The organism is Nocardia sp. CC227C, from assembly GCF_030767025.1.
Classification (GTDB): domain Bacteria; phylum Actinomycetota; class Actinomycetes; order Mycobacteriales; family Mycobacteriaceae; genus Nocardia.
In genome coordinates, this window is sequence record NZ_JASITE010000006.1 from 1 (window position 1) to 230,686 (window position 230,686).

Annotated in this window: 216 protein-coding genes, 1 tRNA gene and 5 pseudogenes (1 of these 222 cut by a window edge); 115 read left to right on the forward strand and 107 right to left on the reverse strand. The window is 68.6% G+C overall.

Going from position 1 to position 230,686, the window contains the following annotated elements; genetic code table 11:
• Nucleotides 1-41 precede the first annotated feature (41 nt).
• The 7 genes and pseudogenes from fdxA to QMO76_RS13480 all read right to left on the reverse strand — a co-directional run bounded on the left by fdxA (nt 42) and on the right by QMO76_RS13480 (nt 7,201).
• Nucleotides 42-377 (reverse strand): ferredoxin, encoded by a 336-nt coding sequence (gene fdxA, locus QMO76_RS13450; RefSeq protein WP_306361611.1) that lies wholly within the window; start codon nt 375-377, stop codon nt 42-44.
• A complete protein-coding gene (locus tag QMO76_RS13455; RefSeq protein ID WP_306361612.1) occupies nt 374-1,168 on the reverse strand; it encodes an ABC transporter ATP-binding protein in 795 nt (264 codons plus the stop codon). Before QMO76_RS13455 ends, fdxA begins: the two co-directional genes overlap by 4 nt.
• A complete protein-coding gene (locus tag QMO76_RS13460; protein ID WP_306361613.1) occupies nt 1,165-2,028 on the reverse strand; it encodes an ABC transporter permease in 864 nt (287 codons plus the stop codon). Before QMO76_RS13460 ends, QMO76_RS13455 begins: the two co-directional genes overlap by 4 nt.
• Nucleotides 2,029-2,039: 11 nt before the next feature.
• Nucleotides 2,040-3,464, reverse strand: a complete 1,425-nt coding sequence (locus tag QMO76_RS13465) for an ABC transporter substrate-binding protein (protein WP_306361614.1) — start codon at nt 3,462-3,464, stop codon at nt 2,040-2,042.
• A gap of 18 nt (nt 3,465-3,482) precedes the next feature.
• Entirely contained in the window at nt 3,483-3,710 is a 228-nt protein-coding gene (locus tag QMO76_RS13470; RefSeq protein WP_306361615.1) for a ferredoxin family protein, read from the reverse strand.
• Nucleotides 3,710-6,381: pseudogene (locus QMO76_RS13475) on the reverse strand (fumarate reductase/succinate dehydrogenase flavoprotein subunit). The gene QMO76_RS13470 and the pseudogene QMO76_RS13475 overlap by 1 nt, the downstream one beginning before the upstream one ends.
• Nucleotide 6,382: 1 nt before the next feature.
• Nucleotides 6,383-7,201: a GntR family transcriptional regulator gene (locus tag QMO76_RS13480; RefSeq protein ID WP_306361616.1), complete on the reverse strand. Its 819-nt coding sequence runs from the start codon at nt 7,199-7,201 to the stop codon at nt 6,383-6,385.
• A 260-nt stretch (nt 7,202-7,461) separates the two neighbouring features.
• On the opposite strand from QMO76_RS13480, the gene QMO76_RS13485 reads away from it, so the two are divergent.
• Together QMO76_RS13485 and QMO76_RS13490 are read left to right on the forward strand one after the other, a co-directional pair.
• Nucleotides 7,462-8,454 (forward strand): YeiH family protein, encoded by a 993-nt coding sequence (locus QMO76_RS13485; RefSeq protein WP_306361617.1) that lies wholly within the window; start codon nt 7,462-7,464, stop codon nt 8,452-8,454.
• A gap of 25 nt (nt 8,455-8,479) precedes the next feature.
• Nucleotides 8,480-9,181 carry a hypothetical protein gene (locus QMO76_RS13490; protein WP_306361618.1) on the forward strand — a complete coding sequence of 234 codons (702 nt, stop codon included), beginning with the start codon at nt 8,480-8,482 and terminating at the stop codon, nt 9,179-9,181.
• Nucleotides 9,182-9,196: 15 nt separating this feature from the next.
• Here QMO76_RS13490 and QMO76_RS13495 read toward each other — a convergent pair whose 3' ends face one another.
• The gene (locus QMO76_RS13495; protein ID WP_306361619.1) at nt 9,197-10,600 is read right to left on the reverse strand and encodes a PLP-dependent aminotransferase family protein; all 1,404 of its coding nucleotides are present in this window, start codon (nt 10,598-10,600) and stop codon (nt 9,197-9,199) included.
• Nucleotides 10,601-10,693: 93 nt separating this feature from the next.
• Between QMO76_RS13495 and QMO76_RS13500 the strand changes: the two genes are divergently transcribed.
• A complete protein-coding gene (locus QMO76_RS13500) occupies nt 10,694-11,899 on the forward strand; it encodes an MFS transporter (protein ID WP_306361620.1) in 1,206 nt (401 codons plus the stop codon).
• Here the strand turns inward: QMO76_RS13500 and QMO76_RS13505 are convergent.
• The 5 genes from QMO76_RS13505 to QMO76_RS13525 all read right to left on the reverse strand — a co-directional run bounded on the left by QMO76_RS13505 (nt 11,881) and on the right by QMO76_RS13525 (nt 17,276).
• Entirely contained in the window at nt 11,881-12,705 is an 825-nt protein-coding gene (locus QMO76_RS13505; protein ID WP_306361621.1) for a ParA family protein, read from the reverse strand. The two genes, QMO76_RS13500 and QMO76_RS13505, sit on opposite strands and share 19 nt — an antisense overlap.
• 142 nt (nt 12,706-12,847) lie before the next feature.
• Complete coding sequence (locus QMO76_RS13510) at nt 12,848-13,762, reverse strand: oxidoreductase (RefSeq protein WP_306361622.1); 915 nt, start codon at nt 13,760-13,762, stop codon at nt 12,848-12,850.
• 201 nt (nt 13,763-13,963) lie between these two features.
• Entirely contained in the window at nt 13,964-15,301 is a 1,338-nt protein-coding gene (locus QMO76_RS13515; RefSeq protein ID WP_306361623.1) for a family 1 glycosylhydrolase, read from the reverse strand.
• 60 nt (nt 15,302-15,361) lie between these two features.
• Nucleotides 15,362-16,681, reverse strand: a complete 1,320-nt coding sequence (locus QMO76_RS13520) for a family 1 glycosylhydrolase (RefSeq protein ID WP_306361624.1) — start codon at nt 16,679-16,681, stop codon at nt 15,362-15,364.
• A 136-nt stretch (nt 16,682-16,817) separates the two neighbouring features.
• The gene (locus tag QMO76_RS13525) at nt 16,818-17,276 is read right to left on the reverse strand and encodes a hypothetical protein (RefSeq protein ID WP_306361625.1); all 459 of its coding nucleotides are present in this window, start codon (nt 17,274-17,276) and stop codon (nt 16,818-16,820) included.
• A gap of 96 nt (nt 17,277-17,372) precedes the next feature.
• Between QMO76_RS13525 and QMO76_RS13530 the strand changes: the two genes are divergently transcribed.
• Nucleotides 17,373-17,762: an ANTAR domain-containing protein gene (locus tag QMO76_RS13530; protein WP_306361626.1), complete on the forward strand. Its 390-nt coding sequence runs from the start codon at nt 17,373-17,375 to the stop codon at nt 17,760-17,762.
• Here the strand turns inward: QMO76_RS13530 and QMO76_RS13535 are convergent.
• Nucleotides 17,743-19,002, reverse strand: coding sequence for a site-specific integrase (locus QMO76_RS13535; RefSeq protein WP_306361627.1), 1,260 nt, complete (start codon nt 19,000-19,002; stop codon nt 17,743-17,745). The two genes, QMO76_RS13530 and QMO76_RS13535, sit on opposite strands and share 20 nt — an antisense overlap.
• A gap of 513 nt (nt 19,003-19,515) precedes the next feature.
• On the opposite strand from QMO76_RS13535, the gene QMO76_RS13540 reads away from it, so the two are divergent.
• The 3 genes from QMO76_RS13540 to QMO76_RS13550 are packed head-to-tail and all read left to right on the forward strand — an operon-like array spanning nt 19,516 to nt 21,279.
• Complete coding sequence (locus tag QMO76_RS13540; RefSeq protein ID WP_306361628.1) at nt 19,516-19,785, forward strand: hypothetical protein; 270 nt, start codon at nt 19,516-19,518, stop codon at nt 19,783-19,785.
• Nucleotides 19,785-20,033: a hypothetical protein gene (locus tag QMO76_RS13545; protein WP_306361629.1), complete on the forward strand. Its 249-nt coding sequence runs from the start codon at nt 19,785-19,787 to the stop codon at nt 20,031-20,033. Before QMO76_RS13540 ends, QMO76_RS13545 begins: the two co-directional genes overlap by 1 nt.
• A 19-nt stretch (nt 20,034-20,052) precedes the next feature.
• Nucleotides 20,053-21,279, forward strand: a complete 1,227-nt coding sequence (locus tag QMO76_RS13550) for a serine hydrolase (protein ID WP_306361630.1) — start codon at nt 20,053-20,055, stop codon at nt 21,277-21,279.
• Here QMO76_RS13550 and QMO76_RS13555 read toward each other — a convergent pair whose 3' ends face one another.
• Nucleotides 21,280-22,104 carry a CPBP family intramembrane glutamic endopeptidase gene (locus tag QMO76_RS13555; protein ID WP_306361631.1) on the reverse strand — a complete coding sequence of 275 codons (825 nt, stop codon included), beginning with the start codon at nt 22,102-22,104 and terminating at the stop codon, nt 21,280-21,282.
• Nucleotides 22,105-22,223: 119 nt separating this feature from the next.
• Between QMO76_RS13555 and QMO76_RS13560 the strand changes: the two genes are divergently transcribed.
• Nucleotides 22,224-23,123, forward strand: coding sequence for an SDR family NAD(P)-dependent oxidoreductase (locus QMO76_RS13560; RefSeq protein WP_306361632.1), 900 nt, complete (start codon nt 22,224-22,226; stop codon nt 23,121-23,123).
• Here the strand turns inward: QMO76_RS13560 and QMO76_RS13565 are convergent.
• Together QMO76_RS13565 and dinB are read right to left on the reverse strand one after the other, a co-directional pair.
• On the reverse strand, nt 23,112-24,359 hold the full coding sequence (locus QMO76_RS13565; protein ID WP_306361633.1) for a lipase family protein: 1,248 nt from the start codon (nt 24,357-24,359) through the stop codon (nt 23,112-23,114). The genes QMO76_RS13560 and QMO76_RS13565 overlap by 12 nt on opposite strands.
• Before the next feature lie 78 nt (nt 24,360-24,437).
• Nucleotides 24,438-25,661: a DNA polymerase IV gene (dinB, locus tag QMO76_RS13570; RefSeq protein WP_306361634.1), complete on the reverse strand. Its 1,224-nt coding sequence runs from the start codon at nt 25,659-25,661 to the stop codon at nt 24,438-24,440.
• A gap of 260 nt (nt 25,662-25,921) precedes the next feature.
• On the opposite strand from dinB, the gene QMO76_RS13575 reads away from it, so the two are divergent.
• From QMO76_RS13575 to QMO76_RS13585, 3 genes are all read left to right on the forward strand, one after another.
• Nucleotides 25,922-26,920, forward strand: coding sequence for a DUF1353 domain-containing protein (locus tag QMO76_RS13575; protein WP_306361635.1), 999 nt, complete (start codon nt 25,922-25,924; stop codon nt 26,918-26,920).
• Nucleotides 26,921-27,397: 477 nt separating this feature from the next.
• Nucleotides 27,398-28,114, forward strand: coding sequence for a hypothetical protein (locus tag QMO76_RS13580; RefSeq protein ID WP_306361636.1), 717 nt, complete (start codon nt 27,398-27,400; stop codon nt 28,112-28,114).
• A gap of 3 nt (nt 28,115-28,117) precedes the next feature.
• Entirely contained in the window at nt 28,118-28,393 is a 276-nt protein-coding gene (locus QMO76_RS13585) for a hypothetical protein (RefSeq protein ID WP_306361637.1), read from the forward strand.
• Between the two features lie 123 nt (nt 28,394-28,516).
• Here QMO76_RS13585 and QMO76_RS13590 read toward each other — a convergent pair whose 3' ends face one another.
• Nucleotides 28,517-29,272 (reverse strand): cytochrome P450, encoded by a 756-nt coding sequence (locus QMO76_RS13590; protein ID WP_306361638.1) that lies wholly within the window; start codon nt 29,270-29,272, stop codon nt 28,517-28,519.
• A gap of 144 nt (nt 29,273-29,416) precedes the next feature.
• Between QMO76_RS13590 and QMO76_RS13595 the strand changes: the two genes are divergently transcribed.
• Entirely contained in the window at nt 29,417-29,635 is a 219-nt protein-coding gene (locus QMO76_RS13595; protein ID WP_306361639.1) for a hypothetical protein, read from the forward strand.
• Nucleotides 29,636-29,926: 291 nt separating this feature from the next.
• On the opposite strand, the gene QMO76_RS13600 is transcribed toward QMO76_RS13595, so the two are convergent.
• Nucleotides 29,927-31,102: an NAD(P)/FAD-dependent oxidoreductase gene (locus QMO76_RS13600; RefSeq protein ID WP_306361640.1), complete on the reverse strand. Its 1,176-nt coding sequence runs from the start codon at nt 31,100-31,102 to the stop codon at nt 29,927-29,929.
• A 32-nt stretch (nt 31,103-31,134) separates the two neighbouring features.
• Complete coding sequence (locus tag QMO76_RS13605) at nt 31,135-31,482, reverse strand: DsrE/DsrF/TusD sulfur relay family protein (RefSeq protein WP_306361641.1); 348 nt, start codon at nt 31,480-31,482, stop codon at nt 31,135-31,137.
• 89 nt (nt 31,483-31,571) lie between these two features.
• Here QMO76_RS13605 and QMO76_RS13610 point away from each other — a divergent pair.
• A pseudogene (locus QMO76_RS13610) lies at nt 31,572-31,772 on the forward strand (ArsR/SmtB family transcription factor); the annotation flags it as partial.
• A gap of 490 nt (nt 31,773-32,262) precedes the next feature.
• Nucleotides 32,263-33,387 carry a hypothetical protein gene (locus QMO76_RS13615; RefSeq protein ID WP_306361642.1) on the forward strand — a complete coding sequence of 375 codons (1,125 nt, stop codon included), beginning with the start codon at nt 32,263-32,265 and terminating at the stop codon, nt 33,385-33,387.
• Between the two features lie 172 nt (nt 33,388-33,559).
• Here the strand turns inward: QMO76_RS13615 and QMO76_RS13620 are convergent, their stop codons facing one another.
• The 7 genes from QMO76_RS13620 to QMO76_RS13650 all read right to left on the reverse strand — a co-directional run bounded on the left by QMO76_RS13620 (nt 33,560) and on the right by QMO76_RS13650 (nt 40,567).
• Nucleotides 33,560-34,222: a GntR family transcriptional regulator gene (locus QMO76_RS13620; RefSeq protein ID WP_306361643.1), complete on the reverse strand. Its 663-nt coding sequence runs from the start codon at nt 34,220-34,222 to the stop codon at nt 33,560-33,562.
• A gap of 85 nt (nt 34,223-34,307) precedes the next feature.
• Nucleotides 34,308-35,765, reverse strand: coding sequence for an NAD(P)/FAD-dependent oxidoreductase (locus QMO76_RS13625; protein ID WP_306361644.1), 1,458 nt, complete (start codon nt 35,763-35,765; stop codon nt 34,308-34,310).
• Nucleotides 35,749-36,033 carry a (2Fe-2S)-binding protein gene (locus tag QMO76_RS13630; protein ID WP_306361645.1) on the reverse strand — a complete coding sequence of 95 codons (285 nt, stop codon included), beginning with the start codon at nt 36,031-36,033 and terminating at the stop codon, nt 35,749-35,751. Before QMO76_RS13630 ends, QMO76_RS13625 begins: the two co-directional genes overlap by 17 nt.
• The gene (locus QMO76_RS13635) at nt 36,026-37,180 is read right to left on the reverse strand and encodes an FAD-binding oxidoreductase (RefSeq protein WP_306361646.1); all 1,155 of its coding nucleotides are present in this window, start codon (nt 37,178-37,180) and stop codon (nt 36,026-36,028) included. Before QMO76_RS13635 ends, QMO76_RS13630 begins: the two co-directional genes overlap by 8 nt.
• Before the next feature lie 11 nt (nt 37,181-37,191).
• Nucleotides 37,192-38,193 (reverse strand): proline racemase family protein, encoded by a 1,002-nt coding sequence (locus QMO76_RS13640; protein ID WP_306361647.1) that lies wholly within the window; start codon nt 38,191-38,193, stop codon nt 37,192-37,194.
• The gene (locus QMO76_RS13645; RefSeq protein ID WP_306361648.1) at nt 38,190-39,650 is read right to left on the reverse strand and encodes an aldehyde dehydrogenase (NADP(+)); all 1,461 of its coding nucleotides are present in this window, start codon (nt 39,648-39,650) and stop codon (nt 38,190-38,192) included. Before QMO76_RS13645 ends, QMO76_RS13640 begins: the two co-directional genes overlap by 4 nt.
• Before the next feature lie 11 nt (nt 39,651-39,661).
• Nucleotides 39,662-40,567 carry a dihydrodipicolinate synthase family protein gene (locus QMO76_RS13650; protein WP_306361649.1) on the reverse strand — a complete coding sequence of 302 codons (906 nt, stop codon included), beginning with the start codon at nt 40,565-40,567 and terminating at the stop codon, nt 39,662-39,664.
• A 308-nt stretch (nt 40,568-40,875) separates the two neighbouring features.
• Here QMO76_RS13650 and QMO76_RS13655 point away from each other — a divergent pair, with 308 nt between their 5' ends.
• From QMO76_RS13655 to QMO76_RS13665, 3 genes are all read left to right on the forward strand, one after another.
• On the forward strand, nt 40,876-42,333 hold the full coding sequence (locus tag QMO76_RS13655) for a sodium:alanine symporter family protein (RefSeq protein WP_306361650.1): 1,458 nt from the start codon (nt 40,876-40,878) through the stop codon (nt 42,331-42,333).
• Between the two features lie 335 nt (nt 42,334-42,668).
• Nucleotides 42,669-43,187, forward strand: coding sequence for a hypothetical protein (locus QMO76_RS13660; protein WP_306361651.1), 519 nt, complete (start codon nt 42,669-42,671; stop codon nt 43,185-43,187).
• On the forward strand, nt 43,163-43,339 hold the full coding sequence (locus QMO76_RS13665; protein ID WP_306361652.1) for a hypothetical protein: 177 nt from the start codon (nt 43,163-43,165) through the stop codon (nt 43,337-43,339). Before QMO76_RS13660 ends, QMO76_RS13665 begins: the two co-directional genes overlap by 25 nt.
• A 6-nt stretch (nt 43,340-43,345) precedes the next feature.
• Here the strand turns inward: QMO76_RS13665 and QMO76_RS13670 are convergent, their stop codons facing one another.
• Nucleotides 43,346-44,785, reverse strand: a complete 1,440-nt coding sequence (locus QMO76_RS13670; protein WP_306361653.1) for a hypothetical protein — start codon at nt 44,783-44,785, stop codon at nt 43,346-43,348.
• A gap of 265 nt (nt 44,786-45,050) precedes the next feature.
• Here QMO76_RS13670 and QMO76_RS13675 point away from each other — a divergent pair, with 265 nt between their 5' ends.
• The gene (locus QMO76_RS13675; RefSeq protein WP_306361654.1) at nt 45,051-45,893 is read left to right on the forward strand and encodes an SAM-dependent methyltransferase; all 843 of its coding nucleotides are present in this window, start codon (nt 45,051-45,053) and stop codon (nt 45,891-45,893) included.
• A 4-nt stretch (nt 45,894-45,897) separates the two neighbouring features.
• Here QMO76_RS13675 and QMO76_RS13680 read toward each other — a convergent pair whose 3' ends face one another.
• The 4 genes from QMO76_RS13680 to QMO76_RS13695 form a co-directional block, all read right to left on the reverse strand.
• Nucleotides 45,898-46,266: a DUF4913 domain-containing protein gene (locus QMO76_RS13680; RefSeq protein ID WP_306361655.1), complete on the reverse strand. Its 369-nt coding sequence runs from the start codon at nt 46,264-46,266 to the stop codon at nt 45,898-45,900.
• A 68-nt stretch (nt 46,267-46,334) separates the two neighbouring features.
• Complete coding sequence (locus tag QMO76_RS13685) at nt 46,335-46,955, reverse strand: GNAT family N-acetyltransferase (protein ID WP_306361656.1); 621 nt, start codon at nt 46,953-46,955, stop codon at nt 46,335-46,337.
• A gap of 92 nt (nt 46,956-47,047) precedes the next feature.
• Nucleotides 47,048-48,373 (reverse strand): cytochrome P450, encoded by a 1,326-nt coding sequence (locus tag QMO76_RS13690; protein ID WP_306361657.1) that lies wholly within the window; start codon nt 48,371-48,373, stop codon nt 47,048-47,050.
• Between the two features lie 91 nt (nt 48,374-48,464).
• A complete protein-coding gene (locus QMO76_RS13695; RefSeq protein WP_306361658.1) occupies nt 48,465-49,415 on the reverse strand; it encodes a YafY family protein in 951 nt (316 codons plus the stop codon).
• Nucleotides 49,416-49,477: 62 nt separating this feature from the next.
• On the opposite strand from QMO76_RS13695, the gene QMO76_RS13700 reads away from it, so the two are divergent.
• Nucleotides 49,478-50,614 (forward strand): epoxide hydrolase family protein, encoded by a 1,137-nt coding sequence (locus tag QMO76_RS13700; RefSeq protein ID WP_306361659.1) that lies wholly within the window; start codon nt 49,478-49,480, stop codon nt 50,612-50,614.
• A 10-nt stretch (nt 50,615-50,624) separates the two neighbouring features.
• Here the strand turns inward: QMO76_RS13700 and QMO76_RS13705 are convergent, their stop codons facing one another.
• Nucleotides 50,625-53,798: a carboxyl transferase domain-containing protein gene (locus QMO76_RS13705; protein ID WP_306361660.1), complete on the reverse strand. Its 3,174-nt coding sequence runs from the start codon at nt 53,796-53,798 to the stop codon at nt 50,625-50,627.
• A gap of 143 nt (nt 53,799-53,941) precedes the next feature.
• Between QMO76_RS13705 and QMO76_RS13710 the strand changes: the two genes are divergently transcribed.
• Nucleotides 53,942-54,517, forward strand: a complete 576-nt coding sequence (locus QMO76_RS13710) for a DUF308 domain-containing protein (protein WP_306361661.1) — start codon at nt 53,942-53,944, stop codon at nt 54,515-54,517.
• A 228-nt stretch (nt 54,518-54,745) separates the two neighbouring features.
• On the forward strand, nt 54,746-55,525 hold the full coding sequence (locus tag QMO76_RS13715; protein WP_306361662.1) for an acyl-[acyl-carrier-protein] thioesterase: 780 nt from the start codon (nt 54,746-54,748) through the stop codon (nt 55,523-55,525).
• Between the two features lie 12 nt (nt 55,526-55,537).
• On the opposite strand, the gene QMO76_RS13720 is transcribed toward QMO76_RS13715, so the two are convergent.
• Nucleotides 55,538-56,371: an alpha/beta fold hydrolase gene (locus QMO76_RS13720; protein ID WP_306361663.1), complete on the reverse strand. Its 834-nt coding sequence runs from the start codon at nt 56,369-56,371 to the stop codon at nt 55,538-55,540.
• Nucleotides 56,368-56,958, reverse strand: coding sequence for a TetR/AcrR family transcriptional regulator (locus QMO76_RS13725; protein ID WP_306361664.1), 591 nt, complete (start codon nt 56,956-56,958; stop codon nt 56,368-56,370). The genes QMO76_RS13720 and QMO76_RS13725 overlap by 4 nt, the downstream gene beginning before the upstream one ends.
• 175 nt (nt 56,959-57,133) lie before the next feature.
• On the opposite strand from QMO76_RS13725, the gene QMO76_RS13730 reads away from it, so the two are divergent.
• Entirely contained in the window at nt 57,134-58,333 is a 1,200-nt protein-coding gene (locus QMO76_RS13730) for a DUF418 domain-containing protein (protein ID WP_306361665.1), read from the forward strand.
• A 528-nt stretch (nt 58,334-58,861) separates the two neighbouring features.
• Nucleotides 58,862-58,993, forward strand: a complete 132-nt coding sequence (locus QMO76_RS13735) for a hypothetical protein (protein WP_306361666.1) — start codon at nt 58,862-58,864, stop codon at nt 58,991-58,993.
• A 58-nt stretch (nt 58,994-59,051) separates the two neighbouring features.
• On the opposite strand, the gene QMO76_RS13740 is transcribed toward QMO76_RS13735, so the two are convergent.
• The 4 genes and pseudogenes from QMO76_RS13740 to QMO76_RS13755 all read right to left on the reverse strand — a co-directional run bounded on the left by QMO76_RS13740 (nt 59,052) and on the right by QMO76_RS13755 (nt 60,988).
• Entirely contained in the window at nt 59,052-59,237 is a 186-nt protein-coding gene (locus QMO76_RS13740) for a hypothetical protein (protein ID WP_306361667.1), read from the reverse strand.
• Nucleotides 59,238-59,593: 356 nt separating this feature from the next.
• Complete coding sequence (locus QMO76_RS13745; RefSeq protein ID WP_306361668.1) at nt 59,594-60,034, reverse strand: coactosin family protein; 441 nt, start codon at nt 60,032-60,034, stop codon at nt 59,594-59,596.
• 167 nt (nt 60,035-60,201) lie between these two features.
• Nucleotides 60,202-60,435 (reverse strand): annotated as a pseudogene (locus QMO76_RS13750) (sigma factor); the annotation flags it as partial.
• Nucleotide 60,436: 1 nt separating this feature from the next.
• A complete protein-coding gene (locus tag QMO76_RS13755; RefSeq protein ID WP_306361669.1) occupies nt 60,437-60,988 on the reverse strand; it encodes a dihydrofolate reductase family protein in 552 nt (183 codons plus the stop codon).
• 182 nt (nt 60,989-61,170) lie between these two features.
• Here QMO76_RS13755 and QMO76_RS35350 point away from each other — a divergent pair, with 182 nt between their 5' ends.
• From QMO76_RS35350 to QMO76_RS13765, 3 genes are all read left to right on the forward strand, one after another.
• Nucleotides 61,171-61,545 (forward strand): alpha/beta fold hydrolase, encoded by a 375-nt coding sequence (locus QMO76_RS35350; RefSeq protein WP_372341969.1) that lies wholly within the window; start codon nt 61,171-61,173, stop codon nt 61,543-61,545.
• On the forward strand, nt 61,539-61,703 hold the full coding sequence (locus QMO76_RS35355; RefSeq protein WP_372341970.1) for a hypothetical protein: 165 nt from the start codon (nt 61,539-61,541) through the stop codon (nt 61,701-61,703). Before QMO76_RS35350 ends, QMO76_RS35355 begins: the two co-directional genes overlap by 7 nt.
• Nucleotides 61,704-61,790: 87 nt before the next feature.
• Nucleotides 61,791-62,042: a hypothetical protein gene (locus tag QMO76_RS13765; RefSeq protein ID WP_306361670.1), complete on the forward strand. Its 252-nt coding sequence runs from the start codon at nt 61,791-61,793 to the stop codon at nt 62,040-62,042.
• 76 nt (nt 62,043-62,118) lie between these two features.
• Here the strand turns inward: QMO76_RS13765 and nuoN are convergent, their stop codons facing one another.
• From nuoN to QMO76_RS13840, 14 genes are all read right to left on the reverse strand, one after another.
• The gene (nuoN, locus tag QMO76_RS13770; protein ID WP_372341977.1) at nt 62,119-63,657 is read right to left on the reverse strand and encodes an NADH-quinone oxidoreductase subunit NuoN; all 1,539 of its coding nucleotides are present in this window, start codon (nt 63,655-63,657) and stop codon (nt 62,119-62,121) included.
• Between the two features lie 113 nt (nt 63,658-63,770).
• Nucleotides 63,771-65,390, reverse strand: coding sequence for an NADH-quinone oxidoreductase subunit M (locus QMO76_RS13775; protein ID WP_306361671.1), 1,620 nt, complete (start codon nt 65,388-65,390; stop codon nt 63,771-63,773).
• Nucleotides 65,387-67,258 (reverse strand): NADH-quinone oxidoreductase subunit L, encoded by a 1,872-nt coding sequence (nuoL, locus tag QMO76_RS13780; protein ID WP_306361978.1) that lies wholly within the window; start codon nt 67,256-67,258, stop codon nt 65,387-65,389. The genes QMO76_RS13775 and nuoL overlap by 4 nt, the downstream gene beginning before the upstream one ends.
• A 19-nt stretch (nt 67,259-67,277) precedes the next feature.
• Nucleotides 67,278-67,577 (reverse strand): NADH-quinone oxidoreductase subunit NuoK, encoded by a 300-nt coding sequence (nuoK, locus tag QMO76_RS13785; protein WP_029927508.1) that lies wholly within the window; start codon nt 67,575-67,577, stop codon nt 67,278-67,280.
• Nucleotides 67,574-68,407, reverse strand: a complete 834-nt coding sequence (locus QMO76_RS13790; protein WP_306361672.1) for an NADH-quinone oxidoreductase subunit J — start codon at nt 68,405-68,407, stop codon at nt 67,574-67,576. Before QMO76_RS13790 ends, nuoK begins: the two co-directional genes overlap by 4 nt.
• Nucleotides 68,404-70,233: an NADH-quinone oxidoreductase subunit NuoH gene (nuoH, locus tag QMO76_RS13800; RefSeq protein WP_372341971.1), complete on the reverse strand. Its 1,830-nt coding sequence runs from the start codon at nt 70,231-70,233 to the stop codon at nt 68,404-68,406. The genes QMO76_RS13790 and nuoH overlap by 4 nt, the downstream gene beginning before the upstream one ends.
• A gap of 34 nt (nt 70,234-70,267) precedes the next feature.
• Nucleotides 70,268-72,730 (reverse strand): NADH-quinone oxidoreductase subunit G, encoded by a 2,463-nt coding sequence (locus tag QMO76_RS13805; RefSeq protein WP_306361673.1) that lies wholly within the window; start codon nt 72,728-72,730, stop codon nt 70,268-70,270.
• On the reverse strand, nt 72,727-74,052 hold the full coding sequence (nuoF, locus tag QMO76_RS13810; RefSeq protein ID WP_306361674.1) for an NADH-quinone oxidoreductase subunit NuoF: 1,326 nt from the start codon (nt 74,050-74,052) through the stop codon (nt 72,727-72,729). The genes QMO76_RS13805 and nuoF overlap by 4 nt, the downstream gene beginning before the upstream one ends.
• On the reverse strand, nt 74,049-74,792 hold the full coding sequence (gene nuoE, locus QMO76_RS13815) for an NADH-quinone oxidoreductase subunit NuoE (RefSeq protein ID WP_306361675.1): 744 nt from the start codon (nt 74,790-74,792) through the stop codon (nt 74,049-74,051). Before nuoE ends, nuoF begins: the two co-directional genes overlap by 4 nt.
• Entirely contained in the window at nt 74,789-76,147 is a 1,359-nt protein-coding gene (nuoD, locus tag QMO76_RS13820; protein WP_306361676.1) for an NADH dehydrogenase (quinone) subunit D, read from the reverse strand. Before nuoD ends, nuoE begins: the two co-directional genes overlap by 4 nt.
• Nucleotides 76,147-76,863, reverse strand: coding sequence for an NADH-quinone oxidoreductase subunit C (locus tag QMO76_RS13825; RefSeq protein WP_372341978.1), 717 nt, complete (start codon nt 76,861-76,863; stop codon nt 76,147-76,149). The genes nuoD and QMO76_RS13825 overlap by 1 nt, the downstream gene beginning before the upstream one ends.
• Nucleotides 76,864-76,958: 95 nt before the next feature.
• Nucleotides 76,959-77,513, reverse strand: a complete 555-nt coding sequence (locus QMO76_RS13830) for an NADH-quinone oxidoreductase subunit B family protein (protein ID WP_029927522.1) — start codon at nt 77,511-77,513, stop codon at nt 76,959-76,961.
• 106 nt (nt 77,514-77,619) lie between these two features.
• Nucleotides 77,620-78,000: an NADH-quinone oxidoreductase subunit A gene (locus QMO76_RS13835; RefSeq protein ID WP_029927524.1), complete on the reverse strand. Its 381-nt coding sequence runs from the start codon at nt 77,998-78,000 to the stop codon at nt 77,620-77,622.
• A gap of 383 nt (nt 78,001-78,383) precedes the next feature.
• Nucleotides 78,384-78,803 (reverse strand): hypothetical protein, encoded by a 420-nt coding sequence (locus QMO76_RS13840; RefSeq protein WP_306361678.1) that lies wholly within the window; start codon nt 78,801-78,803, stop codon nt 78,384-78,386.
• A gap of 207 nt (nt 78,804-79,010) precedes the next feature.
• Here QMO76_RS13840 and QMO76_RS13845 point away from each other — a divergent pair, with 207 nt between their 5' ends.
• Complete coding sequence (locus tag QMO76_RS13845; RefSeq protein ID WP_306361679.1) at nt 79,011-79,439, forward strand: CBS domain-containing protein; 429 nt, start codon at nt 79,011-79,013, stop codon at nt 79,437-79,439.
• 407 nt (nt 79,440-79,846) lie between these two features.
• Here QMO76_RS13845 and QMO76_RS13850 read toward each other — a convergent pair whose 3' ends face one another.
• Complete coding sequence (locus QMO76_RS13850; protein WP_306361680.1) at nt 79,847-80,368, reverse strand: DUF1772 domain-containing protein; 522 nt, start codon at nt 80,366-80,368, stop codon at nt 79,847-79,849.
• A gap of 78 nt (nt 80,369-80,446) precedes the next feature.
• On the opposite strand from QMO76_RS13850, the gene QMO76_RS13855 reads away from it, so the two are divergent.
• Entirely contained in the window at nt 80,447-80,923 is a 477-nt protein-coding gene (locus QMO76_RS13855; protein ID WP_306361681.1) for a MarR family transcriptional regulator, read from the forward strand.
• Between the two features lie 338 nt (nt 80,924-81,261).
• Here the strand turns inward: QMO76_RS13855 and QMO76_RS13860 are convergent, their stop codons facing one another.
• From QMO76_RS13860 to QMO76_RS13875, 4 genes are all read right to left on the reverse strand, one after another.
• A complete protein-coding gene (locus QMO76_RS13860) occupies nt 81,262-82,710 on the reverse strand; it encodes a hypothetical protein (RefSeq protein ID WP_306361682.1) in 1,449 nt (482 codons plus the stop codon).
• A complete protein-coding gene (locus QMO76_RS13865) occupies nt 82,707-83,624 on the reverse strand; it encodes a protein phosphatase 2C domain-containing protein (RefSeq protein WP_306361683.1) in 918 nt (305 codons plus the stop codon). The genes QMO76_RS13860 and QMO76_RS13865 overlap by 4 nt, the downstream gene beginning before the upstream one ends.
• Nucleotides 83,617-84,243, reverse strand: a complete 627-nt coding sequence (locus QMO76_RS13870) for a VWA domain-containing protein (RefSeq protein WP_306361684.1) — start codon at nt 84,241-84,243, stop codon at nt 83,617-83,619. The genes QMO76_RS13865 and QMO76_RS13870 overlap by 8 nt, the downstream gene beginning before the upstream one ends.
• A gap of 152 nt (nt 84,244-84,395) precedes the next feature.
• Nucleotides 84,396-85,172 carry an NAD(P)H-dependent oxidoreductase gene (locus QMO76_RS13875; RefSeq protein ID WP_306361685.1) on the reverse strand — a complete coding sequence of 259 codons (777 nt, stop codon included), beginning with the start codon at nt 85,170-85,172 and terminating at the stop codon, nt 84,396-84,398.
• Between the two features lie 140 nt (nt 85,173-85,312).
• On the opposite strand from QMO76_RS13875, the gene QMO76_RS13880 reads away from it, so the two are divergent.
• On the forward strand, nt 85,313-86,212 hold the full coding sequence (locus QMO76_RS13880) for a helix-turn-helix transcriptional regulator (protein WP_306361686.1): 900 nt from the start codon (nt 85,313-85,315) through the stop codon (nt 86,210-86,212).
• A gap of 71 nt (nt 86,213-86,283) precedes the next feature.
• Here QMO76_RS13880 and QMO76_RS13885 read toward each other — a convergent pair whose 3' ends face one another.
• Genes QMO76_RS13885 through QMO76_RS13895 form a run of 3 tightly spaced genes read right to left on the reverse strand, consistent with a single transcriptional unit; the run spans nt 86,284 to nt 88,474 of the window.
• A complete protein-coding gene (locus QMO76_RS13885; RefSeq protein ID WP_306361687.1) occupies nt 86,284-87,213 on the reverse strand; it encodes a serine hydrolase in 930 nt (309 codons plus the stop codon).
• On the reverse strand, nt 87,213-88,085 hold the full coding sequence (locus QMO76_RS13890) for a LysR family transcriptional regulator (protein WP_306361688.1): 873 nt from the start codon (nt 88,083-88,085) through the stop codon (nt 87,213-87,215). Before QMO76_RS13890 ends, QMO76_RS13885 begins: the two co-directional genes overlap by 1 nt.
• A gap of 53 nt (nt 88,086-88,138) precedes the next feature.
• A complete protein-coding gene (locus QMO76_RS13895) occupies nt 88,139-88,474 on the reverse strand; it encodes a hypothetical protein (RefSeq protein WP_306361689.1) in 336 nt (111 codons plus the stop codon).
• Nucleotides 88,475-88,664: 190 nt separating this feature from the next.
• On the opposite strand from QMO76_RS13895, the gene bla reads away from it, so the two are divergent.
• From bla to QMO76_RS13920, 5 genes are all read left to right on the forward strand, one after another.
• Nucleotides 88,665-89,594 (forward strand): class A beta-lactamase, encoded by a 930-nt coding sequence (gene bla / locus QMO76_RS13900; RefSeq protein ID WP_306361690.1) that lies wholly within the window; start codon nt 88,665-88,667, stop codon nt 89,592-89,594.
• Between the two features lie 93 nt (nt 89,595-89,687).
• Nucleotides 89,688-91,862: a choline BCCT transporter BetT gene (betT, locus tag QMO76_RS13905; RefSeq protein WP_306361691.1), complete on the forward strand. Its 2,175-nt coding sequence runs from the start codon at nt 89,688-89,690 to the stop codon at nt 91,860-91,862.
• Nucleotides 91,859-93,373, forward strand: a complete 1,515-nt coding sequence (locus tag QMO76_RS13910) for an aldehyde dehydrogenase family protein (RefSeq protein WP_306361692.1) — start codon at nt 91,859-91,861, stop codon at nt 93,371-93,373. Before betT ends, QMO76_RS13910 begins: the two co-directional genes overlap by 4 nt.
• Entirely contained in the window at nt 93,370-94,917 is a 1,548-nt protein-coding gene (locus tag QMO76_RS13915; protein ID WP_306361693.1) for a GMC family oxidoreductase, read from the forward strand. The genes QMO76_RS13910 and QMO76_RS13915 overlap by 4 nt, the downstream gene beginning before the upstream one ends.
• Nucleotides 94,918-95,119: 202 nt before the next feature.
• A complete protein-coding gene (locus tag QMO76_RS13920) occupies nt 95,120-95,701 on the forward strand; it encodes an LGFP repeat-containing protein (RefSeq protein ID WP_306361694.1) in 582 nt (193 codons plus the stop codon).
• Between the two features lie 12 nt (nt 95,702-95,713).
• Here the strand turns inward: QMO76_RS13920 and QMO76_RS13925 are convergent, their stop codons facing one another.
• The 3 genes from QMO76_RS13925 to QMO76_RS13935 all read right to left on the reverse strand — a co-directional run bounded on the left by QMO76_RS13925 (nt 95,714) and on the right by QMO76_RS13935 (nt 97,843).
• On the reverse strand, nt 95,714-96,844 hold the full coding sequence (locus QMO76_RS13925) for an SPFH domain-containing protein (RefSeq protein ID WP_306361980.1): 1,131 nt from the start codon (nt 96,842-96,844) through the stop codon (nt 95,714-95,716).
• A 19-nt stretch (nt 96,845-96,863) separates the two neighbouring features.
• Nucleotides 96,864-97,025: a hypothetical protein gene (locus tag QMO76_RS13930; protein ID WP_306361695.1), complete on the reverse strand. Its 162-nt coding sequence runs from the start codon at nt 97,023-97,025 to the stop codon at nt 96,864-96,866.
• Between the two features lie 161 nt (nt 97,026-97,186).
• Complete coding sequence (locus QMO76_RS13935; RefSeq protein ID WP_306361696.1) at nt 97,187-97,843, reverse strand: CPBP family intramembrane glutamic endopeptidase; 657 nt, start codon at nt 97,841-97,843, stop codon at nt 97,187-97,189.
• A 132-nt stretch (nt 97,844-97,975) separates the two neighbouring features.
• On the opposite strand from QMO76_RS13935, the gene QMO76_RS13940 reads away from it, so the two are divergent.
• Entirely contained in the window at nt 97,976-98,122 is a 147-nt protein-coding gene (locus QMO76_RS13940) for a hypothetical protein (RefSeq protein ID WP_306361697.1), read from the forward strand.
• A gap of 154 nt (nt 98,123-98,276) precedes the next feature.
• Nucleotides 98,277-98,480 (forward strand): cold-shock protein, encoded by a 204-nt coding sequence (locus QMO76_RS13945; protein WP_029927571.1) that lies wholly within the window; start codon nt 98,277-98,279, stop codon nt 98,478-98,480.
• A gap of 162 nt (nt 98,481-98,642) precedes the next feature.
• On the opposite strand, the gene QMO76_RS13950 is transcribed toward QMO76_RS13945, so the two are convergent.
• On the reverse strand, nt 98,643-99,701 hold the full coding sequence (locus QMO76_RS13950) for a zinc-dependent dehydrogenase (protein WP_306361698.1): 1,059 nt from the start codon (nt 99,699-99,701) through the stop codon (nt 98,643-98,645).
• Nucleotides 99,702-99,899: 198 nt separating this feature from the next.
• Here QMO76_RS13950 and QMO76_RS13955 point away from each other — a divergent pair, with 198 nt between their 5' ends.
• Together QMO76_RS13955 and QMO76_RS13960 are read left to right on the forward strand one after the other, a co-directional pair.
• Nucleotides 99,900-101,882 carry a PTS mannitol transporter subunit IICBA gene (locus QMO76_RS13955; RefSeq protein WP_306361699.1) on the forward strand — a complete coding sequence of 661 codons (1,983 nt, stop codon included), beginning with the start codon at nt 99,900-99,902 and terminating at the stop codon, nt 101,880-101,882.
• A 23-nt stretch (nt 101,883-101,905) separates the two neighbouring features.
• Nucleotides 101,906-102,664, forward strand: a complete 759-nt coding sequence (locus tag QMO76_RS13960) for a DeoR/GlpR family DNA-binding transcription regulator (RefSeq protein WP_306361700.1) — start codon at nt 101,906-101,908, stop codon at nt 102,662-102,664.
• Between the two features lie 8 nt (nt 102,665-102,672).
• Here the strand turns inward: QMO76_RS13960 and QMO76_RS13965 are convergent, their stop codons facing one another.
• Entirely contained in the window at nt 102,673-103,311 is a 639-nt protein-coding gene (locus tag QMO76_RS13965; protein ID WP_306361701.1) for a Uma2 family endonuclease, read from the reverse strand.
• A 414-nt stretch (nt 103,312-103,725) separates the two neighbouring features.
• On the opposite strand from QMO76_RS13965, the gene QMO76_RS13970 reads away from it, so the two are divergent.
• Entirely contained in the window at nt 103,726-104,439 is a 714-nt protein-coding gene (locus tag QMO76_RS13970; protein ID WP_306361702.1) for a histidine phosphatase family protein, read from the forward strand.
• Nucleotides 104,440-104,695: 256 nt separating this feature from the next.
• Here the strand turns inward: QMO76_RS13970 and QMO76_RS13975 are convergent, their stop codons facing one another.
• The 6 genes from QMO76_RS13975 to QMO76_RS14000 all read right to left on the reverse strand — a co-directional run bounded on the left by QMO76_RS13975 (nt 104,696) and on the right by QMO76_RS14000 (nt 108,835).
• Nucleotides 104,696-105,298 carry a ferritin-like domain-containing protein gene (locus QMO76_RS13975; protein ID WP_306361703.1) on the reverse strand — a complete coding sequence of 201 codons (603 nt, stop codon included), beginning with the start codon at nt 105,296-105,298 and terminating at the stop codon, nt 104,696-104,698.
• A gap of 509 nt (nt 105,299-105,807) precedes the next feature.
• Nucleotides 105,808-105,881, reverse strand: a tRNA-Met gene (locus QMO76_RS13980).
• Between the two features lie 98 nt (nt 105,882-105,979).
• Nucleotides 105,980-106,342: a MarR family winged helix-turn-helix transcriptional regulator gene (locus tag QMO76_RS13985; RefSeq protein WP_306361704.1), complete on the reverse strand. Its 363-nt coding sequence runs from the start codon at nt 106,340-106,342 to the stop codon at nt 105,980-105,982.
• Between the two features lie 178 nt (nt 106,343-106,520).
• On the reverse strand, nt 106,521-107,327 hold the full coding sequence (locus tag QMO76_RS13990) for a class I SAM-dependent methyltransferase (RefSeq protein WP_306361705.1): 807 nt from the start codon (nt 107,325-107,327) through the stop codon (nt 106,521-106,523).
• An 87-nt stretch (nt 107,328-107,414) separates the two neighbouring features.
• Nucleotides 107,415-108,359 carry an NAD(P)H-binding protein gene (locus QMO76_RS13995; RefSeq protein WP_306361706.1) on the reverse strand — a complete coding sequence of 315 codons (945 nt, stop codon included), beginning with the start codon at nt 108,357-108,359 and terminating at the stop codon, nt 107,415-107,417.
• A 98-nt stretch (nt 108,360-108,457) separates the two neighbouring features.
• On the reverse strand, nt 108,458-108,835 hold the full coding sequence (locus QMO76_RS14000; protein ID WP_306361707.1) for a nuclear transport factor 2 family protein: 378 nt from the start codon (nt 108,833-108,835) through the stop codon (nt 108,458-108,460).
• A gap of 84 nt (nt 108,836-108,919) precedes the next feature.
• Here QMO76_RS14000 and QMO76_RS14005 point away from each other — a divergent pair, with 84 nt between their 5' ends.
• From QMO76_RS14005 to QMO76_RS14080, 16 genes are all read left to right on the forward strand, one after another.
• The gene (locus tag QMO76_RS14005) at nt 108,920-109,933 is read left to right on the forward strand and encodes an RNA polymerase subunit sigma-70 (protein WP_306361708.1); all 1,014 of its coding nucleotides are present in this window, start codon (nt 108,920-108,922) and stop codon (nt 109,931-109,933) included.
• A 179-nt stretch (nt 109,934-110,112) separates the two neighbouring features.
• Nucleotides 110,113-111,045, forward strand: coding sequence for an SMP-30/gluconolactonase/LRE family protein (locus tag QMO76_RS14010; RefSeq protein ID WP_306361709.1), 933 nt, complete (start codon nt 110,113-110,115; stop codon nt 111,043-111,045).
• A 486-nt stretch (nt 111,046-111,531) separates the two neighbouring features.
• Entirely contained in the window at nt 111,532-111,777 is a 246-nt protein-coding gene (locus tag QMO76_RS14015; protein WP_306361710.1) for an acyl carrier protein, read from the forward strand.
• 2 nt (nt 111,778-111,779) lie between these two features.
• Nucleotides 111,780-117,614, forward strand: a complete 5,835-nt coding sequence (locus QMO76_RS14020) for an aminotransferase class III-fold pyridoxal phosphate-dependent enzyme (RefSeq protein ID WP_306361711.1) — start codon at nt 111,780-111,782, stop codon at nt 117,612-117,614.
• On the forward strand, nt 117,611-118,462 hold the full coding sequence (locus QMO76_RS14025; protein ID WP_306361712.1) for a hypothetical protein: 852 nt from the start codon (nt 117,611-117,613) through the stop codon (nt 118,460-118,462). Before QMO76_RS14020 ends, QMO76_RS14025 begins: the two co-directional genes overlap by 4 nt.
• On the forward strand, nt 118,459-118,704 hold the full coding sequence (locus QMO76_RS14030; RefSeq protein ID WP_306361713.1) for an acyl carrier protein: 246 nt from the start codon (nt 118,459-118,461) through the stop codon (nt 118,702-118,704). The genes QMO76_RS14025 and QMO76_RS14030 overlap by 4 nt, the downstream gene beginning before the upstream one ends.
• Nucleotides 118,701-120,419, forward strand: a complete 1,719-nt coding sequence (locus tag QMO76_RS14035; protein ID WP_306361714.1) for a fatty acyl-AMP ligase — start codon at nt 118,701-118,703, stop codon at nt 120,417-120,419. Before QMO76_RS14030 ends, QMO76_RS14035 begins: the two co-directional genes overlap by 4 nt.
• On the forward strand, nt 120,416-121,792 hold the full coding sequence (locus QMO76_RS14040) for a cytochrome P450 (protein ID WP_306361715.1): 1,377 nt from the start codon (nt 120,416-120,418) through the stop codon (nt 121,790-121,792). The genes QMO76_RS14035 and QMO76_RS14040 overlap by 4 nt, the downstream gene beginning before the upstream one ends.
• Nucleotides 121,789-124,482: a PEP/pyruvate-binding domain-containing protein gene (locus QMO76_RS14045; protein ID WP_306361716.1), complete on the forward strand. Its 2,694-nt coding sequence runs from the start codon at nt 121,789-121,791 to the stop codon at nt 124,480-124,482. The genes QMO76_RS14040 and QMO76_RS14045 overlap by 4 nt, the downstream gene beginning before the upstream one ends.
• The gene (locus tag QMO76_RS14050) at nt 124,479-125,777 is read left to right on the forward strand and encodes a pyridoxal phosphate-dependent aminotransferase family protein (protein WP_306361717.1); all 1,299 of its coding nucleotides are present in this window, start codon (nt 124,479-124,481) and stop codon (nt 125,775-125,777) included. Before QMO76_RS14045 ends, QMO76_RS14050 begins: the two co-directional genes overlap by 4 nt.
• Nucleotides 125,774-127,156, forward strand: coding sequence for a nucleotidyltransferase family protein (locus tag QMO76_RS14055; RefSeq protein ID WP_306361718.1), 1,383 nt, complete (start codon nt 125,774-125,776; stop codon nt 127,154-127,156). The genes QMO76_RS14050 and QMO76_RS14055 overlap by 4 nt, the downstream gene beginning before the upstream one ends.
• 2 nt (nt 127,157-127,158) lie before the next feature.
• Nucleotides 127,159-127,884, forward strand: a complete 726-nt coding sequence (locus QMO76_RS14060) for an HAD family hydrolase (protein ID WP_306361719.1) — start codon at nt 127,159-127,161, stop codon at nt 127,882-127,884.
• Nucleotides 127,869-128,798: a diacylglycerol kinase family protein gene (locus QMO76_RS14065; protein WP_306361720.1), complete on the forward strand. Its 930-nt coding sequence runs from the start codon at nt 127,869-127,871 to the stop codon at nt 128,796-128,798. Before QMO76_RS14060 ends, QMO76_RS14065 begins: the two co-directional genes overlap by 16 nt.
• A 67-nt stretch (nt 128,799-128,865) precedes the next feature.
• Nucleotides 128,866-130,521 carry a class I SAM-dependent methyltransferase gene (locus QMO76_RS14070; RefSeq protein ID WP_306361721.1) on the forward strand — a complete coding sequence of 552 codons (1,656 nt, stop codon included), beginning with the start codon at nt 128,866-128,868 and terminating at the stop codon, nt 130,519-130,521.
• Complete coding sequence (locus tag QMO76_RS14075; RefSeq protein WP_306361722.1) at nt 130,518-131,213, forward strand: ABC transporter ATP-binding protein; 696 nt, start codon at nt 130,518-130,520, stop codon at nt 131,211-131,213. Before QMO76_RS14070 ends, QMO76_RS14075 begins: the two co-directional genes overlap by 4 nt.
• A complete protein-coding gene (locus tag QMO76_RS14080; RefSeq protein WP_306361723.1) occupies nt 131,210-133,768 on the forward strand; it encodes an FtsX-like permease family protein in 2,559 nt (852 codons plus the stop codon). Before QMO76_RS14075 ends, QMO76_RS14080 begins: the two co-directional genes overlap by 4 nt.
• Here the strand turns inward: QMO76_RS14080 and QMO76_RS14085 are convergent.
• The gene (locus QMO76_RS14085; protein ID WP_306361725.1) at nt 133,720-134,640 is read right to left on the reverse strand and encodes a LysR family transcriptional regulator; all 921 of its coding nucleotides are present in this window, start codon (nt 134,638-134,640) and stop codon (nt 133,720-133,722) included. The genes QMO76_RS14080 and QMO76_RS14085 overlap by 49 nt on opposite strands.
• A gap of 124 nt (nt 134,641-134,764) precedes the next feature.
• On the opposite strand from QMO76_RS14085, the gene QMO76_RS14090 reads away from it, so the two are divergent.
• The 5 genes from QMO76_RS14090 to QMO76_RS14110 all read left to right on the forward strand — a co-directional run bounded on the left by QMO76_RS14090 (nt 134,765) and on the right by QMO76_RS14110 (nt 139,757).
• Nucleotides 134,765-136,207, forward strand: a complete 1,443-nt coding sequence (locus tag QMO76_RS14090; protein WP_306361726.1) for a form I ribulose bisphosphate carboxylase large subunit — start codon at nt 134,765-134,767, stop codon at nt 136,205-136,207.
• Between the two features lie 23 nt (nt 136,208-136,230).
• The gene (locus QMO76_RS14095; protein WP_306361727.1) at nt 136,231-136,653 is read left to right on the forward strand and encodes a ribulose bisphosphate carboxylase small subunit; all 423 of its coding nucleotides are present in this window, start codon (nt 136,231-136,233) and stop codon (nt 136,651-136,653) included.
• Nucleotides 136,654-136,784: 131 nt separating this feature from the next.
• Nucleotides 136,785-137,738 (forward strand): AAA family ATPase, encoded by a 954-nt coding sequence (locus QMO76_RS14100; RefSeq protein ID WP_306361728.1) that lies wholly within the window; start codon nt 136,785-136,787, stop codon nt 137,736-137,738.
• Between the two features lie 16 nt (nt 137,739-137,754).
• The gene (locus tag QMO76_RS14105; RefSeq protein ID WP_306361729.1) at nt 137,755-138,825 is read left to right on the forward strand and encodes a class 1 fructose-bisphosphatase; all 1,071 of its coding nucleotides are present in this window, start codon (nt 137,755-137,757) and stop codon (nt 138,823-138,825) included.
• A gap of 53 nt (nt 138,826-138,878) precedes the next feature.
• A complete protein-coding gene (locus QMO76_RS14110) occupies nt 138,879-139,757 on the forward strand; it encodes a phosphoribulokinase (RefSeq protein WP_306361730.1) in 879 nt (292 codons plus the stop codon).
• Nucleotides 139,758-139,783: 26 nt separating this feature from the next.
• Here QMO76_RS14110 and QMO76_RS14115 read toward each other — a convergent pair whose 3' ends face one another.
• Nucleotides 139,784-141,409, reverse strand: a complete 1,626-nt coding sequence (locus QMO76_RS14115; protein WP_306361731.1) for an FAD-dependent oxidoreductase — start codon at nt 141,407-141,409, stop codon at nt 139,784-139,786.
• Between the two features lie 72 nt (nt 141,410-141,481).
• Complete coding sequence (locus QMO76_RS14120) at nt 141,482-142,069, reverse strand: HdeD family acid-resistance protein (protein ID WP_306361732.1); 588 nt, start codon at nt 142,067-142,069, stop codon at nt 141,482-141,484.
• A 153-nt stretch (nt 142,070-142,222) separates the two neighbouring features.
• On the opposite strand from QMO76_RS14120, the gene QMO76_RS14125 reads away from it, so the two are divergent.
• The 4 genes from QMO76_RS14125 (at nt 142,223) to QMO76_RS14140 (ending at nt 147,273) form a co-directional block, all read left to right on the forward strand.
• Entirely contained in the window at nt 142,223-143,386 is a 1,164-nt protein-coding gene (locus QMO76_RS14125; RefSeq protein WP_306361733.1) for a thiolase family protein, read from the forward strand.
• Nucleotides 143,387-143,485: 99 nt separating this feature from the next.
• The gene (locus tag QMO76_RS14130) at nt 143,486-144,589 is read left to right on the forward strand and encodes a winged helix DNA-binding domain-containing protein (RefSeq protein WP_306361734.1); all 1,104 of its coding nucleotides are present in this window, start codon (nt 143,486-143,488) and stop codon (nt 144,587-144,589) included.
• 67 nt (nt 144,590-144,656) lie between these two features.
• A complete protein-coding gene (locus QMO76_RS14135; protein ID WP_306361735.1) occupies nt 144,657-145,802 on the forward strand; it encodes a serine hydrolase in 1,146 nt (381 codons plus the stop codon).
• A 250-nt stretch (nt 145,803-146,052) separates the two neighbouring features.
• Nucleotides 146,053-147,273 (forward strand): FAD-dependent oxidoreductase, encoded by a 1,221-nt coding sequence (locus QMO76_RS14140; protein WP_306361736.1) that lies wholly within the window; start codon nt 146,053-146,055, stop codon nt 147,271-147,273.
• 233 nt (nt 147,274-147,506) lie between these two features.
• Here QMO76_RS14140 and QMO76_RS14145 read toward each other — a convergent pair whose 3' ends face one another.
• Nucleotides 147,507-147,629, reverse strand: a complete 123-nt coding sequence (locus tag QMO76_RS14145) for a hypothetical protein (protein ID WP_306361737.1) — start codon at nt 147,627-147,629, stop codon at nt 147,507-147,509.
• 28 nt (nt 147,630-147,657) lie between these two features.
• On the opposite strand from QMO76_RS14145, the gene QMO76_RS14150 reads away from it, so the two are divergent.
• Both QMO76_RS14150 and QMO76_RS14155 read left to right on the forward strand, forming a co-directional pair.
• The gene (locus QMO76_RS14150; protein ID WP_306361738.1) at nt 147,658-147,900 is read left to right on the forward strand and encodes a hypothetical protein; all 243 of its coding nucleotides are present in this window, start codon (nt 147,658-147,660) and stop codon (nt 147,898-147,900) included.
• Nucleotides 147,897-148,223: a type II toxin-antitoxin system PemK/MazF family toxin gene (locus QMO76_RS14155; RefSeq protein WP_306361739.1), complete on the forward strand. Its 327-nt coding sequence runs from the start codon at nt 147,897-147,899 to the stop codon at nt 148,221-148,223. The genes QMO76_RS14150 and QMO76_RS14155 overlap by 4 nt, the downstream gene beginning before the upstream one ends.
• 429 nt (nt 148,224-148,652) lie before the next feature.
• On the opposite strand, the pseudogene QMO76_RS14160 reads toward QMO76_RS14155, so the two are convergent.
• Nucleotides 148,653-148,733 (reverse strand): annotated as a pseudogene (locus QMO76_RS14160) (alpha/beta hydrolase); the annotation flags it as partial.
• Between the two features lie 120 nt (nt 148,734-148,853).
• Entirely contained in the window at nt 148,854-149,792 is a 939-nt protein-coding gene (locus QMO76_RS14165) for a patatin family protein (protein WP_306361740.1), read from the reverse strand.
• Between the two features lie 72 nt (nt 149,793-149,864).
• Between QMO76_RS14165 and QMO76_RS14170 the strand changes: the two genes are divergently transcribed.
• From QMO76_RS14170 to QMO76_RS14185, 4 genes are all read left to right on the forward strand, one after another.
• Nucleotides 149,865-150,275, forward strand: a complete 411-nt coding sequence (locus QMO76_RS14170; RefSeq protein ID WP_306361741.1) for an NUDIX domain-containing protein — start codon at nt 149,865-149,867, stop codon at nt 150,273-150,275.
• 134 nt (nt 150,276-150,409) lie between these two features.
• Nucleotides 150,410-151,531 (forward strand): nitronate monooxygenase family protein, encoded by a 1,122-nt coding sequence (locus tag QMO76_RS14175; protein ID WP_306361742.1) that lies wholly within the window; start codon nt 150,410-150,412, stop codon nt 151,529-151,531.
• 136 nt (nt 151,532-151,667) lie between these two features.
• Nucleotides 151,668-152,159 (forward strand): hypothetical protein, encoded by a 492-nt coding sequence (locus QMO76_RS14180; protein WP_306361743.1) that lies wholly within the window; start codon nt 151,668-151,670, stop codon nt 152,157-152,159.
• Between the two features lie 150 nt (nt 152,160-152,309).
• Nucleotides 152,310-153,167: a DUF1524 domain-containing protein gene (locus tag QMO76_RS14185; protein WP_306361744.1), complete on the forward strand. Its 858-nt coding sequence runs from the start codon at nt 152,310-152,312 to the stop codon at nt 153,165-153,167.
• A gap of 8 nt (nt 153,168-153,175) precedes the next feature.
• On the opposite strand, the gene QMO76_RS14190 is transcribed toward QMO76_RS14185, so the two are convergent.
• Nucleotides 153,176-153,631 carry an SRPBCC domain-containing protein gene (locus QMO76_RS14190; RefSeq protein WP_306361745.1) on the reverse strand — a complete coding sequence of 152 codons (456 nt, stop codon included), beginning with the start codon at nt 153,629-153,631 and terminating at the stop codon, nt 153,176-153,178.
• Nucleotides 153,632-153,723: 92 nt separating this feature from the next.
• Here QMO76_RS14190 and QMO76_RS14195 point away from each other — a divergent pair, with 92 nt between their 5' ends.
• Nucleotides 153,724-154,725, forward strand: a complete 1,002-nt coding sequence (locus QMO76_RS14195) for a GlxA family transcriptional regulator (protein ID WP_306361746.1) — start codon at nt 153,724-153,726, stop codon at nt 154,723-154,725.
• Entirely contained in the window at nt 154,722-155,513 is a 792-nt protein-coding gene (locus QMO76_RS14200; protein ID WP_306361747.1) for a DJ-1/PfpI family protein, read from the forward strand. Before QMO76_RS14195 ends, QMO76_RS14200 begins: the two co-directional genes overlap by 4 nt.
• 80 nt (nt 155,514-155,593) lie before the next feature.
• Here QMO76_RS14200 and QMO76_RS14205 read toward each other — a convergent pair whose 3' ends face one another.
• The 3 genes from QMO76_RS14205 to QMO76_RS14215 form a co-directional block, all read right to left on the reverse strand.
• Entirely contained in the window at nt 155,594-156,361 is a 768-nt protein-coding gene (locus tag QMO76_RS14205) for a hypothetical protein (protein ID WP_306361748.1), read from the reverse strand.
• A gap of 130 nt (nt 156,362-156,491) precedes the next feature.
• Nucleotides 156,492-156,977: a VOC family protein gene (locus QMO76_RS14210; RefSeq protein WP_306361749.1), complete on the reverse strand. Its 486-nt coding sequence runs from the start codon at nt 156,975-156,977 to the stop codon at nt 156,492-156,494.
• 50 nt (nt 156,978-157,027) lie between these two features.
• Nucleotides 157,028-157,597: a TetR/AcrR family transcriptional regulator gene (locus QMO76_RS14215; RefSeq protein ID WP_306361750.1), complete on the reverse strand. Its 570-nt coding sequence runs from the start codon at nt 157,595-157,597 to the stop codon at nt 157,028-157,030.
• A gap of 39 nt (nt 157,598-157,636) precedes the next feature.
• Here QMO76_RS14215 and QMO76_RS14220 point away from each other — a divergent pair, with 39 nt between their 5' ends.
• On the forward strand, nt 157,637-158,887 hold the full coding sequence (locus QMO76_RS14220) for a KasA/KasB family beta-ketoacyl-ACP synthase (protein ID WP_306361751.1): 1,251 nt from the start codon (nt 157,637-157,639) through the stop codon (nt 158,885-158,887).
• A 1-nt stretch (nt 158,888) separates the two neighbouring features.
• Here QMO76_RS14220 and QMO76_RS14225 read toward each other — a convergent pair whose 3' ends face one another.
• Nucleotides 158,889-159,320 (reverse strand): hypothetical protein, encoded by a 432-nt coding sequence (locus QMO76_RS14225; RefSeq protein ID WP_306361752.1) that lies wholly within the window; start codon nt 159,318-159,320, stop codon nt 158,889-158,891.
• Nucleotides 159,317-159,598, reverse strand: coding sequence for a hypothetical protein (locus QMO76_RS14230; RefSeq protein WP_306361753.1), 282 nt, complete (start codon nt 159,596-159,598; stop codon nt 159,317-159,319). Before QMO76_RS14230 ends, QMO76_RS14225 begins: the two co-directional genes overlap by 4 nt.
• A gap of 160 nt (nt 159,599-159,758) precedes the next feature.
• Between QMO76_RS14230 and mtnA the strand changes: the two genes are divergently transcribed.
• From mtnA to mtnC, 3 genes are all read left to right on the forward strand, one after another.
• Nucleotides 159,759-161,828, forward strand: coding sequence for an S-methyl-5-thioribose-1-phosphate isomerase (mtnA, locus tag QMO76_RS14235; protein WP_306361754.1), 2,070 nt, complete (start codon nt 159,759-159,761; stop codon nt 161,826-161,828).
• Nucleotides 161,825-162,400 (forward strand): acireductone dioxygenase, encoded by a 576-nt coding sequence (locus QMO76_RS14240; protein ID WP_306361755.1) that lies wholly within the window; start codon nt 161,825-161,827, stop codon nt 162,398-162,400. The genes mtnA and QMO76_RS14240 overlap by 4 nt, the downstream gene beginning before the upstream one ends.
• A 71-nt stretch (nt 162,401-162,471) precedes the next feature.
• The gene (mtnC, locus tag QMO76_RS14245; RefSeq protein ID WP_306361981.1) at nt 162,472-163,155 is read left to right on the forward strand and encodes an acireductone synthase; all 684 of its coding nucleotides are present in this window, start codon (nt 162,472-162,474) and stop codon (nt 163,153-163,155) included.
• A gap of 70 nt (nt 163,156-163,225) precedes the next feature.
• On the opposite strand, the gene QMO76_RS14250 is transcribed toward mtnC, so the two are convergent.
• From QMO76_RS14250 to QMO76_RS14265, 4 genes are read right to left on the reverse strand one after another with little or no spacing between them, the layout of a single operon-like run.
• Nucleotides 163,226-163,825: an ATP/GTP-binding protein gene (locus QMO76_RS14250; protein ID WP_306361756.1), complete on the reverse strand. Its 600-nt coding sequence runs from the start codon at nt 163,823-163,825 to the stop codon at nt 163,226-163,228.
• A complete protein-coding gene (locus QMO76_RS14255; RefSeq protein ID WP_029927698.1) occupies nt 163,806-164,180 on the reverse strand; it encodes a DUF742 domain-containing protein in 375 nt (124 codons plus the stop codon). The genes QMO76_RS14250 and QMO76_RS14255 overlap by 20 nt, the downstream gene beginning before the upstream one ends.
• The gene (locus QMO76_RS14260; RefSeq protein WP_306361757.1) at nt 164,180-164,605 is read right to left on the reverse strand and encodes a roadblock/LC7 domain-containing protein; all 426 of its coding nucleotides are present in this window, start codon (nt 164,603-164,605) and stop codon (nt 164,180-164,182) included. The genes QMO76_RS14255 and QMO76_RS14260 overlap by 1 nt, the downstream gene beginning before the upstream one ends.
• Complete coding sequence (locus QMO76_RS14265; protein ID WP_306361758.1) at nt 164,583-167,153, reverse strand: nitrate- and nitrite sensing domain-containing protein; 2,571 nt, start codon at nt 167,151-167,153, stop codon at nt 164,583-164,585. The genes QMO76_RS14260 and QMO76_RS14265 overlap by 23 nt, the downstream gene beginning before the upstream one ends.
• Nucleotides 167,154-167,406: 253 nt before the next feature.
• Between QMO76_RS14265 and QMO76_RS14270 the strand changes: the two genes are divergently transcribed.
• Nucleotides 167,407-168,960 carry a succinic semialdehyde dehydrogenase gene (locus QMO76_RS14270; RefSeq protein ID WP_306361759.1) on the forward strand — a complete coding sequence of 518 codons (1,554 nt, stop codon included), beginning with the start codon at nt 167,407-167,409 and terminating at the stop codon, nt 168,958-168,960.
• Between the two features lie 47 nt (nt 168,961-169,007).
• Entirely contained in the window at nt 169,008-169,814 is an 807-nt protein-coding gene (locus tag QMO76_RS14275; RefSeq protein ID WP_306361760.1) for a class I SAM-dependent methyltransferase, read from the forward strand.
• Between the two features lie 42 nt (nt 169,815-169,856).
• Here QMO76_RS14275 and QMO76_RS14280 read toward each other — a convergent pair whose 3' ends face one another.
• Complete coding sequence (locus QMO76_RS14280; protein ID WP_306361761.1) at nt 169,857-170,264, reverse strand: DUF779 domain-containing protein; 408 nt, start codon at nt 170,262-170,264, stop codon at nt 169,857-169,859.
• 192 nt (nt 170,265-170,456) lie between these two features.
• The gene (locus QMO76_RS14285; protein WP_306361762.1) at nt 170,457-170,792 is read right to left on the reverse strand and encodes a hypothetical protein; all 336 of its coding nucleotides are present in this window, start codon (nt 170,790-170,792) and stop codon (nt 170,457-170,459) included.
• Nucleotides 170,793-170,951: 159 nt separating this feature from the next.
• Here QMO76_RS14285 and QMO76_RS14290 point away from each other — a divergent pair, with 159 nt between their 5' ends.
• From QMO76_RS14290 to QMO76_RS14300, 3 genes are all read left to right on the forward strand, one after another.
• Complete coding sequence (locus tag QMO76_RS14290) at nt 170,952-171,827, forward strand: LLM class F420-dependent oxidoreductase (RefSeq protein ID WP_306361763.1); 876 nt, start codon at nt 170,952-170,954, stop codon at nt 171,825-171,827.
• A gap of 31 nt (nt 171,828-171,858) precedes the next feature.
• Nucleotides 171,859-172,257, forward strand: coding sequence for a DUF4440 domain-containing protein (locus QMO76_RS14295; protein ID WP_306361764.1), 399 nt, complete (start codon nt 171,859-171,861; stop codon nt 172,255-172,257).
• A 204-nt stretch (nt 172,258-172,461) separates the two neighbouring features.
• Entirely contained in the window at nt 172,462-172,926 is a 465-nt protein-coding gene (locus QMO76_RS14300; protein ID WP_306361765.1) for a hypothetical protein, read from the forward strand.
• Nucleotides 172,927-172,930: 4 nt separating this feature from the next.
• Here the strand turns inward: QMO76_RS14300 and QMO76_RS14305 are convergent, their stop codons facing one another.
• Nucleotides 172,931-173,407, reverse strand: coding sequence for a hypothetical protein (locus QMO76_RS14305; RefSeq protein WP_306361766.1), 477 nt, complete (start codon nt 173,405-173,407; stop codon nt 172,931-172,933).
• 68 nt (nt 173,408-173,475) lie between these two features.
• Between QMO76_RS14305 and QMO76_RS14310 the strand changes: the two are divergent.
• From QMO76_RS14310 to QMO76_RS14320, 3 genes and pseudogenes are all read left to right on the forward strand, one after another.
• A pseudogene (locus QMO76_RS14310) lies at nt 173,476-173,977 on the forward strand (multicopper oxidase domain-containing protein); the annotation flags it as partial.
• Between the two features lie 160 nt (nt 173,978-174,137).
• Nucleotides 174,138-174,674, forward strand: a complete 537-nt coding sequence (locus tag QMO76_RS14315) for a hypothetical protein (protein ID WP_306361767.1) — start codon at nt 174,138-174,140, stop codon at nt 174,672-174,674.
• Between the two features lie 7 nt (nt 174,675-174,681).
• Entirely contained in the window at nt 174,682-175,257 is a 576-nt protein-coding gene (locus QMO76_RS14320; protein WP_306361768.1) for a hypothetical protein, read from the forward strand.
• On the opposite strand, the gene QMO76_RS14325 is transcribed toward QMO76_RS14320, so the two are convergent.
• A complete protein-coding gene (locus QMO76_RS14325) occupies nt 175,254-175,688 on the reverse strand; it encodes a nuclear transport factor 2 family protein (RefSeq protein ID WP_306361982.1) in 435 nt (144 codons plus the stop codon). The genes QMO76_RS14320 and QMO76_RS14325 overlap by 4 nt on opposite strands.
• Before the next feature lie 172 nt (nt 175,689-175,860).
• On the opposite strand from QMO76_RS14325, the gene QMO76_RS14330 reads away from it, so the two are divergent.
• A complete protein-coding gene (locus tag QMO76_RS14330) occupies nt 175,861-177,549 on the forward strand; it encodes a BCCT family transporter (protein ID WP_306361769.1) in 1,689 nt (562 codons plus the stop codon).
• A 360-nt stretch (nt 177,550-177,909) separates the two neighbouring features.
• Nucleotides 177,910-178,845, forward strand: coding sequence for an alpha/beta hydrolase (locus QMO76_RS14335; protein WP_306361770.1), 936 nt, complete (start codon nt 177,910-177,912; stop codon nt 178,843-178,845).
• A 423-nt stretch (nt 178,846-179,268) separates the two neighbouring features.
• Here QMO76_RS14335 and QMO76_RS14340 read toward each other — a convergent pair whose 3' ends face one another.
• Nucleotides 179,269-180,387 carry a CdaR family transcriptional regulator gene (locus QMO76_RS14340; RefSeq protein ID WP_306361771.1) on the reverse strand — a complete coding sequence of 373 codons (1,119 nt, stop codon included), beginning with the start codon at nt 180,385-180,387 and terminating at the stop codon, nt 179,269-179,271.
• 226 nt (nt 180,388-180,613) lie between these two features.
• Between QMO76_RS14340 and QMO76_RS14345 the strand changes: the two genes are divergently transcribed.
• From QMO76_RS14345 to QMO76_RS14360, 4 genes are all read left to right on the forward strand, one after another.
• Nucleotides 180,614-181,327, forward strand: coding sequence for a GntR family transcriptional regulator (locus tag QMO76_RS14345; RefSeq protein WP_306361772.1), 714 nt, complete (start codon nt 180,614-180,616; stop codon nt 181,325-181,327).
• Between the two features lie 132 nt (nt 181,328-181,459).
• On the forward strand, nt 181,460-182,959 hold the full coding sequence (locus tag QMO76_RS14350; protein WP_306361773.1) for an aldehyde dehydrogenase: 1,500 nt from the start codon (nt 181,460-181,462) through the stop codon (nt 182,957-182,959).
• Nucleotides 182,960-183,185: 226 nt separating this feature from the next.
• The gene (locus QMO76_RS14355; RefSeq protein ID WP_306361774.1) at nt 183,186-184,322 is read left to right on the forward strand and encodes a beta-propeller fold lactonase family protein; all 1,137 of its coding nucleotides are present in this window, start codon (nt 183,186-183,188) and stop codon (nt 184,320-184,322) included.
• A 55-nt stretch (nt 184,323-184,377) separates the two neighbouring features.
• Nucleotides 184,378-185,271, forward strand: a complete 894-nt coding sequence (locus QMO76_RS14360) for a CoA ester lyase (protein ID WP_306361775.1) — start codon at nt 184,378-184,380, stop codon at nt 185,269-185,271.
• Between the two features lie 57 nt (nt 185,272-185,328).
• Here QMO76_RS14360 and QMO76_RS14365 read toward each other — a convergent pair whose 3' ends face one another.
• From QMO76_RS14365 to QMO76_RS14385, 5 genes are read right to left on the reverse strand one after another with little or no spacing between them, the layout of a single operon-like run.
• Entirely contained in the window at nt 185,329-185,781 is a 453-nt protein-coding gene (locus tag QMO76_RS14365) for a MaoC family dehydratase (protein ID WP_306361776.1), read from the reverse strand.
• Nucleotides 185,782-185,793: 12 nt separating this feature from the next.
• Nucleotides 185,794-186,657: a MaoC family dehydratase N-terminal domain-containing protein gene (locus tag QMO76_RS14370; RefSeq protein ID WP_306361777.1), complete on the reverse strand. Its 864-nt coding sequence runs from the start codon at nt 186,655-186,657 to the stop codon at nt 185,794-185,796.
• Complete coding sequence (gene fabG, locus QMO76_RS14375; RefSeq protein ID WP_306361778.1) at nt 186,654-187,400, reverse strand: 3-oxoacyl-ACP reductase FabG; 747 nt, start codon at nt 187,398-187,400, stop codon at nt 186,654-186,656. The genes QMO76_RS14370 and fabG overlap by 4 nt, the downstream gene beginning before the upstream one ends.
• Nucleotides 187,397-188,296, reverse strand: a complete 900-nt coding sequence (locus tag QMO76_RS14380; protein WP_306361779.1) for a CoA ester lyase — start codon at nt 188,294-188,296, stop codon at nt 187,397-187,399. The genes fabG and QMO76_RS14380 overlap by 4 nt, the downstream gene beginning before the upstream one ends.
• Nucleotides 188,293-189,456: an acyl-CoA dehydrogenase family protein gene (locus QMO76_RS14385; RefSeq protein WP_372341974.1), complete on the reverse strand. Its 1,164-nt coding sequence runs from the start codon at nt 189,454-189,456 to the stop codon at nt 188,293-188,295. The genes QMO76_RS14380 and QMO76_RS14385 overlap by 4 nt, the downstream gene beginning before the upstream one ends.
• 130 nt (nt 189,457-189,586) lie before the next feature.
• On the opposite strand from QMO76_RS14385, the gene QMO76_RS14390 reads away from it, so the two are divergent.
• The 10 genes from QMO76_RS14390 to QMO76_RS14435 all read left to right on the forward strand — a co-directional run bounded on the left by QMO76_RS14390 (nt 189,587) and on the right by QMO76_RS14435 (nt 199,743).
• The gene (locus QMO76_RS14390; protein ID WP_306361781.1) at nt 189,587-190,048 is read left to right on the forward strand and encodes a MaoC family dehydratase; all 462 of its coding nucleotides are present in this window, start codon (nt 189,587-189,589) and stop codon (nt 190,046-190,048) included.
• A gap of 38 nt (nt 190,049-190,086) precedes the next feature.
• Nucleotides 190,087-192,042 (forward strand): AMP-binding protein, encoded by a 1,956-nt coding sequence (locus QMO76_RS14395; protein WP_306361782.1) that lies wholly within the window; start codon nt 190,087-190,089, stop codon nt 192,040-192,042.
• 2 nt (nt 192,043-192,044) lie between these two features.
• Complete coding sequence (locus QMO76_RS14400; protein ID WP_306361783.1) at nt 192,045-193,214, forward strand: acyl-CoA dehydrogenase family protein; 1,170 nt, start codon at nt 192,045-192,047, stop codon at nt 193,212-193,214.
• A gap of 11 nt (nt 193,215-193,225) precedes the next feature.
• Nucleotides 193,226-194,383 (forward strand): CaiB/BaiF CoA-transferase family protein, encoded by a 1,158-nt coding sequence (locus QMO76_RS14405; protein WP_306361784.1) that lies wholly within the window; start codon nt 193,226-193,228, stop codon nt 194,381-194,383.
• Nucleotides 194,384-194,394: 11 nt separating this feature from the next.
• Entirely contained in the window at nt 194,395-195,186 is a 792-nt protein-coding gene (locus tag QMO76_RS14410; protein WP_306361983.1) for an enoyl-CoA hydratase/isomerase family protein, read from the forward strand.
• On the forward strand, nt 195,183-196,358 hold the full coding sequence (locus QMO76_RS14415; protein ID WP_306361785.1) for a CaiB/BaiF CoA-transferase family protein: 1,176 nt from the start codon (nt 195,183-195,185) through the stop codon (nt 196,356-196,358). Before QMO76_RS14410 ends, QMO76_RS14415 begins: the two co-directional genes overlap by 4 nt.
• 47 nt (nt 196,359-196,405) lie before the next feature.
• Nucleotides 196,406-197,014: a GntR family transcriptional regulator gene (locus QMO76_RS14420; RefSeq protein ID WP_306361786.1), complete on the forward strand. Its 609-nt coding sequence runs from the start codon at nt 196,406-196,408 to the stop codon at nt 197,012-197,014.
• Nucleotides 197,015-197,050: 36 nt separating this feature from the next.
• Nucleotides 197,051-198,199, forward strand: coding sequence for an acyl-CoA dehydrogenase family protein (locus QMO76_RS14425; protein ID WP_306361787.1), 1,149 nt, complete (start codon nt 197,051-197,053; stop codon nt 198,197-198,199).
• Nucleotides 198,200-198,212: 13 nt separating this feature from the next.
• The gene (locus QMO76_RS14430; protein WP_306361788.1) at nt 198,213-199,430 is read left to right on the forward strand and encodes an acetyl-CoA C-acetyltransferase; all 1,218 of its coding nucleotides are present in this window, start codon (nt 198,213-198,215) and stop codon (nt 199,428-199,430) included.
• Between the two features lie 94 nt (nt 199,431-199,524).
• Nucleotides 199,525-199,743 carry a hypothetical protein gene (locus tag QMO76_RS14435; protein ID WP_306361789.1) on the forward strand — a complete coding sequence of 73 codons (219 nt, stop codon included), beginning with the start codon at nt 199,525-199,527 and terminating at the stop codon, nt 199,741-199,743.
• 58 nt (nt 199,744-199,801) lie between these two features.
• Here QMO76_RS14435 and QMO76_RS14440 read toward each other — a convergent pair whose 3' ends face one another.
• On the reverse strand, nt 199,802-201,196 hold the full coding sequence (locus QMO76_RS14440; RefSeq protein ID WP_306361790.1) for an MmgE/PrpD family protein: 1,395 nt from the start codon (nt 201,194-201,196) through the stop codon (nt 199,802-199,804).
• A gap of 24 nt (nt 201,197-201,220) precedes the next feature.
• Nucleotides 201,221-202,702 carry an aldehyde dehydrogenase gene (locus QMO76_RS14445; RefSeq protein ID WP_306361791.1) on the reverse strand — a complete coding sequence of 494 codons (1,482 nt, stop codon included), beginning with the start codon at nt 202,700-202,702 and terminating at the stop codon, nt 201,221-201,223.
• 277 nt (nt 202,703-202,979) lie between these two features.
• Here QMO76_RS14445 and QMO76_RS14450 point away from each other — a divergent pair, with 277 nt between their 5' ends.
• Entirely contained in the window at nt 202,980-204,158 is a 1,179-nt protein-coding gene (locus QMO76_RS14450; RefSeq protein ID WP_306361792.1) for a CaiB/BaiF CoA-transferase family protein, read from the forward strand.
• 145 nt (nt 204,159-204,303) lie between these two features.
• Here QMO76_RS14450 and QMO76_RS14455 read toward each other — a convergent pair whose 3' ends face one another.
• Both QMO76_RS14455 and QMO76_RS14460 read right to left on the reverse strand, forming a co-directional pair.
• Complete coding sequence (locus tag QMO76_RS14455; protein WP_306361793.1) at nt 204,304-205,518, reverse strand: CoA transferase; 1,215 nt, start codon at nt 205,516-205,518, stop codon at nt 204,304-204,306.
• A 450-nt stretch (nt 205,519-205,968) separates the two neighbouring features.
• A complete protein-coding gene (locus tag QMO76_RS14460; RefSeq protein ID WP_306361794.1) occupies nt 205,969-206,847 on the reverse strand; it encodes a helix-turn-helix transcriptional regulator in 879 nt (292 codons plus the stop codon).
• Nucleotides 206,848-207,043: 196 nt separating this feature from the next.
• Here QMO76_RS14460 and QMO76_RS14465 point away from each other — a divergent pair, with 196 nt between their 5' ends.
• Nucleotides 207,044-208,645 carry a sigma-54-dependent Fis family transcriptional regulator gene (locus QMO76_RS14465; RefSeq protein WP_306361795.1) on the forward strand — a complete coding sequence of 534 codons (1,602 nt, stop codon included), beginning with the start codon at nt 207,044-207,046 and terminating at the stop codon, nt 208,643-208,645.
• A 153-nt stretch (nt 208,646-208,798) separates the two neighbouring features.
• Here QMO76_RS14465 and QMO76_RS14470 read toward each other — a convergent pair whose 3' ends face one another.
• Together QMO76_RS14470 and QMO76_RS14475 are read right to left on the reverse strand one after the other, a co-directional pair.
• Nucleotides 208,799-210,229: an MmgE/PrpD family protein gene (locus tag QMO76_RS14470; protein WP_306361796.1), complete on the reverse strand. Its 1,431-nt coding sequence runs from the start codon at nt 210,227-210,229 to the stop codon at nt 208,799-208,801.
• A 104-nt stretch (nt 210,230-210,333) separates the two neighbouring features.
• Nucleotides 210,334-211,389 carry a LuxR C-terminal-related transcriptional regulator gene (locus QMO76_RS14475; RefSeq protein WP_306361797.1) on the reverse strand — a complete coding sequence of 352 codons (1,056 nt, stop codon included), beginning with the start codon at nt 211,387-211,389 and terminating at the stop codon, nt 210,334-210,336.
• Nucleotides 211,390-211,629: 240 nt separating this feature from the next.
• Here QMO76_RS14475 and QMO76_RS14480 point away from each other — a divergent pair, with 240 nt between their 5' ends.
• From QMO76_RS14480 to QMO76_RS14515, 8 genes are all read left to right on the forward strand, one after another.
• Nucleotides 211,630-212,649, forward strand: coding sequence for an ABC transporter permease (locus tag QMO76_RS14480; protein ID WP_306361798.1), 1,020 nt, complete (start codon nt 211,630-211,632; stop codon nt 212,647-212,649).
• A 45-nt stretch (nt 212,650-212,694) separates the two neighbouring features.
• The gene (locus QMO76_RS14485; RefSeq protein WP_306361799.1) at nt 212,695-213,768 is read left to right on the forward strand and encodes a substrate-binding domain-containing protein; all 1,074 of its coding nucleotides are present in this window, start codon (nt 212,695-212,697) and stop codon (nt 213,766-213,768) included.
• 6 nt (nt 213,769-213,774) lie between these two features.
• Nucleotides 213,775-215,943: an SMP-30/gluconolactonase/LRE family protein gene (locus QMO76_RS14490; RefSeq protein WP_306361800.1), complete on the forward strand. Its 2,169-nt coding sequence runs from the start codon at nt 213,775-213,777 to the stop codon at nt 215,941-215,943.
• The gene (locus tag QMO76_RS14495) at nt 215,940-217,022 is read left to right on the forward strand and encodes a hypothetical protein (RefSeq protein WP_306361801.1); all 1,083 of its coding nucleotides are present in this window, start codon (nt 215,940-215,942) and stop codon (nt 217,020-217,022) included. Before QMO76_RS14490 ends, QMO76_RS14495 begins: the two co-directional genes overlap by 4 nt.
• Nucleotides 217,023-217,027: 5 nt before the next feature.
• The gene (locus QMO76_RS14500; RefSeq protein ID WP_306361802.1) at nt 217,028-218,536 is read left to right on the forward strand and encodes a sugar ABC transporter ATP-binding protein; all 1,509 of its coding nucleotides are present in this window, start codon (nt 217,028-217,030) and stop codon (nt 218,534-218,536) included.
• Between the two features lie 277 nt (nt 218,537-218,813).
• A complete protein-coding gene (locus QMO76_RS14505; RefSeq protein ID WP_306361803.1) occupies nt 218,814-219,545 on the forward strand; it encodes an alpha/beta hydrolase in 732 nt (243 codons plus the stop codon).
• A 70-nt stretch (nt 219,546-219,615) separates the two neighbouring features.
• Complete coding sequence (locus QMO76_RS14510; protein ID WP_306361804.1) at nt 219,616-220,143, forward strand: cupin domain-containing protein; 528 nt, start codon at nt 219,616-219,618, stop codon at nt 220,141-220,143.
• Between the two features lie 177 nt (nt 220,144-220,320).
• Nucleotides 220,321-221,676, forward strand: a complete 1,356-nt coding sequence (locus QMO76_RS14515; RefSeq protein ID WP_306361805.1) for an aromatic acid/H+ symport family MFS transporter — start codon at nt 220,321-220,323, stop codon at nt 221,674-221,676.
• Nucleotides 221,677-221,703: 27 nt separating this feature from the next.
• On the opposite strand, the gene QMO76_RS14520 is transcribed toward QMO76_RS14515, so the two are convergent.
• Both QMO76_RS14520 and QMO76_RS14525 read right to left on the reverse strand, forming a co-directional pair.
• The gene (locus QMO76_RS14520; protein WP_306361806.1) at nt 221,704-223,218 is read right to left on the reverse strand and encodes a hypothetical protein; all 1,515 of its coding nucleotides are present in this window, start codon (nt 223,216-223,218) and stop codon (nt 221,704-221,706) included.
• A complete protein-coding gene (locus tag QMO76_RS14525; protein ID WP_306361807.1) occupies nt 223,215-223,853 on the reverse strand; it encodes a hypothetical protein in 639 nt (212 codons plus the stop codon). Before QMO76_RS14525 ends, QMO76_RS14520 begins: the two co-directional genes overlap by 4 nt.
• Before the next feature lie 273 nt (nt 223,854-224,126).
• Between QMO76_RS14525 and QMO76_RS14530 the strand changes: the two genes are divergently transcribed.
• Entirely contained in the window at nt 224,127-224,819 is a 693-nt protein-coding gene (locus QMO76_RS14530) for a GntR family transcriptional regulator (protein ID WP_306361808.1), read from the forward strand.
• 100 nt (nt 224,820-224,919) lie between these two features.
• Entirely contained in the window at nt 224,920-225,291 is a 372-nt protein-coding gene (locus QMO76_RS14535; RefSeq protein ID WP_306361809.1) for a hypothetical protein, read from the forward strand.
• A gap of 70 nt (nt 225,292-225,361) precedes the next feature.
• On the opposite strand, the gene QMO76_RS14540 is transcribed toward QMO76_RS14535, so the two are convergent.
• A complete protein-coding gene (locus QMO76_RS14540; RefSeq protein WP_306361810.1) occupies nt 225,362-226,513 on the reverse strand; it encodes a beta-propeller fold lactonase family protein in 1,152 nt (383 codons plus the stop codon).
• 235 nt (nt 226,514-226,748) lie between these two features.
• Here QMO76_RS14540 and QMO76_RS14545 point away from each other — a divergent pair, with 235 nt between their 5' ends.
• The 3 genes from QMO76_RS14545 to QMO76_RS14555 form a co-directional block, all read left to right on the forward strand.
• Nucleotides 226,749-227,879, forward strand: a complete 1,131-nt coding sequence (locus tag QMO76_RS14545) for a beta-propeller fold lactonase family protein (protein ID WP_306361811.1) — start codon at nt 226,749-226,751, stop codon at nt 227,877-227,879.
• Nucleotides 227,880-228,031: 152 nt separating this feature from the next.
• The gene (locus QMO76_RS14550; RefSeq protein ID WP_306361812.1) at nt 228,032-230,326 is read left to right on the forward strand and encodes a nitrate- and nitrite sensing domain-containing protein; all 2,295 of its coding nucleotides are present in this window, start codon (nt 228,032-228,034) and stop codon (nt 230,324-230,326) included.
• 12 nt (nt 230,327-230,338) lie between these two features.
• On the forward strand, nt 230,339-230,686 hold the 5' portion of the coding sequence (locus QMO76_RS14555; RefSeq protein WP_306361813.1) for a roadblock/LC7 domain-containing protein. Its footprint extends 84 nt past the window's final position; the window shows 348 of its 432 coding nt (coding positions 1-348); its start codon is at nt 230,339-230,341; the stop codon falls past the right edge of the window.

Consider the following 230,686-nt stretch of genomic DNA (forward strand, 5'->3'; position numbering starts at 1 on the left):
CGCCCCGACAATCCCCACGCGCAGTGGACGATTCACCGCGTTCATGGTCGGAACTCCCGCACGAAGGGCGTGTCCACGCCGAGCTCCCCGAGTGTGGCCGCCCCACCGGGCGAGCCGAGTGCCGACTCCCGCCCCGGCAGCGGCTCGTCGAAGAACCTGGCGTTCGCCGCGGCGAACGGCCGCTGCTCCTCCGGCAGCTCATCCTCCAGGTAGATCGCCTCCACCGGGCACACCGGTTCGCACGCACCGCAATCCACGCATTCGGTTGGGTGGATGTAGGCCATCCGCCCGCCGGTGTAGATGCAGTCCACCGGGCATTCCTCCACGCACGCCCGGTCCATGACGTCGACGCACGCCGCGCCGATGACGAAGGTCATGATGCACTCCTGGTCTCGAGTTCGTCCGCGCCCGGCTCTCCGGTTTCACCCAGCGCGGCGAGGATTTCGTAACGGCGGCGCGCGAATTCCGGCTGGAACTGCGCGCCGGGGGCGCGGGGTTCGTCGAGTCCGACGATCCGCAGGATGGTGGCCGGACGCGGGGTGAGCAGGACGATCCGGTCGGCCAGCAGCAGTGCCTCGTCCACATCGTGGGTGACGAACAGGACCGTCGTATGGTGGCGTTCCCACACCTCGACCAGCAGACGCTGCATTTCGGCGCGGGTCTGGGCGTCCAGCGCCCCGAACGGCTCGTCCATCAGCAGCACGCTCGGCTGCGCGGCCAGCGTCCGGGCCAGTTGCACACGCTGGCGCATACCGCCCGACAACCGGCCCGGCAGATGATCGGTGAAGTCTTGCAGCCCAACCTGATTCAGCAGTTCCAGGGCGCGCGCACGTCGCTGTCCGCGGGGCACTCCGCGCAGCGCCAGCGCGAACTCGACATTGCGGCGCGCACTGCGCCAGGGCAGCAGGGCGTCCTCCTGGAACACCATGGCGCAGCGCCCGCCGTCCCCGATCGGCGCGCCGTCGACCTCCGCGCTGCCCGCCGCGACCGGCAGCAGTCCGGCCAGCGCCCGCAGAATCGTGGATTTACCGCAGCCGGACGGCCCGAGCAGCATGACGATCTCACCCGCCGCGATGTCCAGGTCCACCTGTGCGGCGGGCCCGTCGGCGTAGTCGATGCGCAGATCGCGCAGCCGGACCGGAGCTCCTTCGCGTACCGCCGTGGTCATCGCGCCTCCCCGGGCAGCCAGTGGTTCACGCGTCGCCCCACCCGTTCGATCACCCAGGCGGTGCCGTAACCGAGCGCGCCGATGGTCAGCATGCCGGTCACCACCCCCGCGTAGTCGAGCAGCGAGTACGACATCCACGTCCAGTACCCGACGCCGAACTGTCCGGAGATCATCTCCGCGCTGATGACACAGATCCACGCGACGCCCATGCCCACCGACAGCCCGGAGAAGATGGCGGGCATGGCACCGGGCAGCACCACATGGGCCAACACCTGCCACCGATTCGCGCCGAGGGTGCGGGCGGCATCGGTCCACACCTGCGGCAGCGCTCTCATGGCGTGGATGGTGGAGACGGTCACGGGGAAGAACGCCGCGAAACAGGTGATGAAGACGATGCCCTGCTCACTGGTCGGGAACAGCAGAATCGCGATGGGCACCAACGCGATCGCCGGTATGGGCCGCGCCACCTCGAGCAGCGGCCGCAGCAGCGCCGCGGCGACCCGGGAGCGCCCGATGGCCATGCCCACGGCCACCCCCAGCACGGCGGCGATGGCGAAGCCGCTGAGGATGCGGCGCAGGCTGGCCACCATGTGCTCGTAGAAGACCCCGCTCTCCAACTGCCGCCGCAGCGAGGCGGCCACATCCAGGGGGCCGGGCAGTTTGTCGAAACGCAGCCAAGCGACCAGGTCCATCTCGGTCACCAGGTGCCAGGCCAGCACCGCACCCAGGACGGGCAGCACCGGCAGCAGGTGCCGGGCCGGGCGCAGCCGCTGTCGGACGCCGACCCGCTCGCGCGCGGGTGCGGCCGGTTCGACGGACGTGTCGGTCGCTGCCCGTACCCGGGCATCGGTGGTGGTCATAGCAACTCCCGTCAGTCGGAGGTGGTCGCGGCCAGCGCGGCCTGGTATTCGAGCACCGTGGTGCCGGGGTGCTCCGCGACGTAGGCGCGGGCGTCGCCGACCGCGCCGAAGGGCAGCAGTCGCTCATCGGGCGCGGCCGCCGGATCGAGCACCCAGCTGGCGTACTGCCCGAAGAGGCGGGTGCCGGAGCCCGCGTCGGGCACGTACAGGGCCCGGAATTCACCACCGGCCGCGACCAGGCGCAGCAGGCAGGTCGGGGTGGCGGCCACGGCGGTGCGGTCGGCACCGGCGGGCCACGCCTCCGATGCGGTCGCCGGATCGTCGACCGGCCGCCCGCACACCTCGTCGGTGCCGGTGATGGCGGCGGGATTGGTGAGCGAGGCGGTGGCGCTTTCGTATTCACCGCCGTACAGCGTTTCCAGCGCGCTGGTGTCGACGAACGACGCCAGATCGAGGTCCTCGAGCGCACCGAGCTCCTGCAGGAACGGCAGCCCGGTCTCGACCGCGGCGATCAGCTCCGGCTTGATGGTCGGATCGAAGGTGACCACGCCGTTCGGCCCGTTGTAGAGGTACACGACCTCCGGCGGCAGCCCGGTGGCGTCGGCGACCCGGATGGCGGCCTCCAGCGGATTGTCGTAGAGGTATTGGGTGGCCTCTCGCTGCGCCTCCAGGAACGCCGTCAGCACTTCGGGATTCGCGCTGGTGTAGCGGTGATTGGCGACCACCCCGTGGAAGGTGGGCACCCCGGTGTCCCCGTCGTGCAGCAGCCGCCCCTGACCGGCGAAGATCACCCGCTGCGGGAACGGCACGAACTGCGCCAGCGCGGCGACCTGCGCGGTCTCCAACGCGGTCACGCCCACCGGCGGATCCTGTCCGAGCAGCCGCACGTCGTCGGTGGACATGCCCGCGGCGGCGAGCGCGCTCACGAAATTGCCGTGCGCGGTGGATCCGAGACTGGTGGACACCACCTGCCCGCGCAGATCCTCGATGCCCTCGGCGGTCGACGACAGCGGCACCACCACCTGATTGAGCGAACCGCGCAGGTTGTAGCCGGTGGTGCTCACCCATCGGGTCGCCACGTCGGGCAGCCGCGCGGTCTTCGCGCCGTTGACCGACAGCGGATAGTCGCCCATCGACCCGATGTGCACCTTGCCCGCGATCATTTCGGCCGTCAGCGGTGGACCGGAGGCGAAGTCGTGCCAGCTGACCTCGTAGGTCTTGCCGTTGCTCGCCCCGAGTTCGGCGAGTTTGCTTTCCAGCAGCCCCAATTCGCGCAGCAGCGTACCGGCGGTGACGGTGTTGATGGTCTTGGACTGATAGCCGATGTTCACGGCGACGGTGTCGGGATCCGCGTCGGATCCGCAGGCGGCGAGCGTGGTCGCCAATCCGACCGCCCCGAGCAGCAGGGCGGTGAAACGGGTGCGTGATGGCCTCATCGTTGTGCTCCGGGTGACTCAGCGCAGCAGGTAGGGAATATCGACGGTCACCGCGTCCACCGGGCAGCGGGCCGCGCACGGACCGCAGTACCAGCATTCGTCGACGTGCATGTACGCCTTGCCGGTGTCGGGGTGGATGGCGAGCGAATCGAGGGGACACATGTCGACGCAGAGCGTGCAGCCGTCGATGCATTTCGCCTCGTCGATCGAGACGGGTACGTCGAGGCGGGTGGATGACTGGGCCATCAGATTTCCTTTCCGGAGTTGGCGATGCCGATGCGGGCGAAGGCGCGGACATCGGCGTCCGGGTCCTCCAGGGCGGTGCGGAGGGCGGCGACGACCTCCGGGTGGGCGGCGATGCGTTCGGCGAGACCGCGCACGGCCGCCTTGCGCACATCGAGGTTGGGATCGGTCACCGCGGCCACCAGCGCGGGCGCGGCGATATCGGGGTCGGCCACCGCCAGCGCGACGGCCGCGCCCTGGCGCACCTGCCAGGCCGGGTCGGCGAGCGCGGCGACCGCGAGCGCCGCCGCCTCATCGCCGCAGCCGGTGCGGGCCAGAGCGGTCAGCGCGGCGGCCCGCACCAGCGGATCGGTATCGGCGGCCAGGGTGACCAGAGTGGCCGAACCGCGCGGATCACAAACCGCCGCGATTCCTTTCGCGACGCCGATGCGCACCAGCGCATCGGCGTCGGTGGCGGCGGCATGCAGCTGCTCCAGGGCGTCCAGCGAGGTGAGCCCGCCGATCACGGCCAGCCGCACGCCCGGGTCGACATCGGAGAACCAGCCGAACAGCTCCCGGGCGTCGCTGCGTCGATGCCGCCACAGCGCCTCGATGGCGGCGGCGCGCACCTCCGCTTCGGCGGCCGCGACGGCATCCCGCAGTGCCGCGTCGAATTCCGTTCCGGGAACCAGTACTTCGACGAGTTCGGTGAGCAGCCCGATGGCGGTGCGCCGCACGGAGCCGTCCGAATCGGTGAGGCCGCGTGCGATGAGCGGTGCGGATTCGGCCCACTCCTCGGTGGTTTCGCTCAGCACCGACAGCGCGGTCCGCCGCACCTCGGCGTCGGTGTCATCCAGGTAGGGGCGCAGCTCGGACAGATCCGGGCATTCCTCGGCCAGCTCCATGAGCGCCAGCAGTCGCGCGCTCATCGGCCGCTCCAGGCACCGGCCAGCGCCGGGGCCGCCACGTCGGCGACACCGTCGGGGCGGACGAAGCCGGGCACCGGCACGATGTAGGGGGCCACCGGTCGGGTGCGGAAGTCCATGGCGCCGGTGTCGTCCCGGTAGAGGTTCAGGTGGCAGAACCATTCGGTGTCATCGCGTTCCGGGGTGTCCGCGCGCTGGTGGTAGAGACCCCAGCGGCTCTCGGTCCGGCGCAGCGATGCCCGCGCCGCCATCTCGGCGCAGTCCCGGATGAAGGTCACCTCCGCGCAGCGCATGAGCTCGTGCGGGGTGCGCGCACCCATCCGGTCGATATCGGCGCGCATGCGCTCGAACGCCTCGAGTCCGAGGGTCAGGTAGCGCTGTGATTTGGGCGGTTGCAGATAGTCGTTGACGAAACGGCGCAGCTTGTACTCGACCTGCTGTTGCGGTGGCCCGTCCGGATTGCTCAGCGGGCGGTAGATGAGCGCGTGCGCCGCCTCGATCTGATCCTCCGGCAGCTCCGGATGCGCGGCGCCGGCGGCGTGGTCGCTGGCGCTCTCACCGGCGATATCACCGTAGACGAAGGCCCCGATCATGTAGTTGTGCGGCACCAGCGCCATGTCCCCGGCGGCGTAGAGGCCGGGCACCGTGGTGGCCGCATACTCGTCCACCCAGACTCCCGAAGCGGAATGTCCACTGCACAAACCGATTTCGGAGATGTGCATCTCGATGTCGCGGGTGCGGTAGTCGGTGCCGCGGCCCGCGTGGAAGGTGCCGCGGGTGGGTCGTTCGGTGGTGTGCAGAATGCCCTCGATCTGGCGAATGGTGGCATCGGGCAGATGACTGAGCTTCAGGTAGATCGGCCCGCGCGCGCTGTCGAGTTCGCGTTTGACCTCGGCCATCATCTGTCCGGACCAGTAGTCGCAGTCCACGAAGCGGTTGCCCTCGGCATTGACCTGGTAGCCGCCGAAGGGATTGGCGACGTACGCGCAGGCGGGGCCGTTGTAGTCCTTGATGAGCGGATTGATCTGGAAGCACTCGATGCCGGAGAGTTCCGCGCCCGCGTGATAGGCCATGGCGTAGCCGTCGCCCGCATTGGTGGGGTTCTCGTAGGTGCCGTACAGGTAGCCGCTCGCGGGCAGTCCCAGTCGCCCGCACGCCCCGGCCGCCAGTATCACCGCACCCGCCGACACGGTGACGAATTCCCCCGTCCTGGTGTCGAACCCGACCGCGCCGACCGCGCGTCCACCCACGGTGAGCACCCGCACCGGCATCACCCGGTTGCTGATGGTGACCTTGGCGCGCACATCGCGGGCGCGCAGCGTGCGATACAGCACCTTCTTGACGTCGCGCCCCTCCGGCATGGGCAGCACGTAGCTGCCGGAGCGGTGCACCTTGCGCACCGCGTACTCGCCGTGCTCGTCCTTCTCGAACTTGACGCCGTAGCCCTCCAGGCGCTGCACCATCTCGAAGCCGCGGGTGGCGGTCTGATACACGGTGCGCTGGTTGACGATGCCGTCATTGGCGATGGTGATGTCGGCGACGTAGTCCTCCGGACTGGCCTTGCCCGGCACCACGGCGTTGTTGACGCCGTCCATGCCCATGGCGAGCGCGCCGGAGTGGCGGACGTGCGCCTTCTCCAGCAGCAGCACCTTCGCGCCGCGGCGGGCGGCGGTGAGTGCGGCCATGGTGCCCGCCGTGCCGCCGCCGATCACCAGTACGTCGCAGGTCAATTCCTGCCGGTGCGTCACCGGCGGGATATTCGCGGCCATCTCAGATCCTTTCCAGCGGTTCGGTCACACCGCGATTCGGCGTGACGGGTGCGCGATGCAAACGGCCCGACAGCGAAAATCGGTCGCCGCGGTAGCGGACGTACTCGAGGTCGATGGGGCGGCCGGTTTCGGTGTAGGTGAGCCGTTCCATCAGCAACAGCGGCGAGCCGGGCCGCACCGCCAGCAGTCCGGCCACGGTCGGATCGGCCGCGACGGCTTCGATGGAGATGGCGGCCGAGCCCAGTGGCAGCCCGAGTTCGGCCTCCAGCAGCCGGAAGACATCGCAGCCGGTGAGATCCAGCCCCAGCAGCGGGGCCCCGACATCGGCGGTGAGGTAGCTGGCGTCCAGTGACAGCGGCGCTCCGTCGAGGCAGCGCAGCCGCTCCAGCGCGACCACCGGCGTCTCCGGCTCCAGTTCGAGGCGTTCGGCCACCATCGGGGTCGCGGGCACCACCTCGGCCAGCAACACCGTATTGAGCACCCGGCCGCTGCCGGTCTCGAAGGTCTCCGCCAGCCCGCGCAGGCGGTCCAGCCCCTGGACGGCCTTGTCGGCCACCACGAAGGTCCCCGCGCCCGGCACCCGGTCGACCATGCCCTCGTCGCGCAGCAGGGCCAGGGCGTCCCGGACGATATTGCGGCTGGTGGCGAAATCCGCCGCCAGTTGAGTTTCCGACGGCAGCGGGCGATTTCCGTACACGCCGCTGCGAATACGGGCCCGCAGGACATCTCGAATGCGGCGTGCGGGAGCCGAACGGCGGCCGGAGGCGGAATTCACCGCACCGCCGCGATCCAGCTGCCCGGAATACGTCTTGCCTGTCATGCAGCACATGGTGGAAACGGCTGGTTACATGCGACGTTTCGAGTAATTACCGGCTCGTTACGCCAGTTCCGGTTCCGAGGAAAACGCGCTCAACTGCGCAAACAATGGCAGATGGGTGAGTATTACCAGTTGACAGGGCGGCATCGGACCGCATCCGCCGGATTCCGCGGGTGCACCACCGGCAGCTCATGAGTCCGGCTTATGAGCTCGTCGAATTTCGGTGGCTACCGCGATATTTCGGGGCACGCCAGGGTGATCGCGTGCCCACCATTCGCAAATCCCTGCCCGGCCTCGTGCTCGCGCTCACCGTTGCCACCATCGCCACCCTGCTCGGTCGCGCGCTGCCCGCCGTCGGCGCACCGATCCTCGCGCTCGGCGCGGGAGCGCTGCTCGCGGCGCTGCACCGCCGGTCCGTGGCGGAGTCGGGGATCTTCGCCCCCGGCCTGCATATCGCACGGCAGCGCCTGCTGGCCCTCGCCATCATCCTGCTCGGCCTCGGCATGCCGCTGCCGGCCCTGCTCACCGTCGGCCACCGGACCTCGGCGGTGCTGATCGGCACGCTGCTGGTGTGCGCCGTCGCCGCCGCGCTGGTCGGCCGAATGCTCGCGCTGGAGCGGGACTCAGCCATCCTGGTGGCCGCGGGCACCGCCATCTGCGGTGCCTCCGCCATCGCCGCCGTGGCCGCGGTGCTGCGCCCCGAGCGGGAACGGCTGGCCTACGCGCTGGGCACCATCTTCGTCTTCAATATCGCCGCGGTGCTGGTCTTTCCGCCGCTGGGCGCCGCGATGGGGCTGTCGGAGCAGTCCTTCGGGCTGTGGGCGGGCACCGCCATCAACGACACGTCCTCGGTGGTGGCGGCGGGGGTGATGTTCGGTCCGGCCGCCGCGCAGTTCGCGATCACCGTGAAGATGGTGCGCAGCCTGTTCATCGTGCCGCTCTGTCTCGGCGTGCACTTGACGGTTCGGCGGGCGGAGCGGACCGCCGCGCCCTGGCGGGCGGTGCCGGTGTTCGTCGTGCTGTTCGTCGCCGCTTCGGTGCTCGCCGGCACCGGCCTGATTCCGCGCGGGTGGTCGGCGTCCATCGATTCGGTCAGCGGCTGGCTCATCGCGGCGGCGCTGGCCGCGATCGGAACTTCCCTGAGCCGTAGTCGAATTCGCGCTGGTGGTGGCAGGCCGCTGCTGTTCGGCGGCGTCCTCGCCGTGGTGCTGTCGGTCAGTTGTCTGCTATTGCAGTGGGCAACCGGCTGGTTATGAGCGCCGGGGCTGCCACAATGGGAGCGTGGTTGACTCGACCGGTCGCGGCGTGATCGATGTGAGGACCTCGGCGGGGGTATCCGCGGCACAGGCGTTCGAGGCGTGGGAGGGGGCGGTGAGCGCCGCTTATGTGCCCATGTCCGTCTCGCCGGTGCAGCTGGGGGATTTCCACGGGCGGGTGGACGCCGCCCAGCTCGGGGATCTCACCTTGTCCCGGGTCCGGGCCAGCGCCCAACTGGCCCGTCGCACTCGCCGTCTGGTGGCGCTCTCCGATGAGCCGATGCTGTTCGCCGTCATCCAGTGCGGCGGCGCGCCCGGCTGGCTCGAGCAGGGGGAACGGGTGTGCGGACCGCAGCCGGGCGAGATGTACCTGCTCGATACCGGACGGCCCTACACGGTCTGTGTGGACGACTGCTGGGACCGCATTGTGGCGCAGGTGCCCCTCGCGCCCATCCTGGAGCGGACGGGATTGCGTCCCGACGAGATACGCACCGGTGTGCCGCTGCCCGGCACCGGGGCGGTCGGCGTCGTCGGTCGCTTCTTCCGGGATCTGATCGATCTGAGATCCGAGGATTCGGCCGGATTGGAGCTGCTGGCCGCGCACGGGATGGACCTGCTGGCCGCGGCGGTCCGCCTGGCCGCGAGTGAACCGCGCTGCGGCCGATACGCCGAGGTCCTCGATCTGACCCACTACCGGTCGCGGTGCGCCGGAGCGACCCCGGAATAGGCCACGCCGGGCGGCTCACGCGGGCAGTGCCCGGCACAGCGCGTCGAGTGCGGCGGCGTAGGCGTGCTCGGGCGGGCTGCCGTAGCCGATGACGAGGCCGTCGCGCGGTGGCATGGCGCTGTCCGGGTGGCGGTAGGACCGGAAGCCGTCGAGCGCCACGCCGAGGCGGCGGGCCGCGCGCAGGGTGGACTCCTCCGTGCCGTCCGGCAGTTCGAGGACGGCGTGCATGCCCGCCGCGATACCGCCGACGCGAATGTGCGGGGCGCGCTCGGCGAGGGTGCGGGTCAACAGGTCTCGGCGGCGGCGGTAGACGGCGCGCATCCGGCGCAGGTGGCTGTCGTAGCGGCCGGATGTCAGGAAGTCGGCGAGGGTGAGCTGATCGATGACGCCGGTGGACAGTTCGCGCGGCCCCTTGGCGGCGAGTACGGCGTCGACCAGTCGGGCGGGCACGACCAGCCAGCCCAGGCGCAGCGCGGGGGAGAGGCTCTTGCTGGTGGAGCCGAAGTACACCACCCGGTCGGGGTCGAGTCCCTGGACCGCGCCGACCGGTTCCCGGTCGTAGCGGAACTCGCCGTCGTAGTCGTCCTCGAGCAGTAACGCCCCTCGGGAGCGAGCCCAATCGACCACGGCCGCACGACGTTCCGGGTGCAGCGGGCCACCGGTCGGGAACTGGTGCGCGGGCGTGAGCAGTGCCGCCGCGGCCCCGGTGGCGGGGAGTTCGCCGATCCGGGCACCGTGGGCGTCGACGGGCAACGGAAGCGTGCGCACCCCGGCCTCGTGCAGGATCTCCCGGTGAAAGGCCAGGCCGTAGGACTCCACGGCCACCGGTCCGGGCAGGATCGTGCCGAGCAGCCGCAGCCCCTCCGCGAAACCGGAACAGACGATCACCCGCTGCGCGTCGGCCCGCACCCCGCGTGCCCGCGCGAGGTATTCGACCAGTGCCTCCCGCAATTCGGGGCGACCGTGCGGATCGCCCACGCCGAAGGCGTCGTTCGGCGCGGCCGCCAGCGCGCGCCGGGCGGCGGCGAGCCAGGCCGTGCGCGGGAACGCCGCCGCGTCGGGAGAGCTCGGCCGCAGGTCGTGGGTGAAGCGGCGACGCGGCCGCGGCATCCGGTGCGGGCGCTCGGGTTCGCGGGGCACGGCGCGTTCGGCCACCCGGGTGCCGGAACCCACCCGCGCCGTGAGCCAACCCTCCGCCACCAGTTCGGCGTACGCGTCCGCCACGGTATTGCGGGCGAACTCGAGGTCGACGGCGAGTGCGCGATAGGGCGGCAGCCGGGTGCCCGGTGCCAGGCGACCCGAGCGCACCGCCTCTCGCAGCGCCTCCATCAACTGGGCGCGGCGACTGCCCCGACCACTGAGCTCGAGATGCAGATCGGTGCCCGCACCCGGTTCGCGATTGACCCATGAATCCGGCACAGGATTGCACCCTACTCCGGGTCATTACCGCTCCTACCGTGAATGCCACGGCCGTGCACCCGCCCCGCTCCACCCGAAAGGAACTGTGCCGCCATGTCTCTCGTCGAGAGCTCCACCACCGCCGACGCTCCGTCGGCGGTGCGGGGGTGGCTGGCCGTCTCGGCCGTCACCCTGGGCATCTTCGCCCTCATGACCTCCGAATTGCTCCCGGTCGGCCTGCTCACGCCGGTCGCCGCCGACCTGCGCGTCTCGGCGGGCGTCGCGGGCCTGATGGTCACCGTCCCCGGCCTGGTCGCCGCCGTCTCGGCACCGCTGGTCACCCTCGCCACCGGCCGCGTAGACCGGCGCGTCGTACTCGCCGTCCTGGTCGGCCTGGTCGGTGCGGCGAATCTGGCGTCCGCCTTCGCCACCGATTTCGCCCTGATCCTGCTCGCACGGGTGCTCATCGGCGTCAGCGTCGGCAGTTTCTGGGCGTTGGCCGGCGGCATCGCACTGCGCCTGGTTCCGCCGCACCATGTCACGCGGGCCACGGCGGTCATCTTCGGCGGTGTCGAGACCGCATCGGTCCTGGGTGTCCCCATCGGCACCCTGCTCGGCGACCTGAGCGGATGGCGGATCGCCTTCGCCGCCGTCGGCGTACTCGGTCTGATCTCCCTGGTCTGCCTGGTGCTGCTCATGCCGAAGGTGCCCGCCCAGCGCACCCTGGTCTTCGCTGATCTGCCGCGGGTGTTCACCACGAACGCCGGTGTCCGGGCCGGAATCGCGCTGACCTTCCTGGTCGTCACCGGACACTTCCTGGCCTACACCTTCGTGCGCCCGGTCCTGCTGTCCCACGGCGTGGACGGCGGCGTGATCGGTGCGCTGCTGCTGGTCTTCGGCATCGCGGGCATCTGCGGCAATTTCATCGCCGGAGCGCTCATCGCGACACGGCTGCGGCACACCGTCGTCGGCCTGTCGGTCCTGCTGGCGGTGGGCATGGTGACCCTGCTGGTCGTCGACCACACGGCCGTGACGGCGGCCGTCGCCCTCGTCGTCTGGGGCCTGGGCTACGGCGCGGTGCCCGTCACCTTCCAGACCTGGATTCTCGACACCGCGCCCCGGGACCCGGAGGCCGCGTCGTCGATGTACGTCTCGGCGTTCAATCTGTCCATCGCACTCGGCGCGCTGATCGGCGGCCTGGCCGTGAACGGGCTCGGGGTGGGCAGCGTGCTGTGGCTCGGCACGGCGCTGGCGCTGGGCGCACTGCTGGTGGTGCGCCCGCGCCGGGTCCGCCGGGCGGGTCACCCACTCGTGCGCTGAATCACCTCGCGGGCCAGTGCCCGATACTGCTCGGCCCCCGACGAGCGGGGAGCCCAGGAGGTGATGGGTTCCCCGGCGATGGTGGCGTCGGGGAACCGGACCGTGCGGGCGATGACCGTGTCGTAGACGCGGTCACCGAAGACCTCGCCCACCCGCGCCATGACCTGCCGCGAGTGCAGCAGCCGACCGTCGAACATGGTGACAACGATGCCCGAGAGGGTGAGCTTCGGATTCAGTCGCTCACGCACCTTCTCCATGGTGTCGGTCAGCAGGGCCAGGCCGCGCAGCGAGAAGAACTCGCACTCCATCGGAATGATCACCCCGTCGGCGCAGGCCAGTGCGTTGACGGTGAGCAGGCTCAGGGAGGGCTGGCAGTCGACGAGGATGTAGTCGTAGCGGTCCCGGACCGGGTCCAGCACCCGCCCCAGCGACTGCTCCCGGCCGACCTCGTTGACCAGTTGGATCTCCGCCGCGGACAGGTCGATATTGCTGGGCAGCAGGTGCATATTGTCGACCCGGGTCGGCATCACCACCTCGTCGACCGGCGGTCCCGACTTGCCGAGCAGGTCGTAGATCGTCACGTTCAGGTCGTGCGGCGGCACCCCCAGCCCCGCGGACAGCGCCCCCTGCGGATCGAGGTCCACCAGTAGGACGCGTCGACCGGTTTCGGCGAGCGCGGCACCGAGATTGATGGTGGAGGTGGTCTTGCCGACGCCGCCCTTCTGGTTGCACAGGGCGATGACATGGGCGTCGGTGCGCGGTAGCCCGTTCTTCACCGATGGCTCGAATGCATTGACCGTAGTCATGATCCGCACCCACCCTCACCCGAGGTCGCGCCGGATTTGCATCGACTGCAAGGCGGATCACTGAGATACCGGGTGTTTGCTGGCATGTCGCCAGGCTAGCGGGTGATATGCCCGAAGGCCGACACCTCCGCTGAGTGATTCCTCACCGACGCCCGAAATGGGCGAAATCGAACCGCACTTCGGTGAGCTTCTCGGACTGCTCCCAGAGTCGTTGGGCGAGTTCGCGATCGTGGGAGGCACGACTCGATGAGGTTCGCATCGGATATCCACGCAGACCGAATAGTCTGTTCGGGCCGTAGTACCCGCCCGGTTCGGCCCCGGCGGTCGCCGCGAACAACAGTGGCAGCGCGCCCATTTCGGGGCTCTGTCCGGGATTGAGCCAGGGCAGCGCGGTGGTCAGATAGTGCAGGGGCGTGGTGACGAATCGCAGTGGCGACCCGCTGCGGGTGACGATATCGGTCTCGGCGTACCCGGGATGCGCCGCGACCGACAGCACCGGCGAACCCGCCGCGCTCAGCCGCCGCTGCAATTCGTAGGCGAACAGCAAGTTGGCCAGTTTGGATTGCGCGTACGCACCGTAGCGCCGGTAGCCGCGCCGCTGCCAATCCAGATCGTCCACATCCAGGCGGGCGATGAGATGGGTGTGGCTGCTCATCGAGACCACCCGATCGCGCACCCGGTCCAGCAGCAGGCCGGTGAGGGCGAAATGTCCGAGATAGTTGGTTCCCAGCTGCGCTTCGAAACCGTCGGCGGTGCGCGCGAAGGGGATCGCCATCACGCCCGCGTTGTTGATCAGCACATCGACATGCTCGACGGTCTCGGCGAACGCCCGCACCGAAGCGAGATCGGCCAGATCCAGCGGGCGGGCCTCGGCGCGCGCACCGAGTTCGCGGGTGACCCCCTCGGCCTTGGTCATATTGCGGCAGGCCAGGATCACCCGGGCCCCGGCATCGTGCAGGGCGCGGGCGATGGCGGCCCCGAGACCGCCGTTGCCGCCGGTCACGATGTGCACCCGGCCGTGCTGATCGGGAATGTCGGCGGTGGTCCACTTGGGCATGGCGGCTCCCGGTGTGGATCGGGGAGTCTCGCGGAACGCGTCGCTGCTATTCGGCGAAGGGCTCGAATCGGTACTGGACGTCAGCCAACCCTAGCAACGCGGCGCGGATTCGACTGGCACTCAGGCACTCCGGAATGCAGGGGCATTGCGGAGCTCGGGTATCGGAGAGCTGGGCACCAGGGAGCTCGGGCATGCGGAGAGCTAGGAGGCGGTCTGCTCCGCGGGCTCCGCCTCCGGCACCGTGAGCGGGTGCTCGCAACTGGCGGGCGGGTCGACCAGCGCGCAGTCCGACAGTGGCCGCACGGGACGATAGTCGGCGGGCACCCCGTCGGCGGCGATAACGCGACGGTAGGTGTCGACGGCGTCGGTGGGCGTGCGGGTGAGGTTCGGATCGGTGCGGACGTCGACGGTGTAGAGGCCGAACCGGGGTGCGTAGGAACCCCATTCGTAGTTGTCGGTGATACTCCAGTAGTTGTATCCGATCACGTTCATGCCGTCGGCCTTGGCGCGCTGGATCCAGTAGACGGTGTCGCGCAGATGATCGGAGCGGGTGTAGCCGTCGGCACGGGGTTTGCCGTCCTCGCTGGGCATCCCGTTCTCGACGATGTAGAGCGGTTTGCCCGGGAAACGCTGGGCGTAGTGGCGCAGCGCGTAGTAGATGCCCTCCGGGCGCACCGGCAGCTCCCACATCCCCGCCGGGGGCGGCACCGAACCGTCGGTGGACGCCTCCGGAGCCTGGAGGCCGAAATAGTAGTCGACGCCGATGATGTCGAGCTTCGCGCCGATGCGGTCCAGCAGCGGGCCGTTCACCTCGGCCTCGGCTCCGGCGACATAGCCGACATTGCTGGTGACCTGCGCGTTCGGCTGCACCCGGTGGATGTAGTCGTAGCTGTCGTTGTGCGCCCGCGCGACCAGGTCCAGCATGTGCCCGGCGTCGGTGCCGTTGTGGCGGACCTCGTGCATGATGTAGGCGACCGGCTCGTTCACCGTGACCCACACCGGATTCCAGTCCGCGTACCGGTCCACCACCCGCCGCGCGTTGCGCAGCCAGTCCTCGACGATCGCCGAGTCGTTCCAGCCGCCGCGATCGGCCACCCAGCCCGGGTACACCCAGTGGTCCAGGGTGAGCATGGGCCGCATGCCGTGGTCGAGGATCTCGGCGACCACGGCGTCGTAGAAGCGGAACGCCTGCTCGTCCCACTGTCCCGGCAGCGGCTGCACTCGCGCCCATTCGATGCCGATGCGGAAGACCTTCGCGCCGAGATGGGCGGCGAGTGCGATGTCCGAGGCGTAACGGTGATAGAAGTCCACCGAGTTCTCATACGGCTCGTAGTCCCGTGCCTCGATGTAGCGGGTCCAATTGTTGTCGGGTGTCTCGCCCTCGGATTGGAAGCCGGACGCCGCCACGCCCCAGAGGAAGTCGTCGCCCAGCCCACCGCGTGCGGACGGCGGTGCGGCCACGGTGAGCGGTGCCGCCAGCAGGCATGCCGCCGCGGTTGCCAGTCCGGTGATCACACAGCGACGCAGCCTGGAGCGCATGCGAAAAGCGTAGCTGTCAGATAGCTGTCATCCGGGGCAGGCGCGCCGGTGGGATCGGCCTCAGCGGGGGAGCGTCACCGGATCGACACAGCTGGACGGCGCGTCGACCAGTGAACAGGTGGCCGGTGCGCGGGTGGGCAGGTAGTCGGCCGGGACGCCGCCGTTGCCGATGATGGCACGGTAGGCGTCCACGGCGTCGGTGGGACGCCGCGTCAGGCTGGGGTCGGATCGCACGTCGACGGTGTACAAGCCGAAACGCGGCGTGTAGGAACCCCATTCGTAGTTGTCGGTGAGGCTCCAGTAGTTGTAGCCCATCACGTTCATGCCGTCGGCCCTGGCTCGCTGGATCCAGTAGACGGTGTCGCGCAGATTGTCACCGCGGGTATAGCCGTCGGAGCGGGGCATGCCGTTCTCGGTCGGCATGCCGTTCTCCACGATGTAGAGCGGTTTGCCGGGGAACATGCGGGCGAAATGCCGCAGCGTGTAATAGATTCCGTCGGCTTGCAGCGGCATGGTCCACAGTTCGGACAGCGCGTCCGGGGAGATCGCGGGCAGCACCTCCGGGGAAACGCCGTAGTAGTAGTCGATGCCCACGTAGTCGAGCCGGTCCGCGATCCCCGCCAGCATCGCGCCGTTGACCGTCTGGTCCACGGCGGGAATGTAGGCCACATTGCTGGTCACCATCGCATCCGGGCGCACCTGGTGGATGTAGTCGTAGATGCCGTTGTGCGCGGCGATGAGGCGGCTCTGCATGAGCGGCAGTTCGGCCACCGACAGTCCGCCGTTGCGGACCTCGTTCATCATGTAGATGGCCGGTTCGTTGATGGTGACCCAGAGCGGATCGCGAGCGGCGTAGCGGTCCACCACTTTTCGCATGTTCGTCAGCCAGTCGTCGAGCATGGCGGGGTTGCGCCAGCCGCCGCGATCGACCTGCCAGCCGGGATACACCCAGTGGTCCAGGGTGAGCATGGGCCGCATGCCCGCCGCCTCGATGGCGTCGACGACCGCGTCGTAGAAGCGGAAGGCGTTCTCGTCCCAGACGCCGGGTCGCGGCTGTAGCCGCGCCCATTCGATGCCGATGCGGTAGGTGTTCACGCCGAGCCGCCGCGCGAGCGCGATATCGGAGGCGTAGCGCGAGTGGAAGTCCACGCTGTTCAGGTACGGGTCGTAGTCCGGATTTCCGGCGATGTAGCGGGTCCAGTTGCTGTCGGGCGCGTGGCCCTCGGACTGGAAGCCGGAAGCGGCTACGCCCCAGTGGAATCCAGGTCCCATGGGAGGCAGCGCCGCGGGTGCGGGCGTCGCGCCCGCCGGAGCCGTCACGGCGAGTAGGGCGGCCCCGGTGAGGGCGGCGAGGGCCTGGCGACGGGTGTGGGGGCGCATGGAACTCCTCATCCGGGTGGTGGAATCCGAAGGGGCGATGCTGGTCGGTCGACCAGCATTATGCGCGCATCGTCGGAATCGCGTGGGAGCAATTGCGTTCTCAGCGCGTCGACGCGACGGGCCGGTTCCCGCCACCTTATGCGGGCGGCGTCCGCCTCGGGTGATCGTGATGCCCCGGGTGCGGGGCGGGCATGCCCGGAAAGTGCGGCATGGGTGGGATTTTCGGTGGCATCGGCATATTCGGCACCGGCGGCATCTCCGGGATCGGCGGCATCGGCGGGGGCGGGGGGACGGGCGGGAAGGCCGCGTCGGGGCCGCCGAACCGCTGGAACGCGGCCTGGCGCGAGGTGCCGAACAACTCGCCTATCTCCGCCCAGGTGTGGCCCTCCGCCCGCGCCTGCTGCACGAGCATGCGCAGCACGCTGTCCACCACGCCGTCGAGGCTGCGGGCGGCCCGGAGGGCGGCGATCACCGACGCCGCGGGCTTGCCGTCGGCGGGGTGCAGCACCTCGGCGACGAGTTCGGCATTGGCGGACAGGAGTTTCGCGAAGACGGCCCGCTCATCGGCGGCGTCTCTGTGCTGGGAATCTTCCATGTGTAAATGCTGCCTTGACACGTCCGGTGTGTCAAGGCAGCGTTTACACGGAGGTCGCGACTACCGCGCCGGGGCCGCTGCCGGAATACTGGCGAGGTGACGGACGTATCCGAAGACATCGGCGGAGACAGCCTGCGGGCGGTCGAGAAGGTCGTAGGCGCTGGCGACGAGCATGAGGTCGTCGTGGTGTCCGAACCGATCACCGACGACGACGGCATCGTCATCGGCACCGGCGGCTACTGCGTCGACCTCACCGACGCCGTCCCCGAACCGGTCGACCTGCTCTGCGAGGTCCTGCCCGAGATCGTGGCGCAGCGCGCCGCGATCGAACAGGCCAAAGGCATTCTCATGGCGATCTACGCCTTGTCCCCCGACCAGGCGTTCCAGGTCCTGCGCTGGCGCTCCCAGGTCACCAACACCAAACTCCGCGACCTGGCCGCGGCACGAACGGATCATCGAGTGACCGCTACAGGCCGAGTTTGGTGACGGCGTTGTCCTCCAAGGGATTCGCGGTGCGGATGTAGCCGTGCACGGTACGCGGATTGGACCAGCGGCCCTGCCGCATGATCTCGCGATCGCTGGCACCGCCCAGGGCCGCCTGGGTGGCGAAACCGGCGCGCAGGGAATGGCCGGAGAACAGATCGGGGTCCAGGCCCGCGCGGGCGGCATAGCGTTTCACCAGTTCGGCGACGGCCCGGCCGGACATGGGCTGATCGCCGATCCCGCCGTGGCGGTTGATGGTCGGGAAGAGCGGCACGGCGGGGGACTCGGCGAGGGTGGTGCCGGTGAAGCCGTGGCAGCGGTGGATGTCGCCGTCGGGCAGCCGGTCGGTGAGGGCCTCGCGGACCGCGAGAGTTCCTCCGGCCGCCTGGATTTCGAGGAGCCGGACCCAGTCGGCGAAGGCGCACACCGGGCAGGTGTGCGGGCGTTGGCCGCGCGGCAGCGCCACCCGCTGCTCGGCGACACCGGTCGGGTCGGTCTTGGTGGTGGGCAGGTGTACGAGCAGTACCGGTTCACCGGTGGTGTGATCCTGCTGCACCCGCACGTCCGCGATCCGGAGCCCGGCGAGTTCACTGCGTCGTAACGCGCCCGCGAAACCGATGAGCAGGGCAAGGCGATCGCGGCGGCGCGCGGGTTCGGTCGGCCATCCGGGGTCCGGCAGTTGGGCCAGCAACTGGTCCAGGGTGTGCAGCAGCACCGGACGCTTGCGGGTCGGGGGCGTCCGGCGGGTGCGCCGGATACCGCGCAGCGTCAGCCGAACCACGTCCGACCGGGTGGGCGAGGGCAGCCCATTGGCCGCGTGCACCGCCGCGATGGCCGCCGCCTTGCGCTCCAGTGTGGCCGGGCTGAACGCCCATTCGCCGGAACCGCGCCGAGCGTCCGCGGCGGCGGCCAGATAGACGGCCACATCCAGCGCGTCCGCGGGCAGCGCCTGCCGCCCCTCGGCCGCGCACCAGGCCGCCCACCCGATCCAATCGGACCGATACGCCCGCACCGTATTTCCCGACTGCGACGCCTCCAGGTACCGGCGCAGCGCCCCCGCCTGCTCCCCGTCGAACCGCTCCCGCACCAGCCGCAGCGCCGCCGCGTCCACCAGCACGCTCCCGACACCGCGCCGCAACTCACCGCGCACCGCATCCGGTACGGCGACAACGGCATTCGGTGCGTCGCCCAGTCCGGGAGAAACCGTCACCGCGTCATTGCCATTGGCCCCGGAGTCGCTCACAGCGACCAGCTTAGGCGCAACCCATCCCGTCTCCGGCCTTCCGCGCCGACCCGCACGGCCGATCAGGGCTGGCCCATCACACCGAACGGAGCCCGCACCGGCCCGCCGTCCAACGGCATGGTCCAACCCGGCGTGGTGTTCAGCGGGACATCGCATCCGCACGGTGTCGGCACGTCCCAGGTAGCGGCCGGCGGCTGCGAATCGCACAGCATCACGCACCCACCCGGCAACCCGGATCCAGGCTGCGGATAGTCCGGTTGCTGATACCCCCCGAACGCCACCGCGGGAACCGCGGCAGCCGACACCACCCCGACCCCGACTCCGAGTAATACCGCCATCGGCCGCTCCCTTCGATCGCCCTCCGTGCCCGTCGCCCTCCGTGCCCATCGCCAGACGACTCCGGGCATCGACCGCCATAACCTCGCCCCCGCCCCGTAAACCCGCCCGGCGAGTCCCCACACCGACACGCCAATTCGCCTGAGTGCCCAGCGAATTCCCACTACCCTCCCCGTCGTGCCCTCCTACCTGCACGAAGGCTTGGTGGAACTGTTCCGGAACCGCCCCGAGCTGGCGACCGGCTACCTCGCCGAGGTTTTCGGCATCCGTCTACCACCGTTTCGCGACATCCGCGCCGAACCGTGCGACTTCACCGACATCGGGCCGAAGGAATTTCGCGGCGACACCGCCTTCTCCCTGGTCAACGGCGCGGGAGAGGCCGTGGCGGGCATCGTGTTGGAGGTCCAGCTCTGTCGGCCGCGGCGCGGAACCACTTGGAGGTACTGATGAGCACGGCCTACGAGTATCAGAGTGATTTCGCTCGGAAGTACATCGCCGAGGGCAGATCCGAGGGCAGGTCCGAGGGGCGAGCCGAAGGGGAGGCGATGGCGGTGTTGACCGTGCTGGAGGCCCGGGGGATTCCGGTCAGCGTGGAAGTTCGCGGCCGGGTGCTGGGGTGCGGGGAGGTGGCGCGGCTCGAGGAATGGTTGCGGCGGGCTGTGACGGTGGCGACGGCCGAGGAGCTGTTCGGCTGATCTTCTCTATCCTGGTCGGATGGGCGCGGTCGCGAGTTCGTTGGTGCTGGTGGGGGCCGATCTGGATGCCGTGACGACGGTGGGGTGGGAGGACGAGCCGGGGGCGGCCGGGCTGAGCAGGGCCGACGTGGACGGCGTGTGGGAGTCCGTGCGGGAGTGGTATCGAATGGGGACCACGCCCGCGATTCAGGTGTGCGTGCGACGGCGCGGGAAGGTCGTGCTGAACCGGGCGATCGGGCACGGCTGGGGGAACGCGCCGGGGGATGGGAACGCGGCCGAGAAGCTGGTGGTGACCACCGAGATGCCGTTCTGCGGCTTCTCGACCGCCAAGGGGGTGTCGGCGGCGGTCATGTTCATGCTCATCGAGCAGGGTGCGTTCGCGCTGGCAGACCCGGTGAGCCGCTACATTCCGGAGTTCGCGGCGCACGGCAAGGCACGCATCACCATCGGGGATGTGCTCTCGCACGCCGCGGGCGTTCCGTTCATCACGCCGCCGTACCGGGGTTCGGAACTGGTCCTCGACGAGGATCTGGCGGTGCGGGCGCTGCGCGACCTCGAACCCAGTTGGCGGCCCGGTCGCCTGCGGGTGTATCACGCTCTGACCAGCGGATTGATCCAACGACTGCTGGTGCGGCGGGCCACGGGCACGCGGATGCGCGACCACTTGCGGGAGCAGGTGCTCGATCCTCTCGGCTTCCGGTGGACCAACTTCGGAGTACGCCCCGAGGACGTCGATCTGGTGGTGCCGAGTGTGCGGGTCGGGCCGGGGCCGTCGCGGGTGTGGCGCTATCTGGCCGGGCGTGCACTCGGCGGCGGCCTGTCCGGGCGGACCGACGCGGCTGCCGAGCGAGCCTTCCTCACCGCGGAACTGCCCTCGGGCAATCTGGTGACCACGGCGTACGAACTGTCCCGGTTCTACGAAATACTCGCCCGCGGTGGCGAATTGGACGGCGTGCGCATCATGCGCCCGGAGACCGTGCGGGCCGCCGTCCGTCCGGCCGGGTGGATTCCCAGTATCGCCGGTCGCGTCTCGGTCGCGGGGTACGAACTCGGTGGGCGGCGCTCGAAGTTCGGCCGGAACACCGAATCCCATTTCGGCCGCAGCGGACTGACCACCCAGTACGGCTGGGCGGATCCGGCGCGTGGACTCGCGGGCGCGATCCTCACCAGCGGCAAAGCCGTCGCCGACACCGAACGCCCGTGGCGGCTCGTCGCCCGCATCTCCGATACGGTCGGCCGTCTCTGATCAGCCCACGGCCAGCAGCATCACGATCGGCGCATTGATCAGCCCGTGCATCAGCAGCTGCACCCACGGATTGCGGTGCCGTGACCACAGATAGCCCAGGAACAGCCCGTCCACGCCGAGTTTCGCCACGGCCACCGCCAGATCCACCCCCACCCCGGCCATACTCAACAGCGCGGAATGCCACGACGCCCACAGCACGCTGGCGACCAGAATCGCGGGCCACCGCCCGCATCGGGATTCGAGCCGGGTCTGCAGCCAGAACCGGTAGAACACCTCCTCGATCACCGCGTTGAACAGGAAGACGAACGCGATCGTCAGCGCATCCGGCACCACGCCGTCCGATTCCGGCCCGGTCAGGTACCGGACCAGCTCGAAGGCCAGCACCGCGGCCAGCGGCCGCAACCACCGCCCGCGCGTGCCCAACAGTGCCCATTCCCGCCAGGTCACCATTCGCAACGCCCAGGGAATCGCCACCAGCAGCGCGAGTTTGAGCCCGACGAACCACAGATCGGTCCGTGGCGCGAGGTGCAATCCGACCGTGAACACCACCCCCAACGCCGCCAGCACGCCCGCCTGCCGGGTGACCCGGCGCGGATCCACCGACGCGAAGGGATCTCGTGCCGTCTCGCGGGGCGGAATCGCCCACGCGACTGCCAGCCCGGCGAGCGCGGGCAACCACAGCAGCCACAGCGTCACGGTGTCGGCGTCGTCTCCGGAGTAGCGCACCGCGGTGTGGCCGGTGCCGATCAGGACAGCCAGCGCCGCGACATACGCGGCTGTGCCGCCGATCAGCAGGACGGTGCTCGTTCGCGATGAGGTGGGCACCCCGACCACCGTAGCCGTCCATGATCATCGACGGCCATCCCGCCGACCCGCCCGCGCGAGCGGCGAATCCTCGTAGAATCGCCGTTGTCAGCGGCACGGACCCGATTGAAGGGCGCATCATGACGACAATCGTGATGACAGGCGGCAGTTCCGGTTTCGGCGCGCTCGCGGCGCAGCGCCTCGCACATTCGTCGGATATTCGGCTGATCGCGGGGGAGCGCTCGCCGTCCGCCGATGCCGTCGGACTCGACCTCGCCAGTCTGGAGTCGGTGCGGGTTTTCGCGGCGGCGGTGCGGGAGTTGCTGGGGGAGAGCACGATCGATGTGCTGATTCTCAATGCGGGCACGATCCTGCCCGACATCGCGGGACGTACCGCGGACGGCTACGAAACCTGTTTCGCCGTCAATCATCTCGGCCACTATCTGCTGCTGCGGCTGCTGCTGCCGTCGCTGGCGGAGCACGGCAGAATTCTGCTGACCACGAGCGGAACCCACGACCCCGCGACCGGCGCGGGACTGGCCCTGCCCCGGCACGCCGATGCCGAACTGCTCGCGCATCCGGACCGGGATCCGGGCCGCGCCCCCAAGGCCCGCACGGCGGGCCAGCACGCTTACACGGCGTCCAAACTGTGCGCCGTGCTCACCGTCCGCGCGCTGAACGCCAACCCGGACATCCGGTCTCGACACCTCATCGCTCTCGCCTACGACCCCGGCCAGGTCTTCGGCACCGGACTGGCCCGTGATCTGGCATTGCCGTTGCGAATCGCCTGGTCGGTCCTCGGCACACCGGTCGGTGCGCCGCTGCGCCGGTTCAACCGCAATCTGAACACCCCCGCGGCCGCCGCGAACGCCCTGGCGGAGTTGGCGCGCGGCACGGTGACCCCGCCACCGGGACGCAGCTATGCCGCGCTGCGACGCGGTGAGATCACCTGGCCCGATCCGTCCGAGATGGCTCGCCGCGACGATCTGGCGGCGGCGCTGTGGGACGACAGTGCCCGGCTCGTCGGACTAGCCGACTGAACGGGAGCATCCGTCGGGCACCAGCCTGCCGGCGATCAGGTCATCGGCCCACCGAGCGAGCGCGGGCACCGCGACCGCGCCGACCGTGAAGTGTTCGCCGGGCATCACCTGTAGCCGTACCCGCGCCCCGGACCGGCACCAGTCGTCGTACACCTCCTGCGCACCCGCGAGCGGAATCCAGAATTCGTCGACTCCGTGGTAGAGCAGGACCGGAATCTTCGGTGCGAGGGTGCCCAAGGTGTTGTCCGCCACGATCTTTCGCACCATGGGCAGTGCGAGTGGGTCGGGGTGGTCGGTCAGCACGTCCAAGGTGATGGGGGCGATGAATCCGAGTGCCGCTTCGACGGTGACGCACGCGTCCCGCAGGGCGTGCGCCAGCCGCCAGCCGTTGTCGTTGAGCAGCGTCAGCAGTTGGGGGTACTCGCGGGCCAGGCCCAGCGTCGCCGCGAGGAAGACGCCGGTGGCGGCATTGCCGCTCATGGTGCGCACGAGCTGGCCGTAGTCGGCCGGGAGTCCGCCGATGAGGGCACCCGCGAGCGAGAGTTCGGGTGCGTAGGCGGGAGCCAGCTCCGCGGCCCATCCGGTGGCGATGGCACCCCCGGAGTAGCCGGACAGCACGATCGGGCTGTCCGGGGTCAGGTCGGGCAGCCCGAGCCGAACGGCGGCGCGCACCGCGTCGAGCACGGCGTGTCCGCCCATATGTCCGGCGGCGTATGCCTGCCGCGGACCCTGGTGATCCGGTACGAGCACGGCGTAGTTCGCGGCGAGCAGCAGCTGGATCGACCACAGATCTGCCTGTATGCCCTGCTTGAGCTGATACGAAGGGGCACAGGTGTTTCCGAGGGAGCTGGTGGGGATGTTGTAGGAGATGAGGGGGCGCCGGCCGGGGCCTGCCCACGGCGCGGTCGGGGTGTAGAGGGTCGCGACCACGGGCGCGGGCCTGCCGCGCGCGTCCGTGGATCCGAGCAGCAGCTCGACCGAGCGCACCGGGGTCGGCAGCCAGTGCGGGACCGCCCGCGCAGCCAGCAGTGCGCCCGGTGCACGACCTTCCCACCCGGGCGGCGGCGTATAGAAGGGGTCATCGAGGGGAGTCGGCAGCACCGACGCGAGTCGGCGCGGCGGATCGACGATATCGCGGACGGGGTCGGCGGTTGCGAGCACCGCCGGAACCAGCATCGCGGCCACGGCGGCGAGTGTGGTGCACACGCGGGCGCGCGCCCGCCGACGACCTTGCATGCCGGAATCCTGGCATAAGTACTGATCGGTCTTCTTGTTCTACGCCGGCGTGCCGCGCACTAGTTACACATAGCGTTTTCAGTCGGGCAGCAACGGAACGGACAGTCCCTCACCGCGGCGCAGCAGCGCCGCCCGCGTCACCGCGCCCGCACCGAACCGGTCGTGCAGCGCGTCCAGGGTCGAGTCGAGTGTGGACTCCGCCCGTGGTTCGAACGGCAAGGCCAGCTGCATGTTCTCGGCATGGTCGAGATTCGTCAGTGACAGTCCGATGAGGGTCACGCCGCGTTCGTGAATCATCGGGAGCGCGGCTGCGAGGAGGGTGCGGGCGGCCCGCAGCACCACCGCGCCGCTGTCGGTCGCCTCCGCCAGGGTGTATGAGCGCGTGGCCCGGGTGAAGTCGTCGAAACGTAAGCGCAACACCACGGTTCGGCATACGCGATGCGCGGCACGCAGGCGGCGACCGAGCCGGTCGGCCAGACCGTGCAGATACGCCTCCAACTCCTCGTCGGTGCGCGAGCTCCGACCGAGAGCGCGCTGCGCGCCGATGGACCGCCGCCGTCGACCGGTTTCGACACGGCGTGGATCTCTTGCCCAGGACAGCGCGTGCAGATGCCGTCCGGCCGCGGGGCCGAGTGCGGCCGCGAGCGCGCTCTCGCCCATCTCCGCCAACTGCCCAACCCGGGTGATGCCGCGCTCGCGCAGCTCCCGGGCTGTCACCTCACCCACGCCCCACAGCCGCTCCACCGGCAGCGGATGCAGGAACTCCAGTTCCCGATCCGGCGGAACCTCCAGCAGCCCATCGGGTTTGGATACCGCACTGGCCACCTTGGCGAGGAATTTGGTCCGCGCCACCCCCACCGAAATCGGCAGCCCCACCTCGTCGCGTACCCGGGCTCGCAGCCGCCGCGCGATGTCGACGGGATCCCCAGCGATCCGCCGCAGCCCGCCCACATCCAGGAACGCCTCGTCGATCGAGATCCCCTCCACCTCCGGAGTGGTGTCCCGGAATATCTCGAACACCGCCTTGCTGGCCTGGGCGTACGCGGTGATCCGCGGCGGCACCACCAGCGCGTGCGGGCACAGCCGCCGGGCCTGCCGCCCGTTCATGGGCGTGCGCACCCCGAACGCCTTCGCCTCATAACTCGCCGCCAGTACCACGCCGCCGCCCACGATCACCGGCTTCCCCCGCAGTCGAGGATTGTCCCGCTGTTCCACCGAGGCATAGAACGAGTCGAGATCCGCGTGCAGAATCGACGCCCGCTCGGGGCGTGGACCAGGCGTTCGGGATCTCGACACGAACATATGTTCGCATACCAGTCTGTCTGTTTCTACCCCTGTGGACACTGCCGATCTATCGCACGGGTCTCCTCCCGCGCATGTCACGGACACCGGGCGAGCGGCGTCTCATGCTCGACCGGCCGCACCGCTGACACGCCGGTAGGGCTGTGCCGAAGGAACAAGGCGAAGCTGGACGAGTCGGGGGGAGAAGTCCGGTTGGGGAGAGGCCACAACGTTACCGGGGCGATCCGGTAACTGGACCGTCCGCACGTACCCTGATCGGTATGAAGCTCCAGGTGGAGCAGGACGACGGACCCTTCTACGACGGCGGCGAGGCGCCCGCCGACGAGGCGGCGGGCACCCTCGACTCCGAGGCGGTCGTCGTCAACGTCCCGCCCGCGGAGCCATCGGAGCCCAGGAATGAATCCGAGGAATCGGTCGGGGGATTCGCCGCCGAGCCCGATCTCACCATTGTGTTGGACCGACGGTTCAACAACACCACCCGGCGTGAGGAGTTCCGGCTCACGCGACGGATCGGCTACCACGACGATGCCCCGGAGATAGGTGTCGGTCGGATACTGGTACCCGCCGACCTGGAGAACTGGACCACCGACCTCACCTCGGTTCCGGCATTCCTGACCTGGCTGGTGCCCAAAACCGGCGCGCATCTGCCCGCGGCCATCCTGCACGACGGTTTGGTGCTGTCCGAGAACGAGCCCGCGAGCTACATCGCCGAACGCGAGATATACCGCGACGAGGCCGACCGCATCTTCCGCGAAGCCATGGGCAAGACGGGCACCGGACTGATCCGCCGCTGGATGGTCTGGTCGGCGGTCACCGCCGCGACCATCTTCCACGCCCGGCAGGTCAACTGGTCACGAATTCAGAAGTGGCACTACCGGAGTGCTCTGTGGGGCAGCCTGCTGGCCATTGTCCTGCTGGGCATCTGGTCCACCCTCGACCTGCTGAACATCGACGGCATCCCGGGCGTGCCCTGGATCGGCGAACGCCCCATCCCGGCCTTGATCGGCGGCTTCGCCGGCGCAATCCTGATCCCGCTGCTCTTGGGCACCGCCTGGGGCAAATTCCGCACGGCCGGATGGATCATCGGACCGCTGGTGGCCTTGATCGTCCCCGCGATCGTCCCCATTCTCGTCATCGGCGTTCTCTACGTCGGCGTCGAGCGCCTACAAGAGTTCAGCCCACGCCTGGCCAAGGCATTGGCCGTCGTATTCGTCCTGGCACTCGTAGTCGTCTTCGCGTTGTCGTGGTGGTACGCCTGAAATAGTGCCGTCACGCCCTCGTCAAAGATCGGCTGTGTCGGCCAGGTGTCGGCCAGGTGGCGGCCTGGTCCCATCGTGGATATGCTCCTCGCTGGTGATCGAGTTCGAGACTGCGCCAGGAGCATCGGGACTCCAGTTCGAATCGCCGAGCCGTCGCAATCATCGCCGGATGACTCCCGCATGAAGGCTGTACGGGAGCTATTGGGTCAGATCCGGGGAACGCTGGGTAGGCTGACCGGGCAAGTGGCACAGGCCAGCCACAATAGAATCGCCGGTACATCTGAGAACGTCGCAGACACGGCCAAGCGCGCTGCGAGTGCGGACGAGAGGGGCGCGCACCAGCTTCGTACGTCCGAAGTCGGCGGCGCGTCGACCGCGGCTCATCATCCCGGGGTCACCCGCGACGCACGCTCCGGTCATGCCTCTGACGCGACATTCGATCCGAACTCGCCTGCGAGTACCCGCAACCTCCCTCCGTTGGATCAACTCGAGCAGAGACATCTTCCCGGAGGGACGGGGGAGAACTACCTCATCCTTTTCCAGGGCCAGCCGATAGGTGTCTACAAACCGCGTAAATCGTTTCGTACCATCAGAAATGAGGTCACGGCCTGGGAAGCCAGCCGGATACTCGGTGTCGGTAACGTTCCCCATACTCGGGAGTGGGTGGGGCACAAAGGCAGTGGCACACTACAGGCCTTTGTTCCCAACAAGGGACCGGGCTTGGGCTTCGGAACCGAGAGGGGACGAGAAACAGCGGCCTTCGATTACGTAATGGCTGATGCCGACGCGCATGCGGAGAACGCAATCAGGAGCGGGACTGGTGAAATCGTCAGAATCGATAATGCGGGAATCATTCCGGATCGATTGTCGAACCAGGCCAACCTTATGCGATCGACATATGTCACCGAGAATCTCGGCGTCCCGCTCCCTGCGCACGTGGTCGATCGAATCAATGACGTGGACCCCAGAGAGTTCAGCGATTTCCTACAATCGCGCGGGTACTCGCGGTCAGCCTCCGATTGGGCCGCCGACCGCTTGACCGAAGCGCAGGGCGGCGTGATCAACGGAGACAGCTGGGGGTGCGCGATCCTGGATGATGGCATGCGAGTTGGCTATCCCAGTGGATACAGTAACCTGGGTGAGTATTGGAAGGCGCACCCGCCGCTGCCTGAAGAGATGCGTGAGATTGGATAACCGGTGACCGATTCCGCCCCCGAGGTAATCATCATGTTTGCTCTGAAGCAGGGGGCTCCTGAACGGGTCGCGGAGTTCCGGTGGTCGACAGCGACTGGAGTCGTGCTGAACGTGTTCGACACGGGATGGGGCGAGATTGCTCGACAGTACTTCGAGCAGGGCGTCCCGGATGATGCGGAGATGCGGCTGATCCCCAGGTCGGACGGCAGGGCGTTCATGAAGGCGCTGGCCACGTTGGACCGGGGAAGCTACTGCAGCTTTGTTGTCGAGGACTCCTGAGGTTTGCCGCGTCGCCCAGTTGATCACCGGGCACCACCCGAGTTCTGTACGCCGGACACGCACTCGCTCTCCGAACGCCATAGCGGTCGGGTGGCCGAAATGTACTACCGCACCGGTGCGCAATCACCAGCTCACCGGTAGTTCGAGCAGCCCGCCGGTGAGGACATCGCGGCGGGTTCGTAGCTGCTCCACTCCGACGGCCAACCTCATTGTCGGGAATCGTGCGGTCAGGTGGGCGAACACGGCCTGTAATTCGATGCGGGCCAGGGGTGCACCGACGCAGTACCGCATGCCGTGTCCGAAGGCCAAGTGCGCGGGGCCGCTGCGGGTGATGTCGAGGCGATCGGGTTCGGCGTAGACGGTGGGGTCGTGGTTTGCTGCCCCGATATCGAGGAGTACGAGGTCGCCGGCGTGGATGTGGGTGTTCTCGATCTGAAAGTCGGTGCGGGCGTAGCGGGGGATCCCGTGTCCGCCTTTGTTCGGTGCGCGCAGGATTTCCTCGATGGCGTTGCGCAGCAATCGCCGATCCTGGCCGATCGCTTGCCATCGATCGGGTTCGGTCAGCAGCATCAGCGCGCCGTATCCGATCTGCACGACCGTGGTCTCGTGTCCGGCGAACAGCAACGACATCGACAACCCAGCGGCTTCGACATCGGAAACGCCCTCGGTCGCGCAGAGCCGCGAGATCACGTCGTCTTCGGGTTCGCGGCGTTTGCGGGCGACCAAACCCATCCCGTAGTTGAACAATTCGCCCAGCCCCTGCTCGGAGCGGGCTCTGTCGGTGATGTTGCCCGCGGCCGCGGTCCAGGCGCGGAACTGGTCGCGGTCTTCGTAAGGGACGCCGAGGAGTTCGCAGATCACCAGGATCGGTAGCGGCACCGCGACACCGGTATGTAGATCAGCGGGAGATCCGTGCTGGATAAGTTCGTCGAGCAATTGGGTGGTCAGCACGTCGACGCGGCTGCGCAGGCGCCGCAGGCGCCCGGGTGAGAAGTGGGGTTGCAGCAGTGACCGCATCCGGGCGTGATCGGCATGTTCGGTGGCGAACTCGCCGAGGCGATTCCGGATCCCGGCTGGCGAAACTGGGCCGCACGACTGCTGCCGACCTTGACCGTGGAAGCGGTGATCGCCTGGCTCGACGCCGGCTCTCCCGCTCCCGAGCAGGCCGCCGAACGAATCAGTCGCGCCGTCGACGCGGTCATCCACGCCGCCCAGCAACACTTCACCCCACCGGCCAAGTAAGCCTCAGCGCGCGGGAGCGGCGGCTGCGAATCGTTTCCTGGGTCTCGCCTTTCCTGCTCTGAAAGCTCACATTTACGAAAGTGGAAACTTTCAGAGAGGTCGATCTAGCGATCCTCGGTGATCCGAGACGCGGCGGCCACAGATCCCGATCCGGCCCATGCCAGTGAGATCGTCGAAGGCGGCGGAGGCTGGAGTTCGGTGCTGGAAACCTTCGTCAAGACTGAGGCCGCGAGCACACCGGCGGGAATAGCCAGGCACCGCTGAGGATGTGGGGCACAGTCCGGCTAGAGATCAGGCTCGAATGTTCCAGCGTGCCAGCCAGTCTCGCTCCTGTTGCTGCTTCTCGTCGTGATAGGCCGCCGAGGGGTCACGCAGGCTCACCTGTGGCGCGGGCGGGGTCAGGAAGTTGCCTTCGCCTTTGGCGGCAAGGCCGTCGCCGAGTTCGACGTAGCAGGCGCCTTCGCCGGTGAACCGGGTGTCGGCGGCGTCATAGCCGAGGTAGCGGGCGATCTGGTGCGCGGCGACCTTGCCTTCGACTTCGGCGAATATCGCGGCCTTGGGCAACGGTTTGCCGTTGGGCAAGGCCAGCGCGGTGGCGTCCCCGATCGCGAACACCCCCGGCGCGGTGGTGGCCAGGGTGGCGGGGTCGACCGGAATCCAGCCGTTGGGACCAAGCCCGGTCGAGACCACCGCCGTGCCGGGGGCATGCGGTGGCACGACGGCGAGCAGATCGAAGACTTCGCCGGTGCCGTCGCCGAACTCGATCGTGCGGGCCTTCGGGTCGATGCCGGTGGCGGACTTGCCGCCGTGAAATCCGATGCCCTTGGCTCCCATCATCTCCACGAGCGCGTTGCCGACCGCAGGTCCGGCGACCGGCATCGGCAGCGGGTCGGGAGTGAAGACGTCCACGGTGACCGCGCCGGTGGTGAACTTCCTCCCGAGCTGGTCGGTGAGCAGGAACGCGGCTTCGAACGGCGCGGCGGGGCATCTGAACGGCACCGTCGCAACCAGTACCGCCACCCGCCCCGAGTCGAGGGCTTCGACCTTGTGGTGCAGGGCGGCGGCACCATCGACGGTGTAGAACTGCCCCGCCACCCCGGCGTCGAGAGCATCGGAAAGACCCGGCAGCCGGGCGATATCCAGGCTCGCACCCAATGCGACCACCAGGGCGTCGTAGCCGATTGTTCCCGCGTCACCGCAGTCGACGGTTCGTGCCGCGAGCTCGATGCGCTCCACTTGCCCGGTCACCATCTCCACTCCCGGCAACGCGGCCGGTGTCGGCCGCACGGCGACCTGGTCGGGTGTGCGCCAGCCACGCAGAACCCACAGCAGCGACAACCCCAGGTGGCCGGTGAAGGAGCGGTCGATCAGCACGATCCGGTCTTGGGCGGGCAGGACGTTGCGCAGTTCGGCGGCGGCGGTCAATCCGCCCACGCCCGCGCCGAGCACGGCGACGGTTTTACTCATGGCTACTTGAATCCTCTGCTGGTCAATGGGCTTCAGACGTTGATGACTTGGTCGGCCCAGGCGGTCCAGTCGGCGAGCTCGGTCATCGAGGAGCGGTGCGCGCCGTCTATCAGTTGTTCTTCGCTCATGCCGCGGGCGTCCATGCAGGCCCCGCAGTTGCCGATCTCGCCGCCGTGCTTGGTCAGCGCTGTGGTCATCTTGGCGAGGTTGTAGAAGCCGTTGGGGACCTGCTGCCCGGCGGTGACTGAGATGACGGCGTCGGCGAAATTGAACACTCGCACCTGATGCCCGGCATCGAGCATCTGCCGAGCCCAGCGGATGCCGTTGTAGGTGCGTTCAGTGCCATACGGCGGGTCGTGCAGGACGAAGAGATAGTTCACACGTTCTCCCTGGTCGGGTGGCTCTCCCCACGAGCGGGGTAGCTGAGTGGCGGATACAATCGCCATATCTGACGTTATTCCAAGGAACTATGGAATATGCTATTCCAAAGAGTATTGGAGAAGCAAGCGTGCGCGAGCCGACCGGCCGCAAAGCCGCCCTGTTCGACGAGATCGCCCGCGTCGGCAAGGCGCTGGGCAATGGCCGCCGCCTGCAAATCCTCGACCTGCTCGCCCAGGGCGAGCGGACAGTCGAGGCGATCGCCACCGCGACCGGGATGAACCTGACCACCGTGCCCGTCGAAGACGCCTCCGCGAGATCCCGGTAAGTCCGATCGTTCCGATTCTGCTCATCGGCGGGCTGTACATCGGCGTCGAACGGCTACAGGAGTACAGCCCCCGTTGGCCAAAACGCTGGCCGTCGCCTTCGTCGCGGCACTCGCGATCGTCTTCGCGCTGTCGTGGTGGTGCGCCTGAAGGCCTGCGATCGGGCCAGCGGTCACGGGTGCTCGTTTCATGGCGATCCTCACGCCATGCGCCAGGAATGGTACGAGCGTACATGCGAGCCCAGTTTTTCAGCGGCTTTCGTTGGATATCGTTACGTTGGCTGTCACCAAACGTAAACGGAATAGATTCAAGCTCGATCGACGGAAGCGGTAGTTCTGACCGCCGATAAGGTTCACTTATCGGAGGTCAGGACGGCGTGAATCGATATGCGGCTAGGATGGATTCGTTTCGTGTTGTTGCGTTGGAAATGACGAAACCAACGCTACGATTCTGGTCGTGTCGAGCATCTGCAACTATCCCGGCTGCACCCGTCCCATCCATCGCGGCGGTGGGCCGGGGCGGCCTTCCGAGTACTGCGACCACCCCGAGCACACGCGATGGAGGGCGTGGCGGGAACGGCAGCGGCGGCAGCAGGCGGAGGGTGAGGCCCCGGCCGCTAATGTCACTGTGACGCAACAGGGGCCGGTGACGGTGGCGCGGCTGCGGGCCGATGAACTGCTGGTGCAGTTTCGTGGGCTCGCCGAGCAGTTGGGGACGACCTTGTCGGCGGCCGTGGCGGAGATGTCCACGCTGGCCGATCCATCCGTTGCGGAGGCCCAGGTACAGGCGGTGCAGGCCGATGCCGCGCGCAGGATCGCGGAGGCCGAGATGGCCGCCGCCGCGGCCGAACAGGCGCGGCGAGACAGCGAAGAGGCACGGGTAGCGGCGGAATCGGCCGCAGAGGATGCGGCGGCCGCGGCCGAAGCGGCGGAGGCCAGGATCGAGGAGGCGGTCGCGGCCCGCGACGACGCCCTGCGCGAGGTCGAACGGATCACCACCCAGGCCGCCGACGACGTATTCGCCGCTCGGGCCGCCGCCGAGACCGAGATTCGAGACGTGCGGCGCGACACCGCCGCCGAGATCGACCGGATACGCGAGCAGGCCACCGAGGATATCGACCTGGCCCGCACCAAGGCCGCCGCCGAGACCGAGCAGGTGCGCCGCGACGCCGCGCAACGCGTCACCGCCGCCGGTGCCGAACGTGACCTCGCGGTGCAGCGGGCCGCCGATGCCGAACGGGCCATCGACCGTGCCGAACAAGCTGTGGCGGAACGTAATCAGGCGGTTGCCGAAACCAGGGACGAGCTGGCCCGCGTGCGCGCCGAACTCGAACGCACCCGCACCGAGCTGACCGAGGCCCGGCGGACCGCCGCCGACGATATAGCGGCCGTGCGTGCCGAATCCGCGGCAGCGCTCGACCGAGCTCGGCAGGAGGCGGCGGCCCGCCTGGCGACACTCGACGATGCCCGTGAGCAAACCCTCGCGCGCGCCGAGCGCGCCGAACGCCAACTCGACGCATTGCTCGCCGGTCGCGCGGAGACTCCGATGCTCAGGGAAACCACGGATTCAGGGTCTAAATAAAGAGCCGGTCGGTCCGTGCGGCCGCTGCCGAACCGCCTGGCCGGGCTGGACCTGCCGATGCTGGAGGATTCGCAGCGCACCGTGGACCTGCTTCGGTCATTCATCGGCCCCATCGCCGAAGCCGAAGAGCTCTAGCGTCGCCCTGCCGAGTCGTCCGCGGGCGCGAGCACCGTCACTCCGCTGGTTTGGCCCAGCGGCCGCGCGCCTGCCGGATATGTTCGACCATAATGCGTTCCACGGCGTCGGCGTCTCGTGACTCGAGGGCGTCGAGAATGGTGTGGTGCTCGCGGGCGACGTCGGTGAGTTCGCCCTTGTCGGACAATGATTTGAGTCCGAAGAGCCGGGTGTGGTCGCGCAGGTCGGAGACCAGGTTGTTGAGGCGCGGGTTATTGGCGTAGCCGAGCAGGGCCAGGTGGAACACCTGATCGGCGCTGGTGTATTCGACCAGATCACCCTGCTCGGCTCCCGCCACGATCTTGTCGGCGAGTTCGCGCAGCGCGGGGAAGTCCTTGGCGGGGATGAGGGGCGTGATATCTCGAACGGTGGGAGGTTCGAGCAGGAGGCGGATCCGGGTGATGTCGTCGAGATCGCGTTCGGCGACCTCGGTGACGCGAAATCCCTTGTTGGGCACGATGGAGACGAGATTCTCGCGAACCAGATCGAGCATGGCCTCGCGCACCGGTGTGGCGGAGACGCCGAAGCGCGCGCCCAGCGAGGGTGCCGAATACACGACGCCGGGCTCCATTTCGCCGGAGATAATGGCGGCACGCAGCGCCTGCGATACCCGGTCGCGCAGGCTGACCTTCTCCATATGACCGATATTGTCCATACTCATGCCCGTGATCCCCTGCCTCTGCCTCCCGGCCTTGCCGCACCCATCGTATGCCATGTGACGTTGCACGCCGGCTGCTGAAAGGCGGTCACGGCTCGGGCGATTCGGCCAGCTCGCCCAGGGTGATCGGGGCAATCAGGGGCCGCTTGCTATTGGGCAGGAGGTCGGCCTCGGTGAGCGTCCGGCACGGCCCAGCGGCCAAGGCGGCGGTGGCGTAACCACAGACCCGGCCCTGACACCACCCCATGCCCGGGCGCGCCAGCAGTTTCACCGTCCGGGCATCGGTGGCGCCGAGGTCGGCGCGTACGGCGCAGATGTCGGCATGGGTGACCTCCTCACACCGGCAGACGACCGTGTCCGGGGTCAGCCATCGCGCCCACGCCGGGGGTATCGGATGCGCGGTGTGCATGGCGCGGGCGAACGCGCGTCCCCGGCGGATCCGCCATCGCAATGCCCGGACTCGCCGAGCCGGGATGGTCCGGCCATGATCCTGAGCCACGGCCAGCCCGGCCAGGGCGCCCTCGGCGACGGCCAGGGCGGCCCCGCCGACCCCGGTCGCCTCGCCTGCGACGAACACCCGGTCGATACTGCTGCGCTGCCGGTCATCGACACACGCGACCAGCGAGCCGTCGACATCGACCCTGGTGCGCGCGCCCGTGGCGACGATCAGTTCCAGCGAGGGCGTGAAACCCCAGCCGAGCGCCACCAGATCGACCTCGACGCGTTCCGCGGTCCCCGGCACCGGGCTGCCGTCCGGGTGTGCGCGCGACAGCGTCACCGACTGGACGGACGCCCCGCCGTGGATGGCGGTGACAATGGTGCGCGGCCGTAACCGCAGCCGATGCTTCAGGAATGCCGCCGCGTACCGCGCGCCCTCGACCGCCTTGGACGGCACCGCGGCGGCGGCGATCGGATGCCGCAGCCATCCGGTGAGCGCATTGGCCTCGCACACCGCGACGACCTCCGCGCCCGCCTCGGCCAGTCCGGTCGCGACCGGCAGGAGGAACGGGCCGGTCCCCGCCACCAGGACGCGCCGACCGGCGAGAGTGCGATGGCCCTTCAGCAGTGCCTGAACTCCGCCTGCCGCCATGACACCGGGCAGATCCCAGCCGTCGATCGGCAACTGCCGATCGTATCCGCCGGGGGACAGGATGAGCGACTCGGCGTTGATCCGGCACCCCGACGCCGCGCCGGTGTCGACCACCCGATTGGCGTGCAGGACATAGGGATCGGTGTCCGTTGCGGGCTGCTCGAGAAACCACACCTGGTGACCGGGCAGGTAGGTGATCGTCCCGTCCGCGCGGGCGGCGGAGCAGCGGGCCCGCAGATCGGTGAATGTCGGCCACAGCTGGTGGCCGTGGGACTCATCGCCCGGCCCGTGCGCCTCATCCGGGTGACGCCAGTATTGACCGCCGAGTTGATGTCCGGCGTCGACGAGTACCACGCGCAGCCCGGATTCGGCCGCATGGACAGCGGCCGCCAACCCGGCGGGACCGGCGCCGACGACGGCGACATCGGCGAGATAGGGCTCATTCGGTGTCGACATGGGATTGCTCCTCGGTGATCGAGCCGGTTCTCACGCACATACCGTCGGTGACCGGCACCAGGCAGGCGCGCTGATTCGGGCGACCGTCGACGGTGAGCAGGCAGTCGTAGCAGATGCCGATACCGCAGAACAGTCCGCGCGGCCGCTGCCGCACACGGGTGGAACGCCAGGAGACAATGCCGGCCGACATCAGTGCGGCACCGATGCTCTGCCCCGCTGTCGCGGTGAGCGGGCGGCCGTCGAGGGTGAATTCGATGGGCTCAGGCATGGGTCACCTCGTCGAACCGTTCGGGGGCGAAGGGGCTGATATCGAGGTCGACGGGTTTCCCGGTAATCGACTGCGTGATGAGTTTGGCTGTGCCGACCGACAATCCGATTCCGGCACCCTCGTGGCCACTGGCGTGCCACAGGCCCGGGGCCCGCGGATCGGGTCCGAGGACCGGCAGATGATCGGGGCAGTACGGCCGAAATCCCAGATAGCTGCGCATGACCCGGACCTGTTTCAGGGCCGGGAAGAGCGCGACCGCGTTGGCGGCGAGCTCCCGCAGCACCGGGAGCGAAACCGTGCGGTCGAAACCGACCCGTTCGCGCGAGGAGCCGATCAACACGGTACCGCCGCGCGTCCCCTCGATCACCGGCGAAGTCTGTAGTGCCTCATCGGAACTCAGCACATTGGCGACGTACTCCCCGGCGTAGACCTTGTGCCGGATGGTCGGCGGGAGTGGCTCGGTGACCAGGACGAATCCACGTCGTGGCAGGACCGGCACGTGTACCCGGGCGAGCTGGGCGATCTCCCCGGCCCAGGTTCCGGCGGCATTCACCACCGCCGCCGCGTGGATCGTGCCCCGGTCGGTCCGCACACCGGTGACCGCTTCGCCGTCGCGCTCGAATCCGGTGACCCGGGTGTGCGGCGTGACGGTGGCACCGGACGCCCTGGCCAGCCGCAGCAGCTGCGCCGCCATCAGCATGGGCTGTACCTGCGCGTCCTGCGGATAGAACGCGCCGGCGGCCAGCTCGGTGCGGATGTGCGGTTCATAGGTGCGGATATCGGTGGCGGCCACATCGGTCACCTCGATCCCGGCCGCACGCTGGCGCACGGCCAGTTCCCGCAGCGCCTGCGCGCCGGCGGCACTCGCCGCGACCACCAGGCCGCCCTTGGACTCGAATTCCCACAGCGCGCCGAACTCCGCGAGATCGGCGCGCCACACCTGCTGGGAGTACAGGGACAGGTCGAGTTCGGGCCCCGCCTCCTTATCGGAGACGAGCACATTGCCCTCGCACGCGCCGGTGGTGCCGCCGACGATCTGGCCTCGATCGACCACCTGCGCACTCAGCCCGGCGCGGGCGGCGAAGTAGGCGCAGGCCGCGCCCACCGCGCCCGCGCCGATAATGACGACATCAGCCGTGCGTTTCATGATCGGCCGCCTCAGACCAGGAATCCGGCGGGGAACGGATCGGTGGGATCGAGCATGTACTGGGCGGTTCCGGTGATCCAGGCGCGTCCGGTGATGGTGGGGATCACCGCGGGCAGATCGCCGACCGTTGTCTCCTCCACCAGGCGGCCGGTGAAGGTGGAGCCGATGAACGATTCGTTCACGAAGTCGGTGTGCAGGGGCAGTTCTCCGCGCGCGTGGAGTTGGGCCATGCGCGCGCTGGTGCCGGTGCCGCACGGCGACCGATCGAACCATCCGGGATGGATCGCCATGGCGTGCCGGGAATGCGCGGCCGTCGAACCGGGGGCCTGCAGATAGACGTGATGGCACCCGGCGATATCGGGGCGGCCCGGATAGCTGGGCGGCGCTTCGGTATTGATCGCCGCCATGATCGCCAGCCCGGCATCGAGCAACTGCTGCTTGGCCGCCCGGTCGAACGGCAGGCCCAGCTTCTCCAATTCGACCATGGCGTAGAAGTTTCCGCCGAAGGCCAGGTCGTAGCCGACCGATCCCAGCCCGTCGACCTCGACGGTGCGGTCCAACGCGTACGCGAACGCGGGCACATTGCGGATGGTGACCGAGGTGGCGCTGCCCTCGGTGACCTGTACATCGGCCACCACCAGCCCGGCCGGGGTATCGAGGCGGATGGTGGTGACGGGCTCTGTCACCGTGACCATTCCGGTTTCGACGAGGACGGTGGCGGTGCCGATGGTGCCGTGGCCGCACATGGGCAGGAGTCCGGAGACCTCGATGAACAGCACGCCCCAGTCGGCGTCGGGCCGGGTGGGCGGTTGCAGGATGGCCCCGCTCATGGCACTGTGGCCGCGCGGTTCGTACATGAGCAGGGTGCGCAGTTCATCGTTGTTGTCGATGAACCATTGGCGGCGTTCGGCCATTGTCGCGCCGGGGAACACGCCGACGCCGCCGGTCACCACTCGCGTCGGCATGCCCTCGGTGTGCGAATCCACCGCGTGGATGACCCGCTTGGTTCTCATACGTCTCGAGCCTTTCCATCGATGCGGCGGGGGAGTGCGGCGGTACTGTCGTCGCGGAGCTCATCGGGCAGCAGGTCCGCCGGGAAACCCTGGTAGGCAACGGGTCTCAGGAACCGGGCGATAGCCGCCGTTCCGACCGAGGTGGATCCGGGCGCGGTGGTGGCGGGGTAGGGCCCGCCGTGCTGCTGGGCGTGGGTGACCGAGACTCCGGTCGGCCACTGATTCCACAGCAGCCGCCCCGCCTTGGTGGCGAGCAGCCGGGTGAGCGGGGCGGCGATGGAGTCGCCGGGTTCGCCCACAATGGTCGCGGTGAGTTGCCCGTCCATGGCGGCGGCGGCCTCGAGCAACTGCTGCTCGTCGTCATAGGTGACGATCAATGCGGTGGGACCGAAGCATTCCCGGAACAGGCCGGCCATATCGCTGAGCAGGTCGGCCAGCTCGGTGGTGAGCAGTGTGGCGGACGGGGGAGTGGTCGGTGCTCGCTCTTCCTGGCGCAGGACGCTGATTTCGGTGCGATTGGTCAGATCCGTGAGCGTGGTGCGGTAGCCCTGCTCGATACGGTCGTTCAGCATCGGACCCGGTTCCGGCAGCGGCATTTTCGCGAGCAGCTCGGCCAGGTTCGATTGCCTGGGCACGAACAGTGCCCCGGGTTTGGTGCAGAACTGGCCCGCGCCCAGGGTGAATGAGCCCAGGAAGCCGGAGGCGATCTCCTCCGCCCGGGCATTCGCTGCCGCGGTGGTGACGAAAACCGGGTTCACGCTGCCCAGTTCGCCATAGAAGGGAATCGGTTCGGGGCGTGAGTTCGCCAGGTCGAACAGTGCGCGGCCGCCCGGAATGGAACCGGTGAACGCCGCCGCTTTCACGGCGGGGTGCAATAGGGCCGCCCGCCCGGCCTCGACCCCGTAGATGATCGCGAATGTCCCCGCGGGAGCGCCGACTTCGGTGAGGGCGCGCTCGACGACGGTCGCGGTGGCCCGGGAGAGTTCGGGGTGGCCGGGGTGAGCCTTGACCACCACCGGACATCCGGCGGCGAGCGCCGAGGCGGTGTCTCCACCGGCCACGCTGAAGGCGAATGGGAAATTGCCGGCGGCGAATACCACGACCGGGCCGAGTGGCTCGAGCATGCGCCGCAGGTCCGGGCGCGGCGCACCCATCGGCCAGTCCGGATCGGCGTGGTCGATGCGCGGGTCGAGGTAGCCGCCGTCGGTGAGCAGATCGGCGAACAGCCGCAGCTGGAATGTGGTCCGCCGCAGCTCGCCGCGCAGACGCGCCTCGGGTAGCCGCGTTTCGCGCTGGGCAATCGGTAGGAGTGTGTCGGCCGCCTGGTCGAGTTGGTCGGCGATGGCCGCCAGCGCCCGCGACCGGTCCGCCCGATGGGCGGCCCATCGGGGGAAGGCTCGCGCGCTCGCCTCGACCGAACGGTCGACCTCGGTCGTGGTCGTTTCCGGGTATGTCACCACGTCATCCTCTACCTGTAGCCCAGCGCCTGCGCCTGCTTGGTCGCGGCGATCACCGGTTCGGCGATCTCCGGCGGCAGGACCGAGCGCGGCGGCCGGCACACTCCGCCCTTGCGGCCGACGATATCCATGGACAGTTTGATGGCTTGAACGAATTCGACCTTGGAATCCCAGCGCAGCAGCGAATGCAGTTCGCGGTAGATCGTGCGGGCCCGCGGCAGGTCGGCGGGGTCGCCGGAGGTGGCGAGCTCGTAGAGCTCGAGGCTGGCGGTGGGCAGGGCGTTCGGGTATCCGGCAATCCAGCCGACCGCGCCCGCCATACCGAGTTCGAGCAGCACATCGTCGGCACCGATCAGCAGGTCGAGTTCCGGTGCGAGCTCGGCGATCTCGTAGGGGCGGCGGACATCACCGCTGAATTCCTTGACGGCCACGATCAGGCCCTCCGCGTGCAGTTCGGCCAGCAGATCGGGCACCAGGTCGACCTTGGTGTCGAGGGGATTGTTGTAGGCGACGATCGGCAGGCCGACCTCGGCGGCCGCGCGGTAGTGCGCGATCACGGCCGCCCGATCGGCGCGGTAGGCGTTGGGCGGCAACAGCAGGACCGAATGCGCGCCGGCTTCGGCGGCCTGCTCGACCCACCTGCGCGATTCCAACGCGCCGTAGGCGGCGACACCGGGCATCACGCCGAATCCCTTGGGCGCGGCCTCGATCGCGGTGGTCACCACCCGGGCGCGTTCGGCATCGGTGAGGGTCTGGTATTCGCCGAGGGAGCCATTGGGCGTGACACCGTGCATGCCGTGTTCGGCGAGCCAGGCCACATGCGTGGCGTATCCGGCGTAGTCGACCGAGAGGTCGTCGTTGAAGGGCAGGGCGGTGGCGACGTGGATGCCGTGCCAGGGCTTGCGCTCGGTGGTCATGTGAGTCTCCTCAGGGACGTCGTAACGTTGCCGCAATAGTATGTGACATTGCACTGGGCTTGGCAATGCCCGTTGGGGAAGCCTGATGTGCGGCATGCCCTCACGGGCAGCTAGGTGTTTCCTGCGGGAAACAATCTCATTCCCATCCCTAACGACTCTTGCCAGTGCAATTGCACTGTGACATGGTATCCCAACCCGCACGATAGTGTGCGGTGACTCACATCGGGAGTGGCAGTGCTCAGACAGAATCCCTTGAAACCCAGCCATACCGCGGTCGGTCCGCTCGGTGCGGAAGGAGCCGCACGGTCATGGACTTCCTGACGACACTCAACGACGGACTGTGGAATCCCCTCGTCGTCTTCGCCCTCGGCTTCGGTGCCCTGCTCACCATCCTCACGCGGGGAGTGCAACTACGGCGGATCCCGGACATGATCCGCCTGATCGTCCGAGGCAGTGGATCCGAGAGCGGAATCTCCTCGTTCCAAGCCCTCGCATTGACCCTGTCCAGCCGCGTCGGCGTCGGCAATATCGCCGGCGTACCGACCGCCATCGCGCTCGGTGGACCCGGCGCACTGTTCTGGATGGCCGCCATGGCCCTCCTGGGCGGGGCCACCGCATTCATCGAATCCACACTGGCGCAGATCTACAAGACCGAGGCGCGCGGCTCGTACTGGGGCGGCATTCCCTATTACATCGAGAAGGGTCTGCGTAAGCGATGGCTGGCGGTGATCGCGGCGACCACCGCGATCACGCTGTACGCCGTGCTCGCCCCCGGGGTGCAGTCGAACAATATTGCCGCCGGCTTCGATACGGCAATGGGGGTGCCCACGTGGCTCACCGGATCGATCGTCGTCGGGGTGCTCGGATTCGTCATTCTCGGCGGTCGCAGCCGCATTGTCGCGGTCACCGAGAAGGTGGTTCCGTTCATGGCCGCGGGCTACATCGTGGCCGCGCTGGTGGTGATCGCCGCTCACGCCTCGGAGGTGCCCGGTGTGCTGCGTCTGGTGCTGGCCAGTGCGTTCGGTATCGACTCGGTCTTCGGCGGAATCGTGGGCGCGGCGGTCGCCTGGGGTGTGCGCCGGGCGCTGTTCTCCAATGTCGCAGGTATCGGTGAGGGGACCTACGGCTCGGCGGCGGCGGAAGTCTCCCATCCCGCGAAACAGGGTCTGGTGCAGAGCTTCTCGATATACATCGACACGCTGTTCGTCTGTATGGCGACCGGACTGATGGTGCTGGTCTCCGGCACCTACAACGTCGAAACCGACGATGGTCAGCGTCTCGCGACCAATATCGAGGGGGTGCCTGCCGGCCCCGCCTATGCCCAGGCCGCGGTCGACTCCGTGTGGTCGGGTGTAGGCCCGTACTTCGTCGCGATCGCGCTGGCACTGTTCGCCTTCACCACACTGGTGGCCTTCGCCTTCATCTCGGAGACGAATCTGACCTTCCTGACCCGCGGGAAGCCGCAGCCCCGGCTGGTGCTCGGCATGCGCCTGGTCCTACTCGCGATGACCTTCTACGGCGCGGTCGAAGCGGCGGACCTGGTCTGGGCGATCGGCGACGTCGGATACGCCGCACTCGGTTGGGTGAATATGGTGTGCCTGCTGTTCCTGGCCAAACCGGCCCTGCTCGCGCTGCGCGACTACGACCGCCAGCGCAAGGCGGGGCTCGATCCGGAATTCGACCCGGGTCCGCTCGGAATCGCCAATGCGGAGTACTGGGTCGGTCGTGCCCGGGAGCGGGCCGCGGCGGAACAGAAACAGCCGTAATCACTGGCCGCCCACGCGATCCGAACCTCGCGATCGCGATCGATCCGACCCCGCCGTGCGGGTAGCCCCGGTCCATGAGTCCGGGCCTACCCGCACGGCACAACGAACCAAAGTTCCCGGTTGGACCTCGCACACATCTCGAAACCGTCTCGCGCCCGCGAAGCAGATCCCGACCAACCCTCGGCGAGAAGCTCCGGACACGCGCAGAAAGCGAGTAGAGATTCAGCGAGCACCCGGCTTCGGAGCAAAGGCGCAGTTCGGCCGCCCTTCCCAGGTCGGGGCAATGGGATGGGATGCGAGTTGTGCCGAGGGCAGGCTCCGAGCAGGCTCGAGGCATGGACAACATCGCAGCAGCGGAGTCGGCTGCCTCGCCGGTATCGACAGCAGGTGCTGATCGATCCGACTCGGCCGAACGTCGTGTGCTCGCCGCGCTCGGCATCGTGCGCATCGTCTGGGGTGCGGCCACCGCGCTCGGCTCGGCGCACGTGCACCGTATCGGCGGACTCGCGTACCCCGGGCCCGACGGTGGCATCTGGATCAAAGCCTTCGGCGTACGTGATGTCGTTCTCGGTGCGGCCGCGCTGCACTCCGACGCGACCGTCCGGCGCGCGACGCTGAAGGCGGGGATCGCCATGGACCTGTTCGACGCGGGAGCCGTACTCGTCGCCGCTGGCCAGGGTATGCCGCGCCGTGCCGCACGGATCGGCTTCCTGATGGCAAGCAGTGCCGTGGTCGTAGCGGCCGCCGGACCCGGCCTGCTCCGGATGGTCGAGAATCGACGGTCCGATCGAACCACGCCGACGGCGGCGGATCGGATACCGTCGGCGACATGGACGACTACCGCGAACGGCTGACCCGCGACCCGGAGCTGGAACCGCACGACATGCTCGAGGACGCCCCCCTCTATCGGGGGCCGTCCACACGGATGCGACTGATGGCGGCGATCGTCGCCGCCTCGCTCTTCCTCGGCGCCGCGGCCACGGTCACACTGCTGGTGCTGTCCTGAACGGTGTCAGTCCGCGAGCGTGGACGGCAGCGCGATAGACCAGGATCCATCAGCTTCGATCTGGAGAGTGTGCGTGCCGGCGGGAACGGCCACGGTGCCGCGGTAGGGACCGACGCCGTCCACGATCGGTGTGGGCCACGGGGTGTGGGCGACCACCCGGAAGCGTTCGGCTCCAGCATGCTTGACGCGGACTTTGGCGAATCCCATGCGCAGCCGGGTCGGTATCCGCAGCACCGCTGATCCCATGCCCGATGCCCGCCCGTTCCATCTCGGGGCATCGGTCAGACGGTCGACCGTCACGCGCCAGCGGGTATCGCCGGAGGTGTCGATGTGCAGTGTCGCCGGGGCCGCGCCGAGATCCAGCGGCAGCACGCCGCGATAGTTGCCGACCGCCTCCGCCAGCACCACGAGCACGGTACCGTGCTCGCTCCGAGTGGTTACCCGAAAGGGGCTGTCGCCGTCCATGATCAGGCCCACGGTATGGCTGACGCCCGGTGCGAGCTGCAGTCCCAGCACGGCGGATCCGCGACCGACGATGGCATCGGGCAGCTCTCTGGCCCCGAGCAGCAGACCCGGGCCGAGCGCGACCCGCGATTCGGGCGATCGCTGGGCGGGGACGGCGTCGGCGGACTGTCGCGGTAGTGGCAGGGTGGTCGGGCCGGCGGGGCGCGACGCTCGCCTGGCGCGCGTCGATCGGGTTCTGCGCGACAACAATACGGGCATGGCCGCCATCTGCCCGATGGTCACCCACAGATCCAACGCGGTGCGCACACGCTCGTCGATGAGGTGGTGCAATTCCTCGTTGTCCAGTGCCGGATGCAGCCCGACCAGATAGTCCGACTGCACCGCCGCCTGTCCCGCCAGAGACCGAATGCGGTTCAGCTTCGGTTCGTACTCCGCGGGCGTGTCGATTTCGATGGCGTACACCGCCGCCTCGGCCAGCTGTCGTGCGGTGGACACCGCGGCGGCCATGGCATGGCGGTGTGGCCGTGAGGTGTTCGTCGCGACCGGACCCACCTGAAGCGGGGTCGGCACCGGCATGACGGCGGTGATCTCGAACCGCGGGTCGATGGTGGCGGCGCGGGCGTACTTCAGCCACTGCTCCACCATGCTCAGCCACCGCCACACCTGGTCGTAGGTCTCCGGCGGAACGTACCCCGCGGTACGGGGATCGACGGCGTACACGGTATCCAGCACGGACTCGCTGAGCGTCTGCCATGCGGTCGCGGACCAGGCGGCGAGCAGTCGCGACTGGACCGCGGGGGATGCCTGCCAGACGCTCATCCCGGTGAGCGCCAGCTCGGCGCGTACCTGGTCGGTCAGCAACTGTTCCTGATGCGCCGCCCGCCCGGCCGTGCGCAGAGCTTCCAGGACACCCGCATCCCGCTCGCCCTGCCGTAGTGCGCGCAGCCGGGTCCGCAGGTTCGGCCGTGGCCCCACCGTCACTTCCCCTCCTTCGATCACCCATACGGTAGCCGACCTTGTTCTGCGGCTTTCTCATTCGGACCATTCGGGCAGGCAACCGCAGGTCAGCGCCCACGTGCGGACTGCGCCATGAATCTTCACCCCGAAGATTTCAATGCTGATGGAATCCCTGCCTTGCACCTGTATCGTCAGATGCGAACGACTGCTCCACACGGACGCGATCTGGAATGATCTCCTATCGTGGTTCCGCCTATCGGCGAGCTGCCCGTGCGATCATCGACCGCTGGTGCACGGAAGGGTAAGGGGTTTGCGAGACTTGAACATCAACGCCATACGAGCACGGCAAGCACGGCCGAGTGTGGCGCGCGTGTACAGCTACGTGCTCGGTGGGCGCGACAACTACGGGGTGGACAAGGACGTCGGGGATTTCTTCATGGGCGACCTCCCCGGCTCGGAGATGCTGGCCATTACGAATCGTCAAGCCATCCTCCGCGCGGCCCGCGACATGGCCTCGGACGGCATCCGGCAGGTCATCGATATGGGCTGCGGACTGCCGACCGATGAGAACGTGCACGATGTGCTGCGGCGCAAGGTCCCCGATGCGCGTGTGGTGTACGTCGACAACGATCCGTTCGTGGTCGCGCACGGTCGGGCGCTGCTGGCCGTCGATGACAATATCGCGGTGGTGGAGGCCGATGTCGGCGATCCGGCGGCCATTCGGGAGCATCTGGATGTGCAGCGGCTCATCGATCTCGACGAGCCCGTCGGCCTCATCTTCGGCGTGGTGCTCAGCTTCCTCGACGACGAAGCCGATCCGGCCGCGGTCGTCCGGGACTGGTCGGAGCGTCTGGCACCCGAAAGTCGCGTCTACATCTCGCATTTCCGCACCGGGCGCACCCGCGAGGCGGTCGCCACCGAACGCAAGATCCGCGACGCCTTCGGGGTCGGAACCTGGCGGGACGAGGAGAAGATCGAGAGCTTCTTCGGCGATCTCGAACTGCTCGAGCCGGGATTGACGCCGTGTGCTCACTGGCGGCCGGAGCCGCCCGCACCGGGAACCGAGGCGGTGCAACAGGATCTGAGTATCTGGGAGGACCTCATCGTGGCGGGGATGGCCCGCAAGCGCTGAGTTCCTATGTGGTCGGATCGGTGAACAGTCCCTTCCGGGGTGAGACCAGCGGCAACGGGCCGAGCATGCTCTGATGCCCGTTGGTCGCCGAGCAGAACCGGAAGGGCCCGTCCGCGGCGAGCAGCCGGGCCATCTGCGGGTCGGCGTGATCGAGGAACCACACGCTCAGGCCCGTGCGCGAATCCAGGCGGTAGTGCTCCCAGGCCCGCCACAGCACATCCAGCCGCGCCACCGCCTCCGCGTGCTTCCACCATTCCAGACACCAGGCCTGGTTCGGGTCGTTGACCACATCGCGCCGGTACACCACGCTGAGGTAGTTCTCGACGAAATCGATGACCGACGGATAGACGTACGGAGCACTCCAGTCACTCATGCCGTCCATTCAACATCAGAATGGCTCAACGTCACTGTGACGCAAAAAAGTTCGGCATAATGCCGACGTCAATCCGCCCGGTCAGCGGGTGCACGCCACATCGACCAGATGAGCGGTCCGCCGTCGGTGAAGTCGTACTCCGCGGTCCGGACGAACCCGAAGCGCTCGTAGTAGGGGACATTGTCGGCCTTGCTGGATTCCAGATAGGCGGGCACTCCCTCGGCGTCGCAGCGGTTCAGCCGCGAGTTCAGCAGGGCCTGACCGTATCCGCGCCCGCGCGCCGCGGGCAGGGTGCCGATGAAGGCCAGATACCAGTGCGGTTCGCGGGGGTGTACGGCCGCCATCCGTTCGGCCATGCGCCCGCCCAGGCGGATGCGGCCGCGCAGCGCCCGGATCATGCCCGGCGCGGCGCGGAGGCTGTCCGCGGTCGAGGCGTGCCAATGTCCCGGCGGAGCCCAGACCGCCGCGCCGACAATCGCCCCCGCGTCGTCCTCGGCCACCTCGACACCGCCGTAGCGGAGGAAATGGGTGCGCGTCAGCGTGGCGTACACGAGCGCCATGCGTTCCGCCCGGACGTTCGCGTCGGGAACGAAGTAGGCGGCGACGGGGTCGTCCAGGAAGGCGATGCCGAGGACGCGGGCGAGTTCGGGGATATCCGAACCGGCTGCCGGGCGAACAGTGACCTGCATCAGCTCAAACTACAACCAAGATCTTCGGCAGGCCACGGTCCGAACCACCGCCGCGCCGGTGTTCACCGACAGCGGAACCGCGGCGGGGCGCATCACATCTGTGCGGCCGTGGCGCGAACGGTGATGCGCGCCCCGTGCGCGGGCACATGGGTGATATTGCGAATGCGCGTCCGCTCCACCGCCCCGTCCTCGGGTAGTTCGAGGGTGAATCGGCCGAGCACTTCCCGCAGCACGACGGCGCCTTCCATGAGCGAGAAGCCCGCACCGATGCACCGGCGCACCCCACCGCCGAACGGCAGCCAGGTATTCGGTGCGACGCTGCCGTCCAGGAACCGGTCGGGCCGGAACCGGGCCGCGTCCGGGTAGGCGTCGAATCGCTGATGCGCCAGCAGGATCGAGGTCGACACGACGGTGCCTTTCGACAGCTCGACCCCACCGATGGTCATATCGCGGGTGAGTCTGCGCCCGGTCGCGGCGATGACCGTACGCCGCCGCAGCGACTCCTTGAGCACCGCCTCGAGGTACTTGTCGTCACCGTCGTATGCGGCCCGCCGTGCGGTGTCCTGGACCTCCGGATTCGCGGCCAGCTCCTGGAACGCCCAGGCCAGCGCCGACGCGGTGGTCTCGTGCCCGGCGAGCAGCAGGGTGATGAGCTGATCGCGCAGTTCCGCATCGGAGAGCGGCCGATCCGCCGGATGGTCGCCGCTCCCCACGGCCAGTAGCCGGGACAGCACGTCGGCGCGCTGGCCGATATCGGAATGCGCTCGGCGGCGGGCGATCTCGTCGAACAGCAGGGCATCGACGGCGAGCTGGTTCTCGCGGAAGCGCCGCCACACCCCGACGCGAGCCAGGCGCGGATACTTCCACCCGAAGAACACGATCGGGTTGATGTTCACGATCCGGCGCAGTCGCGGTGCGAGTTCGGCCCGCCGCCGCTCGTCGGTCATGCCGAAGACCACCTGCATGATCACGTCGAGGGTGAGCTCGTTCATGCGGTCCAGGGCGGGCAGGGTGGCCCCGGACGTCCACCGGTCGACATGCGTCTTGGTGATCGCCTCGACCATGGCCCGGTAGCCGTGCAGGGCGGATCCGGTGAAGGCGGGCATGAGCAGCCGCCGCGCGCGGGCGTGCTCCTGTTCGTCGGTGAGCAGCACCGAACGTTCGCCCATAATGTGCACCAGCAGCCGATTGCCCTCGCCCGCATGCAGATCGGCGGGGTCGGCGGCGAAGATCTGCCGGATGTGCTCCGGTCTCGAGAAGATAACCACGTGCTCCGAATAGGGCGGCACCAGGCGCAGGCTGAACACATCGCCGTAGCGGCGGGCCGCGCGCTCGAGCAGGAATCCGCGCCACTTCGCGTACAGCACGGTCTGGACGGTCCTCGGCAGCCGAGGTCCCGGGGGAGGGGCGGTGGGCACGGAATTCCTTTCGGGCCGCGGGCGGCGGCGGCCGCCTCTCGTCCACGGTAGAGCGCGAGCGGACGCCGCGCGGAGATATGCTCGGCCAATCTCAGCGCACGGCGGCGGCGCAGCGGCGGGCGAGCTTGTCGATCTCGGCGACCAGTTCCGGCGGTTCGGTGACGGTGAAGTCGGTGTCGAGCGAGGTCAGCATCCAGGACAGGGCCCAGGGTGAATCCGCGCCGAGGTGCAGCAGGCAGCTGGTGTCGTCGACCGCCTCCAGCACACCCATACCCGGCCAGATCTCGTCGGCGAGTTCGGCCGCGCCGCGGTGCAGGGTGACCGTGGCCCGATACGGCCAGGAACCGTGGGACAACCGCCGGGACAGGTACGCGACCACATCACCCTCCGGCGGCTCCCGGGGTGGGAACCGCGGTCCGGTGGGGATGCGCGGACGCAGCCGGTCCACCCGGTACGACCGCCAATCCGCCCGGGTGACATCCCAGGCGACCAGGTACCAGTGCCGGTTGAAGTTCACCACCGCCTGCGGTTCCACCTCTCGGATCGTCTGTCGCCCAGCATGATCGGTGTAGTCGAAACGCAGCCGCTCGCGCCGGTCGCAGGCATCGGAGAGGGCGATGAGGACATCGGGCTCGACACGCGGCGCGGCGGCCTGTACGCGTACCACCGACCGCGTCAGTCCCGCGAGCCTGTGGCGCAGCCGTGACGGCAGCACCTGTTCCAGCTTGGCCAGCGCCCGCAGCGACGCCTCTTCGATGCCGGAGACGGTGCCGCCGGTCGTGGTGCGCAAGCCGACGGCCACCGCCACGGCCTCCTCGTCGTCGAGCAGCAGCGGCGGCAGGGACGAACCCGCGCCGAGCCGGTATCCGGCCGTGCCCTGGACGGCGTCGACCGGGTACCCCAGTGCCCGTAGGCGGTCCACGTCGCGGCGCACGGTGCGAGCGCTGACACCGAGCCGATCCGCCAGTTCGGGGCCGGACCACTCGCGATGGGTTTGCAGCAGCGACAGCAGTCGCAGTAGTCGCGCCGAGGTTTCGAGCATGCCCCGAGATTGCCCCATGGATAGGTCCGAACTTGACCTAAGCGCCTTCTAGCGTGAGAAACATGACGAACATCGAGTCCTTCCGCATCGACATTCCGCAGCGCGATATCGACGATCTGAACGCCCGGCTCGCCAACACCCGCTGGCCGGACGAACTGCCCGGGGTGGAGTGGACGTACGGCATTCCGACCTCGTACGTGCGCGAACTCGCCGAGTACTGGCGGACCGAGTACGACTGGCGGGCCGCCGAGGCCGCCCGCAACGAGATTCCACAGTTCGTCACCGATATCGACGGGCAGCGTCTGCATTTCATGCACATTCGCTCCCAGGAGCCCGACGCCCTGCCGCTGGTCCTGATCCACGGCTGGCCGTTCGCGGATTTCACCGACATGATCGGGCCGCTCACCGATCCGCGTGCGCACGGCGGTGCGGCGAGCGACGCCTTCCACCTGGTGATCCCGAGCCTGCCCGGCTGTGGCCTCTCGGGTCCGACGCGTCGGCCCGGGGACGCGGCCACCGAGCGCGCGGCCGAACTCATCGCGAAACTCATGGCACGCCTGGGCTATTCGCGCTACGCCAGCCAGGGCGGGGATGCCGGTTCCTTCATCGCGCCCCAACTGGGCCGCATCGACACCGCACATGTGGTCGGCGTGCACCTCAACGACCCGATCACCATCCCGTCCTGGGACGACGACGGGTCGGACTACGGTCCGGAGGACCAGCGGAGGCTGGCCGAACTCCAGGACTGGTCGAGCCAGGACCGTTCCGCCTACGCCATGGTGCACTCCACCCGACCCCAGACCCTCGCCCCAGCGGTCGCGGATTCCCCGGCGGGTATGATGACCTGGATTCTGGATGTGGTACAGACGTACGTGAATCCGGAGCGGTCGCGGCCGGACACGGCCATGGACCGCGATCTGCTGCTGACCAACCTGTCCATCCTCTGGTTCACCAATACGGCCGGGTCGTCCATGCGGCTGTACCTCGAATCCCAGCAGTGGGGTGCGGAACTGACGAACTCCGGAGTACCCACCGGTGTCGCGACCTTCCCGGGTGGGACCAGCATTCGCGGCCTCGCCGAGAAGCAGAACACCGTCGTGCACTGGTCGGAGTTCGACCGCGGCGGGCATTTCGCCGCCATGGAAGCACCCGATCTGCTCACCGCCGATCTGCGTGAGTTCTTCCGCGAACTGCGCTGATCGACCATCCCTAGCGCAGGGTTTCGATCCACCGCCGCGTATCCGCCGGGTCGATGACATCATCGAGTTCCAGCACGGTCGCGGCGGTGAGCGCCTTGCCATTGGCGTAGGCGAGTCGCACCAGATTGTCGAATGCGGTGGCGCGCTCGGCCGGATCCTCGATGGCGGCGAGTTCCTTGGCGAAGCCGAGCCGCACCGCGCCCTCCAGGCCCATGCCGCCGATCTCCCCGGTGGGCCAGGCGACGATGAAGCGCGGGGCGCGGAACGAGCCCGCCGCCATGGCCTGCGCGCCCAGGCCGTAACCCTTGCGCAGGATGACGGTGCCCCACGGCACCGTCAGTGCGGCCGCGTCGATGAACAGGCGGCTGAACTTGGTGACCGTGGCGTGCGTCTCGGCCTCCGGTCCGACCATGAAACCGGGTGTGTCGCAGAGTGATACGATCGGCAGCCCGTGCGCGTCGCAGAGCCGCAGGAAGGCGCTGAGCTTGTCGGCGGCGGGGGCGTCGATGGCGCCGCCGAGGTGGTGACAGTCGTTGGCGATGAGCCCGAAGGGACGGCCCTGGACCCGTACCAGCGCGGTCACCACGCCGACGCCCCAGTCGCGCCGTAGCTCCAGCACCGAACCGATATCGGCGACGGCCTCGATGGCGGCGCGAATATCGAAGGCGCGCAAACGATTCTCCGGCACCACATGCCGGGACAGCCGCGGGTCGGGTGCCGTCCACTCGGTGTCCACGCCCTGGAAATAGGCCAGATACCGGCGTGCGACGGCGACCGCCTCGGCCTCGTCGGCGGCCACCACGTGTACCACGCCGTTGCGGCGCTGCACCTCGACCGGGCCGATGTCCTCGGGCGCGTACACGCCCAGCCCGCCGCCGGAGATCATGGCCGGGCCACCCATGCCGATATTGGCCTCCGGCGTGGCGATGACGACATCGCACATGCCGAGCAGGGCGGCGTTCCCGGCGAAGCAGCGGCCGGACACGATGCCGATGAGTGGGACCGTGCCGGACAGCGCGCCCATGGCACGGAAGGTGGTGACGTCGAGGCCGGAGATGCCGGAGTAGTCGGTGTCTCCGGGCCGCCCGCCGCCGCCCTCGGTCCAGAACACCACCGGAAGTCGTTGTTCCCGAGCCAGTTCCAGCATGCGATCGGTCTTGGCGTGATTGCGCATGCCCTGGGTGCCCGCCAGCACGGTGTAGTCGTAGGACATGACCACCGCGCGGGTCGACGCCACGCCGAAGCGGTCGGCGTTGACGGTGGCGATACCGGCGACGAGGCCGTCGGCGGGGGTATTGGCGATGAGGTCGTCGGGGCTGCGGCGCAGGCGCTGGGCCGCGACCGCGAGGGCTCCGTACTCGATGAAACTGCCCTCGTCGACCAGGTCGGCGATGTTCTCCCGCGCCGTGCGCCGACCGAGGCGGTGCCGTTTGGCCACGGCCTCCGGGCGCGCCTCGTCGCGGGTGCGGCGGTGGCGTTCGCGCACCTCGGCCAGGTCGTCGCGCACCGCGTCGAGGTCCGCCGACTCGAGGCCGACCGTCGCGCCGTCGTGGTCGGCCTCGGTCCAGATCAGCAGCGGCGTATGGGGGTCCACCACGCTGCCGGGCGCGACCAGGGCGCGGCGCACCCGCAGCGGTTGCTCGGCGCGCACCACGTGCTGCATCTTCATGGCCTCCAGCACCGCCACCTCGGCACCGGCCGCGATCAGCGTGCCCGCCTCGACCACGCTGACGACCGTGCCGCCCAGCGGGGAGCGCAGCGCCTGCTCGTCGTCGGCCAGTTCGGGTTCCGCGGCCACCGGTGTCGGCGTCGCCGCGGCGGCGGGCGCGATATCGACCGCCCGGGAGAGGAGTTCGCCGACCTGCCGCTCGAACCATACGGTCGACACCGCCGCGCCGTCGGCCAGGGCGTCGAGCACCGCCCGCTGGAGCGCGATATTGGTGTCGACGCCGCCGATATCGGTCTCGGCCAGTGCGTCGGCGCAGCGACGCAGCGCGGCCGGATACGACGGCCCCCGGGCGATGACCTTCGCCAGCAGCGAGTCGAAACGCGCGCCCTGCCGCATGCCCGGATAGGCGGCGGTGTCGACGCGGACCCCGATCCCGCTCGGGGGCGTGAACCGGTGCAGGAGTCCGGTGCCGGGCAGCACCTCACCTCCGGCGGTGACGGTCTCGGCGTTGAGCCGTGCCTGGACCGCGTATCCGCGCGCACGGATCGCCTCGATACCGAGGTCGTCGAGCGTGCGCCCCCGGGCCAGGTCCAATTGGACGGCCACCAGGTCCAGGCCGGTGACCTCCTCGGTCACGGTGTGTTCGACCTGGAGTCGCGGATTCACCTCGAGGAACCACGCGTCGTCGCCCGACACCAGGAACTCGACGGTGACCACGCCCCGGCAGGCCACCGATTCCGCCAACCGCACCGCGTACTCGTGCAGCGCGGTCCGCAGCGGCGCATCCAGATTCGGGGCGGGCGCGATCTCGACGAGTTTCTGCTGCCGCCGCTGCACACTGCAATCCCGGTCGCCGACCGCGACCGCGCGGCGACCGTCCGCGACGATCTGCACCTCGATATGCCGGGCCTCGCCCACCAGCGCCTCGGCGTAGACGGCGGCATCCCCGAATCCGGATCGGGCCTCGGACCGGCAGCGCTCGTACGCCTCGGACAGCCGGGCCGGATCGCGCACCACACGCATACCGCGACCGCCGCCTCCGCTCGCAGCCTTGACCATGATCCCGCCGGGATGGTCGGCGAGCAGCGCGCCGATCTCGGCGAGGCCGGCGTCCGCGGCGGTGGCGGCCAGTACCGGTACACCGGCGCGCGCCGCGGCGGCGCGGGCGGCGACCTTGTCGCCGAAGACGCGCAGCACATCGGGGGAGGGGCCGACGAACACCAGGTCCGCCGCCGCGCAGGATTCGGCGAACGCGGCACTCTCGCTGAGGAATCCATAGCCCGGGTGGACGAGCGCGCCGGGCCCGGCCGTGCGGGCCGCCTTCACGACGGCAGCGATGTCGAGGTAGGCCGCGGCGCCGTCGCCGGGCAATTCCAGGGAGTCGTCGGCCAATCGCACCCACAGCCCGTCCGGCTCGTCCACGCCGTACAGCGCGAGCGTCGTGGCACGGCGCTCGCGCGCGGTGCGCACCACCCGAACGGCCACTTCTCCCCGGTTCGCCACCACGATGTGCATCCCGACAGTCTCACCGACGCCGCCGTCGGCGTCACGCGGAGCGGCGGCCGGTTACCGACTGGACGGCCGTGTCCGCACGGGTGCCGACATGCCATTGATGCAAATGTCCAGGTAATCCGACCTTTCGGTCATATCATTGCGCTATGCCCACCAATCGGATCGAGGGGCGTACCGCGGTGTTCGCCGAGTGGGCTTGGCAGACACTGCTGGTGATCGGCGTGTGCTCGGCCGTGCTCGGGCTGGCGACGGCGGTCTGGCCGAACAAGTCCACCACCGTGGCGGGCACCCTGTTCGGATTGGTCCTGCTGGCCACCGCCGCGGTGCAGGCGATCGTGGCATTCGGTGCGAAGATACCGACCGCGCTGCGATTCCTGGAGTTCCTCAGCGCCCTGCTGGCGGCCGCCCTGGGCTACTGGTGCCTCGGCAGCGGCGAATGGGTCCCGCTGCTGGGCATGTGGGTCGGCATGGGCTGGATGGCGCGCGGTGTGGTGCTGGCGCTGGTGGCGGCCTGGTCGGACGAGCTCGCGGGCGCGGGACGGCAGGAGCTGGTCGGGCTGACCACGACGGTCGTCGGCCTCGTGGTGGCGGTGGCACCGTTCCATTCGATCGCCACCCTGTCGGTGGTGGTCGGCCTGTTCACCCTCGCACTGGGCGTCTCCGAGGTGCTGACTGCCGTGCGCGTCGAGCGCACCGCCGAGCAGATCATCGGAACGTACTGATCCGCCCGACGTCCGCGGCGACCCGGAGGTCCGTCCATTGCCCGATGGTCTCGGGTGGTGTCCGGATGTCTTCTCCGCATGTGTTCTCCGCGCGGTCGGTTACCTCACCCGTCCCTATATCGTCTACCGCAGCCGCGACACCGCCCGGTGCGCGGCTGGGACGTGCGCAACAAGGCCCCTCTCCGCGCCCCGGCGTGACCGGCCACCATCCATCAGACGGAGGAACTCTTGCCGACCGAAACCGCGTGCCGTACCGAACAACCGGTGATCGACTTCCCGTTGCCGCCGCACCCGGACTGTGCGGCGTACGAGGCGAGTTGGGCGGTCCGCCTGGCCGACACCGATACCCGGGAGCGGCTGCGCCTCGACGGCATCGCGCGGTACGCCATGGATATCGGCTACGACCAGCTGCGCGCCGCCGAGGACGGGCATCTGCATCCGGCCTGGCTGGTGCGGCGCACCGTGATCGACGTGCTGCGGCCGATCCGGTTCGGTGACCGGGTGCGGCTGCGGCGCTGGCCGTCGGCGCTGTCCAACCGCTGGTTCAACGCCCGCATCCAGATCCACAGCGATCAGGGTGGAACGGTCGAGGTCGAGCAGTTCCTCATCAATGTGGACCCGCGGGCGGGGCGTCCGGCCCGCATGACCGACCGCTTCATGTCGCCCATGCTGGCCGTGACCACCGAACACCGGCTGCGCTGGAAGGCCGCGCTGCGCGAGCAGACCGCCCCCGCCACCGAATCCCGCCCCTTCCCGCTGCGCGCCACCGATTTCGACCGCCACGACCACGTGAACAACGCCGTCCACTGGCAGGCCGTGGAGGAGGCTCTGACCGCCCATCCGGACCTGCACGAGCGACCGCACCGAGCCATCGTCGAACACGTCGGCCCGGTCATGTCGGGCAACGACGTCACCCTGCGCGGTTGGCGGACCGATACCGGACTGCACGTGCAGTTGGAGATCGACGGCACGGCGCGGACCCTCGCGAGCGTCACGCCGCTCGACTGACCGACGGCCGGATCAGCGCAGGGTCTCGAGCACCCGGTGGGCGAACTCCTCGGCGTCGGTGCGGATGCCATTGTGCGCGCCGGGGAATTCGGTGACGCTGAGGCCGAGCCGGTCCGCGATCGCCGCGGCCGGCCGGTAGGGCAGGCAGCCGCGCGTCTCGCGGCCCGCCGCAAGCACCAGACGGGCGGCGTGCGGCGCCAGGGCCGCGTAATCCGGTTGGTACGAGGTGAATTCACGTAGCTCGTACTCGATCATGAGCGGCCCGTTGGCGGCCAGGCGCGCCCACATCTCGGCGGTGCGCGGCGGCAGCTCCGCCACCTCGGGCGCGGGTTTCATCGCGCCCCCGATACCGGCCAGGAACCTTGCCCCGGCGGCCGCCGGGCCGTCGCTGCGGTGGAGGGCGTAGACCTCCTCGACCATGGCGCGGTGTGCGGCGGCGTCGGGCAGGACGGCGAAACAGGGTGGCTCATGGGCGATCAGGGCGCGCACCCGATCGGGGTGCCGGGCCAGCAGGTCCAGGCCGACGATCGCGCCGTTGCTGGTCCCGCACACGTACGCGGGTTCGTCACTCAGGTGGTCGAGCAGGTGGTACGCGTCATCGCTCTGCACGGCCACGGCCTGCCGCTCCGGGTGGCCGCTGTCCAGGGTGCTGCGGGAGTAGCCGCGCGGGTCGAGTGAGGCGACGGTGAAATGCCGCTCGAGTATCTCCGCCATGGCGTCGAAGACGCCCGCGTCTCCGCCGCCGCCGGGGATCATGAGCAGCAGCGGTCCGCTGCCGCGCATCTCGTAATAGACGGTCGCGCCCGGGACCTTCAGGGTGCCGGATCTCCATGTTCCGGATGTCATTCGCACTGCTCCTTGCCGGTAGGACGCCACTGCTCGAGCGTGCGGTGCAGGGCGTCGAGGATGTGTTCCCACGAGATGTCGGTGGGACGGGAGTGGGCGAAGCCACCGGCCGCCTCCAAGGTGGCGAAGCCGTGGAAGGTGCTGCGCAGCAGCCGAACCGCGTCGGTGGCCGCGGGCTCGTCGAGTCCGTAGCCGCGCAGCAGGGCGGTGGTCAGTTCGATCGTGCGCAGGAAGGCCGGGTGATCGCTCACCTCGGCCGGATCCAGGCGCATCTGGGTGGCGGCGTAGCGGCCCGGATGGTCGAGCACATAGCCGCGATAGGCCCCGGCGAATCCGAACAGCGCCGCCCGACCCGACCGCCCGGCCATCGCCACCACGATCCGATCGGCCATCTCGCCCGACGCCAGCAGCGCGATCCGCACCCGCAGATCGTGCAGGTTGCGCACATGCGCGTACAGGCTCGGGTCCTTGACACCGAAGGTCCGCGCCACGGCGGACAGGGTCACCCTGTCGAACCCGATCTCGTCGGCGAGTTCGGCCGCGGCGCCGGTGATTCGATCGGCCGTGAGGCCCGCGCGCGGGGACATGCGACTCCCTTCTTCCTACTATGATTAGGTTATTACCTAATATAATTAGGTTCGCGAGAAATGCACAGAGCGCCTGGTGATCGGCGGTTCGGTAGTCCTGAGGTATCAGTCGGCGCTGTCGCGGTTCGCTCACGCGGTGGATGTGCGCGCGGATGGCGCGACATAGCGTGGCCGTATGTCCGGTTCGCCTGCCGCATCGTCTCGTGTCCGCCGGATCGGGGAGATCGATGTCCTGCGGGGATTCGCGTTGTTCGGGATCCTGGTCACCAATGTCGTGGTCCTCACGACGCTGCTGTCGTTCACCGGTACGGACGACGACCCGCGCCACCTCTACGACGGGACGATCGACCGGTTCGTCTACGCGGTCGTCGACGGGCTGTTCCTCGGCCGGTTCTACCTGCTGTTCGCGTTCCTGTTCGGCTACTCGTTCACCCTGCAGATCGCTGCGGCCGAGCGGGCGGGAGCGCGTCCGGTGCCACGCCTGCTGCGGCGATGCCTGACACTGCTCCTGATCGGCCTCGCGCACGTCATGCTGCTCTGGTTCGGCGATATCCTCACCCTCTACGCGGCGCTGGGGCTGATACTGGTGCTGGTGCGCAAGATCCGGCCCCGGACGGCGTTCATCGCCGGGGTGCTGCTGTACCTGGTGTTCGTGGCGTTCTCCTTCCTGCCCGGCAGCGGCGAGATCGAAGGTCTCCGCGCCGTTTTCGACCTCCAGGCCATGCGGGCGGGCTACACCGGAAGTCCCGCCGACACCTTCCGGGCCCAACTCGACACCGCGCCGGTGTTCATGCTCCTCATCTGGCTCACGCAGGGCGTTCCGAGCCTGGGCATGTTCCTCATCGGCATGGCGGCCGGGAAGCGGCGGATCTTCGAGAACGCCGATCTGCTGCGCCGCTGGACACGTATCGGTCTCGTCGCGGGCGGGCTCGTCGGACTGCCGGTGTCGCTCGTGACCCTCTTCTTCGCGACCAGGGACGGCGACCTGCCCCCGTACTGGTACGGCGTGCAGGAATTGGTGAATCCGGTGGTGACACTGGGCTACATGGCGGTCATCGTCTGGCTGGCGCACGGTCGCTGGGCGGGCGGGATCGCGCGCCTGGCCCCCGCCGGTCGCATGGCGGCGAGCAACTACATCCTGCAATCGGTGGTGATGATGCTGGTGTTCACCGGGTACGGGCTGGCGCTGGCGGATCGGGTCGCCCCCGCCATCGCGGTCGGTATCGCACTGGCGACCTACATCGCGCAGCTGTGGTTCAGCACGTGGTGGTTGCGCAGTCACGGCTACGGGCCGGTCGAGTGGCTTTTGCGCGCGGCCACCTACCGGCGGTGGCCGCGGTGGCGCCGCGATGTCGCCACCGCGGCGAACCGCTGATCCGGCCCGCAGCTGATCCGGCCCGCACCCGAGAACGCTGCGCTCCCTCGGCGCGATGGATTGCGCGGCCCGCGCACGACGTAGCGGGGCCATGGCGAAACATGCGATACCGGAGCCGGATTCGCCCGGGAGACCGCCGCGCCCGCTATCGCGGAGAACGGCCGATATCGAATCGCCTGGCGGGCATGAGCATTCCCATACTGGTCGTCTTCGGAGCCGAGGGCGGACGCGCCAACCCCGCATCCGCGCGCGGGTACCGCGCGATCCCCGGCGTTCGCATCGAAACGCTGGCCGGTTGATCGACCTCCCTTATGCCCGACACGTGGAATCCTCAACGCACTGCGGGTATGTTGAACAAGCACAGGAAGTTCGAGCCGCCGTGCCGTACCGCAGCGGTGGCCGCGGACCGATCGCACAGCGGAGGGATAGGGGCGTGGGATGGGGCGCGCCGACGAACCGGGCCCACATATCACCAAGTGCAACGGCCACGAAGCTCGGTGGTGCCGGATCGACGGTGAGGTGCACGTCTTGAGCGTGCATCTGCAGAACCAGCCGGAACAGGTGTTCCAGGAGCCCGTAATCCTGGGCACCGCATACGATTACATGCCGCTCGCACTCTGGAAACAGGTGCAGCGCGACCGGGGCGCGGATCTGTCCTGACCGCACCCCGCCGGTATCGTCAGGCCGGGCGGTCGGCTGGGTGGCGATTCCGAACGGCCTACCAAGCCTCGATCAGGGGGACCTCGTGGTCCCGTTGCCGCCATTGCGCGTCGAGGCGGGCGATGCGCTCCGGGGCGGCGATGCCGTGCACGCCCGCGATCTTGCCGTCTCGCATGTCGAAGACGACCACACCCCGGACCTGGTCGTCGACCGTGGCGACCATGGCGGGGGAGCCGTTGACCACGGCGGCGTGAATCGGGGTTCCGGTAGTAATCGCCGAAAATCGGGCGGATATGGGGTAGTTGCCTGGTAGAGGTGGGTTTCGTGCCGGGAGGAATTGTTCCGGTATTTCACGCTGACGCCAGCGGATTTGGCGCTCGTCGATCCGGGCCGGGTAATCACCCACGCTGCCAGTCGTGGGACCACTGACAGCATGATGAAGTGGAACAAGTTGTCGCGCTGTCGATCGGCGAACGCGACGTTTCCGAACGACGAATATGCAGCAGTAGAGGATGTTCTGCAATCGGAAAAGGGGGAAACCTCTGCCCCCCGAGGCGCTGACGTCCCGGGGCCAGAGGCTTCAGTAGGAGTTAGTGAGGGTCAGTCGATGACATGCGAATCGCTCAAAGGCTGGCTCTTGTCCAGCAGCGTCTCGCGGTTGAGGCGATCTTTGTTCACGACTGTGACGTCGGCGTGGTACGGCTGCAGAATGATCTGCGCATCGCCCAAATAGCCGGACTTCTTGCTTTTTTCGATCATTCCGACTTCGGGCCCAATCCAGGCGAGGAAGACATCACGCACGGTTGTTTCGCCAGCACCGTCACCTTGTACGCCGTCGATTCTGACCAGCGCGTACTGGATTTGATCGTCCTCGAGTAGTGGGACGATGTTCTCGACGCCGCCCTCCCCTCCGGCGGTGAAATGCACCGTGGATGCTCCGACATAGTTGAGGAGTAGCCACCCGGAGGTGGTGCCGTTCTCGCTGAACAAGCTGTTTCGCGCCTCGCGCAGTTCTGCCTCGTTGTCGACCTTCAAAGACATAATACCTCCCTGAGTTCCGAGCCCCCGCAGGACACCGTGGCATAGCCCCGGCGTGCAGCTCGACCCCGTTGTCGACTCCCCTTAACTTCAGGCTAACCGCTCTTCGGCGATCGCGTACCTGAAATGGGTTCCCCTGCACGGTGTTACGGACCCGGCGGCAGAGTATGCGACTCGGCCGGGCCCAGCATCGGGTCGCCGTCGAGCAGCGGTTCGGGCAGCCAGGCGCCGACGGCGCGCTCGCGGCGCGCCGCGGCCGAGCGCAGCCGGTCCAGCGCCAGATTGGTGACGATCCTGGTCAACCAGGCCTCGGGAACCTCCACGTAGGCTCGGTCGGCCGCCGGCCACCGCAGGAAGGCGTCCTGCACCGTGTCCTCGGCATCGGCGGCCGACCCGAGCAGCCGGTCAGTCGGCGATGTAGCGCAGCAGCACCGCGGTGGAGAATTGTCGCGTCTCGGCCAGACGGAGCGGGATGTGCTTGTCCAGCGGCGGGAACATCGGGGTGCCGCCGCCGAGCAGGATCGGCGAGACGAACACGTGGTACTCGTCGATCAGGCCGTGCGGCAGCAGATCGGCGGCGAGGGTCGCGCCACCGACCTCCATGACGCCGTCACCGCCGGCCTTGAGCGCGCGGACTTCCTCGACCGCGTTGTCGCTGACCAGGGTGCTGTTCCAGTGGACTTCGGTGAGCGTGCGCGAGAAGACGACCTTCGGCTTGGTGGTCCAGAGCTTGGCGAAGTCGCGCTCGACGGGGGGAGCGTCCTCGGACACATGCGGCCAGTATTCGGCCATCAACTCGTACAGGCGACGGCCGTGCAGCGAGATCTCGAGCTCGCGGAAGCGATCATTGTGGAACTGGTGCAGCTCGTCGTCCGGGGTGGTCCAGTCGATGCTGCCGTCCCGGTCGTTGATGTAGCCGTCCAGGGATACGCCGAAGGTGTAGACAAGTTTCCGCATAACCGGTTGGACCTCGCGCGGACTCGAAATTCATCGGCGCTCAGCGAGATTTCCGTGTAGATCAGGCGATCGGCCGCCATGATTCCGGCGCACCCGCCGCCGATCACGACCACAGCGGTGTCCTCGCCGGCAATCCATGACCTCTACTACGCCCGTCACCACCGCGACCCTGTCCGTACCCGATGGCACGCTGTACTACGAACTGCGCGGGCAAAGGCCCGCTGATCGCCGTGGTCGGGGCCCCCATGGGCGCGGGGGAGTTCCAGGGGTTGGCCGAAGCCCTCTCCTCGGACTTCACCGTACTCACCACCGATCCCCGGGGGCATGGCAGCAGTGTGCTGACCGATCCGGAGCAGGACCCGACCCCACCGGCTCGCGCGGATGATCTCGCCCGGCTGATCCGCCAGGTCGACGCCGGTCCCGCCGTGGTGTTCGGTTCCAGCGGTGGTGCCGTGACCACGCTGGCGCTGGTCGCGGCGGCTCCGGAGCTGGTGTCTGTCGCGATCCCGCACGAGATATCGAGGCCCTGCGGGCTGCGGATACGCGAATCGTGGTAGGCATCGGCGCGGAGTCGACCGGCCAGGTGTGCGACCGCACGTCGCGCGCCCTCGCCGCCGCACTGCGCACCGAGCCGGTGGTGTTCCCCGGCGACCACACCGGATTCCTGGCCGATCCCGTCGGCTTCGCAGGGACCCTGCGTGCCCTGCTGTCTTGAATCTCTTCCGTCGCACACCACCCGGCCCGGCGTCGGCTGTGTGAGGATGGGCGGCGTTCGTTCAGGTCGGTACGTGAGGAGCAGTTGGTGAGAGTTCGATACCTCATGGGATTGCCGGTGGCGGTCATGGCCATGGTGCCGGTGTTCGGGTTCGCCGCTACGGGCACGGCCCAGGCGCGGGTGCAGACGTACAGCTGCACTGCCGAGTCGTGGGGCGGTGAGCAGCTCGGCCCGGTGACCGTCGAGTCGAAGTACGGTGTGCGCGCGGCCAAGGGGCTGGCCAAGACGGAATGGCGCGGGGAGGCCGAGTACGCCACCATCGAATGCACTCCCGTCTAGTGCATCCGGCCCCGTCGTCGAACACATCGGGCCCGCCGCGGATATCGCGGCGGGCCCGATGTCTGTGTGCGAGAGGCTAACCGGTGAACACCGCCGCCTGCTCGGCGAGATCCAGCAGTGGCTGCGGGAAGATGCCGAGTACCAGGGTGGCCGCCGCGGTGACGGCGATAACGGTGGTGGTGAGGGTCGGGTAGACCAGCGTCGGCGGGTCCTCCGGCGGATCGGTGAAGAACATGAGCACGATGACGCGGACGTAGAAGAACGCCGCCACCGCGCTGGTGATCACGCCGACGATGACCAGCGGTGTGGCCCCGCCCGACGCCGCTGCCTCGAACACCGCGAACTTGCTGATGAAACCGCTGGTGAGCGGGATGCCCGCGAAGGAGAGCAGGAACAGCGCGAAGATCGACGCCAGCCAGGGGGAGCGGCGGCCGAGCCCGGCCCAGGCCGACAGCGTCGTGGCCTCGTCGCCGTTGCGATCGCGGATCAGGGTCACCACGGCGAAGGCTCCGACGGTGCCGAGCCCGTAGGCGACCAGATAGAACAGCACCGAGGAGATGCCCGCGGTATTCGCCGCCACCAGCGCGGTGAGAATGAAGCCCGCGTGCGCGACCGACGAGTAGGCGAGCATGCGCTTCATATCGGTCTGGGTGATGGCGAGTACCGCGCCGACGACCATGGTCGCGATGGCGACGGCCGCGAGGATGGGCCGCCAGTCGTCGCGCAGTCCGGGCACGCCCACGTACAGCACGCGCAGCAGCGCGCCCACCGCCGCGATCTTGGTGGCGGCGGCCATGAAGCCGGTGACCGGTGTCGGCGCGCCCTGGTACACATCCGGCACCCAGGACTGGAACGGCACCGCGCCGATCTTGAACAGCAGGCCGACCGCCAGCATGGCAACACCCAGAACGGCGAGGGTGCGCTCCCCGCTGTCGCGGGAGATCGCCTCGGCGATGCCGGACAGGCGCACGCTGCCCGCGTACCCGTACAGCAGTGCCATGCCGTAGAGGAAGAACGCCGACGAGAACGCGCCCAGCAGGAAGTACTTCAGCGCCGCCTCCTGCGAGAGCAGTCGCCGCCGCCGAGCCAGCCCGCACAGCAGATACAGCGGCAGCGACAGCACCTCGAGCGCCACGAACATGGTGAGCAGGTCGTTCGAGGCAGGGAACAGCATGAGCCCGCCCACCGCGAACATGGCCAGCGGGAACACCTCGGTGGTTGCCACACCGGCCCGCGCGGCCGCGAGTTCGTCGCTGCTGCCGGGGGTGGCGGCGGCCTGCGGGGTGAAGGCGTCCACGCCCTTGGACGCGGTCAGGCTCCACGTGCCGGGGCCTTCCCGGCGCACCGGATTCCGGTCGGCGCGCCGCTCGGCGAGGAACAGCAGGCCGAGAATCGACACCACCAGGATGGTGCCCTGCAGGAACAGGGTCACCCCGTCGATGGCGACCGCGCCGACCACGGCGGTGGCCTCGGTGCCGCGCAGTCCGATGACCGCGCCGAGCGCCACCGCCAGACCGCCGAGGCCGAGCACCAGATGCGAGCCATAGCGGAACCGCCTGGGCAGGAACGCCTCCACCAGCACCATCACCACGGCCACGCCGAAGACGATGAGCATGGGGGACAGGTCCCGGTACTCGATGCTGGGCGCGGGGACGGTCGCGGCGAGCAGCGAGTCCGACACCGCGGCGAACCGTGCCTCGGAGACAGCTGCGAGAAGGGGAGTACCGCTCACTTGTGTGCACCTCCGGTGTGCGTGGATTCGGTCGCGGCCTCGGGTCGCACCGTCGGCGCCGGATCCTGCTTACCGATGGTGGTGAGCGTGCGCGCCACCGCCGGGTCGATGGCGTCCAGCGCCGGTTTCGGGTACGCGCCCAGGAAGATCAGCGCCCCGATCAGCGGCACCACCACCGCGAGTTCGCGCGGCAGCAGGTCGTAGATCTTGTCGCTGCCCTCCTTCGCCGGGCCGGTCATCATGCGCTGGTACATCCACAGCACGTAGAGCGCCGCGAGCACCAGTGCGCTGGCGGCGAAGACGGCCGCCACCGGGTAACGGTTGAAGGTGCCGACCAGCACCAGGAATTCGCTCACGAACGGCGCCAGCCCGGGCAGGGACAGGGTGGCCAGTCCGGCGATGAGGAACGTTCCGGCCATGACCGGCGCGACCTTCTGCACCCCGCCGTAGTCGGCGATGACGCGGGTGCCGCGGCGCGACACCAGGAATCCGGCGATGAGGAACAGCGCCGCCGTCGAGATGCCGTGGTTGACCATGTACAGCGTCGCTCCGGATCCGCCCTGGCTGGTCATGGCGAAGATACCCAGGATGATGAAGCCGAAGTGCGAGATCGAGGTGTAGGCGATGAGCCGCATGACATCGGTCTGCCCGATGGCCAGCAGGGCCCCGTAGATGATGCCGATGACCGCGAGCGCGCTGATGATCGGCGCGTAATCCGATGCGGCGGTGGGGAACAGCAGCAGGCAGTAACGCAGCATGCCGAAGGTGCCGACCTTGTCCACGATGGCCATCATGAGCACCGCGCTGGCCGGGGTGGCGGCCACGGCGGCGTCCGGCAGCCAGGTGTGCAGCGGCCACAGCGGCGCCTTCACCGCGAAGGCGAACATGAAGCCGAGGAAGATGGCGTTGAGCACCGCCGGTCCGGCCCCGAGCTGACCGGAGTTGGCGGCCTCCATGACGGCCCGGAAGTCGAAGGTGCCGTTCTCGCCGCCGATGCCCTCGCGCACGGTGAGCACGTACAGCCCGATCACCGCGGCCAGCATGATCAGCCCGCCGAACAGGTTGTACAGCAGGAACTTCACCGCTGCCCGGGACCGCTGCTGCCGCAGTGCCACATCGGTGATGCGCGGCCCGAATCCGCCGATGAGGAAGTACATCGGGATGAGCATCACTTCGAACACCACGTAGAACAGCAGGATGTCCAGGGCGGTGAAGGAGACCAGCACCATGGCCTCGACCACGAGCGTGAGCGCCATGTAGTAGTGCGTCACCCGAGGCCCGCTGCCCACCGAGCGTTCGTCGTTCCACCCGGCGAGGATGAGCAGCGGCACCAGCCCGGCGGTGAGCAGCACCAGCACCAGGGCGATGCCGTCCATGCCGACGGTGTATCCGGCTCCGAAGGCCGGTATCCACTCGTGTGATTCGACGAATTGGAAGTGCTCACCTCCGGGCACGAACCGGGTGGCGAGCCAGATCCCGATGCCGAGGGTGCCCAGTGAGACGAGCAGCGCCCAGGCGCGGGCGGCGGTGCGCCAGGCTCCGGGTATCAGCAGGGTGAGCGCGGCACCGGCGAGCGGTGTCACCCACAGCGTTGTCAGCCAAGGAAACTCGCTCACAGGTACCTCACCGCCAGCAGGGCGGCGGCCACCAGGGCCGCGCCGGTGAACATGGACAGGGCGTAGGACCGCACGAATCCGGTTTGCGCGCGCCGGATTCGAGCCGACAGGCCACCGATGACTGCGGCGGTGGTGTTGACCAGGCCGTCGATCCCGCGATTGTCGACGAAGACCAGCGAGCGGGTCAGGTGCCGGCCCGGCCGCATGAACGCGGCCTCGTTGACGGCGTCGTGGTAGAGATCGCGGCGGGCGGCGACGGTGAGTGCGTTGCCCGCGGGGGCGAGCACCGGGATGCCCCGTTTGGCGTACTGGTCGTAGGCCACCCACACACCCGCCGCGACCACGGCGAGGGCGAAGAAGGTGATCATCCAGATCGGGATCACCGGTTCACCGTGATGCGATCCGACCACCGGGGCGAGCCAATTCTGCAGCGAGGAACCGAAGGCCAGCATCGCGCCCGAGGCCACCGAGCCCAGCGCGAGCAGGATCATCGGCCCGGTCATGCTCACCGGCGCTTCGTGCGGATGCGCATCCTCGTGCCAGCGTTTCTCACCGAAGAAGGTGAGCAGCATGACGCGGGTCATGTAGAAGGCGGTGACGCCCGCGCCGACCAGCGCCGCGATACCGGTCACCCAGCCGCCCCACCCGCCGTAGGCGAAGGCGGATTCGATGATGCGGTCCTTGGAGAAGAATCCCGCGAACGGCGGCACCCCGATGATCGCCAGGTACCCGAGTCCGAAGGTGATGTAGGTGATCGGCAGGAACTTGCGCAGTGCGCCGTAGCGGCGCATATCGGTTTCGTCGTTCATGGCGTGCATGACCGATCCGGCTCCGAGGAACAGTCCGGCCTTGAAGAAGCCGTGCGTCAGCAGGTGCATGATGGCCGCGGCGTAGCCGACCGGCCCCAGTCCCGCCGCCAGCACCATGTATCCGATCTGACTCATGGTGGAGGCGGCCAGGGCCTTCTTGATGTCGTCCTTGGCGCAGCCGATGATCGCGCCGTAGAGCAGCGTCACCGCGCCGACCGCCATGACCGCGGCCTGCGCGCCGGGAGCCAGGTCGAAGATGGCGTTGGAGCGGGCGATCAGATACACACCGGCGGTGACCATGGTGGCCGCGTGGATGAGCGCGGACACCGGGGTCGGGCCTTCCATGGCGTCCCCGAGCCAGGATTGCAGCGGCACCTGCGCGGATTTGCCGCACGCGCCGAGCAGCAGCAGCAATCCGATGGCGGTGAGGGTGCCCTCGCCCGCCGCCGACGCGGCCCCGAACACGGTCTGGAAGTCCACGCTGCCGAAGGTGGCGAACATGATCATGAGCGCGATGGCCAGGCCGATATCACCGACGCGGTTGACCACGAACGCCTTCTTGGCGGCCGTCGCCGCGGACGGCTTGTGGTACCAGAATCCGATCAGCAGGTAGGAGGCGAGACCGACACCCTCCCAGCCCAGATACAGCACCAGGTAGTTGTCGGCGAGCACCAGCACCAGCATGGCGGCGAGGAAGAGGTTCAGGTAGGCGAAGAATCGCCGCCGCCCCGGATCGCCTTTCATGTAGCCGACCGAGTAGATGTGGATGAGCGATCCGACTCCGGTGATGAGGAGTGCGAAGCACATCGACAGCTGGTCGAGTTGCAGGGCGAAGTCGACGCTCAGCCCGGTGACCGGCACCCAGCTGAAGAAGGCGTGGTGCACGGCGCGGTCGGCGTCGGCACGGCCGAGCATCTCCACGAACGCCCACGCGGCGACGCCGAACGAGCCCAGCGCCATGAGGGTGCCGACCCAGTGGCCCCACCTATCGCTGAATCGTCCGACCAACAGCAGGAATACGGCACCGGCCAGCGGCAGTGCGGGCAGCAGCCACAGCATCATCGTCTGCGTATCCATATCAGTACCGCAGCAGATTCGCGTCGTCGACCGAGGTCGAGCGGCGGGCACGGAAGATGGTCATGATGATGGCCAGTCCCACCACGACCTCGGCGGCGGCGACCACCATGGTGAAGAAGGCGAAGACCTGCCCGTCGAGATTGCCGTGCTGGCGGGCGAAGGTGACGAAGGCCAGATTCACCGCGTTGAGCATCAGCTCGATGCACATGAACACCACGATGGCGTTGCGCCGCACCAGCACACCGGCCGCGCCGATGGTGAACAGTAGTGCGGACAGATACAGGTAGTTGTCCGGATTCACCGCGAGCCTTCCTCGTCCGAGCTGTCGGAGTGGTTGTGGCCGTTGCCGTTCCCGTTGGTGACCGAGAGCGCGGCGGCTTCGTTGTGTGCGCGCCGTCGGCGGTGCCGCAGGATGGTGCTGACCGACTGTTCCTCGAAGGATCCGTCGGGCAGCCGGGCCGGGGTGTCGACGGCGTTGTGGCGGGCGTACACACCGGGCGTGGGCAGCGGCGTGACCCGGGTACCGTCCCGGAACCGCTGCTTGGACAGTTCGCGCTGATCGGTGCGCGGCCCGAACTTCTCGCGGTGCGCCAGCACCATCGCGCCGATGGTGGCGGTGATCAGCAGCGCGCCGGTGAGTTCGAAGGCCCACACGTACCGCACGAAGATCAGCTCGGCGAGCTGCGCGACGGCGTAGTCGCCGCCCAGCCCCGGTCCGGTGGCGGCCACGCCGGTCTCGCTCATACCGCGCGAGATGGCGGCCATGAGCAGCAGACCGAAGCCGAGGCCGACCACGATCACGGCGATCCGATGCCCGCGCAGCGTCTCCCGCAGCGACTCCGCGGAATCCACGCCGACGAGCATGAGCACGAACAGGAACAGCATCATGACCGCGCCGGTGTAGACGACGATCTGCACCACGCCCAGGAACAGCGCGTCCTGTGCGATGTAGAACACCGACAGGGTGATCATGGTGGCGGCCAGGCACAGCGCCGAATGCACGGCCTTGCGGGCGCACACCATGCCCAGCGCCCCGGCTACGGCGACCACGGCGAGAATCCAGAACATCACGGCCTCACCGGTGGTGGTGCGGGTGATGACCGGTTCCGCCTGGGCGAGAAGAGCATTCATCGCGCCTCTCCTTCCGCGCCGACCGCCGTGGGGGTGCGGGGCTCGGGTTCGGTTGTCGCGCCGGGCACTTCGCCCCGGTAGTAGGAGCCCTCGTCCGCGCCCGGGTACATGGCGTGCGGCGGGGTGAGCATGCCCTGCCGCAGCGGGGCGAGCAGATCCTCCTTCTCGAAGATGAGGTCGGCGCGATTGTCGTCGGCGAGCTCGTAGTCGTTGGTCATGGTGAGCGCCCGGGTGGGGCAGGCCTCCACGCACAGACCGCAGCCGATGCAGCGCAGATAGTTGATCTGGTACACGCGGCCGTAGCGTTCGCCGGGGGAGAAGCGCTCGTCTTCGGTGTTGTCCGCGCCCTCCACGAAGATGGCGTCGGCCGGGCAGGCCCAGGCGCACAACTCGCAGCCGATGCACTTCTCCAGGCCGTCCGGATGCCGGTTGAGCTGGTGGCGTCCGTGGTAGCGGGGTGCGGTGGGCACCTTCACTTCCGGGTACAGCTCGGTGTTCGGCTTCTTGAACATGGTGGAGAAGGTGACCCAGAAGCCGCCGAGCGGTTCCAGCAGGCCGGGTTTGGCGGCGCGGGCGCCGGTGTCGGTCGGCATGGGCGGCACCGGGAAGTCCGAGTACATGCGGGTGGCGTCGGGATCGGGTGCGGCGGCGGTGCGGTCGTCGCCCGCGTGCCCGGCCCGCAGCACCAGTCCGATGAGCACGATCGCGACCACGATGCCGCCGATCACCATGCCGGGCGTCTGCACGTTCATGCCCTCGAGCTGGAGCACCCGCAGGGTGGCCACGAACATGACCCAGGCCAGCGAGACCGGGATGAGCAGCTTCCAGCCCAGATTCATGAACTGGTCGTAGCGCAGTCGCGGCAGCGTGCCGCGCAGCCAGATGAACACGAACAGGAACGTCCACACCTTGGCGGTGAACCACAGCATGGGCCACCAGCCGGAGTTCGCGCCCTCCCACAGGCTGATCGGGAAGGGTGCGTGCCAGCCGCCGAAGAACAGCGTGGTGGCCAGTGCCGACACCGTCGCCATATTGATGTACTCGGCCATCATGAACATGGCGAACTTGAGCGAGGAGTACTCGGTGTGGAAGCCGCCCACCAGTTCGCCCTCGGCCTCGGGGAGGTCGAAGGGCGCGCGGTTGGTCTCGCCGACCATGGACACCGCGTAGATGAGGAACGACGGCAGCAGCAGGAACACGTACCAGGTGCCGTACTGGGCGTCCACGATGCCGGAGGTGGACATGGTGCCCGCGAGCAGGAACACCGCCGCGAAGCACAGCGCCATGGCGATCTCGTAGGAGATCACCTGCGCGGTGGAGCGCAGCCCGCCCAGCAGCGGATAGGTGGATCCGGACGCCCAGCCCGCCAACACGATTCCGTACACGCCGACCGAGGCCATGGCCAGCACGTAGAGCACCGCCACCGGCATATCGGTGAGCTGCAACTGGGTGGTCTCGCCGAAGATGCTGACCTCGGGCCCGAACGGGATCACGGCGAAGGCCATGACCGCCGGGATGAGCGAGATGACCGGCGCGAGCACGAAGATCGGCTTGTCCACGATGGCCGGGATGATGTCCTCCTTGAGGAGCATCTTCACGCCGTCGGCGATGGACTGGAGGGTGCCGCGCGGGCCGACCCGGTTGGGGCCGACGCGCATCTGCATGAACGCCACGATCTTTCGTTCCGCGTACACCGCCAGCATGGGGGTGAGCAGCAGGAAGACGAAGATGCCGAGGGATTTGACCAGCACCAGCCACCAGGGGTCGTGGCCGAAAATGCTCAGGGTGCTCGCGTCAGGCCCGGAGGCGGCAGCTTGCGTAACCACGGAGGGCCCCGCGAGCGCCCACATCGAACACAGCTCACTCACGGTGGTCCTCCCGTCGGATGCGCACGAGGTGGCCGGGTGCCGTGCCGAGTTGCACGAGCACATCGGACCCGGGCGAGTTCATGGGCAGCCACACCACGCGATCCGGCATATCGGTGATCACCAGGGGCAGGGTGATGTGGCCGTGGTCGGTGCCGACGGTGACCGGATCGCCGGTGGTGGCACCGATTTCGGCGGCGGTGTGCGGGGACAGGCGCACCACGGGGGTGCGGGCGGTCCCGGCCAGATTGGGTTCACCGTCCTGGAGGCGGCCCCGGTCGACGAGCATGCGCCAGCCCGCCAGAATCGCGGTGCCGGAGGAGGGCTGCGGCACCGGATGCGGCCGGTGCACGGGGTCTGCGGCGGCCGGTCCGGACCAGACGCCGAGATCGGCGAGTTCGGCGCGGGCGTGCGCGGCATCGGGTACGCCGAGGCTGATACCCAGTTCCGCGGCGATGGCGTTCAGGACGCGGTGCTCGGGCAGCGGCGCCGCCTCGCGGCGCACGGTGGCGTCGCGCAGTGCGGCCTCGAACGGCCGATGGCGACCCTCCCAGGTGAGGAAGGTGCCGGCCTTCTCCATGGCGGAGGCCACCGGGAAGACCACGTCGGCGCGGCCGGTGATATCGCTGTGCCGCAGTTCCAGGCTCACCACGAAGCGGGCGGAGTCGATGGCGGCCAGCGCGGCATGTGGATCGGGCAGGTCGCCGACCTCCACCCCGCCGACCACCAGTGCGCCGAGTGTCGGTGCGGCGGCGAGGATTCCGGCGGTGTCGCGGCCGGGGGCGGCCGGGATGTCGTCGATGTTCCAGGCGTCGCGCACCTCGTGCCGGGCCTGCGGGTCGGCGACCGGTCGGCCGCCGGGCAGCAGCACCGGCAGGGCTCCCGCCTCGATCGCGCCGCGCTCGCCCGCACGGCGGGGCACCCAGGCCAGTGCCGCCCCGGTCTCCTCGGCCAGTCGGGTGGCGGCGGAGAGTCCACCGGAGGCTCCGGCGAGCCGCTCACCCACCATGATCACCGCGCCCGGCTGTCGCAGCAGGTCCGCAATGCGCTGTGCGACAGTGGGATCGACGAGTCCGGCGGTATCGCCGCCGCGCAGCGCCTCGAGGATGTGCGGTTCGGCTCCGGGGGCCGCGGGCAGCAGTGTGCCGGACATCTTCTCCAGCCCCGGGGTCAGGAAGGGGGCGAGGCCGAAGATCGCCGTGCTGTTCTTGCGGGCCGCCTTGCGCAGCCGCAGGTACACGATCGGTGATTCCTCTTCGGGTTCGAATCCGACCAGCAGCACCGCCGGAGCCTGTTCCAGCGCACCGTAATCGACCGTGATGCCCTGCCCGGCGACGCGGGCCGCCAGGAAGTCGGCTTCCTCGGCGGAGTGGTCGCGGGAGCGGAAGTCGATGTCGTTGGTGCCCAGCACGACTCGCGCGAACTTCGAATAGGCGTAGGCGTCCTCCAGGGTGACGCGACCGCCCACCAGCACCGCCGCATTGCCGTGTGCCCCGGCCATGCCGGCGGCCGCAGCGGCGAGCGCCTCGGACCACGAGGCGGGGGCGAGCCGTCCGTCCCAGCCGCGCACCATCGGGGTGGTGAGCCGGTCCCGCTCGGTGGCGTACTGGAATGCGAAGCGGCCCTTATCGCAGTTCCATTCCTCGTTGACCTGCGGATCGTCGCCGGCCAGGCGGCGCATGACCTTGCCGCGCCGATGGTCGGTGCGCTGGGCGCAGCCGGAGGCGCAGTGCTCGCACACCGCCGGACTGGAGACCAGGTCGAAGGGCCGCGCCCGGAACCGGTAGGTGCTGCCGGTGAGCGCGCCCACCGGGCAGATCTGCACGGTGTTGCCGGAGAAGTAGGAGTCGAAACTCTCGCCCTGGGCGATGCCGACCTGCTCCAGCGCACCGCGTTCCATCAGTTCGATGAACGGATCACCGGCCACCTGCTGGGCGAAGCGGGTGCAGCGGGCGCACAGCACACACCGTTCCCGGTCCAGCAGAATGGCCGAGGACAGCGGAATCGGCTTGGGGTAGGTGCGCTTCTCGCCCTCGAACCGCGATTCCGCGCGGCCGTTGGACATGGCCTGGTTCTGCAACGGGCATTCGCCGCCCTTGTCGCAGACCGGGCAGTCCAGGGGGTGGTTGATGAGCAGTAGCTCCATGACACCCTCTTGCGCCTTGGCGGCGACCGGCGAGGAGAGCTGGGTGTGCACCACCATGCCGTCGGCGACCGCCATGGTGCAGGAGGCGACGGGCTTGCGCTGGCCTTCCACCTCGACGATGCACTGGCGGCACGCGCCCACCGGTTCGAGCAGCGGATGGTCGCAGAAGCGCGGGATCTGGATGCCGATCAGCTCGGCGGCCCGGATCACCAGGGTGCCCGCGGGCACGCTGACGGTGGTGCCGTCGATGGTGACGCTCACCAGATCGGCGGGTGCGGTGTCGCTGTCGTTGCTGCTGACTGTCGCGGTCATCGCGCTCCTTCGGCCGTATCCGCCCAGACGGTGGTCCGGGACGGGTCGAAAGGACATGCGCCGTACCGGATGTGGTCGGCGTATTCGTCGCGGAAGTACTGCAGCGAGGAGACGATGGGGCTGGCCGCGCCGTCACCGAGGGCGCAGAAGGATTTGCCGTTGATGTTGTCGGCGATATCGGCCAGCTTGTCCAGATCGGTGCTGTGCCCCTGCCCGCTTTCCAGGCGTTGCAGCAGCTGCACCAGCCAGTACGTGCCCTCGCGGCACGGTGTGCACTTTCCGCAGGATTCGTGGGCGTAGAACTCGGTCCAGCGCAGCACCGCCCGCACCACGCAGGTGGTGTCGTCGAAGATCTGCAACGCCTTGGTGCCGAGCATGGAGCCCGCGGCGGCGACACCCTCGTAATCCAGTGCCACGTCGAGGTGTTCGGCGGTGAACAGGGGAGTGGAGGATCCGCCGGGGGTCCAGAACTTGAGGGTGTGGCCCGCGCGGACACCGCCCGCGTAGGACAGCAACTCTCGCAGGGTGATTCCCAGGGGTGCTTCATACTGTCCGGGTCGCGTCACGTGACCGGAGAGCGAGTAGATGGTGGTGCCCGGCGACTTCTCGGTGCCGAAGGACCGGAACCACTCGACGCCATTGGCCAGGATGCACGGCACGGACGCAATGGACTCGACGTTGTTGACCACGGTCGGGCAGGCGTAGAGCCCGGCCACCGCGGGGAACGGGGGGCGCAGGCGCGGTTGTCCGCGCCGCCCCTCCAGGGAGTCCAGCAGCGCGGTCTCCTCACCGCAGATGTACGCGCCCGCCCCGGCGTGCACGACGATCTCCAGGTCGTAACCCGAGCCGAGGATATTGCGGCCGACATAGCCCGCCGCGTACGCCTCCGCCACGGCGGTCTGCAACCGACGCAGCACCGGTAGCACCTCACCGCGCAGATAGATGAAGGCGTGCGAGGCGCGGATGGCGTAGGCGGCGATGATGACGCCCTCGACCAGCAGGTGCGGGCTGGCCATCATGAGCGGAATGTCCTTGCAGGTGCCCGGTTCCGACTCGTCGGCGTTGACGACCAGGTAGTGCGGTTTCTCGATGCCGTCCGGGCCGGGCCCCTGCGGGATGAAACCCCATTTCATGCCGGTCGGGAAGCCCGCGCCGCCGCGGCCGCGCAGCCCCGCGTCCTTGACGGTGGCGATGACCTCGTCCGGCCGCATCTTCAGCGCCTTGGGCAGGGCGCGGTAGCCTTCCTGGCGGCGATAGGACTTCAGGGTCCACGACTCGGGCTCGGCCCAGTGCCGGGTGAGCACCGGCGTCAATGTCGTCACTGAACGCCTCCGTCGGTCGGATTCTCTTGCACCGCATGCAAACCAGCGAGGGTTGCCGTTCCGGGCGCACCGTCGTTCGCGCCGGGGCGCTGATCCGGATATCCGGCGAGGATGCGGGCGGTTTCGCGGAAGGTGCACAGCGGTGCGCCACTGCGGCTGCCGGTCACCTGCTCGCCGCGGCGCAGCGCATCCACCAGCGCCCGTGCCGATTCCGGCGTCTGGTTGTCGAAGAACTCCCAGTTCACCATCATGACGGGGGCGTAGTCGCAGGCCGCGTTGCACTCGATGTGCTCGAGCGTGACCGCGCCGTCCGCGGTGGTCTCGCCGTGCCGGACCCCGAGGTGTTCGGTCAGCGTCGCGAGGATCTCGTCACCGCCCATGACCGCGCACAGCGTGTTGGTGCACACGCCCACGTGGTAGTCGCCGGTGGGGGTGCGCCGGTACATGGAGTAGAAGGTGGCCACGGCGGTCACCTCGGCATCGGTCAAACCCAGCTGCCCGGCGCAGAATTCGATGCCGGTGCCGGAGACGTAGCCCTCCACCGATTGCACCAGGTGCAGCAGTGGCAGCAGTGCGGAGCGCGGGTGCGGGTAGCGCGCGATGATCTCGCGGGCCTCCACCTCCAGGCGGTCGTGCACCTGCTGCGGGTACGGGATCGGCCGGGTCGTCAGGTTCAGCAAGAGCCCGCCCGTCGCCCGACCACCGCTCCCCGTGGAATCACTGGGTGATGCTGTGCTCATCGATCCACCCCTCCCATCACCGGGTCGATACTCGCCACCGAGGCGATGACGTCGGCGACCATGCCGCCCTCGCACATCGCCGCCACCGCTTGCAGATTCGTGAAGGAGGGGTCGCGGTAGTGCACCCGGTACGGCCGGGTGCCGCCATCGCTGACCATGTGCACGCCGAGTTCGCCGCGCGGGGACTCCACCGCCGTGTAGACCTGCCCGGCCGGTACCCGGATACCCTCGGTCACGATCTTGAAGTGGTGGATCAGCGCCTCCATGGAGGTGCCCATGATCTTGCCGATGTGCTGCGGCGAGTTGCCGAGTCCGTCCGGGCCCAGCGCCAGATCCGCGGGCCAGGCCACCTTCTTGTCGCTGACCATCACCGGTCCGGGCCGCAGTTTGTCCAGACACTGCTCGACGATCTTGAGCGATTCCTTCATCTCGTTGACGCGAATCAGGTAGCGCCCGTAGCAATCACAGCCGGTGTCGGTCATGACGTCGAATTCGTAGTCCTCGTAGCCGCAGTACGGCTGCGATTTGCGCAGATCGTGCGGCAGGCCGGTCGAGCGCAGCACCGGACCGGTGATACCCAGCGCCATGCAGCCGGTGAGATCCAGGTATCCGACGTCGCGGGTGCGGGCCTTCCAGATCGGATTCTCGTTGAGGAGCAGTTCCAGATCCCGCAGGCGTTTCGGCATGATGGCCAGCAGTTCGCGCACCTTGGTGACGCCGTCCTCCGGCAGATCCTGCGCCAGGCCGCCGGGGCGGATGTAGGCGTGGTTCATCCGCAGTCCGGTGATCGTCTCGAAGACGTCGAGAATCAGCTCGCGCTCCCGGAAGCCGAACAGCATCGGGGTGAGCGCCCCCAATTCCATGCCGCCGGTGGCCAGCGCCACCAGATGCGAGGAGATGCGGTTGAGCTCCATCAGCATCACCCGCACCACGCTGGCGCGCTCGGGAATGTCGTCGGTGATGTCGAGCAGCTTCTCCATCGCCAGGCAGTACGCGGTCTCGTTGAAGAACGGCGACAGGTAGTCCATGCGGGTGACGAAGGTGACGCCCTGCACCCACGGCCGGTACTCGAGGTTCTTCTCGATGCCGGTGTGCAGGTAGCCGATTCCGCAGCGCGCCTCGGTGACGGTCTCGCCCTCGATCTCCAGAATGAGTCGCAGCACCCCGTGCGTGGACGGGTGCTGCGGACCCATGTTCACGACGATGCGCTCCTCGGCGACACCGTCGAGCGCGGCGGAGATCTCGTCCCAGTCGTTGCCGACCACCGTCACGGCGCGTTCCTGCTTCGGATCCTGCGGTGAGACAGGTGTTTCCGGCGCACCGGAAGCTGTGCGCCGGGTATCGATGTCGTTCATCAGGAGTAAGCCCTCCGCTCGTCGGGCGGCGGGATGCGCGCGCCCTTGTACTCGACCGGAATTCCGCCGAGCGGGTAGTCCTTGCGCTGCGGGTGTCCACGCCAGTCGTCGGGCATGGAGATGCGGGTCAGCGAGGGATGACCGTCGAACAGGATGCCGAAGAAGTCGTAGGTCTCCCGCTCGTGCCAGTCCGTGGTGGGGTACACGGGATAGAGCGAGGGAATGTGCGGGTCGGCGTCGGGAGCCGAGACCTCCACCCGCAGACGGCGATTGTGGGTGATGGAGTTGAGCTGGTAGACCGCGTGCAGCTCCCGATCCTGGTCGTCGGGGTAGTGCACGCCGCTCACGCCCAGGCACAGTTCGAACCGCAGCGCCGGATCGTCGCGCAGCGCGCGGGCGACCGCGACCAGATGCTCGCGGCGCACGTGCAGGGTGAGTTCGCCGCGGAACACCACGATCTTCTCCACGGCCTCCTCGAACTCCGCCCCGAGCGCTGCGCGCAGGGTGGCCACCAGTCCGTCGAAGTAGCCGCCGTAGGGCGGTTCGGTGCCGCCGGGCAGCGTGACCGTGCGCACCAAGCGGCCGTAGCCGGAGGTGTCGCCGGTGCCGGAGACCCCGAACATACCGCGCCGCACGCCGATGACCTCATCGGGTGCGGGGTCGGATTCCGCTGTGCCGTTGTCGTTCTCGGTCTCGTCCTGGATCGGACCGGCCATACTCGGCGGTTCGACCGGCTCGTTCGATTCGCCGTGCTTGCGTTCGTCCACGGCCGCCTCCGGGGGACTCTCGGTCCTACTGGGTGAATCGAAGGTCATCGCAGCAGACCCCTCATCTGAATGGTCGGGGTGGAGGCCAGGGCGGCGGCCTCGGCGGCCTTGATCGCTTCCTCGCGATTGACGCCGAGTGGAGCCTCCTGAATCTTCTCGTGCAGCTTCAGGATCGCGTTCAACAGCATCTCCGGCCGCGGGGGGCAGCCGGGCAGGTAGATGTCGACCGGAACCACGTGGTCGACGCCCTGCACGATGGCGTAGTTGTTGAACATGCCGCCGGACGAGGCGCACACGCCCATGGCCAGCACCCATTTCGGTTCGGTCATCTGGTCGTAGACCTGGCGCAGGACGGGTGCCATCTTCTGGCTGACCCGTCCCGCGACGATCATGAGATCGGCCTGCCGCGGCGAGGCGCGGAACGCCTCCATGCCGAAGCGGGCGATATCGAATCGCCCGCCGCCGGTGGCCATCATCTCGATCGCGCAGCACGCCAGGCCGAAGGTGGCGGGCCACAGTGAGCCCTTGCGCAGGTAGCCCGCCATATCCTCGACCGTGCTCAGCAGAAACCCGCTGGGCAGCTTCTCCTCGAGACCCATATCGGATTCTTCTCCAGACTTCTCGCGCCGGACCCGCGTGCGGGCGCACCGGCGCTGATCGGAATTCCCGGTAGCCGTCGTTCGATTCAGCCCTGTCTCACGCGAATCAGTCCCAACTGAGTCCGCCGCGCCGCCACTCGTAGGCGTAGGCCACCGAGACGTTGAAGATGAACAGCGCCATCGCCGCCAGGCCGAACAGGCCGAGCGAGTCGAAGTGCACCGCCCACGGGTACAGGAACACGATCTCGATGTCGAAGATGATGAACAGCATCGCGGTGAGGTAGTACTTCACCGGAAAGCGTTGTCCAGCGGCGTTTCCCGGGCCGCCGGCGATCGCGTGCGGCGTCGGTTCGATACCGCACTCGTAGGGTTCGAGTTTGGCCCGGTTGTAGCGCTTGGGGCCGATGAGGGCCGCGAGAGCTAGCGAGAACAGTGCGAACGCCGCGGCGATCGCACCGAGAACAAGAGTCGGCACCTCGATATTCACAACCGCACTACCCCTCCTCCTACCTGGCGGCGACCGCGGGCCCTTCGTGGTTACGCAGGCTGCCGCCTACGGGCCCGACCCGGTCGCCGCGCGCGAGCTGGACGCATTCGGACGGCATGCTGCCGAGGCGGGCTGACATCGTCGTCATGCCGGGCCAGTCTCGCCCCTCAGGCACTCGTCGGGGATGCGGGCGGCTGGGATCTGGCACGGTGGATTAATACCGAATCGGACTGATACCTCGGCTCGCACCCCTGTGAGCTACGGCACAGCCTACAACTCGGACGTCGGGATGCAGCAATTTTCGGCGTGGCGTTTGATCGAATTCGGAACGCCCATTCATGACCAATCGGACGCAATGGGCGAACGTCACGTGACGGGGTGGGTTACGCCGCCGCCCGATTGCGCAGCACCCCGACGACGGCGTCGGTCAGCCGGATCGGATCGATCGGATGTGACACCGCCGCATCCGCTCGGGACCAGTTCGCCAACCAGACATCGTCGGGGCGACCGGTGATCACGACCAGCGGTGGGCAGTCGGCGATCTCGTCCTTGAGCTGTTTCGCCAGTCCGAGTCCACCGGTGGGCTGCGCCTCGCCGTCCAGGATGGCGATATCGACCTCGGCGGCATCCAGGCGCTCGATCACCACCGGCGCGGTCGCCACCTCGAGGTAGTCGAACTGCTCCAGTTCGGGATGCGGCTTTCGACCCAGGGCCAGCATGATCTGGCTCCGAGTGTCGGCATCGTTGCTGTACACGAGCACCCGCAGTGCGGCGGGACGTTTCGCTTCGGCCACGTTCGGCATGGTACGTGCCGGGGGTGGCTGCGCGCGGCAGCTTGACGTATTCGGTCCGCGCGTCGGCGGAAAATCTTCGCAACACGGACACCTTGAGTCCCGCCCGGTTCGTTCAACATCCGCATTAACGGTCGAATCGCAATCGTTGCTGGTCACCGGCGGTGAATCGCGAGATCCTGGAGACATCGACGTCGAATTCACTGGGCGGTGGACAGTATGCGAATTTCCGAGATTCTGCGCAGGAAAGGTTCCGATGTAGTCACGATCGCACCCGATGCCACGGTGCACGCACTGCTGGAAATCCTCGCCACCAACAATGTTGGCGCGGTGGTGGTTTCGCCGGATGCGTCCTATATGGTCGGTATCGTCTCCGAGCGCGACGTGGTGCGCGCCCTGCACCGGCACGGCGCCGCCATCCTCGGGCGGTCGGTCTCGGAAATCATGACCGACGTCGTCCACACCTGCTGTCCGGAAGACCGCGTCGAAACCCTCAATGCCCGGATGACCGAGCACCGCATCCGCCACCTGCCCGTGGTCCGCGACGGCCGCATGATCGGCATCGTCAGCATCGGCGATGTGGTGAAGAGTCAGATCGCCGAACTGGAGACCGAGCGGGAACATCTGGTGCAGTACCTGCACGGTTGAGGCGGTGCGTGCCAGTGTGCACTCGATGCCATTGCGCACGCGCGATATCCGCACTGTTCCTGTGGGCACAAAGAACGCCCCCGGATTTCTCCGGGGGCGTTTTCGTATCCGATTCTGCGATTACACATCGACGTTACAGGCGATTGACCCGCATATACGACTCCTGCCCGTCATCATCGGCATTCATGGCTTCATTCCAGTTGTCGTGCGCCTGCCCATTGGGCCCAGGATCCAACACCAATTCTCGCACCGTGTCCTCCTTCTACGGACGCTCGAGTACGCATCGCCCGTCACGTGACACGAATGCCTCGATGAACGCGCCGCCCCGCGATCAGTGATGCGATAGTTCAAAGGTTCCATCGGAGCCCGCCTGCGAAACCTGCGAATCTCGAGTTGGCGATATTGCGTCATGCGGCGGTGGCCGACAGTGGCCGCCGCGCGTCCGCCCCCGCGCCACCCGACAGCGACAGGGCGCGCAGCAGGCACAGCCAACCGACGGCGGCGAGCACCATGCGCGGATAGTTCAGAGTCGTCCACAGGCTGACGAACGATTCGACGCGGGCCGGGTCCCAGTCCTCGCCGCCGTTCTGGAACACCAGCATCTGGGTGGCGAAGTAGGCATAGGTGGAGATCGACGACAGCGTCATGATCGCGGCCCCCGCCAGCCACCAGTTCCGCAGCGGGGTCACGGCACGGCGCGCGACGAACAGGCAGATCAGCGACAGCAGCGCCACCACCGGTGAGACGAACGGCCAGAAGGCGCGCCCCGCCTGATGGAATCCGGAGGTCCTCATGGTGGCGAGCACCTGTTCGGGCGACGCCTCCGCCCACAGCGGTATGACCGCGAGCTTCTCGTACAGCCCGCCGCCGAACTGGATGCTCACGAAGATCACCAGCAGCCACAGCCAGATGGTGCGTTTGAACGTCATGATCGTACTTCCCTTCACCCGGTATTCTCGTTCGCAGAGTCTCTCTGCAAGAGAGAGATTAGGAAGGAGCAGCACGTCATGGGATCCGGGAACACCCGGAGTTCGGCCCTGAACTTGCTACAGACCGAGTTCCGCGTCCAGACCGTCCGCACGATCACGTTCCACACCGCGGTCGCCGCCCGCCTCGGCATCACCCCCGCCGACCTGAGCTGCCTGAACGTCCTCAGCCTCGAAGGCCCCCACACCCCCGGCGAATTGGCCGACCGCATCGGCATCACCCGCGGCGGCGCGGTCACCGCCATGATCGACCGCCTCGAGGACGCGGGCTACGTCCACCGCCGCCGCGACACCGCCGACCGCCGGCGGGTACTGGTGGAACTGGACGCTACCCGCGCGGCCGAGCTGGTCTCGCCGCTGTTCCAGGGCATGGGCGCGGCGGTCGCGGCCCGGCTGTCGAAATACGACGACGCCGACCTGCGCCTACTGCGCGACATGCTGGCCGATGTCAACGAGGCCGCCGCGGAAGCGACCGGGGCCCTGCGCGATTCGCGGTGAGTCGTGGCGTCGGTTACGGTGAGGCGATGAATACCGGGACGGCATTTCGCCACACACGGATCGGCTACCCGGTGGCCTGCTGAGCGCCGCGCGGGCAGGTATCGGCCCGCTGCCCCACCGAGGATCCCGCGCTGTCGCACGCGGTCCGCCTTCGCCCTGGTTGAACACCGGACAACCACGACAGAAGGATTCGACTATGAACGCATTGCACAGCAGCTCGGTCGACGTGCGGACGCCCGATGGCGTCGCCGACGCGTATGTCGCATGCCCCGACGATGACGGCGCTCACGGGCAAGCCGGGAAGGGGAGGGCGGCGACGAGCCGCCGCTGGCCGTGAGTTATCGCGGTGGCTGCCAGGTTCCGTCGCGGCAGAGGAGGGTTTGGGCGTTCGGGCCCCGCGCCATGGGGGATGCCTCCGGGTTGCAGGGAGTGTCGGGGGTGGCGCGGAGCGGGAGCACCGACGGTCGCCAGACCGGGGGTGAGGTGCCGTCCGAGTGACAGACCAGCCAGAAGCCGGACATGAGTTCTCTGGGGTTGTCGACCGCCGGGTCGCACGGGGTGTTGTCGGTGCGGATCCGCGTCGATCCGTCGTCCTGCTTCTCCACGTGCACACCGGGGAAGGGGGTCCACTCGGAGGTGGACTGGGTCGGGCGGGTGCGGTTGGTGGGGCGGGACGGCTCGGAGGTGGCGGCATGGACGAGTGCGAAGACCATCAGGACCACCCCGACGGTGATCGCCAGCTTCGTGGTGAGCCAGGGATCATCGGGCGGAGTCGTCGCGAGATTCGCCGCCGACACCGGGGGCGAGGGTCGGCGAACGGCGGGCTTCGGGCGGACCGGTGGGGGTCGGAATCGATCGGCGTATCGGTCCACCGTCCGCAGCGCCGGATTGCGGAACGCGCCGGCGTCGTCGGTCAGGAAGACCGCCTTCAGTGCGTCCCGCCATTCGACCGCCGTCGGCCGTTCCGTGGTCGCGAAGGGGTCGTGGAACGCACGGTCGAACAGCGAGCGCAGCCGCGCGGGCAGGTCGTCGGGAATGCCGGAGGGGCGGGCCCAATCGCCATCGACGAGTTCGGGCGCGCCCGGATTGAGCAGCAGCGCGCGGTAGACCATGACGGCGAGGGCGAAGCGGTCGCTGTAGCGGTCGTGCGCGGGGATGCGTCCGGCCACCCACCGGGGATCCCGCCAGCCCGCCGTGCCGACGCCGCGCTCGCGGACCTCCGTCGCCGGATGCACGCTGTCGCAGTCGATGAGGTAGGCGTGCGGAGAACGCCTGTCCCACACCAGATTCTTCATCGAGATATCGCCGTGGACCAGGCCCAGGTCGTACAGGTAGGCGAGGATGTCGCAGGCGCGCAGCAGCACGCCGACCCGCACCGCCGTTCGGGGCGGCTGGGCGGCGGCCACGTACAGGAAGTCCAGGGTGAGCGGCTTGCCCTGTTCGTTCAGGAACCGCGCCGGGATGAGCGGCAGGATCACGCCGATGACGGTGTCGGATTCCTCGATGATGTCGATGGGCCAGTTCACCGAGGATTCGGCGGTGGCGGCGACGGTGTCCGCACGTTCGGCATCGGCCGTGATCCGGGCTCCGCGCGCGGCGATCTCGCCCAGCGTGTCGATTTCCGGCCGAGCGGTCATGGGCGCGCGGTACCGCTTGAACACCCTGGTGCGGTTCTCGTCGTCGCGGCAGGTGTACAGAATCGACTGTCCGCCCGAGGAATTGAGCGGTTCCGCGTCGACCCGGTACCGGCCGTACCGGCCCGCGACGGAGCTGTCCGGCTCACTCATGCCGGCAGCGGTTCCAGCCACACCACCAGGGCGGTGCGATCGTCGTGCGAACCCTGCCGCCGATACCGCAGCGAGTCCACCATCCAGGCCGGACCGCAGGGCCGGGACCAGCGGCGTGCCAGCCAATCTCGCACATCGGGGGAGTCGAAGAGGTCCCCGGCGAGCCCGTCGGTGGCCAGGATCAGCAGCCCGCCGTCGGGCGGCGGCCAGCGTGCCGGTTCGAGCAGTGGCCGCGGATCGTCGCAGGGCAGCGTGTGCCGGACGATATTGAGCGGCCCGTCGTCGGAATCCGGGTAGACGGCCTGGTAGCCGTCCGATTCGGACCACGTGAACGCCTCGCAGTCGCCCACTCGCAGCAACAGCACGTCCCGCCCGCCGCCCGGATGCAGCGGCAGCCAGCACAGCAGCATGGTGCTGCGCAGTTCCCGCGCGGTCAGGCCGAGTGCGGTGTCCCGCAACCGTTCCAGCGTGGCGACCGCGTGCACCACCGCCTCGGTCAGGGCCGCGTGGCCGCGCTCGGCCACGTCGGCGCCGGACAGTGCGGCCGCGGCCGAGACGCACAGCCGGGCCAGGAGTTCCGCGCCGATCTGCGCGGTGTCCGCCTGCTGTCCGAGCCCGTCGCACACCGCCAACACCAGGGCGCTGCCGTCCCGGACGACGGTGAAGCCGTACGAATCCTGCGCGGAACCGCCCCGGGCGGTATGTGACTGCCCGGCCAGGCTCGCCGCGGCCACCCATCGCCCCGCGAGCATTCCCGCGTCGGCCCGCACCCCCGCCAGCGCGGTCGCGGTGGCGGCGAGGCGCGGAGCGGGCAGCGGTCCGAGTTCACCGATGCGTGGTGCCTGCGAATCCAGTTCGGCGTAGCCGGGCCGGGTGCGCGCCGGGTCCACCAGCCCGTTCGCCTGCTCAGACAATGTTCTCCGGCAGCCGGGTCAGATGCGGTGACGGCGCGATGATGAGCGCTCCGCCCGACGGACTCCCGAACGAACCGGAGGTGGAGCGGATACTGCCGATCACACTGCGCAGGATCTCGCGCACCGCCGCGACCGGATCGGGATCGTCGGCGAAGTACGCGTGCCCGGTCGAGACCTGGCCGATGGTCTCCCGATCCGCCGCGCCCATCCCGAAAGCGACCACCTCCGCACCGAACTTGTCCCCGCGATCGGTGAGTTCCCGCCACTCGGGCAGCCAGTCGCGACCGTTGTGCTGACCGTCGCTGAGGAAGAACACGACCGGGCGGTAGAACCGGGTGCCTCGGCCCATCCCGCGAACGCCCTGTTCGATGGCGGTCCGCGCGGCCCGCAGCCCTTCGGCGAAGTCGGTCGAGTCCCGAGTGTCGAGCCGAGGCAGTTCGGTTTCCCAGAGATCGGCCAGCGGCAGTTCGATCCGCGCGGAGGAGGAGAAGGTCACCAGCGCGATCCGGGCGATCTCACCGGTCGCCGGATCCTCCAGGATGGCCTGCCGCAGCTCGGGCAGTGCCTGGTTGACCGCCTCGATGGGCGCACCGCGCATGGACGCGGACACGTCCACCACCAGACAGACCGGAAAGACCGGTGGACGTTCGGTATTCGAGAACCGCGACGGCTGACCCACGGCGAAACCCCCTCCTGCACAACGTGTACCGGTGAGTCTGCCACAGTCTGCGCCGGGAAACCCGGCATTTCCGACTGAAGGCGACCGCCCGGCTATCGCAGATGAAGCCCGAATCCGCTGCGCCCCGGCACTTCCCGGCCCGTGCGCAGGCGCAGCGAGGGCAGTTCGTAGTCGCCGCCGTTCTGGGGCCGGTAGGGGATCGGGGCGGTGTCGGCGAGGGTGCGCAGCCGCTGGCGATACTGCTTCGCGGCGACCGTGAAGTCCTCCTCGGTGTGGCGGTCCGCGCCGTAGACGACGAAGGGCGGGACGACCTCCATACCCGTGTAGTAGAGGATGCCGTGCTGGATGGGGAACAGCAGATCGTCGACGGGGCCGTTCACGCCGCGATCGGAGTAGTGGGCCTCGCGGCCGCCGATGGTGACCGACAGCATGGCGCGCTTGCCCGCCAGGGTGCCCTCGCCGTAGCGGTCGCCCCATTTGGTGTCGTTGTGTTCGCCGACGCCGTAGCCGAATCCATAGGTGAAGACCCGGTCCACCCAGCCCTTGAGAATGGCGGGCATGCTGTACCACCAGAGCGGGAATTGCAGGATCACCGTGTCGGCCCAGCGCAGTTTGTCCTGCTCCGCGAGAACGTCGGCGGTGAGGCCGCCCGTGTCGTAGGCCCGGCCGGAGTCGGCGACGATACGCAGCGGCTCGGAGGCGGCGGGACCGAAGTCGGCGGTGTCCACCAGCGGCTTCCAGTTCATGGCGTAGAGGTCGCTCACCCGTACGTCGTGGCCCGCGTCGGTCAGGGTGGACACCGCGACGTCGGTCAGCGCGTCGTTCAACGACCGCGGTTCCGGGTGGGCGTGGACGATGAGTGTGTTCATTTCCGCTCCTTCGTGATCGGTCGCCTTCGATCCTGGCGGCGGACCAGCCCGCTGTTCAGGGGCGCTTCTGCCCTCGGACGGGACTTCCTGGTATCGGCAGGGCCACCCTCGCCCGCGCCGGGTGTGGTGATACTGGAGCGATGGACGACCTCGCCGACTTCCTGCGCACCCGCCGCTCCCGCGTCGACCCCGCGACGGTCGGCATTGCCGTCGACGCGCGCCGCCGGGTGGCGGGGCTGCGCCGGGAGGAGGTGGCGCATCTGTCCGGGGTCAGCGTGGACTACTACGTGCGCCTGGAGCAGGGCCGCGCCCGACAGCCGTCGACGCAGGTGCTCGACGCGTTGGCGGGCGTGCTCGGCCTGGACGAGGTGGAGCGCGAACATCTACACCGGCTCGCGCGCCGCCCCCGCCGCCCGGCCCGGACCGTACCGGCGAACGCACGCCCTCGTCCGGAACTGCTGCGCATGTTGGATCTGGTCGGCGACACCCCCGCCTTCCTGCTGGACCACCGCATGGACGTGCTGGCCGGAAACCGTTTGGCCGAACTGCTTTTCGGCCGCCCGCTGCGCGAGTTCAATATCGCCCGCCACATCTTCCTGGATCCCGACGGCCTCGCCCTCTACGCGGCCTGGGAGAAGTGCACGCTCGACACGGTCGGACATCTGCGCCTGGCCGCCGGGAAGTATCCCGACGATCCCGGGCTGGCCTCCCTGATCGGGGAACTCGCCATGGGCAGCGACCGCTTCCGCCGCCTCTGGGCCCGCGCCGACGTGCGCTGCCGCACGCACGGCCACAAGCCCTACACCCACCCGCTGGTCGGCCGCCTCGACCTGCACCAGGAGAACTTCACCCTCCCCGACGACACCGGCCTGGAGTTGATCGTCCTCTCCGCGCCCCCGGGCGGCGAGGCCCACGACAAGCTGAGCATCCTGGCGAGCCTCGGCGCGCCACCGGCGGTGCCGAACCACGCGACGACGCACGACGACGATCCGCCCGCGCCGAGCGTGATCGATCGCCAGCGGCGAGGCTCGGACCAATAGATCGGACCGATAGAGCGGGATACCGGCGCGTCGCCGCGGAACCACGCGAACCGCCGCCGGGAGCGTTCGGGTCAGTCCTCCGGCAGCGGGCGGCGGAGTTCGGTGACGGCGATGCGGGCCGCCTCCGCGATCGCGGCGTCGACAACGGGCAGCACCGGATCGGCCCGCGCCGCGCGCGTGAAAACCGCCACGGCGACGGGGTATTCGCCCGGGAACTCCACCACGGCGACCTCGTTGCGGATCACGCCGATGGTGCCGGTCTTGCCCGCGACCGACACGCTGCGGTGCGGGAATCCGGCGGCGATGCGGTGCTGCCACACCTGGGCGCGCATGACGGCGCGGGCGTAGTCGGTCCGCTCGGGGGAAAGGATGTCACCGCGCCAGAGGGCGTACAGGAACCGCGTCATCTCCTCCGGTGTCGTCGCGCTCGTGTAGGACGGATCGTAGGCGGACACCGACCAGGCTTCGTCGTTGCGCTCCAGCGCCGCGAACGCCTCCGCGGTGGTGTGGGTGTCGGTATCGCGGACCAGGCTGCGGTGTAGGTCGGCGGTGCCGCCGATAATGCGGGTCTGGGTCAGGCCGACATCGTCGAGCAGGTTTTCGACAGCGGCCAGCCCGATTTCACCGAGCAGGACGTCGGCGGCGGCATTGTCGGAGACCGTCATCATGGAAGCCGCCAGATCACGCAGGCTCACGGTCACCGGGTCCCGCAGGGCGGCGATACCGGTGGGTCCGGGCGTGCAGTCCGACGGCGTCACCGTGATCCGGGCGGCGGGGTCGATCCGGCCCGCGTCGATATGGCGGCAGAAGGCGACGAACAGCGGGAGCTTGTACACCGAGGCGACGACGACCCGTTCGCCACCGCCGAGTGAGATCTCGGTGCCGGAGTCGTCGCAGCGGCGGGCGTGCAGCCAGCCGGTGCAGCCCGCATCGGCGAACACGGCCCGGATGCGCACTTCGGCGTCACCGGTGATCGGTTGGCTCCGTAAGGCATTCGTCATCACAGCCGCTCCCGGTACAGCACCCTGTCCACGGCGTCGGCGAGGGCGGCGGCCTCCGCTCGGTGGATGACGCGGACCCGCAGTGCCACCGCCTGCGGGGCCAGCCGCCGCCACGCCACTCCCGGGGTAGGCGATGGCGGGGCAGCGGTGAGCCCGAAGCTGGTCCCGGCGGCGACGGCAGCGAAGACGGCGCGATCATCCGGCGCGGGCACGGTGGGTGCGTCCAGGCCGCGCTCCCGCAACAGATCCAGCACGATGTCGAAGGCGGGCGGATTCCCGGCGCGCGGCGGGCAGGCGAAACTCAGCCCCGCGAGCATCGGGAAGGCGGGCCGTTCGGCCTCGGCGCTGCGATGCTCCGACGGCACCACCAACCACCTCGGCATCTTCACCACCGGCCGTGCCTCCACCCCGTCCACGAGCGCGGGATGCTCGATGACGGCGATGTCGCATACTCCCGCCCGCACCGCATCGACGAGCTCGACCGTCGCGCCCACCGTGGTGGACACCGCCGCATCCGAGGCGACCGCGGTGCGCAGCGCCCGCACACCCGCGGTGATCATCGCATCCGGCAACGCCGCGGTCGCGCCCCAGTGCACCGTCCCGTACGCGTGTGCGATCCGCTGCGATTCGGCCAAGAGCCGGTCGGCGTCGTCGACGAGCAGCCGAGCGCGGGGGAGCAGTTGCAGCCCGGCCGACGTGAGCACGGCCCCGTGCCTGGTGCGGTGGATCAGATCGACCCCAAGCTGCTGCTCCAGCCGTCGCAGCCCCTGCGACAGCGGCGGCTGGGTCATCTGCAGTGCGGCCGCCGCCCTGCCGAAGTGCCCCTCGTCCGCGACCGAGACGAAGTAGCGAAGGTGACGGATCAGATCCATGCGGCCATTGAACCAGCGCTGGCCGGGCGTCCCGGTCGGTGGTCCGACCGGCATTATTGCGCGGGACGCACCTCCGCACCCAGCGCGATACCGAGCCCGCAGGAGGCGTGCATCGTCGTCCCGACGGGCGCGTGGTTGGACTTGCCGCTGCGGTAGTTGCCGAATACCGGGAGGTATCGGGTCGGCGGCACGTAGAAGCCGACGCAGTCGACATACAGCACGGAGTTGCCCGTACCGGCGTGACAGACCGCCGTCGCGTCGACCAGCCCCCTGTCGATCACGCAATCCGTAGGCGCGGCCTGTGCCGCGCCGCCCGCGCCGACCACCATCCCGGCGGTGATTCCCACCAGCGCGGCGCAGACAGCGGTACGTCGTGTCGTGGATCCCATACTGGTCCTTTCCTTCGTGGATATTCGCTAGCTGCCCCTCTGATCATCCGCGCGAGTTGCCCGTTCGTTTCGGTCGAGATCGGGCGAGTGCGCTTCTCGTCGTGATGACCTCGGTCGATATCGAACCCGACTCGCCCGTGCGCGGGCCGGATATTGGCGGGTGCCGCCGCGTCGATGATCTAGTCCGGCGGTGACCTTCTCCACGACATACCGACGCTTCCCACTCCGCCGACTCGTCGCCGTCGCGGCCGTATCCGCCCTCGCGGTGGTCGGTACCGCCTGCGGTTCCGATACGGGATCCGGGGCCGCGACGACCGCGAGCGCGACGAACACCGCTGTCACCGATCGCTTCGCCGCGCTGGAGTCCGAGCGGGCCGCCCGGCTCGGCGTGTTCGCGGTCGATACCGGTTCCGACCGAACCGTGGCCTATCGGGAGGGGGAGCGGTTCCCGATGGCCTCCACCTTCAAAGGGCTGGCCTGCGGGGCGCTGCTGCGCGACCATCCCCTGTCCACCGGCTACTTCGATCGGATGGTCCACTTCTCCCGCGACGAACTCGTCGAGTATTCGCCGGTGACCGAGCAACATGTGGACACCGGCATGACGGTGGCCGAACTGTGCGAGGCGACGATCACCGTCTCCGACAACACCGCCGGTAACAAGGTGCTCGAATTGCTGGGCGGCCCAGCGGGTTTCACCGACTTCCTGCGCTCGATCGGTGACCAGGTGACCCGTCTGGACCGGTGGGAGCCCGAACTCAACTCCGCCGTGCCCGGCGACGAGCGCGACACCACCACCCCGGCCGCGCTGGCCGCCGACTACCGCGCACTGCTGCTGGGCGACGTGCTCGGCGAGCCCGAACGGGCGCAACTGAAGTCGTGGCTGATCGCCAACACCACCGGCGACAAGCGCATCCGCGCCGGGGTGCCCGCCGACTGGACCGTCGGCGACAAGACCGGCAGCCCCGCCTACGGCGGCGCGTTGGACGTGGCCGTCGCCTGGCCGCCGGGGCTCGCCCCGATCGTGATCGCGGTACTGACGACCAAATCCGAGGCGGACGCGGAGCCGGACAACACGCTGGTGGCCGACGCGACGCGGGCGGCGGTCGCGGCGCTGAACTGACGGGGGAGTGCGAACATCTTAGTAGCGGCGCGCCACACGCCGGACACCAGGCGGTCTGGTTCAGTCAGCGTCCGACCAGTTATCGTTCGGTAAATGAATGAGCAGACCGGAGCCACACCCCCGGGAACCGAGTCCGCTGATCGCGGAGGAACCACCGAAGCCGAGGGCCCGCCTCACCCCGAGGCGGGCCGCGGCTCGGTCAACCGGCCGGTGTTCTTCACCGCGGCGGGGATCGTTCTCGCGTTCGCGATCTGGGCTCTCGCCTCGCCCTCGAGCGCCGAGACCGTGGTCGGTGAAGTCAAGACGTTCATCTCCACCTGGTTCGGCTGGTGGTACATCATCCTCGCCACCGTCATCGTCGGCCTGGTCGTCTTCATCGGCGCCAGCAAGTACGGCCGCTATCGGCTGGGACCGGAGGAGTCCCGCCCGGAGTACAGCCTGTTCACTTGGACGGCAATGCTTTTCGCGGCGGGCATCGGCATCGACCTGATGTTCTTCTCGGTCGCCGAACCGGTCTACAACTATCTGCACCCGCCGACCGGCACCGCCGGGACCAACGAGGCGGCCCGCGAGGCCGCCACCTGGACCATCTTCCACTACGGCATCACCGGCTGGGCCATGTACGCGCTCATGGGCGGTGCGCTCGCCTACTTCGCCTTCCGGCACAACCTGCCGCTGACCATCCGGGCGGCGCTGTACCCGATCTTCGGCAAGCGGGTGGAGGGCCGCTGGGGCGACGCCATCGACGTGGCGGCGGTGCTGGGCACCATCTTCGGCATCGCGACCTCGCTCGGCATCGGCATCGTCCAGCTCAACTACGGCCTGCACGAGATGTTCGGCATCGCCCAGGGCAAGGCGGCCCAGATCGGACTCATCGCCCTGTCCGTCGTCATCGCGACCATCTCGGCGACCTCGGGCGTGGACAAGGGCATCCGACGACTGTCGGAGTTCAACGTCATCCTGTCCATCGTGCTGCTGGTCTACATTCTGGTGGCGGGCCGTACCGACTTCCTGCTCAACGGGCTCACCCAGAATGTCGGCGACTACCTGTCGACCTTCCTCGATCGCACCCTCGACACCTTCGCCTGGGACCGCAACCCGGAAACGGCGAACGAGCCGACCGCCTGGATCGACGCCTGGACGCTGTTCTTCTGGGCGTGGTGGGTGGCCTGGGCCCCGTTCGTCGGGCTCTTCCTGGCGCGCATCTCGCGCGGACGCACCCTGCGGCAGTTCATCTTCGGCGTACTGGTGGTGCCGTTCAGCTTCATCCTGCTGTGGATCTCGATCTTCGGCAACAGCGCGCTGGAGCTCGCCCGCGACGACGAGGACTTCGCGCTGACCACGGCGAGCCGGGCCGAGGCCGGGTTCTACTCGCTGCTCGAGCGCTACCCCGGCGCGCCGCTGCTGCTCGGCATCGCCACCATCACCGGTCTGCTGTTCTACGTGACCAGCGCCGACTCCGGTTCGCTGGTCATGGGCAACTTCACCTCGAAGCTGCCCGATCCGATGGCCGACTGCGCCCGCAGCACCCGCATCTTCTGGTCGCTGGCCATCGGCCTGCTCACGCTGTCGATGCTGTTCGCGGGGGCGGGCGGTTCCATCACCACCCTGCAGAACGCCACCATCATCATGGGCTTGCCGTTCTCGTTCGTGCTCGCCCTCATCGGTGTGGCGCTGTTGCGCTCGGTGCGCAATGAATCGCTCAAACTGGACAGCTATCGCACCACTCTGCCGAAGGCCATCGCGGCCGGACGCGGACCGTCCGAGCACGGCAGCTGGCGTCGCCGCCTGCTGTCCACCATCCAGTACCCGGGCCCCGGGGCGACCCGGAAGTTCGTCGCCAACACCGTCGTTCCGGCCATGCGCGAGGTGGCGGCCGAATTCGACCGTGCGGGCGTCACCGCCACGGTCGACGAATCCGGTCGGCACGAGGGGATCTCGTCGCCGCGCCTGGTGGTCGACCAGGCCAAGGAGCCCCGGTTCGAGTACTGCGTGTGGCCGGTGTCCGCGCCGACACCCAGTTACGCGGTGCTCTCGCAGCGCTCCGACGACCGCTACTTCCGTTGCGAGGTGTACCTCGCGGAGGGGTCGCAGGGCTACTCGCTCAACGGCTACACCCGCGAGCAGGTCATCGGCGACATTCTCGACCAATACGAACGCCACCTCGGCTATCTGCACCTGCGCCGCTCGGCGAGCGACACCCACGAGCCGAAACCGAGCGACACCGACGTCACCGTCAGCGATCCTGAAGGGACACCCACCGCATGAGTCACACCCTGTACATCAACGGCTCCTGGTGCGCCGCGAAATCCGGAAAGACCCGCCAGATCCGTTGCCCCGCCGATAATTCCGTGGTCGGCGCGGTCTCCGAGGCGGATGCCGCCGATACCGAGGCGGCCATCGCGGCGGCCCGGCGCGCCTTCGACCGCGGCCCCTGGCGCGACACCTCGGCAGCCGAACGCGGCGATCTGCTGCTGGCGGTGGCCGCCGCCATCGACGCGCAGCGCGCGGACTTCGTGCGCGCCGAAACCCTGGACACCGGTAAGCGGCCCTACGAGTCGGATATCGACATGTCCGATATCGCGAACTGCTTCCGCTACTTCGGCAAGCTCGCGGCCGAGGACGCGGGCCGGGTGGTGGACGCGGGTTCCCCCGATGTCGACTCCCGCATCGTGTACGAACCGGTCGGCGTGTGCGGGCTCATCACCCCCTGGAACTACCCGCTGCTGCAGGCGGCGTGGAAGATCGCGCCCGCTCTGGCCGCGGGCAACACCTTCGTGCTCAAGCCGTCCGAGCTGACGCCGCACACCTCCATCCTGCTCATGCGCGTCCTGGACGAGCTCGATCTGCCCGCGGGCGTGGCCAATCTGGTCCTCGGCGCGGGCACGACGGCCGGAGCGCCGCTCTCGGCACATCCCGACGTCGACATGGTCTCCTTCACCGGCGGCCTGGCCACCGGCCGGATCATCGCCCGCGAAGCGGCGGCGACGGTCAAGAAGGTGGCGCTCGAGCTGGGCGGCAAGAACCCGAACGTGATCTTCGCCGATGCCTGCGACACCCGCGAGCGCCTGGCCGCGGCCGTCGACAACGCCCTCAACGCCGCCTTCCTGCACTCCGGTCAGGTGTGCTCGGCGGGTGCGCGGCTGGTCGTGGAGGAGTCGGCGCACGATCGGTTCGTGGACGAGCTGGTGCGGCGGGCCGAGGAGATCCGGCTCGGACTGCCCTTCGCCGAGGGCACCGAGACCGGGCCGCTCATCTCGTCCGCGCACCGCGACAAGGTGCACGCCTATGTCGAACAGGCCCGCGCCGAAGGGGCCGTCATCCGTACCGGCGGCGCGTTCGCCACCGGCGACCAGGGCTCGGGCAGTCTCGACGACGGCTGGTTCTATCGGCCGACCGTCATCGACCGGGCCACCCGGGAGATGGCCTGCGTGCACGACGAGGCGTTCGGGCCGACCGTCACCGTGGAGACGTTCACCACCGAGGACGAGGCGGTCGCCATCGCCAACGACACCGAATACGGGCTGGCCGGTGCGGTGTGGTCCTCCGATACCGCGCGGGCGCGCCGGATCGCTGCCCGGCTGCGGCACGGGACCGTGTGGGTCAACGACTTCGGCCCCTACCTGCCGCAGGCCGAGTGGGGTGGTTTCGGGCACTCCGGCGTCGGCCGCGAACTGGGGCCGTCCGGCCTGCACGAGTACCGCGAGGCCAAGCACGTCTACGAGAACCTCCGGCCGGGCGTCACCGGCTGGTTCGCCGACCGAGGGGAGCGGAAGTGACCGAGTACGACTATGTGATCGTCGGCGGCGGCTCCGCGGGCGCGGCCGTCGCCTCGCGACTGTCGGAGGATCAGACGGTGACGGTGTGCCTGCTCGAGGCCGGACCGTCGGATGTGGGCGACGACGCCATCCTGCGGCTGGACCGCTGGATGGAACTGCTGGAATCGGGATACGACTGGGACTATCCCATCGAGCCGCAGGAGAACGGCAATTCGTTCATGCGGCACGCCCGCGCCAAGGTGCTCGGCGGCTGCTCCTCGCACAACAGCTGTATCGCGTTCTGGGCTCCGCGCGAGGATCTGGACGCTTGGGAGCGCGAGCACGGCTGCGCCGGGTGGGGTTCGGATTCGGTGTACCGGCTGTACCCGCGGATCGAGACCAATGACGCGCCCGGCGACCACCATGGGCGCAGCGGTCCGGTCAACATCATGACCGTGCCGCCGAACGACCCGTGCGGTGTTGCGCTGCTGGACGCCTGCGAGGCCGTCGGCATTCCGCGCGCCGAGTTCAACTCCGGCCGCACGGTGATCAACGGGGCCAACTTCTTCCAGATCAACCGCCGCCCCGACGGCGTGCGGGCGTCCTCCTCGGTGAGTTACCTGCACCCCCACCTCGATCGGCCGAATCTGAGGGTCCGGACCGGGGCCTGGGCCAAGCGGGTCGTCATCGAGGGCGGCCGGGCGGTGGGCGTCGACATCACCGACAACGCCTTCGGGCGCACCACCCGGATCACCGCCACCCGCGAGGTGATCCTGTCCGCGGGGGCCATCGACACCCCGAAGCTGCTCATGCTGTCGGGTATCGGACCGGCGGATCACCTGCGCGAGCACGGCATCGACGTCCTGGTGGATTCGCCCGGTGTGGGCGCGCATCTGCAGGACCATCCGGAGGGCGTCATCGGCTTCGAGACGACGCGGCCGATGGTGGACCGGTCCACCCAGTGGTGGGAGGCCGGGATCTTCACCACCACCGTGGACGGACTCGACCGACCCGACCTCATGATGCATTACGGCAGTGTGCCTTTCGATATGCACACGCTGCGGCAGGGCTACCCGACGGCCGAGAACACCTTCTGCCTCACCCCGAATGTCACCCACGCCCGCTCCCGCGGCACCGTCCGGTTGCGCTCCCGCGACTTCCGCGACAAGCCGCGCGTCGACCCCCGCTACTTCACCGACGCCGAGGGCCACGATATGCGCGTCATGATCGCGGGAATCCGCAAGGCGCGCGAAATCGCCTCCACCGCTCCGCTTTCCGAGTGGGTGGCGCGCGAGCTGTACCCCGGTCCCGAGACGGACTCGGACGCGGAGCTGGCCGATTACATCCGCCGCACCCACAACACGGTCTATCACCCGGTGGGCACGGCCCGCATGGGCGCGGTCGACGACACCATGAGCCCGCTGGACCCGGAACTGCGCGTCAAGGGCGTGGACGGCCTGCGCGTCGCCGACGCCTCGGTCTTCCCCGCGCACACCACGGTGAATCCGAACATCACCGTCATGCTCGTCGGTGAGCGCTGCGCGGAGCTCGTCGCCGGTCGGTAATTCTCCATCCGCCGTGTGGCCCGGAACCGCTCGGTTCCGGGCCACACGTGTCCTGTGCGCCGTCACCACCACGGCCGCCCGGCTGCCGCACCGGCGCGCCCGCTCCGGGTCGAGCGCGGTAATCCCGGCGGGGAGGTTTCACCCCCTTCCCCGGTGTCATCCCACCCGTATACCTGGCGCAGACGCTGAGAGGTGGGGTGACATGCTACCGGCTGTCTCGAGGGCCGCGGTGATGGCCGTGGGCCTGGCATCGGCCATATTCGGGGTCGCGGGCTGCGCGACCGAGGACGACGAGTGCTGCTGGCCGACGGGTGCGGTCGGAACGCGCTACGCCGAGGTGTCGGGGCCGACCGGGCCGCTGGGGGACTGCACCGGGGACGAGCGTGATCGCGACGGCGGCCGACAGCAGGATTTCGAGCAGGGGGCGATCTACTGGACCCCCGACACCGGTGCGTGGGAGGTGTACGGGCAGATCGGTGACGAGTACGAGAACCTGGGCGGTCCGACCTCCGCACTGGGCTGGCCGGTGAGCGGCGAACTGCCCACGCCGAACGGGGCGGGCCACGTCAACCGGTTCCAGAACGGGAACATCTATCACTCCCCGGCGGGCACCTATCCGGTGCACGGCGCGATCCTCGACGCCTACGCGCAGCAGGGTTACGAGAACGGGCGGCTCGGCTTCCCGACCTCCGGCGAGCAGGACACCGACCAGGGCCGCCGCAGCGAATTCCAGGGCGGCTGGATCGAGTGGAACAGCGGCACCGGCGCGATCACCGTCGGCTGACCCGGTTCTCGGCTAGTCGCGAGGCTGTTTCCGGAGCGCGGAATCCGGTGACGTCTCGTCCTCGCTGGTGGCCAGCGCCTTCTGTAGCGAGTTGAAGACGGTCAGCCCTTGGCCGACCATGCTGTTGACGAGTTCGGAGACGCCGTCGGGGCCGTTGAGCACGGTGAGGTTGGCATTGGCCAGACCGTGGGAGGCTTGCCGGACGATCTCGGGCAGCTGCTCGATGAGCAGCTGGTCGAGGGCGATGCGGTTGTTGGAGGCGGCCGCCTCGGCCTGGATGCGGGTGCGGTCGGCCTCGGCTTCGGCGAGGATGCGGACCTTCTCCGCTTCGGCCAGCGCGGGTTTCACCACCTCGGCCTGCAACTGCTGTTCACGCAGTTCGGCCTGTTTGCGCGCCTGCTCGGCCTGTGCGGCGAGCACCTCCTGTTTGGCGATGGCCTCCGCCAGCGGACCCGACTGTGCCGCTTCGGCATTCGCCTTGTCGATATCGCGCTGATAGTCCGCGCGCAGCAGGGCCGTCTCGCGTTCGTACTCGGCGCGGCGGCGCAGCGACTCCTGTTCGGCGCGCGCCGCCCGCTGCGCGGCCTCGGCCTCCGCGATCTGCGCGTCCCGCTGCACGGCGGCATTGTGCGGCGCGGCCAGTGCGGTGATGTAGCCCAGGCCGCCATCGTCGATCGACTGGATCTGGAAGGAATCCACCCACAGCCCGATATTGCTCATCTCCACCTTCGAGGCCACCAGCACCTCGTCGGCCAGCCGCTGCCGCTCCCGAATGATCTCCTCGACGGTCATCGAGCCGATGATGGAGCGCAGATGGCCGGAGAAGATGCGACCGGTGAGCACCGACATCTCCTGGTCGTGCTCGGACAGAAAGCGTTGTGCCGCATTGACTATCGACCCGGTGTCATTGGCCACCTTGAACGCGATCACCGCCCGCACATCCAGCTGGATGGCCTGCTTGGTGACACATCGCTCCTTGATCTCGGCCTCGAACATGGCCAGCGGCAGGAACCTCACCTTCCGGAAGAACGGCATCACCCAGGACCCGCGCCCGATGAAGACTTGGAACGGAGCGTTGTCCTTGGTCCGGCCACCGGTGACGAGCATCGCCTCGTCCGGATTCGGCACGTGATAACCCAACACGGTTCGATCCACCTCGCATTCACGATATTCGGTCGTCACCCGTGTCGAGCGGAATCCACGGCACCACATCCACCACCCGACCCGGATGCACCGCGATGATCAGGACGGTGGTCCCGGCATCGAGGGGCTCGTCGGCACGTGCGATGTACAGCTCGGTTCCCCCTCGTATGGTGACAAGCACCTCTCCGATCCCACCAGCGGCACGGACCGGAGTCACGATTCTACCGGTCAACCCTGGCACCGGATCTGTCATCGGGATGAACTCCTCGCCTGTCGCCACCGCGACATTACCTGCGATGCACTCGAATCCGGCCGGAACGCGGGTTGCGGCCGTCCATCGGTTCAGCCCGCGGTGGCTCCGTGGTAGAAGAACTGGCCCAATCCGACGGTGAAGACGAGGATGCCGTAGAGGGCGTGTTCGACGGAGACCACCAGGAGGGAGCGGGTGCGGCGGAAGCGTGCGGCGAACAGGCATCCGGCGATTCCGCTGAGCAGCACCGAGATCCAGCTGCCGAACAGGATGTGCACGAAGCCGAAGGCGGCGGCGCTGGCCGCCACCATGCGCGGTCCGTCACCGAAGACCGGGGCGTAGCGGTGGAAGAGGAACGCGCGGTAGAGCAGCTCCTGCGGGTAGACGCTCACCAGCGGGTAGAACACCAGGATCAGCAGCCAGGTCAGCGGATCCTCACGCGGCAGCTCGAACAGGGCGGCCGGTTGCCACACCGCCACGACGATCGCGAGTCCCACCGCGGCGGCCGACCATGCCGCGATCATGGAGCGCGCCTCACCGGCGAGCGCGCCGAGACGCCCGAAGGACCGGCGGTCGAAACCGGAGCGGTACAGGTACGCGGTGACACCGAGGGCGACCACGAGCAGAAAGGGCAGCGGGCTCACACCGCGCAGCACGACCGCGTACGCACCGGCGACGCCGAAGAACAGGACCACGTATTCGACTGCGAGCCATACCTTCCGAGTACGGACGTCGACGGCGATGGACACCACTCGAATCTAGCCCGGCCGAGCCGAGCGCGCCCGCCGCCGGAGTGTGGAACGCCTCTCCCGACGCACCGCGCACGCGCGGATCAACCGCAGGATTGGTGTTTTTCCCGATTTTCGGAGCAGACTTCAGGAATGAACCGTGAAGATCGACCGCAGTCCGGCCTCTTCAGCCACCTCGAGGAACCCGCCAGCACCTCGTCGCCGACCGAGGAGGAGGTGGCCGCGTCCCGCCCCGTATTCAGCAGCGACACCGCACGTGACGAACACCGCAATCCCTGATCGCCGACATCCCTGACCAGCGGTGTTTCCGGCGCTCCGGTCCGCGCTTCGACCATGCGATTAGGATCGGCCGACGTAGTGTGCCATGCTGTGTGGTGAGCACGGGTTGTTGATGTGATCACTCGGCTCGCAAACAGGAAGTTGCAAGAAAAGTATGTCGCAAGGCAGTGTGAAGTGGTTCAACGGCGAAAAGGGCTTCGGCTTCATCGCGCAGGATGAGGGCGGCCCCGACGTGTTCGTCCACTACTCCCAGATTTCCGGCTCCGGCTTCAAGTCTCTCGAAGAGGGACAGCGAGTGGAGTTCGAGATCGGGCAGGGTCAGAAGGGCCCGCAGGCCCAGAGCGTCCGCGCCATCTGAGAGCGGATCAGCTCCGAAACCCGCGCCAACGGCGCGGGTTTCGTGCTTTCCGGACCAATTCATCGTGTCCGGTTTCTCGGAACATTCGGCGGCCGAGATCGACCACCGCGCAGCGGAATACGACCTGACCGCTCACCCGGGCCGCGGGGATCCGACAGCCTCTCAGGGCTCCACGGTCACCTTGATGGCCGTGCCGCTCTCCACGGTCGAGAAGGCGTCGAGCACCCGGTCGAGCGGGATGCGGTCGGTGATGAGGTCACGCACCGGGACCTGGCCGGTGGCGATGTAGTCGAGGGCGCGCCTGTTGTGTTCGGGCGCGGAGCCGTTGGCGCCGTGGATGTGCAGCTGGCGGTAGTGCACGACATTGGAGTCGCAGGTGATGGTCGGGTTGGTTTTGGGCAGGCCGCCGAAGAAGGAGATGCGGCCGTTGCGGGCGGCCATGGCGATGGCCTGCTCCTGGGTGATATTGGCGGCGGTGGCGGTGATGACCACGTCCGCGCCGCGCCCGCCGGTCAGCTCCAGCACCCGCGCGACCACATCGGTCGCCGACGCGTCGATGACCTCGTCGGGCCGCACCGCATTCGCCGACAGCTCCAGGCGCTCGGCGTTCACGTCGACGAGATAGACCGGCCCGCAACGATATACACCGCGCGCGATCCGAATGTGCATACAGCCGATCGGCCCCGCACCGAACACGACCACCGTATCGCCCGCCTCGATGCCGAGTAGTTCCTGCGCGTTGATGGCACAGGCCAGCGGTTCGGCCGCGGAGGCTTCGTCGTAGCCGACGGTGTCGGGAATCCGGTTCAGACCGTCGACGCGCAGCACCTGGCTCGGCACGATCATGTATTCGGCGAAGCCGCCGTCGTACTGGTATCCGACCGAGGTCTGGTTCTGGCACACCGCCATCCAGCCCTTGGCGCACTCGTGGCATGTGCCGCACGGTACGGCGGCGATGACCTGCGCGCGGTCGCCGACGCGCCACTCGGTGCCGTACACCTCGTTCACCGCCGCGCCGACCTCGACGATCTCACCCGCGATCTCGTGGCCGAGCGTCCGCGGCGGCGTGAGGTTCTGGTGCCCGTTGTGGCGGATCTTGACATCGGTGCCGCAGGTGGAGCAGTTGCGCACCCGGAGTTTGATCTGGTCCGGGCCGCACTCGGGTTCCGCGATGTCCTCCAGCCGGAGGTCCTCGGGTGCGTAGTAGCGCAGGGCCTTCATGGATTCGTGTTCCTTCCGCCGTTTCGGGCCGTGAGCCGATCGCTCCAATCCACCGTAACGGTCATTCGGGCACAAATCCACAGAAATCAGTGCCCATTTATGCCCGATCCCTTGTCAACGTGCCCGATTCTGCGGTCTACTACTGCCAGGGATGTGGCTGGTGTCACATGTCTGGTCTACTGCTCAGAGGAAGTCACTATGTCTGTATCCGCACCGGAAGCTCGCGGCGGCACCCGCGTCCACGTGCAGCGCGTCGGCACGTTCCTGTCCAGCATGGTCATGCCGAATATCGGCGCTTTCATCGCCTGGGGCCTGCTCACCGCCCTGTTCATCGAGAAGGGCTGGATCACCTCCATCGCCGGTGATGTGGGCGAGGGCAGCTGGGTCGCCCACATCGGCGGGTGGGGCGACTACGACGGCGGCGGCATCGTCGGCCCGACCATCACCTATCTGCTGCCGATCCTGATCGGCGCGACCGGCGGCCGCATCGTCTACGACACCCGCGGCGCGGTGGTGGGCGCCATCGCCACCATGGGCGTGATCGCCGGTGCGGACGTGCCCATGTTCCTGGGCGCGATGATCATGGGCCCGCTCGGCGCGCTGCTGATCAAGAACCTGGATGCCTTGTGGGACGGTCGGATTCGTCCCGGGTTCGAGATGCTGGTGGACAATTTCTCGGCCGGTATCGCCGGTGCCGCCATGGCGGTCGTCGGCTTCTTCGGCATCGGTCCGCTGGTCTCCGGATTCAGCCGACTGGCCAGCAATGTGGTCGACTTCCTGGTCGACAACAGCCTGCTGCCGCTGACCTCGATCTTCATCGAACCGGCCAAGGTGCTGTTCCTCAACAACGCGATCAACCACGGCATCCTGACGCCGCTGGGCACCAATCAGGCCGGCGAGGACGGCAAGTCCATCCTGTTCCTGCTGGAGGCCAATCCGGGGCCGGGTCTGGGACTGCTGGTGGCGTTCATGGTGTTCGGCAGGGGAGTGGCCAAGAGTTCCGCGCCGGGGGCCGCGATCATCCACTTCCTCGGCGGCATCCACGAGATCTACTTCCCGTTCGTGCTGATGAAGCCGAAGCTGATCGCGGCCATGATCGCCGGCGGCATGACCGGCGTCATGATCAATGTGCTGTTCGACTCGGGGCTGCGCGCTCCGGCCGCGCCCGGTTCGATCATCGCGGTCTTCGCGCAGACCGCCAATGACAGCTATCTGGGCGTGACGCTGTCGGTGATCGGTGCGGCGGCGGTCAGCTTCCTGGTCGCGGCCGTGCTGCTGCGGACCGACCGAGCGGTCGACGAACCCGATCTGGGCGGGGCCACCGCCACCATGGAGGCGCTGAAGGGCAAGCGGTCGGTGGCCGCCGCCGCGCTGAACTCGATGGGCGCCGGCGCGACGGCCACGGTGACCGTCCCGGAGCAGATCTCGACCATCGTCTTCGCCTGCGACGCCGGGATGGGTTCCTCGGCCATGGGCGCCTCGGTGCTGCGCAAGCGGATTCGCGACGCGGGATTCACGGAGGTCACCGTCGTCAATCGGGCGATCGCGAACCTGAGCGACGAGTACGACCTCGTGGTGACCCACCGGGATCTCACCGACCGAGCGCGTGAACGGACGCCGTCTGCCCTCCATGTGCCGGTGGACGACTTCATGAACAGTCCCGAATACGACGAGATCGTCGGTCTGGTCGCCCGGGCCGATCGGGGCTCCGCACCGGCCGAACCCACCGAAGCGGAACCCGAACCGGGCGCGGGAATGCTCGCGGACGAGTCGATCGTGCTCTCCGGCACCGCCGGGTCCCGCGCCGAGGCCATCGACGAGGCGGGCGGGCTGCTGGTCGCCGCGGGAGCGGTCGCGGAATCGTACGTCGCGGCCATGCACGAACGCGAACGGACCGTCTCCACGTTCATGGGCAATGGGCTCGCCATTCCGCACGGCACCAACGCGGCCAAGGGCGATATCCGCCGCACCGGGATCTCGGTGGTGCGCTATCGCGAACCCATCGACTGGAACGGCAGTCCGGTCGAGTTCGTCATCGGCATCGCCGGGACCGGAGACGACCACTTGGCGCTGCTGTCCCGGATCGCCCAGGTGTTCGCGGACACCGATCAGGTGGCGCGGTTGCGCGCGGCGAGCACGGTCGGTGAGATCCAAGCGGTCCTCGGTCCCCGCCACGGCTGAGGCGATGCAGCAGAATGTTGCTCGTGGATTCGGATTCGCGGCAGTCGCAGATCGTGGAGTTCGCCCGGACACGCGGCCGGGTGGACGTACTCGGCCTCGCCACCGAACTGGGGGTGGCGGCCGAGACCATCCGCCGCGATCTGCGCCTGCTCGCGGACCGCCGACTGGTCAAACGGGTGCACGGCGGGGCGATCCCGCTGGAGAGCGCGGCCTTCGAATCCAGCCTCGAATACCGCAGCCGGGTGGACCTGGCCCAGAAACACCGCATCGCCGCCGCCGCGGCCGATCTGCTGCACGGCGCCGAAACCGTCTATATAGACGAAGGATTCACCCCGCGCCTGATCGCCGAGAAGCTCGCCGACCGGGAACTGACCGTGGTCACCGCCTCCCTGCTGGCCGCCGAAGCCCTCGCCGACAGCGACGCCGTCACCGTCCTGCTCCTCGGCGGCCGCATGCGCGGCCGCACCCTCGCCACCGTCGACCACTGGGCCCTGCGCATGCTCGACGAACTCGCCATCGACCTCGCCTACCTCGGCACCAACGGCATCTCCCTGGACCACGGCCTGACCACCCCCGACCCGGCCGTGGCGGCGGTCAAAGGACTAGCGGTCCGCCGCTCCGTCCGCCGCATCCTGGTCGCGGCGGACGGAAAATTCGGCATGACCAGCTTCTGCCGCTTCGCCGAGATCGGTGATTTCGAGGCGATTGTCACCGGAGCGGAACTGGACCCCGCGCAGGCACTGCGGTTCGAGGCGCTCGGGCCGACGGTGGTGCGGGCCTGAGCGGCAGTTCAGTCGATGCCTTCGTCGAGCTGCTGCCAAGTGAGGGTGATCTCGAACGGGGTGAGCGTGTCGATAGCCGCGGCGACGTGGTCGCTGCGATTGCGGTATCCGTTGGAAACGTACCGTCCCTCGGAATCCAGCGTGAGCATCTCGATGGACACCGCCGGGCCGTCGTCGTTGGCCATGCGGACGATCCAATAGTGCTGAATGCCATAGCGCGCGTACTCCGCGCGTTTGTCGATGGTGTCGGCGGTGACGGTGGTCGGCGACACCACCTCGACCACCAGTATCGTGTCCGCGACGGTCGGCTTGGTCTTCCAGCGCGGGCGCGGTTCGTCGATGCAGCGGTAGACGATCGCGTCGGGACGCTTGTAATGGAAGGGGACTTCCGAGACGAGCATGTCGAGATCGCGGTTGACGCGCAGACAAGGCTTCCGGTCCACCCGTTTCGCTTCGCCGTCGGCCAGTGCGCGTTCGATGTTCCGGGAAACCGCGTTGTGATTGGGCGAGGGCGACTCGCAGAAGATGATCATCCCGTCTTTGACCTCGACGGTACGGGAGACGTTTTCGGGCATCGCCAGGTAGTCATTGATGTCGATGACCTGGCTGTATGTCTTCGGTGACGACCAGTCGAACGCTTCCGACACGACGGTGATCCTTCGGTACGCGGGACGGCTACACGATCGGCGCCCAGACCGGCGGCCTGGACGCACATAAGCATATCCAGCGGCAGGCAATGGATCGGTGGGACGTGGTGAGCTCTCCGCGTACGCATTCACCCGATCCCGAAGTCGGCGGCCTCCCGGGGTCCGGGGGGCAACGCTCGCGGCGGTCAGGATTCTGCAGCCAGCGCCTGCGCTTCCGACGGTTGCGCATGCGCGCGGTCCGGTGCGCGGGGGATCCCGATGAATGGGATAGCTCGTAGTCGATCCGCGCAAGCAGCTGCTTCTGTGAGACGCGACACTCCACATTCCGATTCTTCGGCATACCTGAAGTGGCATTCGCCACGATGAAAGGCATTCCCACCCATGCGAATCCGATCCCTTCGAATTTCGGTTGCGATGGCCGCGACCGCGGTCGCGGCCACCACCGCTGTCACCGGCGTCGCGTCCGCCGATATCGACTTCGGAAGCTCCGGCAGCAGCTCGGGCAGCGGCTCCGGCAATATGGTCATCACCCTGGTGCGCCATACCGAGTCCGCCGGTAACGCGTCCGGCCTGATCGACACCTCGGTGCCCGGACCCGACCTGACCCCACGCGGCCGCACTCAGGCAGACAAGCTGGCCGTCCAGCTGGCCGACAAGAATTACGACTGCGCCTTCGCGTCCAATATGGTGCGTACCGAGCAGACCGCGGCACCGACCCTCGCCGAGCACGACCTGAACCTCGATATTCAGCCCGGTTTCCGGGAGATCGAGGCAGGCGTTTACGAGGGCACCCCGGAGTCCGAGGCGCTGTCGGGGTACCTGCAGGCGCCGATCAAGTGGCTCTCCGGCGACCTGGACGCACGGATTCCAGGGTCCATCGACGGCAACGAGTTCGACGACCGTGTCGATGAGGCACTGCTCGATGTGCAGCGCCGCAACTGCACCAACCCGGTGATCTTCTCGCACGGCGCCACCATCATGTTCTGGTCCATGCTGAACGCCGACAACGCCGACAAGGAGAAGCTCGGCACCGATCCGATACACAACGGCGGCCGCGTCGTCCTCGAGGGCAGCCCGGAGAAGGGCTGGACGATTGTCGAGTGGGTCGGCGACCCGGACCTCGGCTGATCAACCCTTCCGCGCCCCGGATGTCACCGACACGGTCGATGGGACCGGGGCGCAGTTGCTTGCTACCGGTAGCGGAGCATCTCGACCGGGGAGGCCCGCGACAAGACCGGCACCACAGTCAAGATCGTGCAGAAGGTCGGTAGGGTCGGGAAGACCGGCCGTGCGGTCGGTGCCGATGTCACCGGCCTCTGCAAGGTATCCAAGTTCGATCTGAAGGTGAACACAACAGAGGACGGTGACGGCGAAGTCACCGGATTCAAGCAAAGCTGGACCCACACGCCGTCCCGAACAGCGCCACCACCTCGCGGGCGAATTCCCTTCTGCCCACGCCCAATCGCTGCAACGCGGATCCGTGGTCCAGCGTGACCACCGCGATCGCGCCGAGCAGCACGGTCCACCAGGCCGCCAGCGTGATCCCGCGTAGCCAGCGAGGGCTCGCGCCGAAGGCCAGGCGCAACCGCTGGCAGTGGAAAGGCACGTGCTGTTCCTCGTCGGCGAGAATGAGGCCGCCGACCGTGCCGGTCAGCGCGTCACCACTGCCGTCGCGCAGGGCGCGGTAGTAGCGCAGGGCAACGACTTCCGCGACCATCAGGACCATCAGCTCCAGCCGCAGTCCCATAGCCCGCCGCAGGCGCACGAACACCGCATCGCTCCAGTGCGCCGCAATCGTGTCCTGCCCCGCGGATTTCAGGAGCAGACCCAGTAGCCGCGCGTGATTGCGCTCCTCGGCCACGAACAATCGGGCGGCCGCGGCGTAGTCCCGGTCGCCCGCCTGCTCGGCCTTGGCGATCAGATTCGCGCCGTCGCCGCTCTCCCCAACCTGGAACCGCTGCACACTGCGCACCACCACGGGATCCATCCGCGCACCCCGCGACCAGTCCGGATCACCGGCCGCTGCGCGCGCCTGCGCACGCGACTCGAATGTCCTGACCCACCGGGAGAAATCACCGGATTCGCCCACCACTGCCCCTTTCGTGGCTCCTCGGAGCCCGACGCCGATATCCCGCCGCGAGAGTACGGGCACGGGTACCGGCGAGCCGAACCGTTTTCGAGGGGTACGGGGTCGCGCTGACCGAACCGGGCAGCGCACCATGCGGCCGTAGCGGACAACTATCCGTCGCCGTTCGCACGACAGTCAGCGGAGGTCATCGCACCATTGACCACGTCGACCTTTCGGGAACGACAAGCCGCCGAATCGCGAAAGATCATGGACATCAACGGAACTCCACCTGAACAACCGTCTGGGAATAATGGGCTGGCGACCCAGCGAACACAGCGTATTCCGCATGATGTCGAATTCGTTGCCATAGACCTCGACAAAAGCTGAGGGCGGTCCTGAAACCTACTGGTCAGGACCGCCCTCTTTTGTAGCGGGGACAGGATTTGAACCTGCGACCTCTGGGTTATGAGCCCAGCGAGCTACCGAACTGCTCCACCCCGCGTCGGGTGAATACAACCTTACAGACAGTGGGCCTCGTTACCAAAACGCCTGGACAAGATGGGTTTTTCGCCCTCGGGGGGGCTGGGCGGTGGTGCGGGGTCAGCGTCCGAGTTCGTCGACGAGGACGTTCAAAGCCGTTGTGAGAGCATCCCGCTGCTCGCGGTCGAGGCGTTCCATGGCGGCGGCGAAGCGTTGGATGCGGGCCGAGGTGAGGCCGTTGACGAGGTTGTGGCCGGTGGGGGTGGCGGTGAGGAGTTGGGCGCGGCCGTCGCCGGGGTCGGCGGCGCGTTCGAGGTAGCCGGCGCGTTCGAGGCCGGTGACTATGCGCGACATGGTGGGAGCGCTGACGCGTTCGACGGCGGCCAGGTCGCCCAGGCGCAGGGGGCCGGAGCGGGCCAGGGAGGCGAGAGCGGAGGCCGCGCCGGGGGAGAGGGCGCCGGAGTCGCCGGACTGGCGCAGCATGCGGAGGAGACGGCCGATGGTCAGGTAGAGGTCGGCGGCCTCGCTGAGGTCGGTGGTGACGACGTCGGCACTCGAGCGCTCGGACAGCGCGGCCTCCTCGGTCGGACGGCGAAATCGATGATCATCATAGTCGCGCCCGACCCGCGGGCGATTACCAGCCCGCGGGGATCGGGGCGGGTCAGCGCGTGGTGAAGAGGTTGAGTTTGTAGGTGGACACCGGCGGGGCCCAGCCGAATGCCTTGATCCCGTAGCGATACCGCGCGGGCCAGGTGCGGGCGACGGCGGATTGCGGAGTGGCGAAGGTGCGGGATTCGCGCAGCCGCAGTCCGCAGGGCTCCAAGGTGGCGGGGTCGTCGCAGGTCCATCGCATGCGGGCGGATACGGCCCGAAACACCGGATTGCGGTCCTGGGTCTTCATCATGGCCGGGCCGCCGGTGTCGAAGGCGACGGGGGTATTCGGGAATGCCTCGGCGAACCGCCGCAGCAGCGCGTGCACCCGTTCGGCGTCGAAGTAGAGCAGCACCGCCTCGCTGAGCAGGAAGACCGGTTCGCCGCCCGCGCGGACCCGGTCGTACCAGTCGGTGTCGAAGATGGATCCGGAGAGCATGGTGTAGCGGTCGCGGTCGTCGAAGAACTTGCGCCGCAGGGCCATGGTGTCGTCGAGGTCGAGGTCGAACCAGCGGACCGTGCCGTTGTCGAGGCGGTCGAAGCGGGTGGACAGGCCACAGCCGAGATCCACCACCGTCCCGTGCGGATGTTCGCGCAGGAACGCCCGCACATACTCGTCGAAGATCGACGCCCGCAGCACCGAACCCGACAGCGACGGTCCGCGGAATCTGGTGAAGTCGTAGTCGATTGCCGCCACGAGTTCGACGGCCTTGCGGTCGCCGAGGATCGAGGGGTTCCGCGCCGCATCGCACGCGCGTCCGTACAGCGGAATAAGCAGCGTTTCCTGGATCTCGCCCAGTGTCACCGGTTCACCCATCGCACCACGATAACTTAGGGTCACCTAATTCGGTGTGGTACGCCGGTTCACCGCGCGTCGAGCACTCGCTTCAGGAAGTCGGTCCGGTCAGCGGAAGAATTTCGCGTGTTCGAGTGCCCACTCGGCATAGCTGAGCGGGTGACGCCCGATGATCTCCGAGACCGACGGCGATTGCTCGAGGGTCCACGCGATGAGGTCTTCGAGGTGGGTGGCGTACTCCTCGAGGGCGTAGAGGGTGACATCGATGGCGCGGTCGGGCCAGCCGCGGTCGCGCCAGACGGCGCGGCTCTCGTCGGGAGTGAGCTCGGTGGTGACGATGTCGCGGCCGAGGGCATTGGCGATGAAGCGGATTCGGGACAGGGTGCTGATGGGCATGCCCACGGCCTCGATGGTCATGCCCAGATAGTCGTCGGTGCGCAGGGCCGCCGCGGCGACGGCGGCCAGGTCGTCCTCGTGGATGAACGGGTAGTGGCCGGTATTCAGGAAGGCTTCGCGCACAACGCCTTCCGCGCGGATGGTGTCGGCCCAGTCCGAACCCGTGGCGGGATAGGCGCCTTCCAGGACCGAGCCCATGACGGCCGAGGGCCGGATGTGGGTCCAGCCGATACCGGAACGTTCGACGGCCTTCTCGATGGCCGACCAGAACCAGGTGTCGGGCGGGTCGGCCGCCTCGTACTCGGGTCCGTGCGAGGACAGCAGGACGAGCTGGCCGACGTGCGCGGTGCGGGCCAGGGCGAGCGCGTCGTCGAGGGTGGCCGGATCGACTCCGGTGAGGAAGACGGCGTCGACGCCGGTGAACGCGTCCCAGATCTCCAGGGGTCGGGTGATCGATCCCGGGATCAGTTCGACCGGGTCCGGCCAATCGCGCAATTGGTCGGACTCGGCGACGATGCGGACACGCTCACCGGCGTCGAGCAGTTGCCGCGCGAGACTGCGCGCGATGACACCGTAGGGGCCGCAACCCTCGTCCTTGCGTACGGCCCCGACGGTCAGCAGATGCAACCGTCCGGGCTCGACAACGATTCCGCCCATGGCAAATACCTCCGTGGCGTAGCAACGGTGATCTTGCGCCTACTGCGAGGTTGCGGATCCGACCGCAGAGATACTAGCCGAAGCCGGGCGCGGGCGACTCACCCCTCGGTCGCGGCGGTCTCCGCGAGGTAGAAGGGCAGCCGGTCGAAGATGAAGCGACTCTGCGTGATTCGCCCGTTCTCTACCCGGATCAGCTCCGCGCCGGGCGCCGAGGGCACCGGAATCGAGGAAGTGTCGTACATGATCAGTGCGGTGGTGTCGTCACCGAAGGCGGCCAGCGGTTCGACACCGGTGACGGTATCGGCGAACGGTTCCAGGAACGCCCGGAAGGCGTCCGCGCCCCGAATCCGGCCCGCGGGCGTGTCGCAGACGATGTCGGCCGCGATGTAGGTCATGGCCTTGTCCATATCGTGCCCGGTCCACGCGTCGAAGTAGGCGCGGGCCAGGTCGAGGGCGGGGCCGGTGTGCTGGTTCATATCGGTCACCTCGTGGTCGAGTGGAAACTGTCGATGGAATGGACACCGGCCGTCGCCGAAACGGACCGGTGCCAGAATGGCGAGGTGACCGAGGCCCTCACGGCAGCCCGCGCCGGCGACGAGCGGGCGTTTCGCGAACTGACCGAACCGTACCGGCGGGAATTGCAGCTGCACTGCTACCGACTGCTCGGTTCGCTCCAGGACGCCGAGGACGCCCTCCAGGAGACCATGGTGGCGGCATGGCGCGGGCTGGGGGAGTTCGAGCAGCGGTCCTCGGTGCGCACCTGGTTGTACCGGATCGCCACCAACCGGTGCCTGAACACGCTGCGCACCGCGCGGCGGCATCCCGTCGAACCGCTGCCCTTCGAGGTGCCCGAGCCACCCGCGCGCGACGCCGTCGGCTGGTTGCGGCCCTATCCGGACGCCCTGCTCGCCGCCGATCCCGCGATCCGCTATCAACACCGGGAATCGGTGGAGCTGGCCTTCATCGCCGCACTCCAGCAGCTGCCGCCGCGGCAGGCGGCCGTGCTGGTGCTGCGCGAAGTGCTGGAATTCTCCGGGGCGGAGGCGGCCGAACTGCTGGGCACCAGTCCGACCGCGGTGAAGGCGGCGCTCCAGCGCGCCCGGGAGACCCTGGAGTCGGTGCGGCGCGGACCCGCGGGATCGGCTCCCGCACCGGGGTCGTCGGCCGAACGTGCGTTGACCCGGCGCTTCACCGAAGCCTTCACCGATCGCGACGTGGACGCCGTCGTCGAACTGCTGACCGACGACGCCTGGCTGACCATGCCGCCCTGGCCGCACGCCTACCGGGGGCGCGCCGCGATCGGCGAATTCCTCCGGCACGTCCCGGCGTTCCGGCACCACCACCCGGTGCGCCTGGTCGCCGTCCGGGCCAATACGCAGCCCGCCGTCGCCTGCTACTCCCTGCTTCCGGACGCAACGGAGTTCCGCGCGACCGGAATGCTGGTGCTCGCCCTCGAAGCGAACGGCATCGCGGCACTGACACATTTCCCACCCGCGGACGTCTTTCCATACTTCGGGCTCCCTGTCTCATGGAGTGATGGCAGCGCGGCGGCGGAGGGTCGCGACTTCCGGTAACGACTTGTCGGAGTGCCCGGGGTGGACTGAGACGGGCTGGGCTATCTGACAATTCGACGCCAAGCTTCCCCAGACAGCTGACGGCGGAGTTAGCGTGCCGCCCTACAGAGGTCGACCGCGCGGCGGGCTGGCAGGGCCGCACACGGAGACCGGCGGCCACCCACGGGGAGTACCAGCTCATGAGGTTCCGGAAATCCGCGATTCGAACGATTCTGACCGCGTCGGTGGGGATGTCGCTCGCGCCGTTCGCCCCGCCCGGACCGGCCTGGGCCGCGCCCGCCACGACCGATCACTGCGGCGGCTGGACGGTCGGCACCGTGGCGTCGGGGTACGGCATGCTGGAGAGCCTCGCGTTCGACGGACGCGGGCGGCTGCTGCTGTCGGAACAGTCGGTCACCGGGACCGGCGGGGCGGTGCGGGAACTCACCGCGGACGGTCGGCGCGCAACCTTCGTCGGCGATATCGACGGCGTCGGGGAGTTGAGCGTCGTCGGCGACACCCTCTACTACACGACCGGACTGAGTCTCCAGTCCAAGTTCGCCGCCGAACCCGGCGGCATCGAGGCGGTGGATCTCGACACCGGCACGCGCCGCAGCGTCGCGGGCGGACTCGACATGCCGAACGGGCTGGCACTGCTGCCCGACGGCGACTTCGTGGTCACCAGCGATATGGGAGCCGACACCCGCATGACGCGGGTGCGTGCCGGGGTGGACGTGGGGCCGTTCTCGTCGGCGGTCACCTCCACCAACGGCCTGGCCTACGATCCGCGGCGGCATCGGCTGTTCGTATCCAGCACCTTCGACCCGGTCACCGTGATCGCGATGGTGGACCCGGATCGCCCGGAGGCGGCGATCACCATAGAACTGCCCGGGCTGGGCCCGCTCAACGCCGCCGACGGCGTGGCGGTGGGACCGGACGGGTTCGTCTATGTCACTTACAGTCTGGGCGGCAAAGTGATCCGGGTGGATCCGGACCGCGCCCGCTGGTGCACCGTGGCGGACGGCCTGCCGCTGTCGACGAGTGTCCGATTCGGCTCCGGTCCCGGTTGGGACCCCGGCTCACTGTACGTCACCAGCTATCTGGGCACTGTGACGCGGCTGACACCACACTGAGTACACGCTCGCGTTTTCCCGCGTATATGTGCGCTGATTTACATTGCGCGTCAGCACAGTTCACACAACCTGTGTGATTCATCGTGGCACTGTGCCCTACTCGTGAGTACTATCGGGCTATCGCCGGAGATTAACTGTGGTGTAACGCCTTTCAAACGCGCTGCACCTGGTCGGTTACCGGAGAACGATCGGGAGAGCAGGGTACCCGACGGGCGTGGGGCTCACGCCCGCCTTTCCCATCGCGGGTTCGATGATGAACCGGGCTGGGGTGACTAGTCCCCTTATGCCGCAAGCCATCTCGGTGCTGTCACACGTCTGACCGCACCGGATTCCGCTGATGCGCGCTCACGAGGCGACGCTTCGCGCTACGGACGCCGGGCAATGGAGCTCCAGGCATGCAAGTGTGCCGTGGCAGTCGCATGAATCGAGCTATCGATACATCGATTGTGCTGTCGCGCACCATTTTTCACGTGGGGATAGGTCTCGATGAGTGTGGACCCGACGGTATTGGAGCGAGTCCGGGAGCTGTTCCGCAGGCGTTTGAACGCGCCCGCGCTGGAGCTGGACCGACCGCTGCTCGAGTACGGACTCGATTCGGTCCGTTCGACCGAGTTGGTGATCGAACTCGAGGAGTTGTTCGGCATCGACATACCCGATGCGGATGCCGCCACCCTGCGCACGGCCCGCCAAGTGGCCGAATACGTCGCGGTCGAGCTGCGAAAAGCGAGCTGAGCATGGCCGATCCGAGTGATGTCTACGGCCGCTACGCCCGGCCCGAGATAGCCCGGCTGCTGCGGGCCTTCCACCTCGACGCCGACTATCGCGAGGCCGAGTTCGACATGCTGGTGCCCGCCACGCTGGGTGGTGGCGGCGGCTTTGCCGACCGCGCGGTACTCGATCTCGTAGGCGGGCACGGGGCCGGACTGTTCGGCCACAACCATCCCGCCTTGATCCGCGCGGCGGAGACGGCACTGCGGGCACGGCGGCCGTTCGCGGTGCAGGGCAGTGTGCGAGCCAGCGCCGCCCGATTGAGCGCGCGACTGTCCGACCTGGTCGGGGCATCGACGGGGGCCGAGTACGTCGTCACGCTGGCGTCCACGGGCGCCGAGGCGGTGGAGGCCGCCGCGAAGCACGCCGCCCTGGAACGGTACCGGCGGCTGTCGGCCGTGCAGGCGGAGCTGGAGCGGACCCTGCGCCGCGCCCGGCGGGACGGCCTGGCCGGGCGACCGCTCCCGGCGCCGTGGGACGGGTCGGTGGAATCCCTTCTCACACAGTCGATCACCAATGTCTCGACGCTGCGCGAACGCGCCCCGCTGTTCGCCGCCCCGACGCGGTCCTTCCACGGGAAGACCGCCGCGGCGGCGGTGCTCACCGACCGGGCGCCCGGCGACGGCCGCCCGCTGTTCGGACCCGAGGTGGTCCGGCTGGAAACCGGCTCCGCGAACACCCTCGAGCGGGTGCTGGACGGCGAACGGATCACGTTCTGCGACATATCCTTCGGCCCGTCCGGTGAACCGGTGCCGACCGTCCGGTACGCGTCCCGGCTGGCGGCGTGCTTCGCCGAACCCGTACAGGGCGAGGGCGGCGTGCACGAGTTGGGCGACGACGTGCTGCGCGCCGTGCGCGCCCTGGCCGATCGCCACCACGCCGCCCTGGTCTTCGACGAGATCCAGAGCGGTATGGGCCGCACCGGCACCTTCCTGGCCGCCGAGCCCTCCGGCGTGCACGCCGACTACTACCTGCTGTCCAAGGCGCTGGGCGGCGGCCTGGCCAAGGTCTCGGCGCTGCTGGTGCGGCGCGACCGCTATCTGCCCGAGTTCGGCAGACAGCACACCTCGACCTTCGCGGAGGACGACTACTCGTCCGAGATCGCCTGCACAGCATTGGATCTCATTCCCGAATTGCTGCCGCGCATCACCGCCGCCGGCACCCGGCTGCGCGATCGGCTGCGCGCGCTGGCCGCCCGCCGCCCGGACGTGATCGCCGGGGTGCGCGGTCGCGGGCTGCTGTTGGCACTGGAGCTGCGACCGCCCCGGCCGACCTCGGCCGTGCTGCGCGAGTTCCTGGACGAGGAATGGTTCGGGTATCTGGTCGCCGGATATCTCCTGCACCGGCACGGCATTCGGGTGCTGCCGACCCTGTCCGCCCCCGCCACGCTGCGGGTGCAGCCGTCGGCGTATCTCGGGGCCGCCGATATCGACCGCATCGTGGCTGCCTTCGAGACCGTGGCCGACCTGCTGCACCGCGGGGCCTACCCGGACCTGCTCGACCATCTCACCCGGCCCGCGGCCAACCCCACACCGCTGCCCGCGCGCGCACCCGATCCCGAACGCCGCCGTCCCGAGCCCGCCGCCCCGCTCGACGGCCCACCGCGCGTCGCCTTCCTCGCCAATCTGGAACGCCCCGGGGATCTGCGGCGGCTGGCACCGGAGCTGGCCGAATGGTCCGACTATCAGTGCGAAGCCCTGCTCGAGCGGCTGCGCGGCGTGCTGCGGCCCTTCGAGGTGACCCGGCAACGCATCCAATCGGTGTCGGGGGCCGAGGTCGAGGTGTCGATGATCGCCGTGCCGTTCTCGGCACAGCAAGCCGTCACGTTCCAGCGCGACGGCGAGGGCGCATGGCTGCGGGATGTGGTGCTCGACGCGGTGGATCTCGCCGTCACCGCGGGGGCGGACGTGATCGGCCTGGGCGGCTACACCTCGATCGTCACCGACGCCGCCCGCGCCGTCGTGGAGGACACCGCCCGCATCACCTCGGGCAATTCGCTCACCGCCGCGTGCGCCTACGAACTCATGTGCCGGGAGCTGGCGGCGCTGCCCGCCGGGGAACGCCGCGTCGCCGTGGTCGGAGCCATCGGCAATATCGGCGCGGTCATGGCGGAACTGCTGCTCCCGCATGTCGATTCGCTGGTGCTGGTCGGTCGGCGGGGCTCCGCGCGGCGGCTGCGGACCGTCGCGGAGCGGCTCGGCGATCCGGACCGGGTGACGGTGCGCGAGGAGATGACCGCACTGCGCGACTGCCGCCTGATCGTCACCGCCACGAACGCGGCCACCCCCGTGATCACGGCGGACCAGCTGGGCACCGACCACCCGGTGCTGGTCTACGACCTCGCGGTCCCGGGCGATGTGGATCCGGGTGCCGCCGCGCTGCCGGGGGTCACCGTGCTGTCCGGCGGCCGGATGCGCCTGCCGGACGGTCAGGTGCCCGATTTCCCGGGGCTCGAGCTGCCGCCGGGCACCCTCTACGCCTGTATGGCCGAGACCATCGCCCTCGGCCTCGAACCGGGTACGCCGAGCCCGTCCTACGGCGCGCTCTCCGTCGCCGGGGTGCGGGCCGCCGCCGACCTGGCGCGGCGGCAGCGGATCGTGCCCGCACCGCTCACCCCGCGAGGAGTCGCCATGACCGTTCCCATGCTGTTGGGCGCGCCCGGCTTCCGAGCCGAGGCCGCCGGTGGCAAGGCCGCCACCCTGCACGAACTCACCGCCGCCGGATTCCCGGTGCCGCCGGGCTTCGTGATTCCCGGCGACACCGATCCGGATCTGCTGACCGATGCCGAGCTGGACGCGCTCGTCGCGGCCGTCGGCGGCTACCCGGTGGCCGTGCGCTCCAGCGGGGTGCTCGAAGACCTCGACGACGCCAGCTTCGCCGGACAGTACGAGACCTACCTCGAGATCGGCGATCGGGACGCGCTGCGCCGCCGCATCGCCGACTGCCGGGCCTCGGCACACAACGACCGGGTGCGCGGCTACCTGGAACGGCGCGGGTTCGACCCGGCTCGGGCGCGGGTGGCGGTTCTGGTGCAGCGCATGGTCGAATCCCGCACCGCCGGTGTGGGATTCACCATCGACCCGATCACCGGCAAGGAGGAGCACGCGGTCGTGGAGTGCTGTGCCGGACTGGGGGAGCGGCTGGTGTCCGGGCACGTGACACCGCTGCGACTCACGGTCCGGCTCGCCGACGGCACGGTGGCGCAGCGGAGCGAGGGCGACGAACCGGTGCTGCTGGACGACGACGAGATCGCCGAGCTGACCCGGATGCTGTTGCGGGTCCAGGCATTCCGGCATCGACCGCAGGACGTGGAGTGGGCGGTCGGTACGGACGGACGGCTGTGGCTGCTGCAATCGCGGGCCGTCACCGCCATCGCCTGGCGCACCGATATCGACCAGCTCACCGACGCCGACTTCCGCGACGGCGGCGTCTCCGCACGCGTCTGCACCCCGCTCATGTTCTCGCTGTACGAGAACGCCTTCCAGGCGTCCATGCAGCGATTCTTCACCCGGCTCGGGCTGCTCGACGACGAACCGGCCTGGATGGCCATGCACTACGGCCGCGCCTACTGGAATGTGGCCGCGGTGAAACGGGCCTATTCGGGCGTGCCCGGCTACGACGAGCGCATCTTCGACGCCGATCTCGGCGTGAACGTGGACTACGGGCCGGACGGGCCGGACCGGACGCCCACGAACGCGCTGACGGTGGCGCGCGCGGTGCCGACCGCACTGGCACTGCGGCGGCTCACCACCGGGCAACTGGTGGAGGTGGAACGGTTCGCCGCGAGCTGGGAGGCCAAGTACGCCCGCTGGCGGGAGCGCGCGGCGCGGCTGCCGAGCGTGGACACCACGACCTTCACCGCCGAACTGGTGGACTGCCTGCTCTCGTTCCACGCCACCACCGAACGCGCCTATTTCACCACCATCTACCACAACACCACCGTCCAATCGGACTTCAAGACGCTGCTCGGCAAAATCGACGACGCCACCGGCGGCAGCACCCAGGTGCTGGCGCTGATCGGCGGGCTGGCCGAGGTGAGCCATATGGCCATGCAGCGCGGCATCGTCGGGCTGTACCGGGTGGCGGTTGCCGAGGGCCTGGACGGGGACCCGTGGCGGCGGGCGTTGCGGGAGTTCCTGGACGAGCACGGTTTCCACGCCGACAGGGAACTGGATATCACCTGCCCGCGCTGGTCCGAGGAGCCCGCGCGGGTGCGGGACATGATCGCGTCGATGCTCGCGGCCGGGACCCCGCCCGCCGATCCCGAGCGGGCGCTCACCGAGCAGCGGGCCCGCTTCGACGCCGAGATCGCAGCCGTGCGGGCGCGGGTGCGCGCCGACCCCCGTACCCGGGTCCGCTTCTCGCGCAGCCTGGACCGACAGCTGGCGCTGGCACGTCGGTACCTGGTGGCGCGTGAGCTCATGCGGGACTTCTCCTCCCGCTGCTACGCCATCGTGCGCGCCTACGTGGTCGAGGCCGGGGCACGCCTGCACGCCGCCGGAGCCCTCGCCGACCCGGCCGATGTGTACATGCTCGACGTCCACGAGATCGCCGATCTGGCACAGGGTTTCCGCGGCGGTGACGAACTGGCGGCGGCGGTCCGCTACCGGCGGGCCATGTACGACGGCTACCGGGATCTGACGCCGCCGCACGAACTCGGCCCCGGTGTGACGGTCTCCCGACCCGAATCCGGCGACGGCGTGCTCACCGGGCTGGGATGCAGTGCGGGCGTGGTGGAAGGCCCCGCGCGGGTCATCGCGTCGCTCGCCGAGATCGCCGATCTGCGTCCGGGTGACATTCTCGTCACCCGTTTCACCGACCCCGGTTGGACTCCGGCACTGGGTCTGGTGATCGGGGTCGTGACCGAGGTCGGCGGTCTGCTCTCGCATGCCGCCGTCATCGGCCGCGAATACGGCATCCCGGCCGTGCTCAATGTTTCCGGCGCCACCACCGCCATTCGCTCCGGGCAGCGGCTCCGGATCGACGGCGGCGCGGGCACCGTCACCCTGCTCGACACCGTCGAGCCCGAGCGGGTCACGGATCTCGTGCCCGCCGCCCCGCGTCCCGTAGCGGCGCTACCCGATCCGGGGTCGACATCCACTACGTCTCGCGCACGATCAGGAGGCGCTCTCATGACCGATCGAACCCACCCCGACCGCCCGGCGGTCCGGACGCTGTCGCCGCGCAAACGCATGATCTGCATTGCCGGTGGCGACGGCTCCGGCAAGACCACCCAGGTGGCGCGGCTGGCGAGCGTCTTCGAATCGCAGGGGCAGACGGTGGCGGCGGTGACCATCTGGGACGCCTTCCTGGACCCCGCGGTGGCGTCCAAGCTGCCGTTCGACCGACCCGACGCCATCTACGGCTACCTGAAGGTGCTCACCCCGCTCAGCCGCACCCACTTCCTGTACCACGCCATGCAGTTGGCGCTCGATCTCGCCGCGCGGCGCGGTCCGGACGTCGTGCTCATGAACTCGTACTGGTACAAGTACTTCGCCACCGAGGTGGCGCACGGCGGCGATCCGGCCGTCCTGCGCGCGCTGGCATCCGGATTCCCGGAACCCGACCTCACTTTCCACCTGCGCATCAGCCCCCGGGACGCGTTGGCGCGCAAGCGCAAACGCAGCGACTACGAGAGCGGCTACGGCGACGAGCACGAATTCCTCGAGTTCCAGCAGCGCAGCCACGACGCCCTCGCGGGGCTGTCGGCCGAACTCGGCTGGACCGAGCTGGACGGCACCGCCCCGGCCGGTGACATCACCACCACCATTCTCGAGCAGTTGCGGAGCACCGAGCAGTGAACGACGAACCCACCCGCCGCATCGCCCTGGTCGGCATCGACGGCTGCGGCAAATCCTCGGTCCTGGCGCGACTGCGCGAGCTGGCCCCGCGCGACCGCGGCTTCGCCAGTATGACCTGCCCGGACTTCCACAACACCGCCGACGCGCCACTGCATCGGCTCTCGCGCCAGCTCAAGGCTTTCAGTGACGGCAGCGACGAGATCGGCAGCCTGGAGTGCAAGGCCATCGCGCTGTACCTGCAGATGACCCTGTTCGGACCCGTCGAGCGGTTCTTCGTGGACACCTTCGCGCCGGGCGTGCTGGTGTGCGAGCGGCATCCGCTCGTCGAAACGCTGGTCTACGGACCGTTCTATGTACTGCTCGCCGATCTGGACACCGATCCGCGCGACCGCGAGGCGCAGGTGCGCGAGGTGCTGGACCGGCACGCACCCGGCACCCTCGACGATATCCGCGAGTGGCACGCCCGTGAGGCGGCTCGGCTCGGCACCGACCCCGACATCTGGAACCTGTTGGGCGAGGTGTCGAAACTGGTTCAGCTGGAACCGGATTCGGCGGTGCCGGCGTTCGCGCAGCGGTGCCGCACCAGCCTGCCGGATGCGGTGCTGTGGCTCGACGTGCCGCCCGAGCAGGCCGCCGCGCGTTGCGCCGCCCGGGTGGGCGAGGGCACGCGGGAATCCCACGAGACCCCGGAACTGCTGGCGGAACTGCGCAAGGGCTACCAGCGCGCTCAGCAGCTCCTGCCCGCGGCCTTTCCGGGCCTGCGTTTCCACCGCGTCGACACCGCCGACGGCGTCGATCTCGAGGAATCGGTACGCGTCTGCGTCGAGGAAGGACGGCTGTTCGCATGACATCGACACAGGATTCGGTCGCGGCCCGGGTGCGCGCCATCGTGGCCGAGGCGCTCTGGGTGGCGGCCGACGATCTGGAGGGCGGCAAACCGCTCGTCGACTACGGATTGGACTCGCCGACCTCCATCGATCTCACCATGCGGCTGGAGGACGCCTTCGGGATCACCATTCCCGATGCCGTGGCGGCCCGGCTGGACACGGTGGACCGCATCGCCGAGCACGTCCGGGAGAGCATCCGATGACCCTCACCGCCGCCGCGCCCACCGCGCTGCATCCGCGACATCCGAGTATCGTGCACGCCCTGCTCGACCATCTCGACAGCGACAACCGCACGGCCCGAGTCGTTTTCGTAGCGACGCCGGGCGAAGCCGAGGTATTGGACTACGCCGCGCTCGCCCGCGCGGCCCGGCGCAGCGCCGCCGCCCTGGCGGAATACGGTGTGCGCCCGGGCGATCGGGTCGTGCTGTGCCTGCCCACCGGTACCGCGTTCATCACCGCGTTCTTCGGGGCGCAGCTGTTGGGTGCGATTCCGGTGGCGGTCGCGCCGCCGAGCGGCTTCGGCGGCCGCGGCCTGTTCGTGGACAAGTTCGCCGGGCTGGTCACATATCTGGCTCCCGCCGCGCTGGTGGCCGCGCCCGATGTGATCGACGCGCTGGCCGCGCACCGGCCCACCGGGGCGATCGTCGTGAACGGCCCGGACCTGCACGCGCGCGCGGTGACCGCGGGCGCGCCGGAGGCCGAGCCGCGGCTGCCCGACGGCTCCGATCCGGCGTTCATCCAGTGCACTTCGGGTTCCACCGGCGTCCCGAAGGGCGTCGTGATCACCCACGCCAATCTCGCCGCCAACTGCGAGCAGATCACCCGGGTGTGCGGACTGGGGCCCGGCGACAACTGGGCCGGTTGGCTGCCGCTCAACCACGATATGGGACTCATCGGCGGCACCCTGACACCCCTGTTCGCCGGGGCGGGCGCGGTGCTCATGCCGCCCAACCGCTTCCTGCGCGCACCGGCCGAATGGCTGCGCAATGTCAGCGACTACGGCGGAACCGTCGCCGCCGCACCGAATTTCGGCTACGGCTATGCCGCGCTGCGGGCGCGCGACGAGGATCTCGACGGCGTCGACCTGTCGCGCTGGCGGTTCCTGTTCTGCGGGGCGGAGCCGATCCAGGCCGAGACCCTGCGCCTGTTCACCGACCGCTTCGCGGCGTGGGGGCTGCCCTGCGACGCGGTGGTGCCCTGTTACGGCATGGCCGAGGCGTCGCTGGCGATCACCGTGAACCGGCCGCGTGCGAGACTGCGCGTGGATACCGTCTCCCGGGACCGGCTGGCGACCGAGGCCCGCGTGGTCGACGTGCCCGCTGACGCCCCGGACGCGGTGCGGGTGGTGGACTGCGGTCCGGCGGTGCCCGGCACCGAGATCCGCATCGTGGACGAGCGTGGCATGCCCTGCCCCGACAATGTGCTCGGCGCGGTGCAGTTCCGCGGGCCGTCCCGCACGCCGGGCTACTTCGAACTGCCCGACGCCACGGCGGAGTGCGTGCTCGACGGGGACTGGTGGGACACCGGCGATCTGGGCTACCTGCGCGACGGCGGACTGCGCATCACCGGCCGCCGCAAGGACCTGATCATCATTCGCGGGGCCAACTACTTCCCGTCCGATTTCGAACAGGCCGCGCAGACCGTGCCCGGTGTCCGGCTGGGCGGGGTGGCGGCGGTCGGATACCGCACGGCCGACGCGCATTCCGACGGTCTGCACCTGATCGTGGAGACCGAGGTGGACGCCCCCGAACAGGACGCGCTGCGGCTGGCGGTCCGTTCGGCCGTCAGCTCCCGCACCGGCGTGCTGGCCGACGCCGTGCACCTGGTGCCGCCGCGCGCGCTGCCCAAGACCACCAGCGGCAAGATCCAGCGCGCGGCCGCCCGCGCGCGGTTCGTCGCCACCGAGGAGGCCCGGTGACCGCGCTGCTCACCCGGGACACCGGCCGCCGCCTGCCCGGACCGTCCTACCGCAATCCGCTGGGCGCGTACCTCGACTACCGGCGCGATCCGCTCACGCTGTTCTACGAGCAGGCGTACGCGCACGGCGGCAGCGTGCGCATCCGGCTCGCCCACGAGCAGCTGTACCTGCTGGTCGAACCCGAACACATTCGGCAGGTCATGATGACCAATGCCGACAACTACCGCAAAGGCATCAGCTATACCAGCCTGAACCATCTGCTCGGCCCCGGCCTGCTGGTGAGCGAGGGCGAACTGTGGCAGCGGCAGCGAGCGCTGATCAAACCGGTCTTCAACCGCCGCCACGTCCTCGACGAGGTGCCGCTCATGGTGGAGTGCGGGCAGCGCATGACCGCGCGGCTGGACCGCTACGCCGAGACCGGCGAGATCGTGGACCTGGTGCCGGAGGTGCTGGGCTTCGCCGCCGATGTGGTGTGCCGCGCGGTGCTGGGCGCGGACGTGGACGACGTGCTGCCGCAGATCGAGGACGATGTGCGCCACGGCGTGGACTGGGTCATGCGGCATATGGCGGCACCCGTCCCGGTGCCGCCGTCGGTGCCCACCCCGGCCAATCGCGCATTCCGGCAGGTGCTTTCGCGGCTGCACCGGGTGGTCGACGAGGTCATCGCCGGGCATCGCACCGGCGGCGGGTCGGGCAGCCTCCTGGATCGGCTGCTGAGCGCGCGCGACGACGGCGGACACGCCATGGACGACACCCAGCTGCGCCACGAGGTGCTGACCTTCCTGCTCGCCGGGCACGAGACCACCGGCGGAGCCATCGCCTGGACCGTGTACGAGCTGTGCCGCAATCGCACGGTGCTGCGCGATGTGGTGGACGAGATCGACGGACGGCTGGCGGGCGGCCCGCCGACCGCCGATGATCTCACCGCGCTCGATCTCACCGGCCGCGCGCTCGACGAGGCCATGCGGCTGCATCCGCCCGCCTGGGCCTTCAGCCGCACCCCCGTCGCGGCCGACAGCTTCGACCGGTTCGACCTGCCCGCCGGGTCGATCGTCGTGATCAGCCCGTTCGTGAATCAGCGGCTCCCGCGGTTCTGGACCGCGCCACTGGTATTCGATCCCGACCGCTTCCTCCCGGCCGCGGCCAAGGACCGGTCGCCGTTCCACTACTTCCCGTTCGGCTGGGGCCCGCACCTGTGCGTGGGCCGACATCTGGCGCTCGTCGAAGCCCGGGCGGGGCTGGCCATGCTGCTGTCCCGCTACGGCATAGAACTCGCGGGCGGGATGCGCGTGCGGGAGAACCCGCAGATCTCCAATCTCCCCGATCCCGTACTGGTGCGGCTGCGCCGCCGCCCGACCGGAGGTGCCCTGTGACCGCCGCCGACCTGGCCGCCGTCGCCGACGCGACCGCCGCCGCCCGACTGGACCCGGCCCTCATCGGCCACAAGGCCGCCAAGCTGGCCTGGCTGCACCGGCACGGCTATCGGGTGCCGGACTTCTGCGTGCTCACCGCACCGGCCTGCGCCCGCATTCTCGAACCGGTACGCGACGAGCTGGCCGCGCTGCTCGGCGCGCTCGACGCCGATGATCCGAAGTCGTTGCGCGACACCGCCGATGCCATCGCGGCGCTGGTGACCGCGCTCTCCTTGCCCGATGATCTCGCCACCGAGCTGCACCGGCGACTCACCGAGCTCGGCGGGCGGGGCCGGCTGGCGGTGCGGTCGTCGGTGCGGGGCGAGGACTCGGCCACCGACTCCTTCGCCGGACAGCTCGACACCCTGCTCAATGTCGCGCCCGAGGCGGTACCGGACGCCGTGCTGGCCTGCCTGGCGTCGGCGTACTCGCAGCGCGCGCTGTTCTATCGCGCGCGGCGCGGACTGGGCAATGCCGTCGCCGCGACCGCCGTCATCGTGCAGACACTGGTCGACAGTGCCACCGCCGGAGTGGTGTTCAGCTGCAATCCGCGCAATGGCGATCCGGGCGAGGCCGTCGTGTCGGCAGGCCTGGGGCTGGGGGAGGGCGTGGTCTCCGGAACCGTGGACTGCGACACGTATTTCGTGGACACCCGCGCCCGCGCCGTCACCGCCCGCGCTGTCGGCGAGAAGACCAGCGCGGTCCTGCCGACCGCCGACGGCACCGCGGTCACCGCCGTGCCACCGGTCACCACCGCGGCCCTCACCGACGCCCAGGTGCTCGAACTGACCGGGCTGGCGGTGGAGCTGGCGGAGCGGCTGGACGCACCGCAGGACGTGGAATGGGCCATCGACCGCGCGGGCCGCATCCACCTGCTGCAAACGCGGCCGGTCACCGCGACCGGCGCGCAGGAGACCATCTTCGACAACGTCAATGTGGCCGAGTCCTATCCGGGCGTCTCCAGTCCGCTGACCTTCTCCATCGTGCGACTGGCCTACGAGCAGGTCTTCCGGGTCTGCCATCGCGATTTCGGCGCGCGGGCCGAGACCGTGCGCGCCGGCGCGGCCGATCTGTACCCGTATCTGGTGGGCACCTGGCACGGCCGGATCTACTACAACATCAGCAACTGGTATCGGCTGTTCCTCCGGATTCCCGGCCTGGACTTCGCCATCGAGGGCTGGGAGGCCGCACTCGGCATCGAGAACCGCTACCGGCGGCCCGCACCCGCGGCGGGCGGGTGGGCACGTGCCCGCGCCCTGCTGCTGCGCGCTCGGGTCGTGCTGATCCTGCTGCTCGGCTGGTTCCGGCTGCCGCGCCGCCTGGCGCACTTCTTCGCTGAACTCGACCGGTTCCGCGCCGATCTCGATCACCGCCTCGACCCGGCCACCCCGGAGCGGGAGCGCGCACCGCACGAACTGCTGGCCTGGCTCGACCGCGTGATCAGCGATCTGGTACCCGCCTACGCGGTGCAGATCTTCAACGACTTCATCGCCCAGCAGCTGTTCCACGCGCTCGGAAAACTGTTGCAGGACAGTGGCGTCGACAATCCCGACACCCTGCGCAACGAGCTGTTCTGCGGTGAGGAGGGCGTGGACAGCGTCGAACCGGTGCGATCGGCGCTGGCGTTGGCCGCCCGCGCGGCCGCCGATCCCGCCCTGCGCGCGCTGATCGACAGCGACCGGGATCCGGCGCGGGTGTGGGCGCGGTTGCAGGACGACGCCCACACCGAGTTCCGGACGGCATACCGCGCGCATCTGGCGGCCTACGGCGATCGCACCGTGGATGAGCTGAAGCTGGAGACCGACTCGCTGGAACAGCATCCCGAGAAGTTGATTCCGGTGTTGCGCAACTACATTCGCCGCGAAATCGACTTCCGGACCATGACGGCCGAGGAGCGCCGCATCCGCCGGGAGGCGGAGGCCCGGCTGCGCCGCGCCCTGCGCGGACGCCCGCTGCGGTGGCTGCTCGTGCGCCTGGTACTGGCGCAGGCCCGTGCCACGGTGAAGCAGCGCGAGAATATGCGCCTGGGACGCAGCCGCTGCTTCGGCATGGTCAAGCGGGTGTTCCGATTGCTGGGGACGCAACTGCACGAGGCCGGGCTGCTCGACGATCCGCGCGACGTCTTCTATCTCACTTACGAGGAGATCGCCGCCCTCACCCGCGGCACCTCCGTCACCGCCCAGCCGCGCGAACTGGTGGCCGCCCGCAAGCGCGACCACGAGAGCTGGCGGGCGGAGACGGTACCCTCACGCATCGTCACCGCCGGGATCGCGGCCGCGCACACGCCCGAACCGGATTTCCTCGCCTTCGACGACGCGGCCGTCCTCACCGGAATCGGCTGTGCGCCCGGCCGCGTGCAGGCACCGGCGCTGGTACTGCCCGAACCCGACACCGCCGCCGTCACCGACGGCCGGGTGCTGGTGGCCGCCACCACCGATCCGGGCTGGGTGTTCCTCATGGTGGCCGCGGGCGGATTGGTCAGCGAGAAGGGCAGCCTGCTCTCCCACACCGCCATTATCGGCCGGGAACTCGGCATCCCCACCGTGGTCGGCGTGCCGCAGGCGACCCGGCGCATCGCCGACGGCGACACCGTGCTGCTCGACGGCCACGCGGGCACCGTCACCCTCATCGCACGAAAGGGTTCCGCATGACGTCGCTAGACGCGCACGCCGGACATGCCGAGAACTTCAGCCTGGAGCACTATCTCGACACCGACGCCCACTCCTTCGACCAGCGTTTCGAACACTTCCGCCCCTATGTGGACCGGGTGCGCGGCATGGGCTTCGTACTGCGCGAGATCACCGGCCCCGCCGGTCCCGTGGTCCGGACGCGGGATCCGGAGACGGGCGACACCCGCGAGGTGATCATGCTGGGGTCCAACAACTATCTGGGTCTGGCCGACGAACCGGAGATCATCGAGGCCGCGGTGGCCGCCACCCGCAGGTACGGAATCGGCTGCGGCGGACCGCCATTGCTCAATGGCACCACCTCGCTGCACCTCGAGCTCGAGCAGCGGCTCGCGGCGGTGAAGGGCTGCGAAGCGGCCATGCTGTTCTCCTCCGGATTCGCCGCCAATGTCGGCTGGGTGACCGGTCTGCTGCGCACGGGCGACATCCTGATCTACGACGAGCAGAATCACGCCAGCCTCTACGACGGCATCCAACTGGGCCGGGTGCGGTCGATGGCCTTCGACCACAACGACCTCGACCATCTGCGCTACCGGCTCATGCAGGTGCGCTGGCGCAATCCGGGCGCGAATGTGGTGGTCGCCGTGGAGGGCGTGTACTCCATGGACGGCGATATCGCGCCGCTACCCGAAATCCGCTCGCTCTGTGATGATTTCGGCGCGCTGCTGGCCGTGGACGACGCGCACGGGACGGGTGTGCTCGGCGCTCGCGGACACGGCGCGGCCGAACACTTCGGGCTCGACGGCGCGGTCGACATCGCCATGGGCACCTTCTCGAAGGTGTTCGCCACCACCGGCGGATTCGTGGCGGGCAGTACGGCCCTGGTGGATTCGCTGCGCTTCTTCGCCCGCTCCTACATGTTCTCCGCCTCGCTGTCGCCCGCCGTGGTCGCCTCGGTGCTGGCCGGGATCGACTTCATCGAAGCCCATCCGGAACGGGTGGCGGCCCTGCACGCCAATACCGACTACTTCGCGACGGCGCTGCGGCGGCGCGGCTTCGCGGTGGACCCGGTGACGGCCATCGTGCCGGTCATCCTGCCCGCCGCGGTACCGGTCGCCGAGGTGGTCGCCGCGCTGCACCGGGCGGGCGTCTTCGTCAACGGCGTCGAATTCCCGGCGGTGCCCAGGGATCTGCAACGACTGCGGATCTCCATGATGGCCACGCTGAGCACCGAGCACCTGGATGTCGCCGTCGACCGCATCGACGCGGTGGCGCGCCGCTTCGGCTTCCACCCCGACCAGATCGGAGGCTCCCGATGACCGCGGCCCTCATAGCGGCGGGCGGCACACCCGCCGAACGACTGCTGGTCCTCGCCGCCCTGGCCGCGCCCACCGCCGCCGAGCGCGCCCAGCTGCGCGAACTGGCCCACGGGGAGATGGACTGGCCGGAGGTGCTGGACCTGGCGCGGCGCAATGCGACCGTGCCGCTGGTGCAGCATCGGCTCACCGCCGAGGGGCTGTTCGACCGAGTGCCGCTGGCGAGCGCGTTCCAGGCCGTCTCCGATGACATCGCCCTGGCCAATGAACGGCGGCTGGTGGGAGCCGTGGAACTGCTGCGGCGGTTCGACGCGGCCGGAATCCGCTGCGTCGTGCTCAAGGGAATGCTCTTCGCGTCCGAGGTCTACGCCGACGCGCACTACAAGCGCATGAACGATCTCGACATCCTGCTCGATATCGCGCAGATCGACGCCGCCATCGAGATCTACCGGGAGCTCGGCATGTTCAGCGTCTCGGAACTGCTGGGCAAGGAACCCACGGTGCGCCAGCGGCGTTCGCACCATCTGCCGTCGTTCGTCTCCCGCGACGGCGCGCTGGTGGTGGGCACCCACTGGGGGCTCATCACCCCCCTCGCGCCGTACACCATCGACTACGACGCCATCTGGAAACGGGTGCGGCCCATCGATTTCCACGGCGTACCCGCCTGGGCCATGGCGCACGAGGACAACCTGCACCACCTGTGCGTCCACCTGCCGTACTACAAGACCGGGGTGCGTGAACTCGCCGATATCTGGAATCTGGTGCGCTACGCGGGCGACGACCTGGACTACGGCCTGGTGCGGGAGGCGGTCACCGCCGCCGGATCGCACAATCTCGTCTATCACGCGCTGTCGCTCACCCAGCGGCTCGTGCCGGATGAGCGGATCGCGGCCCTGGTGGCGTGGGCGCGGCCGCACGCCGACCGCTTCCACCGCTACGACGTGGAGCGCAAGACCCGCGACATCCACACGCTGTTGCGCAGCCGGTCCACGCACACCGCCACCATCGAGAAGGCGTACCTGGAGTTCAACGCCACCCAGGCCCTGGGGGAGAAGGCGGCCCGCTTCGGTGCGCTGTGGCGCAATCTGCTGCTCGTCCCCGGCGACGAGGCGGCGCGCATGAGTTCGTTGCGCACCGACCGCCCGCTGTCGCGGGCCGGGGCGCGGCTGGCCGCACCCTACCGGCTCACCCGAGTGTTCCAGCGCGATCTGGGCCGGTGGCTGTTTCCGGCCGCGCTGGCCAAGACCGTCGCGGACCTCGGGGTCAGCGCCGCGCGCACGGTGCGCGGATCCACCGGCGACACCGTCGATCTGGCCGCCTTCGCCGCCCGGGTGGGCATGACCCCCGCACAGTTGCGGGCGGTCGCGGACAGTCAGGAGTGAGCATGCCGCTACCGGGACGCCCGGGGGTGACCACGGTGCTGTGGGATCTGGACGGCACCCTGGTCGAACTGCGGCAGCGCACCTTCGGAACGCTCATGCCGCTGGTGGCCGCCGCCGCGTTCCGGGATGTGCTGCCGCCGCACCGATTCCTGCCCGTGCTGCGCGCCACCCTCGATCAGGTGCGGAACAACGACGGCGAACTCACCAATCACGACCTGCTGGTGCGGTCGCTCGCCGCGCGTGCGGCCATCCCGGTAGCCGAGGCCGACCGGCGATTCCGGGCCCTGGCCGCCAGCGGGTTGCCCCGGCTGCGCCGCTGCTTCCGCCCGGTACCGGCGGCGCGGGTACTGGTGGACCTGCTCGCCGAACGCGGGGTGACGCAGGTGGTGGCGACCAACCCGCTGTGGCCGCGCAGTACCGCCGAGGACAGATTGCGTTGGGGCGGAATCGATCCCGCCGTCTTCGCACACATCTGCAGCGGAGAGACCATGCGCCGGGCCAAACCCCGCGTCGAATACTACGGCGAACTGCTGGAACTGCTCGGCGTCCCGGGACAGCAGTGCGTCATGGTCGGCAACGACCCGGTCAAGGATCCGCCCGCCGCCGCACTCGGCATTCCGGTGTACCTGCTGCACGGCGGCATCGACAACGCACTCGTCACCAGCGGCGACTGGTACCGCCTCGCCGACTGGCTCGGACTACCGGAGGACTCGTGTTTCTCGTCGTGAACCCCACCGCCAAGGGCGGAGCCGCCGCACAGTGGCCGCATGTGCGCCGGGCGCTGCTCGAACGCCGACCCGATATCGACACGGCCACACCGGATTCGGCGGCCGAGGCGGAGAAGGCCGTGCGCGCCGCCGTCGACGCCGGACACGACGCGGTGATCGCCGCGGGTGGGGACGGCACGGTCGGGCTGGTGCTCAACGCGCTCATGGACCCGACGGTCGACCGGCCGCGCGATCCCCGCATCGCCCTGGGCGCCATCGGTCTGGGCAGTTCCAACGACTTCCACAAACCCGCCGCCGCCGACCGGATGCTGGCCGGAGTGCCCGCGCGCATCGACCCCGGGCGGGCCCGCAGCGTGGATGTCGGCAAGGCCACCATGCTGCTGCCGGACGGCACCCGCCGAATCCGCTACTTCCTGCTCAACGCCAGCATGGGGCTGGTCGCGGCGGGCAATCACCACTTCAATACGGCGGGCGGGCTCACCGCGTGGCTCAAACCGCGCACCACCGACGGGGCCATCGCCTACACGGCCCTGCGCACGATCGCCACCTTCGACCCGCTGCGCGTGGATATCCGGGGCGCGGGCCGGCGACGGCACGCACCCGTCACCAACGTGAGCGTGCTGAAATCCGTGCACTTCGCCGGTGGCATGCGTTACGACACCGGTGTCACCGCCGATGACGGCCGGTTCGACGTGAACATCTGGGCGGCGGCGTCCCGGCCCGCCGTGCTGCGCCTCATCGCGGGCCTGTACCGCGGGCGCTTCCGCGATTCCGCCCTGGCGCACTGTGAACGGTCCACGCGGGTGGATCTGCGTCCCGAGCATCCCAGCCCGCTCGAACTCGACGGCGAGATCACCGTCGTCGAGGGCGCGACCCTCGAAGTGCTGCCCCGCGCGCTGCTGGTGTGCGCCTGAACGCCGGGCGTCCGGCCCGGCGCGGCGATTCGCGCCGGGCCATTCGAACAGAAGGAGTACGAGCGATATGAAAGAACAACCCGGCGTGGTGCTCATCACCGGCGCGGGCTCGGGCATGGGCCTGGCCACCGGGAAACTGCTGTCCGAGTGCGGATTCCGCGTCATGGGTGCGGACGTCGAGGTGCCCGAGCAGCCGCCGTTCCCGATCGCGGCCGTCGACGTGCGCGACGAGGAGTCGGTGCGGCTGTGGGTGGACGACGCCGTGGAACGGCACCGCGCCGTGCGCGCGGTGATCGCCTGCGCCGGCTACGGACTCGCCGGGGCGGTGGAGGAGACCACACCGGCCGAGGCCGCCGCCCTGCTGGACGTGAACGCCATCGGCACCGCGCGGGTGGCGCGGGCGGTACTGCCCGTCCTGCGGCGGCAGGGCAGCGGCCGGATCGTGGTGGTGAGCTCCGGCGCGGCGGGCGTCGCGCAGCCGTTCGGCGGGTGGTACTCGGCCAGCAAGGCGGCGGTGGAGAAACTCGGCGAGGCACTGCGGATGGAGGCCGCGCCGTTCGGGGTCGAAGTGGTGACGCTGATTCCCGGATGGACCCGCACCGGCATCCTCGCGGCGGCGCGGCGCGGTGGTGACGAGCTGAGCGTGTACCGCGCCGTCAGCGCCGAAGTGGCCCGCCGCAACGCCGAGCACCTGGCGCACGGCCAGGAACCGGAGGTGGTCGCCGCGGCCGTGCTGCGCGCTCTCACCCGGCGGCGGCCGCGCCCCGTGTACCGGGTGGGCGCGGACGTGCGGTCGTCGTTCTGGGCGCGTCGACTGCTGCCCGCGGGCGTGTACGCGCGGCTGGTACGTGACCACTACGGGCTGACCGGGACCGCCGCCGATCATTCGGCGGTGGCCGCGCTGCCGCCGTTCGTGCATCCGGTCACCCGGGAACCGCTGCGCGAGGACGACGCCGGCGCGCTCGTCACCGCGTCGGGTGCGGTCGGCCTGCGTCCGGTCGACGCCCGCCTGCGGCTCTACGCCGACGCCACCGCCGACACCTACACCGGCCGCGAAATCGCCAGCGAGAAAGTGCGATTCGCCTATCGCATCTATTCCAAGGCATACCCGATCGTGGCCACACTCGTGTTCTGGATCGTCTGGAGCGGCAAGCTCGGCGTGCTCGGGCGATTCTACGGCGGGCAGCTGGCGGCGGCCGCCGAACGGGGCGCGGCCTTCGTGGATATCGGCGTCGGCGACGGCAGCCTCACCGCTTTCGCCATCCGCTCGGCCAAGGTGCGCACGCTGCCGCCGCTGCTGTTCGTGGACCTGTCACCGGATATGTTGCGCAAGAACGCCAAACGCTTCCGGCGGGTGCCCGGTGCGGTCTCGCTGATCCAGGATGTGAACACGCTCGGGCTGGAGCCGGGCTCGGTGCGCGCCCTGGGCTGCTACGGCGCGCTGCACGTCTTCCCGGAACCGCAGCTCGCGCTGAAGCACATGGCCACGCTGCTGGCCGACGACGGGGAGCTGTCGCTGTCGGTGTTGACCAGCCCGGGGGTGCCGTGGAAGGACCGACTCATCGAGCGGTTCGTCGGAACCAACACCATCACCAGCAATTTCACCGCGGACCAGGTACTGGAACTGGTCGCCGGCGCCGGACTGGAACCCGTGCAGACCATCCACAACGGGCATCAGCTGCTGCTGCGGGTGCGCCCCGCGACCGAAGCGGCCCCGGCATGACGGGTCTGCTGGAGCTGACCGCGGTGTCGAAGTCGTATCTGCGCGGCGATGAGCGGGTGCACGCGCTGCGCGAACTGGACCTCACCGTGGCGGCGGGGGAGTTCGTCATCGTCACCGGCCCCTCCGGGGCGGGCAAGTCCACGCTGCTGCATGTGGCGGGCGGGCTCGACGCCCCCGACGGCGGCACGGTCACCGTGCGCGGGGAGGACATCTGGGCATTGAGCGCCACCGCGCGCTCGGCCTTCCGCCGCCGCAGCCTCGGCTTCGTCTTCCAGTTCTTCAATCTGGTGCCCATGCTCGACGCGGTCGAGAACGTCTCGCTGCCACTGATTCTCGACGGCGTCCCGGCGCGCACCGCCGATACCCGCGCCCGGGAGCTGCTGGAGCGAGTGGGCCTGGGCGATCGCGCCCGGCACCGCCCCGGTGAGCTGTCCGGCGGCCAGATGCAGCGGGTATCGGTGGCGCGGGCCATGGTGGCGCGGCCCGCGCTGCTGCTGGCCGACGAACCCACCGGCAATCTCGACTCCGCGTCCTCCGACGCGGTGCTGTCGCTGCTGCGCGAACTCGCCGAGGAGAACGACACCGCCGTCATCGTGGTCACCCACGATCCAGCGGCCTCGGCCTACGGCACCCGCCATCTCGGCCTGGTGGACGGGCGGGCCGATGAGCGGGCGTTGGAGCCGGACCGGTGAGGCGGATCGGGGCGGGCTGGACCCGCTTCCGCCGGGTCCACCTCACCGCGCTGCTCTTCGACTGGCGCAGAACGATTTCCAGTGTGGTGGGAGTGGCGCTCGGCGTCACGCTGGTGCTCGGCATGGTCCAGTTGCAGCGCGAGGTGACCCGGCCGTTCGACGCCTTCGGGCCGTCCCTCACCGCCTACGCCGGGGATCGCGTCATCCAGGTGACGCCCACCGTGGCCGGACGACTGCCGGTGGCGGTGGTGGAGCGACTGCGCACCGAGATTCCCGAGGCGGAGGCGGTGGTGCCGTTCGTCGCGGGCATGGCTCCGCTCGAGGTGGGCGGTACGCGGCACGGGTTCTTCGTCATGGGTGCGCCGTGCAGTATCGAACTGCTGGTGGGGCCGTTCGACTGCGAGGAGCGCGCGCGCACCGAACGCCCCGCCGACGGGCCCGGGGTGCCGTTCGAGATACCCGCCGTGGTCGCCGAGCGACTCGGACTGCGCCTCGGCGACGAGGTGCGCATTCCCGGGCAGCCCGCCGGGAGCGCGCATCTGGGCTGGACCTTTCCCGAATACGATCGGGTGGCGGGGATCAACGGCGGCCATGTGCTCTTCGCCCCCGACACCGACAGCGCCGCGGATTTGTTGGGCGGCACCGGATTCGTGACGGCGGCGTTCGTGCTGCCCGCACCCGGCGCGGATATCGCCGCCGAGGTGGAGCGGGTGGTGGCGGACGTGGCCGACGCCGGACCGCCGCGCCCGCAGCTTCCGGTGGTCTACGCGGGCGCGAAGCAGAGCCTGCAGCTCACGGCGCTGAGCGGGATCCTGGTGGGAATTCTCATCGCGGTCAATACCATTCTGCTCGGTATCGAGGAGCGGCGCTCCGTCATGGGCACGATCGGCGCGATCGGCGCGACACCGCGCGCGCTGCTGGCCGGATTCCTCGGCGAGGGCGCGGTGATCGGGGCGGTCGGCGGCCTGGTGGCCGTGCCCACCGGATTCCTGCTGGGCGACTTCCTCATCGACCGTTTCGGCCGCACCATGCTCGACGGTTCCGGGGCCGAGATCGCGGCCGCATGGGACCCCGGGCTGATCGGCCTCGGCGTCGGCGCGGGCGTGCTCTGCGGGGTGGTCGCCATGGCGGGCCCGGCCTGGCGGCTGGTTCGCGACCGGCCGCTGGCGGCCATGTCGAGCTTCGGCGTGGTGCGCGGCGGCCGCCGGATTCGGCCCTGGGTGCTGATCCTCGGCCTGGTCACCATCGCGGGTGCGGTGGCCCTGCTGGAACGCTTCCAGCGCGGCCTGGTGGACCTGAACCTCGGCAGCAGCGGACTGTTCCTCGGACTGGCCGGGCTCGCGGCCGTAACCCTGTGGGCCACACCGCGCATCGCCATCGCGCTGACCGACCTGCTGGCCCGTCGCCGTCCGCGCACCGGACGGCTCGTGGCCGCCGACATCCGCCGCTACGCCACCCTGTTCGCCACCACGGTGGCGGTCATGACCGTGGGCACCAGCCTGGCGGTCGGCTCCGCCAGCGTGCAGCGGCTGGCGGCCGATCAGGTGGCCGAGCAGAAGGCACAGCGGCTCTCCGACGCCCTCGTCATCGCACCGCAGGCCATTCTGGATCAGCGTCGCGGACGCATAGCGCCCGCGACGTTCGAACTGATCGAACGGGCCGCGGGCGGGCGGGAGATCGCCTCGCGGTGGACGGCCATGATCCCGTCCGCGACCGAACCGCGCATCGTGGTCGGGGTGGACCCGGGCGGCTGGTACGCGGAGGCGTCGGTCGACGGCGGCACCGACGCGCAGGCGCTGTGGCGCGGTATGCGCGCGGGGGAGATCGGACTGAGCGAGGTGGCGGCCGGACGCCTCGGCGTCGGTGTCGGAGACGCCGTGGCGCTGCCGACACCGCAGGGGCGCAAGGAATTCCGGGTGGCCGGGCTGTTCCGGCCGCGCGTGATCAACGATTCCACCCTCGGCGATATCGTCCTGGTCTCGGCGGCCTCGGCCGAACGGAACTGGGGGGCGGTGCGGGACCAGGTGATCGTGCGCTACGACTCCGCCGCCGACGCGGCCGCCCACCGCGAGGACTACCTCGCCCTGGGCGCGGGGCTGTCGGTGTACGACGACGACACCTGGCGGGCGACCGGCGAACGCGCCATCACCCGATTCTTCGATCCGTTCACCATCAGTGGCTACGTCATGATGATCACGGCGGGCATCAGCGTGCTCAATGTGTTCGTCCTCGCCCTGGTGCAGCGGCGGCGCGAGCGCGCGGTACTGCGGGCCATCGGCAGCACCGTGGGCACCGAACGCGCCGTCGTGCTGGCACAGGCGGCACTGCTGGCCGGGCTCACCATCGCCTTCGCCGCCGCCGGGGGATTGGGGCTCATCCAGCTCCAGGCCACCGCGTCTCCGGTGTTCTACGGCTTCCAACTCACCTGGGGCGTGGTCGCCGGTCCGCTGCTGGTGACCGCGGGGGCCGTCCTCGCCCTGGTGGCGGCGGCCAGCCTCTATCCGGTCTACCGGGCCGGGCGGTTGGAGACCGTGGAGGTGCTGCGCTCGGAGTGACAGCGGCGGAAGGCCGCCGCCCCCACCGCGGTCGAATCGGTGATGTGCTCGATGAACAGCCGGGCGGTGGGGGTGGGCGTGCGGGTGGTGACCGCATGCCACGGGCGGTCGAGGGGAGTGCCCTCGACCGCCAGCAGTTGCAGTGATCCCTCGGTCAGGTCGCTGTCGATGGCATCGCTGTGGATCAGGGTGATGCCCAACCCTTCCCGGGCCGCCGCCAGCACCGCGCCGTGGGTGCCCAGGGTGAGGGTGGGCGGCGCGATCTCCAGGCGGTCCAGCAAGGCGAGGGTGGTGTCGCGGGTACCGGATCCCTTGCCGCGCAACAGCCACGTCGCGGTGGCCGGGTCGGTGAACCGCCCCGGCGCTCCCACCACCACCAGGCGGCTCGGGCGCAGCGCCCGGGTGATCAGCCCGCCGTCGCCGGGCGGTCTGCCCGCGATGACGAGATCAGTTTCGTGATGGGTCAATTCGAGGAACAGCACATCGCGCGGGTGGATCGACAAGCCCACCTCGACATCCGGATAACGGGTGCGGAACGAAGCCAGCAGCCGCAGCAGCACGTACTCGCCCGCGGTGGCGACCACCCCGATGCGCAGCCGCCCGGTCTCGGCGCGTTGCACCGCCGCGTGCGCCTCGTTCATCAGACCCAGAATGCTGCGGCAGTAGTCGGCGTAGATGCGCCCCGCTTCGGTGAGGGCGATCCCGCGCCCCGATTTGGCGATGAGTTTGGCCCCCAACTGCTTTTCGATGTGCGCCACGGCGGCCGACGCGGCCGCCTCGGTGATGTGCAGCTGCGCGGCGGCGCGGCGAATACTGCTGTGCCGGGCCACGGCCAGAAAGGTTTCCATCCGAACCGCGCTGACCGTACCCATCCACAGAAGGTAGCAAACTCCACGAAATAGTTGAGCGAGACGAGAAACAATCGAATTGTTTGTCGATAACGCCGCCGTCATCCTGGAATTCGCAACTCGACCACCGGCGCGAGCAGGAGGAACAATGGCTGACACACCAGAACGTGACCGGTGGGATCCGGGCGTGCAGTCCTATGCGTCGATGGGATACTACGCGCCCGACTATCAGCCCAAGGATACCGATGTGCTGGCCGTCTTCCGGGTGACCCCGCAGCAGGGCGTCGATCCCGTCGAGGCGTCGGCCGCCGTCGCGGGCGAATCCTCCACCGCCACCTGGACGGTGGTGTGGACCGACCGGCTCACCGCGCACGACCGCTACCGGGGCAAGTGCTACCGGGTGGACGAGGTGCCCGGCCGCCCCGGCGAGTACTTCGCGTACGTGGCCTACGATCTCGACCTCTTCGAGGAAGGGTCGATCACGAATCTCACCTCCTCGGTGATCGGCAATGTCTTCGGTTTCAAACCGCTCCAGGCATTGCGGCTGGAAGATATGCGTATTCCGGTGGCCTATGTCAAGACCTTTCAGGGTCCGGCACACGGAATCGTTATGGAACGGGAGTATCTCAACAAATACGGACGGCCGCTGCTGGGCGCCACGGTGAAACCGAAACTCGGACTCTCCGCCCGCAACTACGGACGTGTGGTATACGAGGCGTGCAAGGGTGGCCTCGATTTCACCAAGGACGACGAGAACATCAACTCGCAACCGTTCATGCGGTGGCGGGATCGCTATCTGTTCGCCATGGAGGGCGTCAACCGCGCCATCGCCGAAACCGGGGAACTCAAGGGGCACTACCTCAATGTGACCGCCGCGGACATGGAGGACATGTACCAGCGGGCCGAGTTCGCCAAATCCCTCGGCAGCGTGATCATCATGATGGACCTGACCGTGGGGTACACGGCCATGCAGTCCATGGCCAAGTGGGCGCGCCGCAATGGCATGCTGCTGCACCTGCATCGGGCGGGCCACTCCACCTTCACCCGGCAGAAGACCCACGGCGTGAGCTTCCGGGTGCTGGCCAAGTGGTGCCGCCTCATCGGCGTCGACCATGTGCACGCGGGCACCGTCGTCGGCAAGCTCGAGGGTGACCCGCACACCGTGCGCGGCTTCTACGACACCCTGCGCGACAACTACATTCCGGCCAATCCCACCAATGGCATCTTCTTCGACCAGGACTGGGCCAGCCTGCCGGGCGTCATGCCGGTGGCCTCCGGCGGGATCCACGCGGGGCAGATGCACCAGTTGCTGGACCTGTTCGGCGACGACGTGATTCTCCAGTTCGGCGGCGGCACCATCGGACACCCGCTGGGCATCGCCGCGGGCGCGGAGGCCAACCGGGTCGCCCTGGAGGCGGTCGTGAAGGCGCGCAACGAAGGTCGCGACCTGCTGAAGGAGGGCCCGGATGTGCTGCGCCAGGCGGCCGAGCACTGCCGCCCGCTCGAGGTGGCACTGGCCACCTGGGGCGATGTCACCTTCGACTACACCTCCACCGACGCCCCCGATGCCGTGCCCACGGCCAGCCGCTGACCGCTCGACGACAAGGAGCCGCAATGTATCTGCGTCAGGGCACCTTCTCCCATCTGCCCGAACTCAGCGATGCCGATATCGCCGCCCAGGTGCGCTACGCCCTGCTCGAGAACTGGCCGGTATCCATCGAGTACACCGACGACCCGCATCCGCGCAACAGCTACTGGGAGATGTGGGGGCTGCCGCTGTTCGATCTCGACGAGCCCGACGGGGTGCTCGCGGAGATCAACGCCTGCCGGGCCACCTTTCCGCGCCACTACATCCGCGTGAACGCCTACGACGCGAGTTACGGGCGGCAGACCACCGCCCTGAGCTTCCTGGTGCAGCGTCCACCCGTCGAGCCGGGCTTCCGACTCGACCGCACCGAGGATCGGGATAGGTTGCAGCGCTACGGTTTCCATGCCTACGCCACCGAGGCCCCACCCGGCGACCGGTATCGGGACTGACCGTACTACTCTGCGGGAGGCCGATTGTGAGTAAAGATCGCCACACGGCGCCGCCCGTTCGGAAGCCTGCATCCGAGCGTCCGGCGACCGGGTTTCAGATGCACCGTCCCGGGGTCACGAGCCCCGGCCCGATGCGCGGGTCGGCCGCGCCGGATCCTCGATCCGAGGATCCGGCGGCCGACCACCTGCTCGCCGACGACGCCCTGCTCGACCTGTCCACCGATGTCGCGGGCAAGGACGTCGCCGACACCCTGGCCCGGCTCGACGCCGAGCTCATCGGTCTCGCCAATGTCAAACTCCGGGTGCGCGAGATCGCGTCCCTGCTGCTGATCGACCGCGCCCGGGAACGATTCGGCCTGTGGGCGACCCGGCCCACCATGCATATGAGCTTCACCGGCGGACCGGGCACCGGCAAGACCACGGTCGCGCTGCGCATGGCCGAGATGCTGCACGCGCTGGGCTATATCCGCAAACCCAAGGTGCACACCGTCACCCGCGACGACCTGGTCGGCCAGTTCATCGGGCACACCGCACCCAAGACCAAGGAAGCGCTCGCCAAGGCCGCCGGGGGCGTGCTGTTCATCGACGAGGCGTACTACCTGTTCCGGCCGGAGAACGAGCGCGACTACGGCCAGGAGGTCATCGAGATCCTGTTGCAGGAGATGGAGAACGAGCGCAACACCCTCGTCGTCATCTTCGCCGGCTACCCGGACCGGATGGAGACCTTCTTCTCCGCGAACCCGGGCCTGTCCTCCCGGGTGGCCCACCACATCGAGTTCCCCGACTACACCCACGCGGAACTGCTGAGCATCGCCCAGCTCATGGTGCGGCAGGAGAACTTCCGCTTCAACGAACCCGCCGTGCACGCGTTCTCGCGCTACCTCGAATTGCGCATGACACGACCGCGTTTCGCCAACGCCCGCAGCGTCCGCAACGCCCTGGACCGCTGCCGCCTGCGCCAGGCCAAGCGGCTGGTCGAACTGCACCGTCCCGTCGGCCGGGACGACCTGATCACCCTCACCGACGGTGATGTCTACGGCAGCAGTGTGTTCGCGGACGCCCCGCAGGAAGGGCCGTCCCCATGATGAAATGAGAGGGCCCGTGCCCGAAGGACTGAAAACCCTCACCCGCTACACCATCGAGCAGGAGCACCGGCATCCCGGATCCTCCGGGGAGTTCTCGGCCCTGGTGAATGTGCTGGCCACGGCAACCAAGATCATCGCCAACCGGGTCACGCGGGGCGCGATCGTGGGCTCGCTCGGGGCCGCCGACGCCGACAACCTGCCGATCACCGTGCACCGCAAGCTGGACGCCATCGCCCACGACGTGATGGTGGCCGAGACGCAGTGGACCGGGCCGCTGGCCGCGCTGGTCTCCGAACAGCTCAGCGGCGTGCACACGGTGCCGAGCGAGGTGCGGCGCGGGAAGTATCTGCTGGCCTTCGACCCACTCGACGGGTCCAGCAATATCGACGTGAATCTGCCCGTCGGAACAATTTTCAGTGTGCTGCGCGCCCCCGAGGACGGGCACGAGCCGACGGCGGCGGACTTCCTGCAACCCGGAGCGCAGCAGGTGTGCGCCGGATTCACCCTCTACGGGCCCGCCACCATGCTGGTGCTCACCACCGGCGACGGCGTGGACGGGTTCACCCTGGACCGCGAGATCGGTGCGTTCGTGCTCACCCATCCGCGCATGCGCATCCCCGACGACACCTCCGGATTCGCCATCAACGCCTCCAACGAGCGGTTCTGGGAACGGCCGGTGCGCCGGTACGTGCACGAATGCCTGGAGGGCATGGACGGGCCGCGCGGGCGGGATTTCAATATGCGGTGGGTGGCCTCGCTGGTCGCCGACATCTTCCACATCCTCACGCGCGGCGGGGTGTACCTGTACCCGCGCGACACCCGCAAGCGGCCGCCGCGCGTGTCCCTGCTGTACGGGGCCAATCCGATCGCCCTCATCGTCGAACAGGCCGGCGGGCGGGCGACCACGGGCGATGAACGGGTGCTCGAGGTGCGGCCGGACGAGCTGCACCAGCGCATCCCGTTCATCTTCGGCTCCCGCAACGAGGTCGAGCGCATCGAGCGCTACCACCGCGAACCCGAGGCGGGGCCGTCGTTCGACGCCTCGCTGTTCGGCACGCGCTCGCTGTTCCGGTCGGCGGGCCGCTGACCGGGCCGACCCCGTCGGGGTCGATTCCGTTGTCCGGCAATCGAGGAGGTGCCATGTCGGTCAAACATCCCGTGGTCGCGATCACCGGGTCGTCCGGTGCGGGGACGACCAGTGTCACGCGGACGTTCCAGGAGATATTCCGCCGGGAAGGGATCAGTGCGGTGATCGTCGAGGGGGATTCGTTCCACCGCTACGACCGCAACGAGATGCGCATGGCCATGGCCGAGGCCGAACAGCAGCGGAATCTGTCCTTCTCGCACTTCGGTCCGGAGGCGAACCTGCTCGCCGAACTGGAGGCGCTGTTCCGCGACTACGGGGACACCGGCGTCGGCATGGTGCGCCGCTATCTGCACGACGAGAACGAGGCCAAACCCTACGGGCAGCCGCCGGGCACCTTCACCCCGTGGGAGGAACTGCCGCCCGGCAGCGATCTGCTGTTCTACGAGGGCCTGCACGGGGCGGCGGTCACCGACACCCTCGACGTGGCCCGGCATACGGACCTGCTGGTGGGCGTGGTGCCCATCGTGAATCTGGAGTGGATTCAGAAGGTGCACCGCGACAAGACCGAACGCGGCTACTCCAGCGAGGCCATCATCGACACCATCCTGCGGCGTATGCCCGACTACGTGAAGTACATCTGTCCGCAGTTCTCCCGGACCTATGTGAACTTCCAGCGGGTGCCGACCGTGGACACCTCGAATCCGTTCACCGCGCGCACCATTCCCACCGCCGACGAGAGCTTCGTGGTGATCCGCTTCGCCGATCCGAAGGTGATCGACTTCCCGTATCTGCTGTCCATGCTGCACGATTCGTTCATGTCGCGGCCCAACTGCATCGTGGTGCCGGGCGGCAAGATGGACCTGGCCATGCAGCTCATCTTCACCCCGCTCATCCTGCGCCTGATGGACAAGCGGCCCAAGCGATCCCGGTAGCGCCCGGCACCCGATGCGACGGTGCGTCAGGTCTCGCGCACGGCGACTCCCAGGTCCGCACAGGCGCGGGCGGCGCTCTCCAGCGCGCCCTCGATCCAGGCGCGACCTCGGGTCGAGGTGCCGTCCCCGGCGAAGACGACGCGGCCGTCCATTTCCGGTGTGCGGGTGTCGGGACCGATCTCCACGGCCTGACCGGGCAGGTAGACCGCGGCCTCACCGCCCGCCCAGCGGTCCTGCGCCCACGAGTGCGAGGCGAAACCGCCGGTCCAGGCCGCGCGGACGTGATCGCCGTAGCGCTCGACGAGATGGTCCAGGCATTCGGCGGCACGATGCTCCGGGGTCAACGCGTCCCAGGCGCGGGCGTCGTCGGACCAGGTGTAGGAGGCGATGACGACACCGCCGTCGCCGACCGGATGCGACGGGTACACCGTCACCCGAGGCGCGGTGTCGGTGACGTCCACTCCGCCGTGTCCCTCCCACCAGCGAGTGGAGAATTCCAGGAAGGTCTTGGTGGCGGCGTCGTGATGCAGTTCGGCGATGGCGCGCTGCTTGCCGTAAGACAGGTGCGGACGGAAGGTCAGATGCCGCAGCAGCGAGAACGGCGCGGTGACCACCACGCGGTCGGCCTCGAGGACGGCGGCGTCCGGGCCGTGGGTCACCCGCACGCGGGCGTCGTGGCCGTCGATGGCGGTGACCTCCGCACCGGTGCGCAGGTCGACCCCGGCCGCCACCGCCGCGAAGCCCAGTTCGGAGGTCAAACGGTCGGTGCCGTCGATGATTTCGACGAGTTCGGTACCCGGCTTCAGGTATGTCGCGGTCATCATGTTGTGGGTGAGGCTGAGACCCATGCGTGCGGTGAGCCCTTCGGTCGAGCCCACGTAGTCGATCTGGCCTTCGGTCAGGCCGTGCGTGGTGAGCCAATCCCGCAGGGACAGCTCGTCGTAGCGGGCCAGGAAACCGGTCCAGTCCTCGACATCGGAGTCGGCGTCGATACGTGCCGCCCCGAAGGCGTCGTCGAGCAGGGCGCGGCCGGGGATCGCGTCCAGACCGAAGACCGCGGCGATGGTGCCGGGATCGCGCTCGTATTCCGCCCGGGTGGACAGCCGCCCGCCCGCCTGCACCGTGCGCTCCGGGTGACCGAGCAGGAACGGGCGGGTGGGCAGTCCCAAGCGGCGCAGCATGCCGATGGTCAGGCCATGCGTCGTGGGAATGCGCATGGCGCCCGCCTCGGCATGACCGCCGGTGCGGGCGAACTCGTCGCGCAGCGTGCGGATGCGCCCGCCGATGCGGTCCGAACCCTCCAACACCACCACCCGGTGACCGGCCCGCGCCAGCACCCAGGCGGAGGCCAGTCCGGCGACGCCCGCACCCACGACCGCGATATCGAGAGGCTGCGCGGCCGGTTCCGGGCCGCCGCCGTAGAGCAGACGACCGTAGCGGGTACGCAGATTCGCGCCCGACTCGTCCACGCCCAGAATGTCCCGCGCGACCAGACGCGCCCGGTCCAGCCGGGCGTCGGTGATTCTGGTCGGGCCCAGCAGTACCGCATTGCGCTCCCGCCCCGCGACGGTGGCGCCGAGCACCCCGCCCAGTGCCAGACTCACTCCACCGACCGCGGCCGTACGCAACAGATCTCGCCGTCGAATGATCACACGCACACCTCCGAAATATCGGTCGGCGGCCGTTTCCCGTGGAAAACGGCCGCCGGAATGGACGTGAATTTGCTACAGCTCCCGGGGAAGGCTCTTGGCGTCGCTCTTCACCTGGAAAGCGGAGATGATCTCCATGATGCCGATGACGATGAGCCAGCAGCCCACCACCAAGGTCAGCGCGCCGATCGACGCGAACGGGACCGCGATGAGCCAGCCGCCGGCGATGGCGAGCAGGATGCCGAAGAAGATCGACCAGCCCCGGCCCGGCATACCCTCCGCCGCGATCGCCGTGACCAACACGGTGACGCCGCGGAAGATCCAGCCGATGCCGATCCAGATGGCCAGCAGCCAGATCGCGTTCAGCTCGTCGCGGAAGCAGAAGAATCCCAGAATGAACGACAGAATGGCGCTGATGAACGACAGAATGCGCATTCCGGTGCTGATGTGCCCGCCGAAGGCGGCGACGAGCTGGAAGATACCCGAGACGATCAGATAAATACCGAAGAGGACACCCGCGACCACCAGGGTTTTTCCGGGCCAGACGAGGATGATGATACCGAGCGCCACCGAGAGAACGCCGGTGACCAGAATCCACTGCCAGGCGCTGCGGGCCAGCATATTGAGCGGCCCCGCCGACACTTCCTCTTTGCTGGTTGTCATGGCGACAGAATAAGCACAGGTGAGGCCATTAGCGGGGAGGTTGCCTGGTGTTGTAAGAGGCTTGTGACCGGGAGTGCCGCGCCCGCTGCGGTAGAGTAACTGAAGTTAACCGGGATTCTCATTGTTCCCGGCAGCGACGAATAAGGAGCAGTCATGACCTCGGCCGTCATCGTCGACGCTGTCCGCACCCCGTCCGGCAAGGGCAAACCCGGTGGTGGTCTCTCGGAGATCGCACCGGCCACACTGCTGGCGGGCGTGCTGGAAAGCCTGGTCGAACGCACCGGAATCGATCCGGCGCTGATCGACGATGTGATCGGTGGTTGCGTTACGCAGTCGGGTGAGCAAGCGGGCAACATCTCCCGTATCGCGCTACTCGCGGCGGGATTCCCGGAATCGGTGCCCGCCACCACCGTGGACCGGCAGTGCGGGTCCAGTCAGCAGGCCGCGCATTTCGCCGCCCAGGGGGTCCTGGCCGGGGCCTACGACATCGCCGTCGCCTGCGGTGTGGAATCCATGTCGCGGGTGCGGATGTTCTCCAACACCCAGGGCGTCGACATCTACGCGCCCATTGCCCAGCGGTATCCGGAAGGGCTCGTGCAGCAGGGCATTTCGGCCGAGGTCATCGCCGCCCGCTGGAAACTGGACCGGGCGGCGCTGGACGAGTTCGCCGCCCGCTCGCATCGACTGGCCGCCGAGACCGCCGCCGCGGGCGGCTTCGACCGGGAACTCGTCCCGGCCGGAACGCTCACCGCCGACGAGACCATTCGTGCCACCACCACGCCCGAGGGGCTGGCCGGGCTGAAGCCCGCATTCGTCGACGATCGGTATCAGGCACGGTTCCCGGAGATCGAATGGTCCATCACGCCGGGCAATTCGTCGCCGCTCACCGATGGGGCGTCGGCGACGCTGATCATGAGCGAAGAGAAGGCGGACGCGCTCGGTCTCACCCCCCGGGCCCGCTTCCACTCCTTCGCCGTCGCCGGGGACGATCCGCTGCTCATGCTGACCGCGGTCGTGCCCGCCACCCGCAAGGCACTCGCCAAGGCGGGCCTGAGCATCGACGACATCGACGTCTACGAGGTCAACGAGGCGTTCGCGCCGGTGCCGCTGGTGTGGGCGCACGAACTGGGCGCGGATCCGGCCAAGCTGAATCCGCGCGGCGGCGCGATCGCGCTCGGCCACCCGCTGGGCGCTTCCGGCACCCGGATCCTGAGCACCATGCTCAACCATCTGGAGCAGACCGGTGGGCGCTACGGCCTCATGACCATGTGTGAGGCGGGCGGCCTGGCGAACGCCACCATCGTGGAACGGCTCTGAACAGCTCCCGCATCGGTGCCCGCCCGCATCGGAGTCCGCCGGGTGTCGGTCGACCACCGTAGGGTGAAAGCCGCTTCGAACGTCGGAGGAGGACAAGCGGTGCGGGTGTCATGGGACCAGGTGTTCGCGTGGCGGATGCGACGGCAGTTCGTCGATCCGCGCGGCGACGTCGGGGCCGTGGAGATCGCGCGGCGGCTGTGCGGAGTGCAGGCGCAGGTGACCTCCGCGGCCGAGACCGCGGTGGCGGTCCGACGGTCGGCGGGGGAGCCGGGCGCGGTGGTGCGGGCGCTGGAACAGGCCGCGCTGGTGAAGACATGGGCCATGCGGGGCACCCTGCACGCCCTGCCCCCGGACTCGGCGGCGGCCGTGCTCTCCCTCGTCGCCTCCGCGCGGACCTGGGAGAAACCGTCCTGGCAGAAGACTTTCGGAGCCACACCCGACGAGGTGGCCGCTTTGGCGCGGGCCGTAGCCGGAATACTCGACGGCGCGGTGCTGACCCGCGATGAGCTGGTGGCGGCGCTCGCCGCCAAGCGGCGATTCCAGCCCATGGCGACCGAGCTGCGTTCCGGCTGGGGTGCGCTGCTCAAACCGCTGGCCTGGCAGGGCGCGCTGTGCCACGGACCCGCCCGGGGCACAGCGGTCACCTTCACCAATCCGGCGAGCCTGATCCCCGATTGGCCCGGCATTCCCGAACCCGATTCCGCCGCACCGGAGGTCATCACGGCATACCTGGGCGCGTACGGCCCGAGCACGCCGGAGGCGTTCGACGCCTGGCTGACTCGGGGCAGTATCCGCAAAAGCGTTCTGCGGCAGTGGTTCTCCGACCTCGGCGACCGCCTCACCACGGTCGACGTGCAGGGTCGGCAAACCTACATCCGCACCGAGCACGCCGATGAACTGGCGGCGACCGCGCCCGCCGCATCCGTTCGGCTGCTCGGCGCGTTCGACCAGTACGTCCTCGGCCCCGGCACCAAGGACACCGCACTGCTACCCGGGAATCACCGGGCGAAGGTGAGCCGCACGGCGGGGTGGATCGCCCCGCTCGTACTCGTCGACGGCCGCATCGCCGGAACGTGGGAGACCGACGCGGAGGAACTGGTGGTCGCCATGTTCGACGACGCGGCGCTGCCCGACCTGAAAGCGGAGTTGGGGCATATCGCCCGCGCCACCGGTCAGCCGCTGACCGGTGTTCGTTCCGTGTGAAAGATCGGGGAATTCTCAGGGTTGGCACCGGATGCGCTGCGGCGGTGTGGATTTCTACCGTCGGTGTATGAGAATCGTGCCCACCGCCGCCGTAGCGCTGGCGCTGCTGCCCGTTGCCGCCTGCTCCGCGCTGGATTCCGCCGCGGAGCCCACCGTGGCGGGGACGCCGACGACGGTGTCACCCGCCCGGGTGGAGCAGGTGCGCACCGATATCGACGCGTTGGCGCGGTCGGGGGTCGCCGGGGTGATCGCGACGCTGACCGAGAACGGGCAGACGGTGACCCTCACCGCCGGTGTCGCCGATCGGGAGACCGGGGAGCCCATCCCGCTCGCGCCGCCGCAACAGGTGCGGGTCGGCAGTATCGCCAAAACCTTCGCGGCGGCGCTGATCCTGCAATTGGCGGCCGAAGGCCAGGTGCGCCTCGATGAACCGGTGGACACCTACCTGCCCGGGCTGCTGGTGGGGGACGGCGTGGACGGCACGGTCATCACGGTCCGGCAGCTGCTCCAACACCGCAGTGGGCTACCGGAATTCAGCTCCGAACCGGAGATCGACGAATACCGGGCGGGGCTGGAGGGTCGCACGTTCACTCCCGCCGAGGAGGTCGCCATCGCATTGCGGAATCCGGCGCAGTTCGCACCCGGCGAGCGATACGAGTACACCAATACGAACTACCTGGTTGCCGGAATGCTCGTCGAAAAGCTCACGGGCAAGCCCTACACCGAGGAGCTGGCCCGGCGCATCACCGTCCCCGCGCAGCTCCCCGACACCTATCTGCCCGCCACCGGCGAACTGGATATCCGCGGACCGCATCCGCGCGGGTACGCTCCGGTCGACGGCGTGCGCACCGATGTCACCCGGATCGAGCCGTCCGTGCCCTGGGCGGCCGGTGCCCTCGTCTCCACCGGTGACGATCTCAATCGCTTCTATGCTGCCCTGCTGGCCGGAAAGATCGTCGCCGACGCCCAACTCCGCGAGATGCTCGACGCCCTTCCCCGCGCCGCCGACGACCCCTTCCACTACGGACTCGGCATCGGTGTAGCCGAACTTCCCTGCGGCGCACAGTATTTCGGCCACACCGGAGGCATCTACGGCTTCATGACGGTCTCCGGGGCGACTCCGGACGGCCGCGCCGTCACCATCACCATGACGGAGGTAACCGAAGAGCGCCAGGACACCATGGGCCTGCTATCGCACGCCCTGTGCCCCTGACGCGGACGACCGTCGAAAGGCGTCTCGCGAAACACCGCCACCGCCGGAATCGGCAAACAGCGGCCCGCCTGGGTACGCGAACTGCTCGCCGTGATCGCTCACCACGAGAACGACGACAGCCGCAAGGCACCCTGACCGGTATCAGCGGCGCGAACACCGGACCGATTCGACCGACTCCTGGATCGCTTGTATCCCACCCGCGATTGCACTACTACTTATCGTAGTAGCAAAAGTGAAGGGTTGGGCGGCAATGGGATACACGCAATGCTGTGTGGTGGGTGGCGGACCGGCAGGGATGATGGCCGGGCTGCTGTTGGCGCGGGCCGGGGTGCGGGTGACCGTCGTCGAGAAGCACGGTGATTTTCTGCGGGACTTCCGGGGTGACACCGTGCATCCGTCCACCCTGCGGCTGCTCGACGAACTGGGGCTGGGGGAGAGGTTCGCCGCGCTGCCGCAGCGCAAGCTGGAGCGGATGCGCATGCGCATCGGCGACCGCAGCGTGGTGGCCGCCGACTTCACCCGCATTCCGGGACGGCATCGGTACATCGCCATGGTGCCGCAGTGGGATTTCCTCAATCTGCTCGCCGAATCCGCTTGCGCGGAGCCGTCTTTCAGTATTCGCATGACGACCGAGGTGCTCGGGACGCTGCGCGACGGCGATCGGATCACCGGCGTCCGCCTGCGTGAGCCCGACGGCTCCACCACGGAACTGCGCGCCGACCTCGTCCTCGCCTGCGACGGGCGCGATTCGGTGGCGCGGGACGCGGCGGGTCTGCGGCAGGACACCTTCGAGGTGCCCATGGACGTCTGGTGGCTGCGCATCCCGGCGGGCGCGGGCGACCGGCACGACGGTCAGGTCTTCGCCCGCTTCGAGGCGGGGCGGGCGGCGGTGACCATGGACCGCGGCGACTACTACCAGACCTCCTACCTGATTCCGAAAGGCGCGGACGCGCGGCTGCGCGCCCGGGGCATCGAATGGCTGCGCGGTGAGCTGGCCGAACTGTTCGGCTGGGACACCGCCCTGCTGGCCGCCGTCGAATCCTGGAACGACGTGAAGTTGTTGCGCGTCACCATGGGTCGGCTGCCCCGGTGGTACACCGAGGGGCTGCTGTGCCTCGGCGATGCCGCGCACACCATGTCCCCGGTCGGCGGTGTCGGCGTGAACCTCGCGATACAGGACGCGGTGGCCGCCGCCCGCATCCTCGCCGCCCCGCTGCGCTCCGGCACCCTCAGCACCGTCGACCTGGCGAAGGTGCAGAAACGGCGGTGGCTGCCGACCGCCGCCGTCCAGCGACAGCAACTCGGCGAGCACGACATGCTGCTGCGCCCCTGCCTGGACGGCACGCTCGACGGTCTGCCCGCACTCCTGCGCCTGCTGGAGCGAATTCCCGCCCTGGCCGGGCTCACCGCCTATTTCGGCGGTATCGGCATTCGCCCGGAACGCGCGCCTGAATTCGCGCGGGTCAGGTAAGGACCCCGAGGACAGCCCGGGTGGCCGAACGACCGATCAGGCTCCGTTCGCCTAGCGCCAGGGCATCCTGCCCGACCCGATCGAGGTCGCGTTCCGGTGGCGGCGGCTGGCCTACACATCCTGCTCGGCTTCGCCGTGTTCTTCCTCGTGCTGTTCGTGGTCCGACCGTCGTGGTCAATGGTCACCGGTGTCTGTTCGTCGGTTTTCGTCAGCCAGGTCGTCCACGGGCCGGTTCAGATCGGATCCAGGTCGGCCAACTCGGTGGTCAGGTCGGCCAGCCGCCGCGCGGCGACCGCGTCGGTGTCGATGCGGTGGGGCGAAAACCCGTGCGGAATGCTGGCAGATGCCCCGCTCATGCACCAGGGCGGGAGTACGGTGTGAACTATGGCGAAATTGACTATCGAAGTCCCGGACGCAGACCTGGCGCTTTTCAAGGCCGCCGCTGAGCGAAACGGGATGAAGGTTTCCCCTTACGTCGTGCGCGTGGCCCGCATCGGCGCACTGTGGGAGGACGCCAACCGGCCCCGCCGCCGCGACGAAGCCGCCGACCTAGCCCGCGCCGAGCAACAGGCCACCCTCGAGGAAGCCGCCCGCGCCGAGGAGCACCGGGGCGGGCACGCCGCGTGAACCACGGCGACATCTACACATTCGATCGAGAACGACCCGCCAGAGAAGACGACGAGCGCACCCCGTACCGGGTGATCGTCACCCCCGGCTACCTGCTCGGACCAGGCGAGAACTGGGTCATGGTCGCGCCCGTCGAGCGCTACGACCCTGACCGCCTGATCGCCGTCCCGCTGGCCGACGCCGACCCCATCGAGGGCTGGATACGCACCGACCGCGTGACCACCGTCTACCGGCCGTGGCTGTCCGGGCCGGTCGGCCGACTCACCGACCAGACCATCGCCATATTCGATGATCGGCTGAAAGCCGCCCAGGGGCTCGAATGACGAAGTACCTGCCGACCCAGGACAGCGCCTACACGAATGCCGCCCGAGCCGCCGCGCTGGCGAAGATTGCCGAGATCACGCCTTGCTCGAGCAGGCCGAAACCGATCTGAAAGACCTGATTCAGCACCGAAACCGATAAGGCAGCAACGGTTTTCGTCCCTCTGCGTGCAGTCCCGACCGCTTCTCTCCCCGTCCTGGCGAACGAGGTTGCGACTGGCGCTGGCCGCCGCAGTGCGACCCGCCCGCAGGGCCAGAGCGAAGGGGTCGCACGGAGACGGACGCCAGTCACACTCGTAGACCCAGGAGGGGATGCCACCCCAGCGTCGAACCTGCCACGTCTTACCCACACCATGGCCTTCGAACCAGTTCGGAACCCCGAGTAGAGCGGCTCGAGCCTTCAGCCGGGCCGACGGTGAACGGCCGAAACTCGGTGACCTGCCGGGCCTCCTCGAAGATGATGCGGGGCACGTAGCTCCCGGCGAACAGCACGGCGGCCTCGATGCGCGGCTCGGCACGGCCTCCGAGACGGTAGCAGCGGCCGCCGCGGTCCGCCAACAGGTTTTGCCGTGGTGCCGTCGCCAGCGGATGTGCACCGAAAACGCTGAGAGGCAGGTATTGCGGTGTGTGCCATTACGCGCCGGATGCCAGTTGGGCGGGCAGATGCGGAGCCAGGCTCCCGATGGTCGCCTCGCGGCCGATGTCGAGTGCGCGTCGAATGACGGCGGCTTCGCGGCCGATGCGGCCGATGGACGGAGAACCCGCGGGTGGGCGGATCTGGAGCACCGCCGGGTTGGCGGCCATGTCGGATTCCTCGCGGCGCTGGAGTTCGCCGCGGATCAGCCAGGAGTCGACGGTGCCGGGGGCGTGGCGGGACAGGAAGCGGGCGACCATCCGGGTTTCCAGGCGGGAGGGGCTGGCGGGTGGTTCGTCGGCGCGGCGAGTGCGCAGGACCAAGACGTGGGTCGCGCCTTGCGCGAAGGCCGTTCGCACCGGGACGGATTCGGACAGGCCCGCGTCCACGTAACTGCGGTCGCCGAGGCGGACCGAGCGGCCCGCCAGGATCGGCAGGCAGGTGGTGGCGCGCAGGGCGCGTTGCAGGGTGGGCGCGTCCGTGAGGTACGGGTGCAGGTCGACGGCCGCGCCGTCGGCGGTATCGGTGGCGATGGGGTGGAAGGTGATCGGGTTGGCCAGGATCGCCGGGAAATCCATGGGGACGATGCGCTCGTACACCGAGTGCACCAGGAAGCGGGTGTCCACCACCGGACCACCGCGCAGGGCGCGAGCGGGGGAGATGACACGGTTGATCACCGTGGGATGCCAAGCGCGCCAGGCGTCCGCCGCCCGCCCGCACAGCAGCCACGCGCCATTGAGCGCACCGGCCGACGCGCCGTAGACCGCGTCGAAGCAGTCGGTCAGGCCCAGTTCCTCGAGCGCGGTCACCATGCCGTGCGAATACGCGCCGCGCGTGGAACCGCCTTCGATCACCAGCGCCAGCCGGGCGTCGTCGGTGCGCGCCCCGGGGCGGCTGCCGTCGCGGTGCCGCTGGGCGATGAGAGCTGCGACGGTCACCGGGACACCCTCCAGGTTTGAGACATTACCTAGCATGTGTACCACATCGTCGCGCGCAGTAGGCTGCGGCGAATGCGAACCGAACCCGCACGGAAACTCATCGACACGGTGGCCTGGGTGCGCATCGAGCGGGGCCGCATCCTCTGCGCCCGCCCGCGCGGGAAGGACGTCTTCTACATTCCCGGCGGCAAGCGCGAGGGCGCGGAGACCGATCTTCAGACGCTGCTGCGCGAGATCGAGGAGGAGCTGACGGTATCGCTGCTGCCGCACACGGTCGACCACGTCGGGACCTACGAGGCACCGCTCCCGGAGGCGGTGGTGCGCATGGCCTGCTACACCGCCGACTACACCGGATCGCTCGCCGCGAGCAGTGAGATCGACGAGATCGCGTGGTTCACCCACGCGCAGCGCGCCGAGGTGCCGCCGGTGGACCAACTGCTCTTCGACGATCTGCTGCGGTCCGGTCTGCTTGCGACCCATTGACCACACAATAGAACAAGTTGTTGACACCGGCCTACCGGCCTTGGTGGCGACTCTGGTCAGAATCTAGAACATGTTCTACTGTGATGGGGACTACGTACCCGTCCAGGACAGTGACCAGAGGAGTCCAGCACCCCATGCGTACCGAGATCTGCGACCGGTTGGGCATCGACGTCCCGATCTTCGCCTTCACCCACTGCCGCGACGTGGCCGCCGCGGTCAGCAATGCCGGCGGACTCGGCGTGCTCGGCGCGGTCGGCTTCACCGCCGAACAGCTCGAGGTCGAACTCGCCTGGCTGGACGAGCACGTCACCGGCGTCTACGGCGTCGACCTGGTGATCCCCTCCAAATACGAGGGCAAGGGCATCGACGACCTCAGCCCCGAACAGCTGGAAGCCAAACTGGCCGAGCTGGTTCCGCAGGGACACCGCGAATTCGCCGAGAAGATCCTCACCGACCACGGCGTGCCGCACCTGCCCGACGGCGAGCGCCACAACCAGCTGCTCGGCTGGACCGCCACCACGGTCGCCCCGCAGATCGAGGTGATCCTGAAGCACCCCAAGGCCAAACTGGTCGCCAACGCCCTTGGCACCCCGCCCGATGACGTGATCAAGCAGATCCAGGACTCCGGTCGCCTCATCGGCGCGCTGTGCGGTTCGGTCAAGCACGCGCTCAACCACAAGCGGGCCGGACTGGACTTCGTGGTCATGCAGGGCACCGAGGGCGGCGGCCACTGCGGCGAGGTGTCCTCGGTGGTGCTGTGGCCGCAGGTGATCGACGCCATCGGCGATATGCCCGCACTCGCGGCCGGTGGTATCGCCGACGGCCGCCAGATCGCCGCCGCCCTCGCCATGGGCGCGGCGGGCGCGTGGACCGGCTCGCTGTGGCTGACGGTCGAGGAGGCGAATGTGCCGCCCGCGCAGATGCAGACCTACATCGACGCCAGCAGCCACGACACCGTGCGCTCGCGCGCCTGGACCGGCAAGCCGTGCCGCATGCTCCGCAACGACTGGACCGAGGCGTGGGAGAACCCGCAGAACCCGGACCCGCTGCCCATGCCGCTCCAGATGATGGTGGCCCTCGACGGCGTCAAGCGCGGCCACCGCTACCCGGAGGCCGCCAAGGACGTGAACTTCAATCCGGTCGGCCAGGTGGTCGGCATGATGAACAAGGTCGAGCGCTCCACCGATGTGGTGCAGCGCCTCATCGCCGAATATCTCGAGGCGTGTGAACGGCTGAACAAGCTCAACAACGCCTGACACCATCCCGGAACGCCCGACCTCCCAGCGCGCCTCGGACACAGCGGGACCGACCACTTCCGTACGGGGTAGCACCCGTGCGGGAGGTGCGGCCAGCCCCCTGTGGTCCGGGGCGTTCGCTCGTTACGTTCGATCCGTGTCCATCGTTCATCGCGCACTGCGCGCCGCGAGCTACGCGGTCGCGTCGCTGCCGGTCGCCTTCACATCCGTCGACCGCCGGGTTCGGCTGACCCGCTGGGCGTTCGGGTCCACGATCGACATTCGGGCGTCCGGCGCGCGGGCGCGGACGCATACCGTGCTGGCCGCGGTACTTGGACTGCTCGCCTGTTTCGTCGCGCTCCCGGCCACCGTCACGACGGTGCGCGGCTTCGCCTATCCGCTCGTGACCGGCGGCGAGTACGGGGATGCCTGGGGTGGGCCCACCCTCGCGGGGGCGTGGGCGGTGCACGCCGTGGTGGGCATCGCGCTGCTACCGGCGTGGGTGGTGCTGCTCGCCGGAATCGGCAGTGTGCAGCGGCATCTGGCCGCGCGCCTGCTCGGCCGCGACGGCCCGTGGTGGCCGATTCCGGTGGCGGTGCTGGTGGCAGCGGTCGAGGCCGTCTATCTCCTGGCGCTCTGGCAGGCGTGAAACGCCCGGTTGCGGGTGTCGCCGGTTGCTCTCGATCTCCTTGCGTCCCAAGATGTAGACAGCCCGTGTGTCGCCACAGTGTGAGAACCGTCTCCGAACCGACCGTGCGGCTTGAAGTTTCGTCAAGTGGATTGCGACGGTGGTCGGAACATGTTGAAGAAGAAGTCGTCGCGCGCGCGGAAACTCATCCTGCCCCTGGCCATTACCGGCCTGCTCGTCCTGCTGGCGTTCGTGCTCACGGTGGTGGGCGAGGAACCGGCACCCACCCCGACCGATCCCTCGGGTCGGGTCGCCACGGCACGCACTCAGCTCGACGCCCTGCCGGTGCGCGACTGGGCGGCCAAGACCGGTTACGACCGTGAGAAATTCGGATCGGCCTGGACCGATGACGTCAGTATCGAGGGCGGCGGCAACGGCTGCGACACCCGCAACGACATCCTGGCGCGCGACCTCACCGACGTGAAGCTGGACAGCGGCGGCTGCAAGGTGCTCAGCGGCACGCTCGCCGATCCGTACACCGGGCGGACCATCAAGTTCAAGCAGGGCCGCGAGACCAGCGCCGCCGTGCAGATCGACCACATCGTGGCACTGAGCAACGCCTGGCTGACCGGCGCGCAGGAACTCTCCACCGAGCAGCGCCGCAACCTGGCCAACGACCCGCGCAATCTGATCGCCGTGGACGGCCCCACCAACCAGGGCAAGGGCGATTCCGATGCCTCCCAGTGGCTTCCGCCCCGCAAGGACTACCGCTGCACGTACGTGGCGCAGCAGATCGAGGTGAAGGCCGCCTACCGCCTGTGGGTCACCCGCGACGAGCGCGACGCCATGGCGCGGGTGCTCGACACCTGCACGGCGACCGCGCCCACAGCCGCACCGAGCACGACATCGACCGTGCACTACGGCAATTGCGAAGAGGCCCGCACCGCCGGAGCCGCGCCGCTGCGCCGGGGCGAACCCGGTTACCGGCCGCAGCTGGACGGCAACGGCGACGGCATCGCCTGCGAGTAGCGGGCGATTCAGTCGTGCAGCGCGCCGCGCAGGGATTCGGCGCGCTGTTTGACCGCATCGGTCATCCCCCCGAAACCCTGCCGCAGCGCACCGCCCATGACGGCGCCGACCACCGGGCTGAGCCAACCGGCGAGGGCGAAATGGGAGTCGTAGCGGCAGCGGTCCGCGCCCAGGGCGGTGACGGTGTGCGAGCGCTCGCTGCGCAGGGTGCCCAGCGGCGCCGGCTTCATGGTGTAGCTGAACTCCTTTCCGGGCGTGTGGGACCGGATGAACTCCCGCTGCGTACGCGGACGCGGGCCGATGAGCCGCACCCGCATATCGATGGGCGACCCGGGCTCCAACGTCGTCTCGCAGCCGAGCACGAACGGGTTCCACTCGCCGTAGCGGTCCACGTCGGTGAGCACCTGCCAGACGAGTTCGGCGGGCGCGTCGATCTCGACGCTCTTGTCGATCACCAATGACATGCCGGAACAGTAGCGCACAAACTGCAACACGTTCACCCTGTGGTGGCGGGTCCGCAGCGGTGGTGCGGCATGACCGTCGTTACGGTTACGGGGTGGACGCGGTGCGCCGGATGCTCGTCGTCGCCTATGACGACGCTCAGATACTCGATATCGCCTGCCCCTGTGGTGCTTGGGATCTGGCGAATCGGTTCGGGGCCGATCCCGGGTACGCGATCGAACTGGTCTCGGCGGGCGGGGGAGCGGTGTGTACCTCGGCGGGCATCCCGATGGGCAGCGGCCGACTCGAAACCGTCGGCGGTGCGATCGACACCCTGATGGTCGTCGGCGGTCCCGGTAGCGAGGCCGCCGCGGCGGACGGGCGTCTCCTCGACCAGATTCGGCGGGTGGCGCGCCGGGCGCGGCGCGTCGCCGCGGTCTGCACGGGTGCGTCGCTGCTGGCGGCCGCCGGACTGCTGGAGCGGCGGCGGGTGACCACGCACTGGGCCTACGGCGCGGAACTCGCCGCCCGCTATCCGGATGTCGCCGTGGATACCGCACCGCTGTACGTGCGCGACGGCGATGTCTACACCTCCGCCGGAGTGACCAGCGCGCTCGATCTGACGCTCTCGCTCATCGTCGACGACCACGGCTCCGCCCTGGCGCGCGCCGTCGCCCGGGAGCTGGTCACCTACGTGCACCGACCGGCCGATCAGGCACAGCTCAGCATGTACCTGGCCACGCCGCCGACCGACGATCAACTCGTGGACGAGCTGATGCGGTACGTGGCGAGCAATCTGGCGCAAGACCTTTCACCGCGCACACTGGCGGCGCGCGGCGGCGTCAGCACCCGCCACCTGTCACGGCTGTTCCGCGCGCATCTGGGCACCACCCCGGCGCGGGCGGTGCGGGCGGCCCGCGCCGAGGCGGCCGCACACCTGGTCCGCCACAGCGATCTCCCCTTGGCGGCCGTCGCCCGGCGGTGCGGCTTCGCCTCGGCACAGACCCTGCGGGCGGCGCTGTACGGGCACTGCGGCATGAACGGGGACACGATCCGCAAAATGGCGGACATGCCGGTGGCCCGCCCCGACGCGGACGACGACACTCCGGTGACGTGACCGACTACTCGATCGACCCGACGACATCGCACCCGGCGCGGCGACCGCGCCGACATGTCCTGCGCGGCGGCGTGGCGCTGGCCGCGGCCGGATTCACCACGGCGTTCGCCCCCACGGCCGCGGCGAGACCGGACTCCGAGGGACCGGAGATCGGGATCGTGCTCTACGACGGCTTCAGCCTCCTCGACCCCACCGGTCCCGCCGAGGTGCTGTCCCGGATCCCGGGCGCGCGGGTGACGATGATCGCCGAGCGGCGCGGGCCGGTGCGCACCGACACCGGCGACGTGGCCGTGGTCGCCGAGCGCGCCCGCGCCGAGGTGGACCGGCTCGATGTGCTGCTGATACCGGGCGCGGGGAACCGCGGGACCACCGCCGCCATCCGCGATACCGCGCTACTGCAATGGATTCGGGACATCGACGCCACCACGACCTGGACGACCGCGGTCTGCACCGGTTCGGTGGTCCTCGCCGCGACCGGGCTGCTGGACGGGCACGAGGCGACCACCTACTGGGCGTCGGCTCCCTATCTCGAATCCACCCATCCGGTCACCTATCTGCCGCACCGCTACGTCCACTCCGGCAAGTTCATCACCGCCGCGGGCGTTTCCGCGGGCCTGGACATGTCGCTCTACCTGGCGGCGCTGCTCACCGACGAGGACACCGCCCGCGCCATCCAACTCGCCATCGAATACGACCCGAAGCCCCCCTTCGACTCCGGCGACGCCACCCGGGCCGATACCGCCCTGCGCGACCGCGCCCTCGACATCCTGGAGCAATCCCAGACCTGAACCGCGCACCAGCGATCCGCGGGAACGGCCGATGGCGGTTCGCTCGTCTCGGCCAACCAGCGGCACTGGCCGGACCGATGTCAGGTATCCAGTTCGTAGGTGGCGGTGAATTCTTCGCCGCCGATCAGGTAGCGATCCATGCTTACCTCGTCCGGCCTGTCAGGGTCGAAGGGCACGGCGATCTTGCCGTCGGCCCCGGTGTTCATCGGCTCCCCCCATGGTGCGATGATCTCGATCCGCTGGCCCGTATCGTTCGGAATCGCCCGAACCTTCCCCTTGGGCTTGTATACGCCGGGCTCCGAAGTTTCCTCGTGACGTTGGTCGAAGTGAGCTCTGGCGACATCGACGTCCGGCTCAGCCGCTCTGTAGATGTATCGCTCGCCGCCGGGGTTGGTGATGATGATCTGGCCCGCCCGGGCCCGATTGACGGTTTCCCGGGTGCCGTCGGCCAGGATGGTCTCGACGGGTTCGTCCTCGCTCGCTGGATGCGCGCGGACCACACCCTTCTTCCTGTAGATCGGGGCCTGCGCGAGCTTCTCGGTGTACTCGGGGGTGGTGAGATCGACCCGGAGCGGCACCGATTCGGAGCCGGTCGAATCGCCCGGCGACCTCGGATCTCCTTCCACCGAGTGGGGGCGTTGACGCGTATCGCCGCCGCCTGTGCCCGCCCCGAGAATCCGATGCCCACTCCCGATATCGACGTCGTTCGCCCGCCGCATGCCACTTCCCAACTCGTCGGCGCCACGGCCCAGATTCTCCGCATCAGCCCTGCCGAACTTCCCCAGTAGCCGGACAACCGGGCGAGCGACCCTGTCACGAAGGAGGTCGGCCACAACCCTGCTGATCACCGCTATTCTCCTCGGCCTACGACACAGAACGACTTGGCTCGGCCACAATACAACTCGTGAACTCGTCGGCCGCGAAGCAGCATTCCCACGGCGAGCGATACCGCCGTGTGCCGTGCCGCCCCTCGGCCGTTCAGTCCTCGGTTCGCCCCTCGCGGTACTCCGCTTCGCGCACGGCGGCGGTTTCGCGCGGGTCGTGCACCGTCAGTACCTCGTCACCGGGTTCGGTGTGGTGGTCCACCGTGTAGAACCGCACCTCGTGGCCGTCCGGATCGTGCAGCAGCGGCAGGATCCATCCCTTGGTCGCGAAGTGCACCCCGGCGTGGCTCTCGCCGAGTCCGGTGAGGTGCTCGGCCAGCTCGTCGAGCCGGAAGCGGTCCGGTACGCCGATCGCGAAATAGTCGAAACCCGCCGCCGCGGCGGCCTTTTCCGGGTCCAGGCGCAGCGCCAGCGGTGGACCGCCGTCGGGATGGCGCAGACCGACGCCCGCCAGTACTTCGTCCTCGACGAATTCGACCTCGAGTTCGTAGCCCAGGCGGGTGCGGTACCAGTCGATGGATACCTCCAGGTCGGAGACGGGCAATTTGAGGTGGTGCACACCGGCGAGTCGGGGAACCATCGCACTCTCCTTCGCGTCTTCTCCCAGCGCACGCCTTCGGAGCCGTCTCGTCAAGAGGGCGGCGGGAGCGCGGTCTCGATCAGGCGGCGGGTGGCGCGGTCCACGCGGTCGGTGTCGCCGGTGATCCACCAGTCCTGGATGAGTCCGCGAATGCCCGAGACCAGCAGGGTGGCAGCGGATTCCGGGTCTTCGAGGGCGGGATCGACGCGGTGCAGCGCGGCGGCGATGGCGTCGACCACCACGCGGACGGCCGAATCGGCGTAGGCGCGGAAGGGACTGTCGGGAACGCAGGCCGCGCCCAGCACCTGGAGCAGTACCCGCAGACTCGCACCCGCCGCGCCGCGGGTGTTGAGGGCGAACGCGCCGCCGAGGCGGTCGCGCAGCGTGTCCACATCGTCGACGTCGGTGAAGAGGGCGCCGATATCGGGCCGCTGGGTTTCCAGGGCGGCCACCAGCATGGCTTCCTTGCTGCCGAAATAGTGGATGAGCATGCGCGAGCTGGTGCCCAGGTAGTCGGCCAGCGGTCGCAGCGACAGTTCGACGAGTCCGTGGTCCGCGATATAGGCGATGACACCGGCCAGCAGTTCGGCGCGACGGGCATGGTCGAGGGGGCGGGGCACGGTTTGACTGTAGCGGACGCTACAGGTATTCATGACGCCATGGGTGTAACAAGTGCTTCAGAAACTCGACCGGGTGGCCGCGGTGTGGTGGTGACCGCCATGGCCGCCACCACCTGCCTGGGCGCGGACCTGGACACCACCTGGGCGCGGCTGGTGGCCGGTGACAGCGGAATCGGCGCGCTCACCGACGATTTCGTGGCCGAGTACGACCTGCCGGTGCGAATCGGCGGACGGCTCACGGCACGGCCGGGCGATCAGCTGAGCCGCATCGAGCAGCGCCGCACCTCCTTCGTGCAGCAACTGGCCCTGGTGCTGGGACGGCGGGTGTGGTCCGACGCCGGTACGCCCGACGTGGACCCCGACCGGCTCGGCGTGGCCGTCGGCACCGGGCTGGGCGGCGGCGACGCCCTGGTCGACGCCGTCGACCGGATGCGGGCGGGCGGCTACCGCAAGGTTCCGCCCATGACCGTCCCGATGGTCATGCCCAATGGCGCGGCCGCCACCGTCGGCCTGGAGGTGGGCGCGAAAGCCGGTGTGTACGCGCCCGTTTCGGCGTGCGCCTCGGGCGCGGAGGCCATCGCCCACGCCTGGCGGCTGATCACCACCGGCGAGGCCGATGTGATGGTGGCCGGTGGCGTCGAAGGCCATATCGACGCCGTGCCCATCGCCAGCTTCGCCATGATGCGCGCCATGAGCACCCGCAATGCCGAACCCGCCCGCGCCTCCCGGCCGTTCGACCGGGACCGGGACGGTTTCGTCTTCGGCGAGGCCGGGGCGGTGCTCGTCCTCGAGGCCGAGGAGCACGCGCGCGCTCGCGGCGCGCACGTGTACGGCCGCATCCTGGGCGCGGGCATCAGCTCGGACGGCTACCACATCACCGGCACCGCACCCGACGGCGACGGCGCGGCCCGTGCCATGCGCAAAGCCCTGCGATCGGCCGGACTCCAGCCCGGCGACATCACCCACGTCAACGCCCACGCCACCGCGACCCCCGTCGGCGACGCCTCGGAGGCCCATGCCATCGCCGCGGTCACGCCGCACGCCTCGGTGTACGCCCCCAAATCGGCGCTGGGCCACTCCATCGGCGCGGCGGGCGCGCTCGAGGTGATGCTGACCCTGCGCACGCTGCGCGACGGGATCATCCCGCCCACATTGAATTACGAGCACCCCGACCCGGCATTCGACCTCGATGTGGTGGCCGACAAGCCGCGTGAGGCGCATCCGGAGTACGCGCTGAGCAATTCCTTCGGCTTCGGCGGACACAATGTCACCGTCGCCGTGGGCCGCTGACTCAGGGCAGCGTGTCGATCTGCACGCGCGGATCGAGTTTGCGCAGGGTGTCGGGGCGGTCGGTGAGGCACGGCCAGTCCCGGCTCACCGCCTCGAGGGTGGCGTGCCCGGCCGGGATGAGCGCGTCGGCGTCGGGGCGGTCCGCCAGTGCCGCCCCGAGATGGTCGCTGGCGGGACGGTCCAGGGGCTGGATGACGGTATTGGGAAGATCCAGCAGGACCGAGAGGATGTCGAGGCGCACCGGCGAGATGAGTGCGCGGGCGGCGGCCAGGGCGGTGGCCGGAATGATGATGGTATGTCCCGCGTCCGCGGTCGCCCACACCACCGACTGCACATAGGCCACGCGATGCGCCCAGGCGGTGAGCGCTGCCGTATCGAACACGATGCCGCCGAGCGTGGAACCGGTCAGCGGCCCTGGAGCCGGGGGAGTCACGCGGCACCGGCGTGATCGCCGGGATCCTCCTCATCGGATAAGGGTGGCAGTCCCTGCACGGCCCGCGCCTTGTTGATCAGATCGAGCGGCGGACGGCCGCCGAAGACCTCTTCGATCCGGGCCAGCGACTGTGCCCGGTCCACCCGGGCCTTCACGGATTCGGCGACGAACGCGGAGACCGATTCGATCCGGCCGCTGCGTCTCCAGTCGTCGAGGGTGGTGGCGATTTCCTCCGGCATCGTCACGGTGATCTTGCGGGTGCGACGCTCTCTCGCCATACCGAGATGTTACCGGCGTCCGTGATATCGGGGGAGTGCGCGCGGTGGTCCGCCGTTCGGCGAAACCTGCCGGTCGCGTGGGGATCGAGATTCGATACCGTTGCGATCGGCCCGTATCGCACGGGTCTGCCCGTTCCGAGACAGTTAGGTAAGGCCACGGATGGATGACTGTTCGATCGCGTGGGTCGACGGTGCGCTCGTCACCATCGATCAGCGCGCGCTGCCGCGGGAACTGCGGGAGCTGCGGATCACGACGGTCGACGACCTCATCGACGCCATCACCTCGCTCGCGATCCGCGGCGCCCCGGCGATCGGGGTGTCCGGCGCGTTCGGTGTGGTGATCGCGGCGCGCGCGCACAGCGCCGACGGGGTGATGGACATCGAGCGGGTGCGCGCGGAGGCGCAGCGCATCGCCGACGCCCGGCCGACGGCGGTCAACCTGGCCTGGGGCGTGCGGCGCGCGCTGGGCAGACTGGCCGAGGGCGCGGACGCGGTGCTGGCCGAGGCACTGGAGATGCTGGACGAGGACGGCCGGGTGAATCGGGCCGCCGCCACCCACGCCGCGGACCTGGTGCTGCGGCTGTCGCCGAACCGCCCGCTGCGCATTCTCACCCACTGCAATACCGGCCGCCTCGCCACCACCGCGGTGGGCACCGCCCTCGGGGCGCTGCGCGTGCTGCACGAGCGCGGCGCGCTGGCCGAGGTGATCGTGGACGAGACCCGGCCGCTGTTGCAGGGGGCACGGCTCACCGCCTGGGAGTTGGCGGAGGCGGGCATCCCGCACCGGCTCACCATCGACTCGGCCGCCGCCTGGGCCATCGCCACCGAGAGCATCGACGCCGTCATCGTGGGCGCGGACCGCATCACCGCCGACGGCGCGGTAGCCAACAAGATCGGCACCTACATGCTGGCGCTGGCCGCCCGCCATCACGGGATTCCGTTCATCGTGGTCGCACCCGAATCCACCCGCGACATCGCGACCGCGTCGGGCCGCGACATCGTGGTGGAGCAGCGCGACGCCGCCGAGGTGACCGGTTTCGGCGAGGTGCCCACCGCGCCCGAGGGCACCCGCACCTTCAATCCGGCATTCGACGTCACCCCGCCGGAGCTGGTGACCGCGGTGGTCACCGAATACGGCGTGCTCGAGCATCCGGGCGAGGTGCGCACCGAGGCCGACGCGCAGACCCAGAAGGTGTACCGGCAGGCCCCGGCCGGCACCAATGGCGCGGGCGGACACAGCGGTTCGAGACTCACCGGGGCCGCGCCGCGCCCGGCGAGCGAGCCGGTGGAGCCGACCGAGGTGCGGCCCGTCGCCCCCGCCACGACCGAGACCACCGAGAGCGGACTGCCCAAACGCATTCCCTCCGAGGCGAGCCTCGAAGCGCGCGCCGAGGCGGGCCTCGAATTCGGTATGGAGGCGGGCCTCGAATTCGGTACCGAGGCGGGCCTCGAATCCGGTACCGAGGCGGGTGAACCGCCCACCGGGGCGCTTCGGCAACCGTCTCCCGGCGAGGCCGCCACGGACGAATATCTCGCGGCTCTCACCCGGTCGGTCACCGAACTCACCCGAACCACCCCGGCCGATCCGGATGCCGGTCGCGAGATCGCGGCCGTGGCCCGCGGCCTCTACGCCAGCGGGTGGATGCCGGGTACCGCGGGCAATATCTCGGTGCGCCGAGGCGATTCGGCCGTCATCACGGCCAGTGGCCTGTCCAAGGGCGAACTCACCGACACCGATACGGTGACCGTCCGGGTGGCCGACTCCGTGCCCACCGTGCCCGCCGTGCCCTCCCGCCGCCGGCCGTCGGCGGAGACCACCATCCATACCGCCGTCTACCGCACCACACCGTCGGCGGCGGTGGTCCACGTCCATCCGCCGCACGCCACCGCGCTGTCCGTCGGCGCGGCCGCGGGCACGGTGCGGTTCTCCGGTTACGAACTCATCAAGGGGCTGGGCGGAACGAGCCCGCACACCATCGACGTTCCGGTTTTCCCGAATCACGCCGAGGTGCCGCGGATCGGGCGGGATATCGAGCGCTACCTGCTCGACCATCCGGATGCCCCGCCGGTGCTGTTCATCGCCGGACACGGCGTCACCGCCTGGGGCGCGTCGCTGGCGCAGGCTCGCGATCGCGCCGAATGCCTGGAAGCCCTGTGCGAATTGGCCAGTCTGACCGGACACCGGGAGATTCCGGTGGGCGACAATGGTTCCGAGGAGGATCCGACATGACACTGCTGCAGGTGATGGCCGATTCGGCCGCCGGTGAGGTGAAGCTACGCACCGACGACGATGCCGTGATCGCGGCCGAACTCGGCAAGCGCGGCATCGTATTCCAGCGGTGGCCGCTCATGACCGGGCTGGACGCCGCCACGCCGACCGAGGACATTCTGGCCGAATACTCCGGTCACATCGCCGAACTCGATGCCGACGGCCGGTACAAGCACATCGATGTGGCGCGCATCCACCCCGACGACAGCGATCCGGAGTGGCCTGCCAAGGCCGAGGCGGCCCGCACCAAATTCCTCGACGAGCATCGGCACGCCGAGGACGAGGTCCGGTTCTTCGTGGCCGGGCAGGGCTGCTTCTATCTGCATCTGGGTGACGAGGTGCTGGCGACCGTCTGCACCGCCGGCGATCTGGTCTCGGTTCCGGCGGGCACGCTGCACTGGTTCGACATGGGCACCCGACCGGAGTTCGTGGCCGTGCGGTTCTTCGAGGAGGAGGACGGCTGGGTCGGCGATTTCACCGGCGACAAGATCGCGAGTGGCTTCCCGACCCTCGATGAACTGATCACCGCATGAGCGCGTCCGGACCGGAGGAGGCGGCCCGCGCCACCACGGAGGGCCCGCGCTCGGACGAGCCGGGGCACAGCATGATCACCACCGTCGTTCTCGATATCGAGGGCACGACCAGCCCGACCAGTTCGGTGCGGGAGGACCTGTACGGATACACCCGTCGGCGGCTGCCGGGCTGGCTCGCCGACAATGTGGGCGGTGCGGCCGATCCGGTCATCGCGGCCACGCGGAAGTCCGCGGAACGGCCCGAGGCCGGACCCGCCGAGGTGGCCGAGATCCTCATCGGCTGGCTGAATTCCGATGTGAAGGCCGAGCCGCTCAAGGCCGCGCAGGGCATCATCTGCGCCGAGGGGTTCCGCTCCGGCGCGCTGCACGGCGAGTTCTTCCCGGATGTGCCACCGGCGCTGCGGGAATGGCGGGCCAGGGGGATGGAGCTCTACGTCTACTCGTCGGGTTCGGTGCGCAATCAGAAGGATTGGTTCGAGTTCGCGCGCGGCGGTTCGCTGGCACCGCTGATCAGCGGTCACTTCGACCTGTCCAGCGCCGGTCCCAAGCGGGAGGCGTCCTCGTACGAGAAGATCGCGGGCGCGATCGGGGTACCGGCGCACCGGATCCTGTTCCTGTCGGATCATCCGGACGAGTTGGATGCCGCCGTGGCCGCCGGATGGTCGGTGCGCGGCGTGACCCGGCCGGGCGAACCCCATGCGCCGCGGCCGCCGCACCGCTGGATCAGCGACTTCGGCGACGTCGATCCGGACTGAACCCGGCGCGTTCGGCGCACCGCGATGGCCCCGCCCGGAGTCCCGGGCGGGGCCATCGTCGTCATCGTCGTCAGCCGCCCACGCGGGCGGTGGTGGCGCGCTCGATGAGGTACTGCACCAGGGTCATGAGCACGTTCTTGGCGGAGGCGCGATCGCGCGCGTCGCACAGCATGACCGGCAGGTGCGGATCGAGGTCGAGCGCATCGCGCACCTCCTCGGCGGTGTAGCGCGGCGCACCGTCGAAGCAGTTGACCGCCACCGTGAACGCCACACCGCGGCGTTCGAAGAAGTCGATGGCGGCGAAGGAGGAGTCCAGGCGGCGGGTGTCGGCCAGCACCACCGCGCCGAGCGCGCCGCGCGCCAGTTCGTCCCACAGGAACCAGAATCGGTCCTGGCCGGGGGTGCCGAACAGGTACAGCACCAGACCGCGGTCGATGGTGATGCGGCCGAAGTCCAGGGCCACCGTGGTGGTGGTCTTGGCTTCCACGCCGCTCAGATCGTCCACGCCGGAACTGAGTTCGGTGATCAGCTCTTCGGTGCGCAGCGGAGTGATCTCACTGATCGCCGACACCATGGTCGTCTTGCCCACGCCGAAACCACCGGCGATGAGAATCTTGACCGAGGACGCCAGTTGGCGCTGCCCGGCCGGGTCAAAGTTTTCGGATGCCATCGAGTACAGCTCGCAATACGTTGAGGTCGCCGGGACCGGCGTCGGAGGTGGCCGGAGCCCGGAAGTTCAGCAGCCGGTCGGAGATGAGGTCGCCGACCAGGATCTTCGTAACCGCCAGCGGTAGCCGCAGGGTCGCCGAGACCTCGGCGACCGATTGCGGAAGCTGGCACAAGCGAACGATTTCCGCGTATTCGGGTTCGACGCGCCGCAGTGGCGGAGCTCCGTAGGGTGCGTGCACCACGGTGAGCATGTCCAGGTCGTGCGCCGCGCCCATGGTCCGGCCTCCCGTCCGGGCATACGGGCGCACCAGCGGACCTGCCGCGTCGTCGAACCATTGTTCCCCCGGCCGCGGCATCATGACAGTCGGGGGTTGCCCTGTCCGGCCAGGCCTTGGCGCGGGGTGGTGGCCAGGTAGCTGCCGACACGCTGCACGGTCAGGTTCATCTCATAGGCGACCATGCCCAGGTTCGCCTGTTCGGTGGCCTGTAGCGCGAGGCAGGCGTGGCTGCCGGCGGCCGTCACGAACAGCACGGCCCGATCGAGTTCGATGACCGCCTGGCGTACGCCGCCGCCGTCGAAACGATTGCCCGCGCTGCGCGCCAGACCGTAGAGCGTGGAGGACATGGCGCCGAAATGCTCCGCGTCCTCCCGGCTCATGGCCGAGGAGCGACCCAGCAGCAGCCCGTCGGTGGAGTGCACCACCGCGTGTCGGACGCCCGCGAGCCGATCGACCAGATCGTCGAGTAGCCAGTTGAGATCACCAGCGTTGGAGGTGGTCACCGTCGCCTTCCTGTCGGTCCGGGAGAGGAGTGGAGGCAGGCCCGAACGCATCGAAACCGGCCCGGCGGCCCTGCCTGGTTCCGTTCTCGATGGCGGACATGAGGTCTCGGGCCTGCTCGGCGGTGGCGGCCGGACGCTCCGATGGCACCGAGGAATCGGCTGCCTCCGGGGCATTCGCCAATTCCGGTGCGAGACTTGCCTGTCGACGCCGACGCGGGAGTGCCGGCCGAGTGTCGGAGCCAGTGTACTGGGAGCGGCCGTTCTCGCGAGCGGTATGGCCGATCTCCGGGAAACGCTCCGGTCGCGGCGGGAAGACCGGTGGCCGGGTGGGGTTCGTCGGTGGTTCGAACGCCGTGACCGGCTCGAAGGATCCGGTGTGCGAGGAGGATCCGGTGTCCGAGGCGGGTGCGGCGGGTCCGGCGGGCGAGGTGAATCCGGTGGGCGGGGCGGACGTCGGTTCGGTCCGCTCCGGCGGCGCCAGCGGCGGCAGGAAGTCCGGCGATTCGAGTTCCAGGTGCGGCAGCGCCGCTTCGGCCCGCAGCGCGGCGGCGCGCTGGGCCAGTGGTTCCCGTGCCACCACGGGAATCTCGCCGCTCGCGACGGTGGCGACGGTCAGACTCGCGGGGACCAGCACGATGGCGCGGACACCGCCGTAGTCGGATTCGGTCAGGCGCACCGAGATGCCGTGGCGCATGGCCAGCCGCGCCACCACGAACAGGCCGAGGCGGGAGTCCTCCGACAGCGTGGTCACACCGAAATCCGGTGGATTGCGCAACATCTCGTTGAGGCGGGCCTGCTCGGACTCCGGGATGCCCATGCCTTGATCGACCACCTCCAGCGCCAGCCCCTTGCCGACCACGCTGCCGCGGATCTCCACCTGGGACTGCGGCGGCGAGAAGGACGCGGCGTTGTCGACGAGTTCGGCCAGCAGGTGCACGAGGTCGGCGACCACGGTGCCCGCCACCCCGACCTCCGGCATCCGGTTGATCTTCACGCGAGTGTAGTCCAGCGCTTCGCCGACACCGGAGCGCACCACCTCCACCAGCGGTACCGGCTGCCGCCACTGGCGGCCGGGCTGACCGCCCGCCAGGATGATCAGGTTCTCGGCGTTGCGTCGTTCGCGCGTGGCCAGGTGGTCGAGGCGGAAGAAGGTCTCCAGCAGTGCCGGATCCTCCTGGCGCGCTTCGGCTTCGTCGAGGATCTCCAACTGGCGGTGCACCACCACCTGGCTGCGGTGGGCGATATTGAGGAAGACCGCCTTCACGCCCTCGCGGGTGCGGGCCTCGGTCACGGCGGCGGCGACGGCCGCACCGTGCGCGTGGGTGAACGCCTTGGCCACCTGGCCGATCTCATCGTGCCCGAAGTCCAGCACGGCCGCCTCGGCGGCGGGGTCCACCTCCTCGCCCTGATTCAGCTTGCGTATGACCTCCGGAAGCCGCTCATCGGCGAGGGCGAAGGTCTGGTCGCGAAGCCGCTTGAGCCGCCGGATGATCCGATTCGCCAGCAGCAGCGCCACCACGAAGGCGGAGGAGGACAGCAGCAGCACGCCCAGTCCGGCCAGCAGGGAGTCGCGGGCACTGTCGTGGGCGTCCTGGCGGGCGATGCTGTTCGCCTCCAGATTGCTCGCGTCCCACAGTCTCGCCAGGGTGTCGGAGACCTCGGTGACGGCCGCCTGCCACTCCTCGGTGGTCATCGGCAGCGGTGTGAGGATGGAATCCTCGGCCTGCGCTCCGGTGCGGGAGTCGGTGGTGTCGTGATTGTGCGGGATGGCCCGCTGCATGAGCGCCTGCTCCATGCCCGCGAGCTGATTCCAGGCGGGACTGGCGATGAGGTCCTGCGCCACCTGTGCCTGTTCGGGATCGCGGTCGCCGGTGAGGATCTGCACGGTGATGCGGTAGAAGCCGATGAGGCGGACGTACTCGGCGGCCAGTTCGTCGGGCAGGCCCATGTCGTTGGCCAGCATCGCGCCGAGGGCGTTGGCGCGGGTCAGCGACTCCAGCGCCAGCAGCACCTGCACCGATTCGGAGAGTTCCGCCGCGATCTCGGCGCTGGGGGATTCGTCCTGCACGATGCGGGTGCCGATGAGCACCACATCGGGCAGGCGGCTGTAGAAGGTGTACGCGTCGGTGATGGGCAGCATGCCCGAATCCACGCCCGCACGCACGGTCGTGAGGTTCTCCTTGAGCTTCAGGAAGTCGCCGACGTCGCCCTGGAGCGCCTCGGGCCCCATGTTCTTGACCTCGTCCTCGGTCGGGGTCATGGTGCGGAAGGCGGTGTCGAGGCGGGTTCTGGCCCCCGCCAGCGCGGTGCGGTCGGTCTCCTCGCCCGCGTAGATCCAGAGGGTGGCCCGGCGTTCGTCCTGGACGGCCTGTAGCAACTCCGCCACCGGTTCGATGCCGTCGATCATCTGCGCCGCCCAGTCCTCGGCGCGGTTTCCGGCGGACACCAAATACCCGGCCGTTCCCACGCCGACCCCGAGCAGCGCCGCACTCGGAACGAGCGCGATCGCCAGGATGCGGGTTCGGACGCCGAGCCTCGCTCTGAACATCTGCGCAACGTAACGGGACGTAGGTCACATACGCCGCCCATGTCCCGATGACCGGGACTCGATTGGACAGCGCGAGTTATGCGTGATCGGACATGGCGCGAGGGCTCGCCGGGGACGGGCGAGCTGGCCGTGCGGGCGATGTCGCCCGGGAATCCGGCGGATGCGACTCATCGCGTCGGAGTCGGCGTGATCGGACCCCACCTGGGGGTAGATTGTGTGTATCCAGGAGTTACTCGTAAGTAGGAGGCCGACCATGCCCGTGCCGGAAGCCGCAGTATTCGACCGTCTGCGGACGTTCGCGGCCGTGGACACCACCGGGGACCACCGGACCCGGACCATCACCGAGGTGTTCACCGGCACGACGCTCGGCTCGGTTCCCGTCGGCACCGCCGACGATGTCGCCGCCGCGTTCGCCAAAGCCCGCGGCGCACAAGCGGACTGGGCCGCCCGCACACCCAAGGACCGGGCCGAGGTCTTCGAGCGCTACCGGGCGCTGGTGGTGGAGAACCGCGAATACCTGATGGACGTGGTGCAGGCCGAGACCGGCAAGGCACGCTGGGCGGCCCAGGAAGAGGTGATGGGGCTGATCTTCGCGGCCCGGTACTACTCCCGCGTCGCACCGAAGCTGCTCAGCCCCTACAGCGTGCCCGGCGCGTTCCCCGTCCTCAATCGCGCCCAGGTGCGCACGCAGCCCAAGGGCGTGGTCGGGGTGATCGCCCCGTGGAACTATCCCATGCTGCTCTCGGTCGGCGATTCCATTCCGGCCTTGCTGGCGGGCAATGCCGTGGTGGTCAAGCCCGATTCGCAGACGCCGTACTCCTCGCTGGCCAACGCCGAGCTCATGTACCGGGCCGGACTGCCGCGCGACCTGTTCGCGGTGGTGACCGGACCGGGCACGGTGGTCGGCACCGCCATTGTCGACTCCTGCGACTACCTCATGTTCACCGGATCCTCCGAGACCGGCCGCACCCTCGCCGAACAGTGCGGGCGACGGCTGATCGGCTTCTCCGCGGAACTGGGCGGCAAGAACCCCATGATCGTCACCCGCGGCGCGCACCTGGACAAGGCCGCCAAAGCCGCGGTGCGCGCGTGCTTCTCGAACGCCGGGCAGCTGTGCATCTCCATCGAGCGGCTGTACGTGGATCGCGCCATCGCGCCGGAGTTCACCGAGAAGTTCGTGGCCGCGGTGCGCAACGCCGAGCTCGGCGCGTCCTACGACTACTCCAGCGATATCGGCAGCCTGATCTCGGCCGCGCAGCTCGAGACGGTGCAGAAGCATGTCGCCGACGCCACCTCCAAGGGCGCGAAGGTGCTGGCGGGCGGCAACGCCCGGCCCGATATCGGCCCGCTGTTCTTCGAGCCGACCATCCTCACCGAGGTCACCGACGCCATGGAGTGCGGGCGCAACGAGACCTTCGGCCCGCTGGTGTCGATCTACCCGTTCGACACCGTCGACGAGGCCGTCGCCCTGGCCAACGACACCGAGTACGGCCTCAATGCCAGTGTCTGGGCCGACACCAAGGCCGCCGGTGAGGCGATCGCCGAACGCCTGCACGCCGGAACCGTCTGCGTCGACGAGGGTTACGCCCCCGCCTGGGGCACCACCGGCGCGCCCATGGGCGGTATGGGGATCTCCGGCGTCGGCCGCCGCCACGGTCCCGACGGTCTGCTGAAGTTCACCGAACCGCAGACCGTGGTGGTGACCCGCTTCCTGAATCTCGATCCGCCGCCGCTGATCCCGCAGGACAAGTGGCAGCCCTTCCTGATGGGGGTGGCCCGCGCGCTGCGCTTCCTGCCGGGACGCTGAGCCGGAATCCCTTGTGGCCCTACGCTGGGGCGGTCGAAAGGAATTTCATGAGCAATCCGCTCGCCGCCCCGGATCCGTGGGATGTCGTGGCCGACGGCTACGACGAGGTGACCCCCGACATGATGCTGCCGTTCGCGGTACTGGCGCTGGCGCAGGCCGATCCGGCCGCCGACGCGCGCGTACTGGATGTCGCGGCCGGGCCCGGGACATTGACGCTGCCCGCCGCCGCCCTGGTCGACCGGGTGGACGCGATCGACTTCTCGCCCACCATGATCGACCGGTTACGCGCGCACACCGCGGCGGCCGGATTCGACAATGTGACCGCGCAGGTGGGCGACGGGCAGCGACTGCCGTTCGCCGACAACGAATTCGATGCCGCCTTCTCCATGTTCGGGCTGATGTTCTTCCCGGATCGGCCCGCCGGATTCGCCGAACTGCACCGCGTCCTGAAGCCGGGCGGCACCGCCGTGGTGTCGAGTTGGGCCCCGGCCTCGGAATCCTCGCTCATGACCCTCATGTTCGACGTCTTGCGTGCCGGGGATCCGGATATGCCGCAGCCGCAGCCGAATCCGGACAGCCTGGAGAATCCGGAGGTGTTCGACGCCGAACTGCGGGCGGCCGGATTCACCGAGGTGACGGTGCAGGCGCACACCATCTCGCTGTCCTACGAGAGCGCGGAGGTCATGTGGGACAAGTTCGCCCGGGGCAGCGCGCCCTTGCACATCATGCGCAGCGGCGTCGACGCCGACGAGTGGGCGCGGCGTGACCGGCTCATGCTCGACCACCTGCGGGCGAACTACACTCCGCACCAAGCGCTCACCACGACCGCCTGGCTCGGCTCCGGCCGCAAGTGATCGATGGCGCGACCGGCCCGGAGAAACCGGCCGCGCCACCACTCATCCGGTCAGGTCCGCGCCGCGTCGCGGTGCCGGGGCCGCCTCCAGGACCGCCGCCTCGGCGTCGGTGAACACCCGTGACCGGATGATGAATCGGACCCCCTCGTGTGCCTCCAGGGAGAAGCCGCCGCGGCGGCCCGGGACCACGTCCACGGTGAGATGGCTGTGGCTCCAGCGCTCGAACTGGTCGGCGCTCATCCAGAACGGGGTGTCCGGGAAGACCCGCCCGAGCAGGACGTCGGCCGCGCCGACCCGGAAGTCGCTCAGCGGGCAGCACAGCGGGGAACCGCCGTCGCGGGACATCCCCGACTGGTGGAACACCACCGGTCCGTGCCGGTCGATGAGTCCCTGCAGGACCTCCGCCGCCGCCTCGGTGATGCCCACCCGTGATACGGCACCGGTGCGCATCACAGTGACCCGGCGCGCGGTACGGCGCGCGGACGCGCTGTGCGCCGGTCGCGTTCGGACGTGATCGGACAGGTCCTCGGCCTGTCGGTTCCGGGTTGGGCGTTACTCATGACGCACGGCCTCCTCGCGATGTCTCCGGGGTATTCGGGCTCACTGTGAACCGGACAGATTGACGCTGGATCGGCGTCACCGCTAAATGGTCAGCGCGGTAGGCAAACGTGCGGTGACCGGGGCACGACGGCTATCGCCGGGAGCCGGTAGACGAAGCGCGTGCTCGTGGATCTCGATATCGTCCGGGCGGTGCCTGCGGACGAGGCAGGCGTGCTCGGGTCGGCTGCCCGACAGCACGGCGGTGCGCAGCACCGCGTCGATGTACTCGCGCCGCCGCACGATGCCCGGGGCCTCGGAACGCGGTAGCAGCGGACCCCGATACCGGTGCGGGCCCAGATCGTCGCGCTCGGTCGTCGGGGCGACGGCCCGGGACAGGCTCGCCGCTGCGTGAGAGTGTGCACCTCTGCCATGCGCCAACTCCTCGTTGATCCGCTGTGCGCACCCTCATCATGGTCCCCGGTCGCGGGAATCGAGCCCAATCGATGCGGCTGCGGCACGGATTGTCAGAGCCCGGTGCGCGGCCGGTCGGTCCACGGTGCGGGCGGGCGGGCGAAAACGACTGGTAGACAGGAGCGTATGGAGAAGCCATTCCGTTTCGGCGTCAATCTGACCATGCCCGGCTCCCGGTCCGAATGGGTCACCCGGTGTCAGCGGGCCGAAGCACTGGGCTACGACGTCATCAGCGTTCCCGACCATCTGGGGCTGCCCGCGCCCTTCCCGGCGCTGGCGGTGGCCGCCGAGGTGACCGAACGGGTGCGGCTGAACACCTTCGTGCTCAATACGCCCTTCTACAATCCGGTACTGCTGGCCCGCGATGTGGCCGGGCTGGACGCGCTCAGCAACGGCCGATTCGAACTGGGCCTCGGCGCGGGCTATGTGCAGGCCGAATTCGACGCCGCCGCACTGCCGTTCCCGACCGCCGGGCAGCGGGTCGACCACCTCGAACGCACCGTGACGACGCTGCGGGACCTCTTCGCCGACCCCGCGTACCAGCCTCGCCCCGCCCAGGCCGGGGGGCCGCCGCTGCTCATCGCCGGATGGGGTGACCGCGTGCTGGCCGTCGCGGCCCGGCACGCCCGGGTCATCGGATTCGCGGGGGCGTCACCCTCCACCAGCGGGCATCACCTCACGCTGGCCGACCCCGCCGCGTTCACCCGCAAGCTCGAACACGTCCGCGGCCTGCTCGGACCGCGCGCGGACGAGGTCGAGTTCAACCTGCTGGTCCAGCAGGTCGCGGCACCGAGCGAACGCGACACCCTCGGCGCGGGCATCCGACCCCATATGCCGCCGGGGGACACCACCGTGGAGGAACTGCCCACCCTGCTCGTCGGCACCCCCGAACAGATCGCCGACACCCTGCGCGAACGTCGCGAGCGGTACGGCTTCTCCTACATCACCGTGCTGGAACCGAGCATGGAGAAACTCGCGCCGGTCATCGAGTTGCTGCGCTGAGCGCATCGGCGCGGTGCTACCGTCGGACAGCGTGAGCGCTGATGCCCTCGTGCGCGAAGTACGGGAACTGCACGACGATCTCGGCGGCTGGCTCGGAACCGCCGACGACGCGGCGCGGGAGCGATTCCTCGGACAGCAGCACCCGGACTTCTCGATGGTCACCCTGGACGGGGACATCCTCACCCGCGCGACCCTGGCCGACCGGCTGCGCGGCGCGGGCGGCGCGGTCCCGGGACTGCGGATCGACATCGACGACATCGAGATCCTGGTGCGCGCGGCGCAGACCGCGGTGGTGCGGTTCCGGGAGCGGCACCGGCACGGCGAAACCGTCACGTCGCGGCTGACCACGGCGGTACTGCTGACCGACCCGGCCGCCCGCAACGGGCTGCGCTGGCGCAGCGTGCACGAAACCGCCTGCGCCGACAAATAATCCGGCTTTGCCAGGCGATCTGCTCTTGAGCAGCGCTTCGACTGGGAGCTGTGATCCGGCCCCGACGCGCCGACCGGGCCGGTCGGCGCTAGACGCGCGAACGGGACGCTCGCCGCCGCGGCGGTCGCCGCCGGCACCGGCCCGGCAGGCCGCAGCCGGGCCGAGCACGCTCACCCGCGCGAACCGGCCACGGTGATCGGGCGGGTGACGGTGCGCCGGGCCGCGTTCCGCGCACCGGACCAGGCGAACAGCTATCCCGCCGACACCGTATTGTCGTTGCGGGCGCATCGACACAGTCACGGGCTGGCCAGAGCCGCTGTGCTCGAGGCGGTCCGCTCGTCCTACGACTCGGCGCACGCCGCGATCACCCGCGTTTGCGGCCCGGTCTCGGGCAGACGCCAACTCGAGGACCTGGTCACCGGCGCGGCGACCGACGTCGCCGACTTCTATCACCGGCGCGTCCCGCAGCACTGCCCGGCCGACACCACGCTGGCCCTGACCGTGGATGCGAAAGGGATCCTCATGCGACCCAGCGATTTACGGGAACAGACCCGCCGCGCCGCCGCTGCGGCGGCGCCCGTTGGGGACTCGCCGGAGCCGAGGCCATCCTCACCCTCCGCGCCGTCATCAACAACGGCGGCGACTTCGAACCCTATTTATGCGCAGTGATGGATCACAGAGCTGGTGAGTCGACTTCGCTGACCAGCCAGCGGCCCCATACGTTCTCCATGGTCGCCGTGACTGGTATCACTTGGCGGTAGGGTTCAGGTTCGACGGCATTGGTCCGGATCGCTACAAGGTAGATCAGTACCCTTTGGCGCAGCAGATCGCCGCCCGCCGAAGCGCATTCCGCGGTTTCGAGCCATGAGCGCGCCTGTACCTGTTGTATGGACTTCCTCAGGCTCGGAATTGACGCGGCGAAACTGGTCGCGAACTCTCCGGTGCTGCGTGCCAGGACTCGCTGGAAGTAGTCGTCAAGTGTGGCAGAGTCGTAAGACGATATCTCCGTGGCGAAATCGCAGGCCGCGAGCCGTGCGTCTTCCGGGGTCCAGGCTGCGGCATTCGGAGCCGAGTACACCGCAGCCGCTGCCAGGGCGGCGAGCAGCGTGCCGAGAATAGGCTTGCGAGACAACAGATCCCCTTCTCCCACCACGACGCACCCATGCGCGCCGACGCCCCAATGTAACCGGCTCTCGCCTCGTCCATCAACCGAGAAACAATGGCATCGTCGACGCGGAATTCACGGTGCGCACCCAGCGGGTGCGGCTGCGGCCGCTCAACGGCTCCTCGGGCCGGACCTACCAGCTGGCCTCCGCCGACGACCGCGAATTCCACCTGGTCGGCACCGACGGCGGACTGCTGCCCGCCCCGGTCGCGCTGCGCCGCCTGCATCTAGGTGTGGACGGTGCGCAATGTCGACAACTGGCCGCACAACTTCCACATCCACGACACCCGATTCCAGGTGGTGGACATCGACGGCCGAACACCGCCGCCGGAGCTGTCCGGATGGAAGGACACCGTGTACACCCGGCCCGGCTCCTCCTACACCCTCGCCATGCGCTTCACCGACTACGCCGATCCGACGTATCCGTACATGTTTCACTGCCACCTGCTCATGCACGAGGATCGGGGCATGATGGGCCAATTCCTCGTGCTGGCACCGGGACAGCACCCGGCGCCGCTGCCCGCATCGCCGACCGCCGCCACGCACGGGCACTAGACGGATCCGGAACACCTTGGGGCGCAACGGCCGCCGCGGCTTCACGCACGCCGACCCGTCCGCCCGCGTTTGATCCGCCGCCGACGAGGCATTACCTCACCAGAACAACCGGCTCGACGAGGAGGTTCTGGTGTCGGGTGAAGTCCTTACCGTGGTGATCGTGGCGATTGTCCTCGTGGTCCTGGCGCTGGCGGTGCTGGCGCTGCGGCCGATGTGGCGCAGACGACGGCTGCGCAGCAAATTCGGTCCGGAATACGACCGGACGGTTCAGGAGGCCGAGGACCGCAAGGCCGCCGAACGTGAACTGGCCCAGCGGGAACAGCGGCACGCCGAACTGGAACTGCGGGAGCTGAGCGATCAGGAACAGCGCCGTTACGAGATGGAGTGGGTACGGGTGCAGGAGCGGTTCATCGACGATCCGCCGCAGGCCCTCGGCGCGGCCGACCGGCTCGTCGTCGCGCTCATGGCCGATCGCGGCTATCCGGCCGAGGACTTCCGGCAGCGGGTGGCGGATCTGTCGGTGGAACACGCACGGCCGCTCGACAATTACCGCACCGCCCACGACATCGCCGACCGCGCCGCCGACGGCCGCGCGTCCACCGAAGATATGCGCACCGCCATCGTGCACTACCGCGAACTGTTCCAGGACCTGCTCGTCGGGGCCGGACACCGCACCGATCCCGCGCACAACCAGTGAGGCAGCCATGAGAATCGGATCCGACCGCACCAAGAAGAATGAAGCGCCCGCGCAGGAAACGCCCCCCGACGACGAGCGGCTGGTCGCGCACACCGGCACCGCCGAACCCGCCCCCGACCGGCAGCCCGTGGGCCACGCCGGGATGCCGGTGGACGATCGCGCCGCCTACGCGGCGGGCGAGGACCAGCGCGACCGGGCGGGCGAACCCCGCCCGCCGCAGCACGCCGCCGACGCCGGTGAGCGGGCGGAAACCCAGCCCTCCGCGGACGATTCGGCGCAGCGGACCCCGACCCGCACCGAGACCACCGGGGAGCCGCTGATCGCCGACGGCGAACTGGAGCGCCTGCGCATCCGGTGGCGGGAGGTGCAGGGCATGTTCGTCGACGATCCGCGCGATGCGGTGCAGCAGGCCGACGAACTGGTGGGCGGCACCATCCAGCGGCTCGCCGACGCCTGTGCCGACCGCCGCAAGAACCTCGAAAACCGCTGGGCCCAAGAGGGTTCCGGGGATACCGAGGAGCTGCGCCAAGCGCTGCGCGGCTACCGCTCCTTCTTCGACCAGCTGCTCTCCAGCGGCCGCTAGGCGGGCGCGGCCACGAACATGTAACCCTTCTCCTCGACGCGCCGCTGGATCCACCAGCGGCCGTCGACCCGGACGAAGGTGTCCAGATACCACAGGCCGCACAGCATCAACTGCTCGCGACCGTCCGCACCGGCCACCGTCATCGGGTTGTGGCACATGGTGCGGGCAGTCGCCACATCGCCGTCAACGATGATGGACGAATTGCTGATGAGGTGTTGGAAGGCGAGGAAGTTCGGCATCACATCGGCGAGGAACTTCTTCGTCGCCGCCAGATCACCGGCGGGTCCGCCCATAGCCGTGTAGTCGATGAAGGCGTCGGCGGTGAAGATCTCGCCGAGCCGGTCCCAGTCGCGGGTGTCCACGGCGTGCGAGTAGTGGACCATGAGGTCCTGGATCTCCAGTCGGTCCGAAATCTCCTGAATGGACAGCATGGCGGCCATGCTGCCACCGCGGTGTGGGGGAGTGCGCCCGATTCGGTGGAGAAAACGCGACAGTCCCAACCGGGTCACGGGATCACAACGAGGTCGGTCGGCTCGGCGTGCGGTTCAGCCTCCTTGCCACATACTCTGCTGAACCCTGCTTCCGGCTGGAAGGTCGATCGTCGTGAGTGAAAACGAGACCCCACCGCACCAGCGTCGCATGTACACCCGGTTCGGGCTGTGGACCGACCCCGCGATCTTCTTCATCTCGGCGGGCCTCGTCATCGGGTTCGTGATCTTCGCCATTCTGTTCACCGATCAGCTGGACCGTGGCGCGACCGCCGCCAAGTCCTGGGTCGTCACCAATCTGAGCTGGTTCTTCATTTTCAGCGTCACCGCGATGCTGGTGTTCCTGATCTGGATCGCGGTGAGCAGGTACGGCAATATCCGCCTCGGAGCGCAGGATTCGAAGCCCGAGTACAGCAATCTGTCCTGGTTCGCCATGCTGTTCGCCGCCGGTATCGGCACCGTACTCATGTTCTGGGGTGTGGCCGAACCGATTTCGCACTTCGGCGACCCACCGCGCGAAGGGGTGGAGCCGAGATCGGTCGAGGCGGCCGACGATGCCATGGCATTCGCGCTGTACCACCTGGGACTGCACACCTGGGCGATCTTCTGCCTGCCGGCGCTCGCCTTCGCCTACTTCATCTATCGGCGCGGGCTCCCCATGCGCATGAGTTCGGCCTTCCATCCGCTCATCGGGGACCGCATCTACGGGCCGATCGGCAAGGCCATCGACATCGTCGCGGTGATCGGCACGCTGTTCGGCGTGGCCACCTCGATCGGACTGGGCACCCTGCAGATCAACAGCGGACTGAACTACCTCAGCGACTCCATACCCATCGGCAAGACGCAGCAGGTCATCATTATCGCGGTGGTGACGCTCATCGCCACCGGCTCGATCGTCGCGGGCATGGACAAGGGCGTGAAGCGGCTGTCCAACCTGAATATCGGCATGGCCATCGGCCTGATGATCTTCGTCTTCCTGGCCGGCTCGACGCTGTTCCTGGCCCGCGGTGTCTTCGAGACCTTCGGCACCTACATCAGCGAGGTCATCCCGCTCGCCTTCTGGAACGATACCTACGCCGACCTGCTGGAGAATCGCGACTGGGGCTGGCAGGGCGATTGGACGGTGTTCTACTGGGCGTGGACGATCACCTGGGCGCCCTTCGTCGGCATCTTCGTCGCGCGTATCTCCCGCGGGCGCACCATACGCGAATTCGTCCTGGGTGTGCTGGTCGCGCCGACCGCCTTCACCATCGTGTGGTTCTCCATCTTCGGACTGTCCGCCTTCGATATCGAGATCAACGGTTCCGGCGGGCTGGTCGCCGAAATGGATACCGAGTCCGGTGGCCGCGGTGCGCCGTACGCCTTGTTCACCTTCCTGCAGGAGTTCCCGCTACCGACCCTCATGGTGGCGCTGGCGGTACTGATCGTGGTCATCTTCTTCACCACCTCCTCGGACTCGGCCTCGCTGGTCGTCGACATGCTGTGCACGGGTGAGCAGGAGAAGAAGAGCCCGGTGCGGCAGCGCGTGTTCTGGGCGATTCTGGAGGGCGTGGTCGGGGCCACGCTGTTGGTAGCCACGGTGGGGGCCAGCGGGTTGGCCGCGCTCCAGCAGACCATCACCATCGCCGGGCTCCCATTCCATGTACTGACCTTCTTCATGATGTGGGCGCTGGTGCGCGCCCTGCGGCGGGATGCCGACGTGGTCGAGGTGCGCCCCCGTGCACCCGCTACCGGCCCCTCGGTCCCGAAGCCGTCGGCAGATGAACCACCCGCGGCCGAGAGCCGTCCTCCGGACCACGCCTGACGGCGGTCGCCGACCGTACGGCCGAGTTCGGGCGGGTGTACACGGATCGTGTACAGCTCGTGTGCGGGATCATGTACGGCTGGCGAAACGCGAAAGTCCCCGACCGAAGTCGGGGACTTTTTATACATAACTGCCGGTTACATATACCCTGTGTCCGGAGGGCGATTCGACCACTACGCACACCGGATTACCCGGCGGACGACGTTGGTCGTCGGTTGAGCCGAGTCGCGGCTGGGACGGGCTTGCAGCCGGGGTGGGAAGGATCTTTCCTAGGCACCTTTCGGCCCTTCCAGCCCTCCCGAACCGATCGTAGATTGTTGCCATAGCCAGTGAATAGCCATAGACGGGAGAGGAAAGGTTATGGCAGACAACATCAAGACAGTGGCGGTCAAGGGCTGGGCCTGGGACATCGCGACCGATATCTACTTCCCGCCGGGTTTCGACGAGTCGAAGGTGTATCCCACCATCATCTCCGCACATCCCACCGGCAGCTGCAAGGCACAGACTTCGGGCAATATCTACGGCAAGGCGCTGGCCGAGGCCGGCTTCGTGGTGGCGGCCTTCGACGCCAGCTTCCAGGGCGACAGCGGTGGTGATCCGCGCTCGGTCGAGGATCCCGGTTTCCGGACCAGCGACTTCAGCTTCGTGATCGACCACCTCGTGACCCTGCCCTACGTCGACGCGGACAACATCGGTGTGCTCGCGATTTGCGGAGGCGCGGGCTACGCCGTGGCGGCCACCAAGATCGACCGACGGATCAAGGCGCTCGGGACGGTCGTCGGCAGTAATGTCGGCCGGCTCATGCGGGAGGGTTTCTCGGAGTACAACCCGATGGGCATGCTCGAGGCCATCGCCGCGCAACGTACCGCGGAGGCGCGTGGTCAGGCTCAAGTGATCAACGATCTGCTGCCGCCGTCGGTGGACGCGGCCAAGCAGGCGGGTGTCATCGACATCGACGTGCTCGAAGCCACCGACTACTACAAGACCGATCGCGGCCAGGCACCCGGTGGTAAGACCAGCTTCAACTTCGGTCGCCAGGCAGCCCTCGCCGATTGGGATGCCTACGACCGCGTCGAGGTCTTCCTGACCCAGCCGCTGTGCGTCGTGATCGGCGACAAGCCCGGTGCCTTCGCGTCGCAGCGGTTGAGCATGGAGCTCTACGGTCGTGCCGCGTCGAAGGACAAGCAGCTCGTCGTGGTCGCGGGCGCCTCGCACTACGACCTGTACGACCAGCCCGGTCCTACCAGCGAAGCGCTGGAGAACCTAGTGCCGTTCTACCGCAAGCACCTGGGCTGACCTGCTCGAATTACACGGAGAGGGTCACCGGAGCACCGGTGGCCCTCTCCCTTTGGGCGGCTTCGGTGACGCCCGCCGCGCCGCGATGTCGCCCAGGCCACGTTGACGCCGTGTTCGGTGGAGACCGCCTCTGCCACGAGTGGCGGTTCTCCGAGAAGCGCTCGTGCGCGACAACCGAACGGCCAGCCCGCCGAGGCTCAGTACGAGCAGCACCACCACCGACCACGGCGGTAGGTGGTAGGCCACCATGGATGCGGCGATCAACACGGCCGCGCCGAGCACGCGGGGCAGCCAATCGCGACGCGTCTCCCGGTAGAAGTACCTTCTTCAAGGACCACCTCTGACGGTCTGCGTCGAGGTGTGAGCCGGGTCGGCGGCGTCCAGATGCCGGTCGGTGGCCTGACGCCGAAAGATTCGGGCCGATTACGCTCGGAGGGGGGTGTATTCGGTGTGATGGTCGCGAATGACCAAGGCCGAGCGCAGGTTCCAAAGCCCGGCGGGGTCGGTGGTATCGAAGCCGGTGAGCCGGAAGATCCGCTTGAGCCGGTAGTCCACGCTGTTGGGGTGCAGGTGCAGTCGGCGGGCGGTGCGGCGGCGATCGAGACCGGTCTCCACGTAGGTGCGCAGTGTGTCGATCAGTTCGGGGAAGTCTTCGAGCGGGTCGAGCAGGGTCGACAGGGCGTCGCGGCCGGGGCCGGGGCGGGTGAGCTGGTACTCCACCGCGATGTCACTGAAGCGGTGCAGCTGCCGGGTCATCCCGAGCCGGGTGACCACATCCAGGGCGGCGTGCACCTGCTCGGCCACCGTCGGCACGTCGGCGGTCGGTGCGCACATCACCACCCCGGTCGGGACAGCGCCCTCCGCGGTACGGAGAGCTTCGACGAAGCCGGTGAGTGCGCTGAACTCGCCCAACGCCGTCTCGGGCACGAGGACCGTCGCGCCGGTTTCGCCGAGCAGGGCGAGCGCACTCGGGCCGAAGCGTCGGCGCAACTCCGAATACAGCCGCGCCACAATGGGTTCGGCGAGACTGCGCGGCGCATCCTGTGGTCTGCCGCGCCGTGCGGGCAAATGGACGGCCATGATCGCGTAGGAGTCGGCGACAGTGATCTGGTTGCACTGACCGAGCACTTTCGACGAATCGCCGCGCAGCAGTGCGGCGGCGACTTCCTGTGCTGCTTCGACGCTGTCGTGGGTCGGGTGGCCTGCTCGGCCGTAGATGCGGGCGATCACCCCGGTGGCCACGCGGACCGTCCGTAGTATCTGCGCGGAACCGGCGGCGAGGGGCGATGTCGCGGGCGCGGCGTCGACGACCAGTTCGATGGCGCCGATGACGATCGACAACGTCGTGTCGAGATCGACACCCAACCGGACGCACGTGGTCACGGCACGTTCCAGACCTGCCACCGCCTCGCCGTCGTCACTGAGCTCGCCGGCCGCGGCGAACGACCGGGAGGCCAGAACGAGTAGCTGTTCACGCACCTCGCCGGAGGCGCTGTGTGTGGTCACTGCGGAGTCGACCATCCGGGTGATTGTCTGGTTCACCTCGTGAACTCCCATCCTGCGTTCTTCGGCCTGGCACGGCTGGAGCGTGCCGGGGGCTCGCCCGAGTGAGCGGCGACGTTGGGCGAGCCTAAGCCGGACGCTCACCGTGCGGTGTCCAGCAATTTGGACACCCCGTACTGGACAAATGCTCAGAAAAGTGGTGTCACGGATGGGGTTGCTGTCACGTATGAGGCATAATGCATGAAAGGCGACCGAAAGGATCCCGATGGACACCGCCCTGCAGCGTTTGCCGCGCAGTGCGAACAAGCAGCGTCACCAACTGTCGGAGGATGTCGCGACCTACGTTCGTGAGCTGATCATCTCGGGTCGGGTGCGGCCCGGTGAGTTCCTGCGGATCGAACCGATCGCCGAGGCCGTCGGTGTCAGCAACACTCCGGTGCGCGAAGGTCTGCTGCTGCTCAGCGGCGAAGGTTTCGTCGAGTTGGTGCCGCGACGCGGATTCATGGTGTCGCAGTTCAGCAAACAGGATGTGCGCGACCTGTTCTGGGCGCAGGCGACGATGGCCGGTGAGCTGGCGAGCCGGGCCGCGAAGTCGATCTCCCAGCGCGAACTCGATCATCTCGCGGAGGTTGTCGAAGCGCATGCGCGGGCGGCCGAGAACGGTTCCGACGACGCGCTCGTCACCTATGGCCACGAGTTCCACCGCTCGATCAACCTGGCGGCGGACTCGCGCCGGTTGGCGATGCTGCTGGCGACCGTCGTGAAGCAACTGCCGAATCGCTTCTACATCAGTATCGAGGGGCACGGTGAGGACGTGTTGCGCGATCACCCGCTGATCCTCGAGGCATTGCAGAAGCGTCGTCCCAAGGCCGCCAATTCGCTGATGCGTGACCACATCATGTCCAGTGCCGACGAACTGGTCGCCATGCTGGAGAAGCAGGGTCTCTGGGCCGAGGCGGCCCGCAAGTCCACAGCCTGACCCACGGTCGGCATCGACACGGGAAGTCCTCGTTCGCACACGTTCTGCCTGATCAACGGGCTGGTGTATCGATACTAAATATAGTATATATTTGAGTACGTTACTTGCGTCACAGCGGTGAGAGGACTTTCAATGACGAAGTCGGTTGCGGCGGGCGTGCTGCCCGTGCATCCCGAGGCGTCCTATATCGATGGCAACTGGGTGCCGGTGTCGGCGTCGGAGACCTTCGAGGTCGTCAACTGCAGCACCGAGGAGGTCGTCACCGCCGTCGGCGCGGCGACCGTCGAAGACGTGGATGCCGCGGTGCGGGCAGCGCGCAAGGCCTTCGACACCGGCCCGTGGCCCTTGCTGTCGCCGACCGAGCGCGCCGGGTACCTGCGTGCGATCGCCGCCGAATTGACCTGGCGTGGTGACGATTTCGCCCGGCTCTGGTCGATCGAATCGGGCATCGTGTATTCGCTGGCCAAGACCAGGCTTCCGCTGTTCCTGTCCGGTGCGTTCAACGCCTATGCAGAGCTGGCCGAAACGTTCCCGTTCCGGGAGTCGCACACACCCGCCGCCGGGGGCGCCGGGCTGCTGGTGCGCGAACCGGTCGGCGTGGTCGCGGCCATCGTCCCCTGGAACGGCCCCGCGGGCCTGATGGCCTACAAGTGCGCGCCTGCTCTGCTCGCCGGTTGTTCGATCGTGTTGAAGCCCCCGCAGGAGGCGCCGACCTCGGCGTATCTGTTCGCCGAGATCTGCGACAAGGTCGGGTTGCCGCCGGGGGTGGTGAATGTGGTGACCGCCGACCGGCAGGTGTCGGAAACACTCGTCCGCCACCCCGGCGTCGACAAGGTGACCTTCACGGGTTCCACCGTTGCTGGTCGCGCGATCGGCGCGATCTGCGCCGACCGGATGGCGCGCTGCACCCTCGAACTCGGCGGTAAGTCGCCCGCTCTCGTGCTCGACGACTACGACATCGGCACGGCGGCGAAGGTCCTCGCCGGTGGCATCAGCTACCTGGCGGGCCAGGTCTGCCACAGCCTGACGCGCGTCATCGTCTCCGAGCAGCGCCACGACGAACTCGCCGACGCGCTCGGCGCCGCGATGAGCGCCGTCCGCGTGGGTGACCCGTTCGACGAGGGCGTGACCATGGGGCCGCTCGCCTCCGCTCGGCAACGCGACCGCGTCGAAAGCTACATCGCCGCAGGCAAAGCCGACGGTGCGCGCCTGGTGACCGGTGGTGGCCGACCGGCCGGCCTCGACCGCGGCTTCTTCCTCGAGCCGACCGTTTTCGCCGGTGTGGACAACCGCTCGGTGCTCGCGACCGAGGAGATCTTCGGCCCGGTCCTGGCGGTCATCGCGGCGAAGGACGAGGACGACGCCGTGGCGCTGGCCAACGACAACCCGTACGGACTCAACGCCTCGGTCTTCACCAACGACACCGACCGCGCCTATCGCGTGGCTCGCAAACTGCGCACCGGCACGGTCGGTCAGAACGGCCCGCGCACCGATTTCTCGATCGCCTTCGGCGGTTTCAAACTCTCGGGCGTAGGTCGCGAAGGCGGTTCGGAAGGTCTGCTGCCGTTCCTGGAAACCAAAACGCTGGTACTGGAGAACGAGCCGACCGATTTGCCCGGTCTCGGCAACTGATATTTCACCGGAAAGGCCCCGTCGACTTCGGCGGGGCCTTTCGCGTAGATCGAAAAATTCTCTACTGTCCATATTCTGGACATCGCGTGCACCGAAACGCGATTAGCGTTCATGGGGAAAAGGGCGCCGGACGGAAATGTCGCCCGATTCGTTCCTGGCGCAGATCGCGCGTGTTCTATGCGGTGACGAGCAGCGGTGCTCGTCACCGGTCGGAGGTTGCACACCCATGTTCTCTACCCAGCGTTTTCGCCCCCGGCGCGCGGCCGCCGGTCTCGCTGTGACGCTCGCACTCGCCTCGGGGGGCTGGCTCGATTCCTCGGTCGCCCTCGCGGATCCGGGTGCGAGGTTTCTGGTGATCAGCGGGGCGGGCTCGTCGAATATCAGTGTGCTCGGACTCGACGAGGCGGGCAGGTTGTCGACGGTGCCGGGCTCACCCTTTCCGTCCGGGACCGGTTCGCTGGCGGTGGCGGTGACGCCCGACGGGCGTCACGTCTATTCGGCCAATACGGTATCGGGCACCGTGAACGGATTCCGCCTCAGCGGCGACGGCGTTCTCACCCCGATACCCGAGGCGAATCTCGAATTGGGCGCTCCCGGTGTCGGCGCCGTGGTCGCGCCCGACGGAAAGCGGCTGTACGTGACGAGCGGTTCGGTGACCAACGAAATCCGCACCTATTCGATCACCGCCACCGGGGGATTGGTGTTCACCGGTGCGGTTAAGGTGCCCGGGGTGAGTGGGCTCAATCAGATGGCGATCTCGCCGGACGGCCGTTTCGTTTTCGCTGTCGGTTGGCTGCAGGCGACGACCTTCAGTTTCGCCGTGGGGCCCGACGGCGAGCTGAGCCTCGTCGATTCCGTCCCGGCGGGTCTGATGTCGACTCTGCCCGGTGTGACGCCCGACGGCCGGTTCATCTACGTCAGCAATGAGGCCAGCGGCAGCATCTCGGGCTATGCGATCGGCGCCGACGGAAAGCTGAGCCCCGTGCCGGGCTCGCCCTTCAGCACCGGGCTGATGTCGTTGCCGCACGCCGCGCAGTTCACCGCCGACAGCCGCCGGATGTACATCGCCGAGGCGATGGCCGGAAAGATCGGCGGGTACGAGATCGCGGAGAACGGGTCGTTGAGCCCGCTGCCCGGGGCGCCGTATGCGGCACCGGCGGGCACGCTGCCGGGCCGTGTGGTGGTCGACTCGGAATCGCAGCGGGTCTTCCTCGTCGACACGCTCACCACCGGTATCACCGCGCGCGTGCATCCGTACACGATGGCGCCCGACGGGCGGCTCACCCCGACGGGGGAGCAGTCCGTCGACACCGGGCTGATCTTCGCCGACGGCGCCAACGCGGTAGTGGCGGTGCAGCGATGATATTACATATATTATATTGAGGAGACTCGCTCAGTAGTTGCCAAGGAGGCACACGATGAAACCGTACCGTTCGATGCTCTTCGTCCCCGGTCACAAGGGTTCCTGGGCCGACAAGGGTGTCGCCTCCGGCGCCGATGCGCTGATCCTCGACCTCGAGGACTCGGTACCCGCAGCGGACAAGGTCGAGGCGCGCGGCACGGCCGCGGCGACGATCGACCGTCTCACCGCCGAGGGCGTGCGTCCCGATCTGTGGGTGCGGGCCAACCCGGAGGTGAGCGGGCTGCTGGGCGGGGACCTGGAAGCCATCGTGCGGCCGGGCCTGACCGGGCTGTTCCTGGCGAAGGTGTTCACCGCCGACGAGATCGTGCGCCTGGACGCGGTGCTGAGCCACATCGAGCAGCGTGAGGGCATCGAGGTCGGAACGGTGCAGTTGATCGTGTCGTTCGAGACCGCGGTGTCGATGGCACACTGTGAGGACATCGCGGGCGCGAGCCCCCGGGTGGCCTCGCTGCTGGGCGCCACCGGCCCCAACGCCGACGTGGGCCGTGAACTCGGCTTCGAGTTCACCCCCGCGGGCCTGGAGACGCTGTACCTGCGCAGCCGGATCATCCTGGCGGCCAAGGCGAACGGGCTGCACCACCCGGTGACCGGTGTGTGGCAGGACATCAAGGATCTCGAGGGCGCACGTCGCTTCTGCCTGGACAACCGGCAGCTCGGCTACCGCGGGCTGGTGGCGATCCACCCCTCGCACGTGGCGATCGCCAACGAGGTGTTCTCGCCGTCGCCGGAAACCGTCGACTACTGCAGGCGAATGATCGCGGCCTTCCACGAAGCCGAGGCCGCCGGCAGCGCGGCGGTTGACTTCGAAGGCCAGCACATCGATCTGGCCCATGTGAAGACGGCGGAGGGTGTCATCGCCCTGGCCGACGCCGTGGCGGCCAACGCGTAACACGCACACGAAAGAGCGGGGGTGGCCGTAGCCACCCCCGCTCTTTCGTACGGTCGATCAGCTCACGATCAGCAGGACCGTCTCCGCGACACAGGCCGGCTTGGCCTCGCCGCCGTCGAGTACGTACTTCGCCGTCACGACGGCACCCGCGGCGGTCTCGGTGACATCGGTGATCGTGACCGTGGCCCGCAGGTTCGATCCGGCCCGCAGCGGCGCGGGGAAGCGAACCTTGTTGACCCCGTAGTTCACCCGTGCCGAACCGAAGGTGAAGTCCAGCAGTTCCGGCCGGAAGTGCGAGATCAGCGACAGCGTGAGATACCCGTGGGCGATGGTGGTGCCGTAGGGCCCGGCGGCGGCGCGCTCCGGGTCGACATGAATCCACTGCTCGTCGTCGGTGACGACGGCGAACGCGGAGATCCGCGCCTGGTCGACGAGGAACGGTTCACTCGGGCCGATGGGTTCGCCCAACGCGGCGCGGACCTCGTCGAGGGTGGTGAAAACGCGGGTCACGATGTCTCCTGGCTACTCGGTGGTGAGGTCGACGGTGGCGTTGGGCCCGGCGGATTCCCCACCGGGACCGAACAATTCGAGTGCGACACCGTCGGGTACCTCGGTGGCGAGCAGGCGAGCGGGCTGCCCGCAGAACAGCGGCGCCCGGCCGCGATGACGCAGCTCGCGCACCTTCGCCCCACCCATCAGGCGGTGGACTTCGGCCAGTGCGATCGCCTGCAAGGGACCGTGGACGACCAGCCCTGGATACCCCTCCACACCGGTGGCGTAGGGCCAGTCGTAGTGGATGCGGTGCGCGTTCGCGGTGGCCGCGGAGAACCGGGCCAGCAGTGCGGGGTCGGTGCGCAGATCCCACGCGTTGTCGGCGGAGCGGTGCAGCGGGGGACCGGGCACGGTATCCTCGGCACGCGGCGGTCGCGCGGCGTGCTCCGGGGCGGGCGCGGCCTCCCGGTAGATCAGGTTCTGGGATTCCTCGATCGCGAGTTCCCCTGTGTCGCTGAATAATCGGATCCGCACATCGACGACGACCAGGGCGCCGGAGCGGCCGCTCTTCTCGGTCACCGACACCACTTCGGCTTCGCGGCGAACCGTGCTGCCGACGAGAAGCGGTGCGTGGAAACGGATCTCACCACCGGCGAACATGCGTCGCGGCAGCTCCACCGGGGGCAGGAAGGAACCGCGTCGCGGGTGGCCATCGGGGCCGAGCACGCCGGAAGCGGCCCAGCGGGGCAGCGCCACCCAGTGCCACAGCGGCGGCAGCACGTCACCGGGGGCGGGCGCGGGGAGTCCGTCGTCGAGCAGCGCGGCCAACGCCGCTACGGGCGCGGGATCGAGGAGCTCGGTGGAGGTCTCGAGGTGGGGTTGCCAGGTGCTCACATGAACCGCCCGCCGGTCACCTCGAGCACCGTGCCCGTCATGTACGAGGACATGTCGGAGGCGAGAAACAGTGCCACCGTGGCGATCTCGTCGATCTCGCCGGCGCGGCCGAGCGGGATCTCGGCCATCTTCTGATCCCACACCTTCTGCGGCATGGCCTCGGTCATGGCGGTGCGGATCAGCCCGGGCTGGATGGCATTGACCCGCACACCCAGGTGCGCGAGCTCTTTCGCGGCGGCCTTCGACAGGCCGACGATGCCGGCCTTGGCCGCGGAGTAATTGGTCTGGCCGGGCAGGCCGATCTTGCCCGAGAGCGACGACATGTTGACGATGGCGCCGCTGCCGCGTTCGCGCATCACCGCGCCGGCCAGCCGGGTGCCGTTCCAGGTGCCCTTGAGGTGGACGGCGATGACCTGGTCGAACTGGTCCTCGGTCATCTTGCGCATGGTGGCGTCGCGGGTGATGCCGGCGTTGTTGATCATCACGTCGACGGGGGAGAAGGATTCGGCGGCGGCGTCGATCAGGGCTTGGACGTCGTCGGCGACGGTGACATCGCAGCGCACCCCGCGGGCGACGGTGGGGCCACCGAGCTTGTCGGCGGCGGCCTGGGCGGCGGCACCGTCGATGTCACCGATGACGACGCGCGCGCCCTCGGCGATGAAACGTTCGGCGATGGCGTAGCCGATGCCCTGGGCGGCGCCGGTGACGACGGCGGTCTTGTCGGCCAGGAGTGGTCCGGTCATGACTGTTCCTCACTGTGGGTGGTGGCGTCGAGCTGGGCCAGGATGCGGCGGGCGCGGTCGAGTACAGGCTTGTCGACCATGGCACCGTCCACCACGACCACACCGGAGGTGTCGGTGATCGCGGCGAGAATCTTTCTTGCCCAGGCTTGTTCGGCCTCGGTCGGGCGAAATGCGGTGGCTACCGGGTGGAGCTGACGCGGGTGGATGCAGAGTTTGCCGGTGAAGCCGAGCCGTTTGCTGTAGCGGGCGTCGTCCTCGACCAGGTCGGCGTCGTCGACGGCGCCGGTGACGCCATCGATCGGGCCGGGCAACCCGGCGGCGGCGGATGCGAGGACCAAGGCCTGTCTGGTTCCGGCGAGTGCCTCGCGGTCGGTGGGGTCGACGCCGATTTCGGCGGCCAGATCGAAGGTGCCGACCGCGAGCCGGTCCACGCCCGGCGTGGCCGCGACGGCCGCAGAACGCAGTACGCCCGCCGCCGTTTCGATCAACGCGATGAGCAATGGTCGGCTGCTGACGGCTTTCGGGCGGTAGGGGGCACTCGCTCGTGCTTCGGTGAGGGCATCGATGACACCCTCGATATTCCCGATGTCGGATTTGGGCAGGACGACTGCGCAGCGTAACGGTGCCAGCGCGGCGAGATCGTCTGCGTGCCAGTCGGTTCCGGCCGCGTTGATACGCACCGCGCACTCGTTGCCCGCCTCGATCCAGGCGACGGCGTGTTCGCGGGCGGCCGCCTTGGCATCGGGTGCCACTGCGTCTTCGAGGTCGAGGACGACCAGACCCGGATTCGCCGCGGCGGCCTTGGCGAAGCGTTCGGGACGGTCGGCCGGGACGAACAGCAGGGTCGACGCGACGCGGATCCGGGTCGCCAGATCCGTTGTGGTGCCGGTGCTCACGCGCGCTTCTTCGCTTCGCGCACGAGCCCGCCGCCGATGATCAGGCGCTGGATCTCGCTGGTGCCCTCGTACAGGCGCAGTAGGCGAACGTCACGATAGATGTGCTCGACGGTCACCTCGCGCATGTACCCGCTGCCGCCGTGGATCTGCACCGCGTTGTCGGCGACCCGGCCGACCATCTCGGTGCAGAACAGCTTGGCCACCGAGGGGGAGATGCGGCGGTCCTCACCGGAGACGTACTTGGCGGCGGCGTCGCGCACGAGCGCGCGGCCGGCCATCACCCCGGTCTGCATGTCGGCGATCATCGCCTGGACCAGCTGGAAGTCGCCGATAGGCGTACCGCCTTGGGTGACTGTGGCGGCGTAGGCGACAGATTCGTCGAGGGCGCGCTGGGCTGTACCGACCGACAGCGCGGCGATGTGCACCCGACCACGCGAGAGCGAGGCCATCGCGGCCTTGTAGCCGACATCCTCCGAGCCGCCGACCAGCGCATCGGCGGGGACGCGGACATCGCTGAACGTGACATCGGCGGTCCAGGCGCCTTCCTGGCCCATCTTCGCGTCCTTGGGCCCGACGATGACGCCCGGAGTATCGGCTGGAACCAGGAACACCGCGATACCGGGACCGTCCGGGCCGGGCTCGGCGGTGCGGGCGAAGGTGACGAACAGATCGGCCAGCGGTGCGTTGGTGATGAACCGCTTCTGGCCGTCGATCACCCAGTCGTCACCGTCGCGGCGGGCGCGGGTCCGCAGTCCGGCGGGGTTGGAACCCGCACCGGGCTCGGTGAGCGCGAACGAGGCCAGCACCTCGCCCGAAGCGATCCGTTCGAGCCACTGCTTCTTCTGTTCGTCGGTGCCGTAGTTGACCAGTACCTGACCGGCGATGCCGTTGTTGGTGCCGAACAGCGACCGCAGTGACAGCGAGGTGTAGCCGAACTCCATGGCCAGCTCGACATCCTGGGTGAGGTCGACGCCGAGGCCGCCCCACTGCTGGGGGATGGCGTACCCGAACAGGCCCATCTCGGCGGCGGCCTGGCGAATGTCGTCGGGTATCGCGTTGGTCTCCAGGATTTCCTGCTCGCGCGGGACCACCTTGGTACGGATGAACGTACGGACGTGAGCCAGGATCGGCTCGAAGTCATCGGCACTGAGTTCGGACACTCTCGGCTCCTCTGTGGTTGAGGCTGATACTGGATATAATATACAATGATATAATATACGATGAGCCGAACGGTGAGGTAGCATCCGTTCGACACCGTCTAGTACATAATATATTCCGAGAGGACGTGACATGGCTGGCCTGTATTTCGAGGAGTTCGAGCCGGGGATGGTTATCGACCACGTGAACCGTCGCACCGTCACCGAAGCCGACAACACGCTGTTCAGTGTGATGACGCTGAACCTGGCGCCGCTGCATCTGGACGCCGAGTACAGCAAGGACTCCATCTACGGCCAGCGTCTGGTGAACAGCCTGTTCATCCTCGGCCTGGTCTCGGGTATCACCGTGCCGGAGACCACGCAGGGCACCACCCTGGGCAACCTTGGCTTCGAGCAGATCAAGTTCCCCGAGCCGGTGTTCCACGGCGACACCATCCACGTGCAGACCAAGATCGAGGCGAAGCGGGAATCCAAGAGCCGCAACGATTCCGGCATCGTGACCTTCCGTCATCTCGGGATCAACCAGCGCGACGAGGTGGTCTGTGACGCCGTGCGCGTGGGCCTGATGATGAAGCGTCCGGCCGAGCAGGCCTGATCCGCCACCCGACGAACCAGCAACGAGGAGGACACGTCATGGTGGACGTTCAGCCTGCCGAGCAACCGGCCTGGGTGCCCGACGAACAGATCCGTGAGCGCAGCCGTCTGCTCGCGGCGATGCGCGCCTGGGGATTCGGTGACGATGCCGCGGCGGTCGCCGCGCTCAACGAGCGAGCCATCGCCGAGCCCGAGTGGTTCTGGCGGGCCGCGACGACCGATCTGGGCGTGGACTTCTCGGTCCCGTTCGACCGCGTCGTCGACAACTCGGCCGGAAAACCGTTCCCCCGGTGGTTCACCGGCGGCGGCGTCAACATCGCGCAGCTGGCCGCGCACCGGCACGCTCAGGGCCCCGCCGCCGACCGGCTCGCGGTGGTCTACGAGGGCGACGAGGGCGAACGGCGCACGCTGACCTTCGCCGAACTCGACGCCCAGGTGCGGCGGTTCGCCGCCAACCTCACCCAGCTGGGTGTGCGGCGTGGTGACCGGGTGGTGCTGTTCATGCCGGTGGTGCCCGAAGCCGCGGTGGCCTTCCTCGCGATAGCGATGATCGGCGCCGTCTCGGTACCAACCTTCAGCGGTTACGCGTCTGATGCGCTCGCCACCCGCCTGCAGGATTCCGAAGCGGTGCTGCTGGTGACCGCCGACGGCACGACGCGGCGCGGCAAGCGGGTCGAGCTGAAGGCGACCGCCGACGCGGCGCTGGAATCGGCGCCTACGGTGGCCAAGGTCGTCGTCGTCCGGCACCTGGGCACCGAGGTCCCGATGCGCGCCGGCCGCGACGTGTACTACGACGAGCTCGACGCCGACCCGGCCCCGGTTCCGACCGCCGACACCGAGTCCAACGACCCGCTGACCATCGTCTACACCTCGGGCACCACCGGGCGTCCCAAGGGCATCGTGCACTCCCACGGTGGTTTCGCGGTGAAGACCGCCGTCGACTTCGGCTACGGCTTCGACGTGCACGAAGGCGATGTCGTCTCGTGGATCACCGACCTCGGCTGGCTCGTCGGCCCCATGCTGATGACCGGTCCGCTGCAGCTCGGCGCGACGATCGTGATGATCGAGGGCTTGCCGACGCACCCCACCGCGCACCGGATGTGGGAGATCATCGAACGCAACGGTGTCACCGTCGCCGGTATCGCGCCCACCGCGGCGCGCGCGCTGAAGGCGGCGGGTGAGGCGATCACGCATGCGATGCCGAGCCTGCGTACCTTCGTGTCGACCGGCGAGGCCTGGGACGAACCCACCTGGTGGTGGTTGTTCTCCGAGGTCGGCGGCGGTACGCGGCCGATCGTCAACTACAGCGGCGGCACCGAGGTCGGCGGCGGCATCCTCATCGGGTATCCGTTCCTGCCCGCCGCCCCGGCGGCCTTCACCGGCGCGCTGCCCGGCGTGGACGCCGCGGTCTTCGGTGAGAACGGCCAATCGGTTGTCGGTGAGATCGGTGAACTGGTGGTACGCAACACCTTTCCCGGTATGACCCATGCCTTCTGGCAGGACCGCGACCGCTATCTCGACACCTACTGGAATCAGTGGGACGGCGTGTGGGTGCACGGCGACCTGGCCAGCCTCGACGACCAGGGTATGTGGCGCATCCACGGCCGTTCCGACGACACCATCAAACTGTCGGGTCGCCGGGTCGGCCCCGCGGAGATCGAGGCGGCGCTGCTGCGCGACAACCGGATCGCCGAGGTCGCCGTGATCGGCGTGCCCGACGAGTTGCGCGGCCAGCGCGCGGTCGCTTTCGCCGTACTGCGTTCCACCGGACAGACGCCGGAAGACTTGCAGGACACCGCGATCGACAATGCGGGGCGCTCGTTCGCCCCTTCGGTCGTCGTCGTGGAGAGCCTGCCCAAGACCAAGAACGGAAAGATCATGCGCCGGGCCATTCGGTCCCGGTATCTCGGGGCACCGCCCGGAGACATGTCCTCCCTCGACCCCGCCACCCCCCTCGAAGCGATCCCCGTGTCCGCGGGCGACGAACAGGAGTAGCAATGACCGCCGCTACAGCGACCGACGACAACGTCGAAGTCGTCCGTCAGGCCACGCGCGAGCTGGCCCGCAAATTCGACAACAACTACTGGCTCGACAAGGACAACAAGCACGAATATCCCTGGGAGTTCGTGAAGGCCTTCGCCGCGGGCGGCTGGCTCGGCGCGATGATTCCCGAGGAGTACGGCGGGATCGGCCTCGGTCTCGAGGAAGCCGCCGTGATGCTCGGCGAGATCTCGTCCTCCGGCGCGGGCATGAGCGGCGGCTCGGCGATTCACTTCTACGTGTTCCCGCCCGCGCCGATCGTGAAGTACGGCTCGGAGCAGATGAAGCGCGAGTACCTGCCCAAGCTGGCCTCGGGTGAGCTGCTGATGGCGTTCGGTGTCACCGAACCCACTGCGGGCGTGGATACTTCGCGGATCAAGACCAAGGCGACCAAGGTCGACGGCGGCTGGGTGATCAATGGGCAGAAGGTGTTCATCACCAATGCCCAGAATGCGCACAAGATCCTGCTGCTGGCCCGCACCTCGCCGCGGCGTGAGGACAAGCCGCTGTGGGGGATGTCGCTGTTCCTCGCCGACATGGACCGCTCCAAGGTCACCGTCCGTGAGATCGACAAGCTCGGCCGTGCCGCGATCGACACCAACGAACTGTTCATCGACAACCTCGAAGTGGCCGACGACCGGCTCGTCGGTGAGGTCGACAAGGGCTTCTACTACCTGCTCGACGGCCTGAACCCCGAGCGCATCGTGGTCGGTATGGAAGGCGTGGGCCTCGGCCGTGCCGCGCTCGAGATCGGCGCCGAATACGCCAAGAACCGCGTGGTGTTCGACCGTCCGATCGGCCAGAACCAGGCCGTGGCGCATCCGCTGGCCGATTCCTGGATCCGGCTGGAAGCCGCCGAGGGCATGATCATGCGTGCGGCGGAACTGTTCGACGCGGGTCTGCCGTGTGGTCCCGAGGCGGCCGCGGCCAAGTACCTCGGTGCCGAAGCCGGTTTCGAGGCATGTGATCGCGCGTTCTCCACGCTCGGCGGGTATGCCTACGCGAAGGAGTACCACATCGAGCGGCTGTGGCGGGAGGTGCGTCTGCTGCGCAATGCGCCGTTCTCCCAGGAGATGGTGCGTAACTACATCTCCCAGCAGGTGCTCGGCCTACCCCGTTCCTACTAGGAGGAGAACCGATGACGGGACCGTTGGCGGGTGTGCGTGTCGTCGTACTGGCGGGCATGGGACCGGTGCCCTATGTCTCGATGCTGCTGGCCGACATGGGCGCCGACGTCGTCCGGGTGGTGCGGCCACCGCACCGCTCGGCGCGTGAGCTGAGCCAGACTGTCGGCCTGACCGAGGAGACCGATGTGGTCAACCGAGGTGTCGGGTCGGTGGCGGTGGATCTGAAGGACCCCGAAGGGTGTGAAGCTGTTCTGCGCCTTGCCGATTCGGCTGATGTCTTCATCGAGGGCTATCGCCCCGGTGTCGCCGAGCGGCTGGGTCTCGGCCCCGAGGTCGCCACCGCGCGCAACCCGCGCCTGGTCTACGTCCGGCTCACCGGATATGGCCAGACCGGTCCCCGCGCCAAGGACGCCGGACACGACATCAACTACGTCGCCCAGTCCGGCGCCCTGCACGCCCTCGCCGCCGAAGGCGGGGCACCGCGGCCGCCGATCAACCTGCTCGGCGACTACGCCGGTGGCGGGGCCATCGGCGCGTTCGGCATCGCCTGCGCGCTGGTGGAGGCCGCGCGCACCGGCCGTGGGCAGGTCATCGACGCGGCGATGGTCGACGGTGTCGCCGTATTGACGGCGAAATTGCAGGGCCTGCGCGCCGCCGGGCTGTACTCCGACGAGCCGGGAACCAACTTCCTCGACTCCGGCGCCCCGTTCTACGACACCTACCGGTGCGCCGACGGCCGGTACCTGGCGGTCGGCGCGCTCGAGCCCGACTTCTACCGCGAATTCGTGAGCCGACTCGGCGTCGACACCACGGACTGGCCCGGCCAGGACGACCGCGAACAGTGGCCGAGACTGCGTGAACTCATCGCCGATGCCGTGTCGCAGCGGACCCGCGACCACTGGTGGCAGATCTATCAGGGCACGGATGCGTGCGTATCACCGGTGCTCACCTTCGACGAGGCCGCCGAAGACCCGCACAATGTGGAACGCGGAGTGTTCCACCGTGTTTCGGGCGTGCTGCACCCGGCGCCCGCACCGCGGTTCGACCGCACTCCGGCTCGCATCCCGTCGCGCCCACCCGCCGGACTCGGCGATCTCCACGACATCCTGGCGCGGTGGGCGACCGCCGCCGCACCCACCGGCGCCGACGCGGTGTCGATCAGCGAATGAAAGGACAACGAGTGCCCGGTTACGAGGAGTTCTCGTCGTTGACGATCGACCGCCCCGCCGACGGCGTGCTGCGGATCGTGCTCGACGGCCCGAACCTGAATTCCGTCGGCGCCGAGGCACATCGGGACCTCGCCGACATCTGGCCCGTGATCGCGCTCGACGAATCGGTGCGCGCCGTCGTCATCCGCGGGGCGGGGGAGCGGGCCTTCTCCGCCGGTGGCAGCTTCGACCTGGTCGAGGCCATGATCGGTGACTACACCTCGCGGACCCGGGTGATGCGTGAGGCGCGGGACCTGGTGCGCAACATCATCGAGGTGCCCCAGCCGATCATCTCCGCCATCAACGGTCCCGCCGCGGGCGCCGGTCTGGTCGCGGCGCTGCTCGCCGACATCTCGGTGGCCGGTCGGCGCGCGAAGATCGTCGACGGCCACGTGCGCCTCGGCGTGGCCGCGGGCGATCACGCCGCGATCTGCTGGCCACTGCTCACCTCGATGGCCAAGGCCAAGTATCACCTGCTGACCAACGAGGTGCTCACCGGCGAGGAAGCCGAGCGCATCGGCATGGTGTCGCTGTGCGTCGACGACGAGCAGGTCCAGGACCGTGCGATGGAGATCGCGCAGAAGCTGGCCGCCGGTTCGCGGGCCGGTATCCAGGGCACCAAGATGGCGCTCAACGGCTGGTACCGGCAGGCGATGCCGATCTTCGACGCGTCGCTCGGCCTCGAGTTCTATCACTTCGGCGGCCCCGATGTCGTCGAGGGCGTCGGCTCACACCGGGAGAAGCGGGAGCCCAAGTTCTCATGAGCACCGAACCCACGCGTGTTCCGCTGGCCGGGGTGACGGTGATCGGCCTCGAACAGGCCATCGCCGCACCGCTGTGCACCCGGCACCTCGCCGATCTAGGCGCCAGAGTGATCAAGGTCGAGCAGCCCGGATACGGCGACTCCACTCGGCACTACGACACGGTTGTCGGTGGTCTGTCGGCGCATTTCACCTGGCTCAACCACGGCAAGGAATCCGCCGCGCTGGATCTGCGCGCCGCCGACGACCTCGCGGTCCTGGAAGCGATGCTGGCCGGGGCCGATGTGCTGGTCAGCAATCTGGGCCCCGGTGCGCTGGACCGGCTCGGTCTCGGTGTCGACGAGCTGACGCGCCGGTTTCCCCGGTTGATCATCGTCGACATCTCCGGCTACGGCCGAGGCGGCCCGCTCGACCACAAACGCGCCTACGACCTGCTGATCCAGGCCGAGGCGGGTTCGTGCGCGATCACCGGCACCCCCGGATATCCGGCCAAGCCCGGCATCCCGGTGGCCGATATCGGCACCGCCCTGTACTCGTACTCCGCGGTCCTGGCCGCGCTCTACGACCGTGAGCGCACCGGCCGCGGCGCGGTCGTGCCGGTCGCGATGCTCGACGTGGTCTCGGAGATGATGGGTTTCGCGCTCAACCAGGTGCTGCACGCGGGCACCGAGCCGGTGCCGGTCGGTATGGGTTCGCCGATGATCGCCCCGTACGGCGCGTATCCGACCTCCGACGGGCAGACCGCGGTCCTCGGGACGACCAGCGACCGGGAGTGGCGGCGGATGACCGAGCTCATGGGCTGCCCCGAACTCGCCGGGGATCCGCGCTATCTGCACAACGACGATCGGGTCGCCCGCCGCGACGAGGTCGACGCGATCGTCGAGAAGTGGTGTGCGACAAGAACCCTCGCCGAGATCCAGGATGCCGCCGACCAGGCGGGCATTGGTAACGCGCGGCTCAACGGCGTGCGTGAACTCGCCGAGCATCCCCAGCTGCGCGAACGCGGCCGATGGCGCGAGGTCGGCACCCCCTCCGGCCCCGTACCGGCCCTGCTGCCGCCGGGGACGGCACGGGACTGGCCGGTGACCAACGGTTCGGTGCCCGCGCTCGGCGCACACACCGACGCGATCCGCGCCGAGTTCGCGCCACGGGTCGCCCAGCCGAGCGAGATCTGATGGACCTGCCGCGGGTCGCGCCGCCGGCCAGCTTGAAAACAGCTGCCGTGCAAGAGATCCGGCGGCGGATCTTCGCGGGCGAACTGCGACCCGGCGACAAGATCGACCAGGACGAGATCGCGGATTCGCTCGGCATCAGCAAGCTGCCGGTGCGCGAGGCGCTGATCGCCCTGGAATTGGAGAGCATCGTCGACATGCCACCCCGGCGTGGCGCGTTCGTCGCTCCGATGACGCCCGATGACGTCCGCGACCACTACTGGTTGCTCGGCGTGGTGTCCGGGCTGGCCGCCGCCCGCGCGGCCGAGCGGATCGGCGTTTCTTCGCTCGACGCGCTCGGCGTGATCCTGGACCGGATGCCGACCGCGTCGAGCCGGGACCGCGAAACGCTGAACTTCGAGTTCCACCGGATGATCAACCGCGCCAGTGGATCCCGGCGCCTGCTCACCGAACTCAAGGTGCTCGGCAGCGCCGGCCCGCACGGTTTCTACGAAACCCACGACGACTGGTCCGACACCGCCGACCGCGATCACCGCGAGATCCTCGCCGCGCTACGGGCCCGAGACGCGGACACGGCGCGCGCCGTCACCGAGGAGCACTTCCGGCACGGCGGGGATCGGGCGGTGCACATGCTCGAATCCCGCGGCTTTTGGAAGTGATATAATATTTTATGCGTGAACTAGGGAAGGGTAGGCATGAGCCTCACAGCCGATGAGCAGCAGATGGTCGATCTGGTCGCCGATTTCGTCGATCAGCGGGTCAAGAATCACGTGCGCGAGTTCGAGGAAGACGATGTCTACCCTGAGGAGTTCATCGAGGAGATGAAGAAGCTCGGCTTCTTCGGTCTGCTCGCGCCCGCCGAATTCGGTGGTGTCGACGTGAGCACCGCCTGCTTCGCGGCCGTCACCGAGCAACTCGCGCGTGGCTGGATGAGCCTGGCGGGCGCCATCGGCGGCCACTCGGTGATCACCTACCTGATCAAGACCTTCGGCACCCCCGAACAGAAGTCGAAGTACCTGCCGAAGATGGCCGAGGGCGCGATCCGCGCCACCATGGCATTGACCGAACCCGCGGGCGGCAGCGACCTGCAGGCCATGCGCACCGTCGCCGTACGCGACGGCGACCAGTGGTCGATCTCCGGTTCCAAGACCTGGATCTCCAACGCCGCGCACTCCGGGTTGATCGGTCTGCTGTGTATCACCGACCGCGACGCCAAGCCCGCCCACAAGGGCATGAGCGTGATCCTGGTCGAACCCGGTGACGGGATGACCATCTCCAAGAAGCTGCCCAAGCTCGGTTACCGAGGTGTGGAAGCGTGCGAGTTGGTGTTCGACGGCCGCAAGGTCGGCGACGACGCCATCCTCGGCGGCGTGGCGAACCTCGGCTGGAGCCACATGATGCGCGGCCTCGAGGTCGGGCGCATCCAGGTCGCCTCGCGCGCACTCGGTGTCGGCCAGGCCGCACTCGATGCAGCGGTGCGCTACGCGCAGGAGCGCGAGTCCTTCGGCAAGCCGATCTGGAAGCACCAATCCGTCGGCAACCTGCTGGCCGACATGGCCACCAAGCAGCGCGCCGCCCGCCTGCTGACCCTCGACGCCGCCCAGAAACTGGACGCGGGCGTGCGCGCCGACATGGAAGCGGGCATGGCCAAGCTGTTCGCGTCCGAGACCGCGATGCAGATCGCGCTCGACGCGATCCGTGTGCACGGCGGCTACGGATACTCCAAGGAGTACGACGTGGAGCGCTACTTCCGTGACGCGCCGCTGATGATCGTCGGTGAGGGCACCAACGAGATCCAGCGCAATGTCATTGCCGCACAGCTCATCGCGCGCAACGCGATCTGATCGGAGTCGATGGATGTCAACCCTGCGCCGGGCCGCGATCGTCGCGCCCACCCGCACCCCCGTCGGCACCTTCGGTGGTTCCCTGCGTGATGTGCCGGTCGAAGACCTGGGCGCCACCGTCGTGAACGCGGTGATCGAGCGCTCCGGAATCGATCCCGAACGCATCGACGATGTCGTGTTCGCCCAGTCCTACGCCAATTCCGAAGTCCCGTGCGTCGGTCGGTGGCTGGCACTGCACGCCGGACTGCCGATCTCTGTGCCCGGCATGCAGCTCGACCGGCGCTGCGGTGGTGGTGTGCAGGCCCTGGCCACCTCCGCCATGATGGTGCAGACCGGTGCTGCCGACGTGGTGCTCGCCGGTGGCGTCGAGTCGATGAGCCGCATCGAGTACTACTCGACCAGCACCCGCTGGGGTGCCCGCGCGGGCACCGTGCAGCTATTCGACCGGCTCGACCGCGGTCGCGAACGCTCCCAGCCGGCTGCCCGGTTCGGCAAGATCTCCGGAATGATCGAGACGGCCGAAAACCTCGCGAAGGACTACGGTCTGCTGCGCGAGGAAGCCGACTCCTTCGCCGCGCGCAGCCACCAGCGGGCGGCCGCGGCGTGGGCGGAAGGGCGTTTCGCCGACGAAGTGGTTCCGGTGACGGTGCCGCAGCGCAAGGGCGATCCGGTGGTCTTCGCCGCCGACGAGGGCATCCGTGCGGACTCCACGCCGCAGACGCTGTCGAAGCTGCGCACGATCATGCCCGACGGCACCGTCACCGCAGGCAACTCGAGCCAGCAGAACGATGCCGCCGCAGGCCTTCTCGTCGTCGCCGAGGATCGGCTCGACGCGCTCGGACTCGAGCCGATCGGTTACCTGACCGGCTGGGCGGCCGCGGGCTGCGAGCCCTCCCGGATGGGTATCGGACCGGTTCCGGCAGTCGCGAAACTCGCCGCGCGCCAGGGCACCGACACCGTCTCGCTGCTCGACTCGATGGATCTGGTCGAGGTCAACGAGGCGTTCGCGGTGCAGGTCCTCGCGGTCCTGGAAGGCTGGGGCTGGCGCGATCACGACCGGCTCAATGTCAACGGTTCCGGCATTTCGCTGGGGCACCCGATCGGCGCTACGGGCGTGCGCATGGTCACCACCCTGCTGCACGAACTGCGCCGCCGTGGCGGCGGCAAGGGCCTCGCCACGATGTGCATCGGTGGCGGCCAAGGGATGGCCGCCACCTTCGAGACCGCCTGATCACCGTTCAGGCACCGACCGTGCCCCGGCGAACCGAACAGGCCCGCCGGGGCACAGTCATTCGCAACAACGAGTACATGCAGGTCGACAGCCGATGAAATCCGACAAGCGATCACCATGCCTACACGAACCCGATGTTCGATTGATGGTCCAGTTCGCCACCATCCGAGTGGAATTCGTGGCGTGCCTGACGGCCGCGCTGGTCTTCGTCCAAGGCGTGGCCGGTCGTCATCTCTGTGACATCACGGTCGCAGCCGCGCACTACGCAGACCTGCCCCGTCTGCCGAACGAACGCTTGTACTTGATGCCCTGACAATGAAAAGCGTGGCCCGACTGGATAATCCAAGTCGGGCCACGCATTTTCCCGCGGGTCAGACGCGCAAGAGCGCGGCGAACTCACCGACCAGGGTGGCGGGATCCCCGGAGTTGATCGCGGTCAGCAGGGCTTCGCTACGTTCGGCACCCAGGTCGGCGACGGTGAGGTCGCGGAACTTGGCGTCCAGATCGGCCTGCGTCATCGGGTTCTCGGCGGTGCCCCGCGGGTTGTCGACGAAGACGTGCTGGGTGGAGCCGTCGCGGTAGGTGACCGTGATGTCGGCGATCCAGCGTCCCGCGTACTCGGCGTCGAGTTCGGTGTCGACCTCGATCTTAACCCGCCGCGCCATCTCGGCGACCTCGCTGCCCTCGCTCAGGTCCAGGCGTCCGGCCATGTAGTCGTGGTGTGCGCGGAAGCCGTTGCCGCGGCCCAGGATCGCCAAGGCGAACTGGAACGGCAGGCTGTATTGCAGATGCTCGATGATCTGCGGGGCGTAGGCGTTGGCGTTCTGGTTGCCGATGATCACGTCACCGCCGGACTGGATGCCGAGCCGAACGGACTCGACCTCGGACGCCCGCGCGGTGAGCTGCTGGGCGCCGTCGATGTAGGCGTGGTTGATGCCGCAGCAGCAGTACGGCTTGATCCACACGCGTGTGATCTCGAAAGGCGCTGTCGGGGAGAACAATTCGACCGCGTTCTCGGCGACCGGGCGGCCGACGAAGGTGCGGTAGAAACCTTTGCCGCCGCTGAGGAAGGTGGTCGGGCCGGTGATGCCCGCCGCCGCCATCTCCGCGGCGCGAATACCGTTGCGGGTACCGATGCCCGAATGCAGCCGCTTCACCGAGCCACCGGTCGAGGTGTACTCGGTGGTGCCCGAGCTGTGGCTCATCGCGATCGACAGCGCGTGGATGGTGCGCTCGGCGTCGAATCCGCGCATCTTCGCGACCACGGCGGCAGCACCGAAAGCCGACAACACCCCGTGCGGATGGAAGCCGCGTTCGAGCAACTGCGGGGCGGCCAGGATACCGATCCGGGTGTAGACCTCGTACCCGGCGACGATGCCGGTGACGACCTCCGCCATCGAGGCGCCGAGTTCCTCACCGACGGCGACGGCCGCCGAGACCACCGCGCTGCCCGGGTGACTGGAGCTGGAGCGGTGGGCGTCGTCGTACTCGAAGCCGTGCCCGTAGGTCGCGTTGACGAAAGCGGCATCGGCGGCACTCATTTCGTCACCTGACGCGGTGACGTGCGCCGAGCCGGGTGCGTGTGAGGCCTTGGTCAGCTCGAGCACCGCACGGCTCCACGACAGCGACGCGCAGCCGATCTGCACCGCCAGCTGGTCTTGCATCAGACGCCGGGCGCCGGCCAGCGCGTCGGCCGGGATCGAGTCGTATTCGAGGTCGGTGACCAGCCGGGCGACGGCGGCTTCCAAGGGGGGTCGGGAAGGCATGAAGGACCTTTCGAAAAGTGGGCGTCAGGCCAAGCTGTCGAGGAGGGGCTGCGGCAGGCCGTAGGACTTGCATTCGATGTAGGCGTCGAAGCCCTCGAGCCCGGCTTCGCGGCCGATGCCGCTGTTCTTGAAGCCACCGAGCGGAGCGAAGAAGCCGGCCGGAGTGCCGTTGACTTCGACAGTGCCGGTACGGATGTGGCGAGCCACCGCCAGCGCGTGCGCAGGGTCGGCGGCGAAGACCGATCCGTTGAGGCCGTAGTCGGAGTTGTTGGCGATCTCGATCGCCTCGGCTTCGGTGTCGAAGGTGTGCACGGTGAGCACCGGACCGAACACCTCCTCCTGCGCGATCCGCGCGTTGGGGTCGACGTCGCCGAAGATCGTCGGCTCGACGTACCAGCCGCGCTCCAGACCCTCGGGCCTACCGCCGCCGACGACCAGCTGGGCGCCCTCGGACCTGGCCTGCGCGATGTAGTTCTCCACGCGTTCCCGCTGGGCGCTGGTCACCAGCGGGCCGAGCTCGGTCGCCGGATCGAACGGGTCGCCGATCGGCATCGAGCCGATCATGTCGCGCAACCGGTCGTAGAGCTCGTCGCGCAGCGAACGGGCGACCACGATGCGGGTCTTGTTGCTGCACACCTGACCGGTGTTGCGCAGCGACAGCGCCCGGATCACCGGGACCACGGCATCGAGGTCGGCGTCGTCGAGCAGCACCGCGGCCGACTTCCCGCCGAGTTCGAGGGTGACCCGGCGCAGGTCCTGGCCGCAGATGGCAGCGATCCGGCGGCCGGCGGCCGTGGAGCCGGTGAACGAGACCTTGTCGACGCCGGGGTGGCGGACCAGGTGCTCGCTGACCTCGCGGCCCGCGACGACGATGTTCACCACGCCGTCGGGCAGTCCGGCCTGTTCGAAGATCTCGGCGAGCAGATACGCCGACATCGCGGTCTCCGGCGACGGCTTGAGGATTGCGGTGCATCCGGCCAGCAGCGCGGGCGCCAGCTTGATCATGGCGATCTGCAGAGGCGCGTTCCATGGCACCACGGCCGCGACGACGCCGACAGGTTCGCGGGTGACGAGCGCGTTGCCGGTGATCGAGCGGCGGATATCGGACCACTGGTACTGCGGAGCGAGCTCGAGGAACGCGTCGAGCAACATGCGAGTGCCCATCGACTGCATCCGCGTCGACAGCGTGATGGGACACCCCATCTCGGCGCTGATCAGCCGAGCGATCTCGTCCTGCCGGTCGGCGAGGATCTCACTCACCCGGGTGAGTACCGCGATCCGCTCGGCGAGCTCCATCCGGGGCCACGGGCCACTGTCGAAGGCGGTGCGTGCGGCGGCAACAGCGGCGTCGATATCGGCCTCGCTGCCCTCGGCGATGCGGGCGAGGGGCTCCTCGGTGGCGGGGGAGACCACCTCGAACGTGCGCTGCGTTGCCGGATTCACCCACCCGCCGCCGATGAACAGCTTGTCGAACTGTCCCTGCCACAACTCTGTCTGAACACTCATGGGTAGACCTATCGTCTTCGTCGGCGATTGTGCCGGGGTGGGAATTCCCTGGTCAGCGATAGTTTCGCGCGCAGCGTCTCGCATGGCCATGTGACCCGGCTCATGTAAAGTATATGATATAACTTAGCCCACAGGCCAGGGCTGCTGTGCTCGCCGCCACTGCGCCTATTCTGTCGGTTGCTGTCGTGCGCCGATCGACCTTCGCCGGATGTGACCCATGACACCGCGATGCAGCGATAATATATAATATGAGCACGTGACTAGAGGGAGACAGGCTATGCAGCACAGGCCGCTCGACGGAATCCGGATCCTGGAGATCGGGGGCTACATCTCGCTCCCGTTCGCCACCTCCATGTTGTGCGCCCTCGGTGCCGAAGTCGTGAAGGTGGAGCGGCCCGTCGTGGGCGAGGACTTCCGCCGTCACCAGAACGACGCCAGCCCGTACTTCCGTCAGTACAACACCGGCAAGCGCAGCCTGGCCGTCGACCTGAAGCAGCCCGAAGGCATCGCCCTGGTGAAGGCCCTGATCCCGCGCTTCGACGTGGTGCTCGAGAACCTGCGTCCCGGCAAGGTGGCGGCGATGGGCTTGGGGCCGGAGGCCTGCCGCGAGCTGCGCCCCGACATCGTCTACGGCTCGGTGACCGGCTTCGGCGCGGGCGGTCCGCTCGCGGCCCGGCCCGCCTACGACACCATCGGGCAGGCCTTCGGTGGCCTGTACTCGCTGCTCGGCGACGAGGGGCATCCCCAGCTCACCGGCGGCCTGAGCGCCGATCTGGTCACCGGGTTGAGTACCGCCGCGGGTGTGCTCGCCGCGCTGGTCGGCCGGTACCGCACCGGTGAACCGCAGCACGTGGAAACCTCCATCATGGAGGCGGTCAGCGTGCTTGTCACCGACGGCATCACCCAGGCCTTCGAGCTGGGTGCCGATCCGACCCGGCGCAGCAGGCATCCGCAGGCGCAGAACTTCTGCGCGCCGACCGCTTCGGGGGAGTACATCGCCGTGCACCTGTCCTCGTCGCAGAAGTTCTGGCAGTCGCTGTGCCGGGCGATGGACCGCGCCGACCTGGCCGTGGACCCGCGCTTCGCCGAATACCGGCCACGGGAGGCGAACTATTTCGAGCTCGCCGAGATCGTCGAGGCCGAATTCGAACAGCGCTCGTTCGCGGAGTGGGAGAAGCGGCTCACCGCCGAGGACGTGCCCTTCGCCCCGGTGCTGTCGATGACCGGGTATGTCGAGCACGAACAGGTCGGCTGGCTGAGCATGATCGAACCGCAGGATGACGGGCTAGCGCTGGTTCGTCCGCCGTGGCGCTTCGCCGGTGAACGGCCCGAGCGTCCCGGCGTCGCTCCGCGAGTGGGCGCGGACACCCGCGCGGTGGCCGGCGAGGTGTACCCGGCCGAGAAGGTCGACGAACTCGTCGCCGCAGGTGTGCTGTCGGTGGACGACGACCTGTGACCGGTTCGCCTGCAATGTAACCCACGGTGGGAGTGCGTGATTCGGCAGACGAAACGCACCCGCGTGCCGTGAATGCGAGGGGCCGGTGCGCGAAGACCTCGATGTCTTCGCGCACCGGCCCGATCTCCGTCACGGAGCGGCGGTGCTACTCGGTGGTGCCGAGAACTCCCGCGGAACGCAATTTCCCGAGTTCGCCGTCGGTGAGACCGAGGACTTCGGCGAACACCTGATCGGTGTCGGCACCGAGTGCCGCGGCCGGGCGCACCGGTCCGTACTCGCTGTCCTCACGAATAGGGCTGTGTGCCGAGATGACCGGCCCGATACCGGGCTGGTCGACTTCGGTCAGCACCCGGCTGCCGATACCCGCCTCGAAATCGGCCACCACATCGCTCATCTGGCGGTAGCGGCTCCACAACACACCGGCTTCGGTGAGCGCCGTACCCACGGTATCGAGCGGCAGCCCGGCGAACCACGGCCGCATCACCGCGGCGATCGTCTCCCGGTGGATGTACCTGTGCGCTTCGTCGGCGAAGTCCACACCCAGGGTCTGTTCGAGCGAGGCGATCACTTTTGCCGTACCCGTCGCCGTGCACAACGCCTGCCACTGACGCGACGTGAGCGCGACGACCATGACGCGCCCCTCGTCGGCGGTGACGAAGTCGGCGCCGAACGAGCCGTACATGTAGTTGCCGTGGCGCGGGCGGTCGCCGCGTTCCCGAACCTCGCTGAGCCACCCCAGATTCGCGACACCGGCCAGGGCGACATCGGCCAGCGCGATCTGCAGGTGCGCGCCCTCGCCGGACCGTTCCCGGCGGTGCACGGCGGCGAGCAGCGCGGTGGTCGCGGTCATCCCCGCGACCAGGTCCCACGCGGGCAGCACATGATTCACCGGGGTGCGCGAATCGGCGGGCCCGGTGAGGTCGGTGACGCCGACCTCGGTGTTGACCGTGTAGTCCACCGCGGGCCCGCCACCGGCCTGACCGCCGATGTGCACTTTGATCACATCGGCACGCCGATCCGCGAGTGCCTCGTAGGAGAACCACGGCCGCCCCACCGCGTTGTCGACGACGATCCCCGCGTCCTTGCCCGGCGCGGTCGCCAGTGCCAGCACCAGTTCCCGGCCCCGCTCGCTGCGCACGTCCACGGCGATCGACCGCTTACCTCGGTTGAGCGAATTCCAGTACAGGCTTTCGCCGTTGTGCTGGGCGACCGGCCACCGGCGGTAGTCGGGCCCGCCACCCAGCGGGTCGACCCGGATGACCTGCGCGCCGAGTTGGGCGAGGGTCATCCCCGCGGACGGTCCCGCCACGAAGCTGGCGAACTCGACGACCCGCAGGCCCGCGAGGGGCTGCCCGCTCACGCGCGCACCACCAGGGAAAGGTCGACATGGCCTGGCATCTGCATCGCGCTACTCCTTCGTCCGCGGCGGACCGCACTCCTTCTTTGAAATATAATATATCTCTTAGTGCGAGGAGTTCGGACACAGCTCAGGGGGAGCCAGTCATCCGGCGCATGGAGACAGGGGCGCGCCAGCCGCAGGGGAGACCGCAGGTCGCTATCACCTCGTGCTGGATGGAGCCGTCGCCGAAGTGCTCGACGACTCTCGAAGCCGAGGCTGGGTAGCCGCACGCGCCGCATCGCCCGAAGTAGTCGAGGAGCTCGTGGACGGTGGTGCGGACCGGGGTCGGTGTTTCCTGCTCCGCGGAAGTGTGGGGATCGCGGTCCGAGTCCGCTGGATAATTACGCATAATATATTAAAGATCGTCAATGTGTGATGACCGGAGGCTGGGACCGGTTCGTTCGAAAGGGGTCAGTTCGGGTGGTCTGCCGGGTCCCGTCGCGGGACCGGCGCCGACCATGAGGTGAGGATGCGCAACTTCTCGTGGGAGGTCGTGCCCGGCTCGGCCGACCAGAGGACGAGCTGCTGTTCGGAATCGCCCGACGAGCTGAAAGTGTCCCAATTCAGGGTCATCTCGCCGACATCCGGGTGGTTGAGTGTCTTCGAGCCGAACTCCTGCCGGGCCACGTTGCGCGTCGCCCACCACTGCCGGAACTGTTCGTCGGCGATGGACAGTTCGCCGACCAGTGCCGTCAGCTGAGGGTCGGTCGGATTGGCCGCGGCATCCATGCGGAGGATGGCGACGCACGTACGCGCGACGCTTTCCCAGTCGTCGTAGAGGGTGCGCATCGCGGGGTCGGTGAAGACCATCCGCACATAGTTGCGCTGCCGTGGCGTCATCTGACCGAAGTCGGTGATCAAGGCAGCCGCGAGGTCGTTCCAGGCGAGGATGTCGAGGTAGCGGCCGAACACCAGGGCCGGTGTCTCGGTGAGCTGGTCGAGCAGGCGCTGAAGCTGGGGGCGCACGGATTTCTGGCCGCGCTTGACGGGGCGGCGGTCCGAGCGGCGGACGAGGTTCTCGGCGTAGTCCCGCTGGGCGTCGTCCAAGCGCAGGACGCGCACCAGCGCGTCGAGAACCGGCTCCGACGGTGCCAGACGGCCCTGCTCGATCCTCGTGTAGTAGTCATGGCTGATCGCGGCCAGGTCCGCGACCTCCTCGCGGCGCAGACCCGCCACCCGGCGAGCGGCGGCACTGTGCACGCTCAAGCCCACATCCTCGGGGCTGAGCTCGGCACGCCGTGCTTTCAGGAATCCACCCAGCTCGCGAAGGTGGGGCGCTCTCTCGGTCATTTCTCCACGATATGCCCGTCGATGTCGTTGTGCCTGGGACAAATCCTTCCCACGCCGACCGGAAAATGGTCGGTATCGCGGCAAACCCCGAGGAACCAAGCAGATATTGTGTATAAAATACAAGTGTGCTCGGTCACAGAGGACTGGGCGTCGACCGCATGTTCAGGCGGCCGGGACAAGGTGGTGTTGAGTATCCATGACTGTGTTGCAGGCTTACCGGGATTCGACTCGACCGGACATCGAGTCGGCGTGGGCCCGATCGCGGCTCAACGGCATTCGCGAAGACGCGATACCGCCGTTCGACCTCGCGACCAGAAGTACCGACAGCTACCTCGCGCGAGCGGCGAGCCCGGTGCTGCGCCGGGTCGCGAGCGAGCTCGAAGGAACGCCGGTCGCTGTGGTGCTGGCCGATCAGGCGGGCCGGGTGGTCAACATCCACGGTGCCGCCCGATCGATCCGGCGCGCGGTCTCCGATATCGGCATCGTGCCGGGCGTCGAACTCGGTGAGGATCGCATCGGTACCAACGCGCTCGGCACCCCGCTGGAGACCAGGCGCAGCCTGCTCGTGCGGGCCGACGAGCACTATCTGGCACTGTTCCGCGGATTCACCTGTTACGGGCATCCGATCTTCCATCCGGTCACCCGCCGTCTCGAAGGTGTGCTGGGGATCGGCGCGAAAACCAGTGCGGACCACCGGTTGTCGGCGCTGTTGGCCCGCCGCATGGTCCGCGATATCCAGGAGCGGCTCCAGCGCGACTCACCCCGCGCGCACTGCAGATTGATGAGCGCTTTCCAGGCCGCCGCGAGCCGCCGAGGTCGGGCCGTCGTCGTGATCGGTGACGGGCTGGTCCTGGCCACCCCCGCCGCGGTCGACCTGCTCGAGCCGGCCGACCACGCCGCGTTGCGTGCCTGCGCCGAAGCCGTGCCCGTCGGCGGCCAGGACAGCCGGGAACTCGTCCTGACCTCCGGTCGTGCCGTGCGATTGGTGTGCCGGTCGATCGAGGGAGCCGACGGGGTGCTCGTCGACATCACCCAGGAGTCCGGTGTTCGACGTACCAGGGTGGCCTCGGACCGGATGCCGCTGTGGCCGCTGCTCGTGGTCGGCGAGGCGGGGACCGGCCGAACCACCGAGGCGCTCGGGCTGGTCGGCCCCGCGGCTCGCACGCTCGACGCGACCGACATCGTGCTCATCGGTGACACCGCGTGGGCGGCCCAGCTCGGCGAGACGCTCGAGGCCGACGGCCCGCCGGTGGTCATCGAGAACATCCAGCTGCTCTCCGAGCAACTCACCGCGCTGCTCGCGCAGCGCCTGCGGGAAACGTCGCGCGAAGTCGTGCTCACCTCGACGCCGGGCGAGCACCTCGACGCGGTGCACGCCGCGCTGCCCGCGCTGTGCAACGACCGCAGGGAACTGGTCCCGCTGCGCAGGCGCAGGCACGAGGTACCGGGGCTGGCCCAGCAGATGCTGGCCGAGGTCACCGGACACACCAGGACACGGTTCACCGCCGAGACGATGCGTGTCCTCGCCGCACAACCGTGGCGCGGCAATCTCGCCGAACTGCGCCGCGTCGTGGAGCTGGTGGCCAGTGCCCGATCGGCCGGTGACATCATTCCCACCGACCTGCCCGCCTCGCATCGAGGCGGCCAGGCGCCCGGCTCACCGATTCGCGAGGCCGAGCGGGAGGTCATCATGGCGGCGCTCGAGGCCGCGGGTGGCAACAAGTTGCAAGCCGCGCGGGCACTCGGCGTCAGCCGCTCGACGCTCTACAACCGGATCAGGGCACTGCGCATCACCTGAGCGGCCGGCCGGGGCATGTCCATTTTGTTGGACATGCCCTGGCCGCTGTCCTGTCTAGAGTCGACAGCACGGCAGGCGAACAGCAGGCCGGGACGCGAAAGCCCCGCGCGTGTAGGGGGCGAGCGGAGCTTTTCGTCGACGGGGGTGGAATTCTCAGGAGGGGCTGTTCGGCGCGAGCAGACGCATCACGGTGCCGAAGTCGTCGACCTTGTCGACACCGAGCACGGTCTCGACCACCTGATCGATCCTGTTCTGGGACAACACTTCTTGTGCGTTGATCCGGAATTTGGCGACCAGTTCGTCGGTGGTCATTCTGGTGCTCGGGTCGGGGGAGGGGCTGCCCTTGGGGTAGGTCCGCTCCGCGACGAAAGTGGTGCCTCGGGCGTCGACCTCGACTTTGGTCGGGCGCGCGGAGGGGTGCGCGGACAGTGCCTTGAAGTAGTCCGGATGCGGCGCGAAAGCGACCTTGTCCATCAGGCCGAGCACCGAATCGCTGAACACGAGTTCGGGTGCGTGCCAGGCCCGGCTGGGGGTGACCCGGTGTGCGCCGACCGACAGCCCGTGGGCGATGTCGAACTGCGCGTCGTGGGTCTTCTCGATGACCCGGCTCTGCCACAGCGGGTGCATCACCGCGGCCTCGCCCCAGCAGCGGATGGCATCGATCTCCTCGGGCCGGATGTCGTTGGTCTCGAGGATCTCGGTGAGCGCGTGCAGCGGTGCGTGCAGGATGCGACAGTGCGGGTAGGGCTTGTAGGACTGTTCGGCGAGGAAGCGCCATTCGGTGCCGAGCGCGTCGGTGAGGTTCTGCGGTTCCCACCGTCGGGTGCCGATGTATTTGCGGAAGCCGACCTCGGCGTCGTCGAGGATTTCCAGGTCGCCGGTGTGGCCGAGTTCGGCCATGAAGACCGCGGTCAGGCTGGCCTGGGTCAGGGTGCCCGCGAGCAGGTACTTGAGGGTGGAGCTGGGGGCGTGCTTGATCCACGGCCGCATCGCGTTCACCGGGGCGGTGGCGGCGGCGATGCCCAGCGCGTTCGCGAGGGTCTCGGTGGACTGACCCGCGAGCTTGCCCGCGGCCGCGGTGCCACCGAAAACGGTGACGCTGTAGCCGATCACCGGTGACAGGTCCATCGAGTCGTTCTGGACGTCGCGCAGGTAGTCCATCGACTTGTAGAAGCGGTAGGACATCTCGTGGGAGAGGGCGACGGCCGCGAGTACCTCGCGGCCGGATCGGCCCCGGCTCTCGGCCATGGCCATCGTGGTCGGCAGCACATAGGGCGAGACGTGTCCGGGCGGCAGCACCGCGTCGAAGTCGAGGGCGTTGATCAGCTCGCCGTTGGCGAAGGAGGCGCCGAAGATCGACACCCTGTCGTCGGTGCCGATGATCGTGGCGTCGCCGTCGGTGCCGCCGGTGAGCTTGCCGTACTGGATCCCGATCTTGCCCTTGGGTTCCTCGACGGCGCCGAGCGCGCAACCCATCGCGTCGAGCAGCAAGCGCTTGCCTTCGTCGACCGCCTCGGGAGGCAGTGTGTCGTAGTTCGCGCCGGTGGTGAACCGGGCCAGTTGCTCGACGATGGTGTCGGCCATGGACTGTCCTCTCACGGGGGTGCGGGGACAACAGAACTGCCCGCACCGATCGCTACACTATATATTATGTAAGCATTGCGAACGAGTTACCGGCAACCCCTGGCTCAGGGTGCGACGCTTCCACGCAGCCAGTACGCGACAGCTTCCGCTCGGTTCGCGGCCCCCAGTTTGCGCAGGATGTGGGTGATGTGGGTCTTGACCGTGGCCTCGGAGATCGCCAGGTCGCGAGCGATCTGGCGGTTCGCCCGGCCCGCCGCCAGCAATTCGACGACTTCGAGTTCGCGCGCCGAGAGCGCGGGGCCTTCGAGGTAGCCGGGCGAGGCGGTCGCCGAACCGGTCAACCGATCGAATCCGCCGCGCAGCGCGGTCACGCCGTCGAGCAGGCTCGCCCCCGCCAGCGCGTGGCCGAGGCCGGCGGCGAAGACCGCGAGCATCGCCCGTGCCGTCGCGTCGGCTTCGCGTCGCTGGAAGTAGTAGTCGCCGTGCACCAGGCCGACGACCGCGCCGTTCATCGTCAGCGGGGCCACGGCGTAGGAGCTGCACTTCGTCATCTCCACCAGCGGCCGGACGACTCGCGGATTGTGCTGGACGTCGAAGACCAGTCCCGGCCGGGCCCGCTGCACGATATCGCTCTCGACCAGATTCCCGTCCAAGGTGGGTGAGGACTCCCGTCCGGCCGCCAGAATCGCGTCGGCCCAGGGCTTGTCGTCGACGACGAACATGGTGTGCAGGTGCCACCGCTGTCCTGAGGTGGTCGACACGAGCGCGCGGTCGAAGCCCATCGCGCCCATCGCTTCCGCGGCCCGGCTCAGTAGGTCGTCGACCCCGCGTGCGCCGTGGAGTCGCGCGATCGCCTGCGCGGCCATCCGCAGGTGGGTGGCCGAACCGGCGGCGTCGGCAGCGGCCAGGCGGGCCTCGAAGGCGCGAATGCGGGCCAGGAGTGCGGTCGTCCGCTGGATGTCTGCTCGGTTCGTGGTGTCGGACAGGGTTGCCACGGCCTCGTCCCACAGCCGCGCCAGCACGCGCTTGGCCGCGTCGGTGGAGTCGGTGCCGGGTGGCTGGATCCGGCGGCCGAGGATCTCCGATGCCTCGGCGGCGAGGGTGACGAGCTCGGCTTCGAGTACGGCACCGCCGCCGGGTGTCCTCATGTCGATCACCACGTATCAACTCCTCATACCACTTCCATACAGAATATGCAATATATCTGGTGATCCGGACGGATGCGTCCGAATCGTGTCCGAATCTTGCGCGCGGCATCAACCGCTGGTCGTAGCGCCGCAACCCCTTCGATTGATCCCGCGTCGAACCACTGGTGAGCTGCACCGCTGCAAATTTAATATTCCGCACAGCTCGCGAAAAGTGATCTGAGTCTCAGAGGAGAAACCCATGCGGGGAGCATCATGACGACGTCCACCGCGGCGGCAACCAAGCCCCGCCCCAGCCTGCGCGACCAGCTCGGTCGTCCGGAGCAGGCCTATTTCGTTCTCGGCATCACCGCCGTGCTGTGTGTCGTCGGCGCCGCGACGACGCCGGGATTCCTGACCACCGGGAACTTCGCCAGCCTGTTGCGGCTGTCGGCGGCCTTCGGGATTCTGGCCGTCGGCATCGCCATCGTCATCCTGGGCAAAGGCATCGATCTCTCGATCGCCGGTGTCGCGCTGGGCAGCGCGCAGGCCACGCTCGCTCTGATGTCGAGCGGCATGCCGGAGTGGCAGGCGATCGCGGTCGCCGCGGCGGTCGCGCTGATCGTCGGGCTCGTCAACGGCGTGCTCGTGGCCTATGTCGAAGTGCCGTCGCTGTTCGTCACCCTGGCCACCGGTCTGCTCGTCATCGGGGGGGTGGACATGCTGCTGCTCGACAGCAACTACTACGCCCTGCCCGGCGGCTCGTGGATCGCGGAATTGAGCAACGGTTCGGTCCTCGGTGTGCCGCGGCCGATCGTCATCGCCGCCGTCGTCTTCGTGCTGGCCTGGCTCTTCGTCACCTACACCTCGGCGGGCCGGTTGATCCGGGCGATGGGCGACAACTTCGCTACCGCCCGCGCCACCGGCGCCCCCGTCCGGCCGCTGCAGGTCCTCACCTACGTGATCTCCGCGCTGCTCGCCCTGCTCGCCGGATACCTGACGGTGTCCATCCAGGGCAGCGTGCAGACCACCGTCACCTCCTTCGACCCCCTGTTGTTCACCGCGCTCACCGCGACCGTGATCGGTGGCATCTCCCTGGCCGGTGGCCGGGGCTCGATCCTCGGGGTGCTCGCGGGCTCGCTGTTCATCGGCGTCCTCAACAACCTGCTCGTGCTGCACGGCCTCACCTCCGCGGTACAGGACCTGATCCGCGGTGGCGTGCTCATCGCCGCCATCGCGCTGGACTCGTGGCTGCACCCGCGCGACGAGGAAACCGCCAAGAGCGGCGAACTGTAAACGCTCTCGCCTCGAAATACCTTCGCTCACAAGGAGTCTTCAACGATGAAGAACAAGATGATCGCTCTCGCTTTCGCCTCGGTCTCGGCCGTCGTACTCGCGGGCTGTTCCACCGGTGCTCGCACCTCGTCGACCGGCCCGGCGGGAGGTGAGGGCCAGATCTTCGGTGAGAACGTGCAACTGTTCGACGCGACGCAGAAGGTGCACGAGTCGATGCAGGGCAAGCGGGTCGCCTTCGTCCCGATCCTCTACAAGGGCTACAACCTGACGATGAACTGGGGCGCCTCGATGGAGCGTGCCTTCGGCAATCTCGGCGCCGAATTCCAGATCCACGACCCCAATTTCGACACCGACAAGATGACCAGGATCATCAGCGACCTGATCGCCCGCAAGGCCGTCGACGTGCTGATCCTGCACAACCCCGATGTCGGTGTGCTGTCCAAGCAGATCGAAGACGCCCAGCGCGCGGGCATCTACACCGTGGTGGTCAACATGATCTCGAGCCGCCTCGGTGACGCCTACATTGGTGTCGACAACCTCGCCGCCGCCGAAGACATCGCCCAGCGCGCGGTGCAGGACTGCGAAAAGCGCGGTGCCCCCAAACGATTGGCGATCATCGACGGTCCCGGCAACGACGCGGCCTCGCTGCTGTGGTCGAAGGGCGTGCGCAACGTCCTCGACCCGGCTGGATTCGAAGTGGTGACCACCGCCCACACCCAGTGGCAGAACTCGCTCGCGCAACAGGCCGCCGAGTCGATCATCCAGCAGCAGCAGAACAACTTCTGCGGGTTCCTGGTCACCTACGACCTCAACTCCGTCGCCGTCGGTGACGCCGTGCAGAGCGCGGTCTCGCGCGGGGTGATCCCCGCCGATTCACTTGGCACGTACACGATGGCCGCCGACACCGTGTGGTGTGACGCACTGCGCGCGGGCAGAGTGACGGCCTCGGCCTCCTACGACGTCCAAGGCGTCGGCACCGCCGCGGTGGTCACCACCCAGCAGCTGATCCAGACCGGCGCACCGGCGGGCAGCAGCCACACCGTCGCGTTCGTCCCGCACACCATCGTGGACCGCGCGAACGTCGACAACACCACCATCGCCTGCTACAAGGGGCAGTGAGCGGCGATGAAACTGCAGTCACGCACACGGGGAATCGACGCGTTCCCCCTGACCGGCGGGAAGTGGCGTGATCGGCTCGCGCCGGCCAGGACCCTGTCGGACCTGTTCGAGAAACGCTGGATGGAGGGCGCGGTTCCCCTGGCCCTCGCCCTGCTGCTCAGCCTGCTGTTCGTCTTCTTCACCCCGGTCGGCCCGGCCGACACCCCGATCATCATGGACGAGGTGTCGGAGAAGGGGCTGCTCGCGATCGGGCTCACCGTGGTGCTGGTCTGCGGCGGCATCGACCTGTCGATCGGTTCGATGGTCGGCCTGACGGCGATCGGCGCGTTGGTCGCCTCCCGGGCGTGGGACTGGCCGATGGCGGTCGTCGCACCGGGTGCCGTGGTGTTCGGCGCCCTGCTCGGCAGTGTGAACGGCTACTTCATCGCCTACCGCAAGATGCGGCCGTTCATCACAACGTTGGTCACCCTGGTCGCGTTCGGTGGTGCGGCCGCCGCGTTGCAGTCGGCGTTCAGTTTCGAACTGAGCATGCCCAAGCCCGATATCGTCTGGGACTTCCTCGGCGAGGGCAGCATCGCACTGATCCCGACCGGCTGGTTCTTCTTCGGGTGCGTGCTGATCGCCGTGCATGTCGGCCTCACCCGGTCGCGCTGGGGCTGGTGGGTCGCGGCGGTCGGCAGCGATCGGCGTTCGGCGCGGCGCAACGGCATTCCCGTGGACAGGGTGACCTTCTTCGTCTACGTCCTGTCCGGCGCGCTGGCCGGGTTGGCGGCGCTGCTGACCTCGGCGCGGGTCGGGCGCACCGACCCGGACGTTGGTCAGGGCTGGGAAATCATCGCGCTCACCGCCGTGGTGCTCGGTGGTGTCAGCCTCAAGGGCGGTCGCGGCTCGGTGCTGCGGGCCACCGTCGGCATCATCGTCGTGCAGGTGATCCAGCAGGCCACCGTGGCGCTGCGACTCGAAGGTTCCTACTACACGATCATTCTCGCCACCGCACTGCTCGTGTTCGCGGTGCTCGACCTGCAGTGGGGCAAGTACCGGCAGCGCACCGCCGACAAACTCAAGATCGATCCGGGCCGGATCACGCTCGGCCCGCTCGTCGATGTCACCGAGCCGGGCACGGTGTGGACGATCAACAACCGGACCACCGGCGCACCCCCGATCGGCCTCGGCAAGATCGAAGGCGCCGAGGACTGCGCGGTCGACCCCGAGGGCAACGTCTACTGCGGTGATCGCCGCGGCTGGGTGTGGCGCTTCCGCGCCGACAACCCGGACGAGGGCGAGATCTTCGCTCGCACCGGCGGTTTCCCGCTCGGACACGGCTGGGACCGGGACGGGCAACTGCTCGTCGCGGTCGGCGGCATGGGCATTTACCGGATCTCCCCGGACGGTGAGTCCGAACCGATCGCGACGAAGGTCGAGCGCAGCCGATTCTCCCTGCTCGACGATTCCGCCTTGCGCGCGGTCGACGACCTGGACGTCGCACCGGACGGTTCGATCTACGTCTCGGACTTCTCGACGCGAACCAACGCCGCCGAATACCTGGTGGAGCTGGTGGAATCGCGGGCCAACGGCCGGGTGGTCCGCATCGATCCCAACGGCGGCACCGAGGTGGTCGTCTCGAACAGCGTGTTCCCCAACGGCATCTGCACCTCGCACGACGGCCAGTCGATCCTCATCGCCAGCACCGGCCTGTGCCGGGTGGACCGGCTCTGGATCGCCGGACCCAAGCAGGGGCAGCTGGAACCGGTGCTGGAGAACCTGCCCGGCAACCCGGACAACCTCAACCGTTCCTCCGACGGCAACTACTGGCTGCCGTTCGTGTCGATGCGCACGCCGATGTCGGACCTGCTCAACCGTTACCCGGCGGTGCGCAGGCGGATGACCAAGGAGGTGCCGCTCGACAGCTGGGTGGTCCCGCAGCTCAACGTCTCGTGCGTGATGAAGTTCAACGATCGCGGCGAAGTGCTTCAGGTGCTGTGGGATTCGTCGTTGGCGAACTACCCGATGGTGACCGCGGTCAAGGAACGCGCCGGTCAGCTGTATCTGTGCGGCGTCAGCAACAACCGCATCGGCCGACTCACGCTCGACCCGAGTGAGGTCGGAACGATCGATCCGGCCGCGGTTCCCGGGCTGGTCGTACCCGGCCGATCGCTGGTGGAGGTGCAACGGTGAATCGCACGATCAGCGCCCTGAAAGAATGGCTGAACCCCGACTGGGCCCGGCACCGCTCGGTGCCGCCGTTCGAGGCGGGTCTGCGGCCCAATCGCCGACTCGACGAGGGCACCACCCTGCTGCCCGAGGCCCAATTCGAACCCGATGACGTGGTCATCCGCGACACCGGGGAGGTCGTCTTCTCCAGTGGTGACGGGATTTTCACGCTGACCGACGGTGTCGTCACCCGAGTGGTGACGCTCGGCGGGCAGGTCGGGAGTCTGCTGGTCGCCGAGGATCGGATGATCGCCGCGGTCGAGGGCGTGGGTCTCGTCACGATCGACGCGGACGGAGTGGCCACCGACCTGTGCACCGATGCCGAACTGGCCGCTTGCGTCACCGATCTGACCCTGCTGCCCGACGGCATCGTGCTGGCGACCATCGGTTCGAGAGCGGTGCCGGACTGGTCGGCCGCCCTGGTCGCCGACGATCGCAGCGGGCGCATCGTGCGCGTCGACGGCTCGCACGCCGAGGTGGTCGCCGAAGGTCTCGGCTGGCCGGGCGGCATCGAAAACGCCGGTGCCGGTGAGGTTCTGGTGTCGCTGGGCTTCGACCATCGTGTCGAACGCCGAGCCGTCACCGCCCTGGGTAAGGCAGGGGCGGCGGTGGGATCGAATCTGCCGGTGTATCCAGGCCGGATCGCGACCTGCACGGACGGGTGGTGGGTCGCGGCGCCGTACGCGCGCAATCGCTTCACCGAATTGCTGCTCGACGAGCCGGATCTGCTGCGGGAGATGACCGCCACGATCCGTCAGGACCAGTGGTTCGTCCCGCGTCTGCGGTGTCCCGACCCGTACACCGACACCCTGCAACTGGGCCAGCTGCGCGTCCACGGCGTGATCAAGCCGTGGACACCGCCCCGCTCCTACGGTCTGGTCTTCCGGATCGATCAGCGGGGACGGATCGCCGAAAGTGTGCATTCACGCGCGGACAGCGACCGCCACGGGATCACCGGCGTGGCGTCACGTGACGGACGAATCGTGGTGGCGGCGCGCGGTTTCCGCAACCTGCTCGAGCCGCAGAAAGACAACGAAAGGTGAGCACCGTGAGCGACACCGCCGTTACCGCCGAGCCGGTGATCCGGCTCAGCCGGATCAGCAAGCACTACAACGGAACCTACGCGTTGCGCGACGTCGACTTCGAGGTCGCACCGGGGGAGATCCACGCCCTGCTCGGCGAGAACGGCGCGGGCAAATCGACTCTCGTGAAGGTGATCTCGGGCGCGATCGAACACGACGCGGGGACGTTGCAGGTCACCGGCCGGATGCGCAACTTCAGCACCCCCAAGGAATCGGCCGAGGCCGGGGTCGCGATGGTGTATCAGGAGGGATCGCTCGTCGAGTCGATGACCGTGGCGCAGAACCTGTTCCTCGGCGACGAAAAGGCCTTCAACAACCTCTCCCAGCTCAATGTGGTCGCGCGAGAACTGTTGGAGTCACACAACTTCCACATCCGGCCCGAGGTTCCCGCGGGTGCGCTCGGCATCGCCCAGAAGCAGATGGTCGAGATCGCCCGCGCCGTGCACCGCGACGCCAAGGTCGTCATCCTCGACGAACCGACCGCCTCGGTGACACCGGAGGAACGACTGCAACTGTTCCTGTCGATGCGCAGGCTCAAGAAGCAGGGCATCGGGGTCGTTTTCATCACCCACATGCTCGACGAGGCGATGGAAGAGGCCGACCGCATCACCGTGCTGCGCGACGGCGAGGTGCAGGGCACGCTGGACAAACCGGCTTTCGACCGTGCCGAGGTGGTGCGGATGATGGTGGGGCGCAGCGTGGAATACCAACGGGTGCCGCCGAACCGCGAGCCCGACCCGGCACCGGTGCTCGAGGTCGAGGACATCACCCTGCTTCCGGCCGTCCGCAATATGTCGTTCTCCGCGCACGCGGGCGAGATCGTCGGCATCTACGGGCTCGTCGGCGCCGGGCGCAGCGAGACCGCGATGATCGTCGCCGGGGTGACCAAGCGACGGCGTCTGCGCGGCGGCACCGTCCGGCTGGCCGGTCGCAAGGTGCGTTTCCGGACCCCACGGCACGCCCGCCGTGCCGGCCTGGTCTACATCACCGAGGACCGCAAGGCCTCGGGCTTCTTCGGTCACTTCTCGATCGCCGACAACATCTACTTCGGGCACCTGTGCAGCGCGCCACGGCTGCCGTTGCTGGTGCGACCAGGGGAGCGCAAGACCGTTGCCCAGCGCTTCGTCGAGCGGTTCCACGTCCGCACGCTGCGACCCGAGCGGGCCAAACTCGAGGAGCTCAGCGGCGGTAATCAGCAGAAGGTGGTGCTGGCCAAGGGGCTGACCCGGCAGCCGTTGGTGGCGATCATCGACGAGCCGACCCGCGGCGTCGACCTCGGGACGATCACCGAGATCCACGCGATGATCCGCGCTCTGGCCGACGACGGTGTCGCGGTGATCGTGATCTCGTCGTACCTGCCGGAGATCAGGGCGCTCTCGGACCGGATCCTGGTCGCCAAGCAGGGCAGCATCGTGGCCGAGTTCGATCCGGCCGAGGCCGATGACGCGAAGCTGATGTTCGCGGCGGTGCACTGAGGGGGAGGGATTGTTCCCAGGAACAGAGTCGTCCTGCCAGGGGCTTTCCGGATGACGAAGACCGATGTCATCCGGAAAGAACCCCGACGAACCGAGGACATCATCGTGCAGTACATCGACTTCCCGAACGCCACGGTCACCATGGCCGGCGACCTGTACCTGCCCGAGGATTTCTCCACCGACCGGTACTACCCGGCGATCGTGTGCGTTCATCCCGGCGGCGGCGTGAAGGAGCAGACCGCGGGTCTCTACGCGAAGAAGCTGGCTGCCGAGGGCTTTGTCACCCTGGCCTTCGACGCCTCCCACCAGGGCGAGAGCGGCGGTATTCCCCGACGGCTGGAAGACCCCCTTCGCGCGGGTCGAGGACGTTCGCGCGGCGGTCGACTACGTATCGACCCTCGACTTCGTCGACGCCGACCGGATCGGCGCGTTCGATGCGTGCGCCGGCGGCGGTTACGCGATCGACGCCACCAAGTCCGACCGCCGGATCAAGGCTGTCGGCACGGTGAGCCCGGTCGACATCGGCGCCACCTATCCGGCGCGGCTGGGACGGCTCGCTGCCGCTGGAAGCGCACTCGCCACGCTGGACGCCGTCGCGGGCCAGCGCGCGATCGAAGCCGCGGGCGGGGAGATCGCCGAGATCACCTACGTGCCCGAAACCCTGGACGACACAACCCATCCCGACATGGTCGAAGCGCACGAGTACTACCGCACTCCCCGCGCGCAGCACCCCAACTCCGAGAACCGGATGCTGTTCACCGCCAGCGTCACCCGGATCTTCGACTACGACGCTTTCGCCGGTGCCGAGTTCCTGACCCAGCCGGTGCTGCTGGTCGCCGGATCGGCCGCCGGTTCCCTGTGGCAGGCGGAGGCCTCGCACAAGCGCCTGCCGGAGAACACCGATCTCGTGCTGGTCGAAGGCGCGGGCCACATAGGTCTCTACGACCGCCCCGCGTACGTAGACCAGGCCATGGCCGCCCTGACGCCCTTCTTCACTACCAACCTCTGACTGATCCGGCCTTGTCAAACCATGCCGGTGTGATATTTGATATATTATCCATTGAGCGAAGGGTGAGGTCATGAGTGGTGAACATCTGGCACGTACCGCACGGCGCGTGATCGCCGGTCTCGACGCGGACGGAAAGTCGACGGTGGTGGTCGACGAGACCACGGCTACGCGGGTCGCGCTGCCCGCCTTCACGGTGAACGACGTGTGGCGCGTCGACACGCTGCCCGCCCGGATGTCGGACGGGGACACCCTCGGCGCCGAGGTGGAGCTGGATCCGCCCGCCGCCGGGGTGGTCGTGCGCCTGGCGACCTTCCCGCCCGACACCGAGATCGACCCCGCCGTCTACGCGGAGTCCATCGGTGACCTGCACGGCGAGGACGCCAAGGCCGACGACGATACGATCGTCGGCCTGCACGCGACCGAGACGGTCGACATCGCCACCATCATCGACGGCGAGATCTACGCGATCTACGAAACCGGCGAGACGCTGTTGCGTCCGGGCGACACCGTGATCAATCGGGGGATCAAGCACGCGTGGAGCAATCGGTCCGACAAGCTGGTCACCATGGTGGCGGTGATGCTGCCCGCGCAGCGCTGAGAGCGAGCGCCGCGAGCGCTTCCGGTCATGAGGCCCGGGAACTGGTGGGGTTCCCGGGCTTTCGTCGTTTCGGAGCCGCGGACTAGGGGAAAACGAATTACGGATCATATATTGTGCGATATTGTGATGTGCGTCGCGCGGCTGTCGCCGCGCTCGCACGTTCGAAGGAGTACGAAAATGGATGGTCCGGCCCCGCGTCGACGGAGCGGCCTCGTCGTGGTCATGCTCTGCTTTCTCACGATCGTGGCCGACGGCTACGACCTGATCGTCTACGGGGCAACGGTGCCTAGTCTGCTGGAGGAGCCGGGCTGGAACATGACGGCCGGCACCGCGGGTCTGATCGGCAGTTGGACCCTGGTCGGCCTGATGGTCGGCTTCCTGCTGGCGGGGCCGCTGGCCGACCGCATCGGACGACGCAAGGTGATGATGGTCGGGGTCGTGTGGTTCTCCGTCGGCTGTGCGGTCTGCGCGGTCGCCACCTCCCCCGAATTCCTCGGCGCCGCACGGTTCTTCACCGGTATCGGGCTCGGCGGTGTCGTGCCGTCGGCGGTGGCCTTGACAATGGAGTTCGCGCCGCGCGATCGCCGGCAGATCTACAACGGCATGATGCTCACCGGGTACTCCTTCGGCGGCATCATCGCCGCGCTGGTCGCCATCGCCCTGCTGCCCGACAACAGTTGGCGGGTGCTCTACGCGATCGGCGCGCTGTGCGTGATCGTGGTGCCCGCCATGTACTTCTGGCTGCCCGAATCGGTGAATTCGCTGGTGGCGCGCGGCAAAGACGCCGAGGCCGCCGACGTCGCGCGGGCCTACGGCCTCGATATCGACGTGATTCGCGCCGAACAACGCCTCCAGCTCCAGACCTCCACCACCGCCGCGAAGAACGGTGGGTGGCGCATGCTGCTCACCCGCCGGTACCTCCCGTCGCTGCTGCTGTTCGTCGTGGTCTGCGTCTGCGCCCAGGTGATCACCTACGGACTCAACACCTGGCTGCCGGTGTTGATGCGCGAGGCGGGCTACCCGCTCGGATCCTCGCTGCAATTCCTGCTGGTGCTCCAGGTCGGCGCCATCGTCGGCATGATCGGCGGATCCATGCTCGCCGATCGCTACGGGTCACGGCGGATCCTGGTGCTGTTCTTCCTCATCGGCGCTGTGTCGCTGCTGGCACTGAGCCGCAAGCTCGACACCGCGGTGCTGATGGTCGCGGTGGCGGGTGCCGGGCTCGGGTCGATCGGCAGCAGTTCGCTCGCCTACGGCTACGTCGCCGCCAAGTACCCCGCGTCGTGCCGAGGATCGGCTGTCGGCGCCAGCATGGGGCTCGGCCGGGTCGGTTCCATCCTCGGCCCGTCCATCGGCGGCTGGGTCGTCGGCTCCTCGCTGGGCAGCCACTGGAACTTCTACGTCTTCGCGATTCCCGCGGTGATCGCCGCCGCCATCGTGATCCTGATGCCCGCGTCGACGGTCGACGACGAGGTCGAGCGGGTGCGAACCGCTGATCCGGATCCGGGCGGGATCGTCGAGCCGGCCCGCTAACCGCAGGACTTCGCACACGCGGAGCCGCTAGGTCGTCATCGCGTCGGCGGGCAGGCGGGTCAGGCCGAGTCGGACGCACTGCCGTAGCAACGGTGCGAGAGTGCGTTCGGCCTCGTCCCGGCGCCCGGCCCGCCGCAGCGCGGAACCGAGCAACAACCCGGCGCGCAACCGCGCCAGCGGGCGGCGGTCCGCCTGCGTGCTGGCGAGGAGGAGTTCGGCGCGTGCCACCGCGCGTTCGTGTTCGCCGCCGTCCGACAACAATCGGATGGCGGAGTCCTCGTCGAATTCGTCGATGGCGGTGACGATTCCGTCGTCGTGGCGGATCGCGCGTGGGATCAGCAAGGCGTCGGCGATTCCAGGACCCAGGTCGAAGCCCGCGCGGACCTGTTCGTTGTGCAGGCGTGCGGTCAGTCGAGGCAGCTCTAGGCGTTCGGCGGCCGACAGGCCTTCCACCAGGAGTTCCCGCGCGCCCTCGCGGTCGCCGCGCAGCGCCCGCGCACCCGTTCCGTACGTGGCAAGCATGAAATCCACACCGCCGCCACCTTCGGCCGACAGTTCCCTGCTCTTTGTGAGCAGATCTACAGCGGTATCGAGATCGCCTGTCTCATAACACAACTCGCCGAGCAGGGCGCCGGCCAAACGGGTGGCGTGCGCCGCCGGTCCCATCGTGGCCCGCGCGGTGTCGAGCGCACGGGTGAACAGCTCCTCCGCGCCCGCGATGTCGAGTTGTTCGCGGGCCGCGAGCCCGGCGAAGCACCGACCGTAGACGGACAGGAAGGGGCCGGTCGCCTCGTGGTACGGGGCGGCCCAGAGTTGCCGCCGCCGCGCCTCGTCGAAGTCGAAGCGCTGGATCGCGGCGAAGGTGGCGATATTGGCGGCCACGCCCGGAATCCGGGGGGAGAAGCCGTCGGGACGGGTCAGCGCCTGCCCGATCAGCCCGTCCAGTGCCGATACCCGGTCGGCGAACATTTCGCGGACACTGATCGCCACGTCGGCCTCGGCCCGCAGATCCGCGCGGTCGGCTTCGTCGGCCTCGGTCAGTGCTGCCTCGAAACGGGCAAGGCATGCCTCGGTGGCCCCGGGCCTGCGCAGAACCAGGTTCACCCACACCGCGAACAGCTGGATCCGCGGTCTTGTGCGGCAAACACTCGCGGGAAGCTTGGCCAGAATCCCGTGCAACATCGCCATTCTGGACCGTTCCAGCAGGTAGCCCGCGCCTTCCTCGACGAGATCGGCCGCGTGGTCGGGGCTTTCGGCGGCGAGGGCGTGTTCGACCGCGTCGTTGAGCAGATGATGACGGGCGAACCACTGGGCGGCCCGCAGCCGCAGCCCGGCGAGCTGTCCGGGGCGGTCCTGGGTCAACCTGCGGCACAGGTACCCGGCGAAGAGCTGGTGGTAGCGGTACCAGTCGCTGCCGGGGCCGGTCGGCACGAGGAACAATCCCCGTTCGGCGAGGTCGGCGAGTACGTCGGCGGCATCGGCGCGGCCGGTCAACGCGGCCGCCAGCCCGCCACAGATCCGCTCGCAGATCGAGGTCGTCATGAGAAAGTCGAGCGTTGCGGGTCGAGGGCGTCGAGCACGTTCTCGGCGAGGAACGCACCGATGTCGGGGTGGGTGGCGAGGCTGTCGAGCAGATGCCCGGTGTCCTGGCCCGAGCGCAGTGACAGCACCGCCAGTTGCAACGCGGCGATCCATCCGTCGGTCGCCCGGGTCAGCGCGAGGACTTCCGCCGTGTCCAGGCGCACATCCTCGGCGTCGTCGAAGCCCGCCGCGGCCAGTTCCGCCGGAATTCCCGAAGCGGAACTGCGCTGTGTCGACTCGATGTCGGCCATCTCGGCTCGATTCGGTACTGCTCCGGAACGGTGCGCGGGTGCGCTCACCTCTACGAAGGCGACCGCGGTGCCGACCGAGATGCCCGCCTCTTCGATTCGCTCGGTGGTGGCGAAGCCCACCGAGCCCACCGGCAGGCGGCCCCATGCCAACGAGACGTCGGCGTTGATGAATTCGAGTCCATTGCTGCCGAGGTTGTGGATCCGCTGCTCGGCGGCGCGTGCCAGGGCCGAACTCACCGCGAGCCCACGCATGTGGTCCTCGCCCCACCCGCTCGCGGCTTCGGCCTGGGGGATCAACTCGATCCCCTGTCGGCTGTACTGTGTGCGGAAGAATGCTCCGGTCATCGGTGCCCCTCTCGGATCGCCTTAGCCATAATATTAAATATATGATGATGTCGTGTTCTGAACAGTAGATCTCCCGAGGCCCTTCTGATCCCCCGGGGGCCTCGGGCCACGACGTCGGTCACTGACGGCGTATGCCACATCCCTGCGCCCCATCCCTGCGGTGACCGACGTCGTTTCCATGGGTCGGTGCTGCGCGATCGTGCTCCGGGGCCGCATAATGCGTAAGTGCCGAACGACAAAGACTCACTGGATGCCGACTTCTCGCCGCGGGCATTGCCCCGCCGGGCGAATTCGCAGCGTCAGCAGTTGTCCGAAGACGTCGCGAGCTACGTGCGGGAACTGATCATCTCCGGACGTGTGCGCGCCGGTGAGTTCCTGCGTGCCGAGCCGATCGCCGAAGCGGTCGGAGTGAGCAACACGCCCGTGCGTGAAGGCCTTTTGCTGCTCAGCGGTGAGGGGTTCGTCGAACTGGTCCCGCGTCGCGGATTCATGGTGTCGGCGTTCAGTAGGCAGGATGTGCGCGATCTGTTCTGGGCGCAGGCCACGCTCGCAGGTGAATTGGCCTCGCGCGCAGCAAAGTCCATATCACCGCGCCAACTCGCCCACCTGGCCGATGTGGTCGCCGAGCACGAACAGGCGGTCGCCGAAGGGGCCGACCTCGACCGCATCGTGGCACTCGGCCACGAATTCCATCGCACTGTGAACCTGGCCGCGGATTCGCGCCGGCTCGCGCTGCTGTTGCGTTCGATCGTCAAACAGTTGCCCAATCGGTTCTACGGAAATATCGAAGGCCATGCCAACGAGTCCCTCGATTTCCACCCGGCCATCCTCGAGGCGCTGCAGAAGCGTCGCGCGAAGACGGCGAGCAGCTTGATGCGCGACCACATCATGTCCGGCGCCGACGAACTCATCGCCATGCTGGTGAAGCAGGGAATGTGGTCGACGCCGGAGAAGTCGACCGCCTAGACCGAGTGTCCAGGAAGTTGGACACTCGCCGCGCCGGTTCACGCGCAGCATGGGTGGAGCAGGACCCTGCAGCAATTGGACAGGAAGGCACCGTTCAACGATGAGCACTACCCCCGATCAAGCCACCAAAGACCTCGCGGACAACTGGGTCAATGCCCTCACGAACATCGATCTCTTCAAGGAGATCAGCCACGACGACTGCCTCGTGTGGCACAGCGCCGACGACAAGTGGGTCACCGTGGCCGATGCCGTCGCGGCCGTCTACGAGCGTTCCGCGGATGGTGCCGTTCCGACCTTCGTCTCCCTCGGGGTCACCTACACCGAGCACGGGTTCTTTCACGAGTGCACGACCGAGGTATCGATCGGTGGTCAGGAGATGAAGCTGCACCTGCTGCAGAATGTTGAGGTCCGCGACGGCAAGGCCGCGCGGGTCCGTGAGTACATCGGCCCGGAGATGGGCGTTCAGCCCTGATCCCGGGTTCTTCGCGCTGGGGGCCGGTGTCGTGACCGGAATGGTCACGACACCGGCCCTGTTCGCTCGCCTAGGGGGTGATAGCGACCACCGGCCCGTCGGACATGACCACGGCGGTGTCGACCGAGGGCCAGCCGGAGGGCGTGAGGCTGCCGTCGTCACGGATCGTGTAGGTGTGCACCCGCGTGGTCACCTGGGCGGTCAGCACGTCGACGAGGTACAGCGTCTTGCCGTCGGGATGCAGGGCGGCCTGGCCGGGCAGGGTGGCCGGGGGAGCCGCGTACGGTGAGCCCGGGAGTTCGACCAGTCGCCCGTCCGGGTGCAGAGCGAATCCGGCGATCGACTGGCCCATGGCGTTGGGGACGTACAGCCGGGTGTTGTCCGCGCTCACCACCGCGCCGTGTGGAACGCCGTGGGTCGGATACGGCGAGCCAGGAGTCGGCGTCAGCTGCCCGTCGTCACCGATCACAAAGCCGGACAGATCGAAGCCGAACTCGTTGCTCACATAGAGGTATCGGCCGTCTCGGCTGAACCCGGGAGCGACGGGGCCGAGCTTCACCTCGACGGCGCCGAGCGGGGTCATCGTGCCGTCCGGCGAGATCGCGTAATTGGACATTGTGTTTCCGAGGTAGGTGACCACCCGGAGGAACCGTCCGCTGGGGTCGACGGCCGCCATACCGACCGCGCTGAACCCGTCCACCGGAACGGTCGGCGCTCCGGTGGGAACGAGCGCGCCGGAGGGCCTCACCGCGAACGACTCGACGTGGCCCGGCGCTCCGCCGACCACGACGAACAACTGCTTACCGTCCGGGCTGAGAGTCGCGGCGGTCGGCGGCCCGCCGACGGTGATGTCAGCGCCCGGGACCGGATGCAGGGTCCCATTGTCGTCCAGGCGGTATCCGGAGACACCGAAGTCGCCGGCGTGCGGAACGTAGACGGTGCGCCCGTCCGGGGCGAGCACCAGCGAGAGGACTCCGAAGCCGGTGGGAAACGGGCTGTTCGGGACGTTCGACAACGTCCCGTCCTCGGCCACGCGCAGGACGCTGATGCCCATCGACGCCGTGCCCGCGACGACCAGGAAGCGGGAATCCGCGGCCGACGCGGGGGCAGGTGCTGTGTTCCAACTGGAAACGCTGAGCAGCATTGCGATGAAAGCCATTGTGGCGCAACGGCGTAGTCGCCTGGTGGTCCGGGGGTGGCAGGGCAGGGGGAAGGGAGTCATCGGTGATCTCCTCGATGAGATGCGGAGTCGACGATCGAGACAAGAGGATCGCGGACAACCTGGAACGATCACATTTTGTCCATGATCTGACAACCCTGGTTGTGCGCCGTGACAACCGGTGAGCTGGTCTCGTTGCCCGATTTCAAATAACAACCCGAACCGAGAAAGCACAGTATATTGTGCAGAATCAGGGCAGGCGACGAGGCCTGCCCGATACAGGAGGTACCGCATCCTGATGCTCAGGTACGCATTCACACCGCGACGTGTCGCCGCGGGCGTGGCCGTCGCGCTCGCCCTGTCGCTGTCTCCGGCCCTCGCGCATTCGGCACCCGGCGAGGCGCCGCGCTATCTGCTGGTCACCGGCACGGGTTCGTCGAACATCAGCGTTCTGCGCGTCGACGGCAACGGCGCGCTCACCCAGGTGCCAGGTGCACCGTTCGCCAGTGACACCGGCTCTCTCACGTTGGAGATCACGCCGGACGGCCGCCGGGTCTACACCGGACACGTGGTCTCCGGCTCGATTATCGGTTACGACTTCGGCGCCGACGGTTCGATGCACGAGATCGCAGGCAGCCGAATAGATTTCGGCGCTCCGGTGATCGGTGTGACGATCACCCCGGACGGCTCCCGGCTGTTCGCGACCGTCGGCTCGCTGACCACCGAGGTCCGATCCTTCGACATCACCGCCTCCGGCGTGCTCGTTCCCACCGGCGCGCCCGCCACGCCGGTACCCGGAATGAGCGGCCTGAGCCTGCCGCAGGTGACTCCCGACGGGCGCAACCTGATCGTGAGCACGTTCATCGGCGCCACGGTGACCAGTTACGCCATCAATGCCGATGCCTCGCTCACCCAGGTCGGACCGACCATGGCGACCGGTGAGCGCCCCGCGCTGCCCGCCATCACCCCGAACGGTCGCTACCTCTACATCAGCAACGAAGGCAGCGCCACCCTGTCCGGGTACGTGATCGCACCGGACGGCAGCCTGTCGAACGCGCCGGGTTCGCCGTACCCCACCGGTGCCACCCCGCACGGCTCGGCGATCACGTCCGACGGCACACGCATGTATGTGCCCGCGTCCAGCGGTGGCCAGGTCGACGGCTTTCGTATCGGTGCCGACGGCGCGCTCTCGCCGCTGCCGGGTTCGCCCTATCCCGCACCGGGCGGAACGATCCCCGGCCGGGTGGTGCTCAGCGCCGACGAGGACGAGCTCTGGGTCATCGATTCCCTCACCGTGAACGGGACGGCGAGGGTGCACACCTACAACGTCGCCGCGGACGGCAGCGTCGCCCCGTCGGACCTGCCCGCCGTCGACACCGGCGTGGTCTTCCACGACGGCCCGTCGGCCCACCTGAGCCCAGCACGATGACGCCTCGCGGTGGGCCGCACGGCCCACCGCGACGTCCACGCCAGTCCACCCCGAGGAGAACCGCTGTGCCGTCGGCCGATGCAGAGTCGAGCGTCGAGGACACCCGTTCCGCCAGCTCACGGCGCCCGTTGCGGGGCCGGTTCGGTACGAGTGTGCGAACCCGCGTGCTGGCGATCGCCCTGATCCCGAGTCTGGTGCTGCTGTCGACCGGCGCGGTCGCGGTCACGCTGGTCGGGCTCCGGGCGCAGTCGGTCAAGGAATGGGCCGACTACCGGGGCACAGTGATCGATCCGCTGCTGCGGTTCGTCACGTCGATCCAGGCGGAACGGCTGGCCAGCGTCACCGCGCAGGAACACGCGCCGGGCGCGGACGCGGAACTGCGCACCAGCCGCGACGACACCGACCGCGCGATCGCCGAGACGGGCCGGATCGCCTCGGCGGCACAGGATATAGATCAGGACACCGGTGCCGAGTCCATCCAGGCGCTGTCGGATCTCATCGGTCGGATGCAGGTGATCCGCGAATCGGTCGACAGCAGGCGGGCGACCACCGTCGACGTCGACCAGTATTTCAGCGACCTCATCGCGGCCATGCTCGACGCGGGCCAGGACTCCGCACGGTTGAAGTCCTCCGACACCACGACGATGGACGCCGAGATGACCGCGATCGAGCTGCTGCGCGCGGCCGAAAGCCATTCACGCGTGGTGAGTCTCGTGGCCGCGGGGACCGCGGCGGCCGAGGGGCTGTCGCCGTACGAGCGGCGAGTGCTCGCGCAACATATCGGTGTCTACCGCAAACAATTCGAGCTCGTCGATACCCGCTTGTCGACCGCCGTGCGCACCAGCGTCCGCTCCCTTACTGGCGGCGCCGACTGGCGTGTCGGCACCACCGGTGAGGACGAGATGGCCGAGCGTGGCGAGCTGTCGATGCCGGTGCAGCAATGGCTGGCCGCCGAACGCGCGGTCGACACCCGCCTGATCGCGGTGATCCGGGATCAGTTCCGGGCGACGGTCGACGCGACGAGCGCGGCGGCCGACCGCATGATTGACCGGCTGCTCTTCGTCTCGGCGATCATGCTCGTCGTCACCATTTTCGCGGTATCGGGCTCGCTCGTTCTGGCCAACCGGTTGCTGCGCCGCCTGCGCACTTTGCGCTCGGCCAGCCTCGAGCTCGCCAACGACCGGCTGCCCGATCTCATCCGTCGCATCCACAACGGCGAACAGATCGATGCGCAGGCCGAAACCGCCCCGGTCGACCGGGGACGCGACGAAATCGGCCAGGTGGCAGAGGCTTTCGCTGTCGCCCAGCGCACCGCGCTCGAGACCGCGGTAGGTGAGGTGAGCACCCGCAACGGCTTCAACAAGGTGTTCCTCGACATCGCGTTCCGCAGTCAGGCGCTGGTGCGCAGGCAACTCGACGTGCTCGACGTCGCCGAAGCCCGCCAAGACGACCCGGAAGACCTCGAGCTGCTGTTCCAGCTGGACCACCTGGCCACACGCGCGCGCCGCAACTCCGAGAACCTGCTCATCCTCGGTGGTCGCGCACCAGGACGTCGCTGGCGCAACCCGGTGGCGCTCGAGGAGATCGTGCGCAGCGCGGTGTCCGAGACCGAGGGGTACGCGCGGGTGAGCGCGATCCGGTTGCCCGCGGTCAGCGTGCTCGGCGCGGCCGTCGCCGACCTCATCCACCTGCTGGCCGAACTGATCGACAACGCGACCGCGTTCTCCCCGCCGGACGCTCCGGTGGCGGTGCACGGCAACTCGGTCGGCAGGGGAGTGGTGGTCGAGGTCGACGACCAGGGCCTCGGGATCTCCTTCGAGGAACGGGAACGCCTCAACGCGATGCTGGCCGAGCCGCCACAGTTCCACGAGATGGCGCTGGCGGGGCACCGCCATCTCGGGCTGTTCGTGGTGAGCAGGCTCTCGGCGCGCCACGGCATCTCGGTGACCCTGCAGGAATCGCCGTACGGTGGTGTGCGCGCGACCGTGCTGGTGCCGTGGGCCGTGCTCGAGGCCGGAGACGACAACCCGACAGCGGCGGTCGAACCCGTGCACAGCCATGACGCGGTGCACCGTGTTCCCGGCGTCACCGCGTTGCCCGGCGCGCCGCGGCCCGATCCTGTTCCGGCGCCTGCCTTACCGGAGCAGATCCGCCGGGCCGAGCCGGTGCGGCGCAACGGGTATCACGCGGCGAGCGACGAGCCGCCGGCCAGGCTCGACGGTCCCTCGCTCGCCGAGGTGGACCACCGGCCTGCCCTCCCGAGACGTGAACGACTCACACACCTGTCGCCCCAGCTCAGTACCGATGTGGAAGAAGAGGATTCGTACAACCAAGCGCCCGGCGGTGCAGCGCGCGTCCGAGCGCCGGAGACGGTACGCACGGCGATGAGTTCGCTGCAGAACGGCACGCGACGGGCTCGCGTGCGACCACCCAACTCTCATCCGTAGAACGGTCAGAACATGAACGAGGACATGATGGTTCGTCACGCCCCGGCGGGCACCCTCGACTGGTTGCTCACCAACCTGGTGACAATGACATCCGGCGCCGAACACGCGGTGGTGCTGTCCGCGGACGGATTGGCACTGGCCGGATCCGACGGTTTCGAGCGGGAGGATCTCGAACATCTGGCCGCCATGTCGTCGGCCCTGCACAGTCTGGCTCGTGGGGTCGGCACGCGCTTCGGCAAGGGGCCGCTACACCAGACCGTCGTCGAGCTGGAGCACGGCTATCTGTTGGTGACCGAGGCAGGCCACGGCGCGTGTCTGGCCCTGCTGACCGACGCCGACGCGGATCTGGGCCTGATCGCC

Coding starts and splice junctions, on each gene's coding strand:
- fdxA (WP_306361611.1), bottom strand. CDS start 377: ATGACCTTCGTCATCGGCGCGGCGTGCGTCGACGTCATGGACCGGGCG.
- QMO76_RS13455 (WP_306361612.1), bottom strand. CDS start 1,168: ATGACCACGGCGGTACGCGAAGGAGCTCCGGTCCGGCTGCGCGATCTG.
- QMO76_RS13460 (WP_306361613.1), bottom strand. CDS start 2,028: ATGACCACCACCGATGCCCGGGTACGGGCAGCGACCGACACGTCCGTC.
- QMO76_RS13465 (WP_306361614.1), bottom strand. CDS start 3,464: ATGAGGCCATCACGCACCCGTTTCACCGCCCTGCTGCTCGGGGCGGTC.
- QMO76_RS13470 (WP_306361615.1), bottom strand. CDS start 3,710: ATGGCCCAGTCATCCACCCGCCTCGACGTACCCGTCTCGATCGACGAG.
- QMO76_RS13480 (WP_306361616.1), bottom strand. CDS start 7,201: ATGACAGGCAAGACGTATTCCGGGCAGCTGGATCGCGGCGGTGCGGTG.
- QMO76_RS13500 (WP_306361620.1), top strand. CDS start 10,694: ATGTCTCTCGTCGAGAGCTCCACCACCGCCGACGCTCCGTCGGCGGTG.
- QMO76_RS13505 (WP_306361621.1), bottom strand. CDS start 12,705: ATGACTACGGTCAATGCATTCGAGCCATCGGTGAAGAACGGGCTACCG.
- QMO76_RS13510 (WP_306361622.1), bottom strand. CDS start 13,762: ATGCCCAAGTGGACCACCGCCGACATTCCCGATCAGCACGGCCGGGTG.
- QMO76_RS13515 (WP_306361623.1), bottom strand. CDS start 15,301: ATGCGCTCCAGGCTGCGTCGCTGTGTGATCACCGGACTGGCAACCGCG.
- QMO76_RS13520 (WP_306361624.1), bottom strand. CDS start 16,681: ATGCGCCCCCACACCCGTCGCCAGGCCCTCGCCGCCCTCACCGGGGCC.
- QMO76_RS13525 (WP_306361625.1), bottom strand. CDS start 17,276: ATGGAAGATTCCCAGCACAGAGACGCCGCCGATGAGCGGGCCGTCTTC.
- QMO76_RS13545 (WP_306361629.1), top strand. CDS start 19,785: ATGAGCACGGCCTACGAGTATCAGAGTGATTTCGCTCGGAAGTACATC.
- QMO76_RS13550 (WP_306361630.1), top strand. CDS start 20,053: ATGGGCGCGGTCGCGAGTTCGTTGGTGCTGGTGGGGGCCGATCTGGAT.
- QMO76_RS13560 (WP_306361632.1), top strand. CDS start 22,224: ATGACGACAATCGTGATGACAGGCGGCAGTTCCGGTTTCGGCGCGCTC.
- QMO76_RS13565 (WP_306361633.1), bottom strand. CDS start 24,359: ATGCAAGGTCGTCGGCGGGCGCGCGCCCGCGTGTGCACCACACTCGCC.
- dinB (WP_306361634.1), bottom strand. CDS start 25,661: ATGTTCGTGTCGAGATCCCGAACGCCTGGTCCACGCCCCGAGCGGGCG.
- QMO76_RS13575 (WP_306361635.1), top strand. CDS start 25,922: ATGAAGCTCCAGGTGGAGCAGGACGACGGACCCTTCTACGACGGCGGC.
- QMO76_RS13600 (WP_306361640.1), bottom strand. CDS start 31,102: ATGAGTAAAACCGTCGCCGTGCTCGGCGCGGGCGTGGGCGGATTGACC.
- QMO76_RS13620 (WP_306361643.1), bottom strand. CDS start 34,222: ATGAGTATGGACAATATCGGTCATATGGAGAAGGTCAGCCTGCGCGAC.
- QMO76_RS13625 (WP_306361644.1), bottom strand. CDS start 35,765: ATGTCGACACCGAATGAGCCCTATCTCGCCGATGTCGCCGTCGTCGGC.
- QMO76_RS13630 (WP_306361645.1), bottom strand. CDS start 36,033: ATGCCTGAGCCCATCGAATTCACCCTCGACGGCCGCCCGCTCACCGCG.
- QMO76_RS13635 (WP_306361646.1), bottom strand. CDS start 37,180: ATGAAACGCACGGCTGATGTCGTCATTATCGGCGCGGGCGCGGTGGGC.
- QMO76_RS13640 (WP_306361647.1), bottom strand. CDS start 38,193: ATGAGAACCAAGCGGGTCATCCACGCGGTGGATTCGCACACCGAGGGC.
- QMO76_RS13650 (WP_306361649.1), bottom strand. CDS start 40,567: ATGACCACCGAGCGCAAGCCCTGGCACGGCATCCACGTCGCCACCGCC.
- QMO76_RS13655 (WP_306361650.1), top strand. CDS start 40,876: ATGGACTTCCTGACGACACTCAACGACGGACTGTGGAATCCCCTCGTC.
- QMO76_RS13660 (WP_306361651.1), top strand. CDS start 42,669: ATGGACAACATCGCAGCAGCGGAGTCGGCTGCCTCGCCGGTATCGACA.
- QMO76_RS13665 (WP_306361652.1), top strand. CDS start 43,163: ATGGACGACTACCGCGAACGGCTGACCCGCGACCCGGAGCTGGAACCG.
- QMO76_RS13680 (WP_306361655.1), bottom strand. CDS start 46,266: ATGAGTGACTGGAGTGCTCCGTACGTCTATCCGTCGGTCATCGATTTC.
- QMO76_RS13685 (WP_306361656.1), bottom strand. CDS start 46,955: ATGCAGGTCACTGTTCGCCCGGCAGCCGGTTCGGATATCCCCGAACTC.
- QMO76_RS13695 (WP_306361658.1), bottom strand. CDS start 49,415: ATGCTCGAAACCTCGGCGCGACTACTGCGACTGCTGTCGCTGCTGCAA.
- QMO76_RS13700 (WP_306361659.1), top strand. CDS start 49,478: ATGACGAACATCGAGTCCTTCCGCATCGACATTCCGCAGCGCGATATC.
- QMO76_RS13705 (WP_306361660.1), bottom strand. CDS start 53,798: ATGCACATCGTGGTGGCGAACCGGGGAGAAGTGGCCGTTCGGGTGGTG.
- QMO76_RS13710 (WP_306361661.1), top strand. CDS start 53,942: ATGCCCACCAATCGGATCGAGGGGCGTACCGCGGTGTTCGCCGAGTGG.
- QMO76_RS13720 (WP_306361663.1), bottom strand. CDS start 56,371: ATGACATCCGGAACATGGAGATCCGGCACCCTGAAGGTCCCGGGCGCG.
- QMO76_RS13725 (WP_306361664.1), bottom strand. CDS start 56,958: ATGTCCCCGCGCGCGGGCCTCACGGCCGATCGAATCACCGGCGCCGCG.
- QMO76_RS13730 (WP_306361665.1), top strand. CDS start 57,134: ATGTCCGGTTCGCCTGCCGCATCGTCTCGTGTCCGCCGGATCGGGGAG.
- QMO76_RS13745 (WP_306361668.1), bottom strand. CDS start 60,034: ATGTCTTTGAAGGTCGACAACGAGGCAGAACTGCGCGAGGCGCGAAAC.
- QMO76_RS13755 (WP_306361669.1), bottom strand. CDS start 60,988: ATGCGGAAACTTGTCTACACCTTCGGCGTATCCCTGGACGGCTACATC.
- QMO76_RS35350 (WP_372341969.1), top strand. CDS start 61,171: ATGGCACGCTGTACTACGAACTGCGCGGGCAAAGGCCCGCTGATCGCC.
- nuoN (WP_372341977.1), bottom strand. CDS start 63,657: ATGCTCATCGTCTTCGGCGTGGCCGTGGTGATGGTGCTGGTGGAGGCG.
- nuoL (WP_306361978.1), bottom strand. CDS start 67,258: ATGCTGTGGCTGCTGCCCGCACTGCCGCTGGCCGGTGCCGTATTCCTG.
- QMO76_RS13790 (WP_306361672.1), bottom strand. CDS start 68,407: ATGAATGCTCTTCTCGCCCAGGCGGAACCGGTCATCACCCGCACCACC.
- QMO76_RS13805 (WP_306361673.1), bottom strand. CDS start 72,730: ATGACCGCGACAGTCAGCAGCAACGACAGCGACACCGCACCCGCCGAT.
- nuoE (WP_306361675.1), bottom strand. CDS start 74,792: ATGAGCACAGCATCACCCAGTGATTCCACGGGGAGCGGTGGTCGGGCG.
- nuoD (WP_306361676.1), bottom strand. CDS start 76,147: ATGAACGACATCGATACCCGGCGCACAGCTTCCGGTGCGCCGGAAACA.
- QMO76_RS13825 (WP_372341978.1), bottom strand. CDS start 76,863: ATGGCCGGTCCGATCCAGGACGAGACCGAGAACGACAACGGCACAGCG.
- QMO76_RS13830 (WP_029927522.1), bottom strand. CDS start 77,513: ATGGGTCTCGAGGAGAAGCTGCCCAGCGGGTTTCTGCTGAGCACGGTC.
- QMO76_RS13840 (WP_306361678.1), bottom strand. CDS start 78,803: ATGCCGAACGTGGCCGAAGCGAAACGTCCCGCCGCACTGCGGGTGCTC.
- QMO76_RS13845 (WP_306361679.1), top strand. CDS start 79,011: ATGCGAATTTCCGAGATTCTGCGCAGGAAAGGTTCCGATGTAGTCACG.
- QMO76_RS13850 (WP_306361680.1), bottom strand. CDS start 80,368: ATGACGTTCAAACGCACCATCTGGCTGTGGCTGCTGGTGATCTTCGTG.
- QMO76_RS13855 (WP_306361681.1), top strand. CDS start 80,447: ATGGGATCCGGGAACACCCGGAGTTCGGCCCTGAACTTGCTACAGACC.
- QMO76_RS13860 (WP_306361682.1), bottom strand. CDS start 82,710: ATGAGTGAGCCGGACAGCTCCGTCGCGGGCCGGTACGGCCGGTACCGG.
- QMO76_RS13875 (WP_306361685.1), bottom strand. CDS start 85,172: ATGAACACACTCATCGTCCACGCCCACCCGGAACCGCGGTCGTTGAAC.
- QMO76_RS13880 (WP_306361686.1), top strand. CDS start 85,313: ATGGACGACCTCGCCGACTTCCTGCGCACCCGCCGCTCCCGCGTCGAC.
- QMO76_RS13885 (WP_306361687.1), bottom strand. CDS start 87,213: ATGACGAATGCCTTACGGAGCCAACCGATCACCGGTGACGCCGAAGTG.
- QMO76_RS13890 (WP_306361688.1), bottom strand. CDS start 88,085: ATGGATCTGATCCGTCACCTTCGCTACTTCGTCTCGGTCGCGGACGAG.
- QMO76_RS13895 (WP_306361689.1), bottom strand. CDS start 88,474: ATGGGATCCACGACACGACGTACCGCTGTCTGCGCCGCGCTGGTGGGA.
- betT (WP_306361691.1), top strand. CDS start 89,688: ATGAATGAGCAGACCGGAGCCACACCCCCGGGAACCGAGTCCGCTGAT.
- QMO76_RS13910 (WP_306361692.1), top strand. CDS start 91,859: ATGAGTCACACCCTGTACATCAACGGCTCCTGGTGCGCCGCGAAATCC.
- QMO76_RS13920 (WP_306361694.1), top strand. CDS start 95,120: ATGCTACCGGCTGTCTCGAGGGCCGCGGTGATGGCCGTGGGCCTGGCA.
- QMO76_RS13940 (WP_306361697.1), top strand. CDS start 97,976: ATGAACCGTGAAGATCGACCGCAGTCCGGCCTCTTCAGCCACCTCGAG.
- QMO76_RS13945 (WP_029927571.1), top strand. CDS start 98,277: ATGTCGCAAGGCAGTGTGAAGTGGTTCAACGGCGAAAAGGGCTTCGGC.
- QMO76_RS13950 (WP_306361698.1), bottom strand. CDS start 99,701: ATGAAGGCCCTGCGCTACTACGCACCCGAGGACCTCCGGCTGGAGGAC.
- QMO76_RS13955 (WP_306361699.1), top strand. CDS start 99,900: ATGTCTGTATCCGCACCGGAAGCTCGCGGCGGCACCCGCGTCCACGTG.
- QMO76_RS13970 (WP_306361702.1), top strand. CDS start 103,726: ATGGCCGCGACCGCGGTCGCGGCCACCACCGCTGTCACCGGCGTCGCG.
- QMO76_RS13975 (WP_306361703.1), bottom strand. CDS start 105,298: ATGGATCCCGTGGTGGTGCGCAGTGTGCAGCGGTTCCAGGTTGGGGAG.
- QMO76_RS13985 (WP_306361704.1), bottom strand. CDS start 106,342: ATGCTGCGCCAGTCCGGCGACTCCGGCGCCCTCTCCCCCGGCGCGGCC.
- QMO76_RS13990 (WP_306361705.1), bottom strand. CDS start 107,327: ATGGGTGAACCGGTGACACTGGGCGAGATCCAGGAAACGCTGCTTATT.
- QMO76_RS13995 (WP_306361706.1), bottom strand. CDS start 108,359: ATGGGCGGAATCGTTGTCGAGCCCGGACGGTTGCATCTGCTGACCGTC.
- QMO76_RS14000 (WP_306361707.1), bottom strand. CDS start 108,835: ATGAACCAGCACACCGGCCCCGCCCTCGACCTGGCCCGCGCCTACTTC.
- QMO76_RS14010 (WP_306361709.1), top strand. CDS start 110,113: ATGAGGTTCCGGAAATCCGCGATTCGAACGATTCTGACCGCGTCGGTG.
- QMO76_RS14015 (WP_306361710.1), top strand. CDS start 111,532: ATGAGTGTGGACCCGACGGTATTGGAGCGAGTCCGGGAGCTGTTCCGC.
- QMO76_RS14020 (WP_306361711.1), top strand. CDS start 111,780: ATGGCCGATCCGAGTGATGTCTACGGCCGCTACGCCCGGCCCGAGATA.
- QMO76_RS14030 (WP_306361713.1), top strand. CDS start 118,459: ATGACATCGACACAGGATTCGGTCGCGGCCCGGGTGCGCGCCATCGTG.
- QMO76_RS14035 (WP_306361714.1), top strand. CDS start 118,701: ATGACCCTCACCGCCGCCGCGCCCACCGCGCTGCATCCGCGACATCCG.
- QMO76_RS14050 (WP_306361717.1), top strand. CDS start 124,479: ATGACGTCGCTAGACGCGCACGCCGGACATGCCGAGAACTTCAGCCTG.
- QMO76_RS14055 (WP_306361718.1), top strand. CDS start 125,774: ATGACCGCGGCCCTCATAGCGGCGGGCGGCACACCCGCCGAACGACTG.
- QMO76_RS14060 (WP_306361719.1), top strand. CDS start 127,159: ATGCCGCTACCGGGACGCCCGGGGGTGACCACGGTGCTGTGGGATCTG.
- QMO76_RS14070 (WP_306361721.1), top strand. CDS start 128,866: ATGAAAGAACAACCCGGCGTGGTGCTCATCACCGGCGCGGGCTCGGGC.
- QMO76_RS14075 (WP_306361722.1), top strand. CDS start 130,518: ATGACGGGTCTGCTGGAGCTGACCGCGGTGTCGAAGTCGTATCTGCGC.
- QMO76_RS14085 (WP_306361725.1), bottom strand. CDS start 134,640: ATGGGTACGGTCAGCGCGGTTCGGATGGAAACCTTTCTGGCCGTGGCC.
- QMO76_RS14090 (WP_306361726.1), top strand. CDS start 134,765: ATGGCTGACACACCAGAACGTGACCGGTGGGATCCGGGCGTGCAGTCC.
- QMO76_RS14095 (WP_306361727.1), top strand. CDS start 136,231: ATGTATCTGCGTCAGGGCACCTTCTCCCATCTGCCCGAACTCAGCGAT.
- QMO76_RS14100 (WP_306361728.1), top strand. CDS start 136,785: ATGCGCGGGTCGGCCGCGCCGGATCCTCGATCCGAGGATCCGGCGGCC.
- QMO76_RS14110 (WP_306361730.1), top strand. CDS start 138,879: ATGTCGGTCAAACATCCCGTGGTCGCGATCACCGGGTCGTCCGGTGCG.
- QMO76_RS14120 (WP_306361732.1), bottom strand. CDS start 142,069: ATGACAACCAGCAAAGAGGAAGTGTCGGCGGGGCCGCTCAATATGCTG.
- QMO76_RS14125 (WP_306361733.1), top strand. CDS start 142,223: ATGACCTCGGCCGTCATCGTCGACGCTGTCCGCACCCCGTCCGGCAAG.
- QMO76_RS14135 (WP_306361735.1), top strand. CDS start 144,657: ATGAGAATCGTGCCCACCGCCGCCGTAGCGCTGGCGCTGCTGCCCGTT.
- QMO76_RS14140 (WP_306361736.1), top strand. CDS start 146,053: ATGGGATACACGCAATGCTGTGTGGTGGGTGGCGGACCGGCAGGGATG.
- QMO76_RS14145 (WP_306361737.1), bottom strand. CDS start 147,629: ATGAGCGGGGCATCTGCCAGCATTCCGCACGGGTTTTCGCCCCACCGC.
- QMO76_RS14150 (WP_306361738.1), top strand. CDS start 147,658: ATGGCGAAATTGACTATCGAAGTCCCGGACGCAGACCTGGCGCTTTTC.
- QMO76_RS14170 (WP_306361741.1), top strand. CDS start 149,865: ATGCGAACCGAACCCGCACGGAAACTCATCGACACGGTGGCCTGGGTG.
- QMO76_RS14175 (WP_306361742.1), top strand. CDS start 150,410: ATGCGTACCGAGATCTGCGACCGGTTGGGCATCGACGTCCCGATCTTC.
- QMO76_RS14185 (WP_306361744.1), top strand. CDS start 152,310: ATGTTGAAGAAGAAGTCGTCGCGCGCGCGGAAACTCATCCTGCCCCTG.
- QMO76_RS14190 (WP_306361745.1), bottom strand. CDS start 153,631: ATGTCATTGGTGATCGACAAGAGCGTCGAGATCGACGCGCCCGCCGAA.
- QMO76_RS14210 (WP_306361749.1), bottom strand. CDS start 156,977: ATGGTTCCCCGACTCGCCGGTGTGCACCACCTCAAATTGCCCGTCTCC.
- QMO76_RS14220 (WP_306361751.1), top strand. CDS start 157,637: ATGGGTGTAACAAGTGCTTCAGAAACTCGACCGGGTGGCCGCGGTGTG.
- QMO76_RS14230 (WP_306361753.1), bottom strand. CDS start 159,598: ATGGCGAGAGAGCGTCGCACCCGCAAGATCACCGTGACGATGCCGGAG.
- mtnA (WP_306361754.1), top strand. CDS start 159,759: ATGGATGACTGTTCGATCGCGTGGGTCGACGGTGCGCTCGTCACCATC.
- QMO76_RS14240 (WP_306361755.1), top strand. CDS start 161,825: ATGACACTGCTGCAGGTGATGGCCGATTCGGCCGCCGGTGAGGTGAAG.
- mtnC (WP_306361981.1), top strand. CDS start 162,472: ATGATCACCACCGTCGTTCTCGATATCGAGGGCACGACCAGCCCGACC.
- QMO76_RS14250 (WP_306361756.1), bottom strand. CDS start 163,825: ATGGCATCCGAAAACTTTGACCCGGCCGGGCAGCGCCAACTGGCGTCC.
- QMO76_RS14255 (WP_029927698.1), bottom strand. CDS start 164,180: ATGCCGCGGCCGGGGGAACAATGGTTCGACGACGCGGCAGGTCCGCTG.
- QMO76_RS14265 (WP_306361758.1), bottom strand. CDS start 167,153: ATGTTCAGAGCGAGGCTCGGCGTCCGAACCCGCATCCTGGCGATCGCG.
- QMO76_RS14270 (WP_306361759.1), top strand. CDS start 167,407: ATGCCCGTGCCGGAAGCCGCAGTATTCGACCGTCTGCGGACGTTCGCG.
- QMO76_RS14275 (WP_306361760.1), top strand. CDS start 169,008: ATGAGCAATCCGCTCGCCGCCCCGGATCCGTGGGATGTCGTGGCCGAC.
- QMO76_RS14280 (WP_306361761.1), bottom strand. CDS start 170,264: ATGCGCACCGGTGCCGTATCACGGGTGGGCATCACCGAGGCGGCGGCG.
- QMO76_RS14290 (WP_306361763.1), top strand. CDS start 170,952: ATGGAGAAGCCATTCCGTTTCGGCGTCAATCTGACCATGCCCGGCTCC.
- QMO76_RS14320 (WP_306361768.1), top strand. CDS start 174,682: ATGAGAATCGGATCCGACCGCACCAAGAAGAATGAAGCGCCCGCGCAG.
- QMO76_RS14325 (WP_306361982.1), bottom strand. CDS start 175,688: ATGCTGTCCATTCAGGAGATTTCGGACCGACTGGAGATCCAGGACCTC.
- QMO76_RS14335 (WP_306361770.1), top strand. CDS start 177,910: ATGGCAGACAACATCAAGACAGTGGCGGTCAAGGGCTGGGCCTGGGAC.
- QMO76_RS14345 (WP_306361772.1), top strand. CDS start 180,614: ATGGACACCGCCCTGCAGCGTTTGCCGCGCAGTGCGAACAAGCAGCGT.
- QMO76_RS14350 (WP_306361773.1), top strand. CDS start 181,460: ATGACGAAGTCGGTTGCGGCGGGCGTGCTGCCCGTGCATCCCGAGGCG.
- QMO76_RS14355 (WP_306361774.1), top strand. CDS start 183,186: ATGTTCTCTACCCAGCGTTTTCGCCCCCGGCGCGCGGCCGCCGGTCTC.
- QMO76_RS14360 (WP_306361775.1), top strand. CDS start 184,378: ATGAAACCGTACCGTTCGATGCTCTTCGTCCCCGGTCACAAGGGTTCC.
- fabG (WP_306361778.1), bottom strand. CDS start 187,400: ATGACCGGACCACTCCTGGCCGACAAGACCGCCGTCGTCACCGGCGCC.
- QMO76_RS14390 (WP_306361781.1), top strand. CDS start 189,587: ATGGCTGGCCTGTATTTCGAGGAGTTCGAGCCGGGGATGGTTATCGAC.
- QMO76_RS14395 (WP_306361782.1), top strand. CDS start 190,087: ATGGTGGACGTTCAGCCTGCCGAGCAACCGGCCTGGGTGCCCGACGAA.
- QMO76_RS14400 (WP_306361783.1), top strand. CDS start 192,045: ATGACCGCCGCTACAGCGACCGACGACAACGTCGAAGTCGTCCGTCAG.
- QMO76_RS14405 (WP_306361784.1), top strand. CDS start 193,226: ATGACGGGACCGTTGGCGGGTGTGCGTGTCGTCGTACTGGCGGGCATG.
- QMO76_RS14415 (WP_306361785.1), top strand. CDS start 195,183: ATGAGCACCGAACCCACGCGTGTTCCGCTGGCCGGGGTGACGGTGATC.
- QMO76_RS14425 (WP_306361787.1), top strand. CDS start 197,051: ATGAGCCTCACAGCCGATGAGCAGCAGATGGTCGATCTGGTCGCCGAT.
- QMO76_RS14430 (WP_306361788.1), top strand. CDS start 198,213: ATGTCAACCCTGCGCCGGGCCGCGATCGTCGCGCCCACCCGCACCCCC.
- QMO76_RS14435 (WP_306361789.1), top strand. CDS start 199,525: ATGAAATCCGACAAGCGATCACCATGCCTACACGAACCCGATGTTCGA.
- QMO76_RS14440 (WP_306361790.1), bottom strand. CDS start 201,196: ATGCCTTCCCGACCCCCCTTGGAAGCCGCCGTCGCCCGGCTGGTCACC.
- QMO76_RS14445 (WP_306361791.1), bottom strand. CDS start 202,702: ATGAGTGTTCAGACAGAGTTGTGGCAGGGACAGTTCGACAAGCTGTTC.
- QMO76_RS14450 (WP_306361792.1), top strand. CDS start 202,980: ATGCAGCACAGGCCGCTCGACGGAATCCGGATCCTGGAGATCGGGGGC.
- QMO76_RS14460 (WP_306361794.1), bottom strand. CDS start 206,847: ATGACCGAGAGAGCGCCCCACCTTCGCGAGCTGGGTGGATTCCTGAAA.
- QMO76_RS14465 (WP_306361795.1), top strand. CDS start 207,044: ATGACTGTGTTGCAGGCTTACCGGGATTCGACTCGACCGGACATCGAG.
- QMO76_RS14470 (WP_306361796.1), bottom strand. CDS start 210,229: ATGGCCGACACCATCGTCGAGCAACTGGCCCGGTTCACCACCGGCGCG.
- QMO76_RS14480 (WP_306361798.1), top strand. CDS start 211,630: ATGACGACGTCCACCGCGGCGGCAACCAAGCCCCGCCCCAGCCTGCGC.
- QMO76_RS14485 (WP_306361799.1), top strand. CDS start 212,695: ATGAAGAACAAGATGATCGCTCTCGCTTTCGCCTCGGTCTCGGCCGTC.
- QMO76_RS14490 (WP_306361800.1), top strand. CDS start 213,775: ATGAAACTGCAGTCACGCACACGGGGAATCGACGCGTTCCCCCTGACC.
- QMO76_RS14510 (WP_306361804.1), top strand. CDS start 219,616: ATGAGTGGTGAACATCTGGCACGTACCGCACGGCGCGTGATCGCCGGT.
- QMO76_RS14515 (WP_306361805.1), top strand. CDS start 220,321: ATGGATGGTCCGGCCCCGCGTCGACGGAGCGGCCTCGTCGTGGTCATG.
- QMO76_RS14520 (WP_306361806.1), bottom strand. CDS start 223,218: ATGACGACCTCGATCTGCGAGCGGATCTGTGGCGGGCTGGCGGCCGCG.
- QMO76_RS14525 (WP_306361807.1), bottom strand. CDS start 223,853: ATGACCGGAGCATTCTTCCGCACACAGTACAGCCGACAGGGGATCGAG.
- QMO76_RS14535 (WP_306361809.1), top strand. CDS start 224,920: ATGAGCACTACCCCCGATCAAGCCACCAAAGACCTCGCGGACAACTGG.
- QMO76_RS14540 (WP_306361810.1), bottom strand. CDS start 226,513: ATGACTCCCTTCCCCCTGCCCTGCCACCCCCGGACCACCAGGCGACTA.
- QMO76_RS14545 (WP_306361811.1), top strand. CDS start 226,749: ATGCTCAGGTACGCATTCACACCGCGACGTGTCGCCGCGGGCGTGGCC.